This is a genomic window from Flavobacterium saccharophilum (assembly GCF_900142735.1).
Lineage (GTDB): Bacteria > Bacteroidota > Bacteroidia > Flavobacteriales > Flavobacteriaceae > Flavobacterium > Flavobacterium saccharophilum.
The window spans coordinates 230,686-461,371 of record NZ_FRBY01000002.1; the positions used below are offsets into that span (position 1 = coordinate 230,686).

The window sequence follows — 230,686 nt, forward strand, 5'->3', positions numbered from 1 at the left end:
ATACTAAGATACTAAGGTTCTAAGTTGCTAAGATATTTTAAAATTAGTTAATTAGGTCAGGATACAATGATTGTCAGAAGCAAAACAAAGAGCTCTTTTTCAGGCAACATTCCCGCTTTCGGCTATATCTCTCCGTTTCACTCCGAGGATACCGCCTCAATCGGGGCTAGCCCAAACAATTGGCTTCTATTATACAAAGTTACTGACACAGTAAATCACTAAATTACTAAGCATTTTAATAAAAACTTAGCATCTTTGTATCTCAGAACCTTAGAATCTTATTTAAAAAACACATCATAAGCAAATCGAATTAAAGTACCAACTACCACAACCAAAAAGAAAATTCGAATAAAACCATTTCCTTTATTGATAGCTAGTTTTGCACCAAGCCAACCGCCAAGTCCGTTGCTAACAGCCATTGGAATTGCGATCGTCCAAATGATTTTTCCTTTTATCATAAACAAACAGATCGAACCGAAATTAGTGGCCAGATTTACCATTTTAGCATTCGCGGAAGCGTGCAAAAAATCAAAACCTAAAAGGGCGATAAAAGCAACCACAAAAAAACTTCCAGTTCCCGGACCAATAAATCCGTCGTAAAAACCAACAATCACGCTAATAACAACCGCATAAATTATCTGAGTAGTAGCCGAATGATCTTTAGCAACATGCTGCCCAAAATTCTTCTTCGCATAGGTATATATAAGCAACAAAGACAAAACTACTAACAGAAGCGGTTTCATGAAATCATTGCTGACCAATGTCAATATAGTAGAGCCTAAAAATGCTGATGGAACAGCTAAACACATCATGATCAAAAGTAATTTCCATTGGATCACTACTTTTTTTAAATATTGAAAAGCGGCGAAAGCAGTTCCGGTAAAAGCAGGTAATTTTAAAGTTCCAATAACAGTTGAAACGGGTAAATTTGGCAATAAAATCAATCCCATTGGAGTCTGAATCAATCCGCCACCACCAACAATGGCATCAATAAATCCTGCGGCAAAAGCAGCCAAACAAAGTAAAATTATAATATAGCTTTCCATTAATCGTATGTTTCAGGTGGTTTTGCGAACTGTGCACAAAAGTAAACTTCCCTTTTGTTTATTACAATAGAATTAATCGTGTTTTCTCAGCAAAAATTATATTTTTGTTGAAAAATTGAACCAAATGGATTATACAAGAATTATAGAATTAGCCAGTTATACTTTACCAGCCATAGTTACCGGATTTGTAGCCTACAGTTTCTTCGAATTGCATATTAAAAACAATGATAAGAAACGTGCTTTTTTATTAAACAGAGAATATCAGAAACAATCCTTACCAATTCGTTTACAGGCTTACGAACGTATGACCTTATATCTAGAGCGTATCAACCTAACCAAATTATTAATTAGAATTGCTCCAATTTCAAACGAAAAACATGATTATGAAAACTTTGTAATCGACCAAATCGAACAAGAGTTTGAACATAACTTAACACAGCAAATTTACATGTCTGACGAATGTTGGACAATCATAACAACAGCTAAAAACTCAACTATCCAAATTATTCGTAAAGCGGCCATGAGTGACAGAGTTGATAGTGCTGATAAATTAAGAGAGAAAATTTTGAATGATTTATTAGAGAAGCAATCTCCGAGTAATGCTGCTTTGGGATATATTAAGAATGAAGTTTCTGAACTTTGGTAAACTTCAATTTTAATCCCGAAGCTTCGGGATCAGATTTTAGATTTTAGATTCTCAATGGTAATCTAAAATCTAAAATCATCAATCTAAGATTGCCTGTTATCGCTCATAACCTCAGACTTATTCTGAGCATATTCATACCCTTGCTCCCACCATTCTTTCATTACTTCTTTATTAAAAATAAGTGCATTATCGGTCAATTTTGTGGGTGTGTAATATAAGTTAAGCTTCACATTCTTATTGTTTGCCATAAGTTTTCCTATAGCAATGTCGTGTTTTTCAACCTGATCCAACGCAATTCGAAATAAGTCAATCATCAGTGAGAATGGGTTTTTACCAATAACCGTTTTATCCATATTAACTTCGGTTTCCAGAATGATAACATCAATTTCTGTAGCGCCCCGATTGATGGCTTCACGGATTGGCACCAAGCTTGAGAACCCACCATCGCCATACTCGCAATTGTCTTTTTCAACCAGACTCATAAACGGAACATAATTGCTTGAGATCCATGACCAATCACAAAATTCCTCATAAGTACAATCCTTTACAGATTTATATTCTGATTCGTTTTTGGTAAAATTAGTTACCGTAATAACAACATCATTATTCAGTTTTTTCAGTTTATTGAAATCGGATAGCGAAAAATTATTTCTGATGTATTTTTTTAAGCCTTTGCTTTCGCCAAAAGTTCTTTTTCCTCTGAAAAACTGACGTAGTACATTGAAGTGATTAATCGTTACAATATCTACTCCATCTTTGTTTTTAACTACAAAAGGGCAAATATTAAAGATACTTCCCATCGTAACATTCGTATAAACCGAGTGAATTTTTTTGATATGACCTAATGCCAAATGCGGAATAAGCAAACTTCCAGTAGAAGTTCCTAAAAACAAATCGTATTCGTAATTTTTTTCTTCTATTAGATATTGCGCCACACCACCGGCAAATGCTCCTTTACTTCCACCGCCAGAAATAACCAATGCTCTCATAAATTTATTGTAGGTTTTTTATTTAGAGAATAGAAAAAAGAATAAAGAGGAAAGACTTTCTTATCTGTATTAAATCTTTACTCTTGCCTCTTACTTCTCTCTGTATTCTATTCTGTATATTCTATGTTCTAATCTCTTCAATATTTCCTCTTGTCTCTTGCTTCTACTTCTCTATCTCTTTCAGCAAACGACTCAATTGAAACTGTTCATCGGGGGTCAAATTAGGCAAAATTCTTTCAAACGAAGCACGCATTTCTGAATTTTTTAATAAAAACCGAATTGTATCTCTTCCAAATTTTGAAAATTGCCACATATGATGCGTTGTGGCTCCAACTAAATTACTCAAAACCTGATCGTTAATTATTTTAAACGCAATTAGCTTTTCAAGTGCATTCTGTCTTGTAGTGGCTTCATATTTTGCAGAAGAAAAAGAAATCAGTTCAGCAATCAAAGTTTCTGGATTCTCTGCATAATTCGGAGTTGACAAAGCCAATGAGAGCCACATTGTACGCAGATTATAATCATTAAAACCAATCCAGTTTTTAGATTTTTCCAGATATTCAGCACGATAATCCGGAAAATTTTTCCAAAGCCAGTACAATGCAATTTCCTGTGTTTGATAGGATTTATCATCAAGCAAGGTTTCATATTCAGCTCTAAAATCTTCTGGAATCTTACTCAAAGTTGTCGCAACATCCTGACGAATCTGAATATTATTGGTTTTTAAAGCAATTAATAAGAGTGCTTTTTTAGCCTCGTATTTTTCATTTTCCAATTGATCAACAATTGCCTGTTTTACAGAATAATATACCTCTGACTCTAATGTTTTCTTAAAGAAAGCTTCTTTTTCTAATAAAGGTGTTTTCTTCAATTTATCGACTTCTAATCGAACCTGAATTGCTTTGTTCTTACTTAATAAAGCATTGGCTGTTGCCGTATCAAAAACAGTCGATTCTAACCAGGTTTTCTGAAATTTATCTAAATCAAAATTGGAAACTTTTTTAATTTCGTCGAAGAAATCCTGAGTGTTTACAGTTTTATAAGCATACTTTTTTAAATAACTTTTTATGGCTTTTTTAAAAGCTTTATCTCCAATCGATTCATGTAAAACAAACAAAGCCCAGGCTCCTTTTTCATAAAAAGTAAGCGAACTTGCTTTAGCATTCAAAACCGGAATCGTATCCGTTCTGGAGGCAAATTTGATCTGTTGTGCCGTATCGTAAAATTTGGAGTAAAAATAATCTTCACCATAAATTTCTCTTTCTGCTAAAGCTGCATAATAAGTTGCAAAACCTTCCTGAAGCCAATGGTGTGTACTACTTTCGGCTGTAATTAAATCGCCAAACCAATGGTGCGCCAACTCATGCGCATCAACATTCGTATAATTTCGATCTTCAAAACCAATAGAATCTACTACATATCGCGTAGCAAAAAGTGTCGAAGTCGTATTTTCCATTCCAGCGTAAAGAAAATCGCGAACCGGAATCTCTCTGTAAATTTCCCATGGATATTTCACTCCAATTTCTATCTCCAAAAAATCAAAGATTCGTTTCGAATAACGATACGTTGGTTCAAAACGATTTACGTCTTTATTCTCCAGATAATATTCTAACGGAATTTTAGATTTTGCTGTCAATTCTTTTTTATCATATTTGCCAATGGCAAGCATTAATAAATAAGAGCTCATTGATTTTTCCATTTTGTATTGCCAGTGAACAGAATTTCCGTTTGAAGTTTTATCTTTTAAAATCCCATTTGAAACTACCTGATATCCTGCCTCATAATTGATTCCTAAATTAAAAATCACTTTTTCATTAACATCATCAAAACTCGGAAACCAATTACTGGTATATCTTCCCTGCCCTTGCGTCCAAATTTGCACTTCTGAATTCTCAATAGTAACATAATACAATGCCTGTTTTGGCTTAACGACGTATTCAAAAGTCAAATGATTTTTTCCTTTTTGAAAATTACTGATTATTTGCAATTCTTTACCTGTATTTACAGAATAAACCTCTTTACTGTCAATTTGGACATTGGTAAATTCCATGTTTTTAGCATCAATCTTAATGGTGTCAATTGGTTTTAAAACTTCAAATTGATAATCAATCGAGCCGGAAACCAATTTTTCCTTTGCATTTAAAGACAATTGTCCTGAAACGGTTTTAAAATCGACAAACTTGGTTTGTTGTGCAAAAAGGAATGTGGTAAAAAATAGGAGGATGTATTTCATTGAAAATTAGAATTTATGGAATCTGTATCCCAAGATCGTGGATTGCTTTTTATATAATTATAAATCGTTTCAAATCTTTTGTAATTACGGACAATATGGTCGTGATAGTTGGTTTGCCATATTTTAGTAGAACCAGATTGATTTTTGTCATCACAAATCTTATTAATTTGTGTCGTTGTAACTGATTTGAATAACGCTACGAACGATGAAATTGAATTAGGTCTCCTTGAAAATTTAAATTCGGATTGATCAAGATTCATATTCTCGATCCAATTATCACGTAGAGGCGCACGGCAGTGCGTCTCGGCAACGTTTGGCCCAATCTTTGTCGACACACTGGACGTAGACGCACTGCTGTGCGTCTCTACGATATGCGTGTGTGGATCATTCACGTCTAAAATATCCGTTGTGGGTACAACATTATTTATATTTTGAATTTCAATTAAAAGATGAACATGATTTGGCATCACAATCCAATTATGAAAAAACCAATTTTTACGAATTTTAATAGATTTCAAAAGCTCATTCTCTACAATTTGACCATTTTCATTTAAAATCATTTTCTCATTTTCAATCGAACCAAAAATGCATTCTCTATTTTTTGTAACTATTGTTATAAAATAAATTGCCTCACTTGAATAGTCCCAGTTCTTTAATCTTTTAGAGTCGATTTTATATTTATCTTGATATAATGTCATTTTTTGGCGTATAAGAATTCCAAAGTTACAAAGGTTTCATCAACAAATCGAATGAAATTTGTAAGTTTACGACATAAAATAACAACAGCGTGCCAACACCAAAAAAAGCCTTATTTAACTGGAGCAGCGGAAAAGATTCTGCTCTTACTTTATATAAAATTCTACAAGATCCTGAATATAAAATTGAATGTTTACTGACCAGCGTAAACCAGCAATTTCAGCGTATCTCTATGCATGGCGTTCGCGTTGAATTATTAAAAGCACAAGCAAAAAGCATTGGATTGCCTTTAGAAATTTTACAAGTTCCGGAAATGCCAACTATGGAAGTCTATGAAAATGTTATGACGAAAACATTGACAGAATTAAAGAGTAAAGGTATCACACATTCTGTTTTTGGAGATATTTTTCTGGAAGATTTGCGTAAATACCGAGAAGATCAATTGGCAAAGATTGGTTTTGAAGGTGTTTTCCCAATATGGAAAATTCCAACAAAAGAGCTGATTCAGGAATTTATTTCGTTAGGCTTTAAAACTATAGTAGTTTGTGTAAACGAACGCTATTTAGATAAAAGTTTTGTGGGTCGAATTATCGATCAGGATTTTATAAATGATTTGCCTGAAAATGTAGATGTTTGTGGCGAAAATGGCGAGTTTCATACTTTTGCTTTTGATGGTCCAATTTTCTCAAAACCAATTGATTTTGAAATTGGAGAAATCGTTTATAGAAAATATGAAAAACCCAAAAACGAAGATTCTTCAGATACTGCTTGCGACACTAATGTCAGCGATGCTTTTGACTACGGATTTTGGTATTGCGATTTAATTCCTAAAAACTAAATTAGACAATTAGAAAATGTGTCAATTTGATAATTTAAGAATATCTATAATTATCACATTTTCTAATTTTCAACATACATTTTTAGCAAGTTTGTAACCGTATTCCAGTTTCTCATTGTTACTATAACGTTGAGTTTTTTCTCAATGTATTTCCCTTCTAATCTTGTTTTTCCAGCACCAACAGCATATTTAATAAAAATTCTGTTTCCGTCAATACTTGCTTCATCCGGTTTAAATTGGCTGATTTTTAAATCGTTTATATTTTCCTTTTTTAGTTCCGTTGAAGCAAAAGCCACATATAATTTTTTAGTATCAATATCTTTTTCTTTTAGATAAGGACTGTTTTTAAAACACAATTCCAAATCTTCTTTTGTAATTACAATCGTAGGAACTTCATGTCCAAAAACCTTGAAGATTTCCTGTTTGATCATAAAACCCACTTTCGAAGCACTTTCTTCCTCAGAATCCACAAAAACATTTCCAGATTGGAGATAGGTTCTCACATTTGTAAAACCAATATTTTCCAGCATTGTTTTCAAAGCTTCCATTTTCATCATATTGTGGCCAGAAACGTTGATACCTCTTAAAAGTGCTAAATGTGTTGTCATTTCAAATAATTTTATTCTTCAAAGATATATTTTTCTAAACTTCAATTTATCAGATTTTTAAATTTCCCAATTAAAATCTATCTTCGCTGTTTCAGAGATAAAAGAGTATAGAATAAAGAATATAGACAAAAATCTATTCTCTTTATTCTATACTCTATTTTCTAAATCTAAAAATCTAAGCCAGTCTAAAATCTAAGTAGTCTAAAAAAAATGTCTAACAATCTCCTTGAAACCCCAATTGAATACCTAAAAGGTGTTGGTCCGAGTCGTGGCCAGCTGCTTCGTAAGGAATTGGGCATTCATAAATACAGAGATTTAGTTAATTTTTTTCCGAATAGATACATTGACAGAACCCGTTATTATAAGATAAATGAACTTCAAAACACAGGAGCCGAAGTTCAGATTATTGGTAAAATTATCAATATAAAAACCGTTGAGTTTGCAAAAAATAAAAAGCGTTTGGTTGCCACTTTCGTGGATGTTACAGGACAAATCGATCTGAATTGGTTTCAGGGACATAAATGGATCAGAGAGAGTTTAAAACTGAATGAGGTTTGTGTTATTTTCGGAAAATGTTCTTTATACGGAAGTCAGTTTAGTATGGCGCATCCGGAAATTGAATTGTTAAGTGAGCATGAAAAAAGTTTGCGGTCTGCAATGCAACCCGTTTATCCGTCTACGGAAACATTAACCAATCGCGGAATTTCAAACCGAACGATAAATAAGTTAATGGAACAGCTTTTTATCGAAACACAGGCTCTATTTACTGAAACTTTTCCGCCTTATTTAATCGAAGAATTAAAGTTAATTCCGAAAAGAGCGGCTTTATTCAATATCCATTTCCCAAAAAGTACTGAGGTTTTGGCGAAAGCCCAATTCCGCTTAAAATTTGAAGAATTGTTTTTTATTCAGCTTCAATTAATTACTAAAAACCTGATTCGAAAACACAAAATAAAAGGGCATCCGTTTACAAAAGTAGGCGAACTTTTTAATGAATTCTATCAGAACCATTTACCATTTGAATTGACTAACGCTCAGAAAAGAGTAATTAAAGAAATTCGTTCAGACATGGGAAGCAACGCCCAAATGAACCGTTTATTACAAGGAGACGTTGGTTCCGGGAAAACAATTGTTGCTTTTATGAGCATGCTTTTGGCCATTGATAATGGTTTTCAGGCCTGCTTAATGGCTCCGACTGAAATTCTGGCCAATCAGCATTTTATTGGTTTATCGGAATTGGCTAAAACTTTAGATCTCAATATCAAAATCCTTACAGGTTCAACGAAAACAGCAGCCCGAAAAATCATTCATGAAGAGCTTGAAAATGGAAGCCTGCACATTTTAATAGGCACGCATGCTTTATTAGAAGATAAGGTACAATTCCAGAATTTAGGTTTGGCTGTAATTGATGAACAGCATCGTTTTGGTGTAGAACAACGTTCAAAATTGTGGAAAAAAAATGAAATTCCGCCACACGTATTAGTAATGACCGCCACTCCTATTCCGAGAACTTTGGCGATGAGTTTATACGGTGATTTGGATATTTCTGTAATTGATGAATTGCCACCCGGAAGAAAACCCATTCAGACCGTACATCGTTTTGACAGCAATCGTCTGAAAGTTTGGAAATTCCTTCGTGATGAGATCGCTTTAGGAAGACAAATTTATATTGTTTATCCGTTGATTCAGGAATCGGAAAAAATGGATTACAAAGATTTGATGGATGGTTACGAAAGTATTTCGAGAGATTTTCCGTTGCCTCAATATTCGATTTCGATTTTACATGGAAAAATGAAACCAGCAGATAAAGATGCTGAAATGAAACGCTTTTCTGAAGGAAAAACCAATATTATGGTCGCCACGACTGTAATTGAAGTTGGTGTAAACGTACCAAATGCCAGTGTAATGATTATCGAAAGTGCAGAACGTTTCGGATTATCACAATTACATCAATTACGCGGACGTGTTGGCCGTGGGGCTGAACAAAGTTATTGCATTTTAATGACGAGCCACAAATTAAGCGCCGATAGCAAAACCCGAATGGAAACTATGGTTCAAACCAATGATGGCTTTGAAATTGCCGAAGTAGACCTGAAATTGCGCGGCCCTGGCGATTTAATGGGAACACAACAAAGTGGTGTTTTAAATCTTCAGATTGCAGATATAGTCAGAGATCGTGACATTTTAGGTTTAGCAAGAAACTATGCTATGAAAATTCTAAAAGAAGATGGTCCGCTTCAAAAACCGGAACACGCTGTTTTAAAAGCTGTTTTTATAGAATTAACCAAAAAGAAGAATATTTGGAATTATATTTCTTAAGGTTCAAAGCTACAAAGGCTCAAAGAGACAGAGGTTTTGAAAACCTGAAATATGGAAACTTAAAAAACCTCATTGTATCAGACTCAAGTTATGGATTAAGTCCTTAAAAATATTCAAATGTCCTTGGTAAGGTGATTAGATTTGTTGGGGGCAAATTTTGGTTTGAATATTTTTTACGATACAATGAAGCGTATTAATTCTATTTTATTATTTCTTTTTAGGAGCCTCTTTCTTTTCAAAAAGACCACTAAAAATACCTTTGCTTACTTTATTTTTATCATCTTTTCCTGTTGCTACAAGGTGATCAATATATTCCATATATGTTTTTTTACGTTCCTCCAGAAAACCAGTCAGATATTCCTCAGATGCTGACATCCCACTGGCTTCTTCGATATGCAAAAGTTTTTTATAAAGAGGTTCAATAAATTTTACAATAATATCCTCGGAAACAGATTTTCTTGTTCCAAAATAACCAACGATTTCTCCATCAGAATCGGCTATAATTTTAAAATCGGTAATTACCCAATAATATCTGCCCGTTTTTGACATATTCTTGATGACAACATGAATATTTTTACTTGATTTAATACTGTCCCATAAGAATTTAAAAATCACTTTTGGCATGTCTGGATGACGAATTATATTATGAGGCTGTCCAATAAGTTCAAATTCATCATAGCCGGATACGTCAATAAAATCTTCATTCGCATACAAAATAGTTCCTTTTGTATCTGTTTTACTTAGCAATACTTTATTTTTATTCCAATCAACTTCTCTGTCTGATGGGGTTGGGCGGGTAATTCTGACATCCATAAATTTTGTATTTAAATTAATATGTAATTACATTCTGAGTATAATCTTTAATTCCCATAAGTAAATTAATTATTGATTACTAATAAGTTCAAAGCTAGTGCCCAGGCCTGCTATTGATTGACTTAACATGAATATCATTAACCATATCATCAATTTTTTTAGCGCTATCACGCATCATATCTAAATAACTCAAAAGCTGATCATTATCTGTATGTCCTTTTGAAACATCAATAAGTTTCAAAACCGAACTTACCGGCAACTTAAGATCTAAAGTTGTTCTGTGCACAAAATCATTATATTCCTTTGTAGCTGTTAAAGAACTATATTTTGCCGATGCCAATTTCATGTTTTCCAATTCATATTCATCCGATATTTTTGAAATATGGTTTTGACTATGTGTTTTAAAGTAGTATGCCCAATATCCGTTCATGAAGAAAACGACTGCAGCCAGCACAATATGAATAATAAGCGTTTCTAAATCAAAATTGACTTGCGAAAAATACAATTGTATTCCTTTTGGATCAGTGTAAACAAAGTTTTGCATATAGGCTAAAACAACATGATGTCCAACTACCAAAAGAGTAAGCGGAATCTGTAGTTTCCAGTTTTGATAAATAATCAGAATTGTACTGGCAATGAAAACAGTGAAATGCATTTCGAACAAACCGTGCATCTGATAAATATATTGTGCCATAAATATAGCCAGCACAAACGATAAAACGTACTGGTAAAACTTAGAGTTCTTTAGAAGAAACTTTGCTGAATAATAGGCCAATAAATTTAATGTTCCTACTCCTGCTCCAATCTCCCAGGTATCATATTTAAAAGCCAAAGCTATTCCAAGAAGAAAATAAATGGCAAGAACATAATTAATAATCGTATCCGATTTTTGTGTCATTGTTGACATGAAATTGTGCAGGTAATCCTGTTCGTTCAAACTAGCTTTTGCTTTCATAAGTTAGGTAATGTTAAGGTTAGATTTATTTAGTGCATTTTGGTAACGAACATCCATAAGCCCTTAGGGCTAACGCATCAAATGAAGGGGCATTTGTATGACTTAATAAAGAATCTATTGCCTGTTGGGCATAATTACTGTCAGCATCTGTACAGTATCTTGTTTTATTATAATTTCCGCGATAGTATAAATTTTGGGAGGCATCAATAAGAACCGCCTGAGGTGTAGAGAAAACGCCGCAATTTTTTGCTATTTCTTCATCAAAATAGACAGGAATTTTAGCATCAAACTTGTTCTGGATTTCTTCAATTGTGAAAGTCTTTTCTTTGTTTAATACTACGATTTTAAAATTGATTTTGTCTCTATACTTTTTAATCAAGCCACTTACATGGGGCACATTAAATCGGGAACATGGGCATTCAGGATTAAAAAAATGTATAAAAACCGGCCTCTGATCTGTCACGCAGCATTTTAATTCCACTTTACTTCCCATGGCTATATCATGGTAATTTTGAGGAATTGGTGTAGGCAAGCTGTATTGATATTCGTTTTGCCAAAACAAATAAGAAATGGCAGCAAGTAAAAAAGTAAACCATAAACCAAGAAGTATTTTTTTCTTCATAAACAGACGATTTTAAATTTAAATATAAACAGTTGTTAATTTATTCATTCTTAAAAAGTAAAAAATTTAACTTAATTAAAATAAAAAACCTACATATATTACTATTCTACCTAATAAAACATTAATATTCTCACAAAAAAATCATCATATTGTTTAACCTTATCAATGTTACAAATAAAATCGATAAAGAGCAAAAGAAATCGGATAAATTACAAGAAAAAACATTAACAGATGTTTTTTCTTACTTTTTATGCACGTGATTTTACGCTTTTTATCAGTAAAAACTTAAGAAACAAACTGCTTTATCCTGCGATTATTTTTTATTCAATCCTACTCTTTTAGAACGCAACTTTTTTTTTCACTGCTACATTAAACCTTTATTAATTTAAAGAGTCTAATACGTAATCTAATCTAAAAATTTGTACATACAAATGTTAAATAAAAGCCAACCTCTTCTGATTTCGGTTCAAAAAGTTAAATTTGTAAGCTACTAAAAACAATCCCAAAAAACATTTACCTCAATTTTATGAAAGTAAAAAATCTAATTTATGCCCTGCTAATTATAGTGCTCGGAGGATTTATCGCCTACAGAGTTGTTTCTAACAAAAGTAAAAACGACGAGTCTAAAAAGTCGGGGGATAAAGACCGCCCTACAACTGTAACAGGACTTGTAGTTACAACATCTACTTTTGACAACAACCTTTCATTATCTGGATCTATTGAAGCTAATGAACAAGTAGAAATTCACAGTGAAGTTTCCGGAATTGTTGAAGGTATTTATTTTACTGAAGGCACCTATGTAAATAAAGGGCAGGTACTTTTTAAGGTAAATGATATTGAATTAAGAGCACAATTAAGACAAGCTCAAACAAAAGAAGGTTTAGCGGCTGAAAACGAAAGACGAGCTAAATTATTACTACAAAAAGAAGCTATTAGTCAGGAAGAATTTGACGTTGCAAATGCGGACTATGCTTCTATGAAAGCACAAACTCAATTAATCAAGGCACAAATAGCTAAAACTTCTGTAAAAGCTCCTTTTTCAGGAAAAATTGGTTTGCGTTCTATTTCACCTGGAACTTATATAACTCCTACTGTTTTGGTTGCAAAATTGGTAAACACAGGGAAATTAAAAATAACATTTTCTATTCCGGAAAAATATGCTTCTGAAGTTAGATCAGGTTCAACTATTGATTTTTCAGTATCAGGATCTGATAAAGTATATTCAGCAAAAATATACGCTATCGAACCTGAGGTAGAAGTAGCAACACGTACTTTACAAATTCGTGCTATTGCTGATAATATAGATGGAAAACTTTTCCCTGGAACTTTTGCTGATGTAAAATTACCTTTAAATATTATTAAAGATGCAATTGTAGTTCCGTCAGAAGCCATAGTTCCTGTACAAGATGGTAAAAAAGTATATATCGCCAACATGGGTAAAGCAAAAGAAGTTATGGTTGATGCAACAACCAGAACAGATGCTTCGATTTTAATTCTTTCAGGATTAAAAGCTGGTGATACACTGATTACAAGTGGTGTAATGTCATTAAAAAATGAAGCACCTATAAAAGTTCAAGTTAAAAAATAAAAATAAGGTTTTTAGTTATGAGTTATGGGTTATGAGTTTCTAACTTAAGTCTATTCTCTTTATTCTATTCTCTTTATTCTTAAATCCTACAACATAATGAGTTTATCAACTACAAGCATAAGAAGACCCGTTTTAACCATTGTACTGAATCTTTTGATTATTTTATTCGGTTTCATTGGTTATACTTTTTTGGGTGTTCGAGAATTTCCATCTATTGACCCGGCGCAAGTTTCTATCAGAACAAATTATACCGGAGCCAATTCAGATATTATTGAATCACAAATTACTGAACCCTTAGAAAAAGCTGTAAATGCGATTGACGGAATTCGAAATATTACTTCTTCAAGTAATCAGGGAAGCAGTAATATTACCATAGAATTTAATTTAGATAAAAACTTAGAAGAGGCAGCAAACGATGTTCGTGATAAGGTTTCGCAAGCTATTAGAAGTTTACCGCAAGATATTGATGCACCGCCTGTTGTATCTAAAGCCGATGCTGACAGTGATGCAATTATTTCGATGACTGTTCAAAGTGATAGTCGTAACTCACTAGAATTGAGTGATTATGCTGAGAATGTAATTTCACAACGTTTAGAAACAATCCCCGGCGTAAGTGGTGTTCAAATTTGGGGACAAAAACGTTACGCAATGCGTCTGTGGATTGATCCTGTAAAATTAACCGCCTACCGTTGTACCGTTGCAGATGTCCGTAATGCTCTTAATGCACAAAACGTAGAATTACCTTCTGGAAAACTAACCGGAAACAATACCGAATTAACAGTAAAAACGGTTGGTAACCTTTCTAAACCAGAAGAATTCAATAATATTATTGTTCGTACTGACGGTGATAAAATTGTTCGTTTGAGTGATGTCGGCGGAGCGGAATTAGGACCTGAAAACATTGAAACCAAATTAAGCCAATCCGGGCTTCCGATGATTGGTTTGGCTATTGTTCCGATGCCAGGCGCAAACTATTTAGACATTTCAGCTGAATTTTATAAAAAATACGAAGCTTTAAAGAAAGATCTTCCAAAAGATATTAAATTAAATATTGCGCTTGACAATACTATTTTCGTAAAGAAATCGGTTTTAGAAGTTGCCGAAACCTTAGGAATTTCAATCATTCTGGTAATTATCATTATTTACTTGTTTTTTAGAGACTGGGCCATTGCGTTCCGACCTTTAATTGATATTCCGGTTTCCTTAATTGCTACTTTCTTTATTATGTGGCTTTTTGGATTCTCGATTAACGTATTGACGTTATTGGCAATTGTTTTAGCAACAGGTCTGGTGGTAGATGACGGAATTGTAGTTACTGAAAATATCTTTAAGAAGGTTGAAGAAGGTATGTCACCAATCGAAGCTGCAATCAAAGGTTCTAATGAAATATTTTATGCCGTAATTTCGATTTCGGTAACACTAGCCGCGGTATTCTTACCTGTAATATTCTTAGAAGGTTTCGTCGGTCGACTCTTTAGGGAATTTGGTGTTGTAATTGGTGCCGCGGTATTAATTTCTGCCTTTGTGTCCCTGACTTTAACACCAATGCTGAACGCATATTTAATGAAAGGCGGCGAGCAGAAAAAATCGAAATTCTACGTAAAAACAGAACCTTTTTTCGAAAAATTAAATAGTGGTTATGCTGATTCCTTAAAACGTTTCATGGATAGAAAATGGATCAGTTTTCCGATTCTTATTGCTTGTTTTGGATTAATCTATTTGTTCTTTACCATTCTTCCAAAAGAAACCGCTCCATATGATGACCGTAGTTCGGTTACGATGCGTATGACAACTCCTGAAGGTTCATCTTATGAATATACAGATCGTTTCATGCAGGAAATTTCAAAATTAGTCGATGATTCGATTCCGGAGAAAAAGGTAAGTTTGGTTATTACAGCCCCGGGTTTTGGAGCTTCGGCTACAAATACCGGTTTTATAAGACTTTCCCTTAAAGAGCCGGATGAAAGAAAAAAATCTCAAAAAGATATTGCTGATCAATTAACCAAATGGACAAAACAATATCCGGACGCTAAAACATCTGTAATTCAACAACCTACCATTGCTGTTAACCGACGTGGAGGTTTACCAATACAATATATTATTCAGGCTCCGAATTTTGAAAAATTAAGAGCAAAAATTCCAGTTTTTATGGAAGAAGTTGGAAAAAGTGATGTTTTCTCGACTACAGATGTAAACCTGAAGTTTAATAAACCTGAAATCAACGTTAGTATCGACCGTGAAAAAGCAGAAAGTTTAGGCATTTCAATCATTGATATCGCTCAGACTTTACAACTTTCTTTAAGTGGGCAACGTTTTGGTTATTTCATTAAAAACGGAAAACAATATCAGGTAATTGGTCAGTTTGATCAAAAAGACCGTTCAAAACCTTTGGATTTAACTTCTATGTTTGTAAAAAACAAAAGTGGTGAATTGATTCAGATGGACAACGTTGTTAAAGTTGAAGAACAAAGTAATCCACCACAATTGTATCACAATAACAGATATATGTCGGCGACCGTTTCTGCTGGTTTGGCTCCAGGGAAAAGTATCAGCGATGGTATTGAAGAAATGGACCGAATTAAAGCAAAAGTTTTAGATGAAAGTTTTACCACTGATTTAAGTGGTGAATCAAGAGATTTTGTTGAAAGTAGTTCGAATACTTCTTTCGCTTTTGGATTGGCTTTGTTATTGATCTTTTTAATTCTTGCCGCACAATTTGAAAGTTTTATTGATCCGCTTATAATTATTCTGACGGTACCAATGGCGGTTGCCGGAGCATTATTCTCTTTATGGTTATTCAATCAGACCTGGAACATTTTTAGTCAGATTGGTACTGTAATGCTTATCGGACTGGTAACTAAAAACGGTATTTTGATCGTTGAGTTCGCCAACCAGTTACGAGAACAAGGAAAACCAAAATTAGAAGCTATTTTAGAAGCTTCTGAAGCACGTTTACGTCCAATTTTAATGACGAGTTTAGCGATCGCATTAGGTGCATTGCCAATTGCAATGTCACTGGGTGCAGCATCTACAAGTAGAATCGGAATGGGAGTTGTAATTGTTGGAGGAACAATTTTCTCTTTAGCATTAACACTATTTGTAATTCCAGCAATTTATTTGATGTGGTCTAAAGCCAGAAAACATTATCCGGAATTTGATCACATTGAAGAATACGAAAAAGAAAGTAAATAATTTATTAGCCGCGAATTTGAATCAATTGAATTCGTGGTAAAAGAAAAAAAAATATGAATACTAAAAGTTTGTTCCGCAGTTTATTCTTCTTCTTCTTTTGCATTACAACTATGAATGCTCAGGAAGTACTGACTATTGGAGACGCTATGAAAATAGCGTTAGAAAATAATTTTGAAATTAAGATTGCAAAAAATAACACAAAAATAAGCGAAACTAATGTAACGATTGGAAACGCTGGAATGCTTCCTGTTGCAACTGCTTCGGTTACTGACAACAATAGCATTACAAATTCATCGCAAACACGTCAGGATGGTACTTCGACTTCTTTGGATAATGCAAAAAACAACAGCTTAAATTACGGAGTAAGCTTAGGATGGACGGTTTTTGACGGAATGAAAATGTTTGCCAGACTGGATCAGCTAAAAGAACTTCAAAAACTCGGTGACACTCAGTTAAAACAAACGATTTTAATCAAAATTGCTCAGGTTAATTCTTCATACTACGATTTAGTGCAACAGCAACAGCAATTGTCTGCATTAGATACTACGATCGTGATTTCGCAACAACGTTTAAAATTGGCTCAAAACCGCTTTAGCATAGGTAAAGCTTCAAAATTAGAAGTTTTAAACGCTCAGGTAGATTTAAACTCAGATCAGGTTGCTTTACTAAGACAAAAGGAGTCGTATGCCAATGCCAAAATATTACTCAATCAATATTTAGCACGTGACCCAAAAATCGATTTTAAAGTCACGGATTTGGTTACCGTTGACAATACATTGGTACTTGCCGATTTAATGGATTTGGCACAGAAACAAAACCCTGGTTTAGAAGCTCAGATCATTAATAAACGTATTGCCGAATTGCAATTAAAACAAGTAAAAGCAGATCGATATCCTGTCGTAAATTTAACTTCAGGCTATAACTTTTCAGAAAGTCAGTCAAGTTTAGGCTTTACCAGTCAGGCTTCATCAAAAGGTTTAAATTATGGTTTTAATGCCACTCTGAATGTATTTGATGGTTTTAATCAACATCGAAATGAAAAAGTAGCAAAACTGGAAATTGAAAATTCTCAAATTGCAATTGAGCAACAAAATATGATTTTGAACACACAATTAAGCACCGCTTTTCAGACCTATTTAACCAACTTAGAATTAATTGATCTTGAAGAAGATAACGAAGCTATTGCGAGACAAAACTTAGAAATCACATTGGATAAATTCAAAATTGGAACTATAACAACACTTGATTTCAGAACAGCTCAGCTTAATTATGTTAATGCAAAAGTACGTTACAGTAACGCACAATATGTAGCTAAATTATCTGAAATTGCATTAAAAGAATTAGCTGGAAATATGAATTTTTAAGTAAATTTGTTTCAAAATTTGACTTAAATGATTGCATACAACACTAAGGAGTGGTTTACTTTTATATTTCGTTTTCATAAATCGGATACTGTTCGAAAATTATTTCCAATAATGATAGCGATCGGAATTTATTCCGGAATTGTAGGATATTTAGAAGTAGGATATTTAGGAATTGACAGTAATAATTACATAAAAAACATTCCATTAATGCATGGAATATTAGGGTTTGTAATTTCGCTTTTATTAGTATTCAGAACCAACACAGCTTACGATCGCTGGTGGGAAGCGAGAAAAATGTGGGGTGCTTTGGTAAACAACAGCCGCAATTTTGCCATAAAACTTTCTGCTATTTTAAAAGACGAGAACGATCGTAAATTTTTCAGGAAGTTTATTCCAAGTTATGCGACTATTTTATACAAACATCTCAATAATTCTGAAACAGCAAAACAGCTTTTTGATGATGTAGATTTAGAATTGGATCATCACAAACACAAGCCTAATCAGGTAAAGCGAATGATGTCGCATAAAATTAATGATTTATACGAAGCTAAAAAAATAACAGGCGACCAGCTTATTATTCTAAATAATGAACTGGTTGCTTTTACTGATATCTGTGGTGCTTGTGAGCGTATTAAAAATACGCCTATTCCTTACTCTTACAGTGCTTTTATCAAAAAATTCATTTTCTTTTACACCATGACTTTACCTTTTGGCTACTCCTTAAGTTTAGGCTATTATGTAGTTCCTGTTGTTGTTTTTATTTTTTACGTTCTGGCAAGTTTAGAACTAATTGCAGAAGAAATTGAAGATCCTTTTGGCGATGATGAAAATGATTTACCTATTAAAAAGATTTCTGAAAATATCAAGAAACATGTGGAGGAATTAATTTAAAAAAAAACCTAAACAACTACAAAACAACCACTTAATCGCTAATATAATACTTTCAACGGGAATATTTTGAAATATTCTCAATAAGAAGTAAAATTTGTAATGATATTTTTAGATACAGTTTGACAGTCATCATTTTCAAGCTGTATTTAAATAATGTTTTATCTTACTAATTTTAATTTCTTATTAAAATGAAAAAAATTATCGTAATGCTGATTTTAGCTTTTATGATTGTCAATTGTACTAACGAGCCTTTAAGTACAGACATTCAAACTGATGCTAAAGAAACGAAAAGTTCATCTCTAACTGCCAAAGGAACTTATTCAGAATGTGATCCCATTTCAATTAACATCATGGCCGGCCAATTTACGAATGCCGGTAAAATTTTAGTTGAAAATGATGCAACAAATCTTTATGTAACCTACAATGCGCTTGAAAATTGGTTTTTTAGTGAAATGCATTTATATGTTGGCTCTTTCGCCAATGTGCCTGCAAAAAATGGAAACCCGATTCCTGGACAATTTCCTTATAAAAAATCTTTTAATCCATTAGTTCAAACCTACACTTTTACAATCCCGCTTTCCAGCATAATTCTCGATGCTAATAAGTGCTTTTACATTGCTGCTCACTCCAGTATGAAAAATATTATTAATGGAACGGTTGTAAGAACTGAAACGGGTTGGGCTGGAGATATTAAATTTCCAGGAAAAAACTGGGCAACTTATTTTAATTACTGCCTTAGAACCTGTACGAATGAGGATCCCCCGGGAGAGACTACTTGCGATACTGCTTATATGTTTGGAAATAACACCTTTAACGGTCTTGGATTATCCGAAAAATGGGGTTGGGTAACTTTTTACAGCAATGTTGTAAATGGTTCTTATACATACAATTTATATGCAGGAGCAGGACAAAATGATATTAGTAAAGGATATTTAGCAGGCACTGTTACCGTTAACGTTCAGGGAAGCAACATCAGTATTACGATCAATGCAACGCATCCAGGAACAGTATTTACAGAAACTCATGTTTACTTATCTGATGCTATTCCGACAACTGCAGCTCCCGGTCAATACGGAAATCAACACTCACTAAACAATACTACGTCTGATACTTACAATCTAACTTATAGTGGAGATGGTAGTTTCTGGTTAATAGTACATGCGGGGGTTTGTACAACTGAATAAATTATATTTTTTTAAGAAAGAGAAAAAGAAGAGAACTTAGGTTCTCTTCTTTTTTATCCTTTCAGAATGAAATCAATTGAAAACCAATGTTTTAAAACATATTTCATTTAAATAGTTAGATTTCTTTCTGGTATTTTTTCCTATATTAGTAAAATGTTAAAGGCACACTTATTAATAGTATTATTTCTATTTGCAAATTTAGGATTTAGTCAGTCTGAATGCTATAATTCAGATTTTTCAGCTGGAACTTTTTCAGGATGGGAAGGCTTTACCGGTTTGTATCATACTCCTAACGCACGAAAAGGCATTGTAGATAACAGACATAAAATCATAACTATTTCGAGCTTTGATCCCAGAACCTGTTATCAGTTATCCACAATACCGCCCGGTGAAAACTTTTCAGTAAGACTGGGAAATGAATTAGGCGGCAGTGAAGCGGAAATGCTGGTTTATACAATGGACGTCACACCAGAAAATAGCATTTTTTTATACAAATATGCTATTGTAATTGAAGATCCAGGTCATATACCTGAGGAACAGCCTGAGTTCAGTGTGCAAATAACAGATGCTGCCGGAAAAACAATTGATCCTTTATGTGGTGCTTACAAAGTTTATGCAGGTCAGGCAGATCAGGATTTTAATACCTGTATTTATGATAATCCTTTAACTTACAAAAAGAGTACAGTACGGTGGACAAAATGGAACACAGTTGGTATCAATTTGTCTGCTTATATAGGAACAACCGTTAAAATTGAATTCACTACAAAAGATTGTGCTTTTATACAGCATTTTGGGTATGCCTATATTTCTGCTAAATGTGCTAAATTAAAAGCTGATTTAAAATTATGTGGTAATGATACTACTTTTGAATTAAGTGCACCTTACGGGTTTAGTAAGTACCTTTGGACTTATAAGGGTCAGCTAGTTGGCCTGGCGGAAAGAACAACAACTCTATCTTTGACAGCTTATCCTGAAGGTGCCATTTTTGAATGTACTATGACTGCTTTTAGTAATTCGAATGTCTGTGAATCAAAAATACAGATTGCGCTGACCAAACCCGCAAAAATTACACCTTTGTTTGAAACAACCAGTTCCTGCATTACCGAACAGAGCGCTTTTAATCCCGTAATTTTTAAAAACCAAACCGTAGGTAATTACCCTGATTTAAAATGGAACTGGGATTTTGGAGACGGAACAACTTCAAATGAAAAAGATCCAAAACATGTTTTTATTTCTTCGGGAAATTATAGCGTAAAACTAACGGCCGAAACCGAAAGTGGTTGTTCATTTAATATAATTAAAGATGTTTTCATTGACAATAATCTCATTTCAGAGCCTGTTTTAAATCCTAATCAGACATTTTGTAATCAAAATGCGACTATTGGTGCTATAAATGCAAATAATCAAAATCTGAAATGGTTTAGTTCGTTAGCCTCTCCTATTGAATTGCCAGATACAACAGCTTTAGTTGATAAAACTACCTACTATGCTTCGATAAGTAATGGCTGCTTAGGAAAACGACTTGCTTTTGTTGCCTCCGTTTTAAATATTCCTCCTCCCACCGGCACTGATACACAGTATTTTTGCGCGATTGACAAACCAAAACTTGCGAATTTAGCTGCAAAAGGTAATGGAATAAAATGGTTTAAAAACCTAACAGATTTGAATGCTTTAAATTCTTCGACAACATTAAATAATACTACCTATTATGCCTCGCAAACCGATTTAAAAACTGGCTGTGAGAGTAAAGATCGTCTTAAAGTTAATGTCGTTTTGCAGGATCCGGTAAATACTTTAACTACAGGTTATAAGAAGGAATTGTGTTTAGATGACGAATTAATCATTCGGTCTTTGAGAGATGAAAACGCAGAAATGATTTTTTATGATTCAGAAAATGCTATTACTCCCCTTTCGGATAGTACTCCTATTCGTAGCGGAGCTACTTATTATGCTGCCACATTTGACCCTGAAACTAATTGCGAAAGTATAAAAAGAGCCCCTGTATCGGTTTCAACAATTAAATGTGAATTGGTTGTATATAATTCTATCACAATCGATGGAAATAATATGAACAATTACTTTGTAATAAAAAATATCGAATTTTTTCCTGAAAATACCGTTGAAATTTACAATCGTTTTGGCCAATTAGTTTATAAAACAGCTAAATATGGTATAAATGAAAATTATTTTTATGGAGAAGCAAATGCCGGAGAAGTATTTCAAAAGAGTAAAAAACTACCAACGGGTTCCTATTTTTATATCATAAACTTTAAGAAGACTGTTTCATCAGAAAATAATTTGCGAAAAGGTTTTCTTTATATCAGCAACAATGAATAGCGCTTTAAAAAAAATACTCGTTTTTGTTGCAGTCTTACTTTTACCTTATGTTGTTATATCACAAAACGATGCTAAATTATCGATCTTCAATTATAATCCATTGATTTACAACCCTGCTTATGCAGGTGCAGCTGATGGACTTAATATAGCCGGTATTTATTCCACACAATGGTATGGGTTTGATGGTGCACCAAAAACACAATATTTGTCAGCAGATACCAAATTACCTTATCAAAAAATAGGACTTGGATTAAGTTTGTACCATGATGTCATTGGACCGGCGAGAGAATATAATATTGAGGGAAATTTTGCCTATTATCTCGATTTAAACTATAAATACAAATTAGCATTAGGACTAAAATCCGGGTTGAACTCCTATAAAGTCGATATCAACCAATTGGAGGTTTATCAACCTGGCGAAGATGTTTTTAATTCTGGTTTTGCAAACCAGTTATCACTAGTCATGGGATTGGGTGTAAACCTTTATTCAGATAAATTTTTCATTGGTATTTCAATACCAAATGTATTGGCGTCGAAGTATTATAATGCAGATAATTCAACCGTTCTTTCAAAAAGAAAAAGCAATTATTATCTAAACACAGGTTATAGATTTGAATTGAGACGTGATGTTAGTTTAACACCAGCAGCATTGATTCGGGTTACTGAAGGAGCACCGGTAAGCGTCCTTACCTCCTTAAATTTAAATTGGTATGAAAAATACATCGCAAGTTTAAATTTTGATTATAACTCCAGCGTCGGATTACTTTTTGGTGTTCGTTTATTTGACAATTTTAAAGTTGGTTATTCTTATGATCAATCCATAACCAAATTTAGTCGTTACAATAATGGCACTCACACCTTCCTTCTAACCTATACTCTATTGAACGAAAACAGTGAAAAATGCAGCTGCAAAATTTATTAATTTTATACATGTTTGATGAAAGATTATTATCTGTAAAGTCTGAAAAACTCAATTGTTTACCACCGATAACATCATAAAAAATAAAATTCACTTCTGCATTTATCTTTTTATGAATAATTAATAAAATAATCTTTTCTAAAACACAGTACGCTGCAAAAACTGGTTTACAATAAATTAAAAACCCATCAAAAAAACCAAATAAATTGTTTCCAACTCCAACTCGCAATCCTTATATTTGTATCCTCATATAAGAATAAAATATAACATGAAAATATCTTACAACTGGTTAAAACAATTTATTAAAACAGACTGGACATCTGAACAAACTTCAGAATTGCTGACAGATTTAGGTCTGGAAGTCGAAGTTGTCGAAAAATACCAGTCAATAAAAGGTGGTTTAGAAGGAGTTGTTGTAGGACACGTACTTACTTGCGAAAAACACCCTGATGCCGACAGATTAAAAGTTACAACTGTAAATATTGGTTTAGAAGCTCCTGTGCAAATCGTTTGTGGAGCTGCTAATGTTGCTGCGGGACAAAAAGTTCCTGTTGCAACTATCGGAACAGTTTTATATGATAAAGAAGGAACCGAATTCACTATTAAAAAAGGAAAAATTCGCGGACAGGAAAGTCACGGAATGATTTGTGCCGAAGATGAATTAGGTTTAGGTACTAGTCATGAAGGAATTATGGTTCTTGATGATGCTTTAAAACCAGGAACACCAGCTTCTGTAGTTTTCAAGATTGCAAATGATGAAGTATTCGAGATTGGATTAACGCCAAACCGTGCTGACGCGATGAGCCATTATGGAACTGCGCGTGATTTAAGAGCCGGAATGTTGCAGCGTGGTGTAAATATCGAATTGATCACACCATCTGTAAGCAACTTCAGAGTTGACATGCGTACCTTAAAAATCGATGTTAATGTAGAAGAACCTCAATTAGCACCAAGATATTGCGGGGTAACTATTTCAGGAATTACGGTTCAGGAATCTCCTTCGTGGTTACAAGATCGTTTAAAAGCTATTGGATTAACTCCAAAAAATAATATTGTAGATGTCACTAATTATGTTTTACATGAATTGGGACAGCCTTTACACGCGTTTGACGCAGCAAAAATCAACGGAAAAATAATTGTAAAAACCCTTCCTGAGGGAACTAAATTTACCACTTTAGATGATGTTGAAAGAACATTGCACAAAGAAGATTTAATGATTTGCGACGAAAAAGGTCCGTTATGTATTGCGGGTGTTTTTGGAGGAAAAAAATCAGGAGTTTCAGACGGTACAACTTCTATATTCTTAGAAAGTGCTTATTTTGATGCTGTAAGTATTCGTAAAACGGCAAAAAGACACGGATTAAACACAGATGCTTCTTTTAGATTTGAAAGAGGAATTGACCCAACAATTACAGAATATGCTTTAAAACGTGCAGCCATTTTAATTTTGGAAGTTGCAGGTGGTAAACTGACTTCTGATGTAGTGGAAGTTTATCCTAAAAAAATAGAAGATTTCTCTGTTTTATTGAATTTCAGTCATGTTTACAAAATTATTGGACAGGAAATTCCAAAAGATACCATCAAGAAAATACTGGTTTCTTTAGATATCAAAGTAAACAGTGTTTCTGATTCTGGTTTAGGATTGACAATTCCGGCTTATCGTGTGGATGTGCAGCGTGAAATTGACGTAATTGAAGAAATCTTAAGAGTTTATGGGTACAACAACATTAATTTCTCTAAGAAATTCAATGCAACTGTTGCCAACTCACCAAGAACGGAAGATTATAAAGTACAAAATGTAATTGCTTCTCAATTGAATTCACAAGGTTTCCATGAAATGATGGCGAATTCATTGACTACTGCAGCATATGCGAAATTGTCAACTTCGCTAAAAGAAGAACACAATGTAACCATGCTGAATCCGTTGAGCAGTGACTTATCTACAATGCGTCAATCGTTATTGTTTTCAGGACTGGAAGCTATTTCATACAATATCAACAGAAGAAATTCTGATTTAAAATTATTTGAATTCGGAAAAACATATCACAAGTACCTTAACGGTTATGAGGAACACAAGCATCTTTCATTATTGGTTTCAGGAAACAGAAATAAAGAAAGCTGGACAAATCCTCAAAAAACTACCGATTTCTTTTTAATGAAAGGATATGTAAAAGGAATTTTAGCACGTTTAGGAATTGATAAAATTTCGAATGCTCCGGTTCAAACTGATATCTTTTCAGAAGGAACTGCGATTTGCTACAACAATGATACTTTAGTTGAAATGGGTGTAGTTAAGAAATCAATTTTAAAGCATTTCGGAATCAAACAAGATGTTTATTATGCAGATTTCAATTGGGATTTAATCCTAAAAATTATCACTGGTAAAATCAAATATTCTGAAATTCCTAAATATCCTGAAGTTCGTAGAGATTTAGCTTTGCTAATTGACCAAAGTACAACCTATGAAAGTATCTTTAATTTGGCTAAACAAACTGAGAAAGCGCTTTTAAAAGATATTAATTTATTTGATGTTTATGAAGGTAAAAATCTTCCGGAAGGCAAAAAATCATACGCCTTGAGTTTTACCATTCAGGATAATACAAAGACCCTTACAGACAGTCAGATTGATAAAATAATGTCAAAACTACAACAAACTTTTGAAACTGAACTTGGAGCAGTTTTGAGATAGAAAATATGTCTTTATAAATAAGAAATCCCAATTCTACTAAATTTAGAATTGGGATTTTTTTTTATTCTTCTCTCTTCCGAAAATTAATATGTAATAGCCGAAAATATAGGATAGTTTCTAATTTTTTCTTTACCATTTAAAAAACTTAACTCCATTAAAAAATTACACTGAATAATTTCACCGCCTAATTTTTCAACTAGTTCACAAACTGCTTTTGCTGTTCCGCCAGTAGCCAAAACATCATCATGAATTAAGACGCGATCTCCCTTCTTAATAGCATCTGTATGCATCTCCAGTCTATCTAAACCGTATTCGAGTTCATATGAGGCTGAAATCGTTTCAAATGGCAACTTCTTAGGCTTTCTAACGGGAACAAAACCTGCATTCAATTCTTCTGCCAATAATATACCGAAGAAAAAACCACGACTCTCCGCTCCTACCACCTTATCAATTTTTTGCCCTTCTAAAGATTCTACTAAAATTTTGAGGCATTCTTTCCTTGCAATTGGATCATTTAATAGCGGAGTGATATCTTTAAACAAAATTCCTTCTTTAGGAAAGTCCTGAATATCACGTATATAATTTTCAATCTTCATTTTTTTTTATTTTTATGTTATTTTATGCTTGCATATCTCGCATTTATACCTATCTTTGCACCCGCAATAAGCAATCAACAAAGCTACGAAAAAATAGCTAATTGATAACAAAAAGGCCTCGTGGCGCAACTGAATAGCGCACTTGATTACGGCTCAAGAGGTTACTGGTTTGAATCCAGTCGAGGTCACTACAAAGCCAAACGGCGTCAATTAAAGACAATTGACGCCGTTTTTTATTTATAGAATTATTAATCAATACCTTCGTATTTTTTTTGTTTTTGTTTCCTTTTTTAAAGACATAAAAATCAGGAAATAGTTGATAAAAAAAAATGACCAATCTAATAAATATAACAGAAATTGTAAATTCAAAGTGCAATAACTTAACAGGATTCGAGCACTACATGTATAGCAAATTAGAGTTTCACACTCGCATGGATTCCTATTTTTGAGAATATTTCCGTAAGTCGTTATTAAGGTTTTAAAACACGGCATAACACATATATATTCTACAAATAATTCAAAAATTAATTTTGCAGAGTTTTGTGACAGAATCGTGGCGCATGGAGTTTTTGAAAAGTAGAAACTTAGCAAAATCAAGGCTTGACGAGTTTAGGTTCGAAACTGCAGATACCAAGATTATGATACAAAAATATGAGTATTACAGCCAGGAGATTATACTTTCTAACTAAACAAAAATATGCTAATTCAAATGATTTTGATTTAGCATTTTTAAAACTATAGATAATTCTGAAAGGCTTCAGCTGCTTTCTTTTGGTAGGCATCTTTAAGAGATATAACCGTTGCTTCACGTAGCATATTTTTGCCCTGGATGGGAATGGTTGAAAGACCTATATCATCAACACTAACTTGCGTCAGAATTGTATTCCAAACACCCGTTTTAACCAGTTCCAACAATGTAGAAATATCATTTATTTCGACCAGTACATTAGGTTTGAGTTTTTTTAGTTTCAACAGGTTGTTTATGAATTGAATGGTACTGTACCCGCTGTCGGGAAAAGCAAGAGGCAAATCCATGATTTCTTTCAAGGAAATGGAAGATCGTCCTGCAATATTAGAATTTTTAGAAACTACCAAGGTCATAGGAGAAGAAAACAAGCTTCGATACCTGAGATGCACATCATCAGCTTGTTCTCTAAAGGTTAGTACAAAATCTAATTCGGTAGAATTAAGCCTATCTATCAGTTCTGTCGATGTTCCAAATACGATCTTCACTTTAATATCAGGGAATTTTTCCGAAAACAAAATCAGTGCTCTGGTAAGAAGGTTCCGTAAAGCATAAGTAACACCTATTGATAAACTCCCCACATTGAGATTATTCAGATCTTTCATCATTATAAGCCCATCATTGGCACGGCTAACACTTTGAAATGCAAATTCCGAAAACAGTAATCCAGCCTCTGTGAGTGTAATTCTTTTTCCAATACGGTTGAATAAAGGAACATTAATTTCTTCTTCCAATTGCTTTATCTGCTGTGAAAGGGTACTCTGACTTATATTCAGTTGGTTGGCTGCTTCTGTAAAATTGAGAAGTTCCTTAGCTTTCAGAAAGTATCTAAGCTGACGTAGTTCCATTTTTAAATCGGTTTTTACGATTGATTTAATCGAAATAAAGCGTTTTGCAAATTTATAAAATCTACAGAGATTTGCAGTATTAATATAAATAATTTTAAAGATGAGTGATTCTTCGAACCTTCCTCTCTTAAACAAAAGAAAGGACATCGGTACTATTACCTTAAAAACACTTGATCATTACGATTTATCTAGTAAAGAAAAAGATTTTTTAAGTCGGCACAAACCAGAAAACAAACTAATCATATACGGCACACTTGCTCCGGGTAAGCCGAACCATCATAAGATAAGCCACATCAAAGGCGAATGGAAATCGGGTCTATTGAAAGGGGGAAAACTTGAAACAAAAGGCTGGGGTGCAGAACTTGGCTTTAACGGTTTTGTACCAGTTTCTGAGAATGAACAGACAGATATCCCCTGCTATGTTCTCTTTTCAGACGATTTGCACAAAAACTGGGATTATCTGGATGAATTTGAAGGCAGTGGCTATAAACGAATACTAGCGATATATGAACTTGAAGACAAAAAACAGAGTATTGGGTACCTATACGCAATCAACGGCTAAAAAGCCTTTTGTACTGCCCTTACTAGAAGATATAAAAAGTAACGAAAAGGTTGATAAAGAAAGTAAAAGGTTCCGGAATATACAATTGACTATTTTTCTTTCTGGACTTTCGGTTTTTGCACAATTATATCTTTTTCAGCCACTCTTGTTGACACTAGCCAATGAATTCGGAATTTCGGCAGGTGATAGTTCATGGCTGGTATCTTCCTCTACACTAGGAATGGCTCTGGGTCTTTTATACTTTGCATTCAAATCAGACAGTTTCTCCCGTAAAAAGCAGATGCTTTTTGCAATGGTATCTTCTTCTATTCTGACCATTGCTTCAGTCTGGATATATAATTTTCCGCTTCTTATTTTAATTGGTATCATTAAGGGTTTTGTTATAGCGGGAGTTTCATCTGTTGCATTGCCATATTTAACTGAAGAAGTAAAACTTTCCGCGTTAGGTCTTGCTATTAGCATGTATCTTAATGGAAATACAATTGGGGGAATGAGCGGCAGAATTGTAACTACAGTCTTGTATGGTGAAATAGGTTGGCGCAATACAATAATGATTATAGGCATTATCAGCATGATCTTATCAGTTGTCTTCTGGAGATACTTTCCCCAGTCCCGTTTTTTTCAACCACAAAAGACAGACTTTACTCTGAAATATAGGGAAATGAAAAGTTTTGTTTTTGATTCATACATGTTGCGCTTATATATTATAGGCTTTTTGATAATGGGAACTTTTGTAAGTATATATAATTACCTTACTTATAACCTGGAAGCTCCACCCTTTTCATTGAGCCATATTTTCATCGCTTTTATTTTTATGATTTATACTTTTGGTTTGCTTGGCACTACTATCATCGGAAGGTTATCCGAAAGATTTGAAACTCGAACGCTTCTAATCAGTTCCCTTTTGTTAATGATTATAGGCATAATATTATTGCTTTCAGGTAGTCTAATGTTCGTTATCGTGGGGCTGATAATTGTAACACTAGCTTTTTTTGCTTCACACACTATGGCAAGCCGAATGGTGGTGTTGCACGCCAAAACAGGCAAAAGTTCCGCTACCTCACTCTATTGGTTATTCTATTATTTGGGTTCGGCAGTTATGGGAAGTGGTACTGGATATCTTTTACATGCTACTTCTTGGAGCGTTTTTGTATGGTTACTTGCCGGAGCAGTATTTGTCACGCTTTTATTATCCTATAAAAGTTGAAAATCTCATTTAAAGATATTGATCACGCAAATGCTAAATCAAAAGCAATAATCACAACTCCGTAGTAGTGAGATTGATTTGTAATTCTAATATGTCCTAATTAATATTAGGTGTCAATCAGTATGTATATTTCTCATATGCTCATTGACACCTTTTTGTGGTATTTAAAATATCCGTATTTGATTTTTTACCTGATATCGCTATCTTGATCTTTACTTTGCTAATATCATTCTATTAGATAGTTATTTTGCATTTATATTCCAATAGAATTTATACGATATAATTTACTAACATTATCGCGTTTTACACCTTGAACAGTTATTCAGGTAACACTATTCACAAGCACTCAAAGCCAAGTCGTTAATCTCAGCTACACGGTGCAAATGTTCAATACCTTCTATAAATCCTGAACTTAAAAAAGCAACTGTTAGATCTCGTTCTGGGTCAACCATCCAAGCTGTTGATCCTCCACCCATTCCCGCTATTGCTTTTTCAGACGCAGTACTACCGCAGGGAGTTAAGAAATGTCCTTTGCCACGAGTATAACCCCCAATAAGATGAAAATTAGCAGGAAAAGACACGCCTCTTTTCTCGTTTTCTGCAAAATCCCAAGCGTGGTTAATCATATCTCCGGTACTGTTTTGACTTGCATACTCAAACAATGATTTAGATATCAAGCGATATTTCCCGGTATTTCCCTGTTGACGCATAGCATCAGCAAATTTAAATAAATCGTCAATGGTTGTAAAGCCTCCACCGCCAGGCACAATGCCATTTGCAAAGGAATCAAGCATTGTTGCTGTGACAGCAGATGAAGGTGTACTCATTTTTTCAGTATAGGCAACTGGAACACGGCGAGAGTTGTTTGGTTCTGACAGGCCAAATGAAGTGTCATACATTTCTAATGGTTCAAACAGATCTTCACGGGCAATGTCTTTAAATTTACGCTTTTTAGGATCAGTTAATTCTATCATTTTTCCAACCAAAGCATGACTTGCAATTTGAGTATAAGCAGAACGAGAACCAGTTTCGTAAACGAGCGGTTGTGAAGAATAAGCTGTAATCATTTTATCCAAATCAATCAAATCAGCAATAGAGTAAGGAAAAGGCGGAGCAATTGATGCATGCACTCCCGCTGTGTGGTTTAGCAAGTGGCGAAGCGTAATTTTGTCTTTACCAAATGTGCTGAAATTTGGAATTATATCACCAACAAAAGTATTTAATGACAATAGTCCTTTATCTACAAAATGTAGTGCCAATGCAGATGTAAAAGATTTAGCACAAGACATCGTCAAGTAAAGATCTTCAAAACTACTTTCACGCAAGCCACTGGCAGTACCAAAAGTTTTTCTGTATCCAATTTTGCCACCACGAGCAACAATAACTGCAGCCCCAAAAGTTTGACCATTATCAATGCGTTTCTGAATGGCATTATCTAAATTCTTTAAAGCCTGTTCATTCAATCCAATTTCTGACGGTTTTTTGATTTCAAAGTCCATATTTTTTTTACATTTTTTGCTATTCTTAGAGCAAAGATAAACTCGTGAAAAACAATTCTTCTTAAATTAATTTAAGAATTAAAAATGCAACACTATTTATTTATCCCTTAATAATGTTGCTTTTAAATTACTATACCAAACGGGTGTTAATCCTAAGAAACTTGCGATATCTTTCGATTTGAATCGATGAAAAATATCTGGATAATTTAGCCAAAGCCATTTTAAAAATTCTATTTTTGAAAGGCCAATTTGATGGTTTTGAATTTGATTCATGAGTCCGAAAGATTTTAGACTTCCTTTTAATGCAAACTCAAAATAAACTTCATCCTTCAATCCTGATTTTAGTATATCGAGAATATTAATCTCTAAAACTTCGGTGGATTCATTGGCAACAATTTGATATTGAACGAATGAGTTATGACTATTTATATAAATACTCCCTACAATAGGAATTAAATCTTCAGAATGAAACATAATCGCTCGTCGATCGCCCTTCTCTGTAAGAACATAACGTACCATACTTCCTTTTAAAATATAGAAAATTTTAGAACTTTGAGCCTTTTCCTCTACTAAAACATCATTTTTTTTACTGGTAAAAATTCGAGCATTTTCAATAAGAACTTGCATAAATTCTGAACTAATTTTTTTTGGAAAAATCGATCGAATGATTTTAATTTGTTTAGAAGTTAGCATTTCATAAAAAAAAATGTTAGCAATCGGGTTCTCTCGTATATGTAAGAATCAAATATAAGAAATTAAATTCTTTAAAAGTTAATCCACTAATTTACAGAATGACTTAAATATAGATATCTGTAAACATTTGATTTTTTGTTTCAAGATGTGAAAAACCTCAATTAAAAAGAAGAAATCTAGTATTAGTGGTAATTTAGGAGTTGGAGCTAAAAACTTTTTAATCTATGGAAGGGACCTCTTTTGCTACAAATAATTAAGGCGGTTTTTAAGACATTTCATTAGACTGCCTTTTGTGGCAGAATCGGGGCACACCAGTATTGTAAAAATAGAAAACGAGCTATGATAGCCAATCCAACTGTTAGGTTCGAATCTGCGGCTGAACATTTATTTTATTCTCCGACTAAATTTTGTTCAATAAAAATTACATTTTTCAATAGCTAAGCCAATACGAGGTTTACAGTAATTATTAGTTATAAATCGGCATCAATCCCCAACAGGACATCCAAACCAAATTGCTCAAGCCACTGAAAGTCATGCCCTACCGGTAGTAAGCCAATCTCTTTAAATCTTCTATAAAATTTATTGAAATTTGTCCTTTAGAGGTCACTACACAGCCAAATGGCGTCAATTGAAGACAATTGACGCCATTTTTTATTAAAAAAAAACTAAAAATCAACACATTAGATTATTTTTTTTTATTTTCATTTACTTTTTTAAAGGGATCACGTGAAAATTCTAGGGTTAGGCAAAAAATAAAGTTTACAACTTTTTTTTCATCCAAAAACATATCACTGTACATCTTCGAAATCTTCCGGTAAAAAAATAGTACTATGCTGATCAGTTTAAAAATCAATTATAGAGATTTGCTTTTAAAAACCATCAATTTTTCTCTTATCATATCATTTATAGTGTAGGATATGCCTCCCATTCCAAGACCGGAGGCATCTCTTCCTCCAAACGGCATCCAGTCTACTCTAAAAGCAGTATTGTCATTAATCATTACGGCAGTTGCATTCAGTTTTTTTGTAACATCTAATGCAACATCTAGATTTTTTGTAAAGACAGCGGCCTGAAAATGAACCTCCAAAGCATTTGCTTTTTTTATAGCTTCTTCCCTATTTGTAAAAGGATAAATACATACAACCGGACCGAAAATCTCGTTTGTTGATACTTTAGAATCTTCTGAGGGATTAAATAAAACTGTTGGCTGAAATGTTGTATCAGAAATACGTTTTCCTCCAGTTATTAATTTTGCCCCTTCTTCAATTGCTTCGTTAACCCATTCTTCAACACGATTAACTTCTTTTGGAGTTATAAGCGAGCCTACATCTGTCTTTTCATCAAACGGATTTCCAACGATTAATTTTTGGGTTGCCCTAGAAAATTCTTCAATAAAACGGTCACAAATTTCCTGATTTACGTAAATTTTCTGAACCGAAACACAAACCTGGCCTGCATGGTAAAAACCGCCTTTTACCAAATCCGGAATCATTTCGCTAAAATCGGCGTCACTTTCTACAATGACCGGTGCGGCACCACCATGTTCTAAAGCAGCACGAGTTCCGGGAGCTAGTTTACTTTTTAAAGACCATCCAACTTTTGCTGAACCAATAAAAGAGAAAAAATGAATTCTGGCATCTGTAACTAACAATTCGGCAGTTTCATTATCACATAAAACGACTTGCAGCCATCCTTCAGGTAAACCAGCTTCATTTAAAATATCAGCCAAAGCAAGACCCGATAATGGCGTACTACTTGCGGGTTTAAATATAACCGGACAACCTGCAGCAACTGCCGTAACGATTTGGTGAACCGCTAAATTTAGCGGATGATTAAACGCACTAACAGCAACCACAACGCCAATAGGTTCTTTTGAAGTAAAAGCAATTCTGTTTAACGAAACTTCTGTAAGTCCCATCGGGATTTGTTCTCCTTTTATTTGTGATATGTGTTCGGCAGCCAGTTTTACACCTTTGATGGCTCTCAGTATTTCTGCTTTCGAATCCTTATAAGGTTTTCCGCCTTCGCTTATGGCGATATGTATTAATTCCTCGCTTCTTTCATTCATTATAAAAGCTGCTTTTTCTAATATCTCAATTCTTCTAAAAGCGGGAATCCAACTAGACTGGTCGTTGAATAAGTTTTGAGCAGTAGTCAATATCTTTTCGATATTACTTTTATCAATTAAAGGCAATTCTTTTACAAGACTTTGATCGTATGGGAATATTATTTTTGTGGTATTTTCCATAAATGTGATTTTAATATGTAATTCTAAAAAACCATGGTTTACTCTTGAAATTATTACATCACGGTTTGTTCCTTAAATTTAGTCAAATTGCTTATAAAAACAATCCATTTTCTCATTAAAAATCCTGAATAGTAGGTCTGATTACAATTTCGTTGATATCAACATCTGCAGGTTGTTCAATAGCAAAAGCGATTGCTCTGGCTACTGATGAAGCAGGAATAGCCAATTTATAAAACTCGTTAACTCCTACAGCACTTTCCTGATGGTTTGTACTTAATTTTAGTTCCGAATCTATCGCTCCGGGTTCAATCGTTGTGGTTCTTATATTTCGTCCAACTTCATGTCTTAGTCCTTCACTTATGGCTCTTACAGCATATTTTGTTCCGCTGTAAACTGTACCTCCTGGACTGAAAACTTTGATTCCTGCAACAGAGCCCAAATTGATAAAGTGACCCGATTCTTGTTTTTGAAAGATAGGCAAAGCGGCAGCTATGCCGTAAAGCACACCCTTAATATTAATGTCAATCATACTATCCCATTCATCAGTTCTAACTTCTGACATGGGTGCAATAGGCATTATACCGGCATTATTAATCAATACATCAATTTTTCCGTAGGTCGTTACGGCTTTATCTACTAAGGCCTTTACTTGTACTTTACTGGTTACATCGGTTACCTGATATAGCGCTGTTCCGCTTTTTGCATTAATATCGCTTACAATCTGTTCTAATTTATCTTTACGTCTTGCCCCCAGAACAACAATAGCTCCTTTTTCTGCAAGATATTTTGCTGTTTCTTCACCTAAGCCACTACTGGCTCCGGTAATCACAATAACTTTGTTTTTAATATTATTTTCCATTTTAATTTATGTAATGATTTTGTGTGATTTAACTACGATTTTGTAAAGCATTGGCACCGGCAATGGCTACTTCCCGATCTTGTTCTACAGAGCCTCCGGAAACACCAATTGCTCCAATGCTTTTATTATTTCGATCTTTTAACAATACGCCTCCGGCAAATGAAATAAGACCGCCATTTGAATGTTCGATATTATAGAGAGAACCGCCAGGCTGCGATAATTTTCCAATTTCTCCTGAATCAATATCAAAGAAACGCGAAGTCTTTGCTTTCTTTATTGCTATATCTGCACATCCCAAAAGTGCTCCATCCATTCTTAAAAAGCATTTTAGATTGGCTCCTTCATCAACTATGGCAATATTCATAGCAACTCCAATTTCTTTTGCTTTAGCCTTTGCTGCTTCAATAATTTTTTCAGATTGATTTAATTTAACATTCATAGTTTGCATGTGTTTTATTTACAAATAAGGTACAGGCGTAGCTAAAACAATTTCTCTATTATCTAATAGAGGAACAATATGACCCAAAATTAAATTTTGGAAATAGGATGAATTTCTATGTGCTGCAACTGCAGTTTCATTTGTATATCCTTCAAATAATAGTATTATATTTTTATCTGAATTACTTTGATGAACTTTATAAAACAGGTTTCCATTTTCTTGGATACTTTCGTCATGTACTGTTTTTAGTATATTTAAAACGTTTTCAACCTGACCTTCTTTAACTTTCCATGTCGCAAAAACATGAACCTGATTTTGATTTTCCATTTTAATTTTTTTTTATAATTATTTTTCAGTTTTAATAATAAAATTATACTGACCTTCTCTTCTTTAAAAAGGTCAATACAATTAAGAAATTACTTTTTAAGAGATTCTAATATGATAATCATCTTTTCAGCTACTCCTTTTGCAGAAGCAGGATTTTGTCCTGTAACCAGATTACCGTCTGCAATACTGTGAGCAGACCATACTGCAGCTGCGTGAAATTTTGCGCCTTGTTTCGTTAAGGCAGTTTCAAGCAAGAAAGGAACATCAGCAATAGCGTAACCTCTTTCTTCTTCATCTGTAAAAGAGGTAATGTTTTTACCATTTACCAGATAAGTTCCGTTGCTTAGTTTTACATTTAATAAAGCTACCGGACCGTGACACACTGCTCCAACAATTGCATTTCGTTCGTAAGTTTCTCTAATCACTTTTTTCAAAAGTTCATTTTCCGGCATATCTACCATTGGCGCTAATCCTCCTGGTACAAAAACCGCATCATATTTACTAACATCAACCGTTGAAAGTTTAACCGCTTTCTGCATCGCTTCCCATCCTTTTCCGGTTAGAAAAGCAAGATTATCAGAATCATTTGCAAGATTAAGCGCATCTAAATAAGGTGTGTCTCCTGTTAAACTTGCAAAATCTATTTGGTAATTTGCTCTGTCAAATTCTGCATACGGATGTGCAACTTCTGGAAGAAATGTACCTGTTCTTCTGTTGTTTGGTCCAATTGCATTGGCATTCGATACGATAATTAAAATTTTCTTGTTCATTTTTGTTTCGTTTTTAAGGGTTGTTTTTTGTTTTATTGAGGTGTCTTCTTTTTTAGTTTGTCCATAAGAAGATAAAAAGGCAAGTGCCACTGATAAAATCATAATCTTTTTCATTTCTATAAATTTTTAAGTTGTTAATGAATTATTTATAGGGCAAATTTATGCCAGCTCTACTCCTCAGTACGAGGAGAAAAGTCACAAAAAAAGTGTGATGAGAATCACACTTTGAGAATTAATAGTTATGTTATTTGGTGTTAGAGTAAAGCCTGCTAAGGGTTTCGCGGCTGACACCTAGATATTCAGCAATATATTTCTTGGGAATTTTTTGCATAAGATTTGGATACAGATTTGCAAATTCTTTATACCGCTGTTGCGGATTATTAGCCAGTAACGAAATTACCCTTTGCTGAAGAGCTATATAGCCTTTGGTGAGTTTTACCCTAAAAAAATGCTCCATTTTATGAAGCGTAACAGAGAGTTTTTCTCTACCTTCAAGTGTCAGGCATAAAACCTCTCCCGGCTCCATACATACTACGTACATGTTTGCCGGCTTTTGATTGAAATATGAAATATAATCAGACATCCACCAGTTTTCGGTAGCGAATTGCACGATGTGTTCCTTTCCGTCTTCATCCAAATAAAAAACTCTGAAAATACCGCTCATTATGATATATTCATATTTGGCATCATCTCCTTGCTGAATAAGATATTGATTTTTTAATACCCTTCTTATCGTAAAAAATGGTTTAATAGATTCAAACTCTTCATCCGTAATGGGAATAATTTCTTCAATATGTTTTCTCAGTTTTTCCATCATTTGTTTTTTACCTTTTCAAAGGTATATGATTTACAGTATTATATTCTTTTTCAACAGGAGGTAATCTTAAAGCTTATCTTTTTATTATTTTAGACACATAACTCTTGTTATCAATTTCAAATTTTATGAAATATAGTCCTGAATTCAGTCCTGAAATATTGATTTTATTTATTTCAGATCCTTCCATTAGTTTCTGTCCGTTAATACTAAAAATTTGATATTTATCAACTTTTATCTCAGAATCAATAGTAATGAAATTTGTTGCCGGATTTGGATAAATATTGAATTTAGAAACTTCCATTTTATCAGTTCCCAAGCCCAAAGTAGTTCCAAATTCATCTGCTCCGCAATCAATTATTCCACCTTCAATTCTTAATTCATTATAATAATCCGTTTCGGTATTGGCAGCAACATAAGACGGATTTCCGGCATTTTTGCTCGGAGAACTTGTCAGAAGATGAAAATCAGGATTTGTAATCGCAGCGTTTGTTAATTGTGGATTTGCAAATATCGAATTTGAGTTTGTTTTTGTTCCCGATAAAAAAGAAGCGAATCCCGTATATTGCGTTCTGTTCCAGTCTGCTATCAATTTAGTTGTACCAGCCTGACAGAAAAATGTATTGTAATTAAAATTTAAACTTGGTTGTGTTAGCTCTGCATAGGCTACAATATTTTGGGTTCGGGTATAAAAAATATTGTTTTGAATACTACTATTTTCACTGTAAGAAAGATATAACTCTCCGTTTCCTGAATTGCTGTAATCATTAAAATAACACGTATTGTTTTTAAAAGAAGAATTGATAACTTTTCCTGAACCTGACGGATAATCAAATCCTCCCATTGCTAAAGCACAAATTTGATTGTCATAAAAAACATTGTTTCTAATAATAATTCCATCAGTAGTCTGGCCAATTTTTTCGCATCCAACTTCTATTCCGTAACCATTATGATAGGACGTATTGTTTTCAACCGTTATGTTTTTTCCTCCGTCTACATAAATCCCTCCGGAAGTTGAATACGCAGCAATGCAATCATGAGCAATATTGTTTTTAACAAGCCCGTTTCTTGCCTGATCGTTTGCAGGAGTTGGGCAAGTGCCTTCGTGACCAATAATATCGATACCAATGTTGGTAAGATTATGAACGTTATTGTTACTGACTTCAAACCCGTTTACATTTCCGTTAACAGCAATTCCTTCGCTGTAACCTAATCTGCAATTATACAATTCATTATTTTGTATTTTTAAGTTTGTAATGGCTGTTGTTCCGTTTGTGCCAAATACTATAATTCCCTGCGCATTTACGTTTTCATTTACAGCCGCATTTACATTAGCTGAGAAATGAATATCGTGTATTTTACAGTTTTTAATTATAATAATATCCCCACTTCCTTCAACTAAAATTCCCTGAGCCGTATTTTGAATATTGTTTTGCAGCTCGATCCCATCAATAGTTATGTTGCTTTTATTAGTGATAGCAAGAATAGCATCCTGAGTTGTTATTCCTGTTGCATCGATAACAGGAAGTGTTGCTGAATAATTTTTTAAGGTAATATTGCTTTTCGCAATTGTAATCTTTTCTAAATAAGTTCCCGGAAAAACATTTAAAATTCCATTGGCCGGCAATTGATTTAAGCCATATTGAATTGTTTTCCAAGGTGAAGAAAGAGAACCGGAATTTGTATTACTACCTGTTGCAGCAACATAATAATTGGTTTGTCCGAAACAAAAATTAGACAAAATGCAAAAGATTAAAATTATTGTTTTTCTATTCATTTTCTTTTTTCTTTTTAGCAACGCCATTTGGTTTGACGTTCGGTTATAGATTTGGTAGGCCAAATGTATTAATTAAAGATTAAAATGAAAGTACATAAATCAACTTTGCAGTTGTCTGAAAAAACAACTGCTTCAGTCGATGTTAGCATTAATTTTGTTTTAAATTCAGAAAGTAATTTAGTTACACATTACTTGATATTTTATTTTGTGGCTATTATTTTTTAATAACATCCAGAATATTTAAAATGGTTAATGTATTGTCTATCGATTCATTCATCATCAAAACCTGTTTCTCTTTAGTATAGTTTTGAATGTGATCTGCAAAAGCTTCTGCTTCAAAAAATAAACCAACGCCATAAGGAACTTCTATTTTCTCTAACTCATAATTCCAGTCTAAACCTTTTTTAATTTCAATAAACGCTGTGTTTGGTTTTGTCATATTATTATATCCCGCAGCAATAATTCCTTTTGAACCAATTATTCGAACGTAACGATGCGGAGCTGCATTAAAATTGCAATTCAACTGCGCGGTTATTCCGTTCTCAAACCTCAACATTGCAGCAACAGCAATATCTAAGTCCTGATCATTGAACTTTCCATGCGCCATTATTTCGCTCGGATTTTGACCGGTAATGGCCCGTATAATGCTTACAGGATATGCTCCGGCATCCCACATTACGCCGCCACCAAGTTCCGGTTTTAAGCGGATATTGTTTTCGGCATCATCAACAGTAAATCCAAAATCGGCATAGATTTGCGATATTTCACCAATAGCTCCTTCTTGTATCATTTTCAGCATCAAAATAGTTTGCGGCTGAAACTTATAAGGAAAGCCTTCCATCAATAATACATTGTTTAATATGGCTTGCTCATACATTTGTTTTACATCTTCGACGGTCAGGGCAATTGGCTTTTCGCATAAAATATGTTTTTTGGCCTGCGCTGCTTTAATGACCCACTCTGCATGCAATGAATTAGGAAGCGGTATATAAACCGCATCTAATTGAGGATCATCCAGAAGTTCCTGATACGAAGCATATGCATTTTCGATACTAAATTGTTCAGCGAAAGATTGGGCCTTTTCTAGGTGTCGACTAGCCACCGCCGTAATTTTAATTGTTGTAGAATTTTTTAAAACCTCTATAAATGAGCGCGAAACATTAGCCGTACTCATAATTCCCATTTTTAGCATATCTTCTAAAATTTATCGGTTTTTATTACATTTTAACCGTGTTAATAAAACAAATGTAACTGTATGATTTGGTCTGGAAAAGTACTTACCATTTGGTTAGCTATGAACATAATGGTTAGATTTGTAGAAAATTAGATCGTTATGAACGAAAAAAAAATAGAAAAAAATACAGTTGAGGAACATTACACAGAGGGTGATGCTTTTTTTTCCTGTCATGTAGAACTTGCAAACAAAAGCATTAGTGGAAAATGGAAAATTCTTATTCTTTACAGATTGTCGTTATCCCCACTTAAACGCTATACTGAACTCAGAAAAGAATTGGGTGCCATCTCTGAAAAAGTGCTTAGCAATCAGCTAAAGGATCTTGAAAATGATGGACTGGTTCAACGAACTGTTTATCCGGTAGTTCCGCCAAAAGTTGAATACCGTCTCACAGAAAACGGAAAAGGTATTATTCCTGTTATTATAGCATTGAGAAATTTTGGCTGTTTTTTAAAACACCGTAATTAAAGACAAACTCTAAAGTTAAACAGCTCAATTATTTGCCTCAAAAAAACAGAGTCCTCTCATATATAATCGAATAGAAAAATTTAAAACGCAATACTTTTTCAGTTTTGCAAAGTGCTAATTGTATTGCGACAAATCTATAACTAAACAAAATTTTTAGTAAAATTTTGCTGATTAGCAAAAAAAGACTTATTCACATTTTATAAATTAGCAAAGAAAAAAGATGGATTCCATATTTAATTATTTTGATACTTTCTTAAAAATAAGCCAGGAAAGCAAAGCTTTCATAGAAGCTAATCTTGAATATAAAAGTGTAAAAAAAGGCTGCTTTCTATGGAAAGCAGGTGAAAGATGCAATACTCTTTATTTTATTAAATCGGGTATTGCACGATTATTCTTTTACAATGAAAAAGGAGTAGAAAATACAGTACATTTTATTTCTGAAAACAAGTTCATTACCGATCTGGAAAGTTTGCGAATTCAAACTCCTTCATCTGTTTCCTGCATTGCATCCACAGACTGTGAACTAATAATAATACAATTACATACTCTTAAAAAATTTGATAATGAAGTTTTTGAATGGCACGAATTAATCAGAAAGATTACGGAAAAAACCTTGTTTGATAAAATACGGGTAAGGGACAGCCTTTTTCAAAAAGAATCCAAAGAAAGATATATCTCTTTTTTAGAACTTTTCCCTACAATAGCAAACAGCGTTCCTGCCAATCAAATAGCATCTTATTTAGGTATTTCCCAATTTACTCTGAGTCATCTAAAAAAAGAAATAACAAAAAAACAATGATTTTTTTGCGAATTCGCAAAAATTAAAAACACGCTCTGAAAGACCTTTGTATCATAATCAAAAATAAGAATATGATAAAATTACAAAGGCACAATTCAAAATTATTTCTTTTAATAATTTTATTCTTCTCCGGGGTTAATTCATTTAGCCAATCTACAGGAGATGAAATAATCGGTACATGGTGGAACCAGGAAAAAGATGGTCAAATTGAGATCTACAAATCAGGCAGTACCTACTCCGGAAAGCTTATCTGGATGAAAAATCAAAATGACCCAGTTACAGGAAAATTGTTATTGGACAAAAAAAATCCAAATGAAAAATTGCGAGGCAAACCTCTTCTAAACTCTAATCTAATGTATGGTTTTATATTCATTAGGGAGGATAAAGAATGGAGTGACGGAAAAATCTATGATGGCAGAAAAGGCAAAACCTATAAATGTATTATAAAGCTAAATGCTGATAGTACAATAAAGGTCACGGGTTATATCGGAGCTTCGTGGATGGGATTAGGAGAAACTAGTATATGGACAAGAAAAAACAACTAAAATGAAACAAGTATTCGTAACAGGAGGATCTGGATTTGTAGGACAGCACTTAATTTCCATGCTTATAGAGAATGGCTATAAGGTAAAAGCATTAGCACGTTCAACACAGGCAATTCAAAAAGTACAAAAGCAAGGGGCTATAGCAATAAAAGGCGATTTAAACGATGCCCAAGCTTTAGCAGAAGGAGCAAAAGAATGTTCCACAATATTCCATTTAGCTGCTTCAGTCGATTTTTTTGCTTCTGAAAAAAAATTAAAAAAACTACACGTTGAATCCACAGAATTATTGTTATCAGTGGCTAAAAATGCTAACATTAAAAAGTTTGTTTATCTCAGTGCTGCATCTGTAATCATGAACGGCAGAGCCATTGTAAACGCCGATGAAACTTTTGAATCTGACAATATCATTGATGGCTACTCAAGAACAAAACTTCAGGCCGAGAAATTGGTCTTAGGCGCAAATACAGAAACTTTTCAAACCATAGCGCTTAGACCACCAATGATCTGGGGAAAGGACGATGCCAATACATTAGCCGGAATTATCGATGCTGTCAAAAAAGGAAATATGCAGTTTATCGATGGAGGCAGACACCGATTTGTAACCTGCCATGTTCTCAATGTCTGCCATGCCCTAATTTTAGCAGATCAATCGCAGCATAGCGGCGGTAAGGCTTATTTTCTTACCGATGGCGAAACACCTGTTTTCAAGGACTTTATTAAAAAATATGTTGCAACACAAGGAATAACTGTGCCAGATAAAGAAGTTTCTTTGGCAATGGCCAAAAGAGTTGCTTCAACAATGGAATTCATCTGGAAGACTTTTAGGCTTAAGGGACATCCACCACTATACAAAGGACTTGTAAATGCATTAGGAATGGAATTTATTACTATTGACAAAAAAGCAATACAGGAACTAGGTTACAAGCCTATTGTAAGCATCGCGCAAGGACTTAATATGATGAAGAACTAAATTATTTTCCTTTTAAATTAATGAACTGCGTATAATAGTAAATACGTTTTAAATTAGGCGCAACTTACTATTAATCCCCAACAGGACATCCGAACCAAATTCCTAAAGCAAATGAAAGACAGGAACTACGTGTAGTACGCCAATCTCTTCAAATCTTCCATAAATTTTGTTGAAATTTGTCCCGTAGATGTCACGAAATTGAAGAATGAATAATTCTTAAAACAAATAAAAACCCGCTAATAGCGGGTTTTTTATTGGACATTATTAGACTTTAATGGACAATAATAGACACATTTCTTTCCCCTATAATTCCCCCTTTAGTTTTATAAATCCTTTTTGAATTATAATCTAAGAGTTAAAATGAATAAAAGTTAAAAAAGCTACAAAGTAACTTATATTATTCTCTATACTTCTCCTTTTTTAAAAAATCGGTATTTATATTTTATAAAATATAAATATCCTAGTAATTGTAGAAGAGATAACTTATCCATTTTCAAAACTTTATAAAAAAAACATAAAGTAAATCTTTAATTTTAGTGCTAAAACAGTTTATAATTTTAAATTTGCTTTTATCACTAATCCTTTCAAATATGCTAAACCAAGAAATTAAAAACAAAATTAATCAGTTATGGGACTTATTTTGGTCAGGAGGAATGGCAAATCCTTTAACTGCTCTTGAACAGATATCTTATTTGCTTTTTATGAAGAGAGCAGAAGATGTAGGCATGATTAAAGATGAAAAATACAAATTGAGTATTTATACTTCTGACGAAAAATATAAAGATAATTTACCAAATTATATGAAAGAAGTTTTTAATTATATTAAAAACTTATATTCTAAACAAGAATCCTTTACTGAAGCAATGGAAGGTGCAGAATTTAGAATTGAAAAAACATCATTATTAAATGCGGCAATAGATTTAATCAATGAAATATACGTTGAAGCTGACAAAGAAAGAGAAAAAGGGCAATATTTTCAAGATACATTAGGAGACTTTTATGAATTAATATTAAAACAAACTAGTGAAGCTGGAAAAAATGGGCAATTTAGGGTTCTGTCGCATCTGTCAGAATAAAATATAAAAATTTAAGTAATTTAAAAATTAGCTTGCCAATTTACAGAATGATTTAAACATAGATATCTCTGGTCTAATCATCTGATTCTTTCTAAGCATATGCACAACTTCAATTCCGCTTAACGTTCGTTTGGCCGATTCAAAATTTTTAAAACCTAATCCGTTTTGTATGCGCCACTTGATGAAACGATGGTCCTGTTCGACAATATTGTTGAGATATTTACACTGTCGGATTTTAATCTTTGAGAAAAAACGTTTGTTATAGACTTTGATCGCTGCAGTATTAGAACCGCTTTTATCAATGTTTATTACTCTTGGGCGACAATTATTACTTATTGCTTTAATTAGAAATGACTGGGCACTCATCCTCTGCCTTCTCTTAGTTAATAAGAAATCAACTGTATTGCCAGACCTATCAACTGCCCTATATAAATAACACCATTGCCCTTTAATCTTAATATAAGTCTCGTCCATTCTCCAACTACCACTAACGTGTACTTTACGTTTCTTCATTTGCATCTCCATTAACGGGGCAAACTTATATACCCAGCGCTGAATGGTAGCATGATCAACATGAACTCCTCGCATTTTCATGATCTCTTCAACATCCCGATAACTTAATGTAAACCTAAGCTTAAAATATACTGCCTGCAATATAATAGACCTCGGATAGCAATGACCTTTCGTATTCATTTTTCGACTGGATTAAATTCCAAAGATAAAAGTTATTCGCAAATGCGACAGAACCTTATCTGTCTCTACTTTAAGCACTATGATTACACCTGATAGAGCTAATTTAAGGACTGACAGGGCTATTTAAGCACAATTAGTAGTAATACCTTTGAATCTGCATAATTCCATAAATATTAATTTTAAAATTAAATAAATGTCTATAAAAGGTTAGAATTATTAAATTCAGGTTCTTGAGGCAATGCTATTGAAGAATAATTCCTTATGTTGTATTTCCTTACTTCAATATTTGCATTTATTGAATGAAAACGTATAAACCCTGATTTTAGTTATATTAGCGTCAATAAATAACCAACTAAAGATCCTCCTATAACCACAAAAGCACTATTTAATTTCTTGTATCCAAATACAATTACTATACTTGAAACTGATATCAAGATTGTTTTCCAATCTATAATTGTCTCTTTGCCCATTTCAAAACAAGTAGCTACAATTATTGCAACTGATGCTACGTTTACAGCGTCTAAAAATGAAGAAAAAAGTTTTGAATTTCGCATTATCTTTACCATTGGGTTTAGTAATGCTACAAAAACAAAGGAAGGTAAAAATATGGCGATTGTCGAGACCATTGCTCCTATTACACCATTGATTTGATAACCAATAAATGTTACCGAAGAAAAAACGGGCCCTGGTGTGAATTGCCCAACTGCAATTGCATCAATTAATTGTTGCCTGGTTAAAAGCCCTGTGGCAACTAAATCTGTGTCAAGAAAAGCAAACAATACATAACCGCTTCCATAAAGTATTGAACCAATTTTTAGAAAAATCCAAAACAGGTTTGTATTACTTGCAGAAACTATGCTGGTATTTGCAATTTGCAACAAAGTTAATGGTAGAAAACTGCTAATCTTATTTTGCTTTCTGTTCTTTAAATATGCCAAAATTAAGGCTAAAAAACCTGCTCCAAACATTAAAAAAATCTCATTGACGCTCCATAATGAACCAAGCAAAACAAGTAATCCGATAATTATTAGTTCTGTCGGTTTTAGCGATTTTTTTGTCAATGGAAAAATCGCACCCAAAATCACAGCAATAATGGCAGGGGTTATCCCGTAAAAAAATGGTTGTACTGCAGGAATTTGCCCGTATTGTTTGTAGAAATAAGCAAAAATCCCTGTAATGAAAACTGCTGGCGAAATAAAACAGAGACCTGCCACTATCAAACCCTTCCAACCACCTTTTTCGTTTCCGATGTGGATTGCAATTTCCGTGCTGTTGGGACCAGGTATTAAATTTGTAGCACCTATTAAGTCAAGAAAGTGCTCTTCGGTTAGCCATTTTCTTTTGACAACAACTTCGTTTTGCATCATTGCAATATGTGCAGCTGGTCCGCCAAAACCGATAATTCCAAGTTTTAAAAAAAGTTTGGCAATATCTTTTAAATCTGCTTTATGCTCCATTTTTAATTAAAGTTTTGTCAGCCGACCAAAACCCACCACCATTAATCAACAGAAAAATACTTCCCAAAAGCATTGCCCAATCGGTTCTGCTTCCGTGCATCATTTCCCAAAAACCTTTTTCTGCTAAAACTTCCGATTTAGTGGTTGCAATTGCCACTACCATTATAATGATAAGTGGAATACTGGCTAATCTTGTTAAAAGCCCAAGTAGAACCAGAAATCCGCAAACAATTTCAAAACTTCCAACAAAATTTCCCAAAAATTCAGGCCAAGGCAAACCAATTTTTTCAAATCGTCCCGCTCCAAGTGTTTCAGTAAATATAAATTTCTGAATGCCTTCTGAAAGAAATACAACCCCAACCATCAATCTAATTAAGATTATAGTTTTTGAATTGCCTGTAATTAATAATTGATTTTTCATTTTTGTCGGTTCGATGTTGGCAAAGGTTCGCTCTTAGATAACGCAAAACTTAATCTATAACAGCTATATAATAAAGATTATACACCTAAGAAAGCTTATTTTTACACTATTATATCCCGGCTTGCCAACAAATATATAATTATTTTAGCAAGTTCTTTTAAAACTTTTTGGCCCTGCTTCTAATGTCCCTGCCTTTGCTATAGGTGGGATTCATACCTAAAAGTGGGTACTGAATACACTAATAACATTCAGTGATTAAATAGAAAAGTCTGCATTCTCATGCAGACTTTTCAAAATATTTTTTTATTAATTCGTAATAATATTAAATCCCTGTATTCTTCCGCTTTCTTTAAACGGAAAGTTTCTTTTATGACTCCAGTTGAAGGATTATACTCCATAACTCCAGAGAAACCATCGGTGGTACTGTTTGATCAGAAATAGATTAAGTAAAAAATGTTACTTCACCTGTAGCAATATCGTGCGATCCTCCAACAATTCCAATTTCGCCCTTTTCAATCATTTCTTTTAAGATTGGACTGCGTTCCATTATTGATTTAACGGTACGTTTAACATTTATAATTGACACATTCTCTACAAAAGCAGCATTGCCTGAATTGCGATTTTCTTTAGTCTCGGTCTCATCATCAACTGCTGGTCTTATTTTTGTCAGCAATGCTGTAAGATTACCCATTTCAACGTGATCGCATGCACCTTTTACAGCACCACATTTTGTATGGCCCAATACTACAATAATTTTTGATCCTGCAACTTTGCAGCCAAATTCCATACTTCCTAAAATGTCCTCGTTGATAATATTTCCGGCAATACGCACACTAAAAATATCACCAAGTCCCTGGTCAAAAATTAATTCGGCAGAAGTTCGGCTGTCGATACAGCTTAGAATTACAGCAAAAGGATGCTGCCCATCTGACGTTTCATTGGCCTGTTGTAAAAGATTACGGTTTATTTTCAGGTTGCTTACAAATCTCTGGTTTCCTTCTTTTAAAAGTTCTAAAGCCTTAGAAGGAGTTATTGCGGCCTGCATTTCTTTGGTTAACGTTTTCATTTTTTTTTCTTTTTAATGTTTATGATAAGTAAAATTTTTCCGGTTGTTGCGGTTTAGGTATTTCCGATTCTTTTAATAATTCTTTAATATTGATTTCAATTGTTCTTGCTATGGCTGTCATAGGAGTATCAGTAGGACGGTTTCTAAAAGGGTCCTGCATATGAGTAGCTGATTTTTCTAAAAGAAAAAACATTGTTGAGATAGTTAATAGCAATGGGATTTCAAAATAACTTTTTATATCTCGCAAAGCAATCGATAGTGTAACAATGAAGATATAGATAAAAAAGTGCAGAAATATTCGATAAGTTACCGGAAAAATAGTGCTTTTAATACGCTCAGCCATTCCCATAGCATTTGAAAAATTAACTAATGTATTGTTTATTTGAATTTGTGAGAAGATGCTCAAAGATCTTTTTTCTTTCAATTCTAATATTTGAAGCGTATTTAATTGTAACAACGCTAAGGGTTTATTGCTTTGTTTTGCTATTTCTTCTAAGTCTTCATTAGAGATAAAATCCTGTAAATTCTCAATAGCATCAAGACCGCGTAGGTTCTGCCCCAGGCTATAACACCATGCAATATGCCTGAAGGCAATTTGTCTGATTTCATGATGACTCTCTTTGGATACAAAAGACTGTAGCTGCAATACAAAACTGCGGCTATCATTTACAATACTTCCCCATATTTTTCGGGCTTCCCACCAACGATCATAGGACTGACTCAGTTTAAATGAAAGAATTACAGAAATAGCTGTTCCAATAAATGCCGGCACTGCGATGGGCATTACCGGAATAACATTTTCAAATTGAATAGTCAGATAATGAACTAAACCGCCGATGATTAACACGTAAAAAATTTCGTGCTTTACCTTATTAAAAAGATAGGAAATCGGGATTTTTGTAGTGATCAACATATCATTTACATTTATATTTTAGGTAAAAATACCAAAACTACTTCAAATAATAGTAATACTATCATAAATAAATTATAAATGTTTTTAAAAATACAATTACTATTCAATAGCAAATCTTTACTATATTTGCTAAAACATTAATTGCTATGGAATTTCAAATAAAATTTGATATCAACGAAAAGATATTCTTGAGAAATCCTGAAAGCAGTGAATTAGGGAAATTAATGATCAAAAAATCAATTGACCTGATTTATGAGCTGGGTTTCGAACAATTTACCTTTAAGAAATTGGCCATAGAAATAAACAGTACCGAAGCTAGTATCTATCGATATTTTGAAAATAAGCACCGTCTTCTACTCTATATCTTAAACTGGTATTGGTCTTATATGGAATTTTTAGTAACTTTTAAATTAGAGAATGTAACTGATAAAAAAGAAAGACTAAAAATAATTGTTAGCCTCCTTACCCATGAATTTCCGGAAAGTACCAGTCAGTTTGACTATAATAAAAAGCTGCTCAATCAAATTGTTATTGCAGAAAGCAGCAAAGTATATCTGGTCAAAGAAGTCGCAGAAATCAATAAAGATGAGGTATTTAAGCCCTACAAAGACTTATGCGGAAAGATAGCAGAAGTTATCTCAGAATATAATTCAGATTACAAATATCCAAGATCATTGAGCACTACTCTGATTGAGACTTCTCATCACCAGCAGTACTTTAGTGCCAATTTACCAAAACTTACCGACATCTCCTCAAAGGCAAACTCAGAATTTACCAATCAATTTATTGAAGATTTCTTGTTTAAGATTTTAGACTAGCTATTAAAACGAAAAAAAAACACTCCAATTTACCATTCGCTGTCAAAAATAAAATGACTAAATGTATCACAGTATTCTCACAAGATGAACATATTGAAAATCAGAACATAAAAAACTTGAAACCTTTTAGAGTCCGGAGAATTAGTTTATTATTTTTTCTGACCGACGAATTTTTTACAATCTATAAAAAAACGCCTTAAGGCATTTTTTTATAGATTTTCAGCATTAAGAATCAAAAGCTTAATAGCCATTTTTAAGCTCCTACGTAAGATATTATTTCATACTTTCTACTTTCTGAATCATTGCTTTTGCCGATTCTGAACCTGAGTCTAATTCTAAAGCTTTTTTATACGATTTTAATGCGTTCTCTTTATCCTGATTTGCAAAATACGCTTCACCTAAACTATCCCACGAATTGGAATCATTTGGAAATAATTTTACATTCTCCTGAAATACAATCACTGCGTTATCACCCTGTTTATCTTGTAAAAACGCGTAACCAATTTTGTTTAATACGTTACTCTTATTCTTTTTGATTGTTTTTTTAATGGCATCTATATAGGCATAAACAAAGGCTTCTTTTCCACTAGTTACTATGTCGGGCTGAATACCTTTTGTTTCCCAGTTTGTTTTTGTAACCGGATTAATCGGTTGTAAATAAGGTACTGATATTGTGAATTCAGTATTTAAATTAATTCTTTTCGTTCTATTAGCGCCACCTTTAGTGATTTCTCCTACTACTGTTGCCCTGTCCAAATGTTTTAATGTGTAAGTAAATGCTTCTGCCGCTGAAAAAGTGTGCTTACTGGTTAGAATATAAAGTGGCTTGTTTGTACTTCGTTTTCCGTTTACATTTTCAAACGAATATAGTTGTGTTTTTTGATTGGTTTCTCGTTCATAAAAATCACTTAATAAAACAGGTTTTTCATCAAAGAAGTAACTCGATAATAACTGCATCATACTTGGAACACCTCCTCCATTAGCACGCAGATCGATAATGATTGCGTTAGTATTGCTTAAGAAGTTCATTGTAGCTGTAACGGTTTCTTCTGCATATTTTATATCTGCAAATTGGTTTAAGTTTAAATAACCAATATTTCCGTCCAATATTTTTACCTCTTTAAATCCGTAATTAATTTCGGCCATTTGAAAAGCCATTCTTTTCTCCATTTCTAATTGCGCTTCCTGAGAAATAACATTCTTTTCCCTGGCAATATGCTCCGGTTCAAATCGAACTTTTAAATGTAAATCTTTGCTAATACGTTGTAAATCTTCGGTTAGTATTTTAGAGAACTCAACAGGACTTGTAATTTCTTTATATTTATTAGATTTTAAATTATTATCCAGTTCAATTGTCATTCTTTTTGACAAATCTAAATCGATATAAGATTTTTCAATATGAGTTTTTATTGCCGATACAATGGCCTTTTTCTCTTTTGTATCCAATAGCCGTTTACTGTCTTGTGCCATTGCGTTTTGTACAATTAAAAATAGTGTCAGAAGGATCATTTTAAAATAGTTTTTCATAATGTTTTATTTTTAAATATTTATAATTTACAGCAAACCTATCTGTAAATTAAAATGGTTTAAAACTTCTTTCATGAACCTTTAAATAGTTAGCACATACAATTAATTTGTATAATCAAATCTAGTTGAAGTCGAAAATAGTAGTGTTTATGTTTGATTTAAGTGAATTGATGCACATTGTAGAGTAAAAAAGTCAATTTTTGTTAATTTTGACTCATGACTGAATTTCTTAAAAAGTACAAAGCTTTTATCTATGGATTGGTGATCCAAAGGATAATAACGGCTGTTTTGTTACATTTTCATTTTATTTACATAGATAATACCGCACTATTGTCCAACACATTGAGCTTCATTTTTAGCTGGCTACTGATCTCACTGCCAATTCATTATTTTTCATTTTTAAAACAGCATAAAGCCACTAGTTTAAAGTTACTTGTCTTGGTTGTCATTTTTTTGGCAATCATTGTAAACGATATGAATTCGAAAATAATTGATAATCCAATAACATTTGTAGGATTAGTTGGTGTTGGATTATCTTTTTTCTCCATTATAGCACCCTCCTATTTTAAGAAGCATGGCTTGATTCTAATCGGTTTTTATGTTCTGGCCTTAGGCTATTTCTATTATATAAGGGTTTATACAAAAGATGTAAATAATTATTTTCAGCAGGAAAAAGAGATTAAAATAATCCTGACTGCTCCCTTTTTTATGTTACTCTTTATATGGTTTTATCAGCAATGGAAATGGCTCAAAACAATTGAGTCAAAAAAAGCCAAAGCAGAGTTGTCTTTATTGAAAAGCCAAATCAATCCGCACTTTTTTTTCAATACTTTAAATAATCTATATGGTCTAATAATAGAGAAATCTGATGATGCTCCAAATGTTGTTTTAAAATTATCTGACATAATGCGCTATACCATTTATATGGGAAAAGAAGATAGCATACCACTAAAGCATGAAATAGAATATTTAAAGAATTACATTGATTTACATAAAATACGATATCAAAAAAGGGTCGATATTTCTTTTAATCATGAGGGGCAAGCTGAATATAAAATTGCGCCATTACTATTTATTATTCCCTTAGAAAATGCTTTTAAGCATGGAGTAGAGCATTTAACGGAAGATGCTTATATTCACATTAATATAAAAACTGATAATAACCTAATCTGTTTTGATATTGAGAATAACTTTGAAGCGCGGGAATCTCAAACTCCCGGTATTGGATTAAACAATTTAAAACAGCGTTTGAAACTATTATATCCTAATAAACACCAAATGAAAATTGACATTACAGATTCTATTTATAAATTACAACTAAAAATAGAAATGACATGATATACTATTTAATTATAGATGATGAACCCATTGCACATCGTATTATTGAAAACTATTGCGAAAACTTGATGCATTTGGAAAAGAAAGGAAACTGTTATAATGCCTTTGAAGCTATAGAATTCTTAAATAAAAATGCAGTCGACTTGTTATTTTTAGATATCAATATGCCTAAATTATCTGGCTTCGATTTTTTAAAAACATTACCCAATCCACCTAAAGTAATAGTGACCTCAGCCTATAAAGAATTTGCTTTAGAAGGTTATGAACTTAATGTCTCTGATTATCTTCTGAAACCATTTGGTTTTGAGCGTTTCATAAAAGCAATTAACAAAACAATTGATACTGCTCAAAATATAAAAAGTATAACAGCATTGCCAACAAACGAAGCAGAGCCAAAAACAAATAGCTTCTTTTTAAGGGGTGATAAAAAGTACCATCAAATTCATTTTGACGATTTACTGTTTATAGAAGCTTATGGACATTATTGTAAAGTATATCTAAAAAATGACATGATTATAAGTCATCAGAAAATTTCAGATTTTGAACAGCTTCTTCCAAAATTTAATTTTATAAGAACCCATAAATCTTTTATTGTTGCAAAAGATAAAATTAAACAGATCGAAGGTAACAGGATATTAATTGATAAATATAAAGTACCTATTGGACAAACTTATAAAGAAAACATTATGATGCTTTTATAATTTTGAATTTAATAACCCATTTACATTCATCTTATATAGTTTACCAATCGGAATTGTAAAATCACTGATTTTGATCCTGTTTCCTTCCACACTTTTAATATGTTTAATGGCAATAGCAAAGGATTTATGTACCTGCATAAAATCATTTTTGGGTAATTGTTCTAAAAACACAGAGATTTTTTCACGAATTGTAATGGTTTCAATCGTGGTTATAATTTTGGTGTAATTCCCTGTTGCTTCAATATAAAGTATGTTTTCAAGCTCCACTTGAAAGTGTTTTTTATTGCCCTGAACAAATATTCGATTTGAAATAATACTATTTTCGGACGGCATAACTTTTTGATTTACTGAACTAAACGCTTTATTGATGGCTTTTAAAAAACGTTCAAAACCAAAAGGCTTAAGCAAATAATCCGAAATAGTATATTCGTATCCTTCCAATGCAAATTCTTGATAAGCGGTTGTAACGATTACTTTTGGCAGATTTTGCAGCGTTTTTAGAAAATCAAACCCTTTCAAAATGGGCATATTCAAATCCAAAAAAATCAAATCCACTTCATTGGTGTTCAGAAATTCAAAGGCTTCCAAAGCATCGTAACAGTTTTTTATTAGTTGCATATTGGGTACTAAATCGCAATAGCCTTTAATGATGTCGTGAGCGATAGGCTCATCGTCAATTATTAAATATCTAATCATAATTGTTTCAAAATTAGTCGGGCCTGATAGACACTTTCTGTTTTAGAAAAAGTCAAGTCATGTTGGTTTGGATAAATTAATTCTAATCTTCTTTTTAGATTTTTCAAACCAATTCCAGATTGGTTATCCATTTTTTCGTAGTTGTTTTCAATTGCAAAACTTATTTCGTTTTGTGAGGTGGTCAAATTCATTTTAATGTAAGCATTCTGTCTCAAATTTTCGACACCGTGTTTGAATGCATTTTCCAAAAGTATGATAAACAACAGTGGCACTACTTTTCGGTTTTCATCTACATCACAATTAAAATCGACTGTAATATGTTTATGGTAACGCATTTTGTGCAGTTCGATATAGTTTTTCAAAAAATCAATTTCTTCCTGAATTTTAACTATTTCCTTTTCTCCCTCATAAATACTGTAACGCATCATATCCGAAAGTTTTAGTATTAATTCTTGTGCTTTTCGCGAATCTTTGGCAACCAAACCATATAAATTATTGAGCATATTGAAAAAGAAATGCGGACTAACCTGGCTTTTCAAGAGCATCAATTCGGCTTTTGTTTTTTCGCTTTTCAGTTTAGTGATAAAAATAATCTGTCTGATGAGCCAAACAATCCCCAGGCATAAAAGCAAAACATAGTAACAAATTACAATTAGGGCAACTTTTGGATGGTAATTGCCTAAAAATACAACGGATTTGTTTTTCGTAAAAATCACTTCATAAACAGTAATCATTACAGGAATAACTCCTATTGTCAGAAGAGCAATTACAACCCATTTTAAATTTCGTTTCACAGCAATCATTTTGCAATATTACAATTATAAATAGCCCTCTGCAATAATGTTGACAAACAACAGTCAATGCGTTTTGAAATGATGTAAATGAGTGATCAAAGCAGTTTGAGTATTCACAAACACTTTTTTATCGAGCAGATTGAGACGTTTGTCACAATTATTTTAATAGTAAAGCAGGCATTTCTATGTTTACCAAAATTAATCGAAAAACAATGAAAAAAAAATTTATCAGATATGTAAAACATATCAGTATCACATTTGCAGTACTAGTATTTATAGCTGTTTCATTCGGACTATATCACGGAGCAAGTTTTCGTTATGCAGAAAATCCAGTAATGATGAATTGGGATAAAGATGGCCCTTATGTTTTTAATAAAAATGACAGCACTGTTGCTATTAACTACATTAGAGGAAATCAGGATGACGGCTTTTATTTAGACCAAAAAGATTATGCCTTGAATTCAAAAATCCCCGCTTATTGTTATTTCCCATTAGATGGAACACTTTTTGAATTTACAATAAATAACAAAATTACGATTCCGAAAAACACCTATAATGACAATTCTAAAATTTTAGCCATTTCCGATATTGAAAGCGGTTTTAAAACCTTTCGGGATTTTTTGATTGCTAATAAGGTAATTAATGAAAAGCTAAATTGGACATTTGCAAATGGACATCTTGTTTTGCTGGGGGATTTTGTGGACAGGGATTTTTCTACCACTCAAGTACTTTGGTTTATTTACAAATTAGAACAGGAAGCAAAAGAGAAAGGCGGAACAGTTCATTTTATTTTAGGAAACCACGAATTGAAGAATATGCAGGGAAATTTTGAATCTACTTCCCCGAAATATTATCACGTTGCTTCGATCTTAAAAAAACAACAAACCGAGTTGTATGGTACAAATTCTTTTCTTGGCAAATGGATGTCGAGCAAAAATACCATTGAAAAAATTAATGGTATCCTTTTTACACACGGAGGGATACATCCTGATTTGGCTGATTATAAAATAAATCTGGACGAGGTAAATCAAATAATTCGCAGTAATTATTACAAACCTTACTATCCTAATCCACAAAAAAACATAGAACAATTACTGATTTCTTCACACAAAGGCATCGCTTGGTACCGAGGTTATTTCAAAGACGATTTGACTCAGCAAGATGTAGAACGAGGACTAAATAAATTCGACGCAAATTCAATCGTTGTTGGTCATACTCTTCAATCAAAAATTAATACACAATTCAACGGTAAAGTGATAGGAATTGATGTTAAACATCCCAAAGATTATTCTAAAAGTATTCCCAACCAAAAATCAGAAGGTTTGTTAATTGAAAATAACCAATATTATAGAGTTTTACACAATGGAGAAAAAAAAGAACTGTAGAGTGAATCTCTTTATCTTAAATCCCAAAAAAAGCATTTTTTATCCTTTTCATCAAGCTAAAAATTAAAAACACCACATTACCAAAGGGCAAAGAACATGGCTCGAAGATTATAACTCATGTCAAAAAACTAGATAAATTTTTCATCAATCCCCAACATCATTGTTTCATGAGCCTATATTTCTTAAATTTGGATACTAGTAAAAATTAAAATAATATGAAATACAAAATAGACAATATTAAAAAAACTGAGTATAATGAAGTTGTCAATATTTGGGAAGCCTCTGTTCGAGCAACACATCACTTTTTGAAAGAAGAAGATATTCAATATTTTAAACCACTTATATTAAATACATATCTAGATGCTGTTGAATTGAAGTGTGCAAGAAATGAGGAAGGTAAAATAATTGGTTTCCTTGGAGTAGCAGATCAAAATTTAGAAATGTTATTCATTGATACGGACTACAGAGGTAAACAAGTTGGAAAAACATTATTGAATTTTTCAATTGAAAAAATGAATGTTACAAAAGTTGATGTAAATGAACAAAACGACCAGGCAGTAGGGTTTTACAAAAAATGTGGATTTGAAACAACAAGTCGTTCGGAATTGGATTCCTCGGGAAAGCCATATCCTACTTTGCATATGGAGTTAAGAAATTAACGGCTGCTAAAAACCGTTTTGCGAGATTCCATTTATGTGGTATATTCACGTTTGCCTTTAGCAAGAAATTTAGTGTTTGCAAAAAAATATCTGCTTACGATGCTCACAATCTTGTAAAGAGGAACTGAGTAATATAAAGATTATTTATACCCCCTATGAACCACAACGATACAAAACGGCTTTCGCGGCTCACTGCCATACTAACCCAGCTGCAAACGAAGCGGCTTTTGACCGCTTCTGAGTTGGCTATTCAATTTTCGGTTAGTAAAAGGACAATCTATAGGGACCTAAAAGCATTAGAACAAGCAGGTGTTCCCATTTTGACCGAAGAAGGAAAAGGCTACTTATTGATGGAGGGTTACCGGATTCCGCCTATAATGTTTACAGAAAGTGAAGCTAATGCATTGATTACAGCCGAACAATTGATCCTTAAAAACAAAGACGCTTCATTTGTAAAAGAATATTCTGAAGCGATCAACAAAATAAAATCGGTTTTACGCAACACTACGAAAGACAAGGCCAACCTGCTTTCTAACCGCATTGTCTTTAGACAAAACATGGAGAATGACCGGACAAGCAATTTTCTATCCCCTTTGCAATTAGCATTGACCAATTTCTATCTAATCAAGATTAAATATCATGCACCCGACACGAATCAGACAACGGAAAGAATAATTGAACCTTTTGCTATTTACAGCACACAAGAAAACTGGTTACTTATCGCATTTTGTCGTTTAAGAAAGGATTTTAGAGCATTTCGGCTCGACAGAATCAAAAATCTGACGACGCTTCCTGAACAGTTTGAACCCCATAAAATAACCTTGCAGGAGTATTTTGAAATCTGCAAGAAAAAAACTTTTTCACAACCCTTGACATAGGGCTGTCACAACAGCATTGTAGTTTTGTGGCTCAACAAAAAAAGTTTAAAAATGAATAAAGTAAACATTGAGCCTTTTAAAATAATTGGCATTTCGGTTAGAACCACAAATGAAAACAATCAGGCTGCAAAAGATATTGCGGATTTGTGGAGCAGATTTTTGAATGAAAAAGTATTGGAAGCAATTCCAAACAAAATTGACAACACTGTATATTCCATATACACAGAGTATGAAAGTGACCACACTAAACCTTACACCACAATACTAGGTTGCAAAGTAAAAACCTTAAACACGATTCCGAATGAGATGGTTGGCAAATCATTTGAAGGCGGAAACTACGTGAAGCTATCTGCCAAAGGAGATTTGATGAAAGATTTAATCATAAACAAGTGGTTGGAAATTTGGAAAATGGATTTAGAAAGAGTCTTTACGGCAGATTTTGAAGTATTTGGAGCAAAAGCACAAAATCCGACAGATGCAGAAATAGATTTTTTAATTGCCGTTAAATAGAAAAAACTGATGGAGCAGCTTGATAACTATTATTTAAAAAAAGAAGAGCCAAACAAGAGTTGCCTGCTTGCTTTGCGAAATATTATTCTTAAGCAGGATATCAACATTACTGAAACGCAGAAGTGGGGAATGCCTTGCTTCTGCTACAAGAAAAAAATGTTTTGCTATTTGTGGACCGATAAAAAGACGGACAAACCCTATATTCTAATGGTAGAAGGAAATTATCTTGAACACCCCGAATTGGAACAAGGCGATCGCACAAGAATGAAAATTTTCAGGATTAATCCCAATAAAGATTTACCAATAAGGACAATTGAGAGTATTTTACAAAAAGCCTTGGACTTATATACAACAGGCATAATTAAATTAAAAGATTAACCGGCCTCCTGACCCTTTGTATTTACTGGAATTGACATAAAAGTAACGGAACCTTTTTCTCCGCTAATACACTATTCAAACAAATTGTTGTTTTGCTTAATTTTGGCTTTCAAAATCGAAATACAATCCTCATTTTAAACAAGTTAACATCTTAAATATTGATACTTTAAATTTTGTGGCAAAAGCGTGGTATACCAGGTTGAAAATTTTAAAAAACACAGAATATTTGTGCGTTTGTTCCTGTCACAACAAACCAAAAGGCGCCAATTGTCTTCAATTGGCGCCTTTTTTATACCTAATCATACCTAACCACATAACTAAAAACTTACGTTTATGCTGCGGGGCTCACCCTTTCCAATTCCTGACAGAAAATTTAAACCGCGCCTGTACAGATATTAATGTAATCATGAGCAGCAGAGTATAACAATAAATAATTCTCATAACTGAGCAAGGGTCTTCTATTTAGCAATCAATACAATACTGGTTTTAGCATACTGGTTAATTGCAATTTTCACCTCATCAAAATTAGGTGCTGAGAGTTTTGGTTTATAATTTTTAGAAAATCCAAATCCTTCTGTCGGATAACCAATCATATTTTTATCACATTTTCCGTTATTATTCAGGTCTTGATAAACAGCAACAGCATAATCGCCATCCGGTAGGTTTTTGAACGTGTAGACCACTTTATTTTCTGAAGCTTTTACTTTTGCAGTGGCAATCTGTGACTCATTATCAAGAAAACCTTTCTCTTTATCGTACAATCCAAAAAAAACAGATCCTTTGCCGGGTTCTACGCCCGATACTTCAACGCTGAAATTATGTTGTGCAAACAGTGCTGAATTAATTGTTACAAGTACTATCAAGCTTATCATTTTAATTTTCATAAGTAATATTTTTTAGGATTTATAATAGAACCTTTTCTAGCTTCTCTTTCTCTAATTGGTTAAAAAAGTGATTCATTTTTTTTACATTCCCTTTTTTAAACGCCTGGTAGGGTTCTGATTGTGAGAGCAGCCATTTTTTTACAATACTTTTAAAAATGAAGGTGATTTTTTTTTGGAGAGGATGAATTTTCTGGCGGACCATCTCGAAATAATCGTTCAAATTTTGCTGTCGAAAACCTAGAATATTATCTAAATCTTGACCATCTTTTAAAATCCCACAGTGAAAATTTTTCTCTGCAAAAGCCTTTTGTGGAAAATCAGCTTCGCCTAAGCCAAATTCAGCAAACATTTTGTCTAGAAAAGCCCCATAAGTAATAACACAATCCTCTCCCCCTCCCAAGTTGAATATTTGCTTCTCTAGCTTTTTTTGGTTTTCAATTGCTTTAGCAAAAGCTCTACCCGTATCTTTTGGAGTGCAGATTTCCATTGGTGTATTCAGCGGCATATGAAACATCAATTTGGATATCTTATGGTTCCCCATAATTGCAGCCAGACGAAAAATACTCCATGATAATTTGGATTTCCCAATCAACGACTCACACAAAACCTTTGTTTCTCCATAATGATCTCCCGGACTGGGCTGCAAAATATCAGCGACACTTATCTGGGGATTCTTCATCCGATCACCATAAACTGAAATACTGGAACTAAAAATCAAATAACAATCCGGTGAATTCTGCTCTAAAGCGTAAATAAGATTTTCGGTCCCTCTCACATTGACACTGTAAGCCATCTCTGGATCTATATCTGCAAGAGGTGGAATAACCGCTGCCAAATGGATAGCTACATCCTTATTTTGGGCAACTTTTAGCACTTCTTCTCTATTGCTGATGTCGCCATATATAATCTCTACACGAGATCGAAAGGGAGCCAGTTTTTTTACCGAATTTTGAGTTTTTAAATCAAAAACCGTTATTTCATAATCCGTATGCTGAACCAGATGCTGCAAGGTTTCAAATCCTACAGTTCCAGATGCACCGGTCAGAAGTATTTTTTTTCGTGATATCTTATTTTTCATTTTTTTTAATTTAACGTTTGTCCTTTTAATCCGCTTAAATTTTGATTAAAAAGCTATATTTGTTATACAATATGTTCAATATTTAACTTTGTGTTCTTTTTGATTACTACGTAAAACTATTAAAGAAGAATGTATTTACTGTTTCAAAAAGGGATGCTACTGTACATTAGCGAACAAAGACTAATGTTTTTGTAGCGTATGTAAAATAATTTGTGATGGATTTAAGAAAAGACAGAAGGGTTCAGTATACTAAAAAAATATTGCGTGAGGCATTATTTAGTTTACTGGACGAGAGGGAATTAAGCGAAATCACCATAACCGAACTGTGTAAAACAGCCGATGTCAACCGCAATACATTTTATCGGCATTATAATATTCCGCTGGATATACTGCTTGAAATAGAGGATGATGTTTTTGAAAAACTCTCAGCGGTTTTGCGTAAAAGCACCAATATGGATGATGTGATACTGCTCAGCTGCCAGTTACTGGAAAGCGATAAACAGATGAGTAAAATTGTGTTTACTAAAGCGGATGGAAGCGGAATTCTGTCGCGAATCCTGAGAAGTGTTCGGAATAATTTTCCGGTTGAAAATCAAATAGAACTTACTGCCGAAGTAATGCCTTTTGCTGAAATGGCATACCAATTTGGCGAAAAAGGAAGTATTGCTGTCATCAAAAACTGGATCGAAAATGATTTCTCTATTCCTGCTGAAAGTATTGCACAAATGATAAGTTATCTGGTAAATAAACTCAATAAATTATAGCAATTTTTATAAGTCACCAATTCCTAATCGAATCTCTCAAAGCAAAATAAAAAAGTATCATGGATTTTAAAAACGAATTGGTTAACCTTCCTTTAAAGAATAACCTGAAATTACTTTTTTACTCTGGAATGGAAATCTTTTTTGCTACCAAAGTTAAGGCGGTATCATTCATTTTCTAAATTTACAATTATATAATCCAACTCCCACAACATGAATAAGGTATTTTCAGAAAATAAAACTTTACTTTTAGGAGTAGAAAAATCTGAAAATAATTCATTTTTAGATATACCCGTACAATTTAGTGAATATACTGTTTTATTAATCAGCAAAGGAGAAGGAATTTACCATGCAGATTTTGCTTCTTTTTCATTTAAGGCCCCTGTCATATTGTTTTCAACACCGCAGCAGTCCATATCCATCAAAGAAATTACCCCGTTGACATATACCACATTACAATTTCACGGTGACTTTTATTGCATCGAATACCATAGAAAAGAGGTTGCCTGTAACGGTTTATTGTTTAACAATATTTACATTGAGCCTTCTATAAAATTAACTACCGAACAGCATCTATTATACTGTCAATTAGTCGATCAGATTATTGATGAAATTAAAGAGCAAGCTCCTTCAGAAATTGTATTACGATCCTATCTTCAGCTTATACTTGCCAAATCTAGTAGTCTGAAAATAACCAGTGAAAAACAAAATTTACAAAAAGATGAAAAGATGGACCAGTTCAAAATACTGCTGGAAGAAAATTTCTTATCCCTACACAAACCAAGTGATTACGCTTCATTATTGTCAATGACATCCAATAATTTCACTAAACAATGTGGCAAACGCTTCAATAAAACGCCAACGCAAATGATTCAGGAAAGATTAATTTTAGAAGCAAAAAAGCAGCTTCATCTCACCCGATTGAGTATTAAGGAAATTGCTTATGCCTTAAAATTTCAGGATGAATATTATTTTAGCCGAGTATTTAAAAAAATGACCAAAATTTCTCCTCAAGCCTTTAGGAAAACAACCGGTATTTCTATCGTGGCAGATTTGTCCAAGTAATAGCGTTTTTTATCCATTTCCTAATTCTTATTTCAGCTATAAATTTGCCTTGTTAATTATGACAAAATTTAAAAAACAAAGCAATGAAAAATTCTCTTTTAAGCACAATAGCAAATCTTGATAAGCTGGGAAAAAATGCCATACGTGCTGGTATAGTTATCGTTTTTTTATGGATTGGCGGACTTAAATTTTTTACTTATGAAGCCGACGGTATAGTACCTTTTGTGGCAAACAGTCCTTTTATGTCTTTTTTTTATCACAATCCATCTGAGTATAAACAATACAGCAATAAGGAAGGGGAATTAATTACTGAAAATCATCAATGGAACATTCAAAACAATACGTATGCTTTTGCAAATGGCTTAGGAATTTTATTAATTGGTATTGCTTTCCTGGTTGCCATTCATAACTGGGCTCCTCTGGCAAGTATGTTTGGAAGTATAATGGTGTTTATTCTTACCATTGGTACCCTTTCATTTTTAGTGACAACTCCTGAAAGCTGGGTGCCGCATTTGACAGATCAACAATATGGATTTCCTTATTTATCCGGACGTGGACGATTAGTACTAAAAGATGTTGTTATACTTGGAGCTTCATTAATTACAATGAGCCAGTCAGCATCACTTTATCTCAAAAGAAAAAATATATAAATTTGAGAATCAGAAAAATATTTCTCACAATTATCAATTCACAAAAAGCTATCAATCATTTATATTATAATGACTGATAGCTTTTTTTGATAAACTTATATATGATTTAAAAATATTATTGTCCAGGAAATATAAAAGATTTGGAAAATGTTATATCATTTCATCATTACTTAAATCTTCACCTCTCATGTCTGTGATGATTAATTGATGCTCAACTGAAGTTAAAAATTGATTTATTTCTTTTAAAAGATTCTTCAATAGTGGCCTTATTACAAACGTTTCAAAATTAGGGTACGTAAACGTTCCTCATGCACATCTCCCCAATTTCCTATAACTGCAATTACAGGAATTAGTGTTTTTCCAAAATCTGTCAGGCTGTACTCAACTTTCGGAGGCACAACAGGATAAATAACCTTTGATACTAGTTCATGTTCTTCTAATTCCTTCAGCTGAATATTTAAAACCCTGCGTGAAGCATCAGGTATTTTACGCTGCAGCTCACTTGGTCTTTGAAATCCTTCATTAATAAACCAAAGCAAACGTATCTTCCATTTACCATAAAGTACTTCACCTATTAGATCAAGTCCACAATTTAAATTCGGTATTGTTTTTCTCTCATACATATTACAAAAGTAAACCTATCTGCCAATTCTTGCAATAGGGGAAAAATTTATCCCTATCTGAATCGTAAATCCGTACTTGTGAGAAACTTACATACTTCAGAAATTTGTACCTAACAATTTTAAAACGAATACAAGATGGATTATCAAAACGAATTATCAGGTAAAATTGCCTTAGTAACAGGAGGTACAAAAGGAGCCGGAAAGGCAATTGCAGAAAGACTGCTGCAAGCGGGCGCAACAGTAATTATTACTGCCAGAAACGCAGCAGAAAAAGAAAACAACAAACTGCATTTTATTTCTTCTGATTTAAGTACAGCCAAAGGAGCAGAAAAAGTAGTTAGTGAAGTTTTGTCCACTTATGGGAGATTAGACATTCTTGTAAACAATCTTGGTTCTTCAACAACACCCGCCGGTGGCTTCAGTGCGTTAACTGACGAAGATTGGATATCAACCCTACAAGCTAATTTACTTGCTCCTGTCAGACTTGACAGGGGATTTTTACCGCAAATGATCGACCAGAAAAGTGGTGTTATTATTCACATCGCTTCCATTCAGGGCATATTGCCGCTATACGACTCTACTTTGCCTTACGCAGCTTCGAAAGCAGGATTGATCAATTACAGCAAAAGTTTATCGAAAGAAGTTACGCCAAAAGGTGTCCGCGTGCTAACTGTTTCGCCAGGATGGATAAATACAACAGCATCGATAGCTTGGTTGGGCGAGATCGCAAGAAATTCAAATACCACTGTAGAAGAAGCTCAGCAAGGTGTCATGGACGCATTGGGTGGAATACCTTATGGCAGGCCTGCCGAACCGGAAGAAGTAGCCGAATTGGTTGGCTTTTTAGTTTCACCAAGAGCCAGTTACTTAACAGGAACAAATTTTGTCATTGACGGTGGAACGGTACCAACAATTTAAAAACTAAATATATCAAGATCATGAAATTACCACAAGTAGTAGAGCGTTTCATTGAAACGCAACACATTTTCGACAGCAAAGCTTTCGCAGAATGTTTCACCGAATCTGCCATCGTTCATGACGAGGGAAAAACCCATAATGGCAAAGAAGAAATTCAACAGTGGATCAACCATGCGATGGAGGAGTATAAATCTGCGCTGGAACCACTTAATTATGAGCAATCTGAATCAAAAGGTGTCCTGACAGCAAATGTTTCCGGCACGTTTCCCGGCAGCCCTATCGTGTTGAAATTTCATTTTGATTTTAATAATGGACAAATTCAGGATTTAAAAGTAACAGATTAAAAGATAAAAGAGAGTGACTAATTAAAATGGCGCCAATTGAAGACAATTGGTGCCATTTTTTTTCATATAGTATCAAATAAGTAAGTTTGATTAATTTTTGCGGATCAGGTGCAAAAGTTAGCGATTAGATAAAAAGAGGATCAAAACGAAAACCTGTTGAGTATAAAATTTAAACATAAATATTGCTTAGCCTGAAAAGGAAAAATTTTAAATTTCTAACACCTCTGAACTAAGATTTAAAAACTTTTATTTTTACATTGAAAGATTCTGCCGAAGCATTTGTACTTCTGTTATCAAAATAATTTAAAATCGTTTGATAATGATTCATAATTGTTCGGGAGACTTAAAAACATAGAAATATTTTATGCAAAAACTCCATATTCAATATAATTATCCTTTGTCAAGCTCAATAGCTTATTTAAATATTTATGTACCTTAGCTAAAGTAAAGAAATACTTTAGCAGCACTTTTACGCACTGTTATATGAAAGCACTTTTAAAACAAAATATTGCTAAACATATTTCTCTTTCAGAAAATGAAATAGAAGATTTTTGCAATTTATTTGAGCAAAAGTTAATCCCCAAAAAAAACTTTTTACTCAGAGAAGGCGAGATTTGCAAATTTGAAGGTTTTGTTACCAAAGGGCTTTTTCGGGTTTATCATATTGATAAAAATGGTTTTGAACAAATACTCTATTTTGCTATTGAAAATTGGTGGGTTACTGATATTGATAGTTTTACTACTGAAACCCCTTCACAACTTTTCATAGAAGCTCTCGAAGACAGCGAAGTGCTTGTAATTTCTAAAAAAGATAAGGAGTTTGCCTATGCTAATTTGCCTAAAATTGAAAAGCTATTTCGGGTAATGACACAAAAAACGCACGTTGCCCTTCAACGAAGAATGATAGATAACCTTAGTAAAACAGCAGAATCCCGCTATATAGAATTTACAGAAAAATACCCACAACTAATACAACGGCTTTCTAACATACAGATAGCTGCCTATCTGGGAATTACCAATGTTTTTTTGAGTAATATTCGAAAGAAAATCGCTGTCAAAAAATAAGTTTTTCCTTTTATTTATTAAACTAGTTTAATGTTTTGAGATCGCATTACGTTCCATCTTTGCAGTGTTAATTTAAACCAACACACGAAATGAAATACACTATCTCAAGAGTATTTATAACAATTTTAATTTTATTTACTATGGAATCACAAGCACAAGGTCTTAAAACAATTGAAACTAAAGATTTAAAACTTCAGGTTTACAACGCTTCAGAAAACAGTTTTGGTGTAGCATCGGTAATCGTTTCCGGAAAGACAGATGCAATTTTGATTGACGCTCAATTTACTTTGGCGGATGCCGAAAAAGTAGCGCAGGAGATTAAAGCAAGCGGCAAAAAATTAACCACCATTTTTGTTTCTCACGCAGATCCTGATTACTATTTTGGATTAGAGATATTTAAAAAATACTTCCCGGATGTTGTTGCTTATGCATCACCTGCTTCCGTAGAAGCAATTAAGGCTACGGCGCAAAAAAAATTAGACGTTTGGGGCGAACGATTAGGTAAAGCTATTACGTCAAATGTTGTTTTGCCACAAGTTTTAAAAGGAAACAGCATTGAACTGGAAGGTCAGAAATTAGAAATTGTTGGTTTGGAAGACTTTCCGAATAAAACTTTTGTATGGATTCCTTCTATCAATGCAGTTCTAGGCGGAATTAATGTTTTTGGAACTAGTTTCCATCTTTGGATGGCGGATGCTCAAACTGCTGAAGCCCGCAAAAACTGGATTGCCGTATTAGATAAAATCTCGGCTTTGAAACCTGAAATTGTAATTCCGGCTCATGCCAATTCCAATTCTCCATTTGATATCGCTGCTGTAAATCACACCAAAAGTTACATTCAATTCTACGAAGAGGCTTTGAAAACCAATAAAACATCAGAAGCTTTAATTACTTCTTTGAAAACAAAATATCCAACACTTACTTTTGAAACTGCCTTAATGATTGGTGCAAAAGTGAATACTGGAGAAATGAAATGGTAAAATCAATCATTTACAACCTGATGGCACTCTTTGTATTTTCAGGCTGTTCTTTAAACAAAAAGACAATGACAAATCTTGAAATAGTAAAAAGCACTTACGAAGGCAAAACTTCGGAAGAAAATGGTCGTAATTTAGCTAAGTATGTTGTCGAAGATATTTCGTGGACAGAAGCTAAAGGTTTTCCGTATGCAGGAACTTACATTGGCTTAGAAAATGTAACTCAAAATGTCTTTAGCCGATTAGGAAGCGAATGGATTGATTACAAATTTACTCCTGAAGATTACGTTGCCAGCGATGATAAAGTAGTCGCTTACGGAACTTACACGGGAACCTATAAAATTACAGGTAAATCATTCACCGCCAGAGTGGCTCACATTTGGAAACTTAAAGATAGTAAAATTATCAGTTTCGAACAGTTTGTCGATAGCCAGTCTGTAAATGATGCTGTGAAATAAAGCCCTATTTTTAGTTTTAAATATAAAAACCGTTGATGAATGTCAACGGTTTTTTTTGATCTGGTTTTTATTTCAAATGTTCCTTAAAAAAATCATCTAATTTATCAAAAGGAATTACCTCTACTTTGTCATACAAATCAACGTGAACTGCATTAGGGATAATTATTAATTGTTTTGGTTCATTTGCTACTTTAAAAATATCTTCACTAAAATATCTTGAGTGCGCCTTTTCTCCGGCGATTAAAAGCATTGGTCGTGGCGAAATTTCTTTTACATAAGCTAATATTGGCATATTCATAAAAGAGATCGGATTGGTTACCAGCCAAGCTCCATTTGAATTCACAGAATTGACGTGAAAACCACGCGGCGTTCTGTAATAATCAAAATATTCTTTTACAAATTGTGGCTCATCGCCTTTCAATTTTTCCGGCAAATTTCTTGGACCAACTGTCGGTTTTCCATTTTCGGCATCTTTCCAACGTTGCTGACCTAAATTCTCTAATGTTTTGGTTCTTTGTTCCAGAGTTACTGAATCATTATATCCTTTTGACATTACCCTGGTCATATCATACAAACTTGTCGTGGCAACGGCTTTTACTCGTTTATCAATAGCAGTTGCATTTAAAGCAAAACCGCCAAAACCACAAATCCCGATGATACCAATTTTATTTCTGTCTACCTTTTCTTGTAATCCTAAAAAATCAACCGCAGCGCTGAAATCTTCTGTATTGATTTCCGGAGAGGCCAGATTTCTTGGTTCGCCTGCGCTTTCACCTGTGTAAGATGGGTCAAAAGCCAAAGCTATAAAACCACGTTCTGCCATTTGGGTGGCATATAATCCAGACGATTGTTGTTTCACCGCTCCAAACGGTCCGCTGATGGCTAATGCTGACAACTTTTCATTTCCTGTATTTTTCGGAAGATATAAATCACCGCTTAAAGTAATGCCGTAGCGATTTTTGAAGCTCACTTTTTGACGTATTACTTTGTTACTAAGTTGAAATGTATAATGTTCTTTTGATATATTCATTTTTTCTAAATTTGATTGTACTTTTTGTGCAGATACAAGCCCTGTTATCAGGAATAATATTGCGATTGCGAATGTTTTTTTCATTTTCTTTTGAATTATTTTTAAACTTATATTTTTCCTAATAATTTAATTTTAATTGTTTTCAAGTTTCACAGCTACATTTCCGGCACCCAGTGCAGTAGCAAGACCTACAGGATTGTCAATATATCCGAGTTTTGTATAACTATAGGAAGTGTTGAAGCTTTTATAAAAAAGCACCAGCACATTGTCCCCGTAAAGCATTAAATCGCCCGCTTTGATATCTCCTCCAACTGAAGCATTTACTGAAAACGAACCAGGGAAATCATAGTACTTTTCATTACCATTAAGTTCGGTCATATTTAGGGTCAGCGGGAGCATTGCTTTCAATTCTGCTGCACTTGGGTTGTTATACAATGTTGCCGTAAAAACTGTTGTACCAATTGTAATTTTCATCTTAGTTGTTGAAATAGTATCGTTATTTCCATTCTCATTATTTTCTCCTGGATCTCTTTCATTGTCATTGCTGCAGCTCGCATTACAAAAAGAAAAAGCAAAAAGCATAGCGATAACTGCTACTAAAGATTTTAACTTCATAATTATCTCTTTTAAGGTTGAATATTTTTAATGAATTTTGCAGGAATTCCGCCAACAATGGTATTATCGGGAACATCTTTAGAGACTACTGCTCCTGCTGCGACAACTGCATTTTCTCCAATTGTTACGCCCGGCAAAATCGTAGCATTGGCTCCAATCCATGCATTTTTTTTGATGAGAATTGGTTTACCTGTTAGTCCTTTTCTTTCCTCAGGATTTAGCGGATGATTTTCGGTAATGAGACTGACTTTAGGACCTATTAAAACATCGTCTTCAATGGTAATTCCACCTAATGCCAAAAAGGTGCAGTCAAAATTGATAAATACGTTTTTACCAATTGTAATATGTTTTCCACAATTGATATAAAGAGGTGTAAATACAGTAACATCCTGAAGTTCTTTATCTAAGATTTTGCTTAGTATCTGCGTGATTTCTTCAGGATTTACAGTATTATTCATCTGATTAAGTAATGCTTTCACAGCGAATGCTTCGGCTCTCAATCTGCCTATTTGCGAATCATTTGGAAGTATGGTTTCACCGATTAAAAGTCTCTCAAAAATATCTTTTTGAAATGGTACGGTATCGGAAATAAGGTTTGAATCTGACATAATATTTGAATTAAATAACCAGATACAAAGGTAAGACTGCCTTTAAGCAAGGTAGTAACGATTATCAAACCAAAGATTAAGAAATTCAAACTTCCGATTGACGAAATGCAGAAGGATTGGTGCCGGTATTCTTTTTGAAGAAATTATTAAAGTAGGTTGGATAGTCAAACCCAAGTGCATAGCCAATTTCAGAAACACTCCAATCAGTATGGAGCAATAGCGCTTTGGCTTCTGTGATAATCCGCTCAGTAATATGAGTCGTTGTCGATTTCCCGGTTACTTCTTTTACAGCCCGATTCAGGTAATTGACATGCACATTCAAATGTTGTGCATAATGTTGTGCTGTTCTTATTTGAAGTGGATTAGAAGTAGTTTCAATTGGAAATTGTCTTTCCAATAATTCCAAAAATACAGATGACAATCTGGTAGATGCATTCTTATTTTGTTCGAAATTATCAGAAGGTTCCATCTTTAAAGATTCATGGATAATAAGACTGATGTAATTGCGAATCAACTCATCTTTAAACACATAATCACTTTCCTGTTCGGTAATCATTTTATGAAAAATAGTATTGAGAAAACCTCTTTGCTCTTCTGTGATTTTCAAAACGGGTGTTCCGCCAATTTTAAAAAAAGACGATTGCTGCAGACTTTCGGAACGCTCGGCGTTTTTAAAAAACTCTTCTGAAAATAAAATAGTATAACCAGTATAAGTTGTTGAAATAGTTTCCCATGAATATGGAATGTGAGGATTTCCAAAAAAAAGAATCGTACCCACCTGCTCATAGGTCCTATCAGAATAATGAATCTTGCTTTTACCTGTTGTCAGGCAGATTTTATAGAACTCCTTTCTGCTGTACGTTCTGGTTTCTGCACCATCATCTTCTATCTGGAATGCTTTAAATCCTTGCAGTTTCAGTTCATTATTAAACACGGAAACTTCTCTTACTATCTTCTCTTTCATTTTACAAAGTTAAGAAATTCAAACTTGTTTAAAACCCTTAATTTTTAACTCTTACTCTTTTTGAAAGCAAATAATTAAATTATTTAAAAGAAGAAGGAGAAACAAAACTGATCAAAAACTAAGCGAATTTAAAATTATTATTAAAAAATGAACACTGTTCAAAAAATATACATATCTTTGCGGCATGAGTACAGCAGAAAGAAAAGCACGTGAAAAAGAAGCCTTAAAAATGCTGATCCTAAAAGGAGCCAAAAAACTCTTTTTAGAGAGAGGTATTGAACAGACTACGATTCGAAACATCGCTGATGAAATTGACTACAGCGTTGGAACTGTGTATGTTTACTTTAAAGATAAGAATGCCATTCTACACGACCTACACTCTATTGGTTTTCAAGAGTTAGGTGGTTATTTTATCGAATTGTTTGCTATTAAAGATCCAATGGAGCGTCTTAAAAAAATGGGATTTACCTATTTGAAATTTGCCATGGAAAATTCTGAAATGTATGATTTGATGTTCATCGTTAAAGCGCCAATGGAATTTATCGAAAGTAGTGATAATCAAGCATGGAATGAAGGAGCTGATACCTTTAATGCTTTAAAGAAAACCGTGGAAGAATGTATGAACCAAGGGCATTTTGAAGGACATTCATTAGAAGCACTATCCTTTATGATTTGGAGTTTAGTTCACGGAATGTGCTGTCTGGAAATACGCCAGAGAACCAAAGGTGTAAAATTTTCTAACCCGGATACCATCCTGTCTGAGGGATACAACGAATATTTAAAAATAATAAAGAAACTTTAAACTTTTTTTTGATCAAAAAAATGAACAACGTTCAATTTAAAAACAATGTACAATAAAATGAAAAAAGCAATTACATTTACCCTTCTTTGTTTTGGTTTTATAGGATATTCCCAAAGCAAACTCGATAATTATATCCAGATTGGATTAAAAAGCAACGAGATAATCAAACAGCACAACTTCGACATTAACAAAAGTATGTATGCCCTCCAGGAAGCCCGTTCCCTGTTCTACCCTACTGTTTCCCTGAATGCGAATTATACTAAAGCCGATGGCGGAAGAACAATTGATATTCCAATTGGGGATATGCTAAATCCTGTATACAGCACACTCAATCAAATAACCAATTCGAATGCTTTCCCTTCTCTGCAGAACCAGTCGGTTTTGATTAATCCCGATAATTTCTATGATGCTAAAATTCACACGACAATGCCATTGCTGAACTATGAAATCATCTATAACAAGAGAATAAAAAGCCAGCAGACTTCTTTACAAAAAATAGAACTTGAAATCTATCAAAGAGAGCTGGTTAAAGAAATAAAAACGGCATACTATAAATACCTGCAGTCAATTGAAGGAATTAATATTTACAGAGATGCTTTAGCATTGGTAAAAGAAAATCAAAGGGTTAACCAGTCCTTATTTAAAAATGACAAGATAAATCGTACGGCAGTTCTTAGAAGTGACAATGAAGTAATCCGTATTGAAGCAAATCTGGAAACAGCAAAACAAGTCAGCAATACCGCTAAAACATATTTTAATTTTCTAATTAATCAAAAGCTTGACAGCGAAATTGAGATTGATTCGGATAAAGAAAGCCTGCCAAGTGCACTGGTGCTGGAAAACACCTCAGGCAGAGAAGAACTTTCAAAGCTTACCATGGCTAAAGATATAAATGAAAATGTAAGTAAGCTTACCCAATCGTATTGGTACCCAAAATTGAGCGGATTCGCCGATTTTGGATTTCAGGACTTTGACTTCGAAGTGAATAAACAATCCCGATACTATTTTGCCGGTGCCGCTTTAGAATGGACTATTTTCTCAGGCAACAAAAACAAATACAAACTCAAACAGGTTCAGGAAGACAGTAAAAAAATAAGCTCACAGACTGATAATGTTAAACAGCAGCTGCTGCTCCAGTTTCAGGTTACCCGAAATAATTTAATCTCCGCTTTAGAACAATTTAATGCCGATAAAAATCAAAAAGCAGCGGCCCAAAAATATAATGAGGACATAACCAAATTGTATAAAGAAGGACAAGCCATTTACATTGAACTTCTGGATGCACAGAATCAATGGGTAAATGCACAGCTTAATACTAACATATCTCTTTATAATTCCTGGATTGCCTATGCAGAATTAGAAAGAGTCAATGCCACTTTTACTTTAAAATAATCCAAAAACAATACTGATGAAATCGAAAATTATTGCATCCCTTCGCCTTTCAGGCTCGGGTCACGAACACAAAAAAAAATATTTTACGCTTGTGAGTAAAAAATCAATAGCAATATGCCTTTTTGCCTTTCCTGTTTTTTATGCCTGTAAAGAAGATAAAAAAGAGCATAACCAATTTGAAACCGCGGATATTGTATCCATTAAAACAGCACCGGCCGGATCCTTGGCACTTACAAGTAATATCAATGCTTCTGGTTTGGTCACAACAGAAAACACTGCCAATTACAGCTTTAAAATTGGCGGTTTAGTAAAACATATTTATGTCGAGGAAGGGCATTTTTTTAAGAAAGGACAGCTTTTAGCCGCATTAGATGAAACCGAAATCAGTGCGGGTTTAAACCAGACCGATTTAAACGTTAAAAAATACGAGAGGGATTATACGCGCGCCAATAATCTCTATAAAGACAGTGTATATACTTTAGAACAGCTTCAAAATACAAAAACGGGCCTGGACATTGCCAGAAAACAAAAAGATGCCGTTGCTTTTAATGCCCGTTATGCCAAAATATATGCGGCGGTAGATGGTTTTGTATCTCAAAAAATAGCAAATGAAGGCGAAGTTGTAGGTCCCGGTTCTCCCGTTTTAGCTATAAATGAAACATCCCACAACAATAATTATCTTTTAAAAATTGGACTGACAGATAAAGAATGGGCATCGGTTAAAATCGGCCAGAAAGCATCCGTTACCCTGGATGGTTATCCTGATCAAAACTTTGATGCCGTGGTTTTTCGAAAATCGCAGTCTGCTGATGCGGCACTTGGATCCTTTCAGGTGGAATTAAAACTAGACATGAAAAATAGTAAACCTGCAGTGGGTATGTTTGGGAAAGCCGAAATACATGCCGATACTGCCCAGGATTTGATCACGATTCCTTACGATGCACTTATTGAAGCAGACGGTAATAAAGCTTTTGTTTTTTTAGTTGAAAATAACAAAGTGAGAAGACAGCCTGTAACCATTTACAAATTTGAAAACAAAATCGTGTACATAAAAGACGGTCTTGAGAAAACAGATCAGATAGTGATCTCGAACAGCGCCTACTTGAACGAAGAATCAAAGATTAAGATCATTAAATAATAAGCACCATGAAGATTACAAACTTTGCCGTTAAAAACTATCAGTTCACACTGATTATATTTCTTCTTGTGTCTGTTGTAGGGTATCTGACCCTGTTTTCTATGCCGCGATCAGAAGATCCTTCTACTCACCCTCCCCAATATCTGATTACGGTTATTTATCCCGGAACCAGTCCAAAGGATATGGAAGAACAGGTAGTAAAACCTATTGAGAATAAAATTTACGGGCTGGAGAACATCGATAAAATCCTCACTACTGTCGAAGATGGCGTAGCCGCATTTCAGGTAAAATTTAAATATGGGGTTGATGTAGATAATAAGTATCAGGAAATTTCTACGGAAATGAATGCGCTTCAAAACAGTGAACTTCCCAAGGATATTTACCTGATAAAAACCGAGAAAATTGCTTCATCAGATGTAAAAATCCTTCAGGTAGCCTTAATTTCAGAAAATGCAGCAGATAAAAAACTGCGCGATGCAGCAGATGAATTGAAGACAAGACTGGAAAAAATTACCAATCTTAAAGATGTAAAATATGCAGGAATACCGGAACAGGAAATTAGAATTGATCTGCAACTGGATAAACTCGCGCAGTTAAAAATTCCATTAAACCTGGTGATGGGGAGTCTTCAGAGTGAAGCTGCCGATATCCCCGGAGGAAGCATCAATCTTGACAGTAAGGTGTTTAATGTAAAGACAAGCGGTAAATTTAAAAATGCCGATGATGTTGCCAATACCGTTATCTACAATGCAAATGGTAAAATAATCTATATGAAGGATGTCGCCGAAGTAGGCTACAAATCTGAAACAGTAGATCATATCACCCGCATAAACGGTCATCGCTGCGTTCTGGTTACCGTAGGTATGAAAGACAACGTAAACATAACCGATGTTCAAAAAGAATTTTTACCAATCGTAGAGGAATTCTCTAAAGACCTGCCTCAAAATATAAAACTGGTTAAAAACTTTGATCAGGCAAATATGGTATCGCAGCGTCTGGGGCATTTGGGCTTTGATTTCACCCTTGCGATCGTTTTGGTTATCATAACACTTTTGCCCTTAGGATCAAGAGCTTCCTTAATTGTTATGATATCCATACCGCTCTCACTTGCCTTAGGGCTCATTGTAATGAATGCATTCGGTTATTCGTTAAATCAATTAAGCATTGTAGGTTTGGTGGTGGCTCTAGGACTTCTGGTGGATGACAGTATTGTGGTCGTCGAAAACATCGAGCGCTGGCTTCGTGAAGGTCATTCTAAAATGGATGCTGTTTTAAAAGGCACCAAACAAATAGGCCTTGCTGTTGTAGGCTGTACAGCCACTCTTGTTATTGCTTTTTTACCGTTGGTCTTTCTTCCTGATGTGTCAGGTGAGTTTATAAGAAGCCTTCCTATGGCAATTATTACGAGTGTACTGGCGTCAATGATTGTAGCCATGACATTAGTTCCGTTTCTGGGAAGCCGATTTTTAAAAACGCACGAACATGGTGAAGGGAATGTTTTTCTTCAATACCTGCAAAAGTTCCTAACACGATCTTACAGCAGGATTATGCCTAAGGCATTGCAATTCCCAAAAACAACAATTGCTATATCCGTAGCATTAAGCATAACCGCTTTTGGACTTTTTAAGGCTACCGGATTTAAGTTATTCCCAACTTCAGAGAAACCAATGTTTCTCATTAATATAAAAATGCCGCTTCAGGCCAATCTGACAGAAAGTGACAGGGTAACAAAACTAATCGAAGCTGAACTGAAAAACCATAAAGAAATTGTCTTATATACTGCAAATGTCGGTAAGGGAAACCCGCAGATCTATTATAATGTACACCCGCAGGACAGAAAGCCTGATTTTGCACAGATTTTTGTGCAACTGGAAGATGAAGCAAAACCTACCGAAAAAACAGCTTTGATTGAAAGACTCCGTGAAAAATTCAAGACAATGCCTTATGCTAAAATCGAAGTGAAAGATTTTGAGCAGGGAACGCCTCTGGAGGCCAACATTGTAGTAAGGCTATTTGGCGAAGATCCGGCTGTTCTTCGCAAACTTTCTTCTCAAGTTGAAACTATATTGCGCAATCAGAAAGGAACAGTTTATATCAACAATGAACTAAACACTTACAAAACAGATGTCAAAGTAAAAATTAATAAAGAAAAAGCACGAACATTAGGCGTCATGACAAGTGAGGCAGATAAAGTAGTACGTCTTGCTGTAGCCGGATTAACTGTTGGGGATTACATCGATGATAGAGGTGATGCCAGAAATGTTACACTTACACTGCCCAGAGATAAATTTTCTAATCTGGATGCTTTAAAAAACCTATATGTAAATAATATTCAGGGAACCCCTATTGCGCTGAATCAAATTGCAGACATCTCTTTTGAAACTTCTCCAACGGCAATTAATCATTTCAATAAATCCCGTTTTGCCAAGGTTACAGCGTTATCAGACAAAGGTTATTATGCTAATGATTTATTAACAGAGATCATCCCAAAACTGAATGAACTTAAAATGCCAAAAGGGTATTATTATAAATTGTCCGGTGAAAAAGAGTCCGAAGGAGATGCACTTGGTGGGAATTTCCTTTCGGTAATTATTCTGAGTACATTCCTTTTCATTGCTGTACTGCTATTGCAGTTCAAAACATTCAAAGGAATCATCATTGTACTTTCCATTATTCCATTAGGAATTCTAGGAGGAGTTGTATTACTGCTTATTAACGGAAGTCCGATGTCTCTGGTGGCTATTATCGGTTTTATTGGTCTGTCGGGTATTCAGGTTAAAAATTCGCTTCTTTTGGTAGATTTTACCAATCAGCTCAGACAGGAAGGACACTCCATAGATGAGGCAATTGCGATTGCCGGAGAAACACGCTTTCTTCCAGTAGTGCTGACTTCCATAACGGCAATCTGCGGTCTTATTCCCCTAGCTTTGAATTCCAATCCTTTAATTGCACCACTGGCGATTGTTCTTATCGGCGGACTGATAAGTTCGACCATTCTGTCCAGAATTGTAACCCCTGTGATGTACAAATTGATGCCTCCAAGTATCGAAATTGATAATAAAGAACCGTTTAATTAAATTTAAGAAGCTCAACAGATACTACATGTAGTATGACAATCTCTTCAAATCTTCCATAAATTTATTGAAATTTGTCCCGTCGCGATCCTTCCCGGGACAAAAGATAAAAATCATCTTTTGTCCCTTTTTTTGTCAGATATCTATTTTGTTTACCAAATTCGATATCGGGCAGCTACCGATTCCAGTCCGTTGAGCCTGCTCCCTCCTAAAAAAAACCGCCGATTTTCTGATAGAAAATCGGCGATTTTTTTGATAGAACTGAAAGCAAGCCATACAAAATATGCTATCAAAGCACCGAAAACGAAATTGGCTTATTTCTGAATCTGCTTTCTGCTATTCCATCTCATTGATATTTCTTACCATTACATCTGGCATTTTCCTGAATATATCCTGCATATACTTCCTATGATTAGCTCCGGCAATGACAACCACTTTTTTCATACCGGAAGCCCTTGCCCGATTTACGACATTATCACACATTCCCTTATTTCTCATGAGCCACCAATGTATTTGCGAAAGCATTTCTTCTTTGGGGAAATTTTTCATATCGTACATCTCAGGAAAATAAAAATCCGCCGAGGCAAAAATAGCAGACGCTTCATCGGTGTTTAGCCATTCTGTTACTGTTTTTGAGTTTTTTTCGATGCCTGCATTTTTTCCAAACCCACTGTCCCTTTTAGCAAGGATTGCGTTCAGGTCATCTTTATAAGATGCAATCGTATCTTCCCTGAATGTCTTAAATTTATTATGGAAGGCAATTGATGATGCTGTCCAATTCAAATCATAATCCTGGCAGTCCATGGGAAGCAATTCCGGGATTTTCATTTCCTGCATCATTGGGAATGCGATAAATGCATATTCGGAAGTTTTTAGCCTTTTCATGCTTCGTCCCGTTACATCTGATTGGGGACTGAGTAATTTATTGACGTAATTTTCAAGCTCAATATCCGGCGTCTGCTGTAAATGGTTAAAAACTTGCCAAAATTGATAGTGGCCGTTTGGAACATCCTGATCAAGGTAATAGGCATGTGCCAGATCGACTTTAACCCGATAGTCTTTTGGGTCTACCTGGGATAATTTCCTCAAACTGTCAATGGTTTTTGGAAGTACTTCTGTTGCTATATTTCGGTTTTTTCGAAGTGTTTCAAGTCGCTTGATGTTATCCTGCTTGCACCAGTAATCCATTACAAGCCGCTCATCTTCCCTGCTCAAAAACTCCCCAAAAAAAGCTGTCGGCTTGAATTTTTTGATTTTGCCATGGATGCCTGAAAAATCTTGCTGGGGATAACTGCCATAATTATGCGAGACACCTATCAGCAATATTTCAACCTTCTGGGCATGTGTATTAATCGATATGAAGAGGGCAAGAAAAAAAGAATACTTCATGTTTTTGTCGGTTATTTTGTTACAGTTTGTAGGTTAGGTATAACATTCCCGTGCGGCCCATCGCGTAAGGTACGAGTTCCTTAAGCTATGAACCAAAGATAGTTAAAATACCAAAACGTTGATTAAGCGATGGACAAAATGAACCACACACAGGCTCCGCCAGCCATAAAACGTCAATTTTCAACCCGTCTCTATAGACTGCTGCCAGCGAGCAGAAATTCTGAAAATACCATAATAACTCGATCGCGCTATATTTGTAATCCATGCCTGCAAAGTATATCTTAACAGATTAAAAAAAGAAAATCAGGTTTATTAATATTAGGAACGGGCACGTAAAAAAATTCGACGCTTTCGTTGCGCATATCTGAGCGATCGGGTTATTTTGTAGCAGATAAGGATGGACGTGAATTTATAGAAGAAAATTTTAATTTAATAAAAATTATGAAATCAAATATTATAATGATTGTTGTGATCTCAGCGCTAACTTTTGCATGCAACAATAAGGAAGAACCAAAAGTTCATATTACATCTGAAAACTCTGGAACTTTTTTTAAGGAAAAATTATCTAATCAAAAATTAATGGATAGTTTAGAGAATCGTGCCCTATGTAGTGGTGATACGCTAGCATACAATGAATTAAAAGGGATTTATTATATCGGTGGACAAAAAGTTACAGGATTGCTTTATTATTCTTTGATTATGTCTAATAAATATAATTATAAAAGAGCTTCCTACGATGTGTATGACATTCTTACACATGATAAAAAAGTTCTAGATGATAAAACAAAAAAAATGGCAAATGATTACTTAGAAAAAAGCAAATGAAATTGCAATGCTTTTAGCTAATACGTTTATAAAAAATAAGCGTTAATCCTTATTGCGCAGATTTGTAATCCGTGATCGCAAAGTATATCCTAACAGATTTAAAAAAAGAAAATCAAGTTTTTATTAATATAGGAACGGGCCCAGAAAGAATTTCCGCGCTATCCGGGCGATCGGGACTATTTTTGGTTATTAGTCTTTTCCTAATAAGAGCTCTAAACGCGAACATTTTCTACATCATCGCAACAAATCATAACAATCTGTAATATAGTTATTTATAAAAATAATATTCGTAAATTGCTTAATAATTTAAACCAGTTTTTACTAATTAAAAATCAGCATTATGAAAAAGTACATTTTAATTCTAGGTTTTATGTTTTCAATAGCTTCATTTTCACAAAACATTACATCAAAAAGTGAGAATGCAAACGCGGCACAATATGAATTGCTAAAAAAAGTTAATGAATATTATCCCGATATAAGCTTAAGTGATAAGGTGGTCAATTTTTACGTCGGTGATAAAATAATTGATACCAAACAGGAATTTGCTATAAAAAACACAGAATTTACAAGTTACGAACTGAGTATTAGTCCTGATAACAAAAGAGTAGTATTTAATTTTGTATCAGAGAAAAGTGGAAAAATTTATGGTGCTGTTGTTCTCGTTAAGGGCAGTTATGTAAGAACAACTTTTAATGAAAATTTAGGGCTGGTTGATGTAATGGTGAATGGTAAATCCGCATGTATACAAAACATAAAATAAAATCTTTACAAATACAATAAAATGAAAAGCTCCAAATCGATGATTTGGAGCTTTTTTATGGCTTTTTATTACTATTTACAAGCGCTTATTTATAAATAAACGCTGTTTCTTTATCCCTAGTGATTATCAAATTCCCTGCGCTTATAAAAAGTATCATCGTTACTATCATAATTAGGATCATTTTCAGGATAATAGGATTTCATTACTCTTCTTTCGTAATCTCTGTCAAAATTTTCCTGTCTGTTGTACCTGCTTGTATTTCTAAAGGTATCATATCCTATACTGTTAGCCATGACAATTTTGGTATCCTTATTTATGTTTACAGATCCAATTGGTATAATAATATGACTGTCTCCTTCTTTGTAAATAAACTCTTTTCCATTATCGTTTGCGATAACATCTCGCACCTCATTTCGATTGTCTTCTATTAATCCCTTGTCTAATTTCACATCCAGGTAGACCACGCGCTGCATATCTTTATTCACCCAGAGATTATCAATTTTACCTATTGTATGGTTATCAGCGTCTACGATCTTCCATCCTCTTACATCAGAATAATTTGAAGCAATTTTATAATCAGATAGTTCGTCCAGTCTGTATAAGTTTTTATCTTTATTTTCCATAATTTTTTATCAATAATATTATTTACTGTTTTTCTGCCGGTTATAACTACAGGAAACTAAAGCTGATATCAGCCCACACTCCTATCGCTACAGTAAATTGTCAATTGCCCATCCCGAACGAAAGAACAATATTGGTTTCACTGTTTTCCGGTTATTGTGTCTTATTGTGCACTTGTAGTGTTTTCGACTTCTATGGTGCTTTCACTATGAGCTTCATGATCTGTAAAATAAACGTAGTATATAATTGCTCCAATTATAAGTACTAGCGCAATCCACGGCCATATTGGTTTCTTTTTCTCAATTCTAATTTCTGCCATAACTTATTTTTTTTATTATAAAAATGTTTTTTTACTTACTAATAAAGATACAAATGGCGATAGACTATAAAGTATTTAATTTCAGCAGGATGTTACACAATTCCCAGTAGATTAATCAATTTGACTTCTCATAAAAAGAGGCCGCTTCACAGATTATGTGAAACAGCCTCTTGTATTTTGCAAAGACCACCTTAATTCAATTTCTAATATAAATAATTAAGAGCAGTAATGTCGTTAGCATTGAATGCTCCAGTCTCACTTGAACCGAAACATGCTCTCATATAAGAAGTCGCATCATATCCTGAAGGTGTTCCAGGGATAAGTATTGCTCCAACACCAGCTGTTCCTTCGTTTGAATTCTGTCCACAACTTTGACGACTGAACCAGTCTGTATGACGTAAACCAATGCAATGTCCGATTTCGTGTGCAGATACGTGTGCATTTACGCCAGTTGAGTAAGTATCTAATCCAGAATATAATGTAACTGAATTATAAGGCGCTCCACCTGAAGGAAAACCTGCTACACCTCCGGCAGATCCAGTTTGTCTTCGGACAACAATGTTTGCACCTGACGTACTAGAACTAAAAGTTAGCGTAAACTTAATAGACAATCCAAGGTTATTGTATCTGTTTATTGCAGCTTGTAGTCCAGCACGCATATTTGTACTCAGAGCTGATGTACCGGTTCCTGATAATCCTACAACTTTAATAGTTCTTGGAGTAGAAACTAAATTAGTCGTGCGGTATTGCTCTGTAGTAATACCTCCGTGAAGATCCATTTTGTTCAATTGATCCTGAGTAATGATAATATCTCCTTCTATCAGAAACGCATCCTCAGTTGTACCATCCAGCTTAGTGTTTTTAATCACTTGAACATCTGTAGAATTTAATGAAAGAGCTCGAAGTTTATTAAGCACTTCTGGCGTTACCTTAAGAGATTCCTGGTTTGATTGATCTGCCTGATCGTCTTTATTACAGGACAAAATCGTTAGCGCTATAAATGAAAGAGCTAAAATTGATTTAATTTTTTTCATAATAATAAATAGGTTATTTGGGTTATTAAATAAGTTGGTAAAAAGGGGGTCTTCACAAAATATTAACAGTATTTATAGCCAAATCTATTTAATTTTAATCTTAAAATAGCTATAAAAACACTATTTAACACTTTTTACCCGATATTCGCATAAACCTTTTTAATAATAATTCTCTGATTATTCCGTAAAGCCCAGTAAAATCAGTAATTAAATACAAATCAACCTATTACGCTTAAAAATGCTCTCAACATTTTAATTTATTTAGTATCTGCTTAAAAATGACCTGGCTATTATTGATACTATTTAAAAATCTAAAGCAGATTACAAAGAAGGATAATACTCTTATGGATTTCGAAGATGGGGAATCAAATAAAAACGCATACTTTTATTACAAATAATTTAATAACTTTGACCTGCCTACTACCATTCTAGCTAAGAATATAAATCATTGAATAAAAATTTCATCTTTGATTTATGTCAATTAAAAAGTAATAAATAAATGCAATGGTCATTTTTTCACCATTGATAAGAATCTTTGCAATTGCCCTAACATCTATAGTAAATGAACAAACAAATTACTCTTGTCTTTTTTATGATCACTGCACTCAGTTTTTCACAGAGCGCTGAAAAATGGAAACAATACATAAAAAAAGAAAAACCTGAAAAATTTGAGAAATACTATTTTACATCTTTAGAAAATGCGCATCAAAACAAATACAAGATTGTAAAAAAATTGGATAGTACTTTTTGTATTGTCGAGAATCAAAATTTAAAATCTCATCAGCCTTTAAAAAAAATTCTCGGGATTAATAATTTATGGAAACTACCATCAAATTTTTCAAATCATACTGAATACAAACACTACATAATAGCAACTGATAGTATAAACGCGTTAATTAGTAATTTGAGAGCAATCAATATTTCTGATATCAAAATACTAAATAATCATCTTGTGCTGTTAAAAAGTGACTCTAAAAAAATTATTAATGAGATTATTGCTTTAAGCTATGTATCTTCTATTTCACAAGAATCGTTGCTGCCAAAAGTCGAATCAAAAATAATAGATCAAAATTTCAGTATAAATAATATAAATAAAGCAAATAGTAATTATCCTCTCATTTTAGGCGAAAATCAAATTGTAGCGATCAAAGATGATCTATTTGATCTAAATGATATTGATCTCCTAAACAAGCACGTGCCTTCTTTTACACAATCTTCTATTGTATCAAATCACGCGACGGCTATGGCTACTATAGTTTCCGGATTAGGAAATAGTTCTACCCTGGGAAAAGGTGTCGCACAAAAAGCAAAAATACAATCGTCTGACTTTTTAAACCTCTATCCTGACGAAGTGGAAACACTACAAGGTGCCACCACACAAAATCATTCGTACGGTACTCTAATTGAAAATTTTTATGGCTCGCTCGCGAATGCTTATGATTCTCAATTGTACTCAAATCCTGATTTGACTCACTGTTTTTCATCTGGTAATGTTGGATTTGAAGGTTATAAAACTATTACAGGTAATTTCAAGCAATCTAAAAATAGCATCGTATTGGGGTGTATTGACCAAAACGAAATAATTATGCCGTTTTCTTCAAAGGGTCCAGCCTATGACGGACGAATAAAACCGGAGTTAGTAGCCTTTAGTACACAAGGAACTTCAAATTCTACAGCTTTGGCTACAGGAATTATTACACTTATGAAGCAACATTATACAACCATAAACAATGGCTCTCTGACTAATGCCCTTACAAAAGCAATTCTAATTAATAGCGCAAAAGACTTAGGCAACATTGGCCCGGATTTCACCTACGGTTATGGTAATATAAATGCCGATAAATGTTTAAAAACGATTAGCGAAAATAAAATTATATCTGCTAACCTGATATCCGGTCAGACAAATTCGCATACTATTACAATTCCGACAGATGCAAAAAACTTAAAAATCACATTAGTTTGGAACGATTTACCCGCTGCAATCAACAGTAATATAAGTTTGGTAAACGATTTAGATTTAGAAGTCATTTCGGCAGACAATACTACTTTTTTGCCCTGGATTCTTAATCCGGATGCTCCCCAGCAGCAAGCTGTAAGAGGAAAAGATAAAAACAACACTGCGGAGCAAGTCACTATTGAAAACCCTGTATCAGGAACTTGTACTATCAATATTATTGGTTCATATATATCCAATACTAGTCAGGAATACAGCATTGCTTACGAATATGAATTGAAGAATCGATTTGAATGGAATTACCCCATTAATAATGACAACTTCCCTTTTGATGGCAAGACAATTTCCCCTTTCAAATGGAATTCTTCCTTTTCTGGTATTTCAGGACAATTATCTATTAGTTATAATAACGGTCAAACATGGGAAATTATAGCAAATGGTATTAACCTGGATAGTGAACAATTTATTTACACACCAAAAGAGCAAAAATTTTCGAAAGCAAAAATAAAAATGACCATTGATAATACCGATTATATTTCTGATAGCTTCACGATTTCTTATGATTTAAATATCAGTACAAGTTTAGTTTGCGATGGCACAACAGAAATTAATTGGAACAAACCTATTGGTGTTACTTCTTTTAATATTTATCAACTAAGAGAAGACCATTTAGAATTTAAAGAACAAACAAGTAATGCTACTTATGCCTATACTGACGGAAAAATCTACACTGTTGTTCCTGTATTTGAGAATAGTGAAGGAATAAAAAGTGAGGCAACCTTACATTATGATCAAAACTCAAATTGTTATTTCGAATTGACTTTTGCTGAAGTTTTTGAAGAGAATAAAGTAAAAATTGATGCACACCTTTTCAGCTTGTATAATATCAAAAGAATTGAGTTAGTAAAAATCATCAATAATACCGAAAGTGTTATTAATACAATGAATGATGTAAGTTCAAAAATATTCTCTTTTTATGATACTGCCCCCATAAAGGGCAGTAATAAATATAAAATAAACATAATTTTAGAAAATGATAACGTAATCCCTTCTGAGATTCTTGATACTAATTATTTGGGCGATGATTTGTTTTTTATCTATCCTACCCTCTTAAGAAAAAACAACGAATTGAATATTGAAGCCAAAAAAGAGGAAAATGCTATTTTCTATTTGTATAATAGTAGTGGACAAAACATCATCACTTCGACTTTACTTTCTAAAAAGAGTAACATCAATCTTAAGAATACTGCATCAGGAATTTATATTTATAAAATAACAACAACCCTTGGTAAAATGCAAACAGGAAAAATTATTGTTTTTTAAACTAAAGACAGGTATTTTACTGGCCTAATTATTCACCCTATTTCTACAAGCTGTATTTAAATATCAATCAGGTATTATGGAGATTTATTATTTATTTTTGCCCTGAATCATAAAGCATAGCCGTACATAAACAATTTTTTCCTTCTTTACTCAGTAATATTGGACAGTTTACACATGATTTACAGCTTTCCCAAAATACTTTATCAGAAGTCAGTTCGGAGAAAGAAACAGGTTCAAATCCTAATTCATGGTTCATCTTCATGACAGCAAGATCTGAGGTTAAACTAAAAATATTAGCATCGGGATACATTTCCCTGCTCAATTCAAGAATTTTTCCTTTAATCTTTTTTGCAAGTTCAGTATGTCGAAATTCAGGTGCTACAATAAGCCCTGAATTAGAAACATATTTACCATGCTCCCAGGCAGAAATAAATGCGAAACCTGCCCATCTCCCATCTGACGCAAAAGCGATGACTGCTTCTCCTTTTTTCATTTTTGTTTCCAGCAGTTCAGGAGAACGTCCTGAAATACCGGTTCCCCGGTTTACAGCAGAAGATCTTGTAACTTCGCATATCTGTTTTATCCAGAAAGTATGAGAAGATCTGGCGCGTTCTACCGCAAAATCAATAAGCTCCTCAGTTGATTCAACAGGCATCAATGTCGTTTGGTGTATACTTGAAAAGAAAAAACCTTTCTTGGTAAAGTTTATATTAGCATTTATTAAAGGATTTATAATTTTCATAACGTTAAACTATTTGAGAGATCATTAGAACAGTAATAAAAAATACGATGGTAAATACCATTATGTTGATAATCCTGTCTTTATTCCGCATAGATTTATTGGATAAATATAGTTTTGTAAGTTCCTTGTTTCTTGTTTTATTTACTTTCATAGTTCTTTTAAATTGAGATTATTGACTGATTTTATACCTGAAATCCAGTGATAAAAAATTAAAGAAGAATCCAAAATCCATTAGTGAGACTCATTTTCTTTTGGGTTATACCGCATGGCTGTACATAAACAGTTTTTTCTTTCTTTATACATTAATATTGGGCAATTGACACAAGACTTACAATCTTCCCAGAAATTATTATCTGCAGTCAACTCTGAATAAGTGACTGGCTCAAAACCAAGTTCGTGGTTCATTTTCATCACAGCCGAACCAGTAGTCAGACTAAATATTATCGCCTCGGGATATTTCTCGCGGCCCAACTCAAATATTTTTCTTTTAATTTTTTTTGCAAGACCAGTATGTCGGAACTCAGGAGCGACTATTAATCCCGAATTAGAAATATACCGATCATTATCCCAAGAAGATATAAACGAAAAACCTGCCCATCTACCATCTGGTGCAAAAGCAATAACAGCTTCACCTTTAATCATTTTTGTACCCAGAAACTCCGGAGTACGTCCTGAAATCCCGGTTCCCCTGGCTTTAGCAGATGCTAAAGTCGTATCACAAATTTCTTCTATCCAAAAGACATGATCAGCGTTGGCTACTTGAACGGTGAAATCTATTTCATCAGAAACTTTTTCATTAAGCAACAGTATTGTTTTGTTTCGTAAAGAATCAGGTCGAAGAAAATCCTGGCCTGAAAAATCGATAATGCGTTGTTGGGTTTTCATAAGTGATTTAGTATTCCTCGATTTTAATTATACTAACTGACTGAGAAATACAAAAACAGTATATCCAAATTATATACCATTATTGGTAAACCAACTACCTACACTCTGTATATCAACAATTTGCAAAACAGTAGATTATCTTACACATACTGATATCCTTATCAAAATGATAAGATCATATCATTTTGATCAAGTTTTAGGAACAAATAGTAAAATGAAGTTTTTAAAGAAAAAAATAAGGTATAAGGAAATAAATGCAAATTAATTAACCAATCAATTTATTAATCATTCCATTAAAAATAAAACCATGGAAAGGCAAAACGCTGTACCAGTACAATTTTCCTAATATTCCCTTTGGTTTAAAAGTGGCTGCCTGATATAAGGTGTTATTAATAATCTTAAATTCCAGCCAGGCTTCACCGGGTAATTTCATTTCTGCATACAGCACTAATTTCCCTTGTTCTTTATTGGCATATACTACGCGCCAAAAATCTAAGGCATCACCGGGATGTATTTCATTTTTATGCGTTCTGCCTCTCCTGGCTCCGACTCCACCAAAAATCTTATCAATAAATCCACGTAAACTCCAAAGCCAGTCCCCGTAATACCATCCAGTCTCGCCACCAATAGACCAAATTCTGTCAATTGTGTGAGAGCGGTTTATAATTTTTCTTTTTCTTCTGTCAATAAAACAATCTTTTTTGGGAACTTTGAGATATTGGCTTACATTTCCCTGAAACTGACCGCTTATCAAAGAATCCTTCCAGCTCGAAACGATATCATCTTCCTTTATTTTTACCAGTGCTCTATCCAGGGATTCTTTATATGAAATTGGATTTACGTTCAAGAGCGCATTTATTCGGTTATCACTACATACAACTTCTACTTTCATACTGCTTACCAGGGCGGTAGCTAATTTATAGGAAGTAGAAGTCACAAAATACAACCAGTAAGAAGACAATTTTGGCGTCATTACCGGAATTGTAAAAATGTATCTTTTTAGTTTTTTAGCTTTGGCAAACTGGAGTAACATTTCTTTATAGGTAAGGATATCTGGACCGCCAATGTCAAAACTCTGATTATAGGTTAGCGGGTTTAACAGTGACTTGGTTAAAAATTGCAATACATCCGAAATCGCTATGGGCTGACATTTAGTATTGAGCCATTTTGGAGTAATCATAACAGGTAGTTTATCAACTAAATCACGTATTATCTCAAATGAGGCACTGCCCGATCCTACGATGATTCCTGCTCTTAAAGTCGTTGTTGGAATTATGGCGTTTCTTAAAATATCCTCTACTGCTTTTCTCGAAGACAAATGTTTGGATAATGACACATCATTTACAATACCACTAAGATAGATTAGCTGTTGGGCTGTAGTTTTGGTTATTCTTTCCAGAAAATTATTAGCTGAAATACTTTCCAACTCATCATAATTTGAAGCAGAACCAGACATGGAATGGATCAGATAATAAGCTGCATCGATATCATCTGGAATATTTATTAGACTCTCCGCATTTAGAAAATCCACTTCGACCACGTTTAAATTTTTCGCAAATTTATTTGGAAAGTAAAACCTGTTTTTATCTCTTACGCAACAAGTCACATCATGCCCCTGTTCCAGAAGCATTGGCAAGAGCCGTTTGCCTATATAGCCTGTCGCGCCAGTTAAGAGAATTTTCATCTTTATTTTTTTCAATCATAATTTAAAGCTCACCAGACCATAGTCCATCTGAAAGATCTGTCCTGAAATAGATTGTGCCTTATCGGAAATAAGAAAATCAGCCATCTCGGCAACTTCTTGTGGTTTCAGGTAATCTTTCATGGGATGTCGTTCTATCATATTTTCTTTCATACGATCATTACGCAGAATCGAAGCCGACAAAGAAGTCTCGGTAATAGTTGGTGCAATAGCATTAATACGAACCACAGAAGCAAGTTCAGCGCCTAAAGATTTTACAAGTCCTTCAATACCTCCTTTCGCAACAGCGATACTGGCATGAAAAGGCATTCCTAATTTTACAGCAACGGTACTGAATAAAACAATAGAGGGATTATCTCCTTTTTTTAATACGGGCAGGTATTTTTGAATAACCTTCACAGCACCAATGACATTAATTTCAAAATCATCTCTAAAATCATCAATACTTAAGCTTAAAATAGGTTTTAGGTTGATGGACCCCGGACAATAAATTAAAGTATCGATACTCTCAATATCGGGCAAAATATCACAGAGAACATCAACGTCAAAATGAACCAGATTAGGATGCGAAATATCCGGCGTACTCCTGCTGATATTATACACCAAATTTTGTTCTAATTGCTGAAGTAAAATAGCACTGCCAATTCCTTTGCTGCCTCCTATAATTACAATTTTTTTCATCTCTTAGCATTTAAAATATTCTTTAATAAATTCTTTTGCTATATGTAAAGTTTCAATACGGTTCAGATCTTTTGTTGTAATTCAATTAACAATAAAAGTGAATTAATTGGATCATTATGTTAAAGGTAGTTCTTTTTGTTTAATTATTTAATAAAAATATTAAACAAAATAGCTTAATTGTATAAATTATCAAATGATGCTTATATATCTTACTCCCTAAAAAAAAGGTACTACGTGGTTTGAAAAATGTACCCCAAACAAAAAAGGAAATTATATTTTGGTGAAAGGACCTTCACTAATGGCTAATAATCCTTATTTTGGTAAATTCAAAATGGAGTTTTAGGATTAAAAACTATATTAACTCTGAAGAATAGAGCGTTTTTTCTCCTATATTATTTTGAGATATTTTTTGAATATCGACAAGTACATCAATATCATTTTTGAAAATGGTTTTCAAAACTTCGGTGATTTCCTGTAAAGTAACTTCGTTAGAATATCCTAGAAAGCTAATCGATTTATCTTTTCTCTGATGTATTTTAAAACCTGCCAATGGCAACTCTGATAAACAATTAGAGATATCAATATTATTAATTTTCACGTTTGATTTGGTATAAAAAACAACTGGATTTCTAGCTTCCAAATCAACTAAAAAAGGAACTCCATTTTCTATTTTTAAACTACAAAAATCACCTGTTCTATAACGTATTAAAGGCAGAAAAGGATTGTTGCCTCCCGTAACCACCAACTCTCCCCTTTCACCATAAGGAAGTTTTACATCTTTATGTTTATCAAAAATTTCTAAATACAAATCTGGCCGAATAACCTTATGCCCAATTCCGGCAGCATACGCTATATTTCTACATTCCGTTAGCGAATAAAGATCTATCACGGGGCATTTGAAATAATTTTCCAGTTTGTTTTTTGTACCTGTTGTCAACTTCATCGCAGAAGAAATCAGCGCTTTTGGTTTCAGTTGAGGAGCTAAATCTAACAACGCCATAAAAGCTATCGGATCACCCGTAAGAATTTGGGGATTATACTTCTCAAGGTATTTTACAGCATGATCAGGCCGGTTCCATTCTGAAGGATTTAGATTTATCTTTAAGATTCCTGCTCCTTCCAAATACGTTGATAAGGAAGCATAGGTCAATGTTTTTTCCTGCGCACAGATCAAAGCGATTGCTGTCGTATTTTTGCCTTCAGTGATAGCAATATTAAAATCTTTGAGAACGGACTCTATTTGTGGTAACCACGAAGCTTGAGAAACAGCATCAAAAAGTACATCTAATTTCGGACCTGTTGATCCGGAAGTATGATAAACCAATAACTCATTTAAATTGGCTTCATTAGAAACAAATAAATACGGAAAATTTCTGATATCTTCTCTTGAAACGGTTGGAAAGGAATTGAAATCATCCCCTTTATTTTGGTAAAAAGGTACTGTTTCAATACACCATTTTAAATAGTCGGCTATCCAATCCGGACTTTGTCCTTCGTTCCAAAAGACTTTTTCATTGTAGTATTTTATTTTATGAGAATGAACTTTTGAAAGCTGAACGGCATTTAATCGATCACCACTTTTAAAATTAAATTTTGGAGCAAAAACATCCTGTCTAAGTGCATTTAAAAAACTTAGGTCATCAAGCAACGGAAAACGTTCCTCGTCTGTCAATGCTATTTGTGGACCACTACTCACGCCCATAGGTATTTGCCGCTTCTCTGGCTTTTTGCTCTTCCATTTCCCGTTTAATCTTCATTATTCGTTCATGCGCTTCGTAGGATTGTTTTAAAACTTTATGTCTTTCAACACTGCTTAAAGAGGACAATTTGTCTGCCGCCTCATCCTGATTTTCTCCATAAGGCAGAATTTCACAACAATATAATAACAAGCGTACCATTTCCTCTGCCCGTTCCTCGTCATTGATCCATTCATTGAACTTTACATAGGCACAAGCCTGTTGTAATTCTACAAACCAAAAGTTATATAATTTATCTTCTATAACAGGATTATTTATAAAATCCGGATGAGAAAGCAACCATGTCGAAATATGAATTGCCCGCCAATGATTATCACTAATTGTCCCTAAATTGGACGGGATTTTAAAATCATTCCGCAAAAAATCATTACTTACAAGCCTGTATGTATCGTATACCAAAGCAATAGAATTTAATCCCTCCTCTAAAAAAAAATCAGAAGGTTTAAAAAAGGTCTCCGGACACTTTCGTAAATACGTAACTAATTCAAAAACATCATATTTAGACATAGGCGTAATTTTGTTGTGAAAATTCAGCTGCAAACTTTAAAAGTTCTGTTTCGTTTGTGACGTAATATATATTCCAACCCATTTTTCGTAAACGTATTACCAAATCATTATTGTAATCGGGAGGCGAATGTAAAACCATCGTTCCGTGCCCGCCCGCATTTTTTAAGGCAATTTCAGCCAGTTCCCAATTTGTTTGATCGGTGTGTGTGTCAGCATTTAGCATACTAAAAATATCATTATCAGTAACAATTACGATGTGTGATTTCTTCTTTGGTTTTTCTCCAAATGGTTTTCGTAATCGTTCAATTCCATACGCATAACCCGTACCTAAATAAGAAGTTAAGGTGGTTAGTAAATCGGTTTCGTCTGTAATAAAACCATCCGTTTCTAAATAATCTCCCGGCTCACCAGATAGACAACCCATAACGGAGGCGCCGGCACGTAACGCAGATAATCCAATAATAGTCGCTGCCAGAATGGGCCATGAAAAATTATGTCTCGGATTTCCCATCGAGCCGGAACAGTCGATACCTAAATATATATTTAGCGGACTTTCTGAAATACTGTTATCAGAATCCGACCCGTAAGATCTCTTTTGAGTCGTTAATCCCGGAATAATTGTGGGTGATGTAATGGCAGATTGTAACCAGTCTACTTCTTCGATGGCGTCTCCAATATCCCAGGTTTCCAGTCCTTCCGGTAAATCCATAGACTTATTCTCTGAAATTTCTACAGGAAAATCAATCAAGTGCGGCAATGCAATTTCTTTATAATAAGCATTGACCAAACGTTGTTCATCTGCTTTTGGATTGACCTGCTTCATTAAATCAATGTAATTTCCAGGTCCCATATAGCCTTCTCTTGGTCCTTGCCCACCCTTCCTGCTTTTTTCTATGCCTAGACTACCCTTATTTTTTTTATCACCATCATTTTCTTTTGAACTAATGGCTTCTTTTCGCATGTCGATTACTTCATCATACCCTTCCAAATCGAGTTCAGTCATGCCGGAAATATCCATAGCTCCTTTGCCTGCATCTTCTGCATCTAAGAGTATTAAAATCTTTTTGCGTGCCTCTTCAAATTTTTTGTCATCCATTAAATACGGATACAACATCACAGCAAATCTGCCGCCACCATGAATCCAGCCCTTTGAGTAACTTCTAATCAAGGAGGCTAATAATGAAGCATCAGCATCTATTTTTTTACTATGGAATGATAAATTGATTGCTAATTCGCCTCGATTTAAACGCCATAAATATTCATAAGTCCGCATCATTAGCGTCCATAATTCGGTAAAATTATCTTCGGAATTAATCGCTTTATAAACCTCCGACATTCTTAATTTATTGACGCGCTCTAATTTATCATTGATTAAAAAATCAGTGTATAAATTAGACACCATAGGCGCTCTGTCTTCAATGCCCGGCAGCGCAAAACGAATCCGATTCAATAAAATAGCATTATCGTATAAATTGGCAGGCGCGAAAATATGATGACCAATTTCGTGTGCTAAAACTTCAATAGCATAGTCGGTAATACCGCGTTCTGTAATTTCTTCCAGATTAATCACAATACGATGATCATTTAATCGAATCATGGCAAAACTGCCTGTAAGTCCCTCTTTCCAGGCGTCCTGATGTGAAAGGCACCAAATAGGTTCCTGCAGACGCAACAAAGGATTCCACTCCAGTTTTGCCTGCTGCCACTGCGATTTCCATGACACTAATGTTTCTTCTATTTCAGATAGATTATGCATTTCCAAGACTGAATAAGTATAAAAAATAGGAATTTTTCAGGGTAAAGACCAAAGTGTTTTCTGTTGTTACTACAGATGAAATGTTATCTGCATCAATTTTGTCACTGTCTTTTCCAAGCCATTTTTCCAGGGTTTCTAATCGTTTAGAGTTGGCTAAAATGTAAGTTGCATCAACCGTATTTGCCGGAAGTAATACCTTCCCAAATTGATCTGCGAAAAGTGCGTAACTGCTTATTGAATCAGTTACAAATATATTCCCATCAATTTGGGCCAATCTTGGTGGATTTTCAAAAAATCCATTCTCCGCTCTAAACCCTCCCTGAACACCTTCAAATTTTGTGTTGTTATTTGTCCATGGATTTTCAAAAAATTGGACTGTATTTTTATCTGATCCTAAACTGGTACCAATAATTTCCTGCAGATTTTCAGAAAGCTGATCAAAATCTTCTTTTAAGCGGGTTCTCAAATGTGCCATACCGCATTTCCATGCATAAATACGCCCCACAATTTTAAAATCTTCAATAGTTTTAATCTCTGCGCTACTTTTACTCATAAGTTGGCACCAATCTGTTATTTTTTCAGGTGCATACAAATGAAAACTGGAAAGAACATCGCTTAATAATGAAATGGTTTTTATTGGAAATTTCGCTAACAAATTCGGCATTTTTGCCATTAACAGCCAGGCTTGCCTGTACTCCTCTTTATAACGAATTGCGGAACCATTTCCGATTAATTTCAATGATTCCTGATAGAGCGCTTTTACTACTTCATGCACTTTTTCCGGAGCAGCATTTAACGCAACCGTTTCTGTCACAATAGGTTCCACAACTTCTACCATCCAATTGGCAATGATATGCGCTGGCAAACTGCCATACTTCATTTCGCTCTCATTGTATCGTTGATTGTACAAGGAACTTTTCTCGCTTAATTCTGCAATAAGTGGTGGAAAGCTTATTTTTTCCATTGCAGCCATCTTTTATAGTTCGTATAACGTTGGTGCAGATACTTTAATTTTAAAATATCATCTGCTCTGTAACCGTACAGCTTTTTCTCTTCAGACCATTTCTGTAGCTGCTTTTCAATATTTAAAAGTCGGTTATCAATTTCTTTTGAAGATATATTCTCAAGTCCTTTTTTAAATTCTTCTTCAAATCGATCAACAGGATCATTTCTATCCAGATCCTGACTCACATATTCATCACAAGATAAATCGAACAGGTTTCGCAACCATACAATTCTATCTACTCTGTAAACTTCATTTCCTACCTGATCAAAAAAGGGAGATTCTAAATGCGGTGTTAAACTATCGTGCAAAATGAACGGTAACACCTGTCTGATATCTTCTAATTCGACTTTTTTATTTCCTCTAAAATAGGCCAATGCCTTAGAAAACATTAGCAAAGTCATGATTTTTCTAACCGACAAACCATTCTTTGCCTGCGAGCCTAAATCTTTAATCGGGTCTTTTCCGGTTTCTTTTCTAAAAAGAGTACGCATGTCCATACCCGACAATTTTGCGGTGTCTTTGGTCATGTATTCCAATCGGTTGGATGCAGGTTCAAAAAACTCAAACTGACGACAGAAAAACTCGATGCGTTTACGCAATTCAGGGTCGATTTGTACGCCTCTGATTTGTTTATTTACAGTATTTAATTCTTCTTCCGTGAAAATAATTTCTTCCGGAATTATCGCTTCCGGCTTAAAATTGAGTTCAATACGCTGCAATAAGTCTTCAACAAACCTTGTATTAAAATGCATTGCTCTGATTACAATATCAATCCTGTCCTTTAAGGCTTCAATAACCTGATACGTTCCTCCACCGGCATCATCATTGGCTGTAAGATACCATGCACCATCCGGACATTCATAAATCTGATCGAAGATTTCGGCATAGTTATCTGCCAAAACGGTTAATAAAGCAGATTGTGTTCTGGTCGGAATTCGATTGTATTCATCGATAATTTTTACCCTCATTCCCAACCATTTTCTCCAGGCAATTCTAATATCCGACGTCTTTTCAGCCTTTACCATATCTGAAGGTAATGGGTGCCCTAATAAATCTGAAATTGTCATTTGAGGCTGACCGTGTTGAATAGCGCGCATCACATCCTTATTGTCATATCCGGCCAACAAACCCATCAACACAGAAGTTGCTGTTTTTCCACGCCCAGGTCCACCAACAATTAGACATTTACCTCTAGCTGCCAGGTTCAACAAAGGCATTAACACGAAGCTGGAATAACTCTGATCTGTTGGTAAGTAAACAGGCACTTTACTGTCTCCAAATAAAAACTTTTTAGGATCACCGTCATTAAATTCAATATCATAATACGGACTAATTATCGCTGTATTCGTTATCCAAAAATAGGCCTGACGCAATTTTTCATCCAGCGTAATGGAATCGCCAGATTCATTTTGAGGATCATCACTTGAATAAAGATCTTCTACTTGAAATTTCTTGTTGCTTTTAACATCTTGCGGATTCGTAGGCGATTCCGGGACTTTCTTAAAAAAGCCCATTGTTTTATTGAATAAGTCAGACATGGCTCTATTTTGGTTCTGGGTTAGATTAAAATTTATTATTTTCTCTCGCCGACAATACTTTGGAAACTTGTTCAATTCTTTCGGCAACACTACCCTTAAGCATATGATAACTAAGGTTTCTGGCGTTTAAATCTTCGATGATTTTTTCTTGAAATTCTTTCCTTTTTACATCGCCCGATCTGTCCCAGGTGTCATCGTACGGAATATCTGTATCACAGACAAAGATTAGATCGTGCCTGGTTTCTGCCACTTTTGCTAAATTTTCTAATTCTGCTAAGGCATCTCCATGATAATCCAGCGAAAATAAATACGTGGTTATGGCATTGGTGTCAGAAAATAAGAATCTATTGGATCGTAACACCAGCGCATCTTCTCTTTCAATGTGACCTTCAGCTATTTTTAAGAGATCTTCTAAAGTTAACCTTTTATTGACCTGATGCTTCTCCCAATATTCTCTTCCATATTCCGGCATCCATTGCGTATCAAAATGCACGGCTAATTTTTCTGCTAAAGTCGTTTTACCCGTTGACGGCGCACCGAGTAATACCACTTTCGTAATCAAATCATTATAGACTTTAGGGTGAACAAAATCTTTATATTTAAAGGAATCTTTTCTGATTTTCGTAGCGGATATCGGGATTATATTCCGACTCACATCAACTTGTCTGTTTATGGCATTCAGCGCAATACTCATATGTTCGCCATAAGGTTCACTCGAGTAAAAATGGGAAATGTTACGATTATCTAAAACACTTAAAACGTAATCTTCCTGAATTTTCATAATCTCAGCGGTATATCCCGTATCATTTGGTGAATTTACACCTTCAATAACTACAATATTTGGATATATCTCGCGTATCCAACTGGCTCTGGTTGCCAAAGAAATATTTATTACAGGATCGTCATAAATTAGCACGATCACTTCATCCATCTCCTTAATAGCCGTTTCTATTAATAATTGATGCCCTTTATGAAAAGGGGCAAATTTGCCCAATGTCAATCCAACTTTATTGTTTTTCATATGCAAATTCTCCGCTGTAGGCTTTTTTCCATTCTAAGTAGCCAATTATAGCCATAACTAAAAAAAGCACATATAATGCTGTTGTAAAATATAAGTCCTTGTAGGCATATATGATTATTGCCACCACATCGACTATTATCCAAAATAACCAGGACTCTAATACCTTTTTTATCATTAAATATTGGGCAACCAAACTTGCTATCATTATAAAAGCATCTTCATAAGGATAGGATGCATCCGTTTTTGTCTGCATAATATATCCCGTAAAAAGTGTTGCTATAACGGTCAAACCAATCCAAAAAGTTGTATTTGTTAGTAATGTGACACGCAATGTACTTTTATTCGAACCACCATACTTCCAATTGTACCAGCCAAACACTTGCAGGAATATATAAATAATATGCAAAATCATATCCGAATATAATTTTGATGTGTAAAAAACAAAGCAATAAAGTGTTACCTGAAGTAACCCAAAATACCAACACCAGATATTTTGTTTGATCGTGAAATAGACGGAAAGAAATCCAAAAATTGCACCAAATAGTTCTATAGTTGTATCCATAATATGGAGATAAAGATATAATAATGAATTAAATTTTTAATGAGCGAAGAATAACATTTGACTCATTAATGTTGTTTTAATCTCCTCCAATATAAAAGATACAGAATACCTACGCATAGTATTACGATATCGATCTTCATTATAAGTGGGATACGCGTAATTATATCACTGTAGTAACTACCTCCTATCAACGCTCCAAGACCAATTCCAAGCTCCATAGAAATATACATTGTTGCAATGGCTTTCCCCCGATGTTGCGGGCTGCTGAGATCGATTGTCCATGCATTTATGGCTGGTGATAATGTTCCGGTACCCATTCCGTAAATCGCTGCCCCTACTAATAATATCGTAACACTTGTACTTTCGCTTATTATGAATAACGAAAAAGCGGTCACTATTAGTCCGACCAGTATAACACTCGTTCGACCGTAGCGGTCAGAAACTTTTCCTGCTACAAAGCGAACCAAAACGGATGCTGCTGTAAAAGAAGTAAAAAATATTCCTTTGTTTACTGCACCAAGATGTTCGCTCCAGTCAGGTATTAAAGTAAGTATTAAACCATATGCTGTATAGGAGAAAAAAGTTATTATTCCGGCTGGAAGTGCTCCAATGTCTATAATATCAGTTCGGCTGATAAAAAACATCGATTTGTGGAGTTTTTCTTTTGCTGCTAAGGTTTCTTTCATGTTCATCACTATAACTATTGATAAAAAAGCGAGAAATGAAGAGCTGTAAAACATCGCATCCATTCCATAAGCATTTACAATTAGACTTCCTACTGCCGGCCCCAAAGCTCCTCCAATACTAAAACACAATCCATGCATACCCAATGCTTCTCCCCATCGTTCCTGTGGAATTATATCTGCAACATAGGCTGATGTTGCAGTAGGCTTGAATCCTGTTGAGAATCCGTGAACTAATCGTAAAAGAAGAAAACCAGAAACTGAACTTAAAACTGGATATAAAAAGCCGCAAATTAAGCATACTACAGAACCTACTGCCATGACCGGCACGCGTCCCCATCGATCAGTAAGTTTTCCACTGAAAGGACGTGATATGGCCGCTGTGAGTGTAAATAGTGAAATAATAAGTCCTTTATATTCAGCTCCACCCAAACTGCTCAAATAACTGGGAAGCTCTGGTATAATCATGTTAAAACTAGAAGAAAATAAAAGAGAACTCAGACAGAGCAAAATAAACTGTAGCGTATAAATGGACTTTTTGTTTGGTGACATTGGGGAATTTTTAAAACAGCCAAATATACTCGTTTTGATGAAATAGTGAGATATCTGTTTTTCTGTGCCAATTAGTAAGCTTTACTCACTAATTTTCAGATTTGTATCCTGCAAAATCAAAATAGTTATTATATAACAAACTTCCTGAATAAAGAATTAAATTTGAAATATTGTTATTAAAAAATACTGCTATGAAAAATTTCTTAATGCTTTTCTTATCCCTTTTCTTCTTTTCATGTCAACAAAAAGAAAACAAGGATACTTCTGTAACGGTTTCAGATTCAATTCTAATAGAAAAACCCAAAGAGGAAAGCCAACAAGCCCAGGAAAAAAACAAACAAATTGGCGACACAATCTTCCTGAATTTCAGGAATAAAAAAGATCTATTTGTAGCTGAAGGCTCTTTAGATTCTATACATTCGAAAATATTCGTTAAATTTAAAAATGAAAATTTAGGCGAATTGAAAGCAAAAATTATCCCCGTTACAGGAAAAGGAAACATTCGTTTCAACCAAATTATATTTCCTGATAAAACTTCAGATGGCCCTTTTGGAATGGATTTAAAAGTCGATCTCAAACAAAAAGGAGATCATATTTTGGTAATAGGACATTCGCTAATGGCCGACGAACCCTATTTTGGTAAATTTGAGGTGCAGCTTGAGAATATATAAAGAATAATCTATAAACAACTTTTATTCCTTTATTTTACTAAACAACATTTTCATTGATTCCGGATCAATTGCATCCATATCAATCAGCTGTAATGACTTCACCATTTTAAGCGTGCTTGTTTTATATTTTAAAAAATGAGGTGTTTTTAAATGGGATTTATAGGAATCAGTATCTTGATACATTTCTAATATTCGTATTTGAGTTGAGTCTTTCTTTTGAAACATCGGGAAGATTGCTAAAACTCCAGGCTCTAGCTTTACGGATGCTGCAGACTCTTCTTTTAGAATTGCCTTATATTCTGATAAATGTTCAGGATAAATTTCAATTTCTGAAATACGAATCATCATGTCTTTCTTTTGAGCTGATATCGAATTAGAAGTAAAAATTATAGTCATAATCATTAAACATAAAAATTTACTTTTTGAAAATCTGTTTTGAAGGTTGAGGATAAGCTTTTCCATATGCAAGTTCAATTTAATTATTACGTTTGTTATTTGAAATCTCTAATATAAGGGATTTTTAGCTTCTTTTTCTTGTTTACTTCCCTTTTGTATTTAAATAATGGCAGATAATTCCCTTATTATTTCGTTCCTAATTTTTGTTTAATCAATCCCACGATTTCATTGAAATATATTTCGGGTTTTAGTTTAAAGACTGATAATTCATAAACAAACAACAGTATTATGTCTTTCTAAATGTGTTTTTCACACATAAAAAAGTAACATAATAGACCTTAAAGTGGGCTAATAATCACTCGAAGTTTCATCATTTTTCTCTAACTTAGCGCGGTAGATCTTAAAATTTAAGATTGAGCCAAACTTTGTTTTTTCTGCAAAGAACTGAACGAAAAAGAATTACTATTTTTTCTACTCCTTTTTTTCAGAAAAACATTTTATAATAATTTTAGTTAATTGAAAACTATGAGCAAATTTGATTTTGGAATTGTAGGATTAGGTGTAATGGGTCGTAATTTACTTTTGAATATAGCGAGCCATAACTTTGCAGCAGCAGGTTTAGATTTAGATACCGAAAAAGTTAATTCTCTTCAACAAGAAGCCGGTGCTAATGATACCATTGAAGCAACAACAGATGTTAAACATTTTGTAGAACTTATTCAACAGCCAAGAGCTATTATGTTATTGGTTCCTGCAGGAAAGCCTGTTGACAGCGCAATAGCAAGTTTACTTCCGCATTTAGACAAGGGAGATATTATAATTGATGGTGGTAATACTTTTTTCACCGATACAGACAGAAGATTTTTGGAATTATCTGAAAAAGGAATTCACTTCTTTGGAATGGGAATTTCAGGAGGTGAAAAAGGTGCGAGATTCGGTCCAGCTATGATGCCAGGTGGTGATCAGAAAGCTTACGAAAGACTTCGCCCAATTTTTGAAGCTATTGCAGCAAAAGTGGATGGAGAACCTTGCGTAGAATATTTAGGAAACGGATCTGCCGGTAACTATGTAAAAATGGTTCACAACGGAATCGAATACGGAATCATGCAGCTTATTTCTGAAATTTATGACCTTATGAAAAGAGGTTATAATCTGGATGAAGATACTATTCAGAAAACTTTTGAAGAGTGGAACCAAACCCACGATCTTAAATCCTATTTGATCGAAATTACCGGAAACATTCTGAAACAAAAAGACGAAGACGGAAGCAGACTAATCAATAAAATTTCAGATTGGGCAAAATCAAAAGGAACAGGAAAATGGACTTCGCAAAACGCAATGGATTTACAAGTACCAATTCCGACTATTGATGCGGCAGTTTTTATGCGTGATATGTCTAAAACGAAACCGGAAAGAATTGAAGCTGCTAAAAAACTAGTTTGGAACGCTCCGGCAACTGATGTAAATACAAGCGATGCAATTGCGGCATTAAAATCAGCCTTATACTTATCTATTGTCGTGACTTATGCACAAGGATTAGCACAGCTACATACTGCATCTAAAGAATACAATTACGGATTAAACTTAGAAACTGTTGCCAAAATATGGCGCGGTGGCTGTATTATTCGCGCCAACATTTTAGAAGATTTCAGAAAAGCCTATGTTGCAAAAACAGATTTGCCAAACTTGCTTTTAGACGCTGGTATCGCTTCAAAATTAACGGAGAACCAGGCAGGAATGAGATCAGTGATTCAATTTGCAGTTCAAAAAGGATTACCTGTAGCAGGACTGATGAATTCATTAGCTTATTTTGACGCCTACAGATCTGAAAATCTACCAACAAACCTAATTCAGGCGCAGCGCGATTATTTTGGCGCTCACACTTACGAGAGAATCGATACAACCGGTGTTTTCCACACCCAATGGTCTGAATAAGGAACTATAAGCAACACAACACACAAATGAGTAAGTTCAAAAATATAAATCCAACCATTATTGTCATTTTTGGAGGAACCGGAGATCTGGCAAAAAGAAAACTATTTCCCGCATTTCAAAATCTCTACCTTGACGGCCGTATGTCGAAGAAATTTGAGATTATCGCATTGGGAAGAGCAGAAAAAAGTAATGAAGAATTTCGAAGCTATGTGCTGGAAAATCTAAATATCTTTTCAAGAAAGAAAGATACTTCAGATCCGGAAACTCAAAAATTCCTTTCTCACATAAGCTATCATAGCCTTGATATAGACAAAGAAGCGTCTTATCAAAGTTTGAATGAAAAGATAAATGCTATTGATGAAAGTTTTGGAGAACGTGCCAATCGTCTTTTTTATCTTTCGATTACGCCTTCTTTTATAACAACAATTTCAAGTAATATCAAGAAAATTGGCCTTGCAGCTAATCCAAAGCAAGACCGAATCATTATAGAAAAACCTTTTGGTTACGATAAAACTTCTGCCATTGCTCTTAATGAAATGCTTTCGCAGACTTTCAAAGAAGAACAGATTTACAGAATCGATCATTATTTAGGAAAAGAAACTGTTCAGAACATTTTGGCTTTCCGTTTTGGAAATTCGATGTTTGAACCTTTATGGAGCCGAAACTTCATCGACTTTGTTCAGATTACAGTTGCAGAAGAAGTTGGAGTTGAAGAACGCGGTGGTTTTTATGAAGGCGTTGGTGCCTTAAAAGATATGATCCAGAACCATTTGCTTCAAATTCTATGTATGACCGCTATGGAAGCTCCGGCTTCATTGGAGGCAGATGACATTCGAAACCGTAAAGCTGATGTATTAAAATCGATTCGCCGCATCAAACCGGAGGAAGTGGATCATTACGTTGTCAGAGGGCAATATGACGCAGGTGCTATAAAAGGAAAACCGGTTCCGGGATATCGTGAGGATAAAGGAATTGCACCGGATTCTATTACAGAAACCTACGTGGCCATGAAAATTTATCTGGACAACTGGAGATGGCAGGGCATTCCTTTTTATTTACGTACCGGAAAAAGAATGGAAGAAAAACAATCTTCTATTATTATACAGTTTAAACCCGTTCCGCATTCTTCGTTTTCTTATGGAAAAGAAGGCATGACGCCAAACAGGTTAATTATCAATATTCAGCCTGCAATGGATATCAAGCTGCAATTTATGACCAAAAAACCAGGTCTGTCACTTTCATTAAGACCGGCAGAAATGATCTTTGATTATTTCGCCTGCTCTACGATGTCACCAGAAGCTTATGAAACGCTTATTGCTGATGCATTGGCAGGAGATCCAACGCTATTCATGCGTTGGGATCAGGTAGAACAAGCTTGGGATGCTATCGATACGATTCAACAAGTATGGAAAGATACAGTGCCGGTTAACTTTCCAAATTACAAAGCAGGAAGCTGGGGACCTGAAGAAGCCGATGAATTATTGGCACGTCAGGGACACAAATGGATTCCAAACACACAAACAAAAGAAGAACTTTTAGAAGATGATACAGATATATAATACGACGGAAGAAATTAATATAACAGCAGCAGACCTTTTTGTAGCAGCAGCACAAAAAGCAATAGCTGAAAAAGGCCAATTTTCAGCCGTTCTTACAGGAGGCTCCTCTCCTGCCGGGATTTACAAATTATTAGCTTCTGATAATTACAAAACTAAAATAGACTGGAGTAAAGTTTTTATTTTTTGGGGAGATGAGCGTTGGGTTCCTCTTAATGATGACTTAAGTAATGCAAAAATGTCCTATACTACTTTACTGAGCCATGTTGCTATTCCGTCTGAAAATATTTTTGAGATGTACAAAGATGGCGTTACACCTGAAGATTTTGCTGTTACTTACGAACAGTCGATTAGAAAGGTTTTAGGCGACGAAGGAAAATTTGACCTAATCTTATTAGGAATGGGAGATGACGGACATACAGCATCACTTTTCCCAGGTGAGGCCGTTTTGGAAGAGCAAAATAAATGGGTTGCGGCCTATTACCTTCAACCACAAAAAATGCACCGTATCACACTTACGGCACCAATAATCAATAAAGCTGAAAAAATTGTTGTAGTGGCTTTTGGAGAGAAAAAAGCGCCTGCCTTGAAAGAAGTAACGACAGGAGAATACAATCCTTCGACATACCCGATGCAGTTGATTAAACCTGTTTCAGGAGAATTATTATTTCTTGTAGATAAAAGCGCAGCTGGTACTAACTAGAAAATTATTTTTATAACCAGTTTATATTTAAAACTATAAACTGGTTATATTTTTTCTTCACTTTTTCTTCCATACAGCAGAATTCTTTTGAATGCATAAATGGCAGGAAGCTTTGGAAAATGCGCTGCTATTCTGGTTTTAAATGCTTTAATAAATAACTCTTTTTGATCGTCTTCAAGCAGTTCTAAATAAGGAATCAGAGCCGAACCTGAAATAAAATTATATAGCGTATCATGATCGTGAGCAATTATGGGATATACTTTCTCCATAATCTTAATTTCTTCCAATCCGCCATCAAACATAATTTGCACATATTGATCCATACTTAGTACAGGAGAATCTCTTCTCCATCCTTTAAAATAGCTTTTAAAAGGATCTTCTTCAGCCAATTGATATAGAATTTTATTTAGAAGATTTTCATTCTGGATGGGCATCTGCACCGCAAATTGACCTTTTGAAGTAAGTGAATGAATCAGTTTTGGAAATAATATTTCATGATTATCAGACCATTGTAACGCTGCGTTACTAAAAACCAGATCCCATTTTTTATTTGACTCAACCATATCTTCTACTAACATGCGTTCAAAATGAAGATTAGCACTCTCCAAAGATTTTGATTTTATCAACATTTCAGCTGATGAATCAATCCCAAGAAAATCAGTTTTACTGAACTTTTCGGCTAATATTGCGGTTTGCTCTCCTGTACCACAGCCTAAATCAATTGCAGTTGAGGCTTCTGGTAATTCAATAAAATCTATTAAATCATAAAATGGTTTGTTACGCAGCTCTTTAAACTTATTATATATTTCCGGGTTCCAAGGCATAGGCTTTCAGTTTTTTATGGTTCTAACTACATCTCCTAATATCTAAATTACGGAAATAAAATTAGGTATGTAAGTTAATTGAGAATTGATTTCACAAGTACCATAATCCCTTCAGAAAAGACTGTTTTCGATTTTAATTTTATTCTTAGCTTTTTCAATACTATATTTGAAGTGTAAAAATAACACCCCTTCATGATTTTGCCCCTGCTCTTTCAAATACTTATTTCCTGGATAGTCGCCTGCTGTATCATAAGAATATTTAACATGGCATTATCATCAACAGACGCAAAATTTTATCAGGAACCTGCATTGCTTACCAGTATTCTTTCTGCTGTTGCTATTGATTTATCACTAAAAACCAAATTAAGAATCGGAAAGGTATTGCATCACAGCTTTGGATTTTGTTTTGCAGCAGTTTATTACATAATATGGTATTCTGAATTCGCAGAAATTTCGTGGACAACCAGCATCATTATAGGCGTTATAAGCGCATTGATCCGAATTATAAGCTGGACTTTTCTGCTTGAAATTATACCAACTGTTCATACGGCCAATTTTAAAGGTTATTACCTTCAGCTTGTATTCGTACACAGTATTTTTATTATTGCTGCTTTTTCTGTAGACTGGTTATTGCTTTGATAGCTTTTAAAACAAAAAGAAGAGTTAAATTTCAGGATTAGGTACTTAATAATAAAAGTTCTGTATAGTTTTTACGTTAAGCACGAGTTGGCCTAATCTATATATTTACCTATATTTAGTACCTAAAGGTACATTTTAATAAATCTATATCAATCTGTGGTCAAACAGTTTCAAATTTATATTTTGCAAAAAGCAAAACTCCGCAAAATATAGAAACATTTGCGGAGTTTTTTATTTGAAACATTTTACTTGATGTATCACTAGGTATTCACCCTATTTTACATCAAACCAAAGTTTTGTAGTAAGCAAGTCTTTTCCCTGAACGGCTATCGCTGCCTGGTAACTAGTTCCATTCAAAGATTGCTCTGTACCCGGATAAAAGAAACGTGAAGGTAGGTTTCCGTCTAAAACTGTCGCCGGGCCAGATTTCAATACTGGATAGTCCAGTCTTCTCCATTCCGTAAAAGCGTCAAGACCTTGTCCGTAAAAAGCAATCCATTTTTGTGTTCCAATTGATTTGGCATAGTCTATCGCATCATATTTTACACTAGCCTGATTAAGATAATTAGCGATAACGGTTGCATCGGTAATTCCAAATTGATTGAAGGATGCCGTAATCGCATTTTTATAGAGCTGTTCAGCATCACCAGAAATATAACCACGAGCTACCGCTTCAGAAAGATTAAATAATACTTCAGAGTAAGAAACAAGTACTGCCGGCGATGAGGAAGTCAGGAAGTAAGTTCCTGGTTTTGATGTTTTAGCAAAACCCTGGCTATTAGCATCACTGTTTGATAATCCATTTGCACCTCCAACATATTTACCTACGCTTGCATCTGATGGCAATTGTGCATAAACAGGTAAACGTGGATCAGATAATTCATTTAGCTTATCAACCATAGTTTTTGAAATACGATAATCATCACGAGTTTCAAACCATGCTGAAGCAGGATTTTGCTGAGGTGAACTCGTGTAAGTAAACTTAAAAGTATCACTATTACTTCCAAGTACTCCTGCAGCATCGGTTGTGGCTTCAATAGCAGCTTGTTTAGCCAAAGCTGGTTCTCTGTCAGAGATTCGCAATGCAATACGCAAACGAAGTGAATTTACCAGTTTTTTCCATTTCAAAATATCACCTTTATAGGATAAGTCACCCGTCACGGTACCATTTGCTGTATTTAGTAAAGATTGTGCTTGTTTCAAATCTTCTAGTAATCCTGTATACACTTCCTTTTGGGTATTGTACGCCGGAGTTACTTTTAGACCTGCTTCTTTATACGGAATACTTCCGTAAGCATCGGTCAACAATAAAAATGTCCATGAACGCAATGTTAATGCAATCCCTTTGTAATTTGAATTTGCCTGCTCTTGTGGAAAATTGATAATTGTATTCAAATCCGTAATCAAAGTTGCGTATCCGGTATTCCACAAAGTTGTGAAAGAAGTATTGGACACATCGTATCTATCCGGTTCCGTATATTGAATTTTAGCCCAATGCTGCACAAATAACAAAGACGAATCAAAGTTATTTGTTGAGCCCCAGTATAAATCAGCCCCCTGCTTTAGGGTTCCTGTTAACAGGTAAGGCGCTAATGGTGTTTCAGTTGCATTTGGATTTTTATTAATATCATCCAAAGTATCACTGCATGAAGTCAGTGTAATTGCAAATAGCGTTGTATATAATATATTTTTTAACATGATTCTGTATTTTTAAAATCTTAGATTGACATTAAGGCTGAAATTTCTCGTAGTTGGCAGAGATAAACTCTCCAATCCTTGTGCATTACCTGTATTGAAAGCTGTTTCAGGATCAATATTTGGTGCATCTTTATAGATAAAAAACAGGTTACGGCCTACTGCAGTAATACTTGCCCCATCTAATCCCAGCTTCTTAGCAAATGACTTATTGAAGTTAAAAGCCAATTTTACTTCTCTTAATTTTACAAAAGTTGAGCTGTAAATATAAGCTTCACTAATATTGTAAGATGCTTTGTAATATTCCTGTGCACTAAGAAGTGAAGTGTTTGGCGTTCCATCAGCATACACTCCGTTAAAGATCATTCCATCCTCATATACCGCTGCGCCTCCCGGAGCAGTTGTACCTGTTGGTAATAAGGTTTTAGTAGTACCTGCCAAATAATAATTTAATCCACCATTAGCGGCATCACGACCCGGAAGCGTTTCTGCCAATACTCCTGTATAAGTACCTGTTCTGTTCGTTCCTGAGAAAAGCTCTCCTCCTACACTGGCATCAATAAGAAATGAGAATTCAAGGTTTTTATAGGTCAATGTATTAGTAACTCCAGCTAAATAGTCTGGCGTATAATGACCTAATACTTTCTTTTGCGGATCAGCTTTTGGTAATCCGTTCGCTCCTACTACTATATTTCCATTTGCGTCGCGTTGATAAGCTGTTCCATAAAGTGCCCCGTAAGCCTGTCCTACAGATGCCAAAACATCAACACCTCCTGAAGAACCGATCGTGTAATTTTGAATCTGTTTATCATAATCCAAAATCTCTACTTTGCTTATGTTCTTTGAATAATTTACGGCAACATTCCATTTGAAGCTTTCATTTTGAATAGGGTTTCCATCCAATTGAATTTCGATACCGTGGTTGTTTATTTTACCAGCATTGATTAATTGTGAATTATAACCACTTGAAGCAGTAGTTTTTATTTCCAAAATCTGATCAAAACTATTGGTATTGTAATAAGCAAAATCAAAATGCAGTCTGTTTTTCCAGAAAGAAGATTCTAAACCAAGTTCGGTAGAACGTGTTGTTTCTGGTTTTAGGTTCTCATTCAATTTCTTTTGAGAAGAAGTTTGAATCGGATTTCCGTCAAATGCAGTTTGAAAATTATAGACTGTAGACAATTGATAAGGATCGGCATCATTACCAACCTCAGACCAGCCTCCACGTAACTTTAAGAAATCAAGTGTATTACTTTTCAATTTCAAAGCATCAGACAACACTAAACTTCCGCTAACAGAAGGATAGAAATAAGAACGGTTACTGCTTGGCAATGTCGATGACCAGTCATTACGGGCAGTTGCATTCAAAAAGGCATAATTTTTATAACCCAATTGTGCAGAAGCATAAGCACTGTACACTCTCAATCTTGATAAAGAGTTTGATGAAGTTAATGGATCCCTTGAATTAGTTAGTGTATATAAATCAGGTACTGCCAAACGTGGCGCTTTTTGATAATTATTTGCATCACTATGGTTACGAACGTTGAATCCGGCCAGCGCATCTAAACTAAAATCATCATTCAGTTTATTGGTATAAGTAAAAATACCTTCTGTATTTTGCTCGTTTACTGTATAGGCATCTTCAGCATAGGATCCGAAAGGAGTTCCATTTGTACCGTATTTAATTTCATACTTTCTGCGATCATTATAATAATCAACTCCGGTACGGAATTTAAAATTAAGTCCCTCAAAAATCTTGGCATCCAAATGAATATCACCAATTAAACGGTTACGCTGTTGACTTGTAGTGTTGTAATTAGCATTCCAATACGGATTGCTGTAATAGCTGTTATTCCAGTTTCTCGTCCAATCCTTATCAAGTTCATTAATATCTACCTGACGTCCGAACCAAAGAAACTGCAGCATTACGCCGGCAGCACGGTTACCCGATGGACCACCTGGTAAAGCTGGTGCATTGGTAACAATATAGTTCGCATTTACACCTACTTTTACACTTTTGGAGATTTGGTAATTCGTGTTAACGGTAAAGTTTGTTTTGTTGACTTCACTGTTAGGCACCGTTCCTAATTGTTTTTGATTGTTTACTCCTAAACGAAAATCTGATTTTTCATCTGATTTGGCCACCGAAATGCTATTATCATAAGTAACACCAGTATTAAAAAAATCCCTAACATTATTTGGATGAGCTACGAAAGGTACTGCCTCACCGTTTGAATAAAATTGCGGAATAAGGCGGCCATCCATTTTAGGACCCCAACTTTCATCAACCCCATCATTAACTCCTCCACCTTTACCATCTACATAGCTAAATTTTCCGTTTGATCCTTGTCCAAATGAATTCTGAAAAGACGGTAAAGTACTAACCTGAGAGACTGTTATACCAGTACTAAAGTTTATCCCTAATCCCTTCTGACTTTTTCCAGATTTTGTCGTGATCAAAACAACACCATGCGCAGCACGTGATCCGTAAAGCGCTGCCGCATTAGGACCTTTCAATACGGTTAATGTTTCAATATCATTAGGATTCAAATCGGCTATTGCATTTTTGAAATCACGAGTTGCACCACCAAAATTTAACTGCGAGTTATCTACCGGAACTCCATCCACCACAAATAAGGGCTGGTTATTTCCTGATATAGAAGTTTCACCACGAATAATAATACGTGAAGATCCCATATCTCCTTGTGAATTGGTAATACGAACTCCAGCCAATTTACCGGTAAGGCTATTTAGAAAGTTCGTTTCTTTTGTATCTGACAACTCCTTGCCTTTAAGAGCCTGGGTAGTGTAACCTAAAGATTTCTTTTCTTTCGTAATACCAAGTGCAGTAACGACAACTTCTGATAACGCATTTTGCTCCTGAGTAAGCTCAATAACCACAGAGTTTGTATTCGCTACAATTTCTGTTTTTTTATACCCTAAATAACTTACTATTAACGTATAAGGCAATTTTTGTCCTGTCTGGAAAAAAAACTTCCCATCAAAATCTGTTACAACTCCGTGTGTAGTTCCTTTAATATTAATTGAGGCCCCAATAATAGGTTCTTTTGTACTAGCATCTACAACTATTCCCTCGAGTTTGGATTGAATTAACGGTTTGGTTTCTTGTGCTTTAATCCCTATCGAAATCAAGAAAATACACAACCAGATATATCTATTTAATTTTTTTTTCATTACTTTGTTTTGGTTTAAAAATAAGTAAGCCCTGAACGGATTAACTCCATTCTCGCTTTCTTATAGAGATGAACAATTTCTTTAAGCTTCACCATTTCTGCTGCAACAGAAATGGTTTTTTTATTTACAGCACATTCGCTTTTTCATTTTTATATATTTTTAGATTACTATTATTTAAATTGGTTTTATAAAAGTTTGAATCCATCATCTCAAGCTTTCCTCTTGCCAAAAATTTTATGAATTAGACATTTGAAGAATTTCAAAAGCAACAAGCTCTTAAGAATAAATCGTCAAAATGGTTTGCATTTTTTAAAATAAAATTTATTTGTAGCCTCACATCCCTTTATATATAAGACTTTTAAATCCTACCAATTTGATAGAACAAAGGTATATTAAAATTTTAAACACCCAAGTTTTAAAAGTATTTTTTGCAAAAAAAATGTTAACTAAAATTTTAGTAAAATTTTAAGTCACTTCAAACAAGACAGTTAATAGGTTTTAAGATTTGTCAAACTAAGTACGAATTTTCTTAAATTTATCAGGGTGAATTAAAAATTTTATTCATTTTTAAAACTCGTAAATCAGAATTATCTAAGCGTTTTAAAAAGAATATACTTCGTTAAAAATCGAATACGAAATGGTTTATATATTCGAAATGTTTACCATCAGATTTCATTTTAAACTATCTTTATAGTAAGAAACCTTCATTTTTATACTATGAACGATAAATCATTACTCAGAGGTTCCATTTTCAGACATCTTGATGGCTTAGCTGTTGCTCCTGTTGCGATTGCACTTAAAAAAAACGGAGTTTTAGAGTTTATCTTAAACAAAAAGGAAGTACAGCTGACGGAACTTGTAAGTGCTTTTAAAGCCAACGAAGGGTACCTGAATGTTGGTTTGAGGATTTTAGCCTCTCAGGGCTTTCTGGATTATGAAGTCAATAACGAAACACAGGAAATTAAGATCTCTGTAAATGAAAAGACAGAAATAGCTTTTTCATTGTTTTATCTTTACCAGGATGTTGTTGATTTACTTCACTTTTCGATCCAGTTTCACATTCGTATTTTTGATGATGTCCCGTTTGAAAAACTTAATGTTATTTTTGAAAAATATAAAAAGGGATATGGAATTAAACCCTCCGAAGATGTTCTTACTAATACAATTCAGGATCAGGTTTTAAAACATATTGAAGGGTATTTGATAGCGCCTACAATAGTTCGTTTGGCAATGAACGGAATGTTTCACAAATATTTCATGGAGACTTCTTTCAAGCCTGAAGAGTTTCATAAATCGCCAGAAAATTTTAAAAAAATACTAGACTTTCTTGTACATCTTGGATGGTTTATGGAAAAAAATGGCAATTATCAATTTACCGAAGTGGGTTTGTTTTTTGCAAAGAGATCCAGTGCTTATGGCGTGACCGTTTCTTATTTACCAACATTTGCCAAAATTGAAGAATTAATTTTTGGAGACCCGGCTGTTTTAAGAATGATAGCCGATGGCGAAAATGAAATTCATGTGGATCGTGAAATGAATGTTTGGGGAAGCGGCGGTGCTCACGATACTTACTTTAAAGTAGTAGATGAAATTATTATTAAACTTTTTAATTTACCAATTGAAGAACAGCCTAAAGGAATTCTCGATATGGGTTGTGGTAATGGTGCCTTTCTTCAGCATATTTTTGAAGTAATCGACAGGCAAACTCTAAGAGGTAAAATGCTGGACGAATATCCATTGTTTCTGGTGGGTGCCGATTATAATCAGGCTGCTCTGAAAGTAACCAGAGCAAATCTTATAAAAGCAGATATTTGGGCAAAAGTAATTTGGGGAGATATTGGCCGCCCTGACTTACTTTCAGATGACTTAAGAGAAAATTACAATATTGACCTGAAAGATTTACTGAACGTAAGGACATTCCTGGATCACAATCGCATTTGGACAGATCCGGAGTACATCAACAAAAATAGAATCAGTACCTCAACTGGTGCGTTTGCTTACAGAGGAAAAAGAATCAGTAATAATCTGGTGGAAGATAATCTCCTGGAACATCTGCAAAAGTGGTCGCCTTATGTACGAAAATTTGGTTTACTTCTGATTGAATTGCATACTATAAATCCAAAATTGGCTGCCAGTAACTTAGGAAAAACACCTGCAACGGCCTATGATGCCACACATGGTTTTTCAGATCAATATATTGTTGAGATTGACGTCTTTAATAGTGTTGCTGCCGAAGCAGGATTATTTCCCGATAAAGCAATTTTTAAACGATTTCCGGAAGCTGATATTGCTACAGTAAGTATCAATTTATTGAAAGGAAAATAAACGAAAAAACCTCCAAAATTAATGACTATGGAGGTTTTATTTTTATAATGTTTAAAGAACTAAGATATCAGTACTCTTTTATATTTTGGTATGTCTTTTAAAACAATTCCAGTACCTCTTACCACTGCTCTTAAGGGATCTTCTGCAATATAAACCGGAAGGTCTGTTTTTCTTGAAATTCTTTGATCAAGACCACGCAGCATTGCTCCTCCACCAGCGAGATAGAGACCTGTATTATAAATATCTGCAGCCAATTCAGGTGGTGTTAAAGAAAGTGTCACCATAATAGCATCTTCAATTCTAAGGATTGATTTATCCAACGCTTTTGCAATCTCTCTGGAAGTAATTTTGACTTCCTTCGGTTTTCCGGTTAGTAAATCCCTTCCACGAACCAATAAATCATCCGGTGGAGAATCCAGTTCTTCAATTGCAGCGCCCACGTCTATTTTTATCTGTTCGGCTGTAGCATCTCCAATATACAAATTATGATGCGTTCTCATAAAATACAGGATGTCGTTGGTAAAAACGTCACCGGCAATTTTTATGGATTTGTCGCAAATTATTCCTCCTAAAGCAATAACTGCAATTTCTGTAGTTCCTCCCCCAATATCAACAATGATATGCCCTTGTGGCTGCATTACATCCAAACCAATTCCAATTGCAGCAGCCATAGGTTCATGAATTAAAAACACCTCTTTTCCGTTTACTCTTTCACAGGACTCTTTTACGGCTCTCATTTCTACCTCGGTAATACCGCTTGGAATACATACCACCATTCGAAGTGCGGGAGTGAAAAAATTCTTCTTTAATTCTGGTATATTTTTAATAAACCAGTTAATCATTTTCTCCGATGCATCAAAATCTGCAATTACACCGTCTTTAAGCGGTCGGATGGTTTTAATATTTTCGTGTGTTTTACCCTGCATTAAGTTAGCCTCTTTGCCTACAGCAATAATTTTTCCGCTTCTAATATCTTTTGCCACGATCGAAGGACTATCCACAACGACTTTTCCTTCATAAATTATTAATGTATTAGCGGTGCCTAAATCCATAGCTATCTCCACTGTCATAAAATCAAATAAGCTCATAATATAATTTTCTATACAGAATGAACGCTTTTGTTCCTTGTTTATTCTCTCTAAACATTAACTTTCACTTTATTTTATAATAATTTTGGCAGTCTTTGTTATTAAATTTTAGATAGTTAAGATAATTTTCTGATTAAAATATAAACTTGCCTTTTGGTTTAGCAAAAGATTAAGAATTTTATGATACGTAAAAGTGGAAGAAATTATCTCGATCGAAGAAAAAACTAAATCCTTATGGAATGACAAAGGTTTTAAAAGAGGGCAAAAAAAAGCCTCCAAAAAATCAAATGATTTTGGAGGCTTTGTATATTGTGTAAAAATATTACATCTCGTTCAAATCGTTGAATTCGTGTAATGATTTTAATGTGCTTTCGTAAAATAAAATTGCAGCGATTAAATTTCCTTTATCTGAATAAGGCATCATCTTTCTCTGAAATTCTACTGTAGTATCTAAGAATGTAGTTGTTCCAATTGCTTGTCCGTCTAATACTTTTTTATGCTCAGAATCGTCTGGTATACCTAAGTCTGCCATAGTAACACCTGGTTTAGTAACCAAAGCAATATAAGGTAGCGTTTTTACTAAAACTTTAATACGCTCAATGTACAATTCCAAAAGTTCTCCTTTTTGCATACCACTTAATTCTTTTTGATCATGGTATTTACGGATAATAGCTGTTGTACTGATGATACTTCTTGGAGCATTTTTTGCCTGTGCTGAAACAGCTTCAGTTGATAAGAAGAAAAGGAAACTAAGTAGGAAAATTGTGCTTTTCATTTTGTGAATGTAATTGGTTGTTAATACGACAAAAATATATAAATTAACTTAAACTGCAACTGTATTGATTTCTTTTTTTTAATTTAAATTTAACAATCAGCCTAAAAGTTAGAATACCATAATCAATACAGAAAAAGGCCGGCTACAAAAAACCGCTCTTACACACTGTTTATCAGGATATTAATACATTTTACGACTTAATTATTCTAAAACGTCCCGGATACTTTATATATATACTTTTTTTGTTGCCATAATAATCCATAAAGTCTTCACAAACAAAAACGGCATGTGCAGTTGACCAGGCAACAACTCCACAGTATTCACTTCCTGACTCTCTTTTTAACTTTTGTATTTCTTTACCTTCTTTAAATCCCAGATATTTGTAGATTGTTGGAGTATACACTTCACCTTCTTCTAAATCCTCCAGCGCTTTATCAAAAGTTGACTTTTTATCAATAATTTGTTTGTACTTTGCCATTACAGCGTAGGTCAATACGGCGTAATCTGTTATCTTTTCGCTCTCACAATTTTCTTTTATAAATACAAAATCAGCAGAAAATTTAGCTTTATTTAATTCATCATTTTTCAGGTTGAATGATGCACTATTTTTTAGTGTAATTTTATAGGTAGTGTCGTTTACTTTTTCAGTCACAAAAAGATTGTCAAGTCCATAAACATTTAAAGCAGCTTTAATAAAAGCAATCGAGGAACAATTTGTACGCTCTCCCTGCTTAAAGCTTTCAAATATTTTATCCGCGCTCAACTGTGAATAAGCATTAGAACAAAAGAACATTAATAATAAAAATATTGAAGTAACAGATTTCATTTTATTTTGTATTTTATAATTTCCCCAAGTGATTTTTGAGGATTCATAGATTATACAAATCTATTAAAATCAATTCATAGTTGTTTTTTACTTCTTATTTTTTTTTCAATTATTATAAATTGAAACCTTTAAAAAGAGTGATAATACAAGGCAATTTAAATTAGATATCAATTAGTGTTTAAGCACATAGGTCAAAAAAAAAGTCCCAAATTTTATTTGAGACTTTTTTTGATGTTGTGGTTTTTATTTTTTTTCTTCATTATCCATCTTATCATCTAATTCAGGTGCTTCACCTTTAAATTTATGAGTATCAACATCATAATTTTCATCATTTGTTAAAACCTCATCATATTCTTTATATTGATGTTTTTTAGTATCACTTTTATCAGCGCCAATTTTTTGATTATTGGGTTTCGGATTTTTATTATTTGTGTTCATAATAGTAAGTTTTAAAGTTTAAATAAAAGTACTTCAAATGCCGACTTATACACTTATATAATCATTTCTAAAAGTTATAAAATACCACTTTAATTTATAGACATAATAAGTGTTTATCTTGCGGTTAAGTTAAGAGAAACTGTTTGCATATTTCCGCTTCCGTCATAGCGCTCTGCAAATATTTCTATATATTCTCCAGTTTTTAATTGTACTGTACCAACTATCGGTAAAGCGATAATACCGGAAGTGGAAAAAAGACCTCCACTAGGTCTGCCATATACCTTAGTTTCACTAATTACGGTACCCTGCTTTGCTATATAAAGAATTATCGTTGCATCAGCGTTAGTTTGGTAGGATACTGAAGCAGATACTTGAAAATATCTTGTTTTAGTTCCTCTGTACGTGATTCTATTTTCTCCATCTTTTGTAAAACGAAATAAATTATTAGAAGTTGTAAAACCAGCAACTTTTACTTTGGTTCCATTAGTACCTAATGTAGTTGTTACAGAACTCCCAACTGCAGCAATTAAATTAATATCACCAGTAGCATCACTATCCCCTTCTCGCGGAATACCCGGTGAATCGACCGTCCAGGCATTGCTAAAATTATATCCCGGGTAAGTTGATCCTGCCGGATAGCGATTGATAATACCGGAAGGAGCTGTAGTAGTACCAGAAAAAACGGTACCTATTAAAATACCTGTTCCAACTGAAGTACCAGTTAAACCACTAACATTCATCGCTACATCAGCACCATCGACTGTACTAAAACCACTATTTTTTTGTATTAAACTAAAGTTACCGGTAAATGTTTCAAAAGTTCCAACATTTGAACTGAACCAGGCTTGGTTACTTAACAATAAATTTCCAATATTAGAATACGTAATTCCACCACCGGTATTACCTATAAACTGAACAATATTACCAAAGTACAGTCCCAAACCCGAAATGGTTCCGACACCTGCAGTCATACCAGTTACAACAGTATTCTGAACCAAAAGAGAGGTATTAGAAGCTATTCCGGGACCGGTGATGTTAAAAGCGCTGGTTCCTTTTAAAGTAACATTTCTAATACTACCTCCTGTAGCTCCCTGAAAAACAACTCCCGGAGCTTGTAGAATGTCTTCATTTGTGTCAAGTCCGGAAACATAAGCGTTGTTTAAATCAATAGGAAAATCCAGTGCAATTGTGCCATTTATTTCATAAAGGGTATTGGTCGTTAATAAATATCTTGTATTTCCTCCTGCTAATAATTCTGGTGCCAGGTCTGTTACCGATTTAACCAGTTTATAATTGTTTCTTAAAGCGGAACCTTCATTAGCAATTTTCACCCATGAAGTGGTAGTCAAATTGTAGTAATAAAAGGCTTTTACAGTAGTGTCATATACTAGTAAACTTTCTGCGGGAGTAACAATTGCAATTCGCTCTGCTGTAGTCATTCTAGGGGCTAACAATCCTTTTGTAGTGGACGTTATATCTAAAACAGAACTAACATTTGGTGTAACAGTACCAATACCTATTTGGGCATGACCCAGAAATGTTAAAAAGAAAAAAAACAGTAATTGTAGGCTTCTGTTAATTTGTGGAGTAAATCTATTTATCATAATTTCTGTATTTTTTAAGGTTTCTTTTAAATTCTTATTTGACACTTTTAATTATCGGATTGAGTTTGAAATAACAACTTTTTGCGTTAATTTTTCACTGTCTGTTGTTAAGAACTCGACTATATAAATTCCATTAGGTAAACCAGTGGTTGAAAAAGAAAAACTGGAATCTGCTCCTAACTCCTCTTTCGATAAAACTACTTTACCAAGTATATCGTAAAGTCTAAAAGACTTTATTGCGATATTATTTGGATTTGAAACTTTTAAACTGTTTTTACTATTGTCCTGAAAAATTATAAATTGCTTTCCACTTACTTCAACTACTCCCAATGTCTCACTTGTAAAGGTGATTTTAAATCTGTCGGAATATATTCCGGGAGCAACGGTGATCTGATAACCTTCATTTTTGATATCATGATAGGATTGATCAAGAGCATCATAAAGATAAATGGACTGAGAAGTGTCGAAGTTGGTTACTTCGGGAATGTAAAATTTAAATGTAGCGTTGGTTGTTGCTTTTACTGTTAATGGTATTTTTTTGGTCTGGTCAAAATTTACTCCCTGAATAACGTAATTACCATTTTCAATCTGAAAAGCCACATCATTAGGTGGACTCGTATCCATGTTTAGGGCATCGATACCAATATCTACTCCATCTGTAGCCTCAGGCAAAAAAGCCAGTGCCAGCTGTCGTGTAAACTTATTATCAATGATTGTATTTAATTTAAAATACTGGAAAGCGCTTACTTCATCATTATTGTCAGTTTTGTTAGCTGTATCTTTTGTCTGTTTTTCAAACTGAGAAATACCTACGCCTTCTTTGGTAAATACACGATGTGCGTTTTTGAAGGTCGCTGTACCATTAGCATTGGCAAAAACAACAAATCCCTGACCTATTGGTGCATATCTGCGAGGAATAGATAATGAGGAAGACAAACCTGTTGTATTCAAAGTTCCATCCTGATTGTATGAATTGAAGGTTGCCGGTACATATACACCATCAACACCCAGAGACATTGGTGAATAACTTCCGTAACCACCTCTGTAAGCGGCCAGATAATGAGAATTCACTGTTTTGTCCTGTTCCCAAAAATAGGCGATTCCGCCAGCTGCAACATTATCCGAATCTAAAAGAAAAGCATTTAAATGTAGCGCAGATGGATATGGATTACCCGTTAAGGTTGAATTATTAGCACCTAAATTTATTGTAATAGTTCCATCATTAGGCTTTCCCCTAAAATCATATCTTTGGGCACTTCCGGGATTGTTTACAATCCCAGTTCCTTCGGGATTAGTACTATCTGTGCCGCTGGTTCCTTTCATAGAAAAACCTTCTCCGGCAGCTAATGTACTTGCATTGCCGACAAACACCCATTGCGAATAATTATTGGCATTTATCAACTTATAAATCCATACTGATGAAATTGCAAGTGGATTCGCTGTTCCATTGTAATTACTCACAATTGCTGCAGGATTTGATAACGTTGCTGTAGTTGGCTGATTTAGCATTGTAATTCCGAAACTTTCATTTCCGACAATGACAGCAGTTGCATTTCCAACGGGCGAACACCAATAATTATATTCAAAATTATCGCTTGTTCCTTCCTGATATACCGACAATTTACCCTGCCCGATATTCGTAGATGAAAGAGATGTACCCTGAATTAATTGTCCATTATTCCGAAGGTATAAATTCGAGTTTGCTTCTAAATTAATGTTTTGCTGCACAAAAAGAATTTCGTTTTTAACGTACATACTGGCAGTAGATCCAAAATAAATCTGGGCTAAACATTTTGTAGTGCTAAGTAATAATAAGAATAGTATTTTTTTCATAATTCCAATTTAGAGGTCCAACAAAAACAACATACACAATTATAAATCAAATCAATAACGAGTTATTACGCTTTCTTTTTTCCTATTATAAAAAGACCCAACAAAATGCCTGAACCAATTAAAAACAAGATTTTATCATTAATAGACGCAGGTAATCCTACCGGAGGCGGAATCGTAGGTGGCGGGGGGCCTTCGCCCTGGAATGAATAAATATTAAGAGAGAAAAAAAACAACAAGAATACCAATAACAACATCATTTTACATTTCATAATATTTAATTTTAGGGTATTAAATAGCCTCTAAAACAAAATTTTAGAGAAAAAAATTAAGATATTATCAGATGAAGTTTGGAATATAAAAAAACTTATATTCCAAATAATTTAGATAGCATAGGTAATTTCCTTTGCTTCTTTACGTTTTGGTTTTGTGAAATTATGATTTATCTTACATCTTAAATTTACATCTAAAACTTAAAAAGTTATATAATTCCCACATAGCACTTCGTAAGAGCCACATTTTCAAAAGAATACATTTCACTATGTTTTCTATATGATTACTTTTTTAAAATCGAATTTCATCCAAAAAATGATAAACTAATCTTGTACTGGTGCTCTTTTGTTTTAAATTTGCGGTTTCAAACAGATATAAGCTTATTTTCTTAGAGAGGTACTCAAGACAACCAGCATAATTCAAGGAAGTAAAAAAGTGGAGGATAAACAAACGAGCTGGACTATTTGTCCCGAATGTCAGGGACGAGGCAAAAAAAGCCAAAGGCTAAGTAAAAAAATACGCCTCCGATACCAGACAGAACTCGACCAATTTGAAAAATCGAAAGGTGAAGGACCAGCTCCAATTCGCCCTAAGGCTCACTTATACCAATGCCTTAACTGTTCCGGATCCGGATTACTTTCTTCTGACAGCTCTCCTATTGCTGATACTGAAAACTATCCACATGTCGCCATTATTGGTGGTGGTATTGGCGGAGTTGCTCTTGCAGTTGCTTGTTTACACCGCGGTATTCCTTTTACTCTTTATGAGCGCGATAACAATTTTGATGCACGATCTCAAGGTTACGGACTTACTCTACAACAAGCTAGTAAAGCCATTGAAGGATTTGGAGTTTTTTCTTTAGAAGCAGGTGTGACTTCAACAAGACATTTGGTTCATACTACTGATGGGAAAGTGATTGGCGAATGGGGAATCCGAAAGTGGTTGCAATCAGATGCAAAAAATTCTTTAAAACGTACCAATATCCATATAGCCCGTCAATCTTTACGTTTAGCTTTATTAGAACAACTGGGCGGAGACGCTAAGGTACAATGGGGGCATCAATTAATAAATTTTAAGGAATCTGATGATGACGGTCTTGATCTAACTTTTCAGGTTAATGATGAAATCAAGAACGTTAAAGCTGATCTTATCGTCGGCGCTGATGGAATTCGAAGTTCTGTCCGAAGATTATTGATTGGTGAAGAAATTACTCCTTTACGCTATCTTGGGTGTATTGTTATATTAGGAATTTGTCCCTTAAGCGCTCTCGAAAATCCTGATAGTCCTTTACTCGACTCAGCTACCGTATTTCAAACTGCCAATGGCAAAGAGCGAATTTACATGATGCCTTATACATCTGACTCCATAATGTGGCAGCTTAGTTTCCCCATGTCAGAAGAAGAAGCTAGGGCTTTAAGCGCACAGGGAACGCATGCTCTTAAAGAAGAAGCTTGTCGCAGAACACAATGGCACCATCCTATTCCACAGATTTTGGCAGCAACTTTGGAAACTCAAATTTCCGGCTATCCCGTCTACGACAGAGAATTACTTACTTCAGAATTATTAGAAAAAAGTGGTAAAGCTACTTTGATTGGAGATGCCGCTCACCCAATGAGTCCATTCAAAGGTCAAGGAGCAAATCAAGCATTACTGGATGCACTCTCGCTAGCTCGAGGCATTGCAAAAGGATTTAAATCTTTAGCACATTGGAAAAAAAATGGTCTAAGAGAAAGTGTTTTAACTGAATTTGAAGCCGAAATGCTAAAACGCAGCGCTGTCAAAGTAAAAGATTCGGCAGAAGCTGCGGAATTCCTTCATTCCGAAATTGTACTTCATGAGGGCGATGAGCCAAGAGGAAGATGTTTGAAGAAAAAAGATATATAGCTCAATAGAACTAATTCTATTTTATATAATTGGGCGAAACGCATTTCTGCCAATAATCTACAATACTTTTTATCATCTCTTTCATTTCTATAAAATCGTACGGCTTTATAAAAAATCCCTGTACCGATTTTGAGTAAGCTTCCACAACATGTTTTTGCTCGGCACCTGTAGTAAAAAATAAATATGGAATGGACTTCATTCTTAAATCTTCATTTTCATGAATTTTTGAACGCAGCTCTATTCCGTTTAATTTGGGCATATTGATGTCTGAGAAAATAATAAAAGGTTCGATAGCTGTCGCTGTAAGATAATCAAGTGCCGATTCTCCATCACTAAAAAAAATGATATCATTCTTGTAATGAAGTTCTTTAAATACTAACCCAAGGATTTCCTGATCATCCTGATCATCTTCTATAATGATTATTGGTCCTCCCTTGTTCATAAATTTTTCAACTTTAAGGTTATTTATACTGACGGGAAAGGTACTCTTTTAAATTAAACAGAATACAAAACTTTCATAATCAAGCGCCAAAACCTTTAAAAATCGCGACCTTAAATTCAATTACTTTTAATAATACTATAAATAAGTAAGCGTTTAATCAGTTAATTTCACTATATTCGTTAAAAATCATAATTTCCTTAATTTAAATTTAAGGTTTTCGTTCTAATAATTACTAAAATATAGGTGCTTTTCCCGCAAATTATTGCCATTATTTTTCTAAATATAACTTCGTATTATATGAATATCAAAGAAAAAAATGACAAAAAGGAAGCATTCCTTTCTCCAGATCAGATAACTTTTCATCAAAAAGAAAAGGATCAAAACAATACAGCTCCAGGCATCTCAAAAAAGAAGGTGACAACTCCGAATAATCAAAAAACAGACAAAACTTTAGAAATTGTTCCTGTTATTACAAAATCTGTACTTCAGAATAATGAAAAACAGTTAGCAGAAATTCAAATCTTAAAGGAGCTATTAAAGGCAAAAGAGCAGTTATTAATCAATCATGTTAATGCCATTAATACTACTAATGCCTCAATTGAGTTTGATCTCGAGGGTAATATTTTAAGTGTCAATGAAATTTTTCTTGCCATTATGGGCTATAGTGAAATTGATTTATTGGGAAAACACCATAGTGTTTTTGTTGACCCCTCCTACTCCAAATCGAATGCCTATAAATTATTCTGGAGCAGCTTAAAAAAAGGAATTTATCAAAAAGATGAATTCATTCGCGTTGCTAAAAATGGAAAGATGATCTGGCTTTTGGGCAGTTATACTCCAATTCTTGACACTAACGGAAAACCTTATAAGATCTTAAAAATAGCAACAGACATTACACTTGCCAAAACACAATTTTTACAGTTAGCTGTTCAGGCGCAAGAGAAGGAAAAAAGAGCGTCAGAATTGGTTATTGCCAACAAGGAACTTGCTTTTCAAAATGTAGAAAAAGAAAAACGTGCCGCCGAACTAGTTGTTGCCAATAAAGAACTGAAGTTTCAGAACGAACAAAAAGAGCAGCGGGCCAAGGAATTAATTGCTGCCAATAAAGAGCTTGCCATTCAGAGTAAGGAAAAAGAAAAACGTGCCGCTGAATTGATTATTGCCAATAAGAAATTAGCAGCCGAAAATATTCTGAAACAAAAAAGAAAGGTAGAAAAAGAAAAACGTGCCGCCGAATTGATTGTTACCAATAGAGAACTTGCTTATCAGGAAAAACGAACAAAAGAACTGACACTTGCAAACGATGAATTAAAGAAAGCCCAGGAAGAACTGGAGGCGTTTTCGTATTCTGTTTCACACGATCTTCGGGCACCAATACGTGCCATTAATGGTTATACACAAATTTTAATAGAAGATCATATTGATGCCATTGACGATGATGGAAAAAATGTACTAAACGGCATCATAAAAAATTCTAACAAAATGGGAGTTCTGATCGATGATTTACTGGCCTTTAGTAAATTAGGACGTAAACAGGTATCGGCTGTCAATATAAATATGAAAACACTAGTAACTGGTGTTATAAGCGATTTAACGATCGAAAAAGACGAAAATACACCCCTATTTGAAATCGATGAACTTGCTCCTGCAAATGGGGATCCATCGTTAATTAAACAAGTATGGATCAATTTAATTTCAAATGCAATTAAATATTCAAAATATAAATCAGAAACCAGAATTAAGATAACATCAACTTCCAAAAATGATAAAATTATCTATAGCATAAAAGATTGGGGAGCCGGTTTTGAAATGGAATATTATGATAAATTATTTGGTGTTTTTCAGCGCCTGCATTCACAAGATGAGTTTTCAGGAACAGGCATTGGACTTGCGATAGTGCAAAAAATAGTAAACCGACACCATGGAACAGTGTGGGCGGAATCAAAATTAGATGCAGGTGCAAAATTTTACTTTAGCCTGCCAGATATTAAACATTAAAAGATAACAAAATGAATTACGACGATATTGAAATTTTATTTGCAGAAGACAGCATGGAAGATGCTACACTAACGATACGTGCCTTAAACAAAAGCGGTTTTACCAACAAACTTTTACATGTAAAAGACGGAGCTGAAGCACTTGATTTTATGTACTGTAAAGGAATTTATTCCGAAAGAAATCCTAAATCGCATCCAAAACTTTTCCTGTTGGATTTAAAGATGCCAAAGATGTCTGGAATACAGGTACTTGAAAAAATTAAAAGTGATGCTGAATTTAAATCGATTCCGGTGGTTATCCTGACCTCTTCGCAAGAGGATCCTGATATAGCGAAATGCTACAGTCTGGGTGCCAACAGTTATATCGTAAAACCAGTAGACAGCAATAATTTTTTTAATGCCATAAAAGAAATGGGTATGTACTGGATGATACTAAGCCAGCCTGCCCTATAAAGTTAAAAGAGAATAATTATTTAATCTGAGACTATGATTCCCTATCAAATTAAAAAAGATATAAAAGTATTGTTATTAGAAGACAATACTACTGATGCGGACTTAATAGTAAGGCATTTGACAAAATCCGGACTTTCATTTAGCTCCAAAACAGTTGAATCCAGAAAAGCTTTTGAAGAAGCGCTTGATACTTTTTTTCCGGATATTATACTTTCAGATTATTCGCTGCCTGCGTTTGATGCGGGCTCTGCTTATAAAATAATTAAAGACAGGGAACTTAATATTCCTTTTATAATTATTTCGGGTACTATTGGTGAGGAAAATGCTGTAATGCTTATAAAAGAAGGTGTAACAGATTACGTTTCTAAAAATAATTTCTCTTCCTTACTGCAAAAAATTACCCGAGGAATTAAAGAAGCAGAGGAATTAATAGAGAAAGAAGATCTTCTCCAGAAATTAAAAACACAAACAGCAGCCCTGCTAATAGCGAATCAGGAATTGGAATTTCAAAATGCTGAAACGGAAAAAAGAGCTGTTGAACTACTCAATGCAAACAAAGAACTGCTTGCATTCAATTTTATCTCCAGCCATGATCTTCAGGAGCCGCTTCGAAAAATTCAGATCTTTATTTCAATTATGATGGAAAAAGAAATGAAAACCATGACCGAAGATGGAAAGAACAATTTGAACCGTATACATGTTGCGGCAACAAGAATGAGACAACTCATTGAAGATTTATTGGATTTTTCAAGGGTCAGCACGGTAAATCATCAATACGAAATGACCGATTTACAAGCTATTATTGACGATGTAAAATCGGAACTTAATGATACAATTCACCATAAAAAAGCTGTTTTTAAAATAAATGGATTACGTCCTGTCAATATCATGGTTTTTCAGTTTAGGCAGCTTATTTACAATTTAATCAGCAATTCACTAAAATTTTCCATCCCTGAAGTTCCTCTTCAAATTACGATACAATCTGAAATTCTTAAAAATGAAGAATTTAGAGCTCTAAATCTTCCCAACAGCCCACAAATTTGTGATTATTGGAATTTTAGTTTTCAGGATAACGGAATTGGTTTTGACGCACAGCACAATCAAAATATCTTCGTTATCTTTCAGAGACTGCATCACACAAAGGATTATTCCGGAACAGGAATTGGTTTAGCCATTGTAAAGAAAATTGTAGAGAACCACAAAGGGATTATAATTGCGGATGGTAAATTAAACAAAGGCGTTACATTTAATATTTACATACCCGTTATTAAAAATGCGCAGAAAATTCCAAAAAATTCCAAACAAAAAAAACAACTTGCTGTGGTTTTGAATAATGATTTACAAAATGCGTAAAAAATGCAATAATCTCATTTGCTAATTTCAACTTTTAGAGACAATTCATTTTATCTGTTTCTTTATCAACTGACATCCAATATCTTTTGATTGTTATTTTTAATTATTTTACTGATTTAATCCAAATGAATCTGTTAAAACTACTATGTTATATTCAACTAAAATTAGTTAAATTAGCTAAAGAAATATCTTTTGATCATATAAAACTATAGTCAAATAACATTTGATCGAGATCTCATAGCTTTATTAATTCTGTTTATCATTTCAAAAGAATGCTGAGTATGCTCAGAATAATCAATCTTAAATTAATTTTCCTTTTTATACACTAAAGAATGCTTGACGACTTTCCTTTCTATCTGGGCATATTAATCGTGATTTTATTGCTCATTATGCTGGCTAATAAAATAAAAGTAGCCTACCCTATTCTGCTTGTACTGGCAGGACTTGCCATTAGTTTCATTCCTGGTGTACCGGTTATCAATATCGAACCTGAACTTATCTTTTTTATTTTCCTGCCTCCTCTCTTATATGAAGCAGCGTGGACGGTTTCGTGGAAAGAAATGTGGCGCTGGCGACGAATCATTACAAGCTTTGCGTTTGTTGTCGTTTTTCTCTCCGCACTTTCAGTAGCGCTTGTTGCCAATTATTTTATTCCCGGCTTTTCATTGGCATTAGGATTTGTATTGGGTGGAATTGTATCTCCTCCTGATGCAGTGAGCGCAGGGGCTATTTTAAAATTCGTAAAGGTTCCAAAAGCAATTTCATCTATTCTGGAAGGTGAAAGTTTATTGAATGATGCGTCTTCCCTAATCATTTTCAGATTTGCTATGATTGCGGTTGCAACAGAGCAGTTTATATTTGTTAAGGCTGCGACAAGTTTTAGCTGGATGATTATTGGTGGAGTTTCTATAGGATTACTAATTGGATGGCTTTTTATGAAAGCCCATAAATATTTACCTACGGATGCCAATGCCGATATTGTACTGTCTCTGCTTACGCCTTACATTATTTATCTCGCTGCAGAAGAAGTTCATTGTTCGGGAGTTTTGGCTGTAGTAAGCGGCGGTTTACTTTTATCGAATAACAGACATCGCTTTCTTAACAGTAAATCCCGTTTGCGTGGCGTAAATGTATGGGAAAGCTTCTGTTTTATCTTAAACGGATTTGTTTTTATGCTAATAGGACTTGATTTACCGCAAATTACCAAAGGTCTTGAAGAAGTAAGTCTTCCTTCCGCAATTGGCTATGGAGTACTTATCACGGCTGTATTAATAGTAAGCAGAATGCTTTCTTCGTATGGCGCTGTAGTAGTAACCATGATTGCCCGCAATTTTATCACCGTAGCTGACACCAGAAATCCGGGTATAAAAACACCTTTTATATTGGGTTGGACTGGAATGCGTGGTGTTGTTTCTCTTGCTGCAGCATTATCAATACCGGTTTATCTGAATAATGGAAATGGTTTTCCGCAACGAAACCTTATTTTGTTTATCACTTTTATTGTTATTCTTCTGACTTTGGTTATTCAGGGATTAACGCTGCCTTACTTTATCAGGAAAATTAATCTTACGGATATTTACGATCCGGTACCACGTGAAGAAGCTTATGATACGTTGCGAAAAGAATTAGCGGAACATGCTATAAAGTATTTAAAAACGCACTATAACGATGAGGTTAAAAGCAATACACCATTACAGCATCTCATTCAAAAATGGGAACTTCACAGCAACGGAATAGACGACGAATCGATTGGAGAGGAACTTAAAGTTATTTATCTCGATCTGTTAAATGAACAAAGACAATGGCTAATCGATAAAAACAAGGAAGATCAAACTTTAGACGAATCCATAATCAGAAGGCAAATGTATTATCTGGATATTGAAGAAGAAAAGTTGCGCTTTCTTTAAAATTGAATTAATTGAATGCCTAAATTGAATTATATGAAAATTTTACCATCAAATTCCACTTTACTAATTATCGACGTACAGGAAAAATTATTGCCAAAAATTTTCGAAAATGAAGCAGTAATGAAAAGTGTGCTATGGGCTGTAGATTTAGCACAAACAATCGGCATTCCAAAAATTCTGACCGAGCATTGTCCTGAAAAAATAGGAACAACACCCGCTGTATTACGAGACAAATTCAAAGAAGAAGATATTGTAACAAAGGTTTATTTTTCTGCTGTTCGCGAAGGAAATCTTCTGGATAAAATAAACAAGGAAAGAAAACAAATTATTGTGGCAGGAACGGAGGCACATATTTGTGTACAGCAAACTGTTCTGGATCTTCTGGAATTGGGTTATGCCGTTTTTATCCTTGATTCAGCAGTTGGTACCCGAATTCCAAATGACAAAGAAAGGGCGCTCGAAAGAATGAGTAAAAACGGAGCTGAAATAATTACACCCGATATGCTGGCATTTGAATGGCTTGAAAAGGCAGAAACACCACTCTTTAAAGAAGTACTTAATAAATTTATTAAATAATATAAAAAAAACCGCAGTATTAAATTCAGAAGAATTTTATACTGCGGTTTTAGTTTTCTACAATTTTTTTTACTTAAATCCGATTCTTACGATTTAATAAAAGCTAAAATATCTGCATTAACAGTTGCTGCATCTGTTGTTGGCATTCCGTGACATAAACCTGGATAAGTAATCAATTTTCCGTTTTTAACCAATTTAGCGGCTCTTAAAGCAGTCGGAACATAAGGAACAATCTGATCATCTTCACCGTGTAATATAAGTACCGGTTTATCTACACTTTTCAAATCTTCTGTAAAATCCGTTTCAGAAAATGCTTTTATACAGTCATAATGTGCTTTAATTCCTCCATTCATTCCCTGACGCCACCAATTATCCTGAATTCCTTTTTTTATATCGGCTCCTTCTCTATTGTATCCGTAAAACGGGAAAGTAATATCGTGGTAAAACTGTTGTCTGTTAGTGGCTGTATTCAAACGAATATCATCAAATACTGCGATTGGAACTCCGTCCGGATTGTTATCATCTAAAACCATATAAGGCGTTACAGCACTAATCAATATTACTTTTGCCACTCTGCTCCCGTATTTTGCAGCATATCTTATCGCTTCTCCACCTCCTGTTGAATGTCCGATATGTATGGCATCTTTCAAATCTAAAAATGCGGTAAGTTCTGCTACATCAGCTGCGTAAGTATCCATTTCATTGCCTTTGTACGTTTGCGTAGATCTTCCGTGTCCGCGTCTGTCATGTGCAATTACCCTGAATCCCTGATCAAGGAAATATAACATCTGTGCATCCCAATCATCACCTGACAAGGGCCAGCCATGATGAAAGAAAATAGGTTGCCCTGTTCCCCAATCTTTATAATAAATTTCTGTTCCGTCTTTTACTGTAATCTTGCTCATTTTAGTTCTTTTTAATGGTTATTAATCATTTTAAATTGAATTCATTTTTATAATTTTTCATACCAGTCCAAAATATAGTCGGCCACTATTTCCCATCCTTTTTCTCCACAGATGAAATGGCTTTTACCCTGAAAAATCTTAAGGTCGACACGGCTATTTTTGTCCTTGTATTTATTGGCTAAAGTTGAGGTAAGCGATGGAGGAAAAATAGTATCGCTGCCTCCACCAATAAATAAAATCGGTTCGTGTGATTTTCCAAAATCAATGTTAGAAAAAGAGTTGAGTACCAGTTCACGGCTTACTTTAAAACTTTCAGGTACTGCATAAGTTGCAAAAGCATTCGCTCTTTCATCAGCAGGCAGTGTATTAAAAAAACATTTATCATACCAATCACGGCTTCCCATAAAATACTTTTTACCAGAAAAAAAGCCAAAAGCCGGAATTACTGATTTTAATGTTTGTACAGGAGGAAATACATTTTTTGGAGGTGCGCCATCTATACTGACAGCTGCAGCTACTTTATTTAATTCTAATAACTTCATCGCCGCCATTCCTGCCATAGAATGTCCGATAACTAATGGTTTTTCAGGCAAACTGTCGATCAGTTTTACAATGTTGTTAACCACATCTATAAAACCTGTTTTAGTAAGAGCGGGATGTACCTGATTTCTTAAAGCTGCAGGATTTCCTTCATGTCCAGGATTAGCCGGTGTATAAACCGTATATCCTTTTTGTTCGTAATGGCTTTTCCACTTGGCCCAACTAAGGTCATTTACAAAGTTTCCATGTATGAGAATTATGGATTTTGATTTTGTCATAAGAATTGATATTTAATGATTGAATATGATTTGTCAATGACGTTTATTACTTTGAAGCTTTACTTATTGCTCTGACAGTAGCCTTTTTTTCAAAAAAACGACATTGTTTGCCTAATTTTTTATTTAAAAAAACTAATACAATCTTCACACCTAAATTACAAATAACTTATTATCAATCAATTAAATAAAAATATTATTTTCGTTATTGCTACATTTCGCTAATTTTCAATGGGATTTGTGATATATAACAAGAAACATTTTTTCATAATTCGGGAATAAAAAGTTTTTTAAAAAAGAAAACTTATTTTCATTCATAAAAATTAACTGCACCAATTAACTGTAACATTATCAACTACTAATCGTCTTACTTAAAGCTTAAAATAAATCTAAACTTCTAAAAGATGAAAAAAACTATTCTTGAAGATTTCCATATCAATATTAAAATTAAACTGGCCTTTTTATGGGCATCTGTAACATTTTTATATCTCTACGGTGACTATTTTGAACTTTATGTACCTGGAAAAACAGCAGGTATTATTGATGGAAATAGTTTACTTAATAATCCTCAAAAATTATTTCTGGCTTCTTTATTATTAGCAATTCCATCATTGATGGTTGGCTTATCCGTTTTCTTAAAACCATTAATTAACAAATGGCTTAATATTGTTTTTGGTTTCCTTTTTACAGCTATTATGCTATTAATTGCTTTTACATCATTTTCGGAATGGAGATCTTTTTACATTTTATATGCCATAATAGAAAGTATACTTACTTCAATAATTGTATGGAAAGCTTTTAATTGGCCTAAACAAACTGACTTACAAGAAACCTCTAAATAATTTCAAAATGAAATCAAATAAAAAAAAGGCCAGGATTGCTGGTTTATTATATCTCGTAGTAGTAATAACAGGCTTTTTCAGTTTGGCATACGTACCTTCTAAACTTATTTTTTGGGATAATCCGACAGCGACTTTTAACGCGATAAAAGCATCTGAAACACTTTTCAGATTTGGAATTGTAAGTGGTATAGTATGTTATATTTTCTTTTTACTGTTGCCTGTTGCGCTTTATAAACTCCTTGCGCCAGTCAATGATCTATACGCAAAATTGATGGTTCTTTTAGCTATAATTAGTGTTCCTGTTTCATTTTTAAACATCCAAAATAAATTCAGTGTACTGTCTCTCATCAATAACGAAAATCATACTGTTTTTACAAATAAGCAATTGAAATCTCAGGTAATGTTCTACCTCAATCAATATGATAATGGTATTTTAATGGTTTCGATATTTTGGGGGTTGTGGTTATTTCCGTTTGGTTACTTAGTTTATAAGTCAGGATTTTTACCTAAAATCTTTGGGGTTTTGTTAATAATGGGATGTTTTGGTTACCTTATTAATTTTTTCGGTAATACTTTAATCCCTAATTATGCTGATTTTGGTGTCTCTAAATATATAAGTATCCCTTCGGCCTTAGGAGAAATTGGAATCTGTTTGTGGCTTCTTATTATTGGCGCAAAAGAAAAATCAACGCTTTAAATAAGTTAATTGCATTTTTTATGAAATTAGTTTAAACATTATAAAATGGTATAAATAATTTATTTAAGCTGTCATACCAATTTTTTCTCCAATTTTTAATGAAACAGTGTTGCATTTATGAATAAGAATTCTATATTTGCAACAATATTGCGTTAAGCAATATTCATTAGAATGAAAAAGAAATTCAAAATTTTATCTCTTTTCTTGCCGTTGGTAGTAGTATTTGCAATACTGTTCCCGGCAATACATTCTTATGAACACATACAAAATCACAATTCTTCACATAAAAGCATAAAGTTACAGTTTCATACTAATAAAGCGGACCTTAAAGTACACGATCATTCTAATGAAGAATGCGCCATTTGTCACTTTAAATTTAGTCCGGTTGCTACTTTTACTTTTGACTGTTTTCAATTTTATAAAAATAGTGCCTTAATCCACACGACACATTTTTATTCAAAATCCTTTTCTGAGTTTTTCAAAGGCTCCTTATTTTCCCTTAGGGCACCTCCTGTTTTCTAAAATCATAAAAAGTAATCGCTTCAATTTGGTTGCGAAGTATTGATTTGTTTTAGAAATAACGAATACAGAAAAGTAATAATGCTTTTCTGAAGCTACTATTTACCTGTTTTTTTTTCAGTATTTATTATACTGGAAATATCGTTTCCTATCGTGAACTATCAAAAGCACTCCCCAATGCGGGTTAAGCTTTACGTTTATTCGATTTGGGTATGTAGTACTATTCGCTAAGACTTTAATTTCTCAATAGTCCACGTTGCATCGCGTTAGTGCTACTGCACTTCATTCTGCTTCTTACTTTTTATTTTTTCGTATTTCAATCCGTAAAAAACAAGTTTTTTTTGCGTCATAATGCTATGCCGTAATCTTCGTTTTTTCGACTGTTTTCATACGAAATACACTTCTTCCGTAACCCATATTTATAACTATGAATACTCTTAAACTCCGAACAACCAGAACCCTTGCATTCTTTTGTGTAACTACCTTCATTCTTGCTTCATGTGATAGCGATAAAAATGAAATTGATACAGAATATCCTGTAATTGATATTTCGGCCGCAAACGCATTTCCCATACAGTGCAGTCAGGTAACTCGTGGACAGAAAATTACGTTCAGGGCAAAATTTACAGACAACACTCAATTAGGGTCTTATAGTCTGGACATTCACCACAATTTTGATCATCATACACACAGCACCGAAGTTAATAATTGTATTTCTGATCCTATCAAAAAGCCTGTAAATCCGATGTTGTATATCAATTCTGTTACGATTCCAACGGGACAAAAAAATTACGAGGCGACTCAGGAAATTGCAATTCCAGCAGATGTTGATCCGGGCGATTATCATTTTATGATCCGTCTTACGGACAAAGAAGGCTGGCAAACCATTAAAGGATTAAGTATTAAAGTTTTATAAGTTATTTTTGATGCATAAAAATAAATCAAATCGATTACGGACTTTTTGCCTGTTGCTTTTTTGTTTAGCTATAGTGACAAAGGTTTCAGCACAAATGGTACGTATATCCGGTAGCATATTTTCTAATGGCTTAAAGCCGTTAGAAGGTGCTATCGTTACCCTTCATCCATCCAATAAAATAACAACTACAGACAAAGCTGGTCATTTTTTATTTAACCAAATACCAACTGATTCTAAGTCCATAACGGTACGTTATTCCGGTTATTTACTTCATGAAGTAAAGCTCCCTTTGAATAAAAATGCAATTGTATTTCCTGCTATTGTACTGACTCCGGAAATAAAAGAATTACAAGAAGTTATCATTAAAGATTCTTACGAAGCCCGTCGTAAAAAAGAAGAATCGCTTACTATTGAAACTGTAAACAGCAGTTTTATTCAGCGGAATCTCGGCGGAAGCCTGATGCAGTCTTTACAGAGAATTCCGGGTGTTAAGACCATTTCCATTGGTTCTGGCGGCTCAAAACCTCTGATTCGGGGACTAAGTTTTAATCAGGTTATCGTTGTCGAAAACGGCATCAAACATGAAGGGCAACAATGGGGTGCTGATCACGGCTTAGAAATTGATCAATATGCTGTAAATCGCGTCGAAATCATTAAAGGACCTTCCTCTTTTATCTATGGATCTGATGCTATTGGCGGAGCCGTAAACATAAAACCAATTCCATTGCCGGCTAAAAATGTTCTGGGAGGAAGTGTCGACCTTACCGGTAAAAGCAATAATGAACAATTTGGAGGCTCTGTCAATCTTTTTGGACGTACAGAAAAATGGTTTTTCGATTCCCGCCTAACGGCTATGGATTACGGAGATTATCGCGTTCCGACGGATACGGTGCACGTGTACAATTATGCTGTCCCGTTATATAAAAATCATTTGCGAAATACCGCAGGCCGTGAACTTGACTGGCATATCAGTACCGGATATAGTACCGAAAAACTTAAATCGGTTGTATATGTTAGTAACATTTACAGCAAAAGTGGCTTTTTTGCCAATGCACACGGACTTGAACCCAGAAATGTAGATACAGCACTGCACGATAAATCAAGCAGGGATATTTTAATGCCCTTTCAGGAAGTTACGCATATCAAAATTAGTAATACAACTTCTTTTCGACTGGGCAGTCATCAATTGAAAACGCAATTGGGTTTTCAGAAGAATTTCCGCAGAGAATATAGTCATTATGTCAATCATGGATATATGCCGCCTGTATATCCTGCAGCTATGTACGCGCCTCAGGATTTGGAAAGACAATATGATAAAGAAGTTTTTTCTGTGGCGATTAAGGATGAATTTTCAATTCGAAATCATCAGTTTACGGTAGGTGTAAATGGCGAACAACAGCAAAATAAAATTAGTGGCTGGAGCTTTTTAATTCCTGCCTTTAAACAAGTTAACGCAGGATTATTTGTTTATGATAAAATGCAAATCAATGATTTATGGCTTTTACACGGAGCGGTTCGAATGGATTATGGCCGAATTGAAATGCAGCAATATACAGACTGGTTTCCAAGTGAAATTACAGAAAACGACCAAACTAGTGCGGAATATCTACAACGTTCTTCAGCCTTGACAAGGACATTCGGCAGTTTTAACTGGTCAGCCGGCGTGAATTATAATCCGGGGAAATGGTCTTTTAAAGCAAATCTGGGAACTAGTTTCAGAATGCCAATAGCCAAAGAACTCGCTTCAAACGGTGTCAATTACCACTACTTCAGATTTGAAAAGGGAGATCCTAATTTAGGAGCTGAACGTTCTTATCAGTTAGATCTTGGTATGGATTGGAAGTCTAATAAATGGTCGGTTCAACTAAGTCCGTTTTTTAATTATTTCCCAAATTACATTTACCTGAACCCAACGTCACAGCATGATATTTATTACGGCGCAGGAAATCAGGTTTTTGAATATGAACAAAGCAAAGTGATGCGCTACGGTGCTGAATTGCAAATGCGCTATCAATTCACACCTCAAGTAAGCGGAGAAATTTTGGCAGAATATCTTTATTCAGAACAATTATCAGGCAGTAAAAAAGGGTATACACTGCCCTTCTCACCTCCTGCTTCTGTTTTGTTTGGGTTGAATTATACTCCGGAAATCAAGAATTTAAAAGATACGTATTTCTCGCTTGATTACCGTTATAACGCTGCTCAAAATCAGATTGTTCCTCCGGAGAAAAAAACAGCCAGCAGCAATGTTTTCAATCTTGCATTTGGAACTAAAGTTATAGCCGGACAACAGGATTTCATTCTTAGTATGCAAGTTCAGAATTTGTTCAACACAAAATATCTCAATCATACCAGTTTTTACAGGTTAATCGAACTTCCGGAAGCCAGTAGAAACATTATTCTATCCTTGAAAATTCCTTTTTTAATGCACAAATAAATACAATATGAATCAAATTAATCAATTCTAAACCCTATGAAAAAAGTAAAATTATTTCTTGTTTTTTGTCTCTCAACTATTGCCTTCACGGCTTGTAATAATGACGACGATGAGAATACCATTCTAAAACCCACAGCCCAAAATATCGAAATCGGAACTGCCAATAACAAACGTGCCCTGATTGGCCGTGACTTCCATTTTAATGCAGATGTTATTGCCGGTGATAAAATTGCGGATGTACAGCTAAAAATCCTTCCAAAAAAGGGAGAAACGTATACCAAAGACTGGAAGTTTGAACTGTCATGGATTGATTATAAAGGCGCCAAAAACACCAACGTTCACAAACATTTCAATATTCCCAGCGAAGCTCCGGAAGGCAAATTCGATTTTTATTTCATCGTGAAAGATGAAAACGGAACCCAACTTGAAATTAAGGAAGAAATTATCATTACAGATCCCGCCAACATGCCGGCTGATCCGTTAATTGGCAGAGATATGCTTTCAAGAAATGATGATTTGATTTACTACATGGAAACCTGGGCTGAACCGGAATTAATCTTCAAAAAAAATGATTTGCTTACCGCGCATGCTCAGGTAAGCCAGATTATGGGCGATGGTATTTTGTATTCTGTTTTAATAAAGAAAAGTCTCAATTATCACCCGGAGAGTATTGATAATCTTGACCTGAAAAAGGTGATTGTCATTTCTAAAGTCGAACATAAAGGCCTGCCTGCTGCTTCAAAAATTGCTACACTACAAAAAATAAACGACGTCTGGGGCGGCGAAAGCATTGTGATTGGTGCAGAAAAAGATGCAGACGGAACTGCAATAACAGCAGAGAAAGTGTGGCAATCCGGTCAATACAATTGGGTAGTGCTTTACAAAAACACCAGCTACAATATGAGCGTCTACAAGTCGATACCCATTACAATCAATTATTAATTCATTAACCCTAAATAATAACTTAAACACCCTTTTAAAATGAAAAACAATTATTTCAAACTGATTTTCCTATTTGCTTTAGCTTCATTTGCAATTTCGTGTAGCAATGATGACGACAATTCTACTGCAGTTCCTGATGAAACACTTACTGAGTACAAATACCTGAGAGTATTGCTTTCTGACGAAAAAACAACAGATCTTACACTTGTAAATCCAGTAGATGCGACGACCAGTTTATTTAATGCCAAATTTGCAAAAGCATCACTTTATACGACTGAATCTGGCAGATACGCAGGAATCATCCACAGAACAAATAATACAGTAGAAACTTTTGACAGTGGTTTTGAAAGTCATGGAGATCATGTGGATGTAGACGGTATTCCAAAGTTTGGGTCTCTGGTTGGTCAATCGCTTATGCCAACCCATTTTAAAAGTAAAATTGGAGAATTACTGACTTTTAATGATGGTGATGGAACGCTATCTGTTGCCAAAGAAGCTGAAATCAATACAGCCGGAGCCAAATTCAAAGTGGTAAATGCTGGTTTAGTAGCGCATCACGGTGCTATGGCGACTTTCGCTAACGGTACTTATGCTATCACGGTAAAGGATAATTCAATTGCCGGAACACTTCCTGAAAAAGTAAAAATTATTGATAATACAGGTAAAACTCTTTTTGATGCTACTGTAGCAACTAAAGGTATTCACGGAAATGCTTCAGACGGAACTTATGCCGTTTTTGGTTCAGCGAGTGGTGTTTTGGTAGTGGAAAGCTCAGGAAAACAAAAACTTATTACACTTCCCGAAGATTTTGGTACAGCCTGGTTCGGGAGTATTTTAGAAACAAAAGCGAAAGGGAAATTTGTGGGATATACTGCTGCAAAAGGAGCTTATTTAATTGATGTAGTAAATGGTACAATTAAACCTATTTTACAAAACACTACGATCATGCAGTGTAAAGTAAGTTACAACGCTACTAAACTTGGAATTTTATTGCATTCCGGTGAGTTCAAATTATTTAACCTGACGAGTTTACAAATAGAAAAAGAAGGTAAAGTAATTAGCGAAACAGCCACTGATGCCACTTTAAAACCACAAATGCAGTTAACAGAAAATTTTGCTTACATCACCTCTCCAACTACAGGAGAATTAGTGCAGGTTAATTTGGCTACTATAACCATTACTAAGAAAATCAAGGTTTCAAATACGCCTTATATGATTACAATTCTTGGATTTGAAAATAGTAAAAGTCATTAGTTATTTTTACAGAAAGGCATACTTCAATAGTATGCCTTTTTATATGGATCTGTTTTAAATTAACCAAAACTGAATATTTCATCAAGTTCAATTACGGAAGTTCCATTCGGTAAAATTTTTGGTGCAATTGCCAATTTCTTCGCTAAAATAGTAGTCGACAAAGGTCTGAACCTTTTAAACAAACCAATTGTATTGGCCAGTTTTAGAATATTTCCCATCACTTTTTCACCAAATCTGTCTGTACCAGCTCTTAAAAGTAATCCGGGTTTGAAAATAATATATTGTCCGAAATTAAGCTTTGTAATCTCATCTTCGAGTTTTCCTTTTATTTGAGAATAAAAAACCTTGCTTTGTGCAGAAGCTCCGTAAGCAGATAACAAGACAAATGATGGAACTCCGTTTTCTCTAGCTAATCTTGCAAATGTTATTGGAATATCAAAGTCTATTTTAGTCTGATTTTCTTTTGAGCCGGCAGCTTTAAGCGTTGTTCCCAAACAGGAAAAAAAGACATCGCCAACGATCAAATGTTTATGAGAATAAATATTAGAAAAATCGATAATTTGTTCTGTCAACTTGGGGTGTCGTTTCCCTGTTGCTCTTCTGACAAAAACAGTAACTGACGTATAAGCTGCATCTGCTAAAAGTTCGTCAACCAGCAATTCTCCTGTTGAACCTGTGGCTCCAATAACTAATGCTTTCATAATATAAATTTAAAAATTAAAATCAAAAGTGTAAAGCTTCATGGGCTTTGCTTTACCGTTGTATAAAGATCTAAAATAAATTCTGCAATAACTTATTGTAAAGAATATCTCCGGGCAGTTCTGCCAATGTAGTAGAGGGCTTTACATCTACAAACATAAAAATTCGTTCTTCCTGTATGGGATGATGGCAGCGTTCTAACAAAAGTAAAAAAAAATGCCAAACGAAGAGTCTGGCATTTTTTTTCTTTTTCATTCGTTTTAACCCGGAAAATTCTCTTTCCCCTTGCGCTTTATACTTTATGTTTTACTTCTACAAGTCCTGTACTTTCACCAAATATATTTGCCTGATTTTCTGAAATCATTGTGTGTGGATATCCTAAATCAATAGTACTAATTTTATTTAGACGTTCAATTTCATCACCTGAAAGTATAATTTTAAGTGAATTCAAATTATCCGCTAGTTGCTGCTCGTTTCTTGGCCCTAATATGGTTACAGTTGACAATCTGCTGTTATCATGTTTTTGTCTTAACCATGCTAAGGCTATATCTAATATTTTAGCCTCTTTTTCATTAGCCATACTTTCAAGCGCATTTAAAATTTCTGTTTCTCTGTTTCCAGTTTCACCTTTTAATAATGCACCACCCCACGCCTGCTGTCTTGATGGTTCATTTTGGAGATTAGAACGGTATTTTCCTGTCAGCGTTCCGCCTGCTAATGGTGACCAAAATGCTGCTCCCAGTCCTAAAGTCTCTGCCATAGGTAGTAATTCACGGTCTGCAGCTCTTTCTATTAAATTATATTCTACCTGTATTCCTGCAACTGGTGCCCAACCTCTAAGATCAGCCAGAAGTGCTGCATTTGCAATCTTCCATGCCGGGAAATTTGAAAATCCGGTATATAAAATTTTCCCCTGACGTACCAAATCATCCATGGCTCTCATGATCTCTTCAATTGGCGTTTGTCCGTCTGCAAGATGTGCCCAGTAAATATCCAAATAATCAGTATCCAGACGTTTTAAACTTTGCTCAACAGAATGAATGATATTCTTTCTACTATTACCTGTAGTCAATAACGTAGATCCTCCAGTAGAAAATTTAGAAGAAAGTATCAAATCGTGACGTTTTTCTTTAATAAGTTTTCCAAGGATTTCTTCTGATTGGCCCAATTGGTAACCATCGGCTGTATCAATAAAATTACCGCCCGCTTCAATGTATTTATTGAATATGTTTTTTGAGGTTTCTTCGTCGGAACCATGTCCCCAACGTGTTCCAAAGTTTCCTGTTCCTAATGCCAGTTCCGATACTCTTAGTCCGGTTTTCTGTCCAAAAATTTTGTATTTCATAATATAAAAAGTTTAAATTTCATTCTGTACCAATCAGTACAAAATTTGTTAAAAAAAATCACCCGACCATATCGAGATTAAATTTTATTAGCGCCGCCAAAGAAGCGTCGTTCATATTCATTCGTTTAGTAATATTAATTCCGTTCCATAAATTAAGCAGATGGCTTCCGAGAAGTTCAGCACTTTTATCTGTTTTGATAACATTTTTGTCTTTACTTGTCTGAATGACATCAACAAATATTTCTTCTAACTCAAAGAGAAGCTTTGCTATCATTTTTCGCGTATATTCATCTTTTGCTGCCATTTCAACTAAAGCATTTCCCATAAAACATCCTTTTGCTTTATGTACATTGGCACCGTCTGAAAGTTCAAGAAAAAAAGTTTTCAGATACTCAAAAGGATTTTGGCTCTCCGCAATTTCTTTTCTCAATCTTGAAAGCAAATTAGAAGCAAACTGCTGTAACGATTTTTCGTAAAGTTCTTTTTTTCCTCCTTTAAAAAAAAGATAAAAACTTCCTTTACCAATTCCCATAGCCTTTAACAATTCTTCTGCAGAAGCTGCCTCATACCCTTTCTCCCAAAAGACCTGAGCGGCTTTTGAAATCACTTCTTGTTCATCGAATATTTTAGGTCTTCCAGCCATTTTGAATTAATTATAGACCAAAGATATTATTTTGTACTGATTAGTACAAAATATAGTCCTGACTTTAACAAAATATTAACATCGCTACACAACTGACTATCAGTTATTTCGTTCGTTTTAAATAATAAAGTTTTTTATGAAATATATAGATTGTAAAGACTATCTACCTATTAGGATTTATTTTTTCTCAAAATAAAGATAATTGGTGCTATTACTTACATCACGCAATCTTATTTGCGAATTATTAAAGTCAAACAATTTCCAACTATTATTTAGTTTACCAAGTAATTCTGAACTGAAAGTTAGTTTTAATTCCCTAACATTATTTTGTATTGTACTTTCCCATGTACCTGTTTCTGAAATCGCTCCTTTGCTGGCAACTACAGATTTGTCGCTTTTAAAGACAAACGAATAACCACTATAAGAGGAAGTTTTTTCTGAATCATCAAAATAATAAGGTATTTCCCAGGAACCTTTTGTTATTGTTGCTGCAAAGTCAAGTGTAACAATATTATTTTCCGGGCAATAATCAATAGCATATTTTATGGCATTTTCGAAATCTAAATTACTTGTAATTGATTTTATCTGATTGTTGTAATCTACTATCGAAATTGGATATTGTAAGGAAATATACTGACTGCTGTTAAGGCTTTTTATAAAATTAAAAAACGCCTGATCGCTTATAATCGAAACAGAACCCGCGACCTGATTTGCACTGTTATACGTATTTATTGTGATAGGATAATTAATGTTTAATCCATTTATTTTCGATAAAAGATCTGGATACATATTCCAATAATCGATTAAAGAATTAAAATCAGCCTCATTCGGAATGTTTTTTTCGATGTAATTGTAATACACCATCGTTACCGGAAAGCTTATTTTTACAATGTCATCATCAGTATTGTTTTCGTTGATATTATCAACTACTTTTTGATAATCTGCTGTAGTGTTAACTGCAATTTGTTCGTTGTTAACAGTAACACTATAAGGAAGTTTAATAGTACAATAGGTAGAACCGTCAATTACATTATCCTGCACTGTCTGAACCATTGCTACTCTTTGCAAATAAGTTGTAAGAGGAGAAACATTTGTAATTGTTCCCTTTGCATTATTGTTTTGCTCATCCATATCACTTTGACAAGAAAGTAAGAATAAGAAAACTGCTATTGACAAATATTTTTTCAGAGGGAACATATTTATATTTTTACAAATGTAATAAAATTTAAGAAAATCGTTTTTAATAAATTCGGCATCAAGACTTTTGGTTTCATTCTTTATTTTTAAATTATCTAAAAAAATAGCATTTTCTACTTGTATAAAACATTCTATTTTGCTTTTACCCTACTTAAAGCAAAAACAAATACATTTACAGCGTACAAATCGAAAATCCAAATGCCAAATAAAAACCAATCTAATACTTGTGATGAAATACTATTTTCATCTTTTTTTAAAAGTCAGATAAAAGCACTTCGAAATTTTCTTTTCTATAAATTTGGCAACATGGATCAGGCAGAAGATTTAGCACAGGAAGCATTTGTCAAGCTCTGGCAAAACTGTTCTTCTGTACCACTGGAAAAAGCGAAATCATATATTTATACTATTGCAAACAATAGTAGTCTCAATGAAGTGGCACACCAAAAAGTGGTTCTGAAATATGAAAAAAACTTTACTGGTCTGGATAAAACAAATGAAAATCCCGAATATCTTCTGGAAGAAAAACAATTTCAGGCCAAACTATTGAAAGCTATTGAAAATTTAAACGAAAAGCAGCGTGTTGCTTTTTTGATGCATCGTATTGATGGAAAGAAATACAGCGAAATTGCCTTAGCGCTAAACATTAGTGTAAAGGCAGTCGAAAAACGCATTCATTTGGCTTTGTTAAGCCTGCGTAAAGAAATTGATTTATAAAAGTAGGGTAAATTTAGTTCCACTTGTTTTAATATATAATACTAGTACAATGAAAAAAGATCGATTATTAGCAAAATGGCTCAACGATGATTTATCTCCGGATGAATTAGCTGCATTTGAAGCAAGTCCTGATTTCGAAAAATACCAAAAGATAAAAAATTATACAGCTCATTTAGAGGTGGGTGATTTGGATGAAAACGCAATGTTGTCTAGTATTCTGAGTCAGAAAAAAACAGCTCCAAAAGTAGTTCCGCTACACAAAAGATGGATGTTTAGAGCTGCGGCGATATTTGTTTTAGCTCTTGGAATTACCTTTGCACTAAAATTTTTAGTACCACAAACTGAAACAGCCAATTATGGAGAAAAAACAACTTTTTTACTTCCTGATCATTCTGAAGTGGTATTAAATTCAGGTTCTGAAATAAACTATAAAAAATGGAACTGGGACAATAACAGACATCTCGAACTAAAAGGCGAAGCTTATTTTAAGGTAGCCAAAGGCAGACGATTTGAAGTGCATACTAACCTCGGAAAAGTATCTGTCTTGGGAACTCAATTTAACGTTAAAGTCCGAAAAAACAGATTTGATGTAGTATGTTACGAAGGACGTGTAAAAGTAAATTATGCCAACACACAATTACTATTAACTCACGGACAAAGTGTTAGTTTCGAAAACGGAAAACAAACTAACATAAAAATACGTTCACTGAAACCAGAGTGGACAGAAAATCAAATATGCTTTTATAAAGAAGATATCAAAAGCTTATTAGACGAAGTTGAAAGGCAATACAATATTAAAATCGAATTAAACACAAAAGACACAACCTCGTTATTTACAGGAAAATTACCCTCTAAAAACCTGGATATTGCCTTGAAGATTATTAGTACAACCTATCATTTGGAGGCCAAAAAAGTCTCGAAAAATAAAATAATTTTTGACGAAAAATAAATGTTGCTCCCCAAACAATTTCATTTTTTGTTTTTTACATTTTTCCTTGTCCTGAACCTTTCTGCTCAGGACAAAGGAAAACGTATGCCTTTTAAAAAAATCATAATTGACATTGAACAGCAACATCATGTTATTTTTAATTACACAGAGGATAATATTGAAGGACTTGAATTGACTCCGCCAAAAAAATCTCTCTCGTTAGATCAAAAGCTGCACTATCTGGCAAAAAACACTACTTTATCTTTTGAAAACATAGGCAACAAATTCATTAATATTTATAAAAAGGACATTGAATCCAAAATGATTTGCGGATACATTTTTTCCGACTCGGATAAAAAACCTATTGAAAACGCAAATATTAGTTTACCTAACAAAAATCAGATTACAACAGATTCAAACGGTTATTTTGAATGTAAACAAGAGGATGCAACTCTGTTTTTGATTAGTCATGTTGGATTCATATCTAAGAAAATTGTTCCTAATAATTCGGACTCAAAAGACTGTCTCAGAATACTATTAGAGCCTGAAATTACAGAACTTCAGGAAATTAAAACCAATGCCATTTTAGCATCAGGGATTTCAAAAAACAAAGATGGGTCATTTGAAATTAAACCCAAGAAATTTGGTATTCTTCCGGGACTTATAGAACCCGATGCTTTACAGACCATGCAGCAAATTCCAGGGGTAAATAGTATAGACGAAAGTGTATCAAGTATCAATGTACGCGGCGGTACACATGATCAGAATTTATTTTTATGGAATGGAATACGAATGTTTCAAACAGGGCACTTTTTTGGATTAATATCGGTCTTTAATCCCAATTTGGCGCATACTATTTCTATTTATAAAAATGGAAGTTCTGCCTTTTTTGGGGAAAGTGTTTCCAGTGTCGTAGCCATTTCTTCTACTCCGGAATCGACAGAAAAAAATTCTTTTAGTGCGGGAATAAACATGATTAATGCTGATATTTACGGAAAGTACAATCTTTCAAAAAAGAGTTACATCGAAATTTCTGCACGTAAATCGATTACTGATTTTGTTGAAACACCTACGTATAAAGAATATTTCAATAAAGTATTTCAAAACACTACCATTACCGATTTTTCAAAAAACCAAAATGTCAATTATCACAGTGATAAAAAATTTGGCTTCTACGATGCAACACTAAAATATGCTCAAAAAATTGGAAGCAAAGACCAGGTAATCCTGGATTTAATTACCATCAAAGATAACCTCGAGGTCTTTCAAAGTGCAACTGTAAACAACATAAACAGATCTGAGAATAATATTTTACGCCAGCAAAATTACGGTGGAAACCTTTTATGGAAACGAAACTGGAACAACTTCAATACCACTAAAATCAATGTTTATAACTCTTCTTATGAACTTTTGGCCGATCAAAAAACAACCAATGCCAATCAAATCGTCATTCAGGAAAATACAGTCAATAATAATGGAATCAATTTAGAAAATAATCATACGATTAACTCCAAAATCAGTTTTAACGATGGTTATCAATATAACGAAATGGGAGTTACGAATTTAGAGCAGGTCACTAATCCTGATTTTTATCGTAAAGTTAAAGACGTGCTGAGAACACATGCGGTAATTTTGGAAGGAAAATACAATGACACACTTTCAAGAATCTATTTTAAAGCCGGAACCCGAATTAATTATATTGAAAAATTTAAAAAATATATTGCAGAACCGCGAATGCAGTTTAGTTACGGTATCAATAAAAGTCTAAATATAGAACTGCTTGGCGAGTTGAAAAGCCAAAATTTGCAGCAAATTATTGATTTGCAAAAAGATTATTTCGGTATTGAAAAAAGGCGCTGGATTATCTCAAACAATACTACAATCCCAACTCAAAAAAGCAAACAATTATCTTTGAATTTATTTTACAAAAAGAATGACTGGCTGCTGGATATCGAGAATTTTTATAAAAAAGTAAATGATATTACAACTTCCAGTCAGGGTTTTCAGAATCAGTTAGAGTTTGTTCGAATGACCGGTGATTATGAAGTTTGGGGAACTGAGATGTTAATTCAAAAAAAAATGAATCACTTTTTGACTTGGTTAAGTTATACTTATAACCATAATAATTATCATTTTTCTAATTATGAATACCCAATTTTCCCTAACAATTTTGAGGTAATGCACACTGTATCGTGGGCAGGAATTTATGAGAAAAACAATTTCAAAATTGCCTTAGGAACAAAATGGTCTTCTGGCAGACCAAAAACCTCTCTCAATAGTTCTCAGATTGATTCTTCAGATCCCGTACTGGACTACAGCAAACCGAACAATATCAATCTGCATATTTTTTCGCAGGTTAATATTTCCTCTACTTACAAGTGGGAAACTGCAAAGGGAATTCAGTATAAACTAGGAGTTTCGATTTTAAATATCCTAAACAGGAAAAATGAAATCAGCGAATATTACAGAGTAAGTTCTTTAACAAATTCTATAGAAGAAGTTGAAACATTCGCACTGCAAAGAACTCCTAACGTGAGCTTTAGAGTTTCACTTTAAACCATTTTCTACAAAGTCTGTAAAAGATTCTTGTCACATTTTTTATTTTTTTTATAAAAACATCAATTCTTTGGTAGGGTAATCTACATCAAGGCTGTTTTACTATTGAATCCTATCAAAAGAAAACATGACCTCTTTAAAAAATTTAATACTAACCCATCGCAGCTATTTTTTTGATGACAGTTCGTAACCTAAACTATAAGATTACGCAACGAAATGCTTATTAAAAAAAGCATGAACCATTGACAAACATGACTTCTAACAAAATACTTTATAGAACCAGTAAAGTGTTTTTTCTTTTTCAACATTAATTTAATTAAAAAAACCATGAAATTACAACAACTTAAATTCGCTTTAATTGCCCTAGGTACAACTTTCTTTCTTAGCTGTAGCAGCGATAGCGGTAGTGATGATCCTACTCCTACAACACCGGAAGTAAAAACAGAAGTTAAACTTTCTACAAGTGCAACATTAGGATCTTATCTGACAGACAAAAGTGGAAGATCTTTGTATTTCTTCTCAACAGATGCAAAAGGACAATCCTCTTGTACAGGAGGATGTGAAGCCTTATGGCCGCCTTTTTATGTAGACAATTTAACTGCTGATAAGCTAGGTGCTGGTTTAACATTTTCAGATTTTGGAACTATCACTACAGCATCTTCTAAAAAACAGCTAACCTATAAAGGCTGGCCTTTGTATTACTATGCGCCGGTTTCCGGAACTGATCCTTACGGCAATGCAGGTACAAATACAATAGAAAAACCGGGTGAAATAACCGGTGACGGATTTGGTGGTGTATGGTTTATTGCAAAACCAGATTATTCTATCATGATCGTAAGAAGTCAGCTTGTGGGTCATGATGGTAAAAACTACAAATCAGACTACACTGTTGGAGATGGTTTAACTACCTATTTTACAGACGCAAAAGGTTTGACATTATATACTTTCGTAAATGACAATTACAAAGTAAACAATTTTACAGCAGCAGATTTTTCAAACAATGCTATTTGGCCCATATATGAAACAGATAAAATTGTTGTTCCTTCTATTCTTGACAAATCTAAATTTAGTGTTATTACAGTATCTGGCAAATCTCAATTAGTCTACAATGGCTGGCCTTTATATTATTTTGGGCAAGATGCAAAAATAATGGGCGCAAATAAAGGAATTAGTTTCCCTAGCCCGGGAGTTTGGCCTGTACCGGTAAAAGACATACCTCTTGCGATATAAACTGCTAACCATTAGTAGAAATTCATGTAATTCCTTTTAAATCTATTTCAAATTAGTTCAATTTCTATTGGACTAATTTGAAATAATAAAAAGGATGAAAAACTGCCCTACTGTAGTATAATTTAAAATCCTAAAATTAACATGACTAAAACGAGAATAAAGATTCTGATATTCTTATTAGTGATAAGTTTTGGCCCTTACTATATCTATCAAAATGTTTTATATAAAGATGCCAGAGACATCAATAATGAAAAATCAACACTTACCATTAGTGCCCAAAATCTAGAAAAAGAATATGCTGCAAATCCATCTCAGGCCGACGCTAAATACTTAAATAAAACAATTGAAGTTCAAGGAATCGTTTCAGAAGTTACTGATTCTACTATGGTTGTAGACAAAAAAGTTTTTTGCAAGATGAACGGAGAAGTAAAAAAGACTTTGATAAACAAACAAATCAATATAAAAGGAAGATGTATTGGTTATGATGATTTGTTCGAACTAGTAAAATTTGATCAATGCAGTATTCAACAAAATTAAATATGAAAAAAAAAATATTCATAATAGCCAGTTTCCTAATCTGTTTCTACAGTAACGCTCAAGATGATCTTCTTTCTGACCTGGATTCCACTCAGGTCGTTGACAAAAGTGTCACAGCTACCTTTAAAGCCTTGCAGATTATAACCTTACAATCTACAAAACTAGCTGCCAAGAAAGAATTCTATATGGTAATATCGCATCGATTTGGGTCCGTAAAAGGAGGTATTTCCGAGTTTTTTGGTTTTGATGACGCCACGACAAAAATTGGTGGAATCTATGGTGTAACCGATTGGCTTTCCGTTAGTGCATCGCATCATACGCTGCTTAAAATGAATGAAGCATCAGCCAAATTTAGACTTGTAAGACAAAGTGAAACCTTCCCTTTTGATATTGTTGGTTACAGTACTATCGATTTTAATAGCGGATTAAAAGAAGAAGATTATCCAAAAATTGAATTTTCTGACCGTTTGAGTTATATACACCAAATTTTGATTTCAAGAAAATTCTCTGACAGACTTTCTTTAGAATTAGTTCCTTCCTTCATCCATAAAAACTTATACAATCCTGAAATAGAAAACGATAACCAATTCACTTTAGGAGCTGGTGGACGATTAAAATTAACTAAAAGACTTTCTCTTAATTTAGAATATGGTCAGAATTTTAACAAACCAGACTTTTACAACAACCCCTTATCTGTAGGACTTGACATAGAAACCGGCGGTCACGTTTTTCAATTGCTTTTTACAAACTCGCAATCAATGACTGAAAGCGGTTACTTAACAAGTGCTGCCGGCGATTGGGGAAAAGGCGATTTTTTCTTTGGGTTTAATTTATATAGAGTTTTTTAAAAGTACAAAATATGAAAAAATACATTTATTTATCAGGCCTTATCCTGTCACTATGTGCTTGTGAATCGAATACGTATGAAAGTCTGCAGGAACCAACTGTTATAGTTGAAAAAGTTACTTACACGGCAAATGTCAAATCTATTATTGATCAAAATTGCATTGGCTGTCATTCTTCAGGGGGATCACTTATTCCGTTAGAAACTTATGATGAGGTAAAAAATGCCGTGTCTACTACAAATTTATTAGATCGGATTCAGCGACAAAACGGAATGCCGGGACTAATGCCAAAAGCAGGAAGAATGCCGCAGGATAAAATAAACACCATCCTGCAATGGAACACAGATGGATTATTGGAAAATTAAATCAACAGTAAAAATGAAAAAACTAATTGTGCTCCTACTTTTGTTTGTTGGAACAGTAAATGTTTCGGCTCAAAAATATATGACAAAAACCGGAAGCTTAAAATTTGAAGCTTCTGTGGATTCTTTTGAAGAAATTGCCGCAGAAAATAAAAACACTTCTGCCATTTTAGAATCTGCAACGGGAGAAATTGCAGTTCTGACGCTTGTAAAAGGATTTCGGTTCAAAATTGCCTTAATGGAAGAACACTTTAATGAAAATTATATCGAATCAGATAAATTTCCTAAAGCAACATTTAAAGGTAAAGTAGAAGATTTTGATGTAGCAAAACTTTCGTCAGCCTCAGGCATGTTTAAGATTTCCGGAGATTTAACCCTCCATGGAAAAACAAAAAAAGTAACAACAAATGCTAAAATTTCAAAATCGGGTGATAAGATTACGATAACAGGAAATTTTGAGGCAAAACCGGAAGATTTTGATATTGAAATCCCTAAGCTGGTTAGCAAAAAAGTGGCTGACAAAGTAAAGATCACTTTCAATTTACTACTTACTAAATAGAAGACATATTAAAAATGTAATCTATTCTCTTTTTTGTTTTCATTGTTAAAGCTGACTAAAAATCAATATATTTGCCTCTCATAAAAAGAAAATGAAAAACAATAGTAACATCTCTATTATTATTAGTGCAGCCATTATTAGATGTCTGTAGAGAGGTGTTGTATAAATATATTTGAAGATATAATTTAAAAAGACCTCCCTTAATCAGGAGGTCTTTTTGATTTTAACCCCTTATGAAAAACATAGCAACTAACATTATTATCGCAATTATTATTATTCGTATCACATGACGAGTCAGGATTCTATTGCACAATGATAAAAACCTTTCTCTATCAAAACGAGAAAGGTTTTTTTTTGAAAAAAAATAAATCAAATAATTAATAAATATTCACAAAGAAATGGCCATGAAAAACCAATACACCTTTACCATTTATGCCGAAAATCAAGTACAATTGTTCCAAAAAATCACGTTAATCTTTTCGAGGAAAAAAATTAATATAGAAAGCTTCAATTTTTCTTCTTGTGAAGTCGATCCAATATCTCGCTTCACCATCTTAATTACAGAAACTTATGAAATCGTTCAAAATTTAGTGCCTCAAATTGAAAAAATAATTGAAGTTTATAAATGTTTTTGCAATACCAATGAAGAAATTGTCTGGAAGCAGATTGCTCTTTTCAAAGTGCCAACAGCCACTATATACGAAGAAAACTTAAATTCTTTTCTAAAAAAACCCAATATCACAGCTGTTTCCATCGAAAGAAATTACACTGTTTTTCAGGCTACTGGAAACGAAGAAGAAATCAATGACTTAGTTATCAAATTGTCTGATTTTAATCTTATTGAATTTGCAAAAAGTCCCAGAATTGCACTCATAAAAAAGAGTGAGGGTTTTGCCAGGGAAATATCAGCTAGGGAAAGAGATAAAGAGGAACATTTTATATAACATCATGGAAAAACTTAAATTATTTTTCTACTATTTTCTGCTGTCAAAATTCCTCAGAAAGTTTAAATTGTTATATTTACTTTTTTAGCTGACAAAATATAGTGTTCGAATATTAGTTTTATACTATTGTCAATTAATTTTTAGAAGTCAAAATGGAAAAACATATAGAAACGGTAGCCTCGTTACCTCTGGAAAATACTCCAACTACATACCCTCAAATAAAAAAAGCCGATTTATTACCCCATCCGGAATCTCGCTTAGATTCTATGGAAATGAAGGAAACACCGCTTAGCGATTCCACTATTCCTTATAGAGATTTAACGAGCGTTACCAGTAAAAAAGAAAGTATTTCCCGACTTATTGCGAAACTTGATGTAGAAAATAGTATCAGGTATCAGCGAACTGTAGAAGATACCTATTGCAATGTTTATTCTTACGATTATTGTTACTTCTCGAGAGTATATCTTCCTACAGTTTGGTGGACGGAAGAATCTCTTAAAAAAATGGCGCAAGGACAAGAGGTTGAAGCTGTTTTTGAGCAAACCGTAGACAGAATTTATTCCAGTGCCATAACCGATTGGTTTGCTGAATGGGGACCCAATTTTGGCTGGGAGAAAATGGATACTGCCGATGAAATTCAAAAGAAAGTAAATGAAAATGGCGGTATTGGAATAATTTGTGCCAAAAGAAGAGAAAAAGGACTTTCGGGACATATCGTTCCCGTAGTTCCGGAAACTGATCAACATAAGGCTTATCGTGAAAACGGCGTGGTAGTTTATCCCTTGCAATCTCAAGCAGGAAAACTGAATTATAATTATTTTTCGGAAGTAAGAAAAGACTGGTGGAATGATGAATTATATTCCTCTTTTGTGTTTTACTATCATGAATAAATTAAGCCTACAAACCTCCTACTCAAACATTCAAAAAAATAATTGATTTTCAGCGTGTTAACCACTTGGAAATGACATAATAAAAAACTACTTTTGCAACTTGGAAAAAACAGGAATAGCTAAAAAGTACAGTTAGGCTATTCATCTGCTTAAATTATTGATATAAAAGTAATTAATGGTTATTAGCATTTTATAAGCCCCTTTATAAAATCTTACTTTTTTATCAGTCATTCAGTTGATACAAGTGCAAAATTCCTAAAACTAAAATACATTTCTAAAATTCTAAAAGTCGAATAAACTTTTTTAATGGAGGCAACAATTTATGCGATCCGTTAAAGATTCTTTGTCTCCGGTTTTGACGAATTAGAGCTGTATCTCTAAATAAAAACAACTTTAAAGTAGTATCAACCATAAAAAGAAAATTAGTATAAATGAAAGACAATCAGACAAAAAAATATTATTGGGGAATTGGATTAGAAAACGAAACCTATATGCAATTTGAGGAATCCTTAATAGTTTCTGGTGCGTTTATACAAGAGAAAATTGGTTTTGAAAAATACAGTATTGACTACAGAAAATGCTACAAACCGGAAAGTCTGGCTCCTGTTTTGCAAAAAGCTTTTAATTCCGAAGAAAGTTATAAAGTGAGCCGAATGATGAATAGTCATTCGCTTGAAAAACTGGATATTAATTATCAGCACAAAACCTTATCCCCAATAAAGCCATTTGTGGATACCGAAAATGGTGAGGTGGCTGCAGAACCAATTGAGAATCCTGAGTATTTAGGAAAATCAATTATGGAAATTTTCCTTGAAGATCAGCCGTACAATATTCAGAGTATGATTACTCAAAGAAACAAAACAATGGGATCAGTACATTTTGATGGTGATTCTATAGAATTTGTTACCAAATATTTTGAAAACAGAACAATTGCTGAGTCTTGCAAAGAACTAAAAGCAACCAAAAAGTTATTCTTAGATAAAATCAATGAATCGTCTGTTTTGAATGGAAAATTAAACTTTCCGGATTACAACAACGGACTTAATATGTTCATGACCAATCAGGAAAACCTGGTTTTGTTCAATAACGGAACGTATCACTTTCATATTACTTTACCGTCATTGACTGAAGACAGCCGAATTGTCGACTATACTGATTTTGAAAAAACACACGCCAATGCGATTTATTTATTGCAGTGGTTTGAGCCTTTTTTCATAGCAACTCTTGGAAGTCCTGATATTATGGGCGTAATAAGCGATAAATACAGTCTGGATAAAAAGTTTACTTTAGGTTCGATGCGAAATGCAATGTCGCGTTACATTGGCGTTGGAACGTACAACAAAGCAATGCCAAAAGGTAAAATTCTAACTTACAACGTAGATAATTTTAGAGAACTACTGAAATTTGAAAAGGAAGAAAACATTTGGTGGCGCGATCAGATTGAAACTGAAATGGAATACGAAATGCTTTCAGAAGTTGGTCTTGATTTTAATCAGGAAAAAATGTATCAAAGCGGTTTCGAATTCAGAAGTTTTGACGAGTTTCCTGCAGAATATCTAAATGATGTACTTTTCTCAATTATTTTAATTTGTGAGCATTCACTTAACCTTCCTGATGTTCAGTGGGGTCATGACAGTAAAGCTTGGAACAACCTTGTTTTTAAAACGCTGAAAATGGGTTATGCAACTGAAATTAATGAAGAAGAAAAAAACGAAGTTTTAAATTTACTTCAGCTATTAAATCCTTCAGATGAAAATTATAATACTTTAAAATCTGAATTTGATGCGATTGTATTATTAGACGAATTCTTCTTTAAAATTCTGGCTGTTTTACATGATAAATACAAAGACAACAATATTTGTCTTGATGCGATGTATGGGCAAAAAACAAGTTCTCCACCAAAATGGAATAACTTTAATAAATACCAAACAGAGCGCCATTTACAGCAAATTGGGAATTTCTCTGATAATTAAAAATCAACTTATATAAAAATAAAAAAAGCCCAAACTTTTTTAGTTTGGGCTTTTTTAGTCTTACAAGTTCTGTAATTTTATGCTTAATTGCCTAAAACAGCTTTCAATGAAATATATTTATCCAGGCTTTTAAAATCGTGTCCTTTTCCTTTCATCGATTTAATAAAAGACGGTGTTGCACCAACTGCTTTTGCTCCCACTACATCTTCAAGATTTAAATTATTAAAACCAAGATCTTTGTATTGCAGTATTAATTCAGGAGTTACATTTAGTGACTTCAAAGCAAATAAATCATCTGTTGTGATGTTTTTATAACCTGCTTTTTCAAAACTATTTATGTATTCTGGTGTTACATTTAATGATTTCAAAGCCATCAAATCATGGTTAGAAAGATCGTTATATCCTATTTTTTTATAGGAGTCAATAAAGGCCTGATCAATACCCAATGATTTAAATGCAATAACGTCGTCCTCTTTATCTTCTTCGTCATCTGCATCTTTGTTATTCTTTTTCGAATTAGTCGAACTGTGGAAATCCTTAATATATTTTGCATCTATCCCCTGAGATTTTAATGCAATAATGTTACCCGGACTAAGGTCTTTGTAACCTGATTTACGAATTTCTTCAATGTAAGCCTTGTCTATTCCTAACGATTTAAAAGGAACCAAATCATCTAAATCAATATCAGGAATTACTTGTTTGATTGACGTAATATAAGCTTCATTTACATCTAATGCTGCAAGGGGAATAAGCTCATCTTTGTCCAGATTGTTATATCCCTTTTTCTTAAGCATTTGCACATAAGATTGTTTAACGTTGATCATAAAGAAAACCATAAAATCTTCATCGTCTTCAAGATCAATTCCTTCTTTACTCATTGCTGTACGATACTCTTTGTTTGCCGTAAATTTATAGGTTCCCATTCCACTATTACCTTCAAATTTACCAGTAAAAGTCATTGTTCCAGCTTCGCGTGTCAAGGTAAAAGTGCCTTGTTTGTCTTTCGGAAGGTCTTTAAATTCATTCAATTGAAAAGTACTATTAGAATTGTTCTCGTCGCTTTTAAATTGAATATGTACGGTTTCGCCTTTGATTGTAGCAAACCAACTTCCTTCAGTTTCCATTCCGCCCTGAATGTTCGACTGTTTTTCTTCTTTTTCCTTAGAAGCAAGAGTTTGACTTTGCGCTGCCGGTTGATTAAAAAGGCAGGCAAACAGCACCATAATTGGCACGAGGAAAAAATATTTCCAGGTGGTGTGCACGTTTGATTTTTTTGAGTTCATCATGATGATTCGTTTTTTTAATAATGATTGATTATAATTAGTTGTAAGACTCAAAGGGAATTGTGGTGCCGCTACTTTTAGCAGACTAAACTGGTAACTTTCTTTTTCAACCACATCTTGCTGCAGCATTTGATCATCTGTCAGGAATTCAAGATTGATTTCTAACGTTTTTCTCCATTGCCATGCAAAAGGATTAAACCACTGGAATATAAGAACGATCTCAGCTAACAGAAGATCAATGGTGTGTTTTTGCTCAATGTGAATTTTTTCATGAAGCAAAATCTGATTGTAGGTTTCCCATTCATATTTCTCCGGATTAATAAAAATATTATTAGCAAAAGAACAAGGTGCTTTATCACCTGTTATTTCGACAATACGAAATTTTCCATCCTGAATAACTGATGTTGAATAGGCTCTGTAAAGCAATATGATGGCCTGCATCAAAAAGTTAAGTGCAAAGACAATCACACCAAACCAATACAAATAAACCAACACCCGAGTAACTGATTCAACATTGATTACTTGTTGCGTTTCTTCAATAAGAGTTGGCTGTACAGGCTGCTCTTTTATTGCTGGAGTTATATTGGCCTTAACCGAAGTTTTTGCTACTACAACAGGCTTTTCTACCGCAATTTTTCTAAAGGATAATTGCTGAGGAACCGGAACTAATGGTAAAATAAAAGCCAATGCCATGCAGGAAAGCAAAACAAACCGGTTTAAATGAAAGAAAGTTTCTTTTTGCAAAAGCAGTTTGTAAAATACCAAACAGGCCGTAAGAATAAGCGCTGAATATAAAATATAAGGTATCATATCTTTTCTTTTTTAATGAGGTGTACGATTTCATCTAATTCTGTTTCGGTAAGTTTTTGCTCTTTGGCAAAAAACGCGAGCATTCGCGGATAAGAATTATCAAAATATTGACTAACAATATCCTTCAGCGCAAATTGTTGGTATTCTTCCCTACTAATCACCGGAAAAAAACAATGCATATTTCCAGCCGTTTCATGATTTAGAAAACCTTTCTCTTCTAATATTTTCACAATTGTCGCCACACTATTATAATGCGGTTTCGGATCTGGTAACAATGGAATAATATCTCGTATGAAGGCTTTGTTCAAATCCCAAAACACCTGCATGATCTGTTCTTCTCGTTTCGCTAGTTTTATCATGGTTAAAAATTTTGATGCAAGATACTACTAATTAATTAGTAGACAAACTAATTTGTTAGTAATTTAACTAATACATTAGTAATAAAAGCAGATTTGCAGTATAAAACACACTTCATTCTACTGATTTACAACAACATAAACAGAGCATAATTTTCTTTTTATTTTAACCGAAATGCCAATCTTGAAAAATTAAACTTCTATTATATAAAAGAACATAACCTCAAAATTGTTTATTTTTATATTTCCTTACTTTTAAAAATCATTTAACCTGCCGAATTCCTAATTAATTTAAACCCATAAATTATGAGCGACATTGCACGAAGATTTCCAGAGAATCCCCTTTTGATGCCGAAAGATTTGCAGGCAAGCAGCGAAGAATTACAAATTATCAGTCTTTTAAATCCTGGTGTTTTTGTTTTCGAAGGAAAAACCTGGCTGTTAGTAAGGGTTGCAGAAAGTATTGCACAAAAAGAAGGTGTTATCTTTTTTCCTGTGGTAAACGCTTTAGGCAAAATTGAAATTATCGAAATACCGCTTAATGATCCTGATTTGGTTGCCAGTGATCCCAGAGTCATTCAATATAAAGGACTCGATTATTTAACTACACTCTCTCATCTTCGCCTGTTGTGCAGCGATGATGGGGTTCATTTTTATACTCCTGAGGGGTTTAATTCTCTTGTGGGTTCTGGAATTTTGGAGCAATTTGGTATTGAAGACGCACGTGTAAGTTATCTTGAAGATACTTTTTATATAACCTATACAGCCGTTTCATCCAATGGTGTTGGTGTTGGATTGCGTACCACCAAAGACTGGAAAAATTTTGAAACGAAAGGCATGATATTTCCTCCACATAATAAGGATGTCGCGATTTTTGAAGAAAAAATAAACGGTAAATTTTATGCTTTACATCGGCCATCAAGTCCACAGATTGGTGGGAATTATATCTGGCTGGCTGAATCTCCAGATGGAGTACATTGGGGAAATCATCAATTCCTTCTGGGTACACGTATGGGACTTTGGGACAGCGCCCGAGTTGGTGCAGGAGCAGCGCCCATTAAAACAGATAAAGGCTGGCTCGAAATCTACCACGGCGCAAATGCAGAACATCAATATTGTCTCGGAGCCTTTTTAATGGATCTTGATGATCCTTCTAAAGTCATTGCGCGTACAACAGAACCTATCATGAGTCCGCTAGAGAATTACGAACTAAGTGGCTTTTTTGGCTATGTAGTTTTTACAAATGGGCATGTTGTTGAAGGGGATAAAATTACGATGTATTACGGAGCGGCAGATGAGTTTGTTTGCGGGGCTCATTTTTCAATTAACGAAATTTTAGCAGCTTTAGAAATATAAATTTTAGCTCACGAATTTTATAACTTCTGAATTTAATTATGTAAGTATTCTTCATTAGTATTTGTCAATTTTGATACAAACAAAATACTAAGATGAAAGACTTTTTACGTAACAACGGTTTATGTATCTGCTTTTTAGCGCTTTTCATAGCGACATTAATTGGTCAGATATTTTTCGGATTCGAAGAACACAATAAGGAACTTATCGACGAAGGAAGTGCTGCAATTAATCTTTCTGCTTATTTCATTTCGGGTCATTTTATCGAATCCACTTTTGAAAATTGGGAAAGCGAATTTCTTCAAATGGCCTTGTTTGTGGTGTGTACTATTTTTTTAATGCAGAAAGGCTCATCAGAATCCAAAGATCTCGATAAAGAGGAAGAAGTTGACAGAGAGCCTTCTCCTACCCGAAAAGATGCTCCATGGCCTGTAAAAAAAGGCGGATGGGTACTTATCCTTTATAAACATTCCCTCACTATTGCGCTATTATTGCTATTCATAATTTCTTTCATACTTCATTTTTATGGAAGTTTAAAAGATGAAAATGAGAAATTAAGCTTAAAAGGTCTGCCTTTAGAATCTGTCTCAGATTATATGGTAGATTCCCGATTTTGGTTTGAATCCTTTCAAAACTGGCAAAGCGAATTTCTCTCGGTTTTTGCCATTATACTCCTATCCGTTTATTTAAGGCAAATGGGATCTCCACAATCAAAACCTGTTGATGCACCGAATATGGAAACAGGTGAATAGCAAGTAATTAAATAATATTTAAATTTCATGGTAATTGTACAACCTAATAAAATAATCTTATAAGCGGTTGGCGAATACATAAAGTAAATTTGGAAACCGAATATCAAAAAACACACAAATCATTGATATTCTGCTATTAAACCATTCAAAACTTCAAAAAAAACAAATCAAAATTTACAGTTTATGAAAAATTTACAAGACGAAAAACAGCGTGATTTACTGCAAAATAAATCAGACGGAACTAATAAGTTTCTGACAACCGATCAGGGTGTTCGCATTAATGACGATAATAATTCGCTGAAAGCTGGCGAAAGAGGACCTTCTCTACTCGAAGACTTTATTTTAAGAGAAAAAATTACCCATTTTGATCACGAAAGAATTCCGGAAAGAATCGTACATGCACGCGGATCAGGGGCTCATGGCTTTTTTGAAGTTACCAATCCGATACCAGAATTAACAAAAGCCGGATTTTTGAAAGAAGCCGGACTAAAAACACCTGTTTTTGTTCGATTCTCGACTGTTGCAGGTTTTAGAGGTTCAACCGATCTCGCCCGTGACGTAAGAGGATTTGCCGTTAAATTTTATACGCAGGAAGGAATATATGATTTGGTAGGAAATAATGTTCCTGTCTTTTTTATTCAGGATGCCTCCAAATTTCCGGATTTGATTCACGCCGTAAAACCGGAACCACACAATGAAATTCCGCAAGCTGCTTCTGCACACGATACGTTTTGGGACTTTATTTCACTAATGCCGGAATCCATGCATATGATTATGTGGGCGATGTCAGACCGTGCTATTCCGAGAAGTTATCGAATGATGGAAGGCTTTGGAGTCCATACTTTCAGATTAATTAACGAAGCTAATGAATCTGTTTTTGTGAAATTTCACTGGAAACCTAAATTAGGAACGCATGCTGTAGTTTGGGATGAAGCCTTAAAAATATCAGGTAAAAATCCTGATTTCCACAGACAGGATTTATGGGAAGCTATTGATATGGGAAATTTTCCTGAATGGGAATTGGGTGTACAAATCATTCCACAAGCAGACGAGCATAAATACGAATTTGATTTACTGGATCCAACTAAAATTGTTCCGGAAGAACTTGTGCCAGTTAAAATAATTGGAAGAATGGTATTGAACAAAAACCCAGACAACTTCTTTGCAGAAACAGAACAGGTTGCTTTTCACCCGGGGCATGTTGTACCGGGAATTGATTTTACTAATGATCCATTGCTTCAGGGAAGATTATTCTCTTATACGGATACACAGTTATCAAGATTAGGAAGTCCAAACTTTCATGAAATCCCGATTAACAGAAGTGTTGCTCCGGTTCACAACAACCAGCGTGACGGACATATGCGTCAGGAAATCAATAAAGGTCGCGTAAGTTATCATCCGAATTCGCTTGGCGGAGGATGTCCTTTTCAGGCAAAAATTGAAGAGGGTGGATTTTCAAGTTTTAATGAACGTGTAGATGCTCATAAAGTGCGAGAAAGAAGCGAAAGTTTTGCAGATCATTTTGGTCAGGCAAAATTATTCTTCAACAGTCAGACTCCAACAGAAAAAAGCCATATTGTAAAAGCGCTTCGTTTTGAACTAGGTAAAGTAGAAACAGCAGCGATCAGAGTAAGAATGCTTGGACTTTTATCTCAGGTAGACATGCAACTTGCCGAAAAAGTAGCTGAAGGATTAGGCACTTCAGTACCGCCAATTCTTGAAACTCCAATAAATAAAGGTGTTTCTCCAGAAAATGAAATGGGAAATCAGGAACCACGTTCTATTGAATCCTCTGTAAAATCTTCAGATGCGCTTTCAATGATCAAAAACCCAACAAATACACCGACAATAGCTTCAAGAAAAGTCGCTATACTTTGTGCCGATGGTGTTTCTGCCGCTTCGGTGATGAACATGAAGAATATATTATTAAAAGAAGATGCCAAAGGATTTGTAATTGCAAAAAATCTTGGATCTGTTGTTACAGACGAAGGTGGTGCAATTCCGGTTGATTTTAGTTTACTGACGACATCATCAGTACTATTTGACGCTGTTTATATTCCACATAGCGAAGGCCTAAATGATTTGGCGAAAAATGACGATGTACTTGAGTTTTTAAACGATGCTTACAAACACTGCAAAGTTATTGGTGCCGATGGTCAGGCAATTGGAGTTCTAAGTGAAACGCCATTTGCTTCAAAACTTAATAATGATGACTCAGGCATTATTTTGTACAGCGATCCTGCCACCGAAACATTTGCACTCGATTTCATCAATGCTATGGCCAGCCATCGTATTTGGGAACGTGAAGAAAATTTATACAACTAACATTAAAAAATAAATCATATGAAAAATTCAGATAAACCTACACCGGATAAAGCTGCCGTGAATAAAAACGGTAAACATAATATTGTATCGCCTTCTGCTGATGCGGCTTCAGAGTTAAAAGACTTCTTTATAGACAGTCTAAAAGATATTTATTGGGCAGAAAATGCACTTGTTACTGCTTTGCCTAAAATGGCTTCAAATGCCACATCTCCTGCACTTACGAGTGCCATTTTAGAACATCTTTCTGTAACCGAAAACCAGGTAAAAAGACTAGAAAAGGTTTTTGAACTCCTTGGAGAAAGTGCAGAAGGAAAAAAATGCGAAGCTATGGCCGGATTATTAAAAGAAGGCGACAGTATTCTGCAGGAAACGGTTCCGGGAGCTGTGAGAGATGCCGGTATTATTGCGGCCTCACAAAAAATTGAACATTATGAAATTGCAACTTACGGTACTTTGAGTGCCTTTGCAAAAACACTTGGCGAGAATGACGTCGCAAAATTGTTAACGCAAACTTTGGCCGAAGAAAAAGAAGCCGATTGTGTGCTTAATGATGTTGCATTAAATACAGTAAATATGGTTGCAGCTGAATAGCGGCATACTTTATTACTTATTTTCATTTTACTAAAAAACATCTGCATTAATTGCAGATGTTTTGTTATTAGAAGCTTTTTCTGAAAAACATGGGCCTAAATTCCATCATTTAAAACAATGATTACATTATAATTCAATGCTTTACAAATAATTCTACGTATATTTATAATATTCCTTTGTGTAAATGAAGACTAAATACAAAAGGAAAAATGGCCTGGAAAAAAGTGATTTATAACTTTCAAAAGAAACCAAATGCAGAAAATTTTATTAGCTATAATCTTGACTCTATGCTGCTCCTTAGCATGGACGCAAACAAAATCAACTGATAGTACTGCCACAACTGTCAAACCCAAAAAGAATATCGATTTTAATGTAATGCCTTACATCAGTTACAATAGAAATCTTGAATTTATGTTTGGTGCTATTCCCATGATGATGTACAAAATAAATCCAGCCGACACCATTTCTCCTAAAAATTTATCAGGAGTCTCAGCCATTTACACTACCAATAAATCGTATTTTCTGGCTTTATTCAACAAGTTTTATTTTAAAGAAGATACTTGGCGTGCAACATTATTCTTTCTGACCGGAAATCAAAATTCACAATTTTATATGGATGATTTAGACGCACCTGATTTTTACGATTACGGCACCAAAACAACAGTTGTCAATTTTAGTGTTCAGCGTAAAGTGGTAAAATCATTATACGCCGGAATTGGGTATTCGTATGCGCATTATGATACTACGTACGAAGACAATGTACAACCCGCTTCAAAAACACATACAAATGGCCTACAGGCGATCGTAATGTATGATACCCGTGATGCAGTTTATTATCCTACTAAAGGTGAAAAAGCAAGGATACGATGGGTTACTTTTCCGGAATGGTTTGGAAATGATGTCACAGCTAATAAAATTCTGTCCGAATACAATAAATATTTCCCAATGCGTAATGGAACCGATGTTTTGGCTGCCCGTTTTTCAGGTAAATTCGGATTAGGTGATATTGCTTTTGAACAACAGGTTACCATTGGCGGAGAAGATATTAGAGGGTATTCTGAAGGAAAATATCGCGGTGATGGGCTAATGGCGATACAAAGCGAATATCGATACAATTTTAGTAAAAAAATGGGCGTTGTTGGATTTGCAGGTCTTGCCACCATTTATGGTTCCGATACAGCCGATTTCAACTGGAAAGTCTATCCGGGCGCCGGCGTGGGATATCGCTACAAAGCCTTTAAAACCGAAAAATTCAATGTAGGATTAGATGCTGCGGTTGGAAAAGACGATTGGGGAATTTATTTCAGAATTGGAGAAGCTTTTTAAAAAAGGCAACAGCTGTTAATTAATATATAAAAGCGCACACTTTTTGATAATCAATTCGTCATAAAGACAATAAATAGTTTAATTAAATGTTTAGGTTAATAGGTTAAATCTAATATTAACTTGTATATAAAATAGTAAAAAAATATGAAAAAGATTTTGTTTTTAGTTATGATGATTGGTATTTCGCTGCATGGGTTTGCACAAGATGAGCTCAATAAAAAGCAGCAGTCAATCCCACCTAAAAATTCAGAAAATAAAGAAGTGATTCCGCCAACAGAAGCTCCACCAAAAGATGAGCCACTACCTCTTTCAAAAGAGCCGATTGTTTTAAAAATAAATCCGGATGAACTTTTCAATAATAATATTCTTTATAAAAGAGAAGCCAACGTTGAAGGCATTTTTTACAGAAGAAATGAATATTTAGGTGGTTTTGTAACGAAATCTTTTACATCTACAATTCGTTACAGAGATGCTGCTTTTGTTGACGGCGATAAGATCAAAGTATATCTGAATGATAAGGTTATTGAACCGGAAGTAGTTCTTGACGGAAGTTATAAAGGTTTCAAAATAAATCTAGTTAAAGGTATCAACAAAATTGATTTTGAAGCATTGAATGAAGGTTCTGCTTCACCAAATACAGCTGAATTTCAGGTTTATGATGATAAGGGCGAAGTAATAGAATCCAGCCAATGGAATGTTGGTAAGGGTTACAAAGCAGTTATCATCTTGTATAAAGAGTAAACTTAAAAGGTTTTATTATTCGTTCAAAATTATTAATGGGGACAAAATGAAAAAATCATTTGTCCCTTTTTTTATATTCCAAACGTTCTTTCTTTTCTACTTAAAAACAATCTTCAAAATATATCTACTGTAAATCAAATATTTATACAGATAATTTTATTCTTTTTTGTAAATTTGAAATACCCCTTTATTAAAATCAGGCTTTATAAATTGATTGTTTCAGAAAACTAAAGTTTGTAAAGTGAAAGACTATGTATGGAGTTTTAATAAAATTTTAAGGTTTTTTCGTTAGCAAAATCACTAACTTGTATAGAGCTTTTAATACAAGTTACGCTTGTTTTAAAATAGATATCATTCTTAATTCTATAAAAAAAAGAAACATAAAGTAAAATAACTGAAGTCATTTTATTCTTGAGGATAAAATTGCACTGACTTTTATCTAACAAAAAAATAAAAATATGCGAGTACCCATCATTAGAAAAAACATAGTATTTACACCAGATTCGAAAAGAGTTGTTGCCCGATATTTTATGAATGGCGATGAAAGAACCCAACAAATGGTGATGCGGATAATGATGCTGGATGAAAAACAGGTTTTGCAAACTTTAGAACAGACACTTCGGGAATTTGCCCGACGCCATCGGAATATTTCAAGCATATTTTTAAAACATTGCGAGAAAATCAGACCTATAATCGAAGGAATGCAGGTAGATTACGAAGCTATTTCCCTGGATCGAAAGATGCTGATAGGCTCTTACTGTACAATGGAATATGCGATTGAATCTGCTGCCATTTTTAATCCTTCCATCATTGAAGATTTTGACCAGACAGGCTTAGAAATGGGCGAAAAACGTGTCATTCTTTCTTTTAGAGCGACCGGTGAAGGTCATATTTCTTCGATTGTTTTTAGAAGAGCAATTCTGGATCGAAACAACAACCTTCAGGTAATGAAGATTGGGCATCATATTGACAAGGCCGAAATCGAACACAAAACTTTGTACAACAAAGAACGATTCTTAATGAAATTGTCTGAGATGCATACGCAAGATAAATACATCACACAAGTCATGCAGGAATTGCCGGATGAATTTGAATATGCCATCTTAAAAAGCCTGGTAAAAACGAGTTTAAGCGACCCATCTATCAGTCAGGAAAGAAGAACCGCACTCGAAGAAATTATCTGGCTGGCCAATTCTTTTTATGATTTGTCTTTCCAACATGATTCTGACATCACAGAACGTGTTATTTTTCCCATATCCGAGTCGGAAAGCCGTGGTATAGAAGATGCCCGTTTTGTTCGTTTTGATGATGATCATGATGATTCGCATCGCGTATTGGCCACTTACACAGCCTATAATGGTCATGCCATATTACCGAAACTTATTTCTACTGAAGATTTTTATACATTTAGGGTAATGCCTTTGCATGGTGTGGGTGCTCAGAATAAAAATCTGGCCTTATTTCCGAGAAAAATAAAAGGAAAATATGCGATGCTTTCCCGAATTGATGGCGTTAACAACTACATCATGTATTCAGACAGGGTTACCCAATGGAATACTCCTATCCTACTTCAGGAACCACGTTTTGCCTGGGAGTTTACCCAAATTGGAAATTGTGGATCACCATTATGGACAACAGAAGGATGGCTTGTCATTACCCATGGCGTGGGTACAATGCGCCGTTATTGCATTGGAGCTTCCTTATTTGATCTTGATGATCCATCAAAAGAAATTGGAAGACTAAAAGAACCTTTACTTTCCCCTCTGGAAGACGAACGTGAAGGTTATGTTCCGAATGTTGTTTATTCCTGTGGTGCTATTATTCACAATAACAGCCTGATCTTGCCTTACGCTGTTTCTGATTATTCTTCTACTTATGCAGTTGTAGATTTAGTCGAATTATTAACGGCTTTAAAGAGTAGTAAATAAGATTTCAAACTGAAATAATTTTATAAAAACAAAATCCCATTTCGTTATGAAATGGGATTTTTGTTTTATAAATAAGAAATCAGCTTTATTCAATCGTAGCTTCCGGCTCAATAATTACGGTTTTTGGTTCAGCATAAGGATGATCATCCAGCCACGCAATAAACAGTTTATAACCGATTGAAAATACGATCGGACCAACAAACAACCCAATAAATCCCGACATTATAAAACCGCCAATAACGCCTAAAAAAATAACCAACATCGGTACCAAAGCCCCTTTACCCAATAAAAGTGGTTTCAGAACATTATCTGAAAGTCCGCTTATGATGAAAAAGATAGTCCATCCAATTGCGTAACCAGAATCTCCTGTTGAGAAAAGATATATTATAACTCCGATATTAATAATAATCGGCCCAATCTGTAAAATAGAAAATACCAGACAAATCAAGGTCAATATTCCAGCATACGGAATATCAGCTAAAAACAATCCAAATGCCTGAATAATGGTTTGAATAACAGCAACCCCCAAAATTCCTTTCACCACCTGAAAAATAGTAGAACTTGAAATGGTCATAATTTCATCTGCTTCGTTTCCGGCAATCTTTTTTAGAAATTTATAAACCATAGTTTTAGCCCCTGGCGAGACCAATAAAACCCCGGCAATAATGACCGAAAGGATAAACTGTAAAAATGCCATTCCGGAGCTCACTATACTACCCATAATTTTTGTCGAGAATTCCTTAATCTGATCCTGATACTTAACAACACTCTGTTCTAAATCTGTTGACGCTGAATGCAAAAACTCGTAAAGAGGTTTGCCAACTATAGGCCATTCTTTAATCGACGGTTTTGGCGGACTAACCTTAAGAGTTCCGGCCTCAAACTCGGTTTTCAATTCTAAAAAATTGGATGTTGCTGCTTTTAATGCATACACTACTGGTACTAACATTACGGCTATAATAGTGATTGTTATGATTACCGCAGCCAACGTTTTTCGTCCCTTTAATATTCTTTGCAGAAAATTAAATAAAGGATAAAATGCTACAGCTAATATTGCGGCCCAGAGGATTGGCATAAAAAAAGGCATTAGCAATGTGAGACAAAATCCAACAACCAGGAAGATAAAAAATAGCTGCAAAATAGTGTCAAAGAGTTCTTTTCGTTTATTCACATTCGAATTTTCCATTTTATTTTGTTTTTAGATAATAATTGGTTTTACATGTTTGTTTATTATTTTTTTAAAGAAAAGTTGGCATCTGAAACCAATCTTCCTATTAAGATTACCGGATACAAAACGCCTGTCAGCACCTCAATCTGAACGAGGGAGCGCGCAAAAGGATGAATGGGGACAATTTCGCCATAACCCGTCGAGGTCATGGTGATATAACTGAAATACATAAAATTAGCCTGTTCACTGCTGCTATCAAATGGAGAAACAGCCATCTGAAAAGAACCTTCGATGTGTTTAAAAACAAATAAATACACCGTACACCATAGATTTACCAACAGCATGTAAACGACTATCGAACCAATAATACGATATTGTGTTACTGGCCCAGGTTCTAATACTTTGATTAAAACCAATCCAATTAGAAGCAACATTAAAGCAACCGACAAAAAGAGGTCGGCAAATACAACAATAAGGTTGGTCTGAAAAAAATCGATCCATTGTACCATTAAAAACAGGAATGGAATAATTGAAATAAGAAGAGCTTGCTTTTTATCTTTTGCCAATGAAATAATTCCTGCCATAATAAATAACATCCAAAAAATATTGATAAATACCATGAAACGAGAATAGCTTCCAAATAAGGGAACCACAATAAATTGCATGATACAAAGCAGTAAAAACATGACGCTAAGTCCTTTTTCCCGAGTCCATAAACGATATAAAAAACGATCATTTTTTAGTTCCATAATTCTTGATTGTAAATTAAATAAGTGGCTAAACTGGATTTTATGCAATACTTTAAATTGGTATGGGCTCTGCTTCTACTTTTCCAATCGGCCTGCGCCAAAGTTTAAAGAGTAGAATGATAAAAATGGGCAAAAAACAAATCGCCGACATAACCAGATAAATATCTTTATACGCCAGTAACATAGCCGTCTGAGCCGTTTGATTAGAAAGGCTTTTCTCCGCTTTTTTCTGTGCCTCAGCATCTGATAATCCCATGAATACAAAGTTTCTTTTGGAACTGGCTAATTGATTTTCTGCCTGTTTATTTGTCGCTGTCAATTGTTGACTAAGTCCCGTTTTGTGCTGTATATTCATATTTGAAATAAAAGTTCCTAAAATAGCGCCTCCTAAAAGTGATGCAAAAACGGCCTGAGCAATAATTCCGCTCATCATACGCGAAGTGCTTAATTTTGGAGGAACTCCTTCTGAGATATAAAGCAAGGATACCGGAAAAAGAAACCCCATTCCGAGTCCTTTAAAAATCAGTGGCAGAAAGAAATCGGACGAATCTATTCCTGGATAAAATCTTAAATACAGCATAACATGATACAATCCATAACAAGCGAAACCAATAATCCAGATAGTTGCCAAATAAATTCGTTTGTATAGAAGATAGGTTGACAACGGAATCGAAATACACAACCCAAGCAGTAAAGCAAGATGTGTCTGAGCTCCCAAAACCGAATCAAAACCCAAAATATTAGTCATATATCCCGTTACAACACTGCCTGTTCCGTTCATAATTCCAATATAAAACATCAAAAAAGCACCAATCACTACATTTTTATACCGATAAACATCCGGATCAATTATAGGATTTTCCGTAAAACGGGTATGCAAAAGATAAACTCCGAATATTAGAAACAAAAGAGCCGCTGCTAATCCTACTTTCGGATCATCAAACCAATTTCGAGTTTGTCCTTCGGCACATAAAAAGAGAATGACCATTAAAAAGAGAATCATGATGATCCACCCTCGCCAGTCAAACTGAAATACTGCTTTCATAGGCGCCACATCGGCTTTATAAAAATACCAAGCTAACAGAATACAGACTAAAAAATTGACATTAAGAAAATAAACGCTAAAAGTCCAGTTGTGCAAACTGGTAAAATGAGCCCCAATATATTGATACAAATGCTGACTTCCTTTTTGAATAAACTGAAGAATACCATACAACAACGCCATATTAAAAACAGGATTGTATTTTAATAAAATCGGCACCATCGAAGCAAATATTCCAATAACGGAAACAATAGCCATAAGAGCACGACACAAGGTAAACCAACCGATTGTAGGTGCAAATAAAGAGGCCGTATTGAAAAGCAGCGATAAAAAACTTACCGATAAAATCATGGTGCGAACGCGAATCTGTTTACCCAATTTCAATCCCAAAGGCATAAAAGCCAACATACTAAAAATGGGAATATAGACAGAATACGTAAAAACTGTAGTTGAAGCCCCAAAATGCCCCAGAATTTGCGAATTGTCATAAGTCGTAACATTTAGTCCATTAAAAAAAGGAATCGTAAGGATGTATAATCCTATAAGTGTAAAAACGCTTCCTTTTTTTCCTGCGATCATGTTTTACTTTTTTACTTCGACAGTTACATTCATACCGGGTTTTACTTCGGCTAAATCTTTGGCCGCAGCTTCAAATTCAATTTTAACTGGAATTCGCTGTGTGATTTTCACAAAATTCCCTGTTGAATTATCAGGTTCAACCATTGAGAATTTCGCTCCTGTGGCCGGCGAAAAACCTAGTACTTTTCCTTTAAATTCTTTTCCGTCCAATGCATCAATGGTAATGGTAACCTGTTGCCCTTGTTTTATTTTTTCGATTTGAGTTTCTTTAAAATTGGCCGATATCCATAGCTTTTGGTTCAGTACGATCGTGGCTATTGTTTGATTGGCGTTGATTAATTCTCCAATCGAAAGATTGCGCTCTCCAACATAACCATCAGATGGGGCTATTATGCTGGTATATGATAATTGCAACTTTGCTGCATCAAGATCTGCTTTTTTTCTGGCGACTGTTGCTCGCGCTGCTTCCAGATTGATATTGCTCTGTTTGGTTACAGAACCGCTGGCTTCCAGTCCTTTCCGACTCGCTTTTACATAGGCTTCCTCCGATTTCAGTTTCGAAATAACCTGATCATACTGGTTACGCGTCACAGCCGAATCGGCATACATATTTTTGAAGCGCTGATAATCTTTTTGTGCTTTTTCAAGACTTGCCAAATCTCCAGCCAACTTTTCCTGTCCCGAAGCCTGATTGGATGCTGAGGTCGTAATGGTCTGCACTAAGGAATGCAGGTTTCCTTCGGCTATAGCCAAATCAGCTTCGGCCTGCTTTACTTTTATACTATATTCTGAATCATCCAAAATCACCAAAGTATCACCTTTATGAACATACTGATTGGCTTCAAACCTGATTTCCTGAATATGACCGGTTGCTCTTGCTGCAACACTGTTGATATAAGCCTCAACCTGAGCGTTATTAGTGGTTTCATAATTACTGAAATCAAAAAACAAGCTTAAAATCCATAAAGCTCCGGCAATTAAAAAAACAAAAGATAAAACCGTTAAAACCTTATTTCGCCTTTTATCCTTTTTCTGAATTGCTTCATTTGGTACATTTTCTTCGCTCATGATGTCTTATCTTAAAGTTTACCCATGGCATATTGCAGGGAATAATATTGAATAATTAAATCTAAATTGGCGTTAACCAATTCAATTCGGGAGTTATTTAATTGTAATTCAGCATCTACGATTTCGCTGATTAAGGCAAAATCGTTATCATATCTGCTTTTTACAATCTTATAATTGCTCATGGAGAGCTCCACATCTTTTTTAAAGGTTTTGATATTCTCTTTACTTTCGACATAACGTACATAAGCATTTTTTACCTCAGTACCAATTTGATCTTTCGTAACAGCCAAAGCAATATTACTCTTATCAATCTCCAATTTATCGCCTGATATTCTGTGCTTTAAAGTATAAAAACTCGACACATCCCAACTTAAAGAAAGGCCGGCAGCCCAATAATTAAGTATATTGACATAAGTTGGCCATTGTGCCGGATATTCTGTATTCAGAATAAGATTAGCGTTGATATTGGGCAGGAAGCCACTTTTAGTTAAACTCAAAGAGGATTCAGAAAGCTGAATACCTATTTCAGCTCTTTTTAATTCTTCCCGGTTTTGAAAGGCTTCTTTTAAACTTTGCTGAAGATCTAAATTTTCTGTGGGAATCATGCTTTCTGTAACTTCAGGCTTTAAAATGGTATTCGTTGGAAAACCAATTAAAATATCCAGATAATTACTGATCAATTCGATTGTATTGGTACTTCTAAAAACTGAAACCTTAAAGTTAGATTGTTGTAATTCGGTTCTTAAAAGATCACTTTTTAAATTCTGCCCGTTATTAACACGTGATTTTAACTGACTGATACGAAGGTCGGTATTGATAATATTTTGTTTGGTTACCTCAATTTGGCGGTATAATTTTTCAAGGGTAAAATATTGTTCTGTAATCGCATTTTTAACGTCGGCTTCCGTCATTTTAACAACGGATTCCTGCATTTGGCTCAGCAATTTTTGCTGTTCGATTCGGTTATTAATGGAACCTCCACTGTAAATAGGAACGGCAGATACGACATTGGCAAATCCCATATGATTCAAATAATCTACTGTAATGTTGTTTTCATAGAACCCTTCGTATAATTTAGGATCTCCTATATAGGTATATCCGGCGCTTAACCCGATACGGGGCATTTTAGCAATTTTAGCCTGATCTACATTTTCATTGGCAATAGCCAGATTGGCGTTGGCAATTTTAAGTTGTTTGTTGTTCTGAATACCAAGTAAGATGGCTTCCTCCAGCTTGATTTTTTTTGCCGTAGGGAGACTATCTTGCTGGGCAAAACTTAAGTTGTGGGAACAAAAGACCAAAACAAAAAGTACATATTTTAAAGCTGAATTTTTTAAATGCCAATAATTCATTCGATTTAATTCGTTTAATTTTTTGATATGAGACCGGTAACAGCAAATAGTTCATTTTAAACAACTTCAATAAGGGATTTGGGCGGGGCAATAAATTCAATTATAAGGTAACTAACTCTCTATCAAAAGTATCGATTTATTTTTAAAATTAAAATATTATGTTAAAATTATCTTTGAATTATCCGATTAATTGTTAAAATAAAGAAACTTTAAAATTTAGATTTACAATAAAATTCCGTTTTGCGCTTTAATAGATTTTGGAATATCTTCTTCTTTCAGCATGTGTTTCAAATCAATTTCGATGGTGCGGCAAATAGAAAGCATCGGAATATCGTTTGGTAGACCTCCAAAGGGATTTTCAGAATAATCACCAACAAGTTCCATTAGAAGGAAAATCCAGGAAACAATACTTACGACCGGAATAAACAACCAGACATTATAATGACCCATTTGATCAAACTGGGCAATTAACCCAAATGGTAATAAAAAAATAAAGATCCAGACAAATAAATTACTTGCATAAGCATATAAACGGGGTAACGGAAAATTTTTAATTCGCTCTGCCTTACCCTGTTCATCATATAAATTATTTAAAAGGGTTTGCAATTGCACATGGTAAAAATCGTTTATAATGTCATCTTTTCTAAGCTGCATTAAATCTTGCGATTGCAAATCAATAATATGCGTAGCCATGTTCCTGAATCGCTTCAGATCAGCATATTCCTCAGAATTAAGATATTTTTCCATCATCTCTTTCGTAAAATCATCTTCAAGAGTATCACCAGCCACTTTTTCTATTGATCTTCGGCTCCTTTTGGCAATATGAGTCCCAAGTGTAATATGTTCCCAGGATGTGGGTATTGATAATTGGGCACGAAAAGCATACACATAAGCAATATTTCTGTAAATGAGTTTTTTGGTTATGGCAGCAATTTCTTCCTCGGTAAATTTTTCAGACGAAAGGTGATTTTTAATATAACCTCTCGTAGTAACACCCCACATACGGCTAATATTAAGGATCGTTCCCCATATTTTTCTGGCTTCCCAGATTCGCTCATACGATTGGTTGTTTTTAAAACCAATGTAAAAAGATACCGCAGTACCAATGATCCCGATACTAACCCACGGAATTGCAATCCATTTTAGATGAAGGAATTCGTATGAAAATAAAACCAGAAACGACCATACAATAATCCATAATAAATAACCTCCGCTAAATTTCACTAATGCACTAAAGCTGAAACTATTATTTACAAACATAATTATCTGATTTTATAAGCCTTATAAAGATAAAAATTAGCGTAATACAAATATCATTTTAAGTATAAAAAGTGGTATTTAACCGTTAAAATTATTTATCCGAAACTTAAAACCTTGACATTATATAAAATCATATATGAAATTATGTAACTTTAACTGACTCTTTTCTTGGTATTTTTAGAATATGAACTATCAACGTATTTTGATAATAGATGATGATCCTGAAGATATTGATATATTTTCAGAAGCCGTTAATTCATTTAAGGAAAATATCACTATTACAGCGGCTACAGATGCTTCTGTGGCTCTGGAAGACCTCAAAAAAGCAACACAATTACCGGATATTATTTTTCTTGATTTGCAAATGCCGCGTTTAACGGGAAAAGATTTTTTGCAAAAAATAAAAGAAGATGACCATTTACAAAATATACCTATTATCGTTTTATCCGGCCAGTCAGATCTAATCATAAAAGATACTTATCAAAAAATTGGTGCCAGTAATTTTATTTGCAAACCAAATAGTTACAAAGAATTAATTCAAATACTTCACGAAATACTTTATTCGTAAATTAAACCTTTTTCACATACCCTAATCTTAAGACTGAATTAAGATTGATTTTCTTTTCCAAATAAAATTGTCTTACTAATATTTATTTTTACATTTGCCTTATTTTTATTTATTCTAAATAGATTACTTTAAAAGTACTTTTAGAAGAAATAAAAGTATGACCAAACTCTTTATAAAATTGTAAAATTCTAAATATGAAAAAGAAACTTTTCATTTCAATTGCATTAGTTGCTGCTCTATTTTCTAATGCACAGCAAAAGAATACGTTATTAGAAGCAAGCTTTTGGAAAACTACTCCAAATGTAGAAACTGTAAAAGCCGAAATAGCAAAAGGAAACAATCCGTCTCAATCCAATCCAAATGCATTTGATGTTGTTGTGCTTGCCATTAATAATGACGCACCTAATGAAACAGTTAAATTTTTATTAGACCAGTCAGGTAACCCTGTTACTAAATCAACTCACGATAATCGTATTTACCTGCATTGGGCCGCTTACAGAGGAAATACCGAATTAGTAGAATATCTTATCACCAAAGGTTCAGATATAAACAATGAAGACAGCCACGGTGCGACGCCGGCGGATTTTGCAGCCATGAACGGACAAACTAACCCTGCTTTATATGAAGCTTTTTTTAAAGCAGGATTAAATCCGAAGAAAAAATATAAAGATGGAGCAAACTTATTACTTCTTGTTATTCCGTTCGATAAAAATCTAGCTGCAGCCGAATATTTTACTACAAAAGGAATGTCTCTTAAAGATGTAGATAACGACGGAAATACCGCTTTTAATTATGCTGCAAGAGTTGGAAACATTGATTTATTAAAGAAAATAGCAGCAAAAGGAGTTACATATAATGACAATGCGTTATTTTTTGCTGCTCAGGGAAGCCGAAGAGAAACTACTTCATTAGAAGCTTATAAATATTTGACAGAAGAATTAAAACTAAACCCTGCAGCCGTAAACAAATCAGGAGAAAATATATTGCATTTACTGGCTGGCAAACCCAATCAAAAAGAAATCATCAGTTACTTTCTTGCAAAAGGCGCAGATGCTAATAAAGTAAATAAAGACGGAAACACCCCTTTTATGCTTGCAGCTGGAGCCAGAGAAAATGGTGCATTGGAATTGTTGCTTCCAACCGCGAAAAACATCAATTTAAAAAATATAAAAGGAGAATCAGCTTTGACATTAGCTGTAAAATCAGGAACACCTGACAATGTTGCTCTTCTTTTAAACAAAGGTGCTGATGTAAATGTTACCGATAAAGATGGTAATAATCTGGGCGTATACCTAATTCAATCATACCGTCCTGAATCAAAAGGGCAAGATCCTTTTGAAGCAAAAATAAAATTGCTACAAGACAAAGGATTAAATCTTGCTGCTCCTCAAAAAGATGGTAACACTTTGTATCATTTAGCAGTTGTAAAAAGTGATTTCACCTTGTTAAAAAAATTAGCCCCTTTAAATATTGATGTCAATGCCAAAAACAAAGACAGTATGACGGCTTTACATAAAGCTGCCATGATTTCTAAAAACGATGAAATCCTGAAATACCTGATTTCTATTGGAGCCAAAAAAGACATTAAAACCGAATTTGACGAAAGCGCCTACGCTCTTGCCAAAGAAAACGAGTCATTAACCAAACAAAACATATCAGTCGAATTTTTAAAATAAACAATCTTTTGAAATTCCAAATTTCAAATTCCAAATTCTAAATTTTATAAAAAATACAATACATGAAATCAATTCTTAAAGTAGCTTTTACAGCTGCGTTAATTTGCCTTGTCTCTTTCCAGTCTGTTGCACAAAGCAAATACAAATGTATGCTTCAAATGAACAATTATATGGGAGAAGGTGCTTATATCGTAGTTTCACTTATTAACCCAAAAGGAGAATACGAAAAAACGCTTTATGTAATGGGTGATGACAAAAAATGGTACACATCCTTAAAAGAATGGAATAAATTTCAGACTAAGAAACATGACGATATCAGCGCTATCAGCGGGGCATCGGTAACGGGTGGTGACCGTAGTATCACTACTTTTGAAATTGAAGATTCTAAATTGAATAAAGGATATAAATTACGTTTTGAATCGGCTGTTGAAGATCAAAAATACTATGTAACGGATGCTGAAGTTGTGCTTACAACTGCAGGTCTTGCTGATAAAACAGAAGGTAAAGGTTATATTAAATACGTAAGATTAAACAAAATTTAACAATAGAAATCTAAGCTTTGTCAAAGTTTTGAACTTTGACAAAGCTTACTTACTTTTTAGCATAATACTTCATGACTCTTTCCTTTTGGCGTTCCTCTCACCTGACTTTGGCTTTGGTTTCTTCTTTATTTTTGATCTTGGCATCGGTAACGGGTATTATCCTGGCAGTTGATGCTGTACAGGAAAAAACACTTCCGTACAAAGTCGAAAATTTTGATACAATAACTTTAGGAGAGACGCTTCCTGTACTAAAAAAGAATTATTCTGAAATGACCGAATTAACTGTTGATTACAATCAGTTTGTAACACTGCAGGCCATCGATCAGGATGGGAATGACATCAACGCTTATGTTGATGTCAAAACAGGAAAAAAAATAGGAACTCCGGTAAAGAAAAGTGAATTTATTCAATGGATTACGAGTTTTCATCGTTCTCTGTTTCTACATGAAGCCGGTCGTTTTTTTGTGGGTGTTATTTCTTTTTTATTATTCCTGATCGCGATTTCCGGATTTGTTTTGGTTTTGAAAAGACAAAAAGGAATCCGCAATTTCTTTTCGAAAGTGATCAAAGAATATTTTGCTCAATATTACCATGTAATTTTAGGGCGATTGGCTTTAATTCCGATTCTGATTATTGCACTTACAGGAACGTATTTATCACTGGAAAGGTTTAACTTTTTCATGGATAAAAAAGAGCAAAGACAAAAAACAGAAAGCATTGCTGCTGCCAAAAAAGCTACGAAAGTCAATGTTTTCAAGACTATATTTTTATCGGATGTAAAGAAAATCGAATTTCCTTTTACGGATGATCCTGAAGAATATTATATCATTGAATTAAAAGACCGCGAAATTGAAGTAAATCAAATTACGGGCGAAGTAATTAGCGAAAAAAGATCGCCATTAACGGCTCAATTTGCTGCTTTGAGTTTAGACCTTCATACCGGAAGAATTAACGCGATCTGGGCTTTAGTTCTGGCTCTTGCATCTGCCAACATTCTCTTTTTTATCTATTCTGGTTTTGCCATGACCTTGAAAAGAAGATCAAGCCGAATCAAGAATAAGTTCAAAGCCAGCGAAAGCAAATACATTTTATTGGCAGGCTCCGAAAACGGAAGTTCACTTAGATTTGCCAATGCGATTCAGAAACAATTGAATGCCGCTGGTGAAAAAGCTTTTTTAACCGAATTGAATAGCTACACGATTTTCCCAAAAGCAGAACATATCATCGTGTTCTCTTCCACACACGGATTGGGCGACGCGCCATCCAACGGAAGAAAATTTATTTCCCTTTTACAAAAACACAAGCAAGAACAAAAAATCAATTTTTCTGTGGTTGGATTTGGTTCAACGGCTTATCCTGATTTTTGTGGTTTTGCGCGTGAAATTGATGAACTTTTAGAAGAACAAAACTGGGCGGAACGTTTTCTGGATCTACAGACTGTCAATGATAAATCGGCTGTGGAGTTTGTGGAGTGGATTAAATTATGGAGTGCCAAAACCGGAATTCTATTGTCTACAACGCCTTCTTTATACAATCACGCTCCGAAAGGTTTGCAGAAATTAATGGTTTTAGATAAAACCGCTATTTCTGAGACAGAACATACTTTTATCCTTACGCTTAGAGCTAATATGAGAGCCAAATTTACTTCTGGTGATTTACTGGCTATCTATCCTGCCAATGACACCAGAGAGCGCCTCTACTCTATCGGAAATCATTCCGGCAACATTCAGTTGGTTGTCAAACTACATCCAAACGGATTGGGTTCCGGCTTTTTGAATGAGTTAAAACCCGGTAAGGTCATCAAAGCAAGAATCATCAATAATCATGCTTTTCATTTACCAAAGAAAGCTTCAAAAGTGGCATTTATCTCCAACGGAACCGGAATTGCGCCTTTCCTTGGAATGATCGAACAAAACAAGAAAAAAACCGAAACACATTTATACGCGGGCTTTAGAATGGAAACGGAAACGGTTTCAGGTTATAAAGAATTTGCATCCCAAATGATGCAGAAACAACATTTGCAAAGCTTCCATTTGGCCTTATCTCGTGAAGAAAATCATTATTATGTAATGGATTTGATCCAGCGTGATGCTGACTTTTTTCTAGATTTATTAGAAAATAATGGCGTAATCATGATTTGTGGTTCCTTGGCGATGCAAAAAGATGTCGAATCGACGCTTGATGCTTTATTAGTGAAGAAAAATAAACAACTAAGCGATTATAAAAACAAGGGTCAATTATTGACGGATTGTTATTAAATTTAAACCCATAATAAACGTGTCTAAAAATTTAAACACATAGAAACATAGCTTTTTGGACCGCTTAAAAAAGGCATTTCATTTGTCTGAAAACACAAAGACCTATGTGTGAGAAACTAGTTTCTTTCCATATTCTTCTTTCACACATAAAACCTATGTTTTCTATGTGTTAAAAATTAAACATAACTACTACTATGCAGTCTAAATACAATTCATTTTTCAATTCCTTGTTATTCCTTTTTGTACTGGTTTGCGGTTTCAATGCTGAAGCCCAAACGTTGCGAAAAAGAACAACAATGCTTATGGGAGGCCGATTTGATATTTCGATTGTAGCAAACGATTCTCTGACAGCAGAAAAATCCATTGATGAAATTATTGCCGAAATCACCAGAATTGAAAACCTGATTTCAGACTGGAAATCTACTTCACAGGTTTCAGAAGTCAATCAGAATGCGGGAATTCGTCCTGTAAAAGTCGATAAAGAAGTTTTTGAACTCACACAAAGAGCGCTGCATTTTTCTGAAATTACAAACGGAGCTTTCGATATCAGTTTTGCGGCCATGGATCGCATCTGGAAATTTGATGGTTCGATGACCGAAATGCCTTCGGCGGAAGCCATAAAAAAATCAGTAGAGAAAGTCGGTTACAAAAACATCATTTTAAACAGCACCCAATCGACCATTTTCCTGAAATTAAAAGGAATGAAAATTGGATTTGGTGCTTTGGGCGAAGGATATGCCACCAATAAATGCAAAGATATAATGCTTTCAAAAGGCATAAAAGCCGGAATTGTAAACGCTACCGGAGATATGACCGTTTGGGGAAAACAACCGAATGGCAAAGACTGGAACATCGGAATGACAAATCCTTTTGATACTGATAAACTTTTTGCCGTTGTTCCGCTGCACGATGGCGCTGTCACAACTTCCGGGAGTTACGAGAAATTTGTGGTTTTAGATGGGAAACGATATTCTCATATTATCAATCCTGCGACCGGTTACCCTTCGACCGGACTTTGCAGCGTTTCTGTTTTTGGTCCAAATGCCGAAACGGCCAACGGATTCAGCACTTCTATAATGGTTTTAGGAAAAGAAGCCGGAATCAAACTTATTAATCAATATCCTGAATACCGCTGGATTATGATTACAGATAAAGGGAAAATTATTAAATCGAAGAATTTTAATAAGACGAAGTTTCATTTAAAAAACTAGGTTCTTTTTAATTATGCTTTGTGTGAAAGAAATGCGCTTAAGTTTAAACACATAGAAACATAGCTTTTGAAACCGCTTAAAAAGGCATTTCATTTACCTAAAAACACATAGCTATGTGTGAGAAACTAGTTTCTTTCCATTACCTTCTTTTGAGACACAAAAACTATGTTTCTATGTGTTTAATTTTTTTCTCACGCAGATTTAGCACATTCGGCAGATTTTTAATTTTTAATTCTAAATTTTTAATTCCTTAAACAGCAACTTTTCATACTTTTATCAAAACATCCTGATCTAATATGACAACAGATATTTTAGAAGTAAATGATTTTATTGTTTTAATTGAGCAGTCTTACGCGACAAAAACCGTAGTGGAAAAATGCGAAATTGATGGCGATTCCATTGGTTTTGCTTTCTATGGTTCTGGCAATGTCGAACTGGAAATCAGACATAACAATCAAACCAAATATCTGACGAATACTACCGGTTTAGCGATTTGCTTCTTCGGAAATCAGAAAGTGGAATTTGCCCATAAAATTGAGCCGGACAAACCTCTTCAATCCATCAGTATCTTTGCCAAACTGAAATACATTAACTCGTTGCCTAAGGCTGAAAAGGAAATCTTCGAAAACCATCTTTCGGATTTAATGAACCCAAAAGAACATTTTGTAAAAGGACCAGCATTTTATATGACGCTGGATATGCAACAGGCTGTTCAGAAAATCTTCAATACGTCTTACACCGGCACTACCCGACTGTTATTTTTAAAAAGTCAGGTCAACGAACTTTTGGCTCATTTTTTTGCTTTGTTGACCACAGACAAAAAAGCAGATTTATCAGAATACGACAAAAACAAATTATTTCATGCCAAGGAAATTGTAACCACACATTATTCGAAACCTCCATCGATTACTGAATTATCCAAAATGGTGGGACTCAACAGCAATAAACTGAAAAAGAATTTTAAAGAGTTATTCGGGATTCCGGTTTTTAAATACATTCAGGAAGAAAGGCTGCATAAAGCGTATGAATTACTCCGCGACAGCGAAAAAACCGTACAGGAATCGGCTTGGGAAGTGGGTTATGAAAGTTTAAGTTCGTTCTCGAATGCTTTTTATACTAAATTTGGCACACGACCGAATGAAGTCAAACAACAATTCTTTTCAAACAAATCTTAATTCTTTTCCGACAAATGATTTCGTTCTAATCAACCCAATTTTGTATCAGTTAATCACTTAAAACGAATTGATATGAAAACTACAAAAATTTTAGTCTTGGGAGCCAACGGGAAAACAGGACGCAGAGTATTGGAAAGATTAGAAAATAATACTGATGTTGAAGTTCGCGCAGGTTCACGATCTGCCGCCATTCCGTTTGATTGGGAAAAACCCGAAACCTGGCAAGCAGCACTTCAGGATATAGATGTCATTTATATTAGTTATCAGCCTGATTTAGCCATTCCATCCGCAACAACCGCTATCCAGCTTTTTAGTGGCCTAGCTACGCAAATGGGCGTTGAAAAAATGGTTTTACTTTCCGGTAGAGGTGAAAAAGAAGCGCAAGTTTGTGAAGAAATAGTAAAAACCAATGCCAAAAAATGGACAATCGTACGAGCAAGCTGGTTCAACCAAAACTTTAGCGAAAGCTTCTTTCTGGAGCCAATACTAGCAGGTTACGTTGCATTACCAAGAGCAGAAGCATTAGAACCTTTTACAGATGCTGATGATATTGCAGATGTAATAACAGCTTCTCTTTTGGAAGACAAACACAACGGGCAAACCTACGAACTTACCGGCCCAGGATTGTTAACTTTCAAGGAAGTTATTGCCGAAATTGCAAAAGCTACCAATCGAGAAATAACTTTTCAATCTCTAACTTTAGAAGAATATATCCAGATGTTGAGAGAATATCAGGTTCCGGAAGATCATATTTGGCTGGTAAATTATTTATTTGAACAGGTTTTAGATGGCCGAAATTCATCCATTACCACGGATATCGAAAAGGTTTTGGGCAGAAAAGCCAAAGATTTCTCTGCTTATGCTTTAGAAACCGCTAAAACCGGGGTTTGGAATCAGACTGTATCTCAAAATTAAATTGAATGATTTATCTGAGAGGAATAGTATCAGGTTTATTTGTTTGGAGTTGCGTGAGCTTATCTTTCTATGTTTTGGGAAATATTCCAATAATTAAAGATTCCTTTCTCATACAAGCTTTAATTGTCATGATTTGCATTTCATTATATGCTTTTCTGGCGGCTCAATTTTATTATAAAAAAGAATACCAAACGAATGGAATTAAGCTTGGAATTCTAATGTCCGGAACAGCTTTATTATTGGATGTTTTGATCACAGTTCCTTTTGTTGAAATTCCAAATGGCAGAAGTTATCAAAGTTTCTTCAGCAGTCCCGTTTTATGGATTTTAGTTTTTACCACTGTTTGTACGGTTTATTTTTATTGGAACAAGAACATCAAAGGGCATTAAAAAATACGTCAGATCTCATAGAGTAAATTCCCAATCAATAAAAAAGCTCCTATATCAGGAGCTTTTTACGTTTTTTATGTCAATACAGTATTAAGATGATCGCACGGAAAATAAATGGTTATTACGGTGCCTTCCCCAGGTTTTCCGATGGCACGAATTGTACCTCCAAAAGCCTGCATGATTTTTTTACATAATGCCAAACCTATTCCCGCACCTGTATATTGTTCCTGATTATGCAATCTTGTAAATATTTTAAAAATCGATGCTGCATATTCTTGTTCAAAACCAATTCCGTTGTCAGCAAAAGAAATCCAATGACAAAAAATGGTATCCGAAAGCTGGTAAGGTTCCGGCTCTTTCGAGGCTGTAACTGTAATAACCGACCCACGTTCCTTATCAGCATATTTTATTGAATTTTGAAGTATATTCGAAAATAACTGTTTCGTTAAAAAATCAATACCATGAATTTCAGGCAAAGTTTCATACTCGATTACCGTACCAGTTTCAGTAATAACTTCTTTCATTTCGTCAAGAGTTTCCACCATAATTGCATTAAGATCCACTTTTTGCAGTGCCTCTTTGGTGTATCTTATACGGGTGTATTTTAAAATATCCTGTAATAATATCTGCATTCTGTTTGCTGAGTTTGACACGCGCTGTAACGATTCAAAAATAGCCTGTGGCGATACCTTATCAATTTCAGAAAGCATTTTAGAAATAATAAGCTGAATTTTTCGCAAAGGCTCCTGCAAATCGTGCGTACTGATCCAGTTGATATTTTCCAGTTCAGCGTTGGTTTCTTTCAATACATTGCTTTGCTTACGGTATTTTTCTTCTTCCTCACTCAGCATCAATAAAATAATCTCTTTGTGAAGAACATGAGCATAACTTGCCGCAGTATATATTTCGGGCTGCAACCAAACACTGCTTTGATTTTTAACAATCTGTTTCCAAATATTGAAAGAATTTCTTGGATGCAGGCCTTTGCTGTCTTTTATAATGGCTTTTTCCGGATCTCCTGCCCAGTTGATTTCGGATAATGTTTCGGGCCTGTACCAAATAATGCTGTTACCGCCACCGAGAGAATGGTAAATTATTCCAGCTGCATCAGCCGTCGTTTCCAGTTCCGGAACATAGTCGATCAATCTATTCGTGTTAAAGGTATCTTCTTTGGCAATTGCTTTAATTTGAACGCTGATGCTATTAATCTGATGATCTGAAGGCGTTATACCATGTTTGTATATGGTACCGCCGACACAAATTGAAACCCCTGCTGCATTACAGAGATTTAATAATTCAGGATCACTGATAATAGTAGCGAATGATTCCGGATTTAAAGGCAAATCTAAGCCTGTCAAATGTTCGAGTGCAAGTGCTGTTTTTTGCGCGATCAGATATTCGTCTGTCGATTGGCGCAAATCAATCTGGGAGCTGATAAATTCTCCTTGAAGTTTTGCTGCAAGGCAGGTTTCTGGCGAAATATTTTTAGCAGAATAGTGATGGCAGGCGATTAGTCCCCATAAACGTCCATGGTGAATAAGGGAAATGGTAAGCGTTGCTCCCACTCCCATATTTTGCAGATATTCCACATGAATGGGCGAAGTGCTTCTTAAAATCGAAAGACTTAAATCCAGATTTTTATTTGCCACATCATCAACAGTAAAAATCGGAACGGGTTCGTAACCGAGGTCAACAATCAAACGAAGCTGGTTTTTGAGGTACAATTCTCTTGCCTGAGCCGGAATATCAGTGTGTGGATAATGAAGGCCTAAAAAACGTTCTAAATCATCACGGCAATCTTCGGCATAAACCTCTCCATTATAATCTTTGTCAAAACGATAAATCATAACACGATCGTAACCTGTAACTTCGCGCGTTCTTTTCGCCACAAGCGCACATAATTCCTGCAGCGTTTTTGTGGTGTTCATGCTGGTAATAAAATGTATCGTCTGAGAATACAATTCAGCAATCTGTTCCCGGCTTTCAAAATACGGTTCGGCTTCTAAAATATAAATATCATGACTTTTATGAATGCTCAGCTTAAAAGATTTTTGCAAAAGATCAATTTCTAAAGGAAAAATCAACTGGGTTTCATCGTCATTTATATAAGTGGTAATTTCTTCCTGCGCTTTAAGTCCAAAAATGGCGCTGAAATCTTTTCCAATTACATCTTGATACACTGCATCAATATAATTAGCAATATTGGCAGAACAAAAATCAATTGTCCAATTTAGAGTAAGTCCTAGCAAAAAACCATGAGGCTGAATACTACCCGGAATATGTATTGGTTCATGTTCGCAGTTCGTTAACGTGACAATGTCGCGATTAACAATATCTTTAATTTTCATTTTTTATAAGAAGAAAATGGTTATAGATGCAGTCAAAAGCATAAGTCGCACCTTCAATAATGGCAGCTTTACAATTGAATTGTTCTTCGTAATCGGTTAAGAAGTTCAGAAACAATTTCCATTGACTTCCGGTTTTATTGCCATATCCTGTAAAATAAGCAACTCCATTTCCCTGATCAAGTCCGTCAATCGTCTCTAGATTTTTTAAAATAAATCGGCCACCAAGAGTCGAACCTTCGACAACATATAAGATGCCAAGCGCAAACGGAATCGAAATATTCTCTGTATGGAAAACGGGAGTTGGAGAATTTGTTTTAAAGCGAAGAAAATTGAGATCCTGCTCAATTAAATGTTTTTTTGTTCTCTCTTTTACATCTATTTTAAGGTCAGCAAGTAATGGAAAAATTTTTTCCTCTACGTCATAATGAACATCATACATCAACCGTAAATAGTGTGCATAATCATTCATTTTCATGTCTGGTGATACAATACAGGAAGAAATGGGTAAGCTCTCAAGCTTTTTATGCGAAACTGCTGTTTCCGTTTTTAATGTATTCAAAAAATCTAATGCGAGTGAAGAATTCAAATCTGGATTCATTTTTATTTGTATAATTTTTCCTGGAAAATACAAAGATACTATTTTGATACAAGTTTTCGCGCCTTTTATAAGAAAGGAAGTAAGACAGAGAATTGTAGATTGTAGATTCTATTTTCTATTTTCTGTCCTTACATTCTAAATTTCACGACTTCTATCCCTTCCGTATAAGATAAATCAATATTTCATCTTCTAATTCTTTTGACAAATTATCACATTCCAGTTTATGCTGAAAATGCTTTTCGAATTTTTTCTTAAACTTATCGGCTTTCAGCCTGGTCTTACAATAGTCATCACAAATCATTTTAAACTTGTCGTCAACTAAATATAAAATCTTAAGTGATTCAATATAATCAACGAATTTGGCATTATATAACTCTTTAGGAACAGCCATACGATCTAATTTTTTAAATTGTTGAATTTAAGACTCCAAAAACACCCTGATAAAAACAGAAATCAAATTCTCACGAAATTAAGAACAGTATAAAGTTATGTCGGAATAGAATTAAAAAAAACAAATTGTAAGTTAAGTCTGTTTCATATTATAAATTGAAACCTCAAATTTAGAATAGAAGTAAAATGCAACCCTTTTTGTAGATATACATCTACAAAATCACTAGCTTTGTTAGACACAAACAGAATATAACTACCTAACAATAATGCAATTAAAAACAAAAAAAGTGTAAACTTATATTTTTGTTCCGTTTTAGATTTGTAACTATTAATTTTTAAAAGCAAGGAGATGAATATTTCAAATCAGAAAAACAATGTTGAAAACAGTTCCAGAACATCTGCTAAAAAAACTAAAATGATGTCAACTTCAGCCAGAAGTAATGAGAAGTCCAGCATTGAGACGAGGAAATCAGTTTTGATGAATAAATAATTAATACCCATAAAACCTTTAGATTATGCCAAGAGAAATCAACGAAGATTTCGGTCTGGACGATCGCAATTTTCACCCCGAAGAACAGTTAATCCATTCTGTCAGTAAAAAAAAGAGAAACAAAAGATTAAAACAGGAGTTAGAAACCGAACTCGACAAAGATCCTGATGATGTTCTTGATGACGCTTTAGATGACGATCTTAAAAATTTTTCAGATGAAGATTTCGATAAAAAAGACAAATCTGATTCGTGAATATAATCTTAGTCGCAATAACTTAATTTGAAATTTATTTCATGAAGAAGCTCAATTCAATAATTGAGCTTCTTTATTTTTAATCCTTTAAAGGCGATTCCAAAATAAAGCTATTTCAGAAACAAGCTCAGTTAAAAACAAGTTTATATTTATATTATAAAAATCTAATTATCATACAATTATTAATCATTTACTAAAGAATTAAATTAAGTTATTTTGAAATTACCATTATCCTATTATCTGCATCAGGATGTCCTTTTTCTGGCCAAAGATTTGCTCGGAAAAGTGCTATTCACTCAAATCGAAGGCCAAATAACAGCAGGTATTATCGTAGAAACTGAAGCTTACTTTGGCGAAATTGACAAGGCCTCTCATGCCTATGGCGGCCGACGCACTAACCGAACCGAAATCATGTACAGCGAAGGCGGCGTCTCCTATGTATATTTATGTTATGGCATTCATCACTTATTCAATATCGTAACTTCCGTTAAAAATGAACCACATGCGGTGCTCATACGGGCTATTGAGCCGCTAATTGGCACAGAAACAATGGAATTACGACGTAATATGCCGATCACTAAAAGTGCTATTTCATCAGGTCCCGGTTCTGCGGCTAAAGCTTTAGGAATTGACAAGACTTTTAATCAAAAAGATTTAGGTGGAGAAGAAATCTGGGTAGAAGATCACGGCATCCGATATGCAGAAAATGACATCATCGCTTCACCAAGAGTTGGTGTTACATACGCGCAGGAAGACGCCTTTTTACCTTGGAGATTTTTCATAAAAGGCAACAAATATGTCAGCAAACCCAATAAGGTCTAAACGAAAAACTATATTAAAGAAAAAATTTAACAATAAACCACTAATAACAAGAATAACAAATACTTAATAAGTTACTATTGATTTTACTTATAGCAGAAATTGCCCGCAGATTGAACGGATTTAACAGGTTTACACAGATTATTTTTTTGATAAGTTTTGCCACAGACCGATTAAATGGATTATCTATGCGGTGAAAAATAGCCACGAATTCACGAATTATTTTGCAAAATTAAACAAATACTAAGCCATAATTAATCTGCAAAATCTGTCTAATCTGCGAGAGAATAAAATTATGCGCAATCATTCGTGAATTCGTGGCTATCTTTTTTTTAAGCATTTCACCCAAATCCGCATAAATCCGTATCATCCGCGTACCCTATCACAAATAAATCATAAAAAATTTGCATAACTGACCAATCGGTCATATATTTGCAGAGTAAAATAAAAGCTATCATGGCAAAAGGAGAAGAAACCAGACAATTCATCATCGATAAAGCAGCACCCATCTTTAACACAAAAGGGATCGCAGCAACCTCTATGAGCGATATTATGGAAGCAACCAAATTGTCTAAAGGCAGCATGTACGTTCATTTTGAAAACAAAGAAGTTCTGGCCTGCGCTGCTGTAGATCACAATATGAAAGTATTAGGCGATAAACTGATGGCAAAAATCAGCCAAAGCAAAACAGCCAAAGAAGAACTATTCACGTATATTGATTTTTTCAGCAATGCGGTAAACCCACCCCTAACCGGAGGTTGTCCGTTATTGAATTTCGGAACAGAAGCCGATGACACCAACCCTGTTGTAAAAGAAAAAATCAATCAGGGAATAAAATACAATCAGCAGTTATTAGAAAACAGCATCAAAAAAGGCATCGCCAACGGTGAATTTAAACCAGACTGGAACGCCGGAGATTTCGCAACCGTAATTTTCGCCATGATGGAAGGCGGTCATCTAATTTCAAGAATGTCAGGCAATAACGATAAGATGCAAATCATCGTCAAAACCCTCAAAAAAAACATAGAGGAAAACACTCTCTAATTTTTTTTTATTCAAAAAATGACCTATCGGTCACTTTTTAAAAAAGGTTCAAAGGTTCAAAGGAGCAAAGTTACAAAGGGGCAAAGATCAATAGCTACCAAGGAAGCATAAACAGTTACACGATTAAACAATACACAGTTAAACAAATAAACGATTAAACAATTCACCATTTACAATTCACCATTTACAATTCACCATTTACAATTCACCATTTACAATTCACCATTTACAATTCACAATTAACAATTAACAATTATCATGAAAACAATCTTAATTTCAGGAGCATCAAAAGGATTCGGAAGAGCCTGGGCAGAAGCATTTTTAGCAAAAGGATACAAGGTAGCTGCAACAGCAAGAAATATTGATACCTTAGCCGACTTAAAAGCGCAATACGGAGAAGCCATTTTACCTCTTAAACTAGACGTAAACAATCGCGCAGAATCTTTAGCAGTAGTAGAAAAAGTACAGCAACATTTCGGGGCTATTGATATCCTGATCAACAATGCCGGTTATGCTTTAAACGGTGCGGTAGAAGAAGCTTCAGAACAAGAAGCAAGAGCACAATTCGAAACCAATTTCTTTGGAACATTATGGTTAACACAAGCTGTTTTACCCATAATGAGAAAACAACAAAGCGGTCATATCATTCAGGTTTCTTCTATTTTGGGAATCACCACTTTACCTAATTTAGGCCTTTACAATGCCTCTAAATTTGCGGTTGAAGGTCTTACTGAAACCTTATCTCAGGAAGTAAAACAATTCGGAATCAACGTTACTTTGGTGGAACCAAACGGTTATTTCACAGACATCTGGGGTAACACATTCAACAGCAAACCCATCGACGCTTACGACGGTCTTAAAAAAGCCATTGCAGAAGGACATGATCCTGACACTTTCGGACAAACAAGCGCTACAGTTCCGGCCATCATCAAATTAGTCGAAGCCGAAAACCCTCCTCTACGCCTATTCCTAGGAAAAGTAGCTTTACCATTCGCCAAACATGCCTACGAACAAAAACTAGCCACCTGGGAAGAATGGAATGACGTTTCAGTAGCAGCACACGGTTAATCTATATTCTGATTTTTTTAAGTTGATTGAACGAGATTGTTTCTTTTTTAGGAAATGGTCTCGTTTTTTTGGTTCTTGTTTGTTTTGTTTCAGGTTTCAAGTTTCAGGTTCATAAAAAAGCGACCTATTAGATCGCTTCTGTTATATTATTATGATGACAAATTTAAATAGGTAAGGCTTTTAAATTTTCAAGGGTCTTTTTAGCAAGTTCAATTTTTTCTGTGAATAAATTTCGGCCATTTATCTCTTCGGCAACTTTAGAAATCTTTTCCTTAGTCGCAGTAGACATCGAAATGATTTTTGTTGTTTTCACAATCTTCTCTTTTTTCATAATCCTTATATTTAATTGATTATTATTACAAAATTATCTATTTACTTTTTATAAACCAATACAGCAATGTATTTATTTTTAGGCACATATCGAACAAAAGTTTTTTTGGCCTCATCAAATCCAAAAAATATATATTCTTTTGAAAGCTCTTCAAAGTGTTTGTTAACAAAATAGGTATACGTTCTTATTCTTCTGTCTTTATTTTTACAAATGTCAGTACACTTCTTAGAACAGGAACTTCTACATTCTTCTTCAAATAAATGGGAGCTGTCACTACCCTGAATATAAATAGGAAATCCCGGATTGTCCTTAAAAAATTTAGGAACTGTATTTAACACCGTATTAAACACGGTTCTCATGTCTCCATTATTAGTGTTTTCATTATCAGATATACTTTTACTTTCAAAGTCATAATCACCAAAACCTAAATTATATAACTTTTGACCGCTCTTAGTCTCAAAACCCAAATACTGAACAGCCTTAATAACCTTCCTTTGCCCTGCGCTCTCAAAAAGATATTGAACAATAGCATTTTCTACTGACAAGCTCGTTTCATAAATATCAATTTCCTTCAAATCTTTTTTTTGCAATACTATAAATATTTTCTTATATTTAGTAAAAATATTCTTGTTTTTTCAAGTTTCAAGTTTAGGTCCCAGTTTTTAGTCCCAGTCGCAGTTCACACTGAAAACTGAGACTGCGACTGAAGACTCATTTTCCTATATTAGATTATTTCTTAAAATAGATTATTTCTTAAACCGGTTATAAATCAAAGTTTAATTTTGCCTCTTGCCTCTTTCTTGTATTTTCTATATTCTCTTTTCCATTTTCCATTTTCTATATTCTATTTTCTATATTCTATTTTTTATATTCTTGCATCTTGTATCTTGTATCTTGCTTCTAACATCTCAAAATTAACATTACATCTTCCCCCTAAAACCTTACATAATCCCCACCTCAAACCCTATCCATAATCTCAAAAATTTAACTCCATTTCCAATTTAAAAGCAATCAAAACCCTTATTTTCCCGTAATTCTTGACATTTTCTTTAAACAGCTGTTAAATTTTCAATAAAAACCAATCGCTAATTCTGTAAGAAACCGTATATTTGAGTAAACAGTATATTTAAATAAAGTGCAGAAAAAAACAAAAACACCAAGTTTTATATTCCCCAAAACTCCAACCGGAGTAGACGGACTGGACGAGATTACGAATGGAGGATTCCCAAAAGGGCGCCCTACTTTAATCTGCGGAGGTGCTGGCTGTGGGAAAACATTAATGTCAATGCAATTCCTGATTAAAGGAATCACCGATCATAACGAAACCGGGGTCTTCATGTCTTTTGAAGAACCGTCGGACGATCTTACCTTAAATGTCAAATCATTAGGTTTCGACATTGAAAAACTAAAAAAAGACAAAAAACTGGTAGTCGATCACGTGCGCGTAGAGCGATCAGAAATTGAAGAAGCAGGCGAATACGATCTCGATGGTTTATTCATCAGATTAGGATACGCTATCGATTCGGTAAAAGCAACAAGAGTAGTATTAGATACCATAGAATCCTTATTTGCAGGACTGGACAATCAGGCGATCCTGAGAGCCGAACTGCGACGTTTATTTCATTGGCTTAAAGCCAAAGGCGTAACCGCAATCATAACCGGAGAACGCGGCGAAGCAACCCTTACCCGTCAGGGATTGGAAGAATACGTATCAGACTGCGTTATCGTACTCGATCATCGTGTAATCGAACAGGTTTCGACGAGAAGACTCCGTATTGTAAAATACAGAGGTTCTACACACGGAACCAACGAATATCCGTTTCTAATTGACGAAGAAGGAATTTCAGTATTGCCTATTACGTCTCTAAAACTCGATAACGAAGTCAGTTCTGATGTTGTTTCGACAGGAGTTCCGGGCTTAAACGATATGTTTCATGGCGGTGGTTTTTTCCGCGGCAGCAATATCCTGGTTTCAGGAACAGCCGGAACAGCAAAAACAACCGTAGCCTGCTATTTTGCCAATGAACAATGCGAAAAGAACGAAAAAACGATCTATTTCGCCTTCGAAGAATCGCCACAGCAATTGGTGCGTAATATGAGATCGATTGGTATTGATCTTCAAAAACACATTAAAAAAGGAATTTTGCAGATCCATTCTTCGCGTCCTTCATTGAACGGACTAGAATTGCATTTGCTTACGCTTAGAAAACTAATTAAAGAGTTTGAGCCCACTACCATCATTATTGATCCTATCAGTAATTTGATCACCGTAGGAAGCGAACACGAAGTACGTTCGATGCTGGTTAGGCTTATTGATATGCTGAAAGCACACAATATAACCGCTCTTTTTACGTCTTTAAATAAACAAACCGACAATTTCAGACCCGATTTGGCTGAAGAATCCGTATCGTCATTAGTCGATACCTGGATTACCGTGCGTGATATGGAAGGCATTGGCGAAAGAAACCGCGGGATCTTTATTATCAAAGCGAGAGGCATGGGACATTCCAATCAGGTTAGGGAATTTGTCATTAACAGTAAAGGAATTGAATTGCTGGACGTAGAACTAGGTCCAAACGGAATCCTGACCGGTACAGCAAGACAAACGCAAAAATTCAAAAAAACAATATCAGATATTAAGCTTCAGAACGAAATTAGTCGTAAAGACAGAGAAATTGAGCGTAAACGCAGAGTTCTCGAAGCGAATATAGAAGCACTTAGAAACGAATTCGAATCGGCACAGGAAGAATTAAGCTCCCTGAAAGCCACAGAAGAATTACAGGCATCATTTTCTAAGAAAAAATAACAACAAGATGAAAAAAGAAGTCGTAGCCGAATGGCAGTTACTGCTCTATATAGCAGGTCAAACGCCAAAATCGATCAAGGCGCTTGAAAATATAAAAAAGTACGCAGAAGAACACCTGGCCGGGAAATACAGCATCGAGATTATCGATTTGCTGAAGAATCCCCAATTGGCCGAAGGTGATCAGATTTTGGCGGTACCAACCTTAGTCAGAAAATTTCCCGAACCTATTCGCAAGATCATTGGCGATCTTTCGAATGAGGAAAGAGTACTTGTAGGGCTTAATATTAAACCCTTAAATACTTAAAAAAATGGATAATTCAGCTGATGGGACAAGTACAACCAAACATAAGTTCATGCTTTTTGTTTCGGGTATGTCTGTTAAATCAGGACATGCTATCGAAAATTTACGCAAAATATGCGACAAACATCTCCGCGAAAACTATGAACTGGAAATCATAGATATTAGCCGGGATACTGAACAGGCCGTCATACATCAAATTGTAGCGATCCCAACTTTAATAAAAATACAGCCCGCTCCACGGCGAATCATTTTAGGCGATTTGTCAGACAAGGAAAAGGTATTGAGAATACTTAATTTAAGTGAATAGAATTTGATAGTAAACGATAAAAATATTGACTCCTTATTGGCAGAAATTGAATCGTTAAAGCAACAGCTTTACGAATCAAACAGTATCATTGATGCCATAAAAGAAGGAGATGTTGATGCCCTTGTGGTCAACACCAACGGAACACCGCAGCTGTACTCACTGGAAACAGCCGATTATACGTATAGACTCCTGATCGAGAAATTCAGACAGGGCGCACTAAGTATCGCCAAAAATGGCCTGATCTTATATTGCAACGATTATTTTGCAAAACTGGTCAATACGCCCTCAGAAAAAATCATTGGGAATTACCTTCAGGAATTTTTCGACAACCCTTCGCAATTTGCCACGCTTATCGAAGGCTTAAAATTGGGGCTTGGCACGCACGAAATCCTTTTTAAAAGTGATGGCGGCTCCCCTACTACATTTCCGGCCTATATTTCCCTCACCGATCTCGAACCTTCAGTAGATGCGATCGGAATCGTAGTGATCGATTTAACCGAGAAGAAAAAACACGAAGAAGCGTTGATCCAACATCAGGCAGAACTCGAAGGAAAAATCAACGAATTGAACCGAATCAACAGCAGTCTCGAAGAATTCATTCACGTGATCTCGCACGATTTAAAAGAACCGCTTCGGAAAATTGTCATGCACAACGGCAAAATTGACGGCACCTATCTGACCGAAATCGATGCCAAGTCCATGAACATCATCAAATTCTCGGTGTTGCGTCTCAATTCACTCGTAGACGATCTGGTGCAATATTCGTCGCATACCAAACAGGAAGAACGTGGCGAAGTCAATCTGGCGGCCGTTATTACAGAAGTAATCGAAGATCTCGAAGTCATTATCACCGATAAAAATGCGAAGATCAAAACCGGAAATCTGCCCGTTATAAAAGCGTCAAGAGTGCAAATGCGCCAGCTTTTCGCCAACCTGATTTCGAACGCTATTAAATACAGCAAAGCAAACGTCCCTCCTGTTATACAAATATTGGAAACTAATGCAACAGACGTTGAAGTTCCGCAACAAAACAGTAAATTTGTCAAGATTCAGATCAAAGACAACGGAATTGGAATGGAATCAAGCCATTTGCTTAAAATTTTCACGATCTTTCAGCGCCTGCATGCCCGAAACGAATATTCCGGAAACGGTATAGGCCTGGCGATCTGTAAAAGGATTATGGAAAACCATTCCGGAAACATCACTGTCGAAAGTACGCTGAACGAAGGAACAACGTTTAATCTTTACTTTCCAATTGTATAAAATGCCGCAAAAAAACCTTCATATCATAATTGCCGAAGACGACGAAGACGATGCCGATGTAATCTCTGAAATCTTCAACAACAACCCCAGTTTTGCGAAAGTGAGCCTCGTAGCCAATGGCGAAGAACTGCTCCATTTCCTAAAAAATGCGGCAAACGCAAACCCGGACGTAATCCTGACCGATATTAACATGCCCATACTCAACGGCATCGAAGCCCTGCAGGAAATTTTAAACCACAACGACCTCAAAAACATTCCCTGCTTTGTCTATTCCACGAGCATAAACCCTTCTTACAAACAAAAATGCGATGTACTGGGCGTAAAAGGCTATCTCATTAAGCCCTACTCCTACGAGGCTTTCGCCGAAATCCCGAAGACGATTTTAAGTAGTATTGAAGAATAAAAATATAAAACGAGATGTTTCTTTTAGAGAAGGTCTCGTTTTTTATTAGGAGCTGTTTCCCGCTGTTCCTTCCAATCTTTTGTTCCTCCCGATAGCTATCGGGGCCGGCACAAAAGGATTTTCCCTCCCATCGGGGCTAGGGGACTTGGTTTTATTAGAAGATATATTTTAATTACACGTTTAAGAATCAAACTAAATTAAAAATCAGTTATTCGGAAATTCCGAACAAGTGCTAAGCCATCATTCCTTTTACATAAACCTCTACAAATTCCTTCATTTTAGCAATAATTCGATCTCCAATTACTCTTGCTTGAAGAATACTTGGTCTATTATCTAAACATTGAAAAACTTCGTCTTTTATTGGTTCTCGACCACTATAGATGTAAGCATCTATTAAAGCTTTGAATTGTGCTTTATCTAAATGTTCTTCTTCGCATAGTTTGCCTAATGCTAAAACTTTTTGATCTTGCCAGAATTTTTCAAATTCATCTTCGATTGAATCACCTTCTTTTATATGAGGCATATTCTCATCAATGAATTTCTGAATTAGCTCTCTTTTACTTCTTAATTGAATATCACCACCCAATAAATCGATAATAACTTTTCTTTGAGCAGCCGCTGTACTAGGAGTTTTAGCTCCTTTCAATTGCGCTAGTAATTTCAAAATGTAAGCAACATTGATTTGATCCCTATGAATCAATTCTAATTCAAAATCGATATCATCTAATATTGAAGATTTTTGTTTTTGATTGTCTTGTTTTACTTTTTCGTACAAGTCCAGATATTTGCTTTTATAATCTTCAAATTCCTGCTCATCAATCAGTAAATCTTCCCAATCAAAATCGGCATAAGATTGCAACACGTTCATGGCTCGCATTAATTTTCTGAAAGCTTGCACAAATTGTGCTTCATCTTCTTCGCTTTCTAAATCATCTACACTTTGATAATTCGGTGTTATTTCTCTCAATAATTTTAGAGCTTCATCAAACTTCTCTGCTATCTTTTCATAATCAGGCATGGTAACAACTTCTATTGCTTCTTTATTCGAAAATAAAGTAATGGCGTCATCTGTTGCCTTTTTAAGATTTCTGAAGGACAAAATATTTCCCTGCGACTTCTGTTCCCCTAAAATTCTATTTGTTCTTGAGTAAGCTTGTATTAAGCCATGTTGTTTTAGGTTTTTATCTACATATAGTGTATTTACTTTTTTGGCATCAAATCCAGTAAGCATCATATTTACAACAATTACAATGTCTAAGCGATCTTGCTCATTATTGAAGTTTTCTTTTTCACGATTTTTCAATCGTTTACTTATATTTTGGAAATATTTTTCGAATGATGAACTGTCTTTGTTTGTAAAACTGGTACCGTACATTGCATTATAATGTCCAATATACTTTTCTAATTTATCTCTGGTGTGACTAGATTGATAAGGAGTTCTTGGTTCTGCCAAAACATCAAAATCTACTTCATCAGATGGAAGAAAATCTTGCGCTTCGTCTGAATCTTCATTAGTGCCATATGTGAAAATAGTTGCAATACGCAGATCATGTTCTCCGGCTTCTTTCTTTTGCTGAAAAAGATCGTAGTATTGAATTACATTATCAATACTACTTACAGCTAAAAGTGCTGAATAATCTCTGCTAAAAGTTTTTTGATTGTGATAAGCAATAATATAATCAACAATTTTATTGATTCTTTTCTCCGAATCTAAAACTTCTTGCTTATCTATATCTTCAACTTCTATATCAATAAAAGTATTGCTCTTGTTTTTGTATTTACCAATATATTCAATTCCAAAACGCAATACATTTTGATCTCTAATTGCATCGGTGATCACATATTTATGCAGACAGTTGCCAAACAAATCTTTAGTGGTTCGTTTTCCTAAATCATTTTTAGAAGCGTTTTCTGCAAATATGGGTGTTCCTGTAAAACCAATTAACTGACTTTTTTCAAAGAATTTTGTAATACGTTCATGCGTTTCTCCAAATTGAGAACGGTGACATTCATCAAAAATAAAAACGATTTTCTTATGTCTCAAAGGTTCAATATTTCCTTTGAAACGTTCTGAAACTGCATTGTTTAATTTCTGAATAGTAGTTAATACCAATTTTGTATTATCCGTCAACTGTCTGATAAGAGATTGTGTGTTATCAGTAACATCAACACTGTCTTTTTTGAAAGCATTGAACTCGTTCATAGTTTGGTAATCCAAATCTTTTCTATCGACTACAAAAACAACTTTATAAACGTCTGGCAATTCCATCAAAATTTGACTTGCCTTGAAAGAAGTTAATGTTTTTCCAGAGCCAGTTGTATGCCAAATGTAAGCATTGTCACTAGAGTTTTTAACCTGATGTATAATAGCTTCTGTTGCGAAATATTGATAAGGACGCAACACCATCATTACTTTGTGAGTTTCGTTAATTACGATATAATGCGCTATCATTTTACCCAAATGAACAGGATTCAGAAAGGCAGTAGTAAAAGCGGTTAATTCCGTGATATTTTTATTATTGACATCTGCCCAAAAGAACGTTTGCTTAACAGATTGCAATTTGTTATTTGCCAAATATTTGGTATTAACACCATTGCTTATCACAAACAATTGCACATATTGAAACAATCCATGATTGCTCCAAAAGGAATGCATTTGGTAACGATTGATTTGATTGAAAGCTTCTTTGATTTCTATTCCCGAACGTTTCAATTCTATTTGCACTAAAGGCAAACCGTTGACTAATAAAGTTACATCAAAACGATTTTTATAACTTCCTTCTAAACTGATTTGATTGGTAACCTGATATAAATTTTGAGTAGAATCTTCTGTGTTAAAAAAACGAACATAAAACGAAGTGCCATCTTCTTTAGTCAATTGAAAATAATCACGAAGTGTTTTGGCTTTTTCAAAAACATTTCCTTTGGCTAAATGATTTAAAATTGCATCAAATTCTTTGGCACTAAAATTAGTTTCATTAAAAACTTCTAATTGCTTTTTTAAATTAGAAACCAAAGCGTCTCCATCTACAATTTTTACAGATGAATATTGTAAACCAATCAATTGCTTGATTAAGTTGTTTTCTAAGACGGCTTCGGATTGATGGCTCATACTTTATTATTTAATTTTCATCTTAAAAAATTTGTCCTTCATTAAATTTAAAAATTTCAATCACTTTTTTTAATTTTTCTTCCTTTACACAAAAATTATAAACTCTTTCCCAGGAAAGAAAATGAATGTCAAAATCTGTTTTACGACCGAAATTTTCAATATCTTCTTCACTAGCAGGGATAAGTCCGATATAAAACGCTTTTTTACAATCAATTACAAATTTAACAGCTTGGAGCACGACTTCATTCCTTCCTATTTTTCTATTCTCTTTATACCTTGGTTCTTCTATGCCATTATTAAAGTCCTTTAAAGCACAATTGTCAAATAATAATTTTTTCAAATGAAGCTGAAAAAATAAATTAGATGAAGACCCCGTGTATTTTTCTTCCCTTTCAAATTTTTCAAACTGTCTTTCTAAGTACCATTTTTTACTTTGAGAAGTCTTTACTTTACCTTCTATAAATAAAACTTTTTTGTCTTTTGGATCTTCATATTCAATAATTATAACCAAATCAGAATCGCCAAAACGAGAAAACGATTGTTCTAGCAGAATTGTGTAATCAGTAATTATTTTTTCTGATTCTTCAATTTCAGGTATGTTAATTAATTTTATAAATTCACGCATTAACTGCTTATCCTCGCCAATAGAGAATATCAAAGAATTAATTATGCCACGTTCTGAATAGCCTAGAATTTTCATATTTTATTCTTTTTACATACCGAAATTATTAATCCTCGTATTTAATCATTGCCTGACAATATACAAAATGAAAAGAGTCTTTATTTGAGACTGACACGCCACCTTGAAGTTTGTATCCTTTTTCTAAATAATAGATGACGCTCTTTTCAAAATCAGTGCGAAAAATTTCAAAATCCAGATTTTGATTATTTTCTAAAATTGCACTTTCTTCAATTTTTAGCTTCTGTATTTCACTTTTTGCTTCAGCAATTTTTTTAGCAATAGCTACGATGTTTCTTTGATGGTTTTTAATTTTTTCAGAGAATTCTGCTTTATAGCCATCCTCTAAATTACGTGAATATTCTAGGGGATGCGAATTATTGTATTTTGCTTTATAAAATAAAATTTCGTCCATAGTTACTTTATAAGTTGAAAAATCTTCAACTGTTTGCAAAAGAGTATCAACGTATTTAATTTCTTCTTCAAGAAGTATTTTTTTGTTTTCCTGGATTACAATTTCATCTTCAATATTTTTTATAGTTAAAGCTAACTTTAGACCATTTCCCTTGTTTGGTTGGGAATAATATTGGTTTTCTTCATAATTAGCTTTCCTAACTTCTACAACTATATAATCTATAATTTTTCTATTCATAATTATACAAACATTTGCTGTAACAAACCTTTTTTAAATGTTTGTGTTTGGGTAATTTGTTTATTGGTACTTTCTATTTTTGTATCGATACCTGATAAAAAATTTGCTATTTTTTGTTGTTCTTGAAATGAAGGTATAGTTAATGAAATATTCAAAAAATCATTTACCCCAATGTTCAATAACCCGTGATTTCTTGCACCCTCTTGGGCTACCTTTTCGATTTCTTTATTATGAAGTCCAAATTCAAAATATTGCTCCATATAATTTAATGAGACCATATTATTAAAGCAAAAACATATATATAAAGTTGAAACAACACCTTTTTCATATTTTTTTAGTCTTTTAATAGCTCCCATTGGATATCCATTGGAGTAACTTTTATTATAAGCAAAATCATTTTTTTCTAGAAGATAATATTTTGTAACATCTTTTGCTGAAACAGATTTATTGAAATATTCTAATTGACTAACTAATCCAAGTTGAGCCGATATCGTTAAAACATTAAGATTATTTTCTTTATTTTTTCTAACAACTCTATTTGCAACTTCCCCCAACTTCTTCTCCTCCCAATCCGGATAATCCTCCCCATTGTCATCTTTAAACCGCAATTTACCAGAGAACAATTTTTGCATTACGCCCTTTTTGTATTTTTCTAATAATTCTTTTTTGCGAGAAAGTTGCTGTATTTTTTCATCCACTGCACTTAAAAAAGAGGCTATTTTTTGTTGTTCTGGGAGGCTCGGTATAATAATTGGCAATGTTTTAATATCACCTATCGTAAAACCTTTAATAGAAGTTCCTTGAGAAAAATTAACTAAAATTTGTTTCTTAGCTATTAAAAAATAACCAACAAAATAGCTGTTACATTTATTTGGAATGAAATTACAAAAATCTTGACTTGTACATAATTCAATTTTATTAATTGCTAATTTTCCAACCCCAACTCTTGAAACTAATAATATACTATTAGCTGGAATAATTTTAGTTGCACTTTCTTTGACAGCATCTTCATTAAGAAATCGATGGATATTAATTTCATGAAGATTTCCATCATAGATATCAGAACTAGAAATCCAAGGAATATTACCTTTCCAATGTTTTTCGTTTGTAGTACTTGGAGTTCCTCCACCTTTAAATTCGCCTAAACTACCAAATTTTTTTAATGCAAATTCATTATTAAATTCCTTAAACCTCAATTTCGGAACTAATTTTTTTTTCTTCTCGCTATGTAAAGTTACTGTACTCATTAAAATGGTCTTTCAATTCCTAATTCCTCACAAAAATCAGCAATAGTAGTATCTGTAGCTTTACCAAAAATTGCTAATTCTCTTAATTCATCCGTTATTACTTTTAAATCTATAGTATTTTCTTCTTCAAAAGTATCTACATAACGAGGAATATTCAGATTGTAATCTTGAGACACAATAAATTGCGTCTGTACGAGATGGCTATATTTTTCTTCTGTTGAGCGATTTTTGTATGTGTCAATGATTTTGCCAATATCCTCTGTACGCAATACATTTTGTGTTTTTACCTTTTCGAAATGCTGGCTGGCATCAATAAACAAAATGTCATTTGGATTTTCTCTTCTTTTCTTCAAAACTAAAATACAAGTCGGAATACTTGTACCGTAAAAAATATTGGCTGGCAAACCAATTACGGCATCCAGATAATTTTTATCTTTTATCAAATATTCACGTATGTGTCCTTCGGCACCGCCACGAAATAAAACACCGTGAGGCAGGACAACTGCCATTGTTCCGTTATCGTCTAATTGGTGCACCATGTGTTGTACAAAAGCAAAATCGGCTTTACTGCTTGGAGCTAATTTACCGTAAGCAGAAAAACGTTCGTCATTCATAAACAAAGGACTTGCGCTCCAATTTGCAGAAAATGGAGGATTTGCAACAATAGCTTCAAAACGCATATCGTAATGTTGGGGGCGTTCTAAGGTATCTTCGTTTTTAATATCAAAACGTTTGTAATGTACATCGTGCATAATCATGTTCATACGACATAAGTTATAAGTTGTAGGATTCATTTCCTGTCCGAAAAAAGCATTAACCGTTTTTACTTCTTTGGCAACACGTAATAATAAGGATCCAGAACCACAAGTTGGGTCATAAACACTTTTAAGTTTGTCTTTACCAACCGTTACCAATTGTGCCAAAATACTACTTACTTGTTGTGGCGTATAAAATTCACCTGCTTTTTTTCCCGCACCACTAGCAAATTTTCCAATTAAATATTCGTAGGCATCTCCCAAAACATCACTATCGACATTTTCTAAATCAAAATCAATTTCATCCAAATGCACAAGTACTTTGACAATCAATTCATTTTTATCTGATTCAGATTTTCCTAATTTATGAGAAGTTAAATCCAAGTCGGAAAATAAATTTCCAAAATCTTCTTCACTTTCAGTGCCCATTGTACTTTGCTCAATGTGCGTCAATACTTTGGCTAAATCTCCTAAAATAAAATTATTTTTTCCGCCTGCATTTCCTCTTCTCGCCAATTCAGAAAATAATTCAGATGGTTCTAAGAAAAAACCAAGTTTATCAATCGCTAATGATTTTAATTCCTGCATTAATAAAGCTTCGTCTGAATGTCCTTCAACTTCCTGAAAAGTCAAACCATCTGGCTTCAGGATTTCGTTGGCATACAGATCCATTTTTGTACTCAAATACTTGTAGAAAATAAAACCTAATATGTAATCTCTGAAATCATCAGCATCCATTTTCCCACGAAGGGTGTTAGCGATATTCCAGAGTTGTTGTTCTAATTTTTGTTTTTGTTCGGCTGCCATTAAGCAATTATTGTTTTGAATTTATTATGAGTGCTAAAGTATTGAATATATATGGAAGGGTAAAGAGGAAAGCAATAAAGTACTTTAAAAAATATTTTTCATCTTCCAATTTGAAATAATTAATTTAATACTCCATTATCCAATAAAATAATATCTTTAAAATCCATTTACTGCTCATTTTTATTTCTGTAATAGGAAATTATAGCATCACATATTTTACTTATTGAAAAAGCACTAGCGACAAGTTTAAAACATTTCGCTGCACGGTAAGCTCTTTCCGCGGGTAAACACGCAAACAAAACAATCAAAAAACATACTAAACAAGACATTATTATTAAATTATTCATCACATCTATATTTTTATTAGAATTCATTTTCTCACTTAAGTTTACAAATTGAAGAATCATTTTTTTAATATGGTGTGACATCAAATTATCACATTTATTAAATTAAAATTCATCGCAATTCGTTTTGCGAAGATATTTGTGTGACATGAAAAAAAATAGGACACATAAAAACATAAAAAAAAGAATTATAAAACTTTAATAATCAATATATTGAGATTTTATTTGAATTTTAAAGAATTAAAAATCCAACAATAATAAGATTTTCAAGAGGACAAATCCGGCAAATTTTTTTTTGTCCTCTTTATTGAAATATATAATGATAGATAAAAAGCTTCACAAATAATATAACAAGAAGAGACAGTAATATACTGTCTCTTCTTTTTTGAACTTAAATTCATTAATCCTTTGGCTTATGGATATGAGGTTTGAGATCAGGATGTTTTTCCCGCTTTTCTGGTGTAACTCGTCTTCTTTCATCTGGAGTTCCATCTGGTTTATTTGGTTTCGGTCCTGGCTTAATAGCTTCAATTGTTCCCATAATATTTATTTTATTTATTAATTAAGATTGAGTGACTATCACTTATCTTAAACCAAATAACCTGAATAAATTCAAATTTAATTTATGGAAAACCATAAATAAAAAAAAATATGTTCCTGCTCGCATCGATACTAAGTGGTTTCATAACTAGTTTTTATTTTTAGTTTAGATAAACCCGTATAAGTACGCATTGCTTTGTATTTAATAATTGGTACTCTTGTTATAAATTAATTTAAGGAATTATGGTTTTCCGTAAGGAGTTTAACTTTTAAATTCTAAAATTTGTTTGATGTTGAAAATCATAAGATTTTCATTTTTGTTTTAAATTAAAATAAAATACAGTTGAAAGATACATTTCTATTAAAAGAAATTGCAGATTGGCAATTAGATTCTGAAACGTCAATAGTAGAATTACCCTCTGTTCAAAGAGGTTTTGTTTGGAAACCAAAACAAATAGAGGATTTATGGGATTCTATCTTGAGAGGATATCCTATAGGTTCTTTTTTGTTTTCAAAAACTAGCAGCAAACTACATTTGATGGATGGCCAACAAAGAGCAACATCCATATTTTTAGGACATTTTAATCCTTACAATGCAAATGATGCTACCAAAGCGTGGGCTATAAAAGGAGAATTACCAATTGTTTGGTTAGATATTAAACCTGAGATAAAACCAGAGACAAGTAAATATTTATTCCGTTTAACAACGCGTTCGCATCCTTGGGGCTATCAGGCAAATAATAATGACAAAAAGTTAACCGTATCAGAAAGACGAAAAGCTTTAGACTTATTTAAACTACATCACGATAATAAAGGAGGTTATACCTCATTTAAGAACACAACGACATTTCCGTTTGATGCTTCATATCCTATACCATTAGCTTTTATTATTGAATCAAAAGATAGTGATGAGCTAATAGTAAAACTAGAAGAACATTTACCTGATTACTTTTCTACCTTAAGAGGTGGTTTTGCAGACAAAAATGAATTTGTTAATCTACTTAAGACAGAATTAAAACAAGAACTGTACGATATTTTTGATAGTGTAAAGAAACTTGGCAAGCTACAAATCAAATCAAATATCATTGAAGATCGGGTTTTACAGGAAGAAAACGAAACTGAAAACCCTACTCTATTTGTTAGAATAAATTCATCAGGAACGACCTTAAATGGGGATGATCTAATCTATTCTATTTACAAAGCAATTTTTCCAGATGCCAAGAAGTTAATGGAAAACATTGGTTTAGATTTTATTACGCCTACACAAGTACTTTCATTAGCTTCTCGTATAGTAGCTTCTGATCTAAGCCAAAATACCTATGTTAAGAAAATTAATGTAAGAGATTTTCAGCGTAGGATAAAAAATGATGAATTTAAAGAAGGCTTGAAAAATCAAATTCAAACGCAAGAATTAAAATTGTTATTTGCACAAGCAATAAAAATTTTATCCTGTGAAGATAACTCGTTATTTGACGGTAAAGTCCCACCAGTCATTATTAAACAGTTTATTAAAAGAAATCAAGATTTATTTTTGTTCTTTGTTTATTGGCTACGAATCAATAAAATAGAATTAACCGACCAGATTAAACTTAAAATGGCAGGTAAATTATTCTCATTTGCTTGGTTTGATTTTGCTGATATTCCACGCTTGTGGAATAAAAAAATTGATACTAAACAATTCTGGGAAGAACCTTTGAATGAATTATTCTGGTGGGATGATAACTACGGCATCCACTTTTTGATTCAACCTGATTTATTAAGAAAATATTATTTACAACCAAAAGTAGAAAATAGGTTTATCAGTGAAGATAAAGATAGATGGGGTCTTTTGGAGGAAGGAGTTGGTACCGAAATAATAAAGTATTACAATAATGTCAAAGCACAAAATTATGATTTCCCAACAGCAAATGAATACTTCTATAAATTCATCGGCAGAATTCAACACAACAGACAACTAATTTTATTGGCACAAAGAGAATACATTAATACCTCTTTTGGAGATTACAATCAAATGGATGATATGGATGACACTAATGTTCCTTGGGATTGGGATCACATATATCCAAGCGAATGGGTTTATCGCAAAGAGTATTGTAATAGAAGTATTAGAGATTGGAATAATTCAAACGGAAATTTCCGAGCTATGTCACTTGAGCAAAACAGAAGTGAAAGTAATACAGCTTCTCCTAAAGAACGACTTTCTCTCGCTGAAATAAGAAAATACTCATTTATAAATGAAGATTGGCAGTATTGGCAAAATTTAGAGAAAAGAATTTGGGATGATAAAGTAGAAAATCATTTTCGAGCAATAACTTCTAGAATGATAAATATTTATGGGAAATTTTGGGATGATTTTAAAATAGATGAATTAATAAACATAAATACTCCTTAACAATTACATATTTAATTAAGCATGAAAAGCAAAATAATCCAACTGCGTACTTTCCTAAAACGAAACAAAATATTTTTTGAAGTTTTAGCAGCAACTGCATTAACCATAACAAGTATTTTTGTCTCTTTTAAAGCAAATAACATATCCAAGAGACAAATGGAAATTATGGAATTGGAAAATACTCCAAGAATAGAAATTCAGAGAACACAATTATTTACCGATTCAACAAAAACTTATCAAGTAACTAAATGGCTAGTTTTTAATAATAATAGTAAGATATCAAATTTTGAAATTGAGAAAGAGATTTCCTATCTTAATATAGCTAAAAAAAACAGAGAAGAAATAAGCATTCCTGTAATAGAATATCTGAATCCCTCAGGTAAATTAAGTGGACAAAACGAAGGTTTAATATATGAATTTGATAACATTAATAGTTTTCATGACGAGTTTGTAACTAGCCAAAAACTTTTAGAATACGGGGCTGTTGATGTAAAAAGTTTTATTGAAATATCATATCATGATGTTTTGGGAAGAAAAGAAATAAAGTATTTTCAAATATTACCGTTAATTCAAGAAATTTCAAAAACTGATTGGGATTTGACATATGAAGATTGGAGTAATAAAAGCAATAATGCTATATATCTAAAATATATTGAAAAGAACATTAAGCAAATAAAAAAATAAAAATTCGGATAACTTAAAAGTCTTTTCTGACTTTGCAAAATTTCTATAAAACCTTAAAGGCTAGTACTCCAAAAGTACCGCTTTTAGGGTTTTCTTTTTTACCTCTCTCTTACTGATATTATCATTCTATTAATTTTAAAAAACCTTTTACTACCACTTTAATAACTTTTCCTAGCAATCTCTTAGAAATACCAAGCCATATATTTACGAATCGATCTAATCAAAACAGTACAATCATGAGTAAATTTTCCGAGCAGGTACACGTTTCTATCAGCAGTTTTTCGCAAAACGTTATTTATTACGATTTGCAGCTTTCTCAAAAAATGGCAGAGCATCATTATTTTTCTTTTATGTGGCAGTACACCGCCAAAGCCGTAATCGAACCCACTGATCAGGCGGCTGCTTTAAGCAAACATATTGGCGCAGAAGTTATTTTTACGTTTAAAGTCAACGGCATCCAATTAATGTCCAAAGGAATCATAAACGGCGTTGAATCGGTTGACCGCCACGGAAGTCCGGCCGGAATATTGGTTTCGGGAATCAGCCACACCGTTGTCATTGATGACATGAAAAAATCAAGAATCTTTATGGAAAAGAACCTTCAGGATATTGCACTGGAAATCTTTTCAGAAGAAAGTTCCGGAGAGTTTTATCAGCGTGAAGCCATTTTGCTCACTTACACCAAACCCTTCAAATACAAACCCCAATACAACGAAACCAGTTTTGAATTCCTAAAACGATTAGCAACACGTTACGGACAATGGTTTTACTTCGACGGCATGCGCATGCAATTCGGGCAAACGAAAACCAGCAAAGTAAAACTCATTAACGGTTCTTCGCTTCATCAATTTAAGATTCAGGCACAGTTGGTTTCGCATAAAACTTCTTTTGGCGGATACGACGCCAACAACGCATCAAACATCAAAAACGCCTCTGAAAAAAGCACCAGCGGAAGTCAGGATCGTTTTGCAAAATCGGTTGGTTTCAATCAGGGATCAATCGCACGTCAGGGTTTAAGCAATGGCGCGTATACCAACAACGCCCAAAACAAAGACGAAATCGACGAAATGGTCAAACTGCAAACCGCAGGCAGAGATGCCAACAGTATTTTTTACAGCGGTACCTCCTATTTACCAATCGGTCTCGGACAAGTTTTCACCATCCAAAACAAAACCGTAGAACACGAATTAATAGCCATCGAAATAACCCACCACTCCGAAGTAAACGGAAACTACAGCTGCGAATTCAAAGCCATTCCCGCCGATGTCGCCGCACCACATTACACAGACGTAACCTCTTTCGCCACCGCCGACAGCCAGTCCGCCTTGGTAAAAGACAACAACGACCCCGAAGGCATGGGCCGCATCAAAGTCGATTTCTATTGGCCCGGCTGGGGAAATACGAGTGAATGGATGCGCGTAGTACAACCCTATGCAGGCGCAGATAAAGGACTCTACTTCAGACCCGAAATTGGCGAGGAAGTCCGCATAGCTTTCGAAGGCAACAATGTCGATTGTCCCTATGTATCCGGAACGTATTACAACGGACAGGCAAAACCTGAATTCTTCGATTCCGATAATAGTATAAAAGGCTGGAAATTAAGATTTGGACAGTTATTCAAATTCATTGAAAAAGTTGGCATCTGGCTTTCTGACCCGAGCGGAAATGAAATTCATTTGGATGAGGAGGGTAAAAATATAAATGCCACCACTCCGGAAACTTTCACCATACGTGCTAAGAATATTGTTTTTGAAGCTACTGAAAGTATTACTTATACGGCTGGAATGCATATTACAGAGGATGCTGGACTTAACCATACTATCAAAGCCGGAGCAAATATGATACAAAATGCAGAAGAAGATTATTATGTAAGAGCTAAAAACATTACAAAACTCGCAAGTGAAAACTATTCTGCAGATGCGAAAGATATATCCAGAAATGCTTCTGGTAAAATTGAATCTATTTCCTTTGGTGATCACACTCAAAATAGCAAAGGTAAGTTTGAAAACAACTCAGGTGAAAACTCAACTAACTGTTGATTATGGGAAAGATAACTATACTAGCAAATAATATTTCCGAAGAAGCTTCAGGAAATATTCGAAGTGATGCATCATATATTGTCAATCAATCAGGAGGTAAAATAATTCAAAATAGCGAGAAAGGGATTAATTATAACAATTATCAGGATAGACAACCACCAACTGATATACGCATTAAAAAAGTAGAAGGACCATATGATAGTAATGATAAATTGATTGATAAAATTGAGTTAGGCAAGTTTTATTCTTTTAAAGCCACTCCTACTCGAAAACCAACATTTATTGAAATTGCTTTGCTAAAATGGGCTATAAAACTTGATGATAATAAAAAGGAAATAATTGATGGAGTAGCCTCACAAAATAAATTAGAAGGAGAAAAAATAAGAATTTCATTTAAGATTAATCATGATTTTGAGAAAGCAAGAATTTATGCTTTTTATCAAAAGCCTGATGATTTGGTTAGTGTTGAACTGAGTTTGAAGAAACTTAAATTTCCGATGTTGATATTGCAAAGTATAAGCAGAAAAGGAAAAAAAACAATTTTAAATTCTAAAGGGTTTAAAGAAAGTAGTAATGAAATTGCTGTAGATCTATTGTATAATGACTATCAAGAAAATGAAGTCGGATTTCAAAAATTAAGAACTGAAATTTATAACGAATCATTTGCCACTCATAAACAAGATGGCACATTTGATTTTAAGGCTAGAGATAAAAAAGCTTCGGAAAAGACTGATTTGATAATAGAAAAGATTATGCTTTTTTCTAAGAAAAATGATAATGAATTATTTGAAATCTTCAGAAGTAATGCAGAATCTGTTTCAAGAGGAAAATTAGAAGATAACATTCTTAGAATGATCTTAAAAATGGAAAACAACGAAGGGGGTGAATATTCAAATAGTGATTTAACAAACGCTGTAATAGAGCATGAAAACACACAAACATTTATTTCGAATGTAAAAAAATGGACAACACATTATTTAAAATTAGATAAAATTAAAAATAACTTAGAAACATTAAGAATAGTTGATGATTCAGAAGGATTGATTTATAATTCTAATTTTAAAGAAATAGTTGACAAACCCAGATTTAACAACTATTCAGATACTTTATCAGGGATTCAAATTGCTATAAATGATGTATGGTCGTATAAAATTTTTATTACACAATTGAATTTAGACAATAATAATCCTCACGGAGAATTACATTTTGATTTTTATGATCACTTTGGTCTTGATTTTCCAGATATAGAAAAATATGATAATGACATTTTTATTGCTTGGTTTATATTACAACACTTTAGAGGTTATAAACCATTTATTACTAGAGTTTCTTTTGCATCAAAATTTTAATAAACTATGAATAAAACTTATTTTTTTAGTTCGAAAAAAATATTGGAGTTTTCAATAATTCTGGTATTATCTTTTTGGATATTTTCTATCCAATTTGGAGGTATTCCTTCTGGAGAATGGTTATCCTTAAATGTTTTTCCAATAATTGCGGGGCTTCTTACTTGGATTATTTTTAATATAATTTTATTAATCATAAAAAATAACTCGCAAAACATCAAATATCTATTTTGCTTTATTGTCACAGTAATACCCTCAATTATAATAATTCTATTTCTTTTGAAAAAGATGTGAAATTTGAATTTTGAAAATTTAATATTCTATATGAGCTCTATTCTGCGAAAATTTTCTTGATTCTCTAATAAACTTTTTCAAAGGCTTGATAAAAAAAAGTTAAAACTGTTTTGTCAAATATTGTCAATATTAAGTCAAAAGCTCTTTAATATTTTGGCAATCCATTGGAAATACCCAGACCTATATTTACGAAACGATCTAATCAAAACAGTACAATCATGAGTAAATTTTCCGAGCAGGTACACATTTCTATCAGCAGTTTTTCGCAAAACGTTATTTATTACGATTTGCAGCTTTCACAAAAAATGACAGAGCATCATAATTTTTCTTTTATGTGGCAGTATACCGCCAAAGCCGTAATCGAGCCCGCTGATCAGGCGGCTGCTTTGAGCAAACATATAGGTGCAGAAGTCATTTTCACGTTTAAAGTCAACGGCATTCAATTAATGTCTAAAGGAATAATAAACGGCGTTGAATCGGTTGACCGCCACGGAAGTCCGGCCGGAATATTGGTTTCAGGAATCAGCCATACGGTTGTCATTGATGACATGAAAAAATCCAGAATCTTTCTCGAAAAGAATCTTCAGGATATTGCACTGGAAATCTTTTCAGAAGAAAGTTCCGGAGAATTTTATCAGCGCGAAGCCATCTTGCCTACTTTCACAAAACCCTTCAAATACAAACCGCAATACAACGAAACCAGTTTTGAATTCCTGAAACGATTAGCAACACGTTACGGACAATGGTTTTATTTTGACGGCATGCGCATGCAATTCGGCCAAACCAAAACTAGCAAAGTAAAACTCATCAACGGTTCTTCGCTGCATCACTTTAAGATTCAGGCACAGTTGGTTTCGCATAAAACTTCTTTTGGCGGATACGATTCCAACAACGCATCAAACATCAAAAACGCCTCCGAAAAAAGCTCCAGCGGAAGTCAGGATCGTTTTGCAAAATCGGTTGGTTTCAATCAGGGATCGATCGCGCGTCAGGGTTTAAGCAATGCCGCCTATACCAACAACGCTCAAACCAAAGATGAAATCGACGGAATGGTCAAACTGCAAACCGCAGGCAGAGACGCCAACAGTATTTTTTACAGCGGTACCTCCTATTTACCAATCGGCCTCGGACAAGTTTTCACCATCCAAAACAAAACCGTAGAACACGAACTAGTAGCCATCGAAATAACCCACCACTCCGAAGTAAACGGAAACTACAGCTGCGAGTTCAAAGCCATCCCCGCCGATGTCGCCGCACCGCATTACACCGACGTCACCTCTTTCGCAACCGCCGAAAGCCAGTCCGCCCTCGTAAAAGACAACAACGACCCCGAAGGCATGGGCCGCATCAAAGTCGATTTCTATTGGCCCGGCTGGGGAAATACGAGTGAATGGATGCGTATGATACAGCCTCACTCTGGCTCAGGAAAAGGATTTTATTTTATTCCTGAAATTGGCGAAGAAGTATTAATAGGTTTTGAAGGTAGCAATGTTGATTGTCCTTTCGTTATGGGAACCCAATACAACGGACAAGCATCTTCTGGCTACAGCACACCCAAAAATGATTTAAAAGTCATTCGAACCCGATCTGGAATTATAATAATTCTTAACGATGCTGATGGAAGCGTTTTAATCCAAGACCCAAGCGGAAACAAATATTTCATGGACGGAAATGGAAATATAGAGTTAGAAGCTCCCAAAAATATGACTTTCAATGCAGGAGAAGACATCAATATGAATGCAGGACAAAACATGACCACAACAATAGGACTCAATAAAACGGATACTATTGGCGGCAATCATACTGAAACTATTACTGGCTCGAAAACCATTTCTATTGGTATCAATTTTATCCTAAATGTTATAGGAAACATGGCTGAATGGATAAAAGGAAATAAAGAAACGGAGAGTAAAGATATTAAGGAAATGGCTCAGGAAGTACTTTTAAACAGTGTTGAGAAAAGTATAAATGTAAGAGGTGCCAAAAATGTAAACAACCACAGTGGCGAAACATCTAAAAACGGTTAATCATGAGCATAACAAGAATTATTGGCGGTAAACTAACTAAAACTGCCACAACCGGAAATATAGACATACGTGCAACAGAAGGAAATGTAGATTTTATTGCTGCTCAGCATAATATATGGCATGGAGAACAAGAAGGTATTATCTATCATGGTTATGAACCTCTGCATCCTGCAGATTCATTGGTAAATGAAATCTCTATCACGCTAAATATTTTTTTTGATGGCACACAAAACAATAAAACCAATACGGAAGAAGGTAAAAATTATCAAGCATCAAATCACGAAGATGATAGTTATACTAACGACTACAGTAATGTCGCCCGTGGTTACGATTCCATAGACGCAGCAATTCCTTTTCATGAAAAAATTTATGTAGAAGGAATTGCTACTCAGGATTTAGAAAAAGATGATGTTGTACCTGATGTTGCAATAGGTATGGGAAGCCGTGGTATTGTTGCCAAAGTGACAAAAGCATGTATCATGGCTGGAAAAAAATTTAAACAGAAAAAATATCAAGATAAAAAAATAGATGAAATAAAAGTAAATGTTTTTGGTTTTAGCCGCGGTGCGGCAGCAGCAAGACATTTTTTACATGTTGGAAACAGTCCTGCTAAATTACAATTGTTAGATCGTGAATATGCTTATGCTATTCCTCCTTCTGTAAGCGATACAAATCCAGATTATATAAAAATTAAAAGAGATGAACCCCTTGTAAATAAACATGGCTATTTTGCTGCCTGTCTTTTAGATAATGACATAAGACCAAAAAAAATCAATTTTAATTTCGTGGGTTTATACGATACAGTAGCCTCGCACGGAGTTTATCATGGCAATGATGTGAAAGATTTACATCTTGATGCAGTAGAAAAAGCCTATTTTGTTTTTCAGATTTCGGCAGATGATGAATATCGTGAAAACTTTGACTTAACCGATATTACAAGTGCCGGTATCAATGGGCTAGAATATACACTGCCAGGTGTACATTCAGACATTGGAGGCTCATATAGAGATCGGGCTTTCGAAAGAGCCGTTTTGTATTATAAAAAAGAATCTCTTTACAATGAGATGATCCACAACGCTAAAGAAGAAGTCTCCAAATTTAAAGAGATTGTTCTAAGAGAAGGCTGGTACAAAGATTATCAAATAGACGCGGGGTCGTTTCCCGAATCATTTATTAATCCAAAAAAGAAAAAAGAAAAATTTGAAAATATGGAAGATACCTATTATAGCGTAATAGGCACAAGGAAAATGAGAAACACTTATGATAAAATCCCACTCAAAAAAATGTTTTTTTATTCTAAACAGTTTGGGGTAATTTATAATGATAATAAGCTGAGTAAACTTCATGAAATTGAAGATCCTTTTTTACAAAAGATATACAATCAACTTTTAAACTACATAGTAGCCTGCAATAATTTGCGCAACAGTTATGTGAAACAAAAATCTTGGGATTCTGAAAAATATTTGACTGAATTAAGACAAATATCGTATCTGGATTACATAGACTCTCAAGATTTAAAAACATTGCGGAATGAATATTTACACTGGTCTGTAAAAGCCAATGAATTTGGTTTAGGATCAAGAGAAAGCCAGGCACCATCAAAAGAAGGAGCATTAGAACATCAATACAGAAAAAGAGAGATTCATCATGGCTAAGAACAAATACACACTTATATATTCTATTCTATTAAATATTCTATTTCAACCATTAATAAGCTGCCAAATGAAAAAAGAACTGCCTGAATTTCATGTAGAAATGTCACATCCCGAAAATAGATATATAATTGAACCTGTATATGACCGCATTAAAACACTTGAAGGTGTTAGAGCTGGATTTCCTTATGGAGGCTCTTCTGGTGAATGGGGGGATGCTCATGCCACATGGACTGAACAGCACGGTACTCCTATTGGAGCTGATATTACGTACTATGCCGATTATGAAGATACTTTCTACCATTTAAATGTAGATTTCCCAATAGATACCATAAAAGACTGGACAAAAAGATTTTATCCTAGTTCAGAAGTTGAAGAAAATCATGATGAATTACAAGAATACATTTATGACAGAAAACCATCACAAAGAAGAACTTATATAGAATTTAGAGATCTTATTTTTGGTTTTGCCCCAAAAGGAATGGTCGTTGTTTGGTTACGTTATGGCGGTACGCAAAAAGAACTTGGACGTTATCAGGCACAAAGAGTTAAGGATGATCAGGCTTTAGAGGCAAAACTTTTTGCTTCATGGTCTATGAAACGACAAGAAGTTAGAAAAATGTCTTTAATATCTGATGCAAGTCCGGAAAAATGGGACAACTATCGTATAAAATACTTTTGGAAACCTGCAATCACTTCTAAGAATAAAAACTTCAGGCTCTTTTGGGTATTAACAGATTATTTTAACGCTGAATTTGAAAACAAATTACGCCCGATGGTATTACATCCTAAAAAAGAAAAAAGAGCAATTCCAAATCTTATTACTTTTTTTTGGGAAACTGGTAAAGGAGAAAAATATGAAGGCCGAGCCTTTTTTAATTGGGAAAAAACCAATGAACTGTTTAAAAATGAAGATAACGGCGATAATGAAATTCAAATAAAAATTAATCCTGACAATAGCGATTTTGAAGTACTAATAAATGGCCACCCTTTAGAAACAATCAATAAAAGAGTTTTTACAACTGATAGGGAATTTAAAGAATCTTATAAATAATTTTTCCTGATATTGAAGAGGTTTAAAAAATGTTTTTAGTTAAAGAAAATCTATCAATGCAAAATGACAAAATCTTATGAAAAAAAATATTTTTTTTCTCTTTACTATAATTCTGATATTTTTATCATCTGATTTAATTATTACCCTTTGGTTCATTTTAACTATTGGCTCAACAGTATCAAATATTACTATCAATTCGATACGATATATTTTTATGCATTATGGGTTTGCGTTAAGTATAGTACCGACCATTTCTTATATAATTATATATTTCTTACATAAGAAAATTAAAACTCGTTGGATTTTCTATTTATCTGCATTTCTCATTCTATGCTCTTGTTTATATTTTATGGCTTATATTTTTGTGTGGTTTAGTCTGGTTGGCATTATAAAGAACGATCTCTTTACTCAATAAACAATTAGATAGTAATTTAGTATTGAAATTAAATTGATCCCAATCACTTAAAAAAACCTGCGTAAAATCTAACAGAATTTTACGCAGTCTTTTTATTCTAACATTTTACCTACAATTACCAACCCTTCACAGCCCCACCTTTAAACTCACGAATAGCTGCCTGCTCTACTTCTGCAGATTGGAATGCCTGAAGAAACTGTTTTACTTTTTCTTCATTTTTATTATCTTCACGGCTTACCACCAGATTTACGTATGGAGAATCTTTATCTTCTACAAATAAGGCATCACGTGCAGGAACTAAGCCTGCCTGAGAAGCAAAAGTATTGTTAATTATAGCAATCGAAACATTTTGATCGTCTAAAGCACGTGGCAACTGAGGTGCTTCTAATTCTAATATTTTAAGGTTTTTAGGATTACTTACAATGTCGGTTACTTTAGGCAACAGACCAACTCCGGCACGCAATTTCAATAAACCGTTTTTTTCTAAAAGCAATAATGAACGTCCACCGTTTGTTGGATCATTTGGAATAATGATCGTGCTTTCGTTTTTCAATTCGGCAAGACTTTTTATCTTTTTAGAATAAGCCGCAATCGGATACACAAATGTTTTTCCAATAATGGCTAATTTATAACCGCGTTGTTTTGATTGCTCATCCAAATAAGGTTTGTGCTGAAAAGCATTGGCATCAATATCGCCCTGACTCAACGCTTCGTTTGGAATAACATAATCATTAAACGAAACCAATTCCACCTCAAGGCCATATTTTTCCTTGGCTACTTTTTTAGCCGCTTCTGCCACTTTCAATTCTGGTCCGGAAGCAACTCCTACTTTAATATGGTGCGGATCGTTCTTTTTGTTTTCGCCACAATTTGATAAAACAAGTGATAAAGCTATAATTCCGGCTGTTTTAAAGAAATTTAATTTAGTATTCATCTTTATATTTTTTAATTTTAATTTTAATTTTAATTTTTAATTGGCAATTATCTGTGGTCAAATCGTTTTGATAAGGTATCACCGGCAAATTGGATAAGGAAAACCAGAATCACCAATAAAGCCAATACCGAATTCATCGTTACGGCATCATAACCAATATAACCGTACTGATAGCCCACCTGTCCTAAACCGCCCGCTCCTACTGCTCCGCCCATTGCAGAATATCCTACAAGAGTGATTAAAGTAATCGATGCAGCATTGATTAAAGATGGCAATGCTTCCGGCAATAAAACTTTATATACAATTTGAAAAGGTGTTGCGCCTAAAGCTCTTGCGGCTTCAATTAATCCAGATGGCAAACCTAAAAGACTATTTTCTACCAATCGTGCAATAAAGGGTGCTGCTCCTATACTTAACGGAACCAATGCCGCACTAACGCCAATTGATGTTCCAACAATGGCCCGGGTAAACGGAATCATCCAGACAATTAAGATGATGAAGGGAATAGAACGGAAAATATTCACCAAAATAGATAAAACTCTATTTAAAACAGGCTGTTCTAATATTTGATTTTTTCGGGTAAGGAAAAGCAAAATACCTGTTGGAAGTCCTAACAGGAAGCCGAAAAATCCAGACAAGAATGTCATGATGATCGTTTCCCAGGTTCCTTTTAACAATAATTCAATAATGGATTCAGACATAACCTATGATTTCTGTTTTAATATGTTTTGATATAAAATATTCGATTGCAGCCTTGTAGTTTTCGCGTTTGCCGGATAACTCGATCAGCATAATTCCAAAATTCACCTCACCAGCCTGATCCATCTGAGCACTAATAATTTTAAAATTAGTATCAAACAATCTCGAAACTTCTGAAATTACAGGTTCATTTACTGATTTCCCTGTCATTTCAAGTCTTAATAGTGGATTTAAATTCTCACCATCTTCCTTTTGTAATCTTTCCAGATAAACAGCAGGAATATCCAAATGCAAAGAAGAAGCAATAAATTCTCTTGTCAGTTCATGTTTGGGATCGGCAAAAATTTCGCCGACACTTCCCTGCTCTATCAGTTTTCCGTGACTAATTACGGCTACTTCATCACAAATTGATTTCACCACTTCCATCTGGTGTGTAATCAGTAAAATCGTGATGTTAAGTCGGCGATTAATATCTTTCAGTAAATTCAGAATAGATCTTGTGGTTGCGGGATCCAATGCGCTTGTTGCTTCGTCACACAATAAAACTTTTGGATTATTGGCTAACGTTCTGGCAATGGCAACTCTTTGTTTTTGTCCGCCCGAAAGACTTGCGGGATAATCGTTTGCTTTTTCGGATAAACCAACCAACTGAAGCAATTCTAAAACTCTTTCATTAATTGTTGCTTTTGAAGTTCCTGCTAATTCAAGTGGAAAAGCAACATTTTCAAAGACTGTTCTCGAAGAAAGTAAATTAAAATGCTGAAAAATCATTCCGATTTGCCTTCTTTCAATAGCAAGCTGAGCGCTTGATAATTGTATCAGGGATTTTCCATCCACAATAATTTCTCCTGAAGTTGGTCGTTCCAGTAAATTAACGCATCTGATTAAAGTACTTTTTCCCGCTCCCGAAGTTCCGATTACACCAAAAATTTTCCCTGGCGGAACCTTTAGCGAGACATCCGATAGCGCCGAAACAATTCGGTCTTTCTGATGAAAAGTTTTACTAACGTTTTTTAATTCAATCATTCTTTAATTTTAGTTTAAAAACAAAAAAGCCTTTCAAATTACTCATGAAAGGCTTTTCGAAAAAATAGTATTATTTTATATAGAAGCCCATACAATCATTACAGTTTCCCAGCACATCATTTTGTTGCTGTTATAATAATTCTTCATATTGTGGCTATTATTTCTCATTTCGTTTGCAAATTTAAAGAGTAATTTTTGATTTCACCTCATAAATCATCAAAACTTTTATTAACCTATCAAAATAGTAGATTAAATCATTTTATTAGTTATTAGTTATACTTATTCTTTATTCTTTATTCTTTATTCTTTATTCTTTATTCTTTATTCTTTATTCTTTATTCTTTATTCTTTATTCTTTATTCTTTATTCTATTCAGCTCTTGTAAATTTTCTTAAAGCTACTTCCCTTCTACAAAACCTCTAAACTCAATCATTATAAATTATTTTAATAACACTCAAAAATTATTAATTTGATTAATAAACATACTCACCATAAATTTGTCTCATCAAAATCAAACAATTGATTTTAAATAATTAAAACAACTTAAAAAAATAGAAATCATGAAATTTACAAGAAGAGCAAACGCAAATTGGAAAGGTACAGGAATGGAAGGAAAAGGAACCATCAGTACACAAAGCACCACTTTAAACGAAGCACAATTATCTTTCAAAACCCGTTTTGAACAAGGAGTTGGAACCAACCCGGAAGAATTAATCGCAGCGGCACATTCAGGTTGTTTCACCATGCAATTAAGCTTTTTATTATCTGAAGCTGGATTTGTTCCGGAAGATTTAGATACAGTGGCAAAAGTTACTTTCGAAGACGGAACCATTACTTTAATTCAATTAGAATTGACTGGAAAAGTACCTGGAATTTCAGCAGAAGATTTTCAATTGGCAGCTCAAAAAGCAAAACAAATCTGTCCAATTTCAAAATTATTAAACACTGAAATTACATTATCTGTAACGTTGAATTAATTCAATGTCAATAACAATTTCAAAAATCAATTTCAATTTAAAATCATCTAAAATCAACAATCTAAAATTTACAATTATGAAAACAATTTCTATAAAAGAACAATTGAAATCTTATTTCTTGTTCGCCGCTTTAATCTTAAGTTTAGTATTTACAACTGTAAATGTTAACGCACAAACTAAAACTGCTGCTCCGCAAATTAAAAACGTTGTATTGGTACACGGTGCCTTCGCAGACGGTTCAGGATGGCAGGGATTGTACCAAATTTTGACTAAAAAAGGATATAACGTAACTATTGTTCAAAATCCATTAAGTTCCTTAGCAGATGATGTTGCTGCAACAAATTTAGCCTTAGACAAACAAGACGGACCAACTATTTTGGTTGGACATTCATGGGGCGGAACTGTTATTACAGAAGCCGGAAATCACCCAAAAGTAGCAGCATTGGTTTACGTAGCAGCTTTACAACCTGATAATGGAGAAAACTCTATTCAATGGCTGCAAACTGCGCCTCCGGCTCCTGAAAACGGTGTATTGGCTCCAGATGACAAAGGAATCGCTTATTATGACAAAGCTAAATTCCACGCTGGTTTTGCTGGAGATTTAAGCAAAGAACAAGCTGATTTTATGTATGCTTCTCAAGGTGCTTTCCACGCACAAGGATTTGGAACTCCTATTACAAAAGCGGCCTGGAGAGATAAACCTTCTTACGGAATTGTAGCAACTGAAGACAAAAGTATCACACCAGATATTCAACGTGCAATGTACAAACGTTCTAATACAAAAATCACAGAAATAAAAGGAAGCCATGTGGTTTTTATTTCACAACCAGAAGCTGTTTCGAAAGTTATTATCGCTGCTTCTAAGAAATTGTAAATTATGAATTGTGAATTATAAATTAATTCCTTCACATAACAAAGCCTGACTTTACGGTCGGGCTTTATTGTTTTAAAATTTATGCATTTATGTCATTCCGAGGAACGAGGAATCCCCGAGAGAAGCTCGACACAGATTGACTATTCGGAACGGAGCTACTTGCGGGGATTCCTCGTTCCTCGGAATGACAATCGAGATTAAGAAGAACAACCTTAAAAATAAAAACTCCAAATTCTAATCACAACAGATTTGGAATTTGGATTTTTTTTATTGGAATTTGTTTTTATCTACATAAACTTACTCACCGCCTTCACAAAATAAGGCGAATCGTTCCAGCGGATTTTTCGATAAGCGAAGTCTTTTTTGAGGGAATCCGGGAGGGAATTCCAGATGGCTTCGTTCATTTTTTCGAGTATTAGTTTCTTTGAAAAAGAATCGGAAACTACCAAACTGATTTCCCTTACGGGAATAGGTTCCGAGAAAGGTTTAAAAAGTCCTGATGGTGCGTCGTTCAAAATAGAAAGCTGCGGAATAATAGCAAATCCCAAATGCGCTCGGACTAAATTTTTTAAGGTTTCGATCGAACTGATATCGTAGGTAAACTGCTCTTTTATTTTATCTGAGGATTTTAAACCGCAGATATCCAGTAATTGTGCGTTATAGCAAAATTCATGATGCAGCAATAATAATTCGGTTTTATCTCCGGGCTGCATTTCATAAAACGCTTCTTTCGCCATGGGATGGGACTCATTCAAATACGCCACAAAAGGCTCTTTAAAAATGGGATGTTCAATTAAATTAGCGTTTCCGGTTGGAGTTGCCATAATAGCGACATCAATCGTTCCCGTTTCTACATCTTTCATCAACTGACCAGTATTCGATTCTCTTATAATGAAATGTACTTTTGGAGTCGCTTCTTTCATCGCTTTAATAAACAACGGAATCAGATAAGGCGATAAAGTGGAAATGATACCTACTTTAACCTCCCCTTCCAGCAAATTTTTTTCATTCACTACAAAATCCCGAATCTCATCGGCTTCACGGAGAATCTTTTTTGCGCGATTGATAATTTCGATTCCCAATATAGTTGGCGTCAACGGCACTTTATTCCGATCAAAAATCTTTATTCCGATTTCCTCTTCCAGATTCTTTAACTGAATTGTTAGTCCGGGTTGTGTCACCATACAAACTTCGGCCGCTCTTGCAAAGTGGCGTTCTTCGTCTAAGGCTACAATATATTTTAATTGCTGAATGGTCATTGATTATAATTTTATTTTATAAAGATAACAAAATATCAATTTTGATTATAAAACCATGAGAATTTTAACCGCAAAGTGCGCAAAGTTTTTTTAATCTCTAGGCTTGGTAAAAACACATCCCGAAGCCTCGGTACGCAAAGCTAGGTGGATATAGCTTTGTGAACTTTGCGTAATTCTTAGCGTACTTTGCGGTTAAACCTCAAAGTTGCTGCTTAAAATAAAGAAATTCATTAAAAAACTTCTTTTAAACAAAAACATAAAAAACCCATAATCAATTACTTAAAACACAAACATGGAAATTTTACAATATTTTTTTTAAATTCTATAATTTTTAACAAAACCAAAATCTCAAATTGTACGTATGTATCTATATACGATACTCTGGAATGGCTTAAATTCAAATGGATAAGTTTTTGGAGCATATTGAGTTTAATGACCTTCCGGGTTATCGTTTTATTTCGTTAAATTTTATAAAAGCCGTAAAAGTTTGGAAAAGCCTGAAATTCAGAGATTAAAAAAGAGTTTGCAATATTTGGAAAGCAAACAACGAGAATTAAAAAAACAGCAGGATACTGATACTCGTAGTATTGAATCAATTATTAAATACTTGAAAAAAGACATGATCCAACAGTTTAACCTAACGGATTATGATTCTTTAATCAAACAAGAAATTAAAGACACGGATGTTTTTATTACGCATGTAAAATATATTATAGAAACTACTTTTTCAAATTCAATTTGAGCGCGTAATAACTTAATTTAAAAAAGTACCTAAAACTTTAGGTACTTTTAACTATTATTACAACATAGTATCACTCATAAGTATACAATTGAAGCTTTTGAATTTCGAAATCATCAACGGCAATTCTCACATGTCTTCCCTGATGTGTCTGGTCGCCATTGAAATGACGGAATGTTTTCCAGACCGTGTTTTCAAAAGTTCCCTGATCGACTTTTAAGATTCCGACGTTAGCTGTTTTATCTTTTAATGGCTTAAAAGTGACTACAATTCCGGAACCGGCAATATAGAATTCATTTGGCGCAAGCTCAATTATAATAGCGCTTGTTGTTGGCCAGGTTTCTTCTTTGGCTCCATCAGACCAATTTAATGTGTAATCGTGTTTAAAAGTAAATTCGTAATCGCCTAACTGAATAATCTGCAACGAGTTTTCTTTATCTAGTAAAACACCGTCTATCTTATGTAATCCTTTACTAGCTTCAATAACCGGCGTTAATTGTCTGACTAAATCATATATTTTTCCAAGAGGTTCTTTTTTGGCATCAGCAACAGATTCAATAGAAAAAGGTGAAAAACCAATTGCTTCATAATGACCAATCGCATAAAGCCCTTTGAATGGTGCAGTTTTGTCGAATTTATGTTCCGGAATAAACAACGGATCTCCCTGACGTGTAAATAAGTCATTCCAATGTTTAAATGAGGGATTATAAAAATCGGGTGATAGAAAATCAATTGAATTTCCAGCAGCTTTCCAAACGTCCATAATATGAGGCAAAGGTCCTGCACTTGGATATTCTCCCGCCTTTTTTTCGGGTGCGTTCAAAGCAGCATTTACAAACATAGGAATGGCATAACTGTCTTTTCCGGCTTTGGTAACAGCATTGGTAAATTTAGAAAAATACCAGGCCATAAAAACCTCATCGGTTTGAAGGCTTTTTCCAAAGACGGCTTCCCAATTTCCTTTTGCTTTAAAACCATTTTTCTTCCAGACTTCTAAGAATTCAGGAACCAATTTTTCTTTATTTTTCTGCATGTATTGTAATAATTCCGCTGGTACTTCTTTATTGAAAGCTTCATTTGCCTGCGGGCAATAATCTCTGGCCGTTGGCAACATTCCGATTTCATTTTCAACCTGAATCATGATTACAGTCTGCTCCTTTTGATCATAATTTTTAAGATGTGCCATCAATTTCTGAAAAGCATTTATATCCGCCTTCAGATTGTTTTCACTAAAAGGTGTTAGTATTTCATGACTTTTGTTTTTATCATCTTTGACTCTCGGATATTTCTTCTGATTTAACTTTACCCATGCCGGAGCATGACTTGACATACTATTTTTCCAGGATCCAAACCAAAGGAAAATCAGTTTTAAATCTTCTTTTCGAGCGCGCAGGATTAAGTCATCAACCAAAGAAAAATCAAATCTACCTTCCTCCTTTTCTATTAGTTCCCAATAAATTGGAGTCAGGACTGTATTTAGATTCATATCCTTTAGCTTAGGCCAAATAGATTCCATACTTTCCATACTGGTAGCCGAAGAATTTCCTAGTTCTCCACCCAAAATAAGAAATGGTTTTTCGTTCACCATCAATTGTGTCTTATTTCCTTTTTTTTGAAGATGAGGTATTTTTTCCTGGCCAAAGCCGAACTGCATTGCTATCAAAAACAGTAAAAAAAGCCTCTTTTTTAGAAAATCATGCATATTTTTTATTTTAATATTAACTCAAATAAATAATCCATCTTATAAAACCAAAGTGTGATGTTATAAGATGGATTAAGGCTAAAAGGGATTTTATTATTTTTTTAATTCACCCGAAAAATCTTTACTAACGTCTTTTCCTGCAAGACCATCAGCAGTTCCTTTGTAAGCATGTTTACGAACATAATTGGCATCCCAAAGGTTTGGAGATTCGTCAGGCAACCAGAATTCGTGTTCTTTTACACTGTCAGAAACTCCCCAAATCGTAATACCATATTGTTGTGCTGCCGGAATGTGTTTTTTGTACATATCAATCACATACTGATACATTTCTGCCTGAGCTGCTTGTTGCGCAACAGTTGGCGCATTTGTTCCTAACCTGATATCCAATTCAGAAATTTTAATCAATTTTCCGCTGGCAGCTAATTTTTGGAACATTTGAGCAATCTTGCCTTTATCTGTCGTTAACGAAATGTGCATTTGCGTTCCGATACCATCAATAGTAGCACCTTTACTTTCAATGTACTTCACATATTCGATTAAACCATCACATTTACTTAAACTTGACTCCAAATTGTAATCGTTGATAAATAATTTATCTGTTGAATTTCCGTATTGACGAGCCAGTTTAAAGGCTGTTACTGCAAAATCTTTTCCAAGATATTTCGCCCATGAAAAATAGTCTGCTGCTGTATCTCCTTCATTTCCGGTTCTTAATGTTCCGTCTTCTTTCATCGGTTCATTAACCACATCCCAGGCAAAAACAGAAGTTTTATAATGCGTCATCATCTTAGAAATCCAATCCTCCATAGACTTGCCAATAATAATTGTTTTTTCAGCATCTGTTTTCTCGATCGTAACTGGTGCAGTTGGTCCTCCACTTGAATCTCCTGAAGTCACCACAACATTGTCAATGTAATAAGTACCTGCGGCTCCGCCCAAATCAAAATTCAAACCTGTTTCAGTCCCATTTCCTTTAAACTTCCACTCCACTAATTTCCATGTTGTAGAAGTAGTCTGATCGCCCTGATAATGGGCTGATGTACCTGTTGTCGAACAACGAACAGATCCCGCGGCTTCTGAACGAATCATATACGAAATTGTATAATCTTTATCTAAAGTCATTACACTTGTAAAATCAGCATGAATTTGTGTTTTCCATTGATTTGCAGCATCAGTTGTTGCATTAACCACTTTCATTGCTCCATTTCCTTCATAAGCATTTGCTGCTCCGGCAAAACTTAAAGCATCATCAGCTCCATTGTATTTTGCCCAGCCATTGATATCAGTATTAAAAGTACCATTGGCTACCAAATTAACTACCGTTGGTGTTGCATCAAGATCTGTAACAGCTAACGTATTTACATCGATAAGATAAGTTACGTTTGGAACAGATCCTAAATCAAAGTTTAATTGCAGACTATTACTTCCGACAGCAAAATCATTTGCATTTAATGTAAATTTGATTTGTTTCCATTGTGAACCTGTCATAAATGCTTCTGCTCCGCCTGTACCATCCCAATTGATCCATGGGTAACCATTTGTCAGTCCTGAAAAAGAAATACGTCCTTTACCAGCCTGATCTGATTTAATGTAAAAAGAAACCTCATAACTATGACCTGCGACAACCGGAACGCTTGGAGATGTAAGTTGTAAACTCCAATAATTAGCTGATGATGCAGAGGAAATTAATTGCACTGCTTTAGAGTTAGCCGTTAATCCTGCATTATCAACAATTGTAATTCCCTGACCTGGATTGTTTCTACTCCAATTAGAAAAAGTACCATTTTTTAAACCCGCAATATCCATTGCATTTGCTCCGCTTGACCCCGGAATAACTGTTGGTGCAATAATACTATTTAAATAACTGGCATTTTGGTTGGAATGCCAAACCAAAGTATGCCCGAAAACGGATAAACCAGCTGATTTGGTAGCCGCAATAAACGCATCCATAGTCGTAAAATTAATTTCTCCTTTTGAATTTACCATGGCGCCATGTTTCATCGCATAACCGGGAGTCACTTCATCAAAATTTTCATTGACTAATTTTCGGTATGCGGCATCGCTCATGTATAAATCAGTTCCGATTCCGTTTCCTAAAACAAAATCAGTGTAGGTTTTTAAGGTTTCATATCGACTGATTTTCTCAACCAGTTCTAAAGGCAATTCTGCTCCGGTTATGGCGCCGTGTTCCGGGTCTTTTTCCCATTCCATTAAATTATCATCGCATGATCCTAAGATCATTAGAGAGGAAGCAATTATTGGGATTATATATTTGTATTTCATTTTGTTCTATTTTTTAAATTATATGATTTATCTCTTTAAATAGTAATCTTTTGCAGATTTATATTAGTTCGGGAAATCATTATAAGTTGGTGTATTTAAGGAAACTATTCTCCAGTTATCTGTATATACTTTCACAGAAGTTGCTTTTGAAGGAAACTCTACAGTACTATCATTTCCTGTAACATCTTTCAATTTAACATCAGAATTTTCGAAGAAAATACCGAAATTTTGATACGCTGCAGCCTCACGGTAGGCTAAAACAGTTTCGAAAGTAAAAGCTTCTTTAGACCATGCATAAAATTTGTTTAATGGAATCGTAACCGTTGTCCAACCGGTCGTTTGAAAAGCAACCGATTTTCCGTCTACAATCCAAGGCACGTAATTGTAACAACCTCCAGTCCATTCACCTCCATTAAAATTATTGATTGTACATATTTTTAAAAACCCTGAATCTTTCCAGGCATCCGGTACGTAAACCTCAAACTGAAAAGCCACCTGATCCAACGCTGTGTTTGCCGGAATATAAGGTGTTAACTGTGCTCTCCAGTTATCAACACCATTTCCTGCTGTCCAAACTTCTGTACAACGGTTTTTGGCAGCATCAAAAGAAGCGATACGGGCTGGACGATGCGGAACATATTTACCTTGCGAAATATTATCTGCTCCAATTGTTCCTGACTCTAAATCTTCTGGTTGAATCATGCTTGTCGAAGTTCCCCAATAGCCGTGAGATCCGCTTCCGTCAAAATTCAATAAAAGACCTTTCTTAAAGTTAAAATAAGCAGGAGAATAAGCACCTCCATTTGAACCTTCAACAAATATTGAACCTCCAGTATCTGAAACTCCGCCTGGCATTGTAACTGTGAAAAATTCACCATCAGGATCTGATACGATTCCGGTTGTTACTGTAACATTTCCCGGAAAAACTACTTTGTTTATTTCAGTTAAACCAGCACCGGAAACTGTAATTTTTTCACCCGGATTTGGCATTGTATTCGAAATACTGCTAATAGTTGGGCTTGAAGCACGAATCTGGAATGGAAATACTGTTTCGGTATTATCGTTCACAAAACGAATTGTATTTCTGTCTGCCGGCTCTGCTTCTATAGTTGGTGTATCGCCAGAAACAGTCAAAATAATCGAATTATCCGATACAAAAACGACATTAAAATAAGTCGAATAACCGTTTATGTATACTTTTTTAAGTCCGCTAAAACCAGAACCTTCAATTCTTATCGTTTGTCCCAATCTTACAAAACTAACTTCTCTGTCAGGAACAGCTGAATTTACATCTTCCAGAAACACTTTACTGATTGCTATTGATTTACTTGCTGAATCCTCATTATCACAAGAGGTAAACAGCAATGCGCAGCACATCATGCCAAGAAACGCAAGGGGTGCCCAATATTTTTTATTTAATATATATTGCTTCATATTGATCAATCTTTTTAAATTATTATTTTTCATAATACTAGAACAAGTCTTTTATTTTCTCCTCTGTAAACTCATAAGGAACCGGGTTTTCTCTCAACAACGGATTTTGAACCAATTCAGATTCCGGATAAGGCAAAAGAAAAATAGTAGCATCGATTACTCCAATAGAACGAGAACTAGTGCTTTGTGAAGCATCAATTGTTACCTTATTGATCGTATTGTCGTATAAAATTGGAACTATTGTACCTCTATTTTGACTTGTCACATAATTGATTACTTCTTGTTGTTTGTAATACGATCTTCGAACTAAATCATACCAATACTGTCCTTCCATACACAACTCTACTCTTCTTTCGTGAATAATATCAGCATAAGAAAGTGTTGTTTTGGCATTAAGACCTGCGCGTGTACGAAGTTCATTTACTGATGCAATAGCCAGACCATCAGCAGTTGTAGGACTGTTTCCTAAAGCTGCTTCGGCATAATTCAAATACACTTCTCCTAAACGTAACATGTACGTATTTAACCCTGAGTTCATACGAGACGTTTTAGCATTGTCTTTGGTAGAACCTACAACACCTTTTTTGACTGTAAGGAAATCATTCGTATGATCAACCGTATATCCTCCATTTGATTTATTGATTTCAGGATAAAAATCATTATCTGCCATCCAGGTGGCCTGTCTGCGTTTATCTGCTGATTCGTATTCCTGTAAAACATTGTAAGATGCTCTTGTCCAATAACCCCATCCGGTATCATCTCCTGTAATATCAGATCCCAATGCAAAATATGCCTGATGTGTGTTCGTTACACCATAATCTCCGTTTGGAACCCATTGAAGCGCAAACATCGATTCTGAATTGTTATTATTGTCTATTTTAAACAAATCATCATAGTTAGGTAATAATTTATATACCCCTGAAGTGATTACTTTTTCAGCTGCTTTTTTAGCTAAATCCAGATATTCTTGTTTTCTGGTTCCACTGTTTGGGTTATCGCTTACTCCTGAAAATGACAAGTACACACGAGATAACATTCCGTAAGCACTATATTTAGTCAATCTTCCAGCCTGACCAGCAGTTTCCGGCAGAAATTTAGCTGCGAATTCCAGATCGCGAATAGCAAATTCATAAACATCCTTTAATGGATTTTTATTCACTATTGGATTTTTAACCAATTCTCTCGGATCGGTCGTAATAATTACATCTCCCCAAAGCGAAGCTAAATACCAGTAGGCTGTACCTCTCATAAAACGGGCTTCAGCAATATATTTGTTCTTAACCGCGTCACTAACTTCACTTTCAGTAATACCAATAATTACGTTATTTGATTGTTGTACCACATTATACAAAGATCCCCAGGCAGAAACCAAAGGCCCTGTTAATCCGGTTTCAGACAGATCAGTAAAAGGATAAATATAATCTGAGTACGGAGCGTATAAGTTATTGGCACGCCCGTCTCCTAAACCATAATAAAATTTATCATTAAAATCAAACCAGACTTTATTGTATAATGGTCCTGTCGCAGCCTGAAAATCGGCTTCCGTTTTATAAAAATTCTCTTTTGTGATTTGATCATTTGGTTCAACTTCTAAATGATCACTACAACTAGTCCAAACAAATGGCAATGCGATCATAAGAACCGAGTAAAATATATTTTTTGTTTTCATAGTTTGCAATAATTAGAAATTAACATTTAATCCAAGAGTCGTGATCATCGGTGATGGATAACGTCCGTTATCAATACCTGTTAACAGGGCATCCTGATTAAGAGATCCAACTTCAGGGTCATAGCCTTTGTATTTCGTGAATGTTAATACGTTTTGAGCGTTTGAATATACCTTGATGTTAGAAATACCATATTTAGAATACAATGATTTTGGCAAGTTGTAACCAATTGATATATTCTTAACCCTTACATAAGAAGCATCTTCTATAAATCTGTCGCTAAAACGGAAGTTAGAAGCCGATGCTGCTGACGAAGCTGCAATTCTTGGCATATAAGGATCTCCACCAACAATTTGCACATTACGGTAATCATTTGGCCCATTCTGATCAATTAATCCCAATTGTGCATATCCTAAAGCTGATGACAATAAATTCGTGTTTTCACGAGGATTTTCTAACCAGCGTCTTTGATAATTTGCTACATCGTTTCCATAAGAACCCGTTACCAAAATACTAACATCAAATCCTTGAAAAGAAAATGAATTGTTGACTCCGAAAGTAAAATCAGGATTAGGATTACCAATATAATCACGGTCTTTCTCGTTAATTACACCATCATTATTTACATCTTTAAAAATATAATCTCCAATCCAGACACCATTTTCACCGATTGCCATTCCTTCAGGTAAAGCGGTTGGTTTCACTGTTCCGGCTGCATCTTTATAATAAAAGTCAGTAGCTTTTTCGAAACGCCCAATTACTTTATATCCATAAAACTGACCAATAGCCTGATCTACTGCTGTACGTGTAACAATAGTTACATCAGAACCTTGCTGAAGTGATTTATTTAAGATTCCGGTTTCTGTATTCAATGCCAATACTTTAGTTCTGTTCATAGAGAAAGTAACATTCGATCTCCAGGTAAAATCTCTTCTGTCCATATTTAAAGTATTCAATGTGAACTCCAATCCCTTATTTTCAAGAGAACCGATATTTACCCACGGAGCAGAAGTTGATCCTTGCCCAGTTGTTCCCACATAAGCCGGAAGAGGCAATTGCAATAATAAATTTTCTGTTTTTTTGTAATAAACATCGGCAACAAGTTCAATTCTGTTATCTAAGAAACTAATATCAAGACCTAAATTGCTTGAACTGGTTGTTTCCCATTGTAAATCTTTATTTGCTGTATTTGCTGCCAATAATCCTGTTCCCCAATTGGTTGCAGAAGCATTGTAAGTAGATGTGTAGGCATAGTTTGGTACATTTTGACTACCGACTTCTCCCCAGCCCAAACGCAATTTCATGTTGCTAATTACTTTGCTCTCTTTCAGGAAATTTTCATTTGAAACTTTCCAGGCCAAAGCCGCTGACGGAAACCATCCCCATTGATTGTCTTTGTAAAATTTAGAAGAACCGTCTCTTCTTATGGTCCCGGTCACGAAATATTTATCATTGAACGAGTATTGTACTCTGCTGAAATAAGAACTCAGCGAACTTGTATTACTTCCGTTTGAATTTTTAGCTGTTGTAGCATCACCCGCATTTAAATCTGTTGCGCCATTCGTCAGATATCCTGATCTGTAACCGTAAAGATTTTCCCAGTTTGATTCCTGCATTTCCTGACCTAACAGAGCAACAACTTTGTGCTCTCCAAAGGTTTTATCGTAGGTTAAAACATTATTCCAGCTCCAGAATTCACTATTAGATTTTGTTCTTGAACCTTCTCTTACATCATTTACCAATGCTCCAAAAGTATACGATGGATTAAAAGTGTAATTATTAGCAAAACCGTAATCTAATGAGTAAGTTGTTTTGAATTTTAGGTCTTTTGTAAAACCAATCTCAGCATACGTATTCGCTCTTATTCCGTAATTGATATTATGATTGTCTTTGATCGAAGCTAAACCAATTGGATTGTTTTGAACAAATTCTTTAGTGTCGGGACCATCAAATGTACCGTCAGCATTACGAACTGCGACGTTTGGTGTTTGTTTAAGTGCCGTTAAGATTAAGGCATCATCCTGAACTGTAGTGGTTTGGTTGGTTTTGCTTAAAGCGAAATTTACTCCCACTTTCAAGAAGCTTTTTACCTGAGAATCGACAACCCCTCTAAGATTAAGACGGTCGAATCCAGATCCGATAGCAATACCTTCCTGATCTAAGTAACCCATTCCTAAGGCGTAAGTAGTATTCTCTGTACCACCTGAAGCCGATAAATTGTAACTCTGCATCAAAGCCGTATCAAATAATTCTTTTTGCCAATCTGTTCCTTCTCCCAATAAATCAGGTCTGATGAAGTAATTGTCACGTTGTACGATTCCTAAATCAGAACGGGTATTTTTAAGTGTACCATATTCTTTAAGATTTAATAAATCTAAATGTTTCGGAATTTCCTGCCAACCTACATAACTGTCAAAATTGAGAACCATATCTCCTTTTTTACCACGTTTTGTTGTAATCATAATAACTCCGTTTGCTGCTCTTGATCCATAAATAGCGGTCGCTGAAGCATCTTTCAAAATATCCATCGAAACAATATCGGCTGGATTGATATTCGCAAGCGGATTTGTATTTACAGAACTTGTAGAGCCGTCGATGATAACACCATCAATTACAAAAATGGGTTCATTTGATCCATTTAAGGAACTGATACCACGAATACGAATGGAAGAACTTGAACCCGGTGCACCACTATTCGACTGAATTTGTACACCCGCTGCACGACCTTGTAAAACCTGATCAATTGTTGTTGCAACAGATTGTTGTACGGCCGCACTGGTAACTGTAGAAACAGCTCCGGTTAAATCTGATCTCTTCATTGTACCGTATCCTACGACTACAACTTCTTTTAAACTATTTAAATCTTCTTCAAGCGTTACGTTAATCTGACTTTGGTTATTTAAGGGAACTTCTTTGGTTTTAAATCCGATGAAGCTAAAAACCAAAACGGCATTTGGTGTTGCCTGAATAGAATAAGTACCATCAAAATTGGTAGCTGCAGTTGTCTTTGTTCCTTTTACAATAATATTGACCCCCGGTAAAGGTCCACTATTATCTGAAACTGTTCCTGATACAGTTGTCTGAGCATTTACCGAAGCAGAAAATACTAACAGCAGGATCATAAAACCCAGGTTCTTAAAGTATTTTGATTTGCTTTTAGTAAGTAAAAAGTTAGTCATAAATGATTGGTTTAATTAGTTAATAAATGGTATAGTTAGTTTTTATTGATGGGCCTCTTACTTGCTTTAATCTGATTAGAATTAAACTAGTAAAAAAGCTTTTCTGAAAACAAATATATATAAATTGCAACAATACACAACCGGTTGTGCATTTTTTTTGTTTGAATTTCTAAAAAAATAGCCATAAAAAAAGTAATATCTATATTTTTATTAATAAAATATTGAATATTTGACAAAACAGGGTTTTAAAACAACGAAAACGTTATAGATAAAAAGGAGTATCATTAAAAAAACTAGAAAAAATGCAAAAAAATAAAAAACTAAATTTATTTTTTACTTCAATCCCCTTTACTAAAAAATTATCTGCAATTAATTCAGACAAAAAAAACAGAACGCTCAGCCTACACTACAAAAAAGTCTTTTATAATGGTAATAAGGTTTTAACGAGAATTTAAATCTTAATAAGAAATAGAAAACCGATAAAAAACAATCGGTTGCTTATAAAGCAAAAAAAACTCCTTTCAAACAAAATTGAAAGGAGTTTTTAGACTATAAATCATTGTTGATTTTATGATTTTTTAATAGGAGATAAAAATGTAAATATTTAATTAAAAACGACTTACAAATTCAATTCAACTCTTTAAGATTCTTTTCTTTTAGAAGATTCACGAACAAGGACTTCTGTATTTAAGAAAGCAATTTCCTGTACATCTTCATTTTTCGCAGATTTGAGGTTCTTAATAATAATATCCGCAGCCGCTTTTCCCATTTTTTCAGCAGGATGCGTTATGGTGGATAAATTAGGATCGATAATTTGAGAAATCGGGTCATTATTAAAACCAATGATAGCAATGTCTTCCGGAACTTTTAAGCCTCTTTTCTTGGCTGTTTGTACAGCGCTGACCGCAATTATATCTCCAGATGCAAAAAGCCCGTCGGGAAGTGGTTTCACATCAAACAATTTGTTGCTGGCCTTCACTCCTTCTTCATAGGTAACAGCTTTCAAATCAATAATCAAATCCTCATCAACAGGTAAATTGTGATCTCTCAAGGCTTCAACATAACCTCTTTTTCTTTCGTTGTACAAGTTACCGAATTCTGAACCGGCTGTTAAATGTGCAATACGAAGACATCCCTGTTCTATAAGATGTTTTGTCGCTTTATAACCTGCAGAATAATTATCAATAACAACTCTGAAAG

The 230,686-nt window shown here is 34.3% G+C and carries 203 protein-coding genes and 1 tRNA gene (1 of these 204 cut by a window edge); 106 read left to right on the top strand and 98 right to left on the bottom strand.

The features are described 5' to 3' along the window. Positions 1 to 278: 278 nt before the first annotated feature. Entirely contained in the window at positions 279 to 1,046 is a 768-nt protein-coding gene (locus BUA98_RS06465; protein ID WP_072970812.1) for a sulfite exporter TauE/SafE family protein, read from the bottom strand. Positions 1,047 to 1,170: 124 nt separating this feature from the next. Between BUA98_RS06465 and BUA98_RS06470 the strand changes: the two genes are divergently transcribed. After that, positions 1,171 to 1,692 (top strand): DUF7935 family protein, encoded by a 522-nt coding sequence (locus tag BUA98_RS06470; protein ID WP_072970813.1) that lies wholly within the window; start codon positions 1,171 to 1,173, stop codon positions 1,690 to 1,692. A gap of 83 nt (positions 1,693 to 1,775) precedes the next feature. Here the strand turns inward: BUA98_RS06470 and BUA98_RS06475 are convergent, their stop codons facing one another. The 3 genes from BUA98_RS06475 to BUA98_RS06485 form a co-directional block, all read right to left on the bottom strand. Further along, positions 1,776 to 2,681, bottom strand: a complete 906-nt coding sequence (locus tag BUA98_RS06475; RefSeq protein ID WP_072970814.1) for a patatin-like phospholipase family protein — start codon at positions 2,679 to 2,681, stop codon at positions 1,776 to 1,778. A 163-nt stretch (positions 2,682 to 2,844) separates the two neighbouring features. Beyond that, entirely contained in the window at positions 2,845 to 4,914 is a 2,070-nt protein-coding gene (locus tag BUA98_RS06480; RefSeq protein ID WP_072970815.1) for a M1 family metallopeptidase, read from the bottom strand. Beyond that, positions 4,911 to 5,612, bottom strand: coding sequence for a transposase (locus BUA98_RS06485; protein WP_072970816.1), 702 nt, complete (start codon positions 5,610 to 5,612; stop codon positions 4,911 to 4,913). The genes BUA98_RS06480 and BUA98_RS06485 overlap by 4 nt, the downstream gene beginning before the upstream one ends. Before the next feature lie 89 nt (positions 5,613 to 5,701). On the opposite strand from BUA98_RS06485, the gene BUA98_RS06490 reads away from it, so the two are divergent. Continuing rightward, positions 5,702 to 6,448, top strand: a complete 747-nt coding sequence (locus BUA98_RS06490) for a Dph6-related ATP pyrophosphatase (protein ID WP_072970817.1) — start codon at positions 5,702 to 5,704, stop codon at positions 6,446 to 6,448. A gap of 62 nt (positions 6,449 to 6,510) precedes the next feature. Here the strand turns inward: BUA98_RS06490 and BUA98_RS06495 are convergent, their stop codons facing one another. After that, complete coding sequence (locus BUA98_RS06495) at positions 6,511 to 7,056, bottom strand: DUF1697 domain-containing protein (protein ID WP_072970818.1); 546 nt, start codon at positions 7,054 to 7,056, stop codon at positions 6,511 to 6,513. A 210-nt stretch (positions 7,057 to 7,266) separates the two neighbouring features. Between BUA98_RS06495 and recG the strand changes: the two genes are divergently transcribed. Next, on the top strand, positions 7,267 to 9,375 hold the full coding sequence (gene recG / locus BUA98_RS06500) for an ATP-dependent DNA helicase RecG (protein ID WP_072970819.1): 2,109 nt from the start codon (positions 7,267 to 7,269) through the stop codon (positions 9,373 to 9,375). Positions 9,376 to 9,582: 207 nt separating this feature from the next. On the opposite strand, the gene BUA98_RS06505 is transcribed toward recG, so the two are convergent. The 3 genes from BUA98_RS06505 to BUA98_RS06515 all read right to left on the bottom strand — a co-directional run bounded on the left by BUA98_RS06505 (position 9,583) and on the right by BUA98_RS06515 (position 11,765). Beyond that, positions 9,583 to 10,188: a PAS domain-containing protein gene (locus BUA98_RS06505; protein ID WP_072970820.1), complete on the bottom strand. Its 606-nt coding sequence runs from the start codon at positions 10,186 to 10,188 to the stop codon at positions 9,583 to 9,585. Between the two features lie 94 nt (positions 10,189 to 10,282). Beyond that, positions 10,283 to 11,143 carry a hypothetical protein gene (locus BUA98_RS06510; protein WP_072970821.1) on the bottom strand — a complete coding sequence of 287 codons (861 nt, stop codon included), beginning with the start codon at positions 11,141 to 11,143 and terminating at the stop codon, positions 10,283 to 10,285. A gap of 25 nt (positions 11,144 to 11,168) precedes the next feature. Further along, complete coding sequence (locus tag BUA98_RS06515) at positions 11,169 to 11,765, bottom strand: DUF6436 domain-containing protein (protein ID WP_072970822.1); 597 nt, start codon at positions 11,763 to 11,765, stop codon at positions 11,169 to 11,171. Positions 11,766 to 12,291: 526 nt separating this feature from the next. On the opposite strand from BUA98_RS06515, the gene BUA98_RS06520 reads away from it, so the two are divergent. The 8 genes from BUA98_RS06520 to pheT all read left to right on the top strand — a co-directional run bounded on the left by BUA98_RS06520 (position 12,292) and on the right by pheT (position 25,929). Next, positions 12,292 to 13,353: an efflux RND transporter periplasmic adaptor subunit gene (locus BUA98_RS06520; RefSeq protein WP_072970823.1), complete on the top strand. Its 1,062-nt coding sequence runs from the start codon at positions 12,292 to 12,294 to the stop codon at positions 13,351 to 13,353. A gap of 96 nt (positions 13,354 to 13,449) precedes the next feature. Beyond that, positions 13,450 to 16,545 carry an efflux RND transporter permease subunit gene (locus tag BUA98_RS06525; RefSeq protein WP_072970824.1) on the top strand — a complete coding sequence of 1,032 codons (3,096 nt, stop codon included), beginning with the start codon at positions 13,450 to 13,452 and terminating at the stop codon, positions 16,543 to 16,545. Between the two features lie 53 nt (positions 16,546 to 16,598). Continuing rightward, a complete protein-coding gene (locus BUA98_RS06530; protein ID WP_072970825.1) occupies positions 16,599 to 17,909 on the top strand; it encodes a TolC family protein in 1,311 nt (436 codons plus the stop codon). Positions 17,910 to 17,936: 27 nt separating this feature from the next. After that, the gene (locus BUA98_RS06535) at positions 17,937 to 18,800 is read left to right on the top strand and encodes a bestrophin family protein (protein ID WP_072970826.1); all 864 of its coding nucleotides are present in this window, start codon (positions 17,937 to 17,939) and stop codon (positions 18,798 to 18,800) included. A gap of 188 nt (positions 18,801 to 18,988) precedes the next feature. Then, positions 18,989 to 19,984: a hypothetical protein gene (locus tag BUA98_RS06540; RefSeq protein WP_072970827.1), complete on the top strand. Its 996-nt coding sequence runs from the start codon at positions 18,989 to 18,991 to the stop codon at positions 19,982 to 19,984. Between the two features lie 153 nt (positions 19,985 to 20,137). Further along, positions 20,138 to 22,321 carry a T9SS type B sorting domain-containing protein gene (locus tag BUA98_RS06545; RefSeq protein WP_072970828.1) on the top strand — a complete coding sequence of 728 codons (2,184 nt, stop codon included), beginning with the start codon at positions 20,138 to 20,140 and terminating at the stop codon, positions 22,319 to 22,321. After that, a complete protein-coding gene (locus tag BUA98_RS06550) occupies positions 22,314 to 23,243 on the top strand; it encodes a PorP/SprF family type IX secretion system membrane protein (protein WP_072970829.1) in 930 nt (309 codons plus the stop codon). The genes BUA98_RS06545 and BUA98_RS06550 overlap by 8 nt, the downstream gene beginning before the upstream one ends. Before the next feature lie 265 nt (positions 23,244 to 23,508). Beyond that, the gene (pheT, locus tag BUA98_RS06555) at positions 23,509 to 25,929 is read left to right on the top strand and encodes a phenylalanine--tRNA ligase subunit beta (RefSeq protein ID WP_072970830.1); all 2,421 of its coding nucleotides are present in this window, start codon (positions 23,509 to 23,511) and stop codon (positions 25,927 to 25,929) included. A gap of 83 nt (positions 25,930 to 26,012) precedes the next feature. Here pheT and BUA98_RS06560 read toward each other — a convergent pair whose 3' ends face one another. Next, positions 26,013 to 26,525, bottom strand: a complete 513-nt coding sequence (locus tag BUA98_RS06560; RefSeq protein WP_072970831.1) for an adenine phosphoribosyltransferase — start codon at positions 26,523 to 26,525, stop codon at positions 26,013 to 26,015. Between the two features lie 114 nt (positions 26,526 to 26,639). On the opposite strand from BUA98_RS06560, the gene BUA98_RS06565 reads away from it, so the two are divergent. Then, a tRNA-Arg gene (locus BUA98_RS06565) sits at positions 26,640 to 26,713 on the top strand. Between the two features lie 547 nt (positions 26,714 to 27,260). Here BUA98_RS06565 and BUA98_RS06570 read toward each other — a convergent pair. Then, the gene (locus BUA98_RS06570) at positions 27,261 to 28,118 is read right to left on the bottom strand and encodes a LysR family transcriptional regulator (RefSeq protein ID WP_072971769.1); all 858 of its coding nucleotides are present in this window, start codon (positions 28,116 to 28,118) and stop codon (positions 27,261 to 27,263) included. Positions 28,119 to 28,218: 100 nt separating this feature from the next. Between BUA98_RS06570 and BUA98_RS06575 the strand changes: the two genes are divergently transcribed. Continuing rightward, a complete protein-coding gene (locus tag BUA98_RS06575) occupies positions 28,219 to 28,680 on the top strand; it encodes a gamma-glutamylcyclotransferase family protein (RefSeq protein WP_086065187.1) in 462 nt (153 codons plus the stop codon). Continuing rightward, positions 28,652 to 29,887 (top strand): MFS transporter, encoded by a 1,236-nt coding sequence (locus BUA98_RS06580; protein WP_244279172.1) that lies wholly within the window; start codon positions 28,652 to 28,654, stop codon positions 29,885 to 29,887. The genes BUA98_RS06575 and BUA98_RS06580 overlap by 29 nt, the downstream gene beginning before the upstream one ends. A 332-nt stretch (positions 29,888 to 30,219) precedes the next feature. Here BUA98_RS06580 and BUA98_RS06585 read toward each other — a convergent pair whose 3' ends face one another. The 10 genes from BUA98_RS06585 to BUA98_RS06630 all read right to left on the bottom strand — a co-directional run bounded on the left by BUA98_RS06585 (position 30,220) and on the right by BUA98_RS06630 (position 40,487). After that, positions 30,220 to 31,386 carry a serine hydrolase domain-containing protein gene (locus BUA98_RS06585; protein WP_072970832.1) on the bottom strand — a complete coding sequence of 389 codons (1,167 nt, stop codon included), beginning with the start codon at positions 31,384 to 31,386 and terminating at the stop codon, positions 30,220 to 30,222. Positions 31,387 to 31,482: 96 nt separating this feature from the next. Further along, complete coding sequence (locus BUA98_RS06590; RefSeq protein WP_072970833.1) at positions 31,483 to 32,079, bottom strand: cyclic nucleotide-binding domain-containing protein; 597 nt, start codon at positions 32,077 to 32,079, stop codon at positions 31,483 to 31,485. 853 nt (positions 32,080 to 32,932) lie between these two features. Continuing rightward, on the bottom strand, positions 32,933 to 34,327 hold the full coding sequence (locus BUA98_RS06595; protein WP_072970834.1) for an aldehyde dehydrogenase family protein: 1,395 nt from the start codon (positions 34,325 to 34,327) through the stop codon (positions 32,933 to 32,935). Between the two features lie 115 nt (positions 34,328 to 34,442). After that, positions 34,443 to 35,186: an SDR family oxidoreductase gene (locus BUA98_RS06600; protein WP_072970835.1), complete on the bottom strand. Its 744-nt coding sequence runs from the start codon at positions 35,184 to 35,186 to the stop codon at positions 34,443 to 34,445. Positions 35,187 to 35,214: 28 nt separating this feature from the next. Further along, on the bottom strand, positions 35,215 to 35,625 hold the full coding sequence (locus BUA98_RS06605) for a GlcG/HbpS family heme-binding protein (protein ID WP_072970836.1): 411 nt from the start codon (positions 35,623 to 35,625) through the stop codon (positions 35,215 to 35,217). Positions 35,626 to 35,643: 18 nt separating this feature from the next. Continuing rightward, a complete protein-coding gene (locus BUA98_RS06610; RefSeq protein ID WP_072970837.1) occupies positions 35,644 to 35,952 on the bottom strand; it encodes a putative quinol monooxygenase in 309 nt (102 codons plus the stop codon). 89 nt (positions 35,953 to 36,041) lie between these two features. Next, positions 36,042 to 36,836, bottom strand: a complete 795-nt coding sequence (locus BUA98_RS06615) for a type 1 glutamine amidotransferase domain-containing protein (RefSeq protein WP_208857976.1) — start codon at positions 36,834 to 36,836, stop codon at positions 36,042 to 36,044. Positions 36,837 to 36,966: 130 nt separating this feature from the next. Then, positions 36,967 to 37,536, bottom strand: coding sequence for a Crp/Fnr family transcriptional regulator (locus tag BUA98_RS06620; RefSeq protein ID WP_086065225.1), 570 nt, complete (start codon positions 37,534 to 37,536; stop codon positions 36,967 to 36,969). A gap of 76 nt (positions 37,537 to 37,612) precedes the next feature. Continuing rightward, positions 37,613 to 39,313, bottom strand: coding sequence for a T9SS type A sorting domain-containing protein (locus BUA98_RS06625; RefSeq protein WP_159433454.1), 1,701 nt, complete (start codon positions 39,311 to 39,313; stop codon positions 37,613 to 37,615). 214 nt (positions 39,314 to 39,527) lie between these two features. Then, positions 39,528 to 40,487 (bottom strand): Gfo/Idh/MocA family protein, encoded by a 960-nt coding sequence (locus BUA98_RS06630; protein WP_159433455.1) that lies wholly within the window; start codon positions 40,485 to 40,487, stop codon positions 39,528 to 39,530. A gap of 159 nt (positions 40,488 to 40,646) precedes the next feature. Between BUA98_RS06630 and BUA98_RS06635 the strand changes: the two genes are divergently transcribed. The 5 genes from BUA98_RS06635 (at position 40,647) to BUA98_RS06655 (ending at position 44,405) form a co-directional block, all read left to right on the top strand. Further along, positions 40,647 to 41,015 (top strand): winged helix-turn-helix transcriptional regulator, encoded by a 369-nt coding sequence (locus BUA98_RS06635; protein WP_086065190.1) that lies wholly within the window; start codon positions 40,647 to 40,649, stop codon positions 41,013 to 41,015. Positions 41,016 to 41,235: 220 nt separating this feature from the next. Beyond that, positions 41,236 to 41,814 (top strand): Crp/Fnr family transcriptional regulator, encoded by a 579-nt coding sequence (locus BUA98_RS06640; protein ID WP_072970841.1) that lies wholly within the window; start codon positions 41,236 to 41,238, stop codon positions 41,812 to 41,814. 71 nt (positions 41,815 to 41,885) lie between these two features. Continuing rightward, entirely contained in the window at positions 41,886 to 42,359 is a 474-nt protein-coding gene (locus tag BUA98_RS06645; protein WP_072970842.1) for a DUF2147 domain-containing protein, read from the top strand. 1 nt (position 42,360) lies between these two features. Next, a complete protein-coding gene (locus BUA98_RS06650; protein WP_072970843.1) occupies positions 42,361 to 43,329 on the top strand; it encodes an NAD-dependent epimerase/dehydratase family protein in 969 nt (322 codons plus the stop codon). A gap of 590 nt (positions 43,330 to 43,919) precedes the next feature. Next, on the top strand, positions 43,920 to 44,405 hold the full coding sequence (locus BUA98_RS06655) for a type I restriction-modification system subunit M N-terminal domain-containing protein (RefSeq protein ID WP_072970844.1): 486 nt from the start codon (positions 43,920 to 43,922) through the stop codon (positions 44,403 to 44,405). A 27-nt stretch (positions 44,406 to 44,432) separates the two neighbouring features. Here BUA98_RS06655 and BUA98_RS06660 read toward each other — a convergent pair whose 3' ends face one another. The 5 genes from BUA98_RS06660 to BUA98_RS06680 all read right to left on the bottom strand — a co-directional run bounded on the left by BUA98_RS06660 (position 44,433) and on the right by BUA98_RS06680 (position 48,955). Beyond that, positions 44,433 to 45,098 carry an IS6 family transposase gene (locus BUA98_RS06660; protein WP_072970845.1) on the bottom strand — a complete coding sequence of 222 codons (666 nt, stop codon included), beginning with the start codon at positions 45,096 to 45,098 and terminating at the stop codon, positions 44,433 to 44,435. A 326-nt stretch (positions 45,099 to 45,424) separates the two neighbouring features. Next, positions 45,425 to 46,555 (bottom strand): chromate efflux transporter, encoded by a 1,131-nt coding sequence (gene chrA / locus BUA98_RS06665; RefSeq protein WP_072970846.1) that lies wholly within the window; start codon positions 46,553 to 46,555, stop codon positions 45,425 to 45,427. Next, complete coding sequence (locus BUA98_RS06670; RefSeq protein ID WP_072970847.1) at positions 46,545 to 46,976, bottom strand: DoxX family protein; 432 nt, start codon at positions 46,974 to 46,976, stop codon at positions 46,545 to 46,547. The genes chrA and BUA98_RS06670 overlap by 11 nt, the downstream gene beginning before the upstream one ends. 442 nt (positions 46,977 to 47,418) lie before the next feature. Next, positions 47,419 to 48,042, bottom strand: a complete 624-nt coding sequence (locus tag BUA98_RS06675) for a carbonic anhydrase family protein (RefSeq protein WP_072970848.1) — start codon at positions 48,040 to 48,042, stop codon at positions 47,419 to 47,421. A gap of 19 nt (positions 48,043 to 48,061) precedes the next feature. Next, a complete protein-coding gene (locus BUA98_RS06680; RefSeq protein ID WP_072970849.1) occupies positions 48,062 to 48,955 on the bottom strand; it encodes a bestrophin family protein in 894 nt (297 codons plus the stop codon). A gap of 146 nt (positions 48,956 to 49,101) precedes the next feature. On the opposite strand from BUA98_RS06680, the gene BUA98_RS06685 reads away from it, so the two are divergent. Then, positions 49,102 to 49,773 carry a TetR/AcrR family transcriptional regulator gene (locus tag BUA98_RS06685; RefSeq protein WP_072970850.1) on the top strand — a complete coding sequence of 224 codons (672 nt, stop codon included), beginning with the start codon at positions 49,102 to 49,104 and terminating at the stop codon, positions 49,771 to 49,773. A 273-nt stretch (positions 49,774 to 50,046) separates the two neighbouring features. Here the strand turns inward: BUA98_RS06685 and BUA98_RS06690 are convergent, their stop codons facing one another. After that, complete coding sequence (locus BUA98_RS06690) at positions 50,047 to 51,300, bottom strand: S41 family peptidase (protein WP_072970851.1); 1,254 nt, start codon at positions 51,298 to 51,300, stop codon at positions 50,047 to 50,049. A gap of 216 nt (positions 51,301 to 51,516) precedes the next feature. Between BUA98_RS06690 and BUA98_RS06695 the strand changes: the two genes are divergently transcribed. After that, a complete protein-coding gene (locus tag BUA98_RS06695) occupies positions 51,517 to 52,638 on the top strand; it encodes a sensor histidine kinase (RefSeq protein WP_072970852.1) in 1,122 nt (373 codons plus the stop codon). Beyond that, complete coding sequence (locus tag BUA98_RS06700) at positions 52,635 to 53,339, top strand: LytR/AlgR family response regulator transcription factor (protein ID WP_072970853.1); 705 nt, start codon at positions 52,635 to 52,637, stop codon at positions 53,337 to 53,339. Before BUA98_RS06695 ends, BUA98_RS06700 begins: the two co-directional genes overlap by 4 nt. Here the strand turns inward: BUA98_RS06700 and BUA98_RS06705 are convergent. Both BUA98_RS06705 and BUA98_RS06710 read right to left on the bottom strand, forming a co-directional pair. Beyond that, complete coding sequence (locus BUA98_RS06705; RefSeq protein WP_072970854.1) at positions 53,334 to 54,035, bottom strand: LytR/AlgR family response regulator transcription factor; 702 nt, start codon at positions 54,033 to 54,035, stop codon at positions 53,334 to 53,336. The two genes, BUA98_RS06700 and BUA98_RS06705, sit on opposite strands and share 6 nt — an antisense overlap. Then, positions 54,032 to 54,838 carry a sensor histidine kinase gene (locus tag BUA98_RS06710; RefSeq protein ID WP_072970855.1) on the bottom strand — a complete coding sequence of 269 codons (807 nt, stop codon included), beginning with the start codon at positions 54,836 to 54,838 and terminating at the stop codon, positions 54,032 to 54,034. The genes BUA98_RS06705 and BUA98_RS06710 overlap by 4 nt, the downstream gene beginning before the upstream one ends. Positions 54,839 to 55,041: 203 nt before the next feature. Here BUA98_RS06710 and BUA98_RS06715 point away from each other — a divergent pair, with 203 nt between their 5' ends. The 5 genes from BUA98_RS06715 (at position 55,042) to BUA98_RS06735 (ending at position 58,639) form a co-directional block, all read left to right on the top strand. Continuing rightward, complete coding sequence (locus BUA98_RS06715; RefSeq protein ID WP_072971784.1) at positions 55,042 to 56,214, top strand: metallophosphoesterase; 1,173 nt, start codon at positions 55,042 to 55,044, stop codon at positions 56,212 to 56,214. A gap of 215 nt (positions 56,215 to 56,429) precedes the next feature. Beyond that, positions 56,430 to 56,873 (top strand): acetyltransferase, encoded by a 444-nt coding sequence (locus BUA98_RS06720; protein WP_072970856.1) that lies wholly within the window; start codon positions 56,430 to 56,432, stop codon positions 56,871 to 56,873. A gap of 155 nt (positions 56,874 to 57,028) precedes the next feature. After that, on the top strand, positions 57,029 to 57,751 hold the full coding sequence (locus tag BUA98_RS06725; RefSeq protein ID WP_072970857.1) for a helix-turn-helix transcriptional regulator: 723 nt from the start codon (positions 57,029 to 57,031) through the stop codon (positions 57,749 to 57,751). Between the two features lie 51 nt (positions 57,752 to 57,802). Further along, on the top strand, positions 57,803 to 58,261 hold the full coding sequence (locus BUA98_RS06730) for a GyrI-like domain-containing protein (RefSeq protein ID WP_072970858.1): 459 nt from the start codon (positions 57,803 to 57,805) through the stop codon (positions 58,259 to 58,261). Positions 58,262 to 58,270: 9 nt separating this feature from the next. Continuing rightward, positions 58,271 to 58,639, top strand: coding sequence for a DUF1801 domain-containing protein (locus BUA98_RS06735; RefSeq protein ID WP_072970859.1), 369 nt, complete (start codon positions 58,271 to 58,273; stop codon positions 58,637 to 58,639). Between the two features lie 458 nt (positions 58,640 to 59,097). On the opposite strand, the gene BUA98_RS06740 is transcribed toward BUA98_RS06735, so the two are convergent. Both BUA98_RS06740 and BUA98_RS06745 read right to left on the bottom strand, forming a co-directional pair. Further along, positions 59,098 to 59,523 (bottom strand): DUF2141 domain-containing protein, encoded by a 426-nt coding sequence (locus BUA98_RS06740; protein ID WP_208857977.1) that lies wholly within the window; start codon positions 59,521 to 59,523, stop codon positions 59,098 to 59,100. Between the two features lie 19 nt (positions 59,524 to 59,542). Beyond that, positions 59,543 to 60,601, bottom strand: coding sequence for an NAD-dependent epimerase/dehydratase family protein (locus BUA98_RS06745; protein ID WP_072970860.1), 1,059 nt, complete (start codon positions 60,599 to 60,601; stop codon positions 59,543 to 59,545). Between the two features lie 215 nt (positions 60,602 to 60,816). Between BUA98_RS06745 and BUA98_RS06750 the strand changes: the two genes are divergently transcribed. The 3 genes from BUA98_RS06750 (at position 60,817) to BUA98_RS06760 (ending at position 63,077) form a co-directional block, all read left to right on the top strand. Continuing rightward, a complete protein-coding gene (locus BUA98_RS06750) occupies positions 60,817 to 61,365 on the top strand; it encodes a TetR/AcrR family transcriptional regulator (RefSeq protein WP_072970861.1) in 549 nt (182 codons plus the stop codon). Between the two features lie 210 nt (positions 61,366 to 61,575). Next, positions 61,576 to 62,427 (top strand): helix-turn-helix domain-containing protein, encoded by an 852-nt coding sequence (locus BUA98_RS06755; RefSeq protein ID WP_086065192.1) that lies wholly within the window; start codon positions 61,576 to 61,578, stop codon positions 62,425 to 62,427. Between the two features lie 83 nt (positions 62,428 to 62,510). Next, positions 62,511 to 63,077, top strand: coding sequence for a DUF417 family protein (locus BUA98_RS06760; RefSeq protein WP_072970862.1), 567 nt, complete (start codon positions 62,511 to 62,513; stop codon positions 63,075 to 63,077). 269 nt (positions 63,078 to 63,346) lie between these two features. Here the strand turns inward: BUA98_RS06760 and BUA98_RS06765 are convergent, their stop codons facing one another. Beyond that, positions 63,347 to 63,700: a winged helix-turn-helix transcriptional regulator gene (locus BUA98_RS06765; RefSeq protein ID WP_072970863.1), complete on the bottom strand. Its 354-nt coding sequence runs from the start codon at positions 63,698 to 63,700 to the stop codon at positions 63,347 to 63,349. Positions 63,701 to 63,835: 135 nt separating this feature from the next. On the opposite strand from BUA98_RS06765, the gene BUA98_RS06770 reads away from it, so the two are divergent. Both BUA98_RS06770 and BUA98_RS06775 read left to right on the top strand, forming a co-directional pair. After that, positions 63,836 to 64,618 (top strand): SDR family oxidoreductase, encoded by a 783-nt coding sequence (locus BUA98_RS06770; RefSeq protein ID WP_072970864.1) that lies wholly within the window; start codon positions 63,836 to 63,838, stop codon positions 64,616 to 64,618. 20 nt (positions 64,619 to 64,638) lie between these two features. Then, positions 64,639 to 64,962 (top strand): nuclear transport factor 2 family protein, encoded by a 324-nt coding sequence (locus tag BUA98_RS06775; RefSeq protein ID WP_072970865.1) that lies wholly within the window; start codon positions 64,639 to 64,641, stop codon positions 64,960 to 64,962. Between the two features lie 229 nt (positions 64,963 to 65,191). On the opposite strand, the gene BUA98_RS06780 is transcribed toward BUA98_RS06775, so the two are convergent. Continuing rightward, positions 65,192 to 65,290, bottom strand: a complete 99-nt coding sequence (locus tag BUA98_RS06780) for a transposase (protein WP_072970866.1) — start codon at positions 65,288 to 65,290, stop codon at positions 65,192 to 65,194. Between the two features lie 155 nt (positions 65,291 to 65,445). Here BUA98_RS06780 and BUA98_RS06785 point away from each other — a divergent pair, with 155 nt between their 5' ends. The 3 genes from BUA98_RS06785 to BUA98_RS06795 all read left to right on the top strand — a co-directional run bounded on the left by BUA98_RS06785 (position 65,446) and on the right by BUA98_RS06795 (position 67,462). Next, positions 65,446 to 66,027 carry a Crp/Fnr family transcriptional regulator gene (locus BUA98_RS06785; RefSeq protein WP_072970867.1) on the top strand — a complete coding sequence of 194 codons (582 nt, stop codon included), beginning with the start codon at positions 65,446 to 65,448 and terminating at the stop codon, positions 66,025 to 66,027. An 89-nt stretch (positions 66,028 to 66,116) separates the two neighbouring features. Further along, on the top strand, positions 66,117 to 67,007 hold the full coding sequence (locus BUA98_RS06790; protein ID WP_072970868.1) for an MBL fold metallo-hydrolase: 891 nt from the start codon (positions 66,117 to 66,119) through the stop codon (positions 67,005 to 67,007). A 65-nt stretch (positions 67,008 to 67,072) separates the two neighbouring features. Then, positions 67,073 to 67,462 carry a nuclear transport factor 2 family protein gene (locus BUA98_RS06795; RefSeq protein WP_072971792.1) on the top strand — a complete coding sequence of 130 codons (390 nt, stop codon included), beginning with the start codon at positions 67,073 to 67,075 and terminating at the stop codon, positions 67,460 to 67,462. 67 nt (positions 67,463 to 67,529) lie between these two features. On the opposite strand, the gene BUA98_RS06800 is transcribed toward BUA98_RS06795, so the two are convergent. From BUA98_RS06800 to BUA98_RS06815, 4 genes are all read right to left on the bottom strand, one after another. Continuing rightward, the gene (locus BUA98_RS06800) at positions 67,530 to 68,576 is read right to left on the bottom strand and encodes an alpha/beta hydrolase (protein WP_072970869.1); all 1,047 of its coding nucleotides are present in this window, start codon (positions 68,574 to 68,576) and stop codon (positions 67,530 to 67,532) included. A 48-nt stretch (positions 68,577 to 68,624) separates the two neighbouring features. Further along, positions 68,625 to 69,107 (bottom strand): cyclophilin-like fold protein, encoded by a 483-nt coding sequence (locus BUA98_RS06805; protein WP_072970870.1) that lies wholly within the window; start codon positions 69,105 to 69,107, stop codon positions 68,625 to 68,627. An 11-nt stretch (positions 69,108 to 69,118) separates the two neighbouring features. Further along, positions 69,119 to 69,715, bottom strand: coding sequence for a DapH/DapD/GlmU-related protein (locus tag BUA98_RS06810; RefSeq protein WP_072970871.1), 597 nt, complete (start codon positions 69,713 to 69,715; stop codon positions 69,119 to 69,121). A gap of 85 nt (positions 69,716 to 69,800) precedes the next feature. Then, positions 69,801 to 70,679 carry a helix-turn-helix domain-containing protein gene (locus BUA98_RS06815; RefSeq protein ID WP_072970872.1) on the bottom strand — a complete coding sequence of 293 codons (879 nt, stop codon included), beginning with the start codon at positions 70,677 to 70,679 and terminating at the stop codon, positions 69,801 to 69,803. A 184-nt stretch (positions 70,680 to 70,863) separates the two neighbouring features. On the opposite strand from BUA98_RS06815, the gene BUA98_RS06820 reads away from it, so the two are divergent. Genes BUA98_RS06820 through BUA98_RS06835 form a run of 4 tightly spaced genes read left to right on the top strand, consistent with a single transcriptional unit; the run spans position 70,864 to position 77,088 of the window. Continuing rightward, a complete protein-coding gene (locus tag BUA98_RS06820; protein ID WP_072970873.1) occupies positions 70,864 to 71,481 on the top strand; it encodes a TetR/AcrR family transcriptional regulator in 618 nt (205 codons plus the stop codon). A gap of 57 nt (positions 71,482 to 71,538) precedes the next feature. Then, complete coding sequence (locus tag BUA98_RS06825) at positions 71,539 to 72,873, top strand: TolC family protein (RefSeq protein ID WP_072971796.1); 1,335 nt, start codon at positions 71,539 to 71,541, stop codon at positions 72,871 to 72,873. A gap of 16 nt (positions 72,874 to 72,889) precedes the next feature. After that, positions 72,890 to 74,011, top strand: a complete 1,122-nt coding sequence (locus BUA98_RS06830; protein ID WP_086065194.1) for an efflux RND transporter periplasmic adaptor subunit — start codon at positions 72,890 to 72,892, stop codon at positions 74,009 to 74,011. Between the two features lie 8 nt (positions 74,012 to 74,019). After that, positions 74,020 to 77,088, top strand: a complete 3,069-nt coding sequence (locus BUA98_RS06835; RefSeq protein ID WP_072970874.1) for an efflux RND transporter permease subunit — start codon at positions 74,020 to 74,022, stop codon at positions 77,086 to 77,088. A gap of 333 nt (positions 77,089 to 77,421) precedes the next feature. Here BUA98_RS06835 and BUA98_RS06845 read toward each other — a convergent pair whose 3' ends face one another. Beyond that, positions 77,422 to 78,474, bottom strand: coding sequence for a DUF5694 domain-containing protein (locus BUA98_RS06845; RefSeq protein ID WP_072970876.1), 1,053 nt, complete (start codon positions 78,472 to 78,474; stop codon positions 77,422 to 77,424). A gap of 441 nt (positions 78,475 to 78,915) precedes the next feature. On the opposite strand from BUA98_RS06845, the gene BUA98_RS06855 reads away from it, so the two are divergent. Both BUA98_RS06855 and BUA98_RS06860 read left to right on the top strand, forming a co-directional pair. Next, positions 78,916 to 79,299: a hypothetical protein gene (locus BUA98_RS06855; protein WP_072970878.1), complete on the top strand. Its 384-nt coding sequence runs from the start codon at positions 78,916 to 78,918 to the stop codon at positions 79,297 to 79,299. Positions 79,300 to 79,639: 340 nt separating this feature from the next. After that, on the top strand, positions 79,640 to 80,059 hold the full coding sequence (locus BUA98_RS06860; RefSeq protein WP_072970879.1) for a hypothetical protein: 420 nt from the start codon (positions 79,640 to 79,642) through the stop codon (positions 80,057 to 80,059). A gap of 116 nt (positions 80,060 to 80,175) precedes the next feature. On the opposite strand, the gene BUA98_RS06865 is transcribed toward BUA98_RS06860, so the two are convergent. From BUA98_RS06865 to BUA98_RS06870, 3 genes are all read right to left on the bottom strand, one after another. Further along, entirely contained in the window at positions 80,176 to 80,682 is a 507-nt protein-coding gene (locus BUA98_RS06865; RefSeq protein WP_072970880.1) for a PRC-barrel domain-containing protein, read from the bottom strand. A gap of 161 nt (positions 80,683 to 80,843) precedes the next feature. Beyond that, positions 80,844 to 80,999: a hypothetical protein gene (locus tag BUA98_RS22460; protein ID WP_167547710.1), complete on the bottom strand. Its 156-nt coding sequence runs from the start codon at positions 80,997 to 80,999 to the stop codon at positions 80,844 to 80,846. A gap of 203 nt (positions 81,000 to 81,202) precedes the next feature. Beyond that, complete coding sequence (locus BUA98_RS06870; RefSeq protein ID WP_072970881.1) at positions 81,203 to 82,033, bottom strand: M57 family metalloprotease; 831 nt, start codon at positions 82,031 to 82,033, stop codon at positions 81,203 to 81,205. Positions 82,034 to 82,595: 562 nt separating this feature from the next. Here BUA98_RS06870 and BUA98_RS06875 point away from each other — a divergent pair. Further along, positions 82,596 to 85,310, top strand: a complete 2,715-nt coding sequence (locus tag BUA98_RS06875; RefSeq protein ID WP_072970882.1) for a S8 family serine peptidase — start codon at positions 82,596 to 82,598, stop codon at positions 85,308 to 85,310. Positions 85,311 to 85,401: 91 nt separating this feature from the next. On the opposite strand, the gene BUA98_RS06880 is transcribed toward BUA98_RS06875, so the two are convergent. The 12 genes from BUA98_RS06880 to BUA98_RS06935 form a co-directional block, all read right to left on the bottom strand. Continuing rightward, entirely contained in the window at positions 85,402 to 86,052 is a 651-nt protein-coding gene (locus BUA98_RS06880) for a GNAT family protein (RefSeq protein WP_099049339.1), read from the bottom strand. A 231-nt stretch (positions 86,053 to 86,283) separates the two neighbouring features. Continuing rightward, positions 86,284 to 86,937, bottom strand: coding sequence for a GNAT family N-acetyltransferase (locus BUA98_RS06885; RefSeq protein ID WP_072970884.1), 654 nt, complete (start codon positions 86,935 to 86,937; stop codon positions 86,284 to 86,286). A 265-nt stretch (positions 86,938 to 87,202) separates the two neighbouring features. Continuing rightward, positions 87,203 to 88,621 carry an SDR family oxidoreductase gene (locus tag BUA98_RS06890; RefSeq protein ID WP_072970885.1) on the bottom strand — a complete coding sequence of 473 codons (1,419 nt, stop codon included), beginning with the start codon at positions 88,619 to 88,621 and terminating at the stop codon, positions 87,203 to 87,205. Positions 88,622 to 88,636: 15 nt separating this feature from the next. Beyond that, a complete protein-coding gene (locus BUA98_RS06895; protein WP_072970886.1) occupies positions 88,637 to 89,320 on the bottom strand; it encodes an SDR family NAD(P)-dependent oxidoreductase in 684 nt (227 codons plus the stop codon). Positions 89,321 to 89,672: 352 nt separating this feature from the next. Next, positions 89,673 to 91,016 carry an AMP-binding protein gene (locus BUA98_RS06900; RefSeq protein ID WP_159433456.1) on the bottom strand — a complete coding sequence of 448 codons (1,344 nt, stop codon included), beginning with the start codon at positions 91,014 to 91,016 and terminating at the stop codon, positions 89,673 to 89,675. Next, positions 91,009 to 91,584 (bottom strand): hypothetical protein, encoded by a 576-nt coding sequence (locus BUA98_RS06905; protein ID WP_072970888.1) that lies wholly within the window; start codon positions 91,582 to 91,584, stop codon positions 91,009 to 91,011. Before BUA98_RS06905 ends, BUA98_RS06900 begins: the two co-directional genes overlap by 8 nt. Beyond that, entirely contained in the window at positions 91,577 to 93,340 is a 1,764-nt protein-coding gene (locus BUA98_RS06910) for a DUF58 domain-containing protein (RefSeq protein WP_072970889.1), read from the bottom strand. The genes BUA98_RS06905 and BUA98_RS06910 overlap by 8 nt, the downstream gene beginning before the upstream one ends. Continuing rightward, positions 93,333 to 94,304: a hypothetical protein gene (locus BUA98_RS06915; RefSeq protein WP_139256994.1), complete on the bottom strand. Its 972-nt coding sequence runs from the start codon at positions 94,302 to 94,304 to the stop codon at positions 93,333 to 93,335. The genes BUA98_RS06910 and BUA98_RS06915 overlap by 8 nt, the downstream gene beginning before the upstream one ends. Then, on the bottom strand, positions 94,292 to 95,884 hold the full coding sequence (locus BUA98_RS06920) for an AAA family ATPase (protein ID WP_208857978.1): 1,593 nt from the start codon (positions 95,882 to 95,884) through the stop codon (positions 94,292 to 94,294). Before BUA98_RS06920 ends, BUA98_RS06915 begins: the two co-directional genes overlap by 13 nt. Positions 95,885 to 95,909: 25 nt before the next feature. Continuing rightward, positions 95,910 to 96,905, bottom strand: coding sequence for an AAA family ATPase (locus tag BUA98_RS06925; RefSeq protein ID WP_072970891.1), 996 nt, complete (start codon positions 96,903 to 96,905; stop codon positions 95,910 to 95,912). Beyond that, complete coding sequence (pnuC, locus tag BUA98_RS06930; RefSeq protein WP_072970892.1) at positions 96,892 to 97,467, bottom strand: nicotinamide riboside transporter PnuC; 576 nt, start codon at positions 97,465 to 97,467, stop codon at positions 96,892 to 96,894. Before pnuC ends, BUA98_RS06925 begins: the two co-directional genes overlap by 14 nt. A gap of 65 nt (positions 97,468 to 97,532) precedes the next feature. Further along, on the bottom strand, positions 97,533 to 98,702 hold the full coding sequence (locus tag BUA98_RS06935; protein ID WP_072970893.1) for an MFS transporter: 1,170 nt from the start codon (positions 98,700 to 98,702) through the stop codon (positions 97,533 to 97,535). A gap of 191 nt (positions 98,703 to 98,893) precedes the next feature. Between BUA98_RS06935 and BUA98_RS06940 the strand changes: the two genes are divergently transcribed. Then, a complete protein-coding gene (locus BUA98_RS06940) occupies positions 98,894 to 99,373 on the top strand; it encodes a hypothetical protein (RefSeq protein ID WP_072970894.1) in 480 nt (159 codons plus the stop codon). A gap of 21 nt (positions 99,374 to 99,394) precedes the next feature. Here the strand turns inward: BUA98_RS06940 and BUA98_RS06945 are convergent, their stop codons facing one another. Beyond that, entirely contained in the window at positions 99,395 to 99,835 is a 441-nt protein-coding gene (locus BUA98_RS06945) for a putative quinol monooxygenase (RefSeq protein ID WP_167547711.1), read from the bottom strand. Between the two features lie 459 nt (positions 99,836 to 100,294). Here BUA98_RS06945 and gndA point away from each other — a divergent pair, with 459 nt between their 5' ends. From gndA to pgl, 3 genes are read left to right on the top strand one after another with little or no spacing between them, the layout of a single operon-like run. Beyond that, positions 100,295 to 101,704: an NADP-dependent phosphogluconate dehydrogenase gene (gndA, locus tag BUA98_RS06950; RefSeq protein ID WP_072970896.1), complete on the top strand. Its 1,410-nt coding sequence runs from the start codon at positions 100,295 to 100,297 to the stop codon at positions 101,702 to 101,704. Positions 101,705 to 101,730: 26 nt separating this feature from the next. Beyond that, positions 101,731 to 103,263 carry a glucose-6-phosphate dehydrogenase gene (gene zwf / locus BUA98_RS06955; protein ID WP_072970897.1) on the top strand — a complete coding sequence of 511 codons (1,533 nt, stop codon included), beginning with the start codon at positions 101,731 to 101,733 and terminating at the stop codon, positions 103,261 to 103,263. Next, positions 103,247 to 103,963: a 6-phosphogluconolactonase gene (pgl, locus tag BUA98_RS06960; protein ID WP_072970898.1), complete on the top strand. Its 717-nt coding sequence runs from the start codon at positions 103,247 to 103,249 to the stop codon at positions 103,961 to 103,963. Before zwf ends, pgl begins: the two co-directional genes overlap by 17 nt. A 44-nt stretch (positions 103,964 to 104,007) precedes the next feature. Here pgl and BUA98_RS06965 read toward each other — a convergent pair whose 3' ends face one another. Further along, positions 104,008 to 104,787, bottom strand: a complete 780-nt coding sequence (locus BUA98_RS06965) for a methyltransferase domain-containing protein (protein WP_072970899.1) — start codon at positions 104,785 to 104,787, stop codon at positions 104,008 to 104,010. A gap of 264 nt (positions 104,788 to 105,051) precedes the next feature. On the opposite strand from BUA98_RS06965, the gene BUA98_RS06970 reads away from it, so the two are divergent. After that, entirely contained in the window at positions 105,052 to 105,426 is a 375-nt protein-coding gene (locus BUA98_RS06970) for a hypothetical protein (RefSeq protein WP_072970900.1), read from the top strand. Positions 105,427 to 105,699: 273 nt separating this feature from the next. Here BUA98_RS06970 and BUA98_RS06975 read toward each other — a convergent pair whose 3' ends face one another. Together BUA98_RS06975 and BUA98_RS06980 are read right to left on the bottom strand one after the other, a co-directional pair. After that, positions 105,700 to 107,124: a SusD/RagB family nutrient-binding outer membrane lipoprotein gene (locus BUA98_RS06975; RefSeq protein ID WP_072970901.1), complete on the bottom strand. Its 1,425-nt coding sequence runs from the start codon at positions 107,122 to 107,124 to the stop codon at positions 105,700 to 105,702. 12 nt (positions 107,125 to 107,136) lie between these two features. Continuing rightward, complete coding sequence (locus BUA98_RS06980) at positions 107,137 to 110,316, bottom strand: SusC/RagA family TonB-linked outer membrane protein (protein WP_072970902.1); 3,180 nt, start codon at positions 110,314 to 110,316, stop codon at positions 107,137 to 107,139. A gap of 717 nt (positions 110,317 to 111,033) precedes the next feature. Between BUA98_RS06980 and BUA98_RS06985 the strand changes: the two genes are divergently transcribed. Then, a complete protein-coding gene (locus BUA98_RS06985) occupies positions 111,034 to 112,641 on the top strand; it encodes a class I SAM-dependent methyltransferase (protein ID WP_072970903.1) in 1,608 nt (535 codons plus the stop codon). Between the two features lie 59 nt (positions 112,642 to 112,700). On the opposite strand, the gene BUA98_RS06990 is transcribed toward BUA98_RS06985, so the two are convergent. From BUA98_RS06990 to BUA98_RS07015, 6 genes are all read right to left on the bottom strand, one after another. After that, complete coding sequence (locus tag BUA98_RS06990) at positions 112,701 to 113,729, bottom strand: rod shape-determining protein (RefSeq protein ID WP_072970904.1); 1,029 nt, start codon at positions 113,727 to 113,729, stop codon at positions 112,701 to 112,703. Between the two features lie 322 nt (positions 113,730 to 114,051). Then, on the bottom strand, positions 114,052 to 114,504 hold the full coding sequence (locus tag BUA98_RS06995) for a hypothetical protein (RefSeq protein ID WP_072970905.1): 453 nt from the start codon (positions 114,502 to 114,504) through the stop codon (positions 114,052 to 114,054). 190 nt (positions 114,505 to 114,694) lie between these two features. Then, a complete protein-coding gene (locus BUA98_RS07000) occupies positions 114,695 to 115,330 on the bottom strand; it encodes a hypothetical protein (RefSeq protein WP_072970906.1) in 636 nt (211 codons plus the stop codon). A gap of 243 nt (positions 115,331 to 115,573) precedes the next feature. Further along, positions 115,574 to 115,768, bottom strand: coding sequence for a hypothetical protein (locus BUA98_RS07005; RefSeq protein ID WP_072970907.1), 195 nt, complete (start codon positions 115,766 to 115,768; stop codon positions 115,574 to 115,576). 113 nt (positions 115,769 to 115,881) lie between these two features. Then, entirely contained in the window at positions 115,882 to 117,372 is a 1,491-nt protein-coding gene (locus BUA98_RS07010) for a hypothetical protein (RefSeq protein ID WP_072971805.1), read from the bottom strand. A 51-nt stretch (positions 117,373 to 117,423) separates the two neighbouring features. Next, complete coding sequence (locus BUA98_RS07015) at positions 117,424 to 119,205, bottom strand: T9SS type A sorting domain-containing protein (protein ID WP_072970908.1); 1,782 nt, start codon at positions 119,203 to 119,205, stop codon at positions 117,424 to 117,426. A gap of 705 nt (positions 119,206 to 119,910) precedes the next feature. On the opposite strand from BUA98_RS07015, the gene BUA98_RS07020 reads away from it, so the two are divergent. After that, positions 119,911 to 121,359 (top strand): FAD-dependent oxidoreductase, encoded by a 1,449-nt coding sequence (locus tag BUA98_RS07020; RefSeq protein ID WP_072970909.1) that lies wholly within the window; start codon positions 119,911 to 119,913, stop codon positions 121,357 to 121,359. 16 nt (positions 121,360 to 121,375) lie between these two features. On the opposite strand, the gene BUA98_RS07025 is transcribed toward BUA98_RS07020, so the two are convergent. Further along, positions 121,376 to 121,801, bottom strand: coding sequence for a response regulator (locus BUA98_RS07025; protein WP_072970910.1), 426 nt, complete (start codon positions 121,799 to 121,801; stop codon positions 121,376 to 121,378). A gap of 297 nt (positions 121,802 to 122,098) precedes the next feature. Here BUA98_RS07025 and BUA98_RS22155 point away from each other — a divergent pair, with 297 nt between their 5' ends. From BUA98_RS22155 to BUA98_RS07055, 5 genes are all read left to right on the top strand, one after another. Then, positions 122,099 to 123,799 (top strand): sensor histidine kinase, encoded by a 1,701-nt coding sequence (locus tag BUA98_RS22155; protein ID WP_086065196.1) that lies wholly within the window; start codon positions 122,099 to 122,101, stop codon positions 123,797 to 123,799. Between the two features lie 11 nt (positions 123,800 to 123,810). Beyond that, positions 123,811 to 124,251 carry a response regulator gene (locus tag BUA98_RS07040; RefSeq protein ID WP_072970911.1) on the top strand — a complete coding sequence of 147 codons (441 nt, stop codon included), beginning with the start codon at positions 123,811 to 123,813 and terminating at the stop codon, positions 124,249 to 124,251. 33 nt (positions 124,252 to 124,284) lie between these two features. Continuing rightward, positions 124,285 to 125,604, top strand: a complete 1,320-nt coding sequence (locus BUA98_RS07045) for a hybrid sensor histidine kinase/response regulator (protein WP_072970912.1) — start codon at positions 124,285 to 124,287, stop codon at positions 125,602 to 125,604. Positions 125,605 to 125,936: 332 nt separating this feature from the next. Beyond that, the gene (locus BUA98_RS07050) at positions 125,937 to 127,511 is read left to right on the top strand and encodes a Na+/H+ antiporter (protein WP_072970913.1); all 1,575 of its coding nucleotides are present in this window, start codon (positions 125,937 to 125,939) and stop codon (positions 127,509 to 127,511) included. A 33-nt stretch (positions 127,512 to 127,544) separates the two neighbouring features. Beyond that, a complete protein-coding gene (locus BUA98_RS07055) occupies positions 127,545 to 128,087 on the top strand; it encodes an isochorismatase family protein (protein WP_072971808.1) in 543 nt (180 codons plus the stop codon). An 86-nt stretch (positions 128,088 to 128,173) separates the two neighbouring features. Here BUA98_RS07055 and BUA98_RS07060 read toward each other — a convergent pair whose 3' ends face one another. Both BUA98_RS07060 and BUA98_RS07065 read right to left on the bottom strand, forming a co-directional pair. Then, complete coding sequence (locus tag BUA98_RS07060; RefSeq protein ID WP_072970914.1) at positions 128,174 to 128,992, bottom strand: alpha/beta fold hydrolase; 819 nt, start codon at positions 128,990 to 128,992, stop codon at positions 128,174 to 128,176. Positions 128,993 to 129,039: 47 nt separating this feature from the next. Further along, complete coding sequence (locus BUA98_RS07065) at positions 129,040 to 129,810, bottom strand: alpha/beta hydrolase (RefSeq protein WP_072970915.1); 771 nt, start codon at positions 129,808 to 129,810, stop codon at positions 129,040 to 129,042. A 401-nt stretch (positions 129,811 to 130,211) separates the two neighbouring features. Here BUA98_RS07065 and BUA98_RS07070 point away from each other — a divergent pair, with 401 nt between their 5' ends. The 6 genes from BUA98_RS07070 (at position 130,212) to BUA98_RS07100 (ending at position 137,414) form a co-directional block, all read left to right on the top strand. Further along, complete coding sequence (locus BUA98_RS07070; RefSeq protein ID WP_072970916.1) at positions 130,212 to 130,649, top strand: DUF6326 family protein; 438 nt, start codon at positions 130,212 to 130,214, stop codon at positions 130,647 to 130,649. 7 nt (positions 130,650 to 130,656) lie between these two features. Then, positions 130,657 to 131,346 (top strand): DUF4386 domain-containing protein, encoded by a 690-nt coding sequence (locus BUA98_RS07075; RefSeq protein ID WP_072970917.1) that lies wholly within the window; start codon positions 130,657 to 130,659, stop codon positions 131,344 to 131,346. Positions 131,347 to 132,292: 946 nt separating this feature from the next. Beyond that, positions 132,293 to 132,781 (top strand): DUF4625 domain-containing protein, encoded by a 489-nt coding sequence (locus BUA98_RS07085; RefSeq protein WP_072970919.1) that lies wholly within the window; start codon positions 132,293 to 132,295, stop codon positions 132,779 to 132,781. A 94-nt stretch (positions 132,782 to 132,875) separates the two neighbouring features. Continuing rightward, entirely contained in the window at positions 132,876 to 135,218 is a 2,343-nt protein-coding gene (locus BUA98_RS07090) for a TonB-dependent receptor (protein ID WP_072971811.1), read from the top strand. Positions 135,219 to 135,254: 36 nt separating this feature from the next. After that, positions 135,255 to 136,160 (top strand): DUF4625 domain-containing protein, encoded by a 906-nt coding sequence (locus tag BUA98_RS07095; RefSeq protein ID WP_072970920.1) that lies wholly within the window; start codon positions 135,255 to 135,257, stop codon positions 136,158 to 136,160. 39 nt (positions 136,161 to 136,199) lie between these two features. Continuing rightward, positions 136,200 to 137,414, top strand: a complete 1,215-nt coding sequence (locus tag BUA98_RS07100) for a hypothetical protein (RefSeq protein WP_072970921.1) — start codon at positions 136,200 to 136,202, stop codon at positions 137,412 to 137,414. Between the two features lie 59 nt (positions 137,415 to 137,473). Here BUA98_RS07100 and BUA98_RS07105 read toward each other — a convergent pair whose 3' ends face one another. The 4 genes from BUA98_RS07105 to BUA98_RS07125 form a co-directional block, all read right to left on the bottom strand. After that, entirely contained in the window at positions 137,474 to 138,115 is a 642-nt protein-coding gene (locus tag BUA98_RS07105; RefSeq protein WP_072970922.1) for an NAD(P)H-binding protein, read from the bottom strand. 290 nt (positions 138,116 to 138,405) lie between these two features. Further along, on the bottom strand, positions 138,406 to 139,458 hold the full coding sequence (locus BUA98_RS07115) for an aldo/keto reductase (protein ID WP_072970924.1): 1,053 nt from the start codon (positions 139,456 to 139,458) through the stop codon (positions 138,406 to 138,408). A 58-nt stretch (positions 139,459 to 139,516) separates the two neighbouring features. After that, positions 139,517 to 140,101 carry a TetR/AcrR family transcriptional regulator gene (locus tag BUA98_RS07120; protein ID WP_072970925.1) on the bottom strand — a complete coding sequence of 195 codons (585 nt, stop codon included), beginning with the start codon at positions 140,099 to 140,101 and terminating at the stop codon, positions 139,517 to 139,519. 177 nt (positions 140,102 to 140,278) lie between these two features. After that, complete coding sequence (locus tag BUA98_RS07125; RefSeq protein WP_072970926.1) at positions 140,279 to 141,298, bottom strand: hypothetical protein; 1,020 nt, start codon at positions 141,296 to 141,298, stop codon at positions 140,279 to 140,281. A gap of 198 nt (positions 141,299 to 141,496) precedes the next feature. Here BUA98_RS07125 and BUA98_RS07130 point away from each other — a divergent pair, with 198 nt between their 5' ends. From BUA98_RS07130 to BUA98_RS07180, 11 genes are all read left to right on the top strand, one after another. Next, complete coding sequence (locus BUA98_RS07130; RefSeq protein ID WP_072971814.1) at positions 141,497 to 142,012, top strand: RNA polymerase sigma factor; 516 nt, start codon at positions 141,497 to 141,499, stop codon at positions 142,010 to 142,012. 49 nt (positions 142,013 to 142,061) lie between these two features. Next, a complete protein-coding gene (locus BUA98_RS07135; RefSeq protein ID WP_072970927.1) occupies positions 142,062 to 142,961 on the top strand; it encodes a FecR family protein in 900 nt (299 codons plus the stop codon). A gap of 27 nt (positions 142,962 to 142,988) precedes the next feature. Further along, a complete protein-coding gene (locus BUA98_RS07140) occupies positions 142,989 to 145,496 on the top strand; it encodes a carboxypeptidase-like regulatory domain-containing protein (protein ID WP_244279174.1) in 2,508 nt (835 codons plus the stop codon). 327 nt (positions 145,497 to 145,823) lie between these two features. Continuing rightward, on the top strand, positions 145,824 to 146,726 hold the full coding sequence (locus tag BUA98_RS07145; RefSeq protein WP_072970929.1) for a COG4315 family predicted lipoprotein: 903 nt from the start codon (positions 145,824 to 145,826) through the stop codon (positions 146,724 to 146,726). Positions 146,727 to 146,867: 141 nt separating this feature from the next. After that, positions 146,868 to 147,263, top strand: a complete 396-nt coding sequence (locus tag BUA98_RS07150; protein ID WP_072970930.1) for an OB-fold protein — start codon at positions 146,868 to 146,870, stop codon at positions 147,261 to 147,263. A gap of 2 nt (positions 147,264 to 147,265) precedes the next feature. Continuing rightward, entirely contained in the window at positions 147,266 to 148,111 is an 846-nt protein-coding gene (locus BUA98_RS07155) for a DUF5777 family beta-barrel protein (RefSeq protein ID WP_072971821.1), read from the top strand. Positions 148,112 to 148,122: 11 nt separating this feature from the next. Further along, positions 148,123 to 148,473 (top strand): hypothetical protein, encoded by a 351-nt coding sequence (locus BUA98_RS07160; protein WP_072970931.1) that lies wholly within the window; start codon positions 148,123 to 148,125, stop codon positions 148,471 to 148,473. Positions 148,474 to 148,486: 13 nt separating this feature from the next. Beyond that, on the top strand, positions 148,487 to 149,029 hold the full coding sequence (locus BUA98_RS07165; protein WP_072971817.1) for a YceI family protein: 543 nt from the start codon (positions 148,487 to 148,489) through the stop codon (positions 149,027 to 149,029). A 404-nt stretch (positions 149,030 to 149,433) separates the two neighbouring features. Continuing rightward, entirely contained in the window at positions 149,434 to 149,973 is a 540-nt protein-coding gene (ilvN, locus tag BUA98_RS07170; RefSeq protein WP_072971823.1) for an acetolactate synthase small subunit, read from the top strand. Positions 149,974 to 150,125: 152 nt separating this feature from the next. Then, positions 150,126 to 150,863, top strand: a complete 738-nt coding sequence (locus BUA98_RS07175) for a hypothetical protein (protein WP_072970932.1) — start codon at positions 150,126 to 150,128, stop codon at positions 150,861 to 150,863. Between the two features lie 431 nt (positions 150,864 to 151,294). Continuing rightward, entirely contained in the window at positions 151,295 to 152,836 is a 1,542-nt protein-coding gene (locus tag BUA98_RS07180; protein ID WP_072970933.1) for a hypothetical protein, read from the top strand. A gap of 83 nt (positions 152,837 to 152,919) precedes the next feature. Here BUA98_RS07180 and BUA98_RS07185 read toward each other — a convergent pair whose 3' ends face one another. Further along, positions 152,920 to 154,929 (bottom strand): M56 family metallopeptidase, encoded by a 2,010-nt coding sequence (locus tag BUA98_RS07185; RefSeq protein WP_072970934.1) that lies wholly within the window; start codon positions 154,927 to 154,929, stop codon positions 152,920 to 152,922. After that, positions 154,926 to 155,288 (bottom strand): BlaI/MecI/CopY family transcriptional regulator, encoded by a 363-nt coding sequence (locus tag BUA98_RS07190; protein ID WP_026983956.1) that lies wholly within the window; start codon positions 155,286 to 155,288, stop codon positions 154,926 to 154,928. The genes BUA98_RS07185 and BUA98_RS07190 overlap by 4 nt, the downstream gene beginning before the upstream one ends. 303 nt (positions 155,289 to 155,591) lie before the next feature. On the opposite strand from BUA98_RS07190, the gene BUA98_RS07195 reads away from it, so the two are divergent. The 7 genes from BUA98_RS07195 to BUA98_RS07225 all read left to right on the top strand — a co-directional run bounded on the left by BUA98_RS07195 (position 155,592) and on the right by BUA98_RS07225 (position 164,301). Continuing rightward, positions 155,592 to 156,641, top strand: coding sequence for a glycoside hydrolase family 130 protein (locus BUA98_RS07195; protein ID WP_072970935.1), 1,050 nt, complete (start codon positions 155,592 to 155,594; stop codon positions 156,639 to 156,641). Positions 156,642 to 156,733: 92 nt separating this feature from the next. Continuing rightward, the gene (locus BUA98_RS07200) at positions 156,734 to 157,390 is read left to right on the top strand and encodes a DUF6766 family protein (RefSeq protein WP_072970936.1); all 657 of its coding nucleotides are present in this window, start codon (positions 156,734 to 156,736) and stop codon (positions 157,388 to 157,390) included. 183 nt (positions 157,391 to 157,573) lie between these two features. Continuing rightward, positions 157,574 to 159,715 carry a catalase gene (locus tag BUA98_RS07205; protein WP_072970937.1) on the top strand — a complete coding sequence of 714 codons (2,142 nt, stop codon included), beginning with the start codon at positions 157,574 to 157,576 and terminating at the stop codon, positions 159,713 to 159,715. Positions 159,716 to 159,733: 18 nt separating this feature from the next. Then, positions 159,734 to 160,306, top strand: coding sequence for a YciE/YciF ferroxidase family protein (locus BUA98_RS07210; RefSeq protein ID WP_072970938.1), 573 nt, complete (start codon positions 159,734 to 159,736; stop codon positions 160,304 to 160,306). Between the two features lie 252 nt (positions 160,307 to 160,558). Beyond that, the gene (locus BUA98_RS07215; protein WP_072970939.1) at positions 160,559 to 161,632 is read left to right on the top strand and encodes a BamA/TamA family outer membrane protein; all 1,074 of its coding nucleotides are present in this window, start codon (positions 160,559 to 160,561) and stop codon (positions 161,630 to 161,632) included. Between the two features lie 144 nt (positions 161,633 to 161,776). Next, complete coding sequence (locus BUA98_RS07220; RefSeq protein ID WP_072970940.1) at positions 161,777 to 162,373, top strand: hypothetical protein; 597 nt, start codon at positions 161,777 to 161,779, stop codon at positions 162,371 to 162,373. A 458-nt stretch (positions 162,374 to 162,831) separates the two neighbouring features. Then, a complete protein-coding gene (locus tag BUA98_RS07225; protein ID WP_072970941.1) occupies positions 162,832 to 164,301 on the top strand; it encodes a glycoside hydrolase family 130 protein in 1,470 nt (489 codons plus the stop codon). Positions 164,302 to 164,386: 85 nt separating this feature from the next. Here BUA98_RS07225 and BUA98_RS07230 read toward each other — a convergent pair whose 3' ends face one another. From BUA98_RS07230 to BUA98_RS07255, 6 genes are all read right to left on the bottom strand, one after another. After that, positions 164,387 to 165,487: an AI-2E family transporter gene (locus BUA98_RS07230; protein WP_072970942.1), complete on the bottom strand. Its 1,101-nt coding sequence runs from the start codon at positions 165,485 to 165,487 to the stop codon at positions 164,387 to 164,389. Positions 165,488 to 165,531: 44 nt separating this feature from the next. Then, complete coding sequence (locus BUA98_RS07235) at positions 165,532 to 166,218, bottom strand: potassium channel family protein (RefSeq protein WP_086065200.1); 687 nt, start codon at positions 166,216 to 166,218, stop codon at positions 165,532 to 165,534. A gap of 52 nt (positions 166,219 to 166,270) precedes the next feature. After that, on the bottom strand, positions 166,271 to 167,839 hold the full coding sequence (locus BUA98_RS07240; RefSeq protein ID WP_072970944.1) for an efflux MFS transporter permease: 1,569 nt from the start codon (positions 167,837 to 167,839) through the stop codon (positions 166,271 to 166,273). A 3-nt stretch (positions 167,840 to 167,842) separates the two neighbouring features. Next, on the bottom strand, positions 167,843 to 168,907 hold the full coding sequence (locus BUA98_RS07245) for an HlyD family secretion protein (protein ID WP_072970945.1): 1,065 nt from the start codon (positions 168,905 to 168,907) through the stop codon (positions 167,843 to 167,845). Between the two features lie 11 nt (positions 168,908 to 168,918). Beyond that, entirely contained in the window at positions 168,919 to 170,259 is a 1,341-nt protein-coding gene (locus BUA98_RS07250; protein WP_072970946.1) for a TolC family protein, read from the bottom strand. A gap of 222 nt (positions 170,260 to 170,481) precedes the next feature. After that, positions 170,482 to 171,519 (bottom strand): bestrophin family protein, encoded by a 1,038-nt coding sequence (locus tag BUA98_RS07255; RefSeq protein ID WP_072970947.1) that lies wholly within the window; start codon positions 171,517 to 171,519, stop codon positions 170,482 to 170,484. A 184-nt stretch (positions 171,520 to 171,703) separates the two neighbouring features. Here BUA98_RS07255 and BUA98_RS07260 point away from each other — a divergent pair, with 184 nt between their 5' ends. From BUA98_RS07260 to BUA98_RS07295, 8 genes are all read left to right on the top strand, one after another. Further along, positions 171,704 to 172,087 carry a response regulator gene (locus BUA98_RS07260; RefSeq protein ID WP_072970948.1) on the top strand — a complete coding sequence of 128 codons (384 nt, stop codon included), beginning with the start codon at positions 171,704 to 171,706 and terminating at the stop codon, positions 172,085 to 172,087. Positions 172,088 to 172,281: 194 nt separating this feature from the next. Beyond that, positions 172,282 to 173,763: an ankyrin repeat domain-containing protein gene (locus BUA98_RS07265; RefSeq protein ID WP_072970949.1), complete on the top strand. Its 1,482-nt coding sequence runs from the start codon at positions 172,282 to 172,284 to the stop codon at positions 173,761 to 173,763. A 62-nt stretch (positions 173,764 to 173,825) separates the two neighbouring features. Continuing rightward, positions 173,826 to 174,305 carry a DUF2271 domain-containing protein gene (locus BUA98_RS07270; RefSeq protein WP_072970950.1) on the top strand — a complete coding sequence of 160 codons (480 nt, stop codon included), beginning with the start codon at positions 173,826 to 173,828 and terminating at the stop codon, positions 174,303 to 174,305. 71 nt (positions 174,306 to 174,376) lie between these two features. After that, a complete protein-coding gene (locus tag BUA98_RS07275) occupies positions 174,377 to 176,563 on the top strand; it encodes a PepSY domain-containing protein (protein WP_072970951.1) in 2,187 nt (728 codons plus the stop codon). Positions 176,564 to 176,757: 194 nt separating this feature from the next. Beyond that, the gene (locus BUA98_RS07280; protein WP_072970952.1) at positions 176,758 to 177,774 is read left to right on the top strand and encodes an FAD:protein FMN transferase; all 1,017 of its coding nucleotides are present in this window, start codon (positions 176,758 to 176,760) and stop codon (positions 177,772 to 177,774) included. 296 nt (positions 177,775 to 178,070) lie between these two features. Next, positions 178,071 to 178,949 (top strand): helix-turn-helix domain-containing protein, encoded by an 879-nt coding sequence (locus BUA98_RS07285; RefSeq protein WP_072970953.1) that lies wholly within the window; start codon positions 178,071 to 178,073, stop codon positions 178,947 to 178,949. A 72-nt stretch (positions 178,950 to 179,021) separates the two neighbouring features. Beyond that, entirely contained in the window at positions 179,022 to 179,864 is an 843-nt protein-coding gene (locus BUA98_RS07290; RefSeq protein ID WP_072970954.1) for an NAD(P)H-binding protein, read from the top strand. Between the two features lie 5 nt (positions 179,865 to 179,869). Continuing rightward, complete coding sequence (locus tag BUA98_RS07295) at positions 179,870 to 180,253, top strand: DUF5367 family protein (RefSeq protein ID WP_072970955.1); 384 nt, start codon at positions 179,870 to 179,872, stop codon at positions 180,251 to 180,253. 74 nt (positions 180,254 to 180,327) lie between these two features. Here BUA98_RS07295 and BUA98_RS07300 read toward each other — a convergent pair whose 3' ends face one another. From BUA98_RS07300 to BUA98_RS07310, 3 genes are all read right to left on the bottom strand, one after another. Continuing rightward, the gene (locus BUA98_RS07300) at positions 180,328 to 182,601 is read right to left on the bottom strand and encodes an ATP-binding protein (protein WP_072970956.1); all 2,274 of its coding nucleotides are present in this window, start codon (positions 182,599 to 182,601) and stop codon (positions 180,328 to 180,330) included. Beyond that, on the bottom strand, positions 182,591 to 183,199 hold the full coding sequence (locus BUA98_RS07305) for a biliverdin-producing heme oxygenase (protein ID WP_072970957.1): 609 nt from the start codon (positions 183,197 to 183,199) through the stop codon (positions 182,591 to 182,593). The genes BUA98_RS07300 and BUA98_RS07305 overlap by 11 nt, the downstream gene beginning before the upstream one ends. A gap of 151 nt (positions 183,200 to 183,350) precedes the next feature. After that, entirely contained in the window at positions 183,351 to 183,590 is a 240-nt protein-coding gene (locus tag BUA98_RS07310; protein WP_072970958.1) for a hypothetical protein, read from the bottom strand. A 348-nt stretch (positions 183,591 to 183,938) separates the two neighbouring features. On the opposite strand from BUA98_RS07310, the gene BUA98_RS22335 reads away from it, so the two are divergent. The 5 genes from BUA98_RS22335 (at position 183,939) to BUA98_RS07330 (ending at position 187,263) form a co-directional block, all read left to right on the top strand. Then, complete coding sequence (locus tag BUA98_RS22335) at positions 183,939 to 184,079, top strand: hypothetical protein (protein WP_159433457.1); 141 nt, start codon at positions 183,939 to 183,941, stop codon at positions 184,077 to 184,079. A gap of 25 nt (positions 184,080 to 184,104) precedes the next feature. Then, positions 184,105 to 184,332: a hypothetical protein gene (locus tag BUA98_RS07315; protein WP_072970959.1), complete on the top strand. Its 228-nt coding sequence runs from the start codon at positions 184,105 to 184,107 to the stop codon at positions 184,330 to 184,332. 216 nt (positions 184,333 to 184,548) lie between these two features. Then, positions 184,549 to 185,154: a DNA-3-methyladenine glycosylase gene (locus tag BUA98_RS07320; protein WP_072970960.1), complete on the top strand. Its 606-nt coding sequence runs from the start codon at positions 184,549 to 184,551 to the stop codon at positions 185,152 to 185,154. A 453-nt stretch (positions 185,155 to 185,607) separates the two neighbouring features. Continuing rightward, positions 185,608 to 186,195: a TetR/AcrR family transcriptional regulator gene (locus tag BUA98_RS07325; protein WP_072970961.1), complete on the top strand. Its 588-nt coding sequence runs from the start codon at positions 185,608 to 185,610 to the stop codon at positions 186,193 to 186,195. 258 nt (positions 186,196 to 186,453) lie between these two features. After that, the gene (locus tag BUA98_RS07330; protein ID WP_244279176.1) at positions 186,454 to 187,263 is read left to right on the top strand and encodes an SDR family NAD(P)-dependent oxidoreductase; all 810 of its coding nucleotides are present in this window, start codon (positions 186,454 to 186,456) and stop codon (positions 187,261 to 187,263) included. Positions 187,264 to 187,426: 163 nt separating this feature from the next. Here the strand turns inward: BUA98_RS07330 and BUA98_RS22340 are convergent, their stop codons facing one another. After that, positions 187,427 to 187,594, bottom strand: coding sequence for a hypothetical protein (locus BUA98_RS22340; RefSeq protein ID WP_159433458.1), 168 nt, complete (start codon positions 187,592 to 187,594; stop codon positions 187,427 to 187,429). 41 nt (positions 187,595 to 187,635) lie between these two features. Beyond that, positions 187,636 to 188,184 carry a DUF6934 family protein gene (locus BUA98_RS07335; protein WP_244279177.1) on the bottom strand — a complete coding sequence of 183 codons (549 nt, stop codon included), beginning with the start codon at positions 188,182 to 188,184 and terminating at the stop codon, positions 187,636 to 187,638. A 545-nt stretch (positions 188,185 to 188,729) separates the two neighbouring features. Here BUA98_RS07335 and kaiC point away from each other — a divergent pair. From kaiC to BUA98_RS07360, 5 genes are read left to right on the top strand one after another with little or no spacing between them, the layout of a single operon-like run. Next, positions 188,730 to 190,400 carry a circadian clock protein KaiC gene (gene kaiC / locus BUA98_RS07340; protein WP_072970963.1) on the top strand — a complete coding sequence of 557 codons (1,671 nt, stop codon included), beginning with the start codon at positions 188,730 to 188,732 and terminating at the stop codon, positions 190,398 to 190,400. A 7-nt stretch (positions 190,401 to 190,407) separates the two neighbouring features. After that, positions 190,408 to 190,704, top strand: a complete 297-nt coding sequence (locus tag BUA98_RS07345; protein ID WP_026985338.1) for a circadian clock KaiB family protein — start codon at positions 190,408 to 190,410, stop codon at positions 190,702 to 190,704. A 4-nt stretch (positions 190,705 to 190,708) separates the two neighbouring features. Continuing rightward, on the top strand, positions 190,709 to 191,008 hold the full coding sequence (locus BUA98_RS07350) for a circadian clock KaiB family protein (RefSeq protein ID WP_072970964.1): 300 nt from the start codon (positions 190,709 to 190,711) through the stop codon (positions 191,006 to 191,008). A gap of 36 nt (positions 191,009 to 191,044) precedes the next feature. Beyond that, entirely contained in the window at positions 191,045 to 192,271 is a 1,227-nt protein-coding gene (locus tag BUA98_RS07355) for a sensor histidine kinase (RefSeq protein ID WP_244279178.1), read from the top strand. 1 nt (position 192,272) lies between these two features. Next, positions 192,273 to 192,674 (top strand): response regulator, encoded by a 402-nt coding sequence (locus BUA98_RS07360; RefSeq protein ID WP_072970966.1) that lies wholly within the window; start codon positions 192,273 to 192,275, stop codon positions 192,672 to 192,674. Between the two features lie 232 nt (positions 192,675 to 192,906). Here BUA98_RS07360 and BUA98_RS07365 read toward each other — a convergent pair whose 3' ends face one another. The 6 genes from BUA98_RS07365 to BUA98_RS22465 all read right to left on the bottom strand — a co-directional run bounded on the left by BUA98_RS07365 (position 192,907) and on the right by BUA98_RS22465 (position 200,811). Continuing rightward, complete coding sequence (locus BUA98_RS07365; RefSeq protein WP_072970967.1) at positions 192,907 to 195,786, bottom strand: type I restriction endonuclease subunit R; 2,880 nt, start codon at positions 195,784 to 195,786, stop codon at positions 192,907 to 192,909. A gap of 22 nt (positions 195,787 to 195,808) precedes the next feature. Further along, positions 195,809 to 196,486 carry a hypothetical protein gene (locus tag BUA98_RS07370; protein ID WP_072970968.1) on the bottom strand — a complete coding sequence of 226 codons (678 nt, stop codon included), beginning with the start codon at positions 196,484 to 196,486 and terminating at the stop codon, positions 195,809 to 195,811. Positions 196,487 to 196,514: 28 nt separating this feature from the next. Continuing rightward, positions 196,515 to 197,117, bottom strand: a complete 603-nt coding sequence (locus BUA98_RS07375; RefSeq protein WP_072970969.1) for a hypothetical protein — start codon at positions 197,115 to 197,117, stop codon at positions 196,515 to 196,517. Between the two features lie 2 nt (positions 197,118 to 197,119). Further along, the gene (locus BUA98_RS07380) at positions 197,120 to 198,364 is read right to left on the bottom strand and encodes a restriction endonuclease subunit S (protein WP_072970970.1); all 1,245 of its coding nucleotides are present in this window, start codon (positions 198,362 to 198,364) and stop codon (positions 197,120 to 197,122) included. Continuing rightward, the gene (locus tag BUA98_RS07385; RefSeq protein WP_072970971.1) at positions 198,364 to 199,926 is read right to left on the bottom strand and encodes a type I restriction-modification system subunit M; all 1,563 of its coding nucleotides are present in this window, start codon (positions 199,924 to 199,926) and stop codon (positions 198,364 to 198,366) included. Before BUA98_RS07385 ends, BUA98_RS07380 begins: the two co-directional genes overlap by 1 nt. Before the next feature lie 744 nt (positions 199,927 to 200,670). Beyond that, complete coding sequence (locus BUA98_RS22465) at positions 200,671 to 200,811, bottom strand: hypothetical protein (RefSeq protein WP_167547712.1); 141 nt, start codon at positions 200,809 to 200,811, stop codon at positions 200,671 to 200,673. 342 nt (positions 200,812 to 201,153) lie between these two features. Between BUA98_RS22465 and BUA98_RS22160 the strand changes: the two genes are divergently transcribed. The 7 genes from BUA98_RS22160 (at position 201,154) to BUA98_RS07425 (ending at position 212,298) form a co-directional block, all read left to right on the top strand. After that, positions 201,154 to 203,202, top strand: a complete 2,049-nt coding sequence (locus tag BUA98_RS22160; RefSeq protein WP_159433459.1) for a GmrSD restriction endonuclease domain-containing protein — start codon at positions 201,154 to 201,156, stop codon at positions 203,200 to 203,202. 21 nt (positions 203,203 to 203,223) lie between these two features. Continuing rightward, positions 203,224 to 203,886 carry a hypothetical protein gene (locus BUA98_RS07400; RefSeq protein ID WP_139256996.1) on the top strand — a complete coding sequence of 221 codons (663 nt, stop codon included), beginning with the start codon at positions 203,224 to 203,226 and terminating at the stop codon, positions 203,884 to 203,886. 236 nt (positions 203,887 to 204,122) lie between these two features. Then, a complete protein-coding gene (locus BUA98_RS07405; RefSeq protein ID WP_072970974.1) occupies positions 204,123 to 205,925 on the top strand; it encodes a type VI secretion system Vgr family protein in 1,803 nt (600 codons plus the stop codon). Between the two features lie 2 nt (positions 205,926 to 205,927). Further along, a complete protein-coding gene (locus BUA98_RS07410; protein ID WP_139256997.1) occupies positions 205,928 to 207,274 on the top strand; it encodes a DUF3289 family protein in 1,347 nt (448 codons plus the stop codon). Positions 207,275 to 207,783: 509 nt separating this feature from the next. Next, positions 207,784 to 209,592, top strand: coding sequence for a type VI secretion system Vgr family protein (locus tag BUA98_RS07415; RefSeq protein ID WP_072970976.1), 1,809 nt, complete (start codon positions 207,784 to 207,786; stop codon positions 209,590 to 209,592). A 2-nt stretch (positions 209,593 to 209,594) separates the two neighbouring features. Then, positions 209,595 to 211,247: a phospholipase effector Tle1 domain-containing protein gene (locus BUA98_RS07420; RefSeq protein ID WP_072970977.1), complete on the top strand. Its 1,653-nt coding sequence runs from the start codon at positions 209,595 to 209,597 to the stop codon at positions 211,245 to 211,247. Between the two features lie 67 nt (positions 211,248 to 211,314). Continuing rightward, positions 211,315 to 212,298 (top strand): DUF2931 family protein, encoded by a 984-nt coding sequence (locus BUA98_RS07425; protein WP_244279179.1) that lies wholly within the window; start codon positions 211,315 to 211,317, stop codon positions 212,296 to 212,298. Positions 212,299 to 212,828: 530 nt separating this feature from the next. On the opposite strand, the gene metQ is transcribed toward BUA98_RS07425, so the two are convergent. Genes metQ through metN form a run of 3 tightly spaced genes read right to left on the bottom strand, consistent with a single transcriptional unit; the run spans position 212,829 to position 215,372 of the window. Beyond that, a complete protein-coding gene (metQ, locus tag BUA98_RS07430) occupies positions 212,829 to 213,647 on the bottom strand; it encodes a methionine ABC transporter substrate-binding lipoprotein MetQ (RefSeq protein ID WP_072970979.1) in 819 nt (272 codons plus the stop codon). 47 nt (positions 213,648 to 213,694) lie between these two features. Then, positions 213,695 to 214,348 carry a methionine ABC transporter permease MetI gene (locus BUA98_RS07435; RefSeq protein ID WP_072970980.1) on the bottom strand — a complete coding sequence of 218 codons (654 nt, stop codon included), beginning with the start codon at positions 214,346 to 214,348 and terminating at the stop codon, positions 213,695 to 213,697. Beyond that, entirely contained in the window at positions 214,341 to 215,372 is a 1,032-nt protein-coding gene (metN, locus tag BUA98_RS07440) for a methionine ABC transporter ATP-binding protein MetN (RefSeq protein ID WP_072970981.1), read from the bottom strand. The genes BUA98_RS07435 and metN overlap by 8 nt, the downstream gene beginning before the upstream one ends. Before the next feature lie 560 nt (positions 215,373 to 215,932). Between metN and BUA98_RS07445 the strand changes: the two genes are divergently transcribed. Both BUA98_RS07445 and BUA98_RS07450 read left to right on the top strand, forming a co-directional pair. After that, the gene (locus tag BUA98_RS07445) at positions 215,933 to 216,349 is read left to right on the top strand and encodes an OsmC family protein (protein ID WP_072970982.1); all 417 of its coding nucleotides are present in this window, start codon (positions 215,933 to 215,935) and stop codon (positions 216,347 to 216,349) included. A gap of 76 nt (positions 216,350 to 216,425) precedes the next feature. After that, complete coding sequence (locus tag BUA98_RS07450) at positions 216,426 to 217,223, top strand: alpha/beta hydrolase (RefSeq protein ID WP_072971830.1); 798 nt, start codon at positions 216,426 to 216,428, stop codon at positions 217,221 to 217,223. 287 nt (positions 217,224 to 217,510) lie between these two features. Here the strand turns inward: BUA98_RS07450 and BUA98_RS07455 are convergent, their stop codons facing one another. Beyond that, a complete protein-coding gene (locus tag BUA98_RS07455) occupies positions 217,511 to 218,482 on the bottom strand; it encodes a hydrogen peroxide-inducible genes activator (protein ID WP_072970983.1) in 972 nt (323 codons plus the stop codon). 487 nt (positions 218,483 to 218,969) lie between these two features. Between BUA98_RS07455 and BUA98_RS07460 the strand changes: the two genes are divergently transcribed. Then, a complete protein-coding gene (locus BUA98_RS07460) occupies positions 218,970 to 219,224 on the top strand; it encodes a hypothetical protein (protein WP_072970984.1) in 255 nt (84 codons plus the stop codon). A gap of 70 nt (positions 219,225 to 219,294) precedes the next feature. Here BUA98_RS07460 and BUA98_RS07465 read toward each other — a convergent pair whose 3' ends face one another. The 6 genes from BUA98_RS07465 to BUA98_RS07490 form a co-directional block, all read right to left on the bottom strand. Continuing rightward, entirely contained in the window at positions 219,295 to 220,923 is a 1,629-nt protein-coding gene (locus BUA98_RS07465) for a GH35 family beta-galactosidase (RefSeq protein WP_072970985.1), read from the bottom strand. 93 nt (positions 220,924 to 221,016) lie between these two features. Beyond that, entirely contained in the window at positions 221,017 to 223,206 is a 2,190-nt protein-coding gene (locus BUA98_RS07470; protein ID WP_072970986.1) for an endo-1,4-beta-xylanase, read from the bottom strand. Positions 223,207 to 223,269: 63 nt separating this feature from the next. Further along, positions 223,270 to 224,640, bottom strand: a complete 1,371-nt coding sequence (locus tag BUA98_RS07475; RefSeq protein ID WP_072971833.1) for a glycan-binding surface protein — start codon at positions 224,638 to 224,640, stop codon at positions 223,270 to 223,272. Positions 224,641 to 224,677: 37 nt separating this feature from the next. Continuing rightward, a complete protein-coding gene (locus BUA98_RS07480; protein WP_072970987.1) occupies positions 224,678 to 226,309 on the bottom strand; it encodes a RagB/SusD family nutrient uptake outer membrane protein in 1,632 nt (543 codons plus the stop codon). Between the two features lie 12 nt (positions 226,310 to 226,321). Then, positions 226,322 to 229,486 (bottom strand): SusC/RagA family TonB-linked outer membrane protein, encoded by a 3,165-nt coding sequence (locus BUA98_RS07485; protein ID WP_072970988.1) that lies wholly within the window; start codon positions 229,484 to 229,486, stop codon positions 226,322 to 226,324. A gap of 640 nt (positions 229,487 to 230,126) precedes the next feature. Beyond that, a protein-coding gene (locus tag BUA98_RS07490) for a LacI family DNA-binding transcriptional regulator (protein WP_072970989.1) crosses the window boundary here: on the bottom strand, positions 230,127 to 230,686 show its 3' portion. 478 nt of this gene lie beyond the right edge of the window; only the last 560 of its 1,038 coding nucleotides appear in the window; its start codon lies off the right edge, out of view; it ends in the stop codon at positions 230,127 to 230,129.

What these genes read in the sequence shown, in the direction of transcription:
- BUA98_RS06465 (WP_072970812.1), bottom strand. Translation starts at nt 1,046, where the DNA reads ATGGAAAGCTATATTATAATTTTACTTTGTTTGGCTGCTTTTGCCGCA.
- BUA98_RS06470 (WP_072970813.1), top strand. Translation starts at nt 1,171, where the DNA reads ATGGATTATACAAGAATTATAGAATTAGCCAGTTATACTTTACCAGCC.
- BUA98_RS06475 (WP_072970814.1), bottom strand. Translation starts at nt 2,681, where the DNA reads ATGAGAGCATTGGTTATTTCTGGCGGTGGAAGTAAAGGAGCATTTGCC.
- BUA98_RS06480 (WP_072970815.1), bottom strand. Translation starts at nt 4,914, where the DNA reads ATGAAATACATCCTCCTATTTTTTACCACATTCCTTTTTGCACAACAA.
- BUA98_RS06485 (WP_072970816.1), bottom strand. Translation starts at nt 5,612, where the DNA reads ATGACATTATATCAAGATAAATATAAAATCGACTCTAAAAGATTAAAG.
- BUA98_RS06495 (WP_072970818.1), bottom strand. Translation starts at nt 7,056, where the DNA reads ATGACAACACATTTAGCACTTTTAAGAGGTATCAACGTTTCTGGCCAC.
- recG (WP_072970819.1), top strand. Translation starts at nt 7,267, where the DNA reads ATGTCTAACAATCTCCTTGAAACCCCAATTGAATACCTAAAAGGTGTT.
- BUA98_RS06505 (WP_072970820.1), bottom strand. Translation starts at nt 10,188, where the DNA reads ATGGATGTCAGAATTACCCGCCCAACCCCATCAGACAGAGAAGTTGAT.
- BUA98_RS06510 (WP_072970821.1), bottom strand. Translation starts at nt 11,143, where the DNA reads ATGAAAGCAAAAGCTAGTTTGAACGAACAGGATTACCTGCACAATTTC.
- BUA98_RS06515 (WP_072970822.1), bottom strand. Translation starts at nt 11,765, where the DNA reads ATGAAGAAAAAAATACTTCTTGGTTTATGGTTTACTTTTTTACTTGCT.
- BUA98_RS06520 (WP_072970823.1), top strand. Translation starts at nt 12,292, where the DNA reads ATGAAAGTAAAAAATCTAATTTATGCCCTGCTAATTATAGTGCTCGGA.
- BUA98_RS06525 (WP_072970824.1), top strand. Translation starts at nt 13,450, where the DNA reads ATGAGTTTATCAACTACAAGCATAAGAAGACCCGTTTTAACCATTGTA.
- BUA98_RS06530 (WP_072970825.1), top strand. Translation starts at nt 16,599, where the DNA reads ATGAATACTAAAAGTTTGTTCCGCAGTTTATTCTTCTTCTTCTTTTGC.
- BUA98_RS06535 (WP_072970826.1), top strand. Translation starts at nt 17,937, where the DNA reads ATGATTGCATACAACACTAAGGAGTGGTTTACTTTTATATTTCGTTTT.
- BUA98_RS06540 (WP_072970827.1), top strand. Translation starts at nt 18,989, where the DNA reads ATGAAAAAAATTATCGTAATGCTGATTTTAGCTTTTATGATTGTCAAT.
- BUA98_RS06545 (WP_072970828.1), top strand. Translation starts at nt 20,138, where the DNA reads ATGTTAAAGGCACACTTATTAATAGTATTATTTCTATTTGCAAATTTA.
- BUA98_RS06550 (WP_072970829.1), top strand. Translation starts at nt 22,314, where the DNA reads ATGAATAGCGCTTTAAAAAAAATACTCGTTTTTGTTGCAGTCTTACTT.
- pheT (WP_072970830.1), top strand. Translation starts at nt 23,509, where the DNA reads ATGAAAATATCTTACAACTGGTTAAAACAATTTATTAAAACAGACTGG.
- BUA98_RS06560 (WP_072970831.1), bottom strand. Translation starts at nt 26,525, where the DNA reads ATGAAGATTGAAAATTATATACGTGATATTCAGGACTTTCCTAAAGAA.
- BUA98_RS06570 (WP_072971769.1), bottom strand. Translation starts at nt 28,118, where the DNA reads ATGGAACTACGTCAGCTTAGATACTTTCTGAAAGCTAAGGAACTTCTC.
- BUA98_RS06575 (WP_086065187.1), top strand. Translation starts at nt 28,219, where the DNA reads ATGAGTGATTCTTCGAACCTTCCTCTCTTAAACAAAAGAAAGGACATC.
- BUA98_RS06585 (WP_072970832.1), bottom strand. Translation starts at nt 31,386, where the DNA reads ATGGACTTTGAAATCAAAAAACCGTCAGAAATTGGATTGAATGAACAG.
- BUA98_RS06590 (WP_072970833.1), bottom strand. Translation starts at nt 32,079, where the DNA reads ATGCTAACTTCTAAACAAATTAAAATCATTCGATCGATTTTTCCAAAA.
- BUA98_RS06595 (WP_072970834.1), bottom strand. Translation starts at nt 34,327, where the DNA reads ATGGAAAATACCACAAAAATAATATTCCCATACGATCAAAGTCTTGTA.
- BUA98_RS06600 (WP_072970835.1), bottom strand. Translation starts at nt 35,186, where the DNA reads ATGGAAAATAATATTAAAAACAAAGTTATTGTGATTACCGGAGCCAGT.
- BUA98_RS06605 (WP_072970836.1), bottom strand. Translation starts at nt 35,625, where the DNA reads ATGAATGTTAAATTAAATCAATCTGAAAAAATTATTGAAGCAGCAAAG.
- BUA98_RS06610 (WP_072970837.1), bottom strand. Translation starts at nt 35,952, where the DNA reads ATGGAAAATCAAAATCAGGTTCATGTTTTTGCGACATGGAAAGTTAAA.
- BUA98_RS06615 (WP_208857976.1), bottom strand. Translation starts at nt 36,836, where the DNA reads ATGAAAAAGATTATGATTTTATCAGTGGCACTTGCCTTTTTATCTTCT.
- BUA98_RS06620 (WP_086065225.1), bottom strand. Translation starts at nt 37,536, where the DNA reads ATGGAAAAACTGAGAAAACATATTGAAGAAATTATTCCCATTACGGAT.
- BUA98_RS06625 (WP_159433454.1), bottom strand. Translation starts at nt 39,313, where the DNA reads ATGAATAGAAAAACAATAATTTTAATCTTTTGCATTTTGTCTAATTTT.
- BUA98_RS06630 (WP_159433455.1), bottom strand. Translation starts at nt 40,487, where the DNA reads ATGAGTACGGCTAATGTTTCGCGCTCATTTATAGAGGTTTTAAAAAAT.
- BUA98_RS06635 (WP_086065190.1), top strand. Translation starts at nt 40,647, where the DNA reads ATGAACGAAAAAAAAATAGAAAAAAATACAGTTGAGGAACATTACACA.
- BUA98_RS06640 (WP_072970841.1), top strand. Translation starts at nt 41,236, where the DNA reads ATGGATTCCATATTTAATTATTTTGATACTTTCTTAAAAATAAGCCAG.
- BUA98_RS06645 (WP_072970842.1), top strand. Translation starts at nt 41,886, where the DNA reads ATGATAAAATTACAAAGGCACAATTCAAAATTATTTCTTTTAATAATT.
- BUA98_RS06650 (WP_072970843.1), top strand. Translation starts at nt 42,361, where the DNA reads ATGAAACAAGTATTCGTAACAGGAGGATCTGGATTTGTAGGACAGCAC.
- BUA98_RS06655 (WP_072970844.1), top strand. Translation starts at nt 43,920, where the DNA reads ATGCTAAACCAAGAAATTAAAAACAAAATTAATCAGTTATGGGACTTA.
- BUA98_RS06660 (WP_072970845.1), bottom strand. Translation starts at nt 45,098, where the DNA reads ATGAATACGAAAGGTCATTGCTATCCGAGGTCTATTATATTGCAGGCA.
- chrA (WP_072970846.1), bottom strand. Translation starts at nt 46,555, where the DNA reads ATGGAGCATAAAGCAGATTTAAAAGATATTGCCAAACTTTTTTTAAAA.
- BUA98_RS06670 (WP_072970847.1), bottom strand. Translation starts at nt 46,976, where the DNA reads ATGAAAAATCAATTATTAATTACAGGCAATTCAAAAACTATAATCTTA.
- BUA98_RS06675 (WP_072970848.1), bottom strand. Translation starts at nt 48,042, where the DNA reads ATGAAAACGTTAACCAAAGAAATGCAGGCCGCAATAACTCCTTCTAAG.
- BUA98_RS06680 (WP_072970849.1), bottom strand. Translation starts at nt 48,955, where the DNA reads ATGTTGATCACTACAAAAATCCCGATTTCCTATCTTTTTAATAAGGTA.
- BUA98_RS06685 (WP_072970850.1), top strand. Translation starts at nt 49,102, where the DNA reads ATGGAATTTCAAATAAAATTTGATATCAACGAAAAGATATTCTTGAGA.
- BUA98_RS06690 (WP_072970851.1), bottom strand. Translation starts at nt 51,300, where the DNA reads ATGAAAAACTATTTTAAAATGATCCTTCTGACACTATTTTTAATTGTA.
- BUA98_RS06695 (WP_072970852.1), top strand. Translation starts at nt 51,517, where the DNA reads ATGACTGAATTTCTTAAAAAGTACAAAGCTTTTATCTATGGATTGGTG.
- BUA98_RS06700 (WP_072970853.1), top strand. Translation starts at nt 52,635, where the DNA reads ATGATATACTATTTAATTATAGATGATGAACCCATTGCACATCGTATT.
- BUA98_RS06705 (WP_072970854.1), bottom strand. Translation starts at nt 54,035, where the DNA reads ATGATTAGATATTTAATAATTGACGATGAGCCTATCGCTCACGACATC.
- BUA98_RS06710 (WP_072970855.1), bottom strand. Translation starts at nt 54,838, where the DNA reads ATGATTGCTGTGAAACGAAATTTAAAATGGGTTGTAATTGCTCTTCTG.
- BUA98_RS06715 (WP_072971784.1), top strand. Translation starts at nt 55,042, where the DNA reads ATGAAAAAAAAATTTATCAGATATGTAAAACATATCAGTATCACATTT.
- BUA98_RS06720 (WP_072970856.1), top strand. Translation starts at nt 56,430, where the DNA reads ATGAAATACAAAATAGACAATATTAAAAAAACTGAGTATAATGAAGTT.
- BUA98_RS06725 (WP_072970857.1), top strand. Translation starts at nt 57,029, where the DNA reads ATGAACCACAACGATACAAAACGGCTTTCGCGGCTCACTGCCATACTA.
- BUA98_RS06730 (WP_072970858.1), top strand. Translation starts at nt 57,803, where the DNA reads ATGAATAAAGTAAACATTGAGCCTTTTAAAATAATTGGCATTTCGGTT.
- BUA98_RS06735 (WP_072970859.1), top strand. Translation starts at nt 58,271, where the DNA reads ATGGAGCAGCTTGATAACTATTATTTAAAAAAAGAAGAGCCAAACAAG.
- BUA98_RS06740 (WP_208857977.1), bottom strand. Translation starts at nt 59,523, where the DNA reads ATGAAAATTAAAATGATAAGCTTGATAGTACTTGTAACAATTAATTCA.
- BUA98_RS06745 (WP_072970860.1), bottom strand. Translation starts at nt 60,601, where the DNA reads ATGAAAAATAAGATATCACGAAAAAAAATACTTCTGACCGGTGCATCT.
- BUA98_RS06750 (WP_072970861.1), top strand. Translation starts at nt 60,817, where the DNA reads ATGGATTTAAGAAAAGACAGAAGGGTTCAGTATACTAAAAAAATATTG.
- BUA98_RS06755 (WP_086065192.1), top strand. Translation starts at nt 61,576, where the DNA reads ATGAATAAGGTATTTTCAGAAAATAAAACTTTACTTTTAGGAGTAGAA.
- BUA98_RS06760 (WP_072970862.1), top strand. Translation starts at nt 62,511, where the DNA reads ATGAAAAATTCTCTTTTAAGCACAATAGCAAATCTTGATAAGCTGGGA.
- BUA98_RS06765 (WP_072970863.1), bottom strand. Translation starts at nt 63,700, where the DNA reads ATGTATGAGAGAAAAACAATACCGAATTTAAATTGTGGACTTGATCTA.
- BUA98_RS06770 (WP_072970864.1), top strand. Translation starts at nt 63,836, where the DNA reads ATGGATTATCAAAACGAATTATCAGGTAAAATTGCCTTAGTAACAGGA.
- BUA98_RS06775 (WP_072970865.1), top strand. Translation starts at nt 64,639, where the DNA reads ATGAAATTACCACAAGTAGTAGAGCGTTTCATTGAAACGCAACACATT.
- BUA98_RS06780 (WP_072970866.1), bottom strand. Translation starts at nt 65,290, where the DNA reads ATGAATCATTATCAAACGATTTTAAATTATTTTGATAACAGAAGTACA.
- BUA98_RS06785 (WP_072970867.1), top strand. Translation starts at nt 65,446, where the DNA reads ATGAAAGCACTTTTAAAACAAAATATTGCTAAACATATTTCTCTTTCA.
- BUA98_RS06790 (WP_072970868.1), top strand. Translation starts at nt 66,117, where the DNA reads ATGAAATACACTATCTCAAGAGTATTTATAACAATTTTAATTTTATTT.
- BUA98_RS06795 (WP_072971792.1), top strand. Translation starts at nt 67,073, where the DNA reads ATGACAAATCTTGAAATAGTAAAAAGCACTTACGAAGGCAAAACTTCG.
- BUA98_RS06800 (WP_072970869.1), bottom strand. Translation starts at nt 68,576, where the DNA reads ATGAAAAAAACATTCGCAATCGCAATATTATTCCTGATAACAGGGCTT.
- BUA98_RS06805 (WP_072970870.1), bottom strand. Translation starts at nt 69,107, where the DNA reads ATGAAGTTAAAATCTTTAGTAGCAGTTATCGCTATGCTTTTTGCTTTT.
- BUA98_RS06810 (WP_072970871.1), bottom strand. Translation starts at nt 69,715, where the DNA reads ATGTCAGATTCAAACCTTATTTCCGATACCGTACCATTTCAAAAAGAT.
- BUA98_RS06815 (WP_072970872.1), bottom strand. Translation starts at nt 70,679, where the DNA reads ATGAAAGAGAAGATAGTAAGAGAAGTTTCCGTGTTTAATAATGAACTG.
- BUA98_RS06820 (WP_072970873.1), top strand. Translation starts at nt 70,864, where the DNA reads ATGAGTACAGCAGAAAGAAAAGCACGTGAAAAAGAAGCCTTAAAAATG.
- BUA98_RS06825 (WP_072971796.1), top strand. Translation starts at nt 71,539, where the DNA reads ATGAAAAAAGCAATTACATTTACCCTTCTTTGTTTTGGTTTTATAGGA.
- BUA98_RS06830 (WP_086065194.1), top strand. Translation starts at nt 72,890, where the DNA reads ATGAAATCGAAAATTATTGCATCCCTTCGCCTTTCAGGCTCGGGTCAC.
- BUA98_RS06835 (WP_072970874.1), top strand. Translation starts at nt 74,020, where the DNA reads ATGAAGATTACAAACTTTGCCGTTAAAAACTATCAGTTCACACTGATT.
- BUA98_RS06845 (WP_072970876.1), bottom strand. Translation starts at nt 78,474, where the DNA reads ATGAAGTATTCTTTTTTTCTTGCCCTCTTCATATCGATTAATACACAT.
- BUA98_RS06855 (WP_072970878.1), top strand. Translation starts at nt 78,916, where the DNA reads ATGAAATCAAATATTATAATGATTGTTGTGATCTCAGCGCTAACTTTT.
- BUA98_RS06860 (WP_072970879.1), top strand. Translation starts at nt 79,640, where the DNA reads ATGAAAAAGTACATTTTAATTCTAGGTTTTATGTTTTCAATAGCTTCA.
- BUA98_RS06865 (WP_072970880.1), bottom strand. Translation starts at nt 80,682, where the DNA reads ATGGAAAATAAAGATAAAAACTTATACAGACTGGACGAACTATCTGAT.
- BUA98_RS22460 (WP_167547710.1), bottom strand. Translation starts at nt 80,999, where the DNA reads ATGGCAGAAATTAGAATTGAGAAAAAGAAACCAATATGGCCGTGGATT.
- BUA98_RS06870 (WP_072970881.1), bottom strand. Translation starts at nt 82,033, where the DNA reads ATGAAAAAAATTAAATCAATTTTAGCTCTTTCATTTATAGCGCTAACG.
- BUA98_RS06875 (WP_072970882.1), top strand. Translation starts at nt 82,596, where the DNA reads ATGAACAAACAAATTACTCTTGTCTTTTTTATGATCACTGCACTCAGT.
- BUA98_RS06880 (WP_099049339.1), bottom strand. Translation starts at nt 86,052, where the DNA reads ATGAAAATTATAAATCCTTTAATAAATGCTAATATAAACTTTACCAAG.
- BUA98_RS06885 (WP_072970884.1), bottom strand. Translation starts at nt 86,937, where the DNA reads ATGAAAACCCAACAACGCATTATCGATTTTTCAGGCCAGGATTTTCTT.
- BUA98_RS06890 (WP_072970885.1), bottom strand. Translation starts at nt 88,621, where the DNA reads ATGAAAATTCTCTTAACTGGCGCGACAGGCTATATAGGCAAACGGCTC.
- BUA98_RS06895 (WP_072970886.1), bottom strand. Translation starts at nt 89,320, where the DNA reads ATGAAAAAAATTGTAATTATAGGAGGCAGCAAAGGAATTGGCAGTGCT.
- BUA98_RS06905 (WP_072970888.1), bottom strand. Translation starts at nt 91,584, where the DNA reads ATGTCTAAATATGATGTTTTTGAATTAGTTACGTATTTACGAAAGTGT.
- BUA98_RS06910 (WP_072970889.1), bottom strand. Translation starts at nt 93,340, where the DNA reads ATGCATAATCTATCTGAAATAGAAGAAACATTAGTGTCATGGAAATCG.
- BUA98_RS06915 (WP_139256994.1), bottom strand. Translation starts at nt 94,304, where the DNA reads ATGGAAAAAATAAGCTTTCCACCACTTATTGCAGAATTAAGCGAGAAA.
- BUA98_RS06920 (WP_208857978.1), bottom strand. Translation starts at nt 95,884, where the DNA reads ATGTCTGACTTATTCAATAAAACAATGGGCTTTTTTAAGAAAGTCCCG.
- BUA98_RS06925 (WP_072970891.1), bottom strand. Translation starts at nt 96,905, where the DNA reads ATGAAAAACAATAAAGTTGGATTGACATTGGGCAAATTTGCCCCTTTT.
- pnuC (WP_072970892.1), bottom strand. Translation starts at nt 97,467, where the DNA reads ATGGATACAACTATAGAACTATTTGGTGCAATTTTTGGATTTCTTTCC.
- BUA98_RS06935 (WP_072970893.1), bottom strand. Translation starts at nt 98,702, where the DNA reads ATGTCACCAAACAAAAAGTCCATTTATACGCTACAGTTTATTTTGCTC.
- BUA98_RS06940 (WP_072970894.1), top strand. Translation starts at nt 98,894, where the DNA reads ATGAAAAATTTCTTAATGCTTTTCTTATCCCTTTTCTTCTTTTCATGT.
- BUA98_RS06945 (WP_167547711.1), bottom strand. Translation starts at nt 99,835, where the DNA reads ATGGAAAAGCTTATCCTCAACCTTCAAAACAGATTTTCAAAAAGTAAA.
- gndA (WP_072970896.1), top strand. Translation starts at nt 100,295, where the DNA reads ATGAGCAAATTTGATTTTGGAATTGTAGGATTAGGTGTAATGGGTCGT.
- zwf (WP_072970897.1), top strand. Translation starts at nt 101,731, where the DNA reads ATGAGTAAGTTCAAAAATATAAATCCAACCATTATTGTCATTTTTGGA.
- pgl (WP_072970898.1), top strand. Translation starts at nt 103,247, where the DNA reads ATGATACAGATATATAATACGACGGAAGAAATTAATATAACAGCAGCA.
- BUA98_RS06965 (WP_072970899.1), bottom strand. Translation starts at nt 104,787, where the DNA reads ATGCCTTGGAACCCGGAAATATATAATAAGTTTAAAGAGCTGCGTAAC.
- BUA98_RS06970 (WP_072970900.1), top strand. Translation starts at nt 105,052, where the DNA reads ATGGCATTATCATCAACAGACGCAAAATTTTATCAGGAACCTGCATTG.
- BUA98_RS06975 (WP_072970901.1), bottom strand. Translation starts at nt 107,124, where the DNA reads ATGTTAAAAAATATATTATATACAACGCTATTTGCAATTACACTGACT.
- BUA98_RS06980 (WP_072970902.1), bottom strand. Translation starts at nt 110,316, where the DNA reads ATGAAAAAAAAATTAAATAGATATATCTGGTTGTGTATTTTCTTGATT.
- BUA98_RS06985 (WP_072970903.1), top strand. Translation starts at nt 111,034, where the DNA reads ATGAACGATAAATCATTACTCAGAGGTTCCATTTTCAGACATCTTGAT.
- BUA98_RS06990 (WP_072970904.1), bottom strand. Translation starts at nt 113,729, where the DNA reads ATGAGCTTATTTGATTTTATGACAGTGGAGATAGCTATGGATTTAGGC.
- BUA98_RS06995 (WP_072970905.1), bottom strand. Translation starts at nt 114,504, where the DNA reads ATGAAAAGCACAATTTTCCTACTTAGTTTCCTTTTCTTCTTATCAACT.
- BUA98_RS07000 (WP_072970906.1), bottom strand. Translation starts at nt 115,330, where the DNA reads ATGAAATCTGTTACTTCAATATTTTTATTATTAATGTTCTTTTGTTCT.
- BUA98_RS07005 (WP_072970907.1), bottom strand. Translation starts at nt 115,768, where the DNA reads ATGAACACAAATAATAAAAATCCGAAACCCAATAATCAAAAAATTGGC.
- BUA98_RS07010 (WP_072971805.1), bottom strand. Translation starts at nt 117,372, where the DNA reads ATGATAAATAGATTTACTCCACAAATTAACAGAAGCCTACAATTACTG.
- BUA98_RS07015 (WP_072970908.1), bottom strand. Translation starts at nt 119,205, where the DNA reads ATGAAAAAAATACTATTCTTATTATTACTTAGCACTACAAAATGTTTA.
- BUA98_RS07025 (WP_072970910.1), bottom strand. Translation starts at nt 121,801, where the DNA reads ATGAACAAGGGAGGACCAATAATCATTATAGAAGATGATCAGGATGAT.
- BUA98_RS22155 (WP_086065196.1), top strand. Translation starts at nt 122,099, where the DNA reads ATGAATATCAAAGAAAAAAATGACAAAAAGGAAGCATTCCTTTCTCCA.
- BUA98_RS07040 (WP_072970911.1), top strand. Translation starts at nt 123,811, where the DNA reads ATGAATTACGACGATATTGAAATTTTATTTGCAGAAGACAGCATGGAA.
- BUA98_RS07045 (WP_072970912.1), top strand. Translation starts at nt 124,285, where the DNA reads ATGATTCCCTATCAAATTAAAAAAGATATAAAAGTATTGTTATTAGAA.
- BUA98_RS07050 (WP_072970913.1), top strand. Translation starts at nt 125,937, where the DNA reads ATGCTTGACGACTTTCCTTTCTATCTGGGCATATTAATCGTGATTTTA.
- BUA98_RS07055 (WP_072971808.1), top strand. Translation starts at nt 127,545, where the DNA reads ATGAAAATTTTACCATCAAATTCCACTTTACTAATTATCGACGTACAG.
- BUA98_RS07060 (WP_072970914.1), bottom strand. Translation starts at nt 128,992, where the DNA reads ATGAGCAAGATTACAGTAAAAGACGGAACAGAAATTTATTATAAAGAT.
- BUA98_RS07065 (WP_072970915.1), bottom strand. Translation starts at nt 129,810, where the DNA reads ATGACAAAATCAAAATCCATAATTCTCATACATGGAAACTTTGTAAAT.
- BUA98_RS07070 (WP_072970916.1), top strand. Translation starts at nt 130,212, where the DNA reads ATGAAAAAAACTATTCTTGAAGATTTCCATATCAATATTAAAATTAAA.
- BUA98_RS07075 (WP_072970917.1), top strand. Translation starts at nt 130,657, where the DNA reads ATGAAATCAAATAAAAAAAAGGCCAGGATTGCTGGTTTATTATATCTC.
- BUA98_RS07085 (WP_072970919.1), top strand. Translation starts at nt 132,293, where the DNA reads ATGAATACTCTTAAACTCCGAACAACCAGAACCCTTGCATTCTTTTGT.
- BUA98_RS07090 (WP_072971811.1), top strand. Translation starts at nt 132,876, where the DNA reads ATGGTACGTATATCCGGTAGCATATTTTCTAATGGCTTAAAGCCGTTA.
- BUA98_RS07095 (WP_072970920.1), top strand. Translation starts at nt 135,255, where the DNA reads ATGAAAAAAGTAAAATTATTTCTTGTTTTTTGTCTCTCAACTATTGCC.
- BUA98_RS07100 (WP_072970921.1), top strand. Translation starts at nt 136,200, where the DNA reads ATGAAAAACAATTATTTCAAACTGATTTTCCTATTTGCTTTAGCTTCA.
- BUA98_RS07105 (WP_072970922.1), bottom strand. Translation starts at nt 138,115, where the DNA reads ATGAAAGCATTAGTTATTGGAGCCACAGGTTCAACAGGAGAATTGCTG.
- BUA98_RS07115 (WP_072970924.1), bottom strand. Translation starts at nt 139,458, where the DNA reads ATGAAATACAAAATTTTTGGACAGAAAACCGGACTAAGAGTATCGGAA.
- BUA98_RS07120 (WP_072970925.1), bottom strand. Translation starts at nt 140,101, where the DNA reads ATGGCTGGAAGACCTAAAATATTCGATGAACAAGAAGTGATTTCAAAA.
- BUA98_RS07125 (WP_072970926.1), bottom strand. Translation starts at nt 141,298, where the DNA reads ATGTTCCCTCTGAAAAAATATTTGTCAATAGCAGTTTTCTTATTCTTA.
- BUA98_RS07130 (WP_072971814.1), top strand. Translation starts at nt 141,497, where the DNA reads ATGCCAAATAAAAACCAATCTAATACTTGTGATGAAATACTATTTTCA.
- BUA98_RS07135 (WP_072970927.1), top strand. Translation starts at nt 142,062, where the DNA reads ATGAAAAAAGATCGATTATTAGCAAAATGGCTCAACGATGATTTATCT.
- BUA98_RS07145 (WP_072970929.1), top strand. Translation starts at nt 145,824, where the DNA reads ATGAAATTACAACAACTTAAATTCGCTTTAATTGCCCTAGGTACAACT.
- BUA98_RS07150 (WP_072970930.1), top strand. Translation starts at nt 146,868, where the DNA reads ATGACTAAAACGAGAATAAAGATTCTGATATTCTTATTAGTGATAAGT.
- BUA98_RS07155 (WP_072971821.1), top strand. Translation starts at nt 147,266, where the DNA reads ATGAAAAAAAAAATATTCATAATAGCCAGTTTCCTAATCTGTTTCTAC.
- BUA98_RS07160 (WP_072970931.1), top strand. Translation starts at nt 148,123, where the DNA reads ATGAAAAAATACATTTATTTATCAGGCCTTATCCTGTCACTATGTGCT.
- BUA98_RS07165 (WP_072971817.1), top strand. Translation starts at nt 148,487, where the DNA reads ATGAAAAAACTAATTGTGCTCCTACTTTTGTTTGTTGGAACAGTAAAT.
- ilvN (WP_072971823.1), top strand. Translation starts at nt 149,434, where the DNA reads ATGAAAAACCAATACACCTTTACCATTTATGCCGAAAATCAAGTACAA.
- BUA98_RS07175 (WP_072970932.1), top strand. Translation starts at nt 150,126, where the DNA reads ATGGAAAAACATATAGAAACGGTAGCCTCGTTACCTCTGGAAAATACT.
- BUA98_RS07180 (WP_072970933.1), top strand. Translation starts at nt 151,295, where the DNA reads ATGAAAGACAATCAGACAAAAAAATATTATTGGGGAATTGGATTAGAA.
- BUA98_RS07185 (WP_072970934.1), bottom strand. Translation starts at nt 154,929, where the DNA reads ATGATACCTTATATTTTATATTCAGCGCTTATTCTTACGGCCTGTTTG.
- BUA98_RS07190 (WP_026983956.1), bottom strand. Translation starts at nt 155,288, where the DNA reads ATGATAAAACTAGCGAAACGAGAAGAACAGATCATGCAGGTGTTTTGG.
- BUA98_RS07195 (WP_072970935.1), top strand. Translation starts at nt 155,592, where the DNA reads ATGAGCGACATTGCACGAAGATTTCCAGAGAATCCCCTTTTGATGCCG.
- BUA98_RS07200 (WP_072970936.1), top strand. Translation starts at nt 156,734, where the DNA reads ATGAAAGACTTTTTACGTAACAACGGTTTATGTATCTGCTTTTTAGCG.
- BUA98_RS07205 (WP_072970937.1), top strand. Translation starts at nt 157,574, where the DNA reads ATGAAAAATTTACAAGACGAAAAACAGCGTGATTTACTGCAAAATAAA.
- BUA98_RS07210 (WP_072970938.1), top strand. Translation starts at nt 159,734, where the DNA reads ATGAAAAATTCAGATAAACCTACACCGGATAAAGCTGCCGTGAATAAA.
- BUA98_RS07215 (WP_072970939.1), top strand. Translation starts at nt 160,559, where the DNA reads ATGCAGAAAATTTTATTAGCTATAATCTTGACTCTATGCTGCTCCTTA.
- BUA98_RS07220 (WP_072970940.1), top strand. Translation starts at nt 161,777, where the DNA reads ATGAAAAAGATTTTGTTTTTAGTTATGATGATTGGTATTTCGCTGCAT.
- BUA98_RS07225 (WP_072970941.1), top strand. Translation starts at nt 162,832, where the DNA reads ATGCGAGTACCCATCATTAGAAAAAACATAGTATTTACACCAGATTCG.
- BUA98_RS07230 (WP_072970942.1), bottom strand. Translation starts at nt 165,487, where the DNA reads ATGGAAAATTCGAATGTGAATAAACGAAAAGAACTCTTTGACACTATT.
- BUA98_RS07235 (WP_086065200.1), bottom strand. Translation starts at nt 166,218, where the DNA reads ATGGAACTAAAAAATGATCGTTTTTTATATCGTTTATGGACTCGGGAA.
- BUA98_RS07240 (WP_072970944.1), bottom strand. Translation starts at nt 167,839, where the DNA reads ATGATCGCAGGAAAAAAAGGAAGCGTTTTTACACTTATAGGATTATAC.
- BUA98_RS07245 (WP_072970945.1), bottom strand. Translation starts at nt 168,907, where the DNA reads ATGAGCGAAGAAAATGTACCAAATGAAGCAATTCAGAAAAAGGATAAA.
- BUA98_RS07250 (WP_072970946.1), bottom strand. Translation starts at nt 170,259, where the DNA reads ATGAATTATTGGCATTTAAAAAATTCAGCTTTAAAATATGTACTTTTT.
- BUA98_RS07255 (WP_072970947.1), bottom strand. Translation starts at nt 171,519, where the DNA reads ATGTTTGTAAATAATAGTTTCAGCTTTAGTGCATTAGTGAAATTTAGC.
- BUA98_RS07260 (WP_072970948.1), top strand. Translation starts at nt 171,704, where the DNA reads ATGAACTATCAACGTATTTTGATAATAGATGATGATCCTGAAGATATT.
- BUA98_RS07265 (WP_072970949.1), top strand. Translation starts at nt 172,282, where the DNA reads ATGAAAAAGAAACTTTTCATTTCAATTGCATTAGTTGCTGCTCTATTT.
- BUA98_RS07270 (WP_072970950.1), top strand. Translation starts at nt 173,826, where the DNA reads ATGAAATCAATTCTTAAAGTAGCTTTTACAGCTGCGTTAATTTGCCTT.
- BUA98_RS07275 (WP_072970951.1), top strand. Translation starts at nt 174,377, where the DNA reads ATGACTCTTTCCTTTTGGCGTTCCTCTCACCTGACTTTGGCTTTGGTT.
- BUA98_RS07280 (WP_072970952.1), top strand. Translation starts at nt 176,758, where the DNA reads ATGCAGTCTAAATACAATTCATTTTTCAATTCCTTGTTATTCCTTTTT.
- BUA98_RS07285 (WP_072970953.1), top strand. Translation starts at nt 178,071, where the DNA reads ATGACAACAGATATTTTAGAAGTAAATGATTTTATTGTTTTAATTGAG.
- BUA98_RS07290 (WP_072970954.1), top strand. Translation starts at nt 179,022, where the DNA reads ATGAAAACTACAAAAATTTTAGTCTTGGGAGCCAACGGGAAAACAGGA.
- BUA98_RS07295 (WP_072970955.1), top strand. Translation starts at nt 179,870, where the DNA reads ATGATTTATCTGAGAGGAATAGTATCAGGTTTATTTGTTTGGAGTTGC.
- BUA98_RS07300 (WP_072970956.1), bottom strand. Translation starts at nt 182,601, where the DNA reads ATGAAAATTAAAGATATTGTTAATCGCGACATTGTCACGTTAACGAAC.
- BUA98_RS07305 (WP_072970957.1), bottom strand. Translation starts at nt 183,199, where the DNA reads ATGAATCCAGATTTGAATTCTTCACTCGCATTAGATTTTTTGAATACA.
- BUA98_RS07310 (WP_072970958.1), bottom strand. Translation starts at nt 183,590, where the DNA reads ATGGCTGTTCCTAAAGAGTTATATAATGCCAAATTCGTTGATTATATT.
- BUA98_RS22335 (WP_159433457.1), top strand. Translation starts at nt 183,939, where the DNA reads ATGAATATTTCAAATCAGAAAAACAATGTTGAAAACAGTTCCAGAACA.
- BUA98_RS07315 (WP_072970959.1), top strand. Translation starts at nt 184,105, where the DNA reads ATGCCAAGAGAAATCAACGAAGATTTCGGTCTGGACGATCGCAATTTT.
- BUA98_RS07325 (WP_072970961.1), top strand. Translation starts at nt 185,608, where the DNA reads ATGGCAAAAGGAGAAGAAACCAGACAATTCATCATCGATAAAGCAGCA.
- BUA98_RS07330 (WP_244279176.1), top strand. Translation starts at nt 186,454, where the DNA reads ATGAAAACAATCTTAATTTCAGGAGCATCAAAAGGATTCGGAAGAGCC.
- BUA98_RS22340 (WP_159433458.1), bottom strand. Translation starts at nt 187,594, where the DNA reads ATGAAAAAAGAGAAGATTGTGAAAACAACAAAAATCATTTCGATGTCT.
- BUA98_RS07345 (WP_026985338.1), top strand. Translation starts at nt 190,408, where the DNA reads ATGAAAAAAGAAGTCGTAGCCGAATGGCAGTTACTGCTCTATATAGCA.
- BUA98_RS07350 (WP_072970964.1), top strand. Translation starts at nt 190,709, where the DNA reads ATGGATAATTCAGCTGATGGGACAAGTACAACCAAACATAAGTTCATG.
- BUA98_RS07360 (WP_072970966.1), top strand. Translation starts at nt 192,273, where the DNA reads ATGCCGCAAAAAAACCTTCATATCATAATTGCCGAAGACGACGAAGAC.
- BUA98_RS07365 (WP_072970967.1), bottom strand. Translation starts at nt 195,786, where the DNA reads ATGAGCCATCAATCCGAAGCCGTCTTAGAAAACAACTTAATCAAGCAA.
- BUA98_RS07370 (WP_072970968.1), bottom strand. Translation starts at nt 196,486, where the DNA reads ATGAAAATTCTAGGCTATTCAGAACGTGGCATAATTAATTCTTTGATA.
- BUA98_RS07375 (WP_072970969.1), bottom strand. Translation starts at nt 197,117, where the DNA reads ATGAATAGAAAAATTATAGATTATATAGTTGTAGAAGTTAGGAAAGCT.
- BUA98_RS07380 (WP_072970970.1), bottom strand. Translation starts at nt 198,364, where the DNA reads ATGAGTACAGTAACTTTACATAGCGAGAAGAAAAAAAAATTAGTTCCG.
- BUA98_RS07385 (WP_072970971.1), bottom strand. Translation starts at nt 199,926, where the DNA reads ATGGCAGCCGAACAAAAACAAAAATTAGAACAACAACTCTGGAATATC.
- BUA98_RS22465 (WP_167547712.1), bottom strand. Translation starts at nt 200,811, where the DNA reads ATGGGAACAATTGAAGCTATTAAGCCAGGACCGAAACCAAATAAACCA.
- BUA98_RS07400 (WP_139256996.1), top strand. Translation starts at nt 203,224, where the DNA reads ATGAAAAGCAAAATAATCCAACTGCGTACTTTCCTAAAACGAAACAAA.
- BUA98_RS07405 (WP_072970974.1), top strand. Translation starts at nt 204,123, where the DNA reads ATGAGTAAATTTTCCGAGCAGGTACACGTTTCTATCAGCAGTTTTTCG.
- BUA98_RS07410 (WP_139256997.1), top strand. Translation starts at nt 205,928, where the DNA reads ATGGGAAAGATAACTATACTAGCAAATAATATTTCCGAAGAAGCTTCA.
- BUA98_RS07415 (WP_072970976.1), top strand. Translation starts at nt 207,784, where the DNA reads ATGAGTAAATTTTCCGAGCAGGTACACATTTCTATCAGCAGTTTTTCG.
- BUA98_RS07420 (WP_072970977.1), top strand. Translation starts at nt 209,595, where the DNA reads ATGAGCATAACAAGAATTATTGGCGGTAAACTAACTAAAACTGCCACA.
- BUA98_RS07425 (WP_244279179.1), top strand. Translation starts at nt 211,315, where the DNA reads ATGAAAAAAGAACTGCCTGAATTTCATGTAGAAATGTCACATCCCGAA.
- metQ (WP_072970979.1), bottom strand. Translation starts at nt 213,647, where the DNA reads ATGAATACTAAATTAAATTTCTTTAAAACAGCCGGAATTATAGCTTTA.
- BUA98_RS07435 (WP_072970980.1), bottom strand. Translation starts at nt 214,348, where the DNA reads ATGTCTGAATCCATTATTGAATTATTGTTAAAAGGAACCTGGGAAACG.
- metN (WP_072970981.1), bottom strand. Translation starts at nt 215,372, where the DNA reads ATGATTGAATTAAAAAACGTTAGTAAAACTTTTCATCAGAAAGACCGA.
- BUA98_RS07445 (WP_072970982.1), top strand. Translation starts at nt 215,933, where the DNA reads ATGAAATTTACAAGAAGAGCAAACGCAAATTGGAAAGGTACAGGAATG.
- BUA98_RS07450 (WP_072971830.1), top strand. Translation starts at nt 216,426, where the DNA reads ATGAAAACAATTTCTATAAAAGAACAATTGAAATCTTATTTCTTGTTC.
- BUA98_RS07455 (WP_072970983.1), bottom strand. Translation starts at nt 218,482, where the DNA reads ATGACCATTCAGCAATTAAAATATATTGTAGCCTTAGACGAAGAACGC.
- BUA98_RS07465 (WP_072970985.1), bottom strand. Translation starts at nt 220,923, where the DNA reads ATGCATGATTTTCTAAAAAAGAGGCTTTTTTTACTGTTTTTGATAGCA.
- BUA98_RS07470 (WP_072970986.1), bottom strand. Translation starts at nt 223,206, where the DNA reads ATGAAATACAAATATATAATCCCAATAATTGCTTCCTCTCTAATGATC.
- BUA98_RS07475 (WP_072971833.1), bottom strand. Translation starts at nt 224,640, where the DNA reads ATGAAGCAATATATATTAAATAAAAAATATTGGGCACCCCTTGCGTTT.
- BUA98_RS07480 (WP_072970987.1), bottom strand. Translation starts at nt 226,309, where the DNA reads ATGAAAACAAAAAATATATTTTACTCGGTTCTTATGATCGCATTGCCA.
- BUA98_RS07485 (WP_072970988.1), bottom strand. Translation starts at nt 229,486, where the DNA reads ATGACTAACTTTTTACTTACTAAAAGCAAATCAAAATACTTTAAGAAC.